At 74.7% G+C, this 230,686-nt stretch carries 189 protein-coding genes, 1 tRNA gene and 1 pseudogene (2 of these 191 only partly in view); 100 read left to right on the forward strand and 91 right to left on the reverse strand.

What is annotated here, in order from left to right:
* From BM165_RS01855 to BM165_RS01890, 8 genes are all read left to right on the forward strand, one after another.
* Positions 1-462: the end of an Lrp/AsnC family transcriptional regulator gene (locus tag BM165_RS01855; RefSeq protein ID WP_075011798.1), read on the forward strand. The gene continues 588 nt to the left of window position 1, outside the view; 462 of the gene's 1,050 nt are visible here — the last part of the coding sequence; its start codon lies beyond the left edge, outside the window; its stop codon occupies positions 460-462.
* Between the two features lie 111 nt (positions 463-573).
* Complete coding sequence (locus BM165_RS01860; protein WP_075011799.1) at positions 574-1,617, forward strand: ABC transporter ATP-binding protein; 1,044 nt, start codon at positions 574-576, stop codon at positions 1,615-1,617.
* The gene (locus BM165_RS01865; protein WP_083426941.1) at positions 1,614-2,672 is read left to right on the forward strand and encodes an ABC transporter ATP-binding protein; all 1,059 of its coding nucleotides are present in this window, start codon (positions 1,614-1,616) and stop codon (positions 2,670-2,672) included. Before BM165_RS01860 ends, BM165_RS01865 begins: the two co-directional genes overlap by 4 nt.
* 84 nt (positions 2,673-2,756) lie before the next feature.
* Complete coding sequence (locus tag BM165_RS01870; protein WP_075011800.1) at positions 2,757-4,352, forward strand: ABC transporter substrate-binding protein; 1,596 nt, start codon at positions 2,757-2,759, stop codon at positions 4,350-4,352.
* A gap of 87 nt (positions 4,353-4,439) precedes the next feature.
* Entirely contained in the window at positions 4,440-5,366 is a 927-nt protein-coding gene (locus tag BM165_RS01875; RefSeq protein ID WP_075011801.1) for an ABC transporter permease, read from the forward strand.
* A 15-nt stretch (positions 5,367-5,381) separates the two neighbouring features.
* Positions 5,382-6,227, forward strand: coding sequence for an ABC transporter permease (locus tag BM165_RS01880; RefSeq protein WP_075011802.1), 846 nt, complete (start codon positions 5,382-5,384; stop codon positions 6,225-6,227).
* A complete protein-coding gene (locus BM165_RS01885) occupies positions 6,224-7,219 on the forward strand; it encodes a pyridoxal-phosphate dependent enzyme (RefSeq protein WP_208976601.1) in 996 nt (331 codons plus the stop codon). The genes BM165_RS01880 and BM165_RS01885 overlap by 4 nt, the downstream gene beginning before the upstream one ends.
* Positions 7,216-8,451, forward strand: a complete 1,236-nt coding sequence (locus tag BM165_RS01890; RefSeq protein WP_075011803.1) for a metal-dependent hydrolase family protein — start codon at positions 7,216-7,218, stop codon at positions 8,449-8,451. Before BM165_RS01885 ends, BM165_RS01890 begins: the two co-directional genes overlap by 4 nt.
* Positions 8,452-8,481: 30 nt before the next feature.
* On the opposite strand, the gene BM165_RS01895 is transcribed toward BM165_RS01890, so the two are convergent.
* On the reverse strand, positions 8,482-9,711 hold the full coding sequence (locus BM165_RS01895) for a M20 family metallo-hydrolase (protein WP_075011804.1): 1,230 nt from the start codon (positions 9,709-9,711) through the stop codon (positions 8,482-8,484).
* Between the two features lie 63 nt (positions 9,712-9,774).
* Positions 9,775-10,725: a threonine/serine dehydratase gene (locus tag BM165_RS01900; protein WP_075011805.1), complete on the reverse strand. Its 951-nt coding sequence runs from the start codon at positions 10,723-10,725 to the stop codon at positions 9,775-9,777.
* 204 nt (positions 10,726-10,929) lie between these two features.
* Between BM165_RS01900 and BM165_RS01905 the strand changes: the two genes are divergently transcribed.
* Positions 10,930-11,691 (forward strand): creatininase family protein, encoded by a 762-nt coding sequence (locus tag BM165_RS01905; RefSeq protein WP_208976602.1) that lies wholly within the window; start codon positions 10,930-10,932, stop codon positions 11,689-11,691.
* Positions 11,692-11,794: 103 nt separating this feature from the next.
* Here the strand turns inward: BM165_RS01905 and BM165_RS01910 are convergent, their stop codons facing one another.
* A complete protein-coding gene (locus BM165_RS01910; protein WP_075011806.1) occupies positions 11,795-12,292 on the reverse strand; it encodes a single-stranded DNA-binding protein in 498 nt (165 codons plus the stop codon).
* Between the two features lie 174 nt (positions 12,293-12,466).
* Between BM165_RS01910 and recD2 the strand changes: the two genes are divergently transcribed.
* From recD2 to BM165_RS01930, 4 genes are all read left to right on the forward strand, one after another.
* On the forward strand, positions 12,467-14,704 hold the full coding sequence (gene recD2 / locus BM165_RS01915) for an SF1B family DNA helicase RecD2 (RefSeq protein WP_083426942.1): 2,238 nt from the start codon (positions 12,467-12,469) through the stop codon (positions 14,702-14,704).
* 144 nt (positions 14,705-14,848) lie between these two features.
* A complete protein-coding gene (locus BM165_RS01920) occupies positions 14,849-16,447 on the forward strand; it encodes a DEAD/DEAH box helicase family protein (RefSeq protein WP_075011808.1) in 1,599 nt (532 codons plus the stop codon).
* Positions 16,448-16,506: 59 nt separating this feature from the next.
* Positions 16,507-17,556 (forward strand): PD-(D/E)XK nuclease family protein, encoded by a 1,050-nt coding sequence (locus BM165_RS01925; protein WP_075011809.1) that lies wholly within the window; start codon positions 16,507-16,509, stop codon positions 17,554-17,556.
* 123 nt (positions 17,557-17,679) lie between these two features.
* The gene (locus BM165_RS01930) at positions 17,680-17,952 is read left to right on the forward strand and encodes a hypothetical protein (protein WP_075011810.1); all 273 of its coding nucleotides are present in this window, start codon (positions 17,680-17,682) and stop codon (positions 17,950-17,952) included.
* Positions 17,953-18,265: 313 nt separating this feature from the next.
* Here the strand turns inward: BM165_RS01930 and BM165_RS01935 are convergent, their stop codons facing one another.
* Entirely contained in the window at positions 18,266-19,525 is a 1,260-nt protein-coding gene (locus tag BM165_RS01935; protein ID WP_075011811.1) for an NAD(P)/FAD-dependent oxidoreductase, read from the reverse strand.
* A gap of 413 nt (positions 19,526-19,938) precedes the next feature.
* On the opposite strand from BM165_RS01935, the gene BM165_RS01940 reads away from it, so the two are divergent.
* The gene (locus BM165_RS01940; RefSeq protein WP_075011812.1) at positions 19,939-20,307 is read left to right on the forward strand and encodes a cupin domain-containing protein; all 369 of its coding nucleotides are present in this window, start codon (positions 19,939-19,941) and stop codon (positions 20,305-20,307) included.
* Positions 20,308-20,323: 16 nt separating this feature from the next.
* Here the strand turns inward: BM165_RS01940 and BM165_RS01945 are convergent, their stop codons facing one another.
* On the reverse strand, positions 20,324-21,754 hold the full coding sequence (locus BM165_RS01945; RefSeq protein WP_075011813.1) for a circularly permuted type 2 ATP-grasp protein: 1,431 nt from the start codon (positions 21,752-21,754) through the stop codon (positions 20,324-20,326).
* Positions 21,751-22,632, reverse strand: coding sequence for an ATP-grasp domain-containing protein (locus tag BM165_RS01950; protein ID WP_075011814.1), 882 nt, complete (start codon positions 22,630-22,632; stop codon positions 21,751-21,753). The genes BM165_RS01945 and BM165_RS01950 overlap by 4 nt, the downstream gene beginning before the upstream one ends.
* Before the next feature lie 113 nt (positions 22,633-22,745).
* Here BM165_RS01950 and BM165_RS01955 point away from each other — a divergent pair, with 113 nt between their 5' ends.
* The 3 genes from BM165_RS01955 to BM165_RS01965 all read left to right on the forward strand — a co-directional run bounded on the left by BM165_RS01955 (position 22,746) and on the right by BM165_RS01965 (position 27,243).
* On the forward strand, positions 22,746-24,725 hold the full coding sequence (locus tag BM165_RS01955) for a glucuronyl esterase domain-containing protein (protein ID WP_143107974.1): 1,980 nt from the start codon (positions 22,746-22,748) through the stop codon (positions 24,723-24,725).
* 87 nt (positions 24,726-24,812) lie between these two features.
* Positions 24,813-25,958: an iron-containing alcohol dehydrogenase gene (locus BM165_RS01960; protein WP_075011816.1), complete on the forward strand. Its 1,146-nt coding sequence runs from the start codon at positions 24,813-24,815 to the stop codon at positions 25,956-25,958.
* A 127-nt stretch (positions 25,959-26,085) separates the two neighbouring features.
* Positions 26,086-27,243: a PIG-L family deacetylase gene (locus BM165_RS01965; protein WP_075011817.1), complete on the forward strand. Its 1,158-nt coding sequence runs from the start codon at positions 26,086-26,088 to the stop codon at positions 27,241-27,243.
* Here the strand turns inward: BM165_RS01965 and BM165_RS01970 are convergent.
* Positions 27,240-28,193 (reverse strand): PLP-dependent cysteine synthase family protein, encoded by a 954-nt coding sequence (locus tag BM165_RS01970; RefSeq protein WP_177225063.1) that lies wholly within the window; start codon positions 28,191-28,193, stop codon positions 27,240-27,242. The genes BM165_RS01965 and BM165_RS01970 overlap by 4 nt on opposite strands.
* 219 nt (positions 28,194-28,412) lie before the next feature.
* Here BM165_RS01970 and BM165_RS24600 point away from each other — a divergent pair, with 219 nt between their 5' ends.
* The gene (locus BM165_RS24600; RefSeq protein ID WP_075011818.1) at positions 28,413-28,916 is read left to right on the forward strand and encodes a cyclic nucleotide-binding domain-containing protein; all 504 of its coding nucleotides are present in this window, start codon (positions 28,413-28,415) and stop codon (positions 28,914-28,916) included.
* 364 nt (positions 28,917-29,280) lie between these two features.
* Complete coding sequence (locus BM165_RS01980; protein WP_075011819.1) at positions 29,281-30,108, forward strand: hypothetical protein; 828 nt, start codon at positions 29,281-29,283, stop codon at positions 30,106-30,108.
* Positions 30,109-30,362: 254 nt separating this feature from the next.
* Here the strand turns inward: BM165_RS01980 and BM165_RS01985 are convergent, their stop codons facing one another.
* Together BM165_RS01985 and BM165_RS01990 are read right to left on the reverse strand one after the other, a co-directional pair.
* The gene (locus BM165_RS01985; protein ID WP_075011820.1) at positions 30,363-30,842 is read right to left on the reverse strand and encodes a universal stress protein; all 480 of its coding nucleotides are present in this window, start codon (positions 30,840-30,842) and stop codon (positions 30,363-30,365) included.
* Position 30,843: 1 nt separating this feature from the next.
* Positions 30,844-32,274 carry an APC family permease gene (locus BM165_RS01990; protein ID WP_075011821.1) on the reverse strand — a complete coding sequence of 477 codons (1,431 nt, stop codon included), beginning with the start codon at positions 32,272-32,274 and terminating at the stop codon, positions 30,844-30,846.
* Between the two features lie 172 nt (positions 32,275-32,446).
* Here BM165_RS01990 and BM165_RS01995 point away from each other — a divergent pair, with 172 nt between their 5' ends.
* From BM165_RS01995 to BM165_RS02010, 4 genes are all read left to right on the forward strand, one after another.
* Positions 32,447-34,663, forward strand: coding sequence for a thiamine pyrophosphate-dependent enzyme (locus BM165_RS01995; protein WP_244273963.1), 2,217 nt, complete (start codon positions 32,447-32,449; stop codon positions 34,661-34,663).
* 49 nt (positions 34,664-34,712) lie between these two features.
* Positions 34,713-35,621 (forward strand): NAD-dependent epimerase/dehydratase family protein, encoded by a 909-nt coding sequence (locus BM165_RS02000; RefSeq protein ID WP_075011822.1) that lies wholly within the window; start codon positions 34,713-34,715, stop codon positions 35,619-35,621.
* A gap of 137 nt (positions 35,622-35,758) precedes the next feature.
* On the forward strand, positions 35,759-36,700 hold the full coding sequence (locus BM165_RS02005; RefSeq protein ID WP_075011823.1) for an NAD(P)H-binding protein: 942 nt from the start codon (positions 35,759-35,761) through the stop codon (positions 36,698-36,700).
* On the forward strand, positions 36,697-37,458 hold the full coding sequence (locus BM165_RS02010; RefSeq protein ID WP_075012096.1) for a CPBP family intramembrane glutamic endopeptidase: 762 nt from the start codon (positions 36,697-36,699) through the stop codon (positions 37,456-37,458). Before BM165_RS02005 ends, BM165_RS02010 begins: the two co-directional genes overlap by 4 nt.
* A 19-nt stretch (positions 37,459-37,477) precedes the next feature.
* Here the strand turns inward: BM165_RS02010 and BM165_RS02015 are convergent, their stop codons facing one another.
* From BM165_RS02015 to BM165_RS02030, 4 genes are all read right to left on the reverse strand, one after another.
* Positions 37,478-37,888: a pilus assembly protein CpaE gene (locus BM165_RS02015; RefSeq protein WP_075011824.1), complete on the reverse strand. Its 411-nt coding sequence runs from the start codon at positions 37,886-37,888 to the stop codon at positions 37,478-37,480.
* Positions 37,889-37,935: 47 nt separating this feature from the next.
* Positions 37,936-38,295 carry a carboxymuconolactone decarboxylase family protein gene (locus tag BM165_RS02020; protein ID WP_075011825.1) on the reverse strand — a complete coding sequence of 120 codons (360 nt, stop codon included), beginning with the start codon at positions 38,293-38,295 and terminating at the stop codon, positions 37,936-37,938.
* An 88-nt stretch (positions 38,296-38,383) separates the two neighbouring features.
* Positions 38,384-38,740, reverse strand: coding sequence for a hypothetical protein (locus tag BM165_RS24100; RefSeq protein WP_075011826.1), 357 nt, complete (start codon positions 38,738-38,740; stop codon positions 38,384-38,386).
* Between the two features lie 157 nt (positions 38,741-38,897).
* The gene (locus BM165_RS02030; RefSeq protein ID WP_075011827.1) at positions 38,898-39,770 is read right to left on the reverse strand and encodes a helix-turn-helix transcriptional regulator; all 873 of its coding nucleotides are present in this window, start codon (positions 39,768-39,770) and stop codon (positions 38,898-38,900) included.
* Between the two features lie 625 nt (positions 39,771-40,395).
* On the opposite strand from BM165_RS02030, the gene BM165_RS02035 reads away from it, so the two are divergent.
* From BM165_RS02035 to BM165_RS02045, 3 genes are all read left to right on the forward strand, one after another.
* Positions 40,396-41,196 carry an AfsR/SARP family transcriptional regulator gene (locus tag BM165_RS02035; protein ID WP_075011828.1) on the forward strand — a complete coding sequence of 267 codons (801 nt, stop codon included), beginning with the start codon at positions 40,396-40,398 and terminating at the stop codon, positions 41,194-41,196.
* Positions 41,197-41,605: 409 nt separating this feature from the next.
* A complete protein-coding gene (locus BM165_RS02040; protein WP_083427006.1) occupies positions 41,606-41,833 on the forward strand; it encodes a hypothetical protein in 228 nt (75 codons plus the stop codon).
* A 64-nt stretch (positions 41,834-41,897) separates the two neighbouring features.
* Entirely contained in the window at positions 41,898-42,644 is a 747-nt protein-coding gene (locus BM165_RS02045) for an AfsR/SARP family transcriptional regulator (RefSeq protein ID WP_075011830.1), read from the forward strand.
* An 87-nt stretch (positions 42,645-42,731) separates the two neighbouring features.
* Here the strand turns inward: BM165_RS02045 and BM165_RS02050 are convergent, their stop codons facing one another.
* From BM165_RS02050 to BM165_RS02075, 6 genes are read right to left on the reverse strand one after another with little or no spacing between them, the layout of a single operon-like run.
* Complete coding sequence (locus tag BM165_RS02050; RefSeq protein WP_075011831.1) at positions 42,732-44,210, reverse strand: hypothetical protein; 1,479 nt, start codon at positions 44,208-44,210, stop codon at positions 42,732-42,734.
* Positions 44,207-47,746, reverse strand: a complete 3,540-nt coding sequence (locus tag BM165_RS02055; RefSeq protein ID WP_075011832.1) for a tetratricopeptide repeat protein — start codon at positions 47,744-47,746, stop codon at positions 44,207-44,209. The genes BM165_RS02050 and BM165_RS02055 overlap by 4 nt, the downstream gene beginning before the upstream one ends.
* Before the next feature lie 3 nt (positions 47,747-47,749).
* Positions 47,750-49,234 carry a CHAT domain-containing protein gene (locus BM165_RS02060; RefSeq protein ID WP_075011833.1) on the reverse strand — a complete coding sequence of 495 codons (1,485 nt, stop codon included), beginning with the start codon at positions 49,232-49,234 and terminating at the stop codon, positions 47,750-47,752.
* Complete coding sequence (locus BM165_RS02065) at positions 49,231-50,364, reverse strand: CHAT domain-containing protein (protein WP_075011834.1); 1,134 nt, start codon at positions 50,362-50,364, stop codon at positions 49,231-49,233. Before BM165_RS02065 ends, BM165_RS02060 begins: the two co-directional genes overlap by 4 nt.
* The gene (locus BM165_RS02070) at positions 50,361-51,479 is read right to left on the reverse strand and encodes a ComEC/Rec2 family competence protein (RefSeq protein ID WP_177225064.1); all 1,119 of its coding nucleotides are present in this window, start codon (positions 51,477-51,479) and stop codon (positions 50,361-50,363) included. The genes BM165_RS02065 and BM165_RS02070 overlap by 4 nt, the downstream gene beginning before the upstream one ends.
* Before the next feature lie 5 nt (positions 51,480-51,484).
* Complete coding sequence (locus BM165_RS02075; protein WP_208976603.1) at positions 51,485-52,696, reverse strand: patatin-like phospholipase family protein; 1,212 nt, start codon at positions 52,694-52,696, stop codon at positions 51,485-51,487.
* Positions 52,697-53,177: 481 nt separating this feature from the next.
* Here BM165_RS02075 and BM165_RS02080 point away from each other — a divergent pair, with 481 nt between their 5' ends.
* Both BM165_RS02080 and BM165_RS24605 read left to right on the forward strand, forming a co-directional pair.
* Positions 53,178-55,085 carry a gluzincin family metallopeptidase gene (locus tag BM165_RS02080; protein WP_075011836.1) on the forward strand — a complete coding sequence of 636 codons (1,908 nt, stop codon included), beginning with the start codon at positions 53,178-53,180 and terminating at the stop codon, positions 55,083-55,085.
* Entirely contained in the window at positions 55,082-56,341 is a 1,260-nt protein-coding gene (locus tag BM165_RS24605; RefSeq protein ID WP_075011837.1) for a ComEC/Rec2 family competence protein, read from the forward strand. Before BM165_RS02080 ends, BM165_RS24605 begins: the two co-directional genes overlap by 4 nt.
* A 95-nt stretch (positions 56,342-56,436) precedes the next feature.
* On the opposite strand, the gene BM165_RS02090 is transcribed toward BM165_RS24605, so the two are convergent.
* The 4 genes from BM165_RS02090 to BM165_RS02105 form a co-directional block, all read right to left on the reverse strand.
* Complete coding sequence (locus tag BM165_RS02090; RefSeq protein WP_075011838.1) at positions 56,437-58,326, reverse strand: M6 family metalloprotease domain-containing protein; 1,890 nt, start codon at positions 58,324-58,326, stop codon at positions 56,437-56,439.
* Positions 58,327-58,500: 174 nt separating this feature from the next.
* The gene (locus BM165_RS02095) at positions 58,501-60,333 is read right to left on the reverse strand and encodes a M4 family metallopeptidase (RefSeq protein ID WP_075011839.1); all 1,833 of its coding nucleotides are present in this window, start codon (positions 60,331-60,333) and stop codon (positions 58,501-58,503) included.
* A 41-nt stretch (positions 60,334-60,374) separates the two neighbouring features.
* Entirely contained in the window at positions 60,375-62,255 is a 1,881-nt protein-coding gene (locus BM165_RS02100; RefSeq protein WP_075012097.1) for a M28 family peptidase, read from the reverse strand.
* A 97-nt stretch (positions 62,256-62,352) separates the two neighbouring features.
* On the reverse strand, positions 62,353-63,513 hold the full coding sequence (locus tag BM165_RS02105) for a papain-like cysteine protease family protein (RefSeq protein WP_075011840.1): 1,161 nt from the start codon (positions 63,511-63,513) through the stop codon (positions 62,353-62,355).
* A gap of 304 nt (positions 63,514-63,817) precedes the next feature.
* Between BM165_RS02105 and BM165_RS02110 the strand changes: the two genes are divergently transcribed.
* Positions 63,818-64,927, forward strand: coding sequence for a trypsin-like serine peptidase (locus BM165_RS02110; protein WP_177225065.1), 1,110 nt, complete (start codon positions 63,818-63,820; stop codon positions 64,925-64,927).
* A 154-nt stretch (positions 64,928-65,081) separates the two neighbouring features.
* Here the strand turns inward: BM165_RS02110 and BM165_RS02115 are convergent, their stop codons facing one another.
* Positions 65,082-65,396 (reverse strand): hypothetical protein, encoded by a 315-nt coding sequence (locus tag BM165_RS02115; RefSeq protein ID WP_143107979.1) that lies wholly within the window; start codon positions 65,394-65,396, stop codon positions 65,082-65,084.
* Positions 65,397-65,411: 15 nt separating this feature from the next.
* A complete protein-coding gene (locus BM165_RS02120) occupies positions 65,412-66,719 on the reverse strand; it encodes a DUF6623 family protein (RefSeq protein WP_075011843.1) in 1,308 nt (435 codons plus the stop codon).
* 437 nt (positions 66,720-67,156) lie between these two features.
* Between BM165_RS02120 and BM165_RS02125 the strand changes: the two genes are divergently transcribed.
* Positions 67,157-68,194 (forward strand): alcohol dehydrogenase catalytic domain-containing protein, encoded by a 1,038-nt coding sequence (locus BM165_RS02125; RefSeq protein ID WP_075012098.1) that lies wholly within the window; start codon positions 67,157-67,159, stop codon positions 68,192-68,194.
* Between the two features lie 468 nt (positions 68,195-68,662).
* Here BM165_RS02125 and BM165_RS02130 read toward each other — a convergent pair whose 3' ends face one another.
* From BM165_RS02130 to BM165_RS02145, 5 genes are all read right to left on the reverse strand, one after another.
* The gene (locus BM165_RS02130; RefSeq protein WP_075011844.1) at positions 68,663-70,027 is read right to left on the reverse strand and encodes a carotenoid oxygenase family protein; all 1,365 of its coding nucleotides are present in this window, start codon (positions 70,025-70,027) and stop codon (positions 68,663-68,665) included.
* A 525-nt stretch (positions 70,028-70,552) separates the two neighbouring features.
* Positions 70,553-70,894: a zinc-binding dehydrogenase gene (locus BM165_RS02135; protein ID WP_280140670.1), complete on the reverse strand. Its 342-nt coding sequence runs from the start codon at positions 70,892-70,894 to the stop codon at positions 70,553-70,555.
* Positions 70,895-71,228: 334 nt separating this feature from the next.
* The gene (locus BM165_RS02140) at positions 71,229-73,418 is read right to left on the reverse strand and encodes an MMPL family transporter (RefSeq protein WP_075011845.1); all 2,190 of its coding nucleotides are present in this window, start codon (positions 73,416-73,418) and stop codon (positions 71,229-71,231) included.
* Between the two features lie 222 nt (positions 73,419-73,640).
* A complete protein-coding gene (locus BM165_RS25935) occupies positions 73,641-73,766 on the reverse strand; it encodes a hypothetical protein (RefSeq protein ID WP_280140671.1) in 126 nt (41 codons plus the stop codon).
* The gene (locus BM165_RS02145) at positions 73,766-74,650 is read right to left on the reverse strand and encodes a helix-turn-helix transcriptional regulator (RefSeq protein ID WP_075011846.1); all 885 of its coding nucleotides are present in this window, start codon (positions 74,648-74,650) and stop codon (positions 73,766-73,768) included. Before BM165_RS02145 ends, BM165_RS25935 begins: the two co-directional genes overlap by 1 nt.
* A gap of 204 nt (positions 74,651-74,854) precedes the next feature.
* Here BM165_RS02145 and BM165_RS02150 point away from each other — a divergent pair, with 204 nt between their 5' ends.
* The 4 genes from BM165_RS02150 (at position 74,855) to BM165_RS25100 (ending at position 78,632) form a co-directional block, all read left to right on the forward strand.
* Positions 74,855-75,850, forward strand: coding sequence for an SDR family oxidoreductase (locus BM165_RS02150; protein ID WP_075011847.1), 996 nt, complete (start codon positions 74,855-74,857; stop codon positions 75,848-75,850).
* A 27-nt stretch (positions 75,851-75,877) separates the two neighbouring features.
* The gene (locus BM165_RS02155) at positions 75,878-76,558 is read left to right on the forward strand and encodes a class I SAM-dependent methyltransferase (protein WP_083426947.1); all 681 of its coding nucleotides are present in this window, start codon (positions 75,878-75,880) and stop codon (positions 76,556-76,558) included.
* Positions 76,559-76,584: 26 nt separating this feature from the next.
* Positions 76,585-77,274 (forward strand): SNARE-associated domain-containing protein, encoded by a 690-nt coding sequence (locus BM165_RS02160; RefSeq protein WP_143107980.1) that lies wholly within the window; start codon positions 76,585-76,587, stop codon positions 77,272-77,274.
* Positions 77,275-77,585: 311 nt separating this feature from the next.
* Positions 77,586-78,632 carry an IS3 family transposase gene (locus BM165_RS25100; protein ID WP_075011849.1) on the forward strand — a complete coding sequence of 349 codons (1,047 nt, stop codon included), beginning with the start codon at positions 77,586-77,588 and terminating at the stop codon, positions 78,630-78,632.
* Positions 78,633-78,682: 50 nt separating this feature from the next.
* Here BM165_RS25100 and BM165_RS25420 read toward each other — a convergent pair.
* The 4 genes and pseudogenes from BM165_RS25420 to BM165_RS25425 form a co-directional block, all read right to left on the reverse strand.
* Positions 78,683-79,207 (reverse strand): annotated as a pseudogene (locus BM165_RS25420) (GTP pyrophosphokinase); the annotation flags it as partial.
* Positions 79,177-79,995: a DedA family protein gene (locus BM165_RS02175; protein ID WP_075011851.1), complete on the reverse strand. Its 819-nt coding sequence runs from the start codon at positions 79,993-79,995 to the stop codon at positions 79,177-79,179. The gene BM165_RS02175 and the pseudogene BM165_RS25420, both read right to left, overlap by 31 nt.
* A gap of 203 nt (positions 79,996-80,198) precedes the next feature.
* The gene (locus BM165_RS02180; protein ID WP_075011852.1) at positions 80,199-80,951 is read right to left on the reverse strand and encodes an SDR family NAD(P)-dependent oxidoreductase; all 753 of its coding nucleotides are present in this window, start codon (positions 80,949-80,951) and stop codon (positions 80,199-80,201) included.
* A 66-nt stretch (positions 80,952-81,017) separates the two neighbouring features.
* Entirely contained in the window at positions 81,018-81,560 is a 543-nt protein-coding gene (locus tag BM165_RS25425) for an SDR family NAD(P)-dependent oxidoreductase (protein ID WP_244273965.1), read from the reverse strand.
* A gap of 203 nt (positions 81,561-81,763) precedes the next feature.
* On the opposite strand from BM165_RS25425, the gene BM165_RS02190 reads away from it, so the two are divergent.
* Positions 81,764-82,651, forward strand: coding sequence for a helix-turn-helix transcriptional regulator (locus BM165_RS02190; protein WP_208976604.1), 888 nt, complete (start codon positions 81,764-81,766; stop codon positions 82,649-82,651).
* Positions 82,652-82,786: 135 nt separating this feature from the next.
* Entirely contained in the window at positions 82,787-83,908 is a 1,122-nt protein-coding gene (locus BM165_RS02195) for a DNA alkylation repair protein (protein WP_075011853.1), read from the forward strand.
* A gap of 525 nt (positions 83,909-84,433) precedes the next feature.
* Here BM165_RS02195 and BM165_RS25940 read toward each other — a convergent pair.
* The 8 genes from BM165_RS25940 to BM165_RS25950 all read right to left on the reverse strand — a co-directional run bounded on the left by BM165_RS25940 (position 84,434) and on the right by BM165_RS25950 (position 113,754).
* The gene (locus tag BM165_RS25940; RefSeq protein ID WP_075011854.1) at positions 84,434-88,564 is read right to left on the reverse strand and encodes an AAA family ATPase; all 4,131 of its coding nucleotides are present in this window, start codon (positions 88,562-88,564) and stop codon (positions 84,434-84,436) included.
* Positions 88,565-88,837: 273 nt separating this feature from the next.
* Positions 88,838-89,374 carry a hypothetical protein gene (locus BM165_RS24110; RefSeq protein ID WP_075011855.1) on the reverse strand — a complete coding sequence of 179 codons (537 nt, stop codon included), beginning with the start codon at positions 89,372-89,374 and terminating at the stop codon, positions 88,838-88,840.
* Positions 89,375-89,417: 43 nt separating this feature from the next.
* Positions 89,418-91,541 carry a CHAT domain-containing protein gene (locus BM165_RS02210; protein WP_143107981.1) on the reverse strand — a complete coding sequence of 708 codons (2,124 nt, stop codon included), beginning with the start codon at positions 91,539-91,541 and terminating at the stop codon, positions 89,418-89,420.
* 200 nt (positions 91,542-91,741) lie between these two features.
* Positions 91,742-95,869, reverse strand: a complete 4,128-nt coding sequence (locus BM165_RS02215) for an AAA family ATPase (protein WP_143107982.1) — start codon at positions 95,867-95,869, stop codon at positions 91,742-91,744.
* Positions 95,870-96,090: 221 nt separating this feature from the next.
* Positions 96,091-100,170, reverse strand: a complete 4,080-nt coding sequence (locus tag BM165_RS25945; RefSeq protein WP_075012101.1) for a CHAT domain-containing protein — start codon at positions 100,168-100,170, stop codon at positions 96,091-96,093.
* Between the two features lie 407 nt (positions 100,171-100,577).
* Positions 100,578-104,789, reverse strand: coding sequence for an AAA family ATPase (locus BM165_RS02225; RefSeq protein ID WP_177225066.1), 4,212 nt, complete (start codon positions 104,787-104,789; stop codon positions 100,578-100,580).
* Positions 104,790-105,260: 471 nt separating this feature from the next.
* Positions 105,261-109,091, reverse strand: coding sequence for an ATP-binding protein (locus tag BM165_RS02230; protein WP_075011859.1), 3,831 nt, complete (start codon positions 109,089-109,091; stop codon positions 105,261-105,263).
* A gap of 205 nt (positions 109,092-109,296) precedes the next feature.
* Positions 109,297-113,754 (reverse strand): ATP-binding protein, encoded by a 4,458-nt coding sequence (locus BM165_RS25950; protein WP_143107984.1) that lies wholly within the window; start codon positions 113,752-113,754, stop codon positions 109,297-109,299.
* A gap of 802 nt (positions 113,755-114,556) precedes the next feature.
* On the opposite strand from BM165_RS25950, the gene BM165_RS02240 reads away from it, so the two are divergent.
* Entirely contained in the window at positions 114,557-115,669 is a 1,113-nt protein-coding gene (locus tag BM165_RS02240) for a hypothetical protein (RefSeq protein ID WP_075011861.1), read from the forward strand.
* A gap of 150 nt (positions 115,670-115,819) precedes the next feature.
* On the opposite strand, the gene BM165_RS02245 is transcribed toward BM165_RS02240, so the two are convergent.
* Positions 115,820-116,008, reverse strand: a complete 189-nt coding sequence (locus BM165_RS02245; protein ID WP_075011862.1) for a hypothetical protein — start codon at positions 116,006-116,008, stop codon at positions 115,820-115,822.
* A 161-nt stretch (positions 116,009-116,169) separates the two neighbouring features.
* Positions 116,170-116,254 (reverse strand) — tRNA-Leu (locus BM165_RS02250).
* Between the two features lie 92 nt (positions 116,255-116,346).
* On the opposite strand from BM165_RS02250, the gene BM165_RS02255 reads away from it, so the two are divergent.
* Complete coding sequence (locus BM165_RS02255) at positions 116,347-117,672, forward strand: M20/M25/M40 family metallo-hydrolase (protein ID WP_075011863.1); 1,326 nt, start codon at positions 116,347-116,349, stop codon at positions 117,670-117,672.
* 15 nt (positions 117,673-117,687) lie between these two features.
* On the opposite strand, the gene BM165_RS02260 is transcribed toward BM165_RS02255, so the two are convergent.
* Complete coding sequence (locus BM165_RS02260; RefSeq protein WP_083426951.1) at positions 117,688-118,644, reverse strand: LysR family transcriptional regulator; 957 nt, start codon at positions 118,642-118,644, stop codon at positions 117,688-117,690.
* Between BM165_RS02260 and BM165_RS02265 the strand changes: the two genes are divergently transcribed.
* The 3 genes from BM165_RS02265 (at position 118,643) to BM165_RS02275 (ending at position 121,250) form a co-directional block, all read left to right on the forward strand.
* On the forward strand, positions 118,643-119,341 hold the full coding sequence (locus BM165_RS02265; RefSeq protein ID WP_075012102.1) for an aspartate/glutamate racemase family protein: 699 nt from the start codon (positions 118,643-118,645) through the stop codon (positions 119,339-119,341). The genes BM165_RS02260 and BM165_RS02265 overlap by 2 nt on opposite strands.
* A gap of 7 nt (positions 119,342-119,348) precedes the next feature.
* A complete protein-coding gene (locus BM165_RS02270; protein WP_075011865.1) occupies positions 119,349-120,143 on the forward strand; it encodes an SDR family oxidoreductase in 795 nt (264 codons plus the stop codon).
* 153 nt (positions 120,144-120,296) lie between these two features.
* The gene (locus BM165_RS02275) at positions 120,297-121,250 is read left to right on the forward strand and encodes an NADPH:quinone oxidoreductase family protein (RefSeq protein ID WP_075011866.1); all 954 of its coding nucleotides are present in this window, start codon (positions 120,297-120,299) and stop codon (positions 121,248-121,250) included.
* Positions 121,251-121,269: 19 nt separating this feature from the next.
* Here BM165_RS02275 and BM165_RS02280 read toward each other — a convergent pair whose 3' ends face one another.
* Positions 121,270-121,473 (reverse strand): DUF5703 family protein, encoded by a 204-nt coding sequence (locus BM165_RS02280; protein WP_075011867.1) that lies wholly within the window; start codon positions 121,471-121,473, stop codon positions 121,270-121,272.
* Between the two features lie 119 nt (positions 121,474-121,592).
* Between BM165_RS02280 and BM165_RS02285 the strand changes: the two genes are divergently transcribed.
* Positions 121,593-121,853, forward strand: a complete 261-nt coding sequence (locus BM165_RS02285; protein ID WP_075011868.1) for a hypothetical protein — start codon at positions 121,593-121,595, stop codon at positions 121,851-121,853.
* Positions 121,854-122,033: 180 nt separating this feature from the next.
* Entirely contained in the window at positions 122,034-122,819 is a 786-nt protein-coding gene (locus BM165_RS25955; protein WP_075011869.1) for a DUF2470 domain-containing protein, read from the forward strand.
* Between the two features lie 64 nt (positions 122,820-122,883).
* Here the strand turns inward: BM165_RS25955 and BM165_RS02295 are convergent, their stop codons facing one another.
* Together BM165_RS02295 and BM165_RS02300 are read right to left on the reverse strand one after the other, a co-directional pair.
* Positions 122,884-124,860 (reverse strand): AAA family ATPase, encoded by a 1,977-nt coding sequence (locus BM165_RS02295; RefSeq protein ID WP_075011870.1) that lies wholly within the window; start codon positions 124,858-124,860, stop codon positions 122,884-122,886.
* The gene (locus BM165_RS02300; protein ID WP_075011871.1) at positions 124,857-125,837 is read right to left on the reverse strand and encodes an aldo/keto reductase; all 981 of its coding nucleotides are present in this window, start codon (positions 125,835-125,837) and stop codon (positions 124,857-124,859) included. Before BM165_RS02300 ends, BM165_RS02295 begins: the two co-directional genes overlap by 4 nt.
* Before the next feature lie 179 nt (positions 125,838-126,016).
* Between BM165_RS02300 and BM165_RS02305 the strand changes: the two genes are divergently transcribed.
* On the forward strand, positions 126,017-126,850 hold the full coding sequence (locus tag BM165_RS02305) for an undecaprenyl-diphosphate phosphatase (protein ID WP_075011872.1): 834 nt from the start codon (positions 126,017-126,019) through the stop codon (positions 126,848-126,850).
* Positions 126,851-126,919: 69 nt separating this feature from the next.
* Here the strand turns inward: BM165_RS02305 and BM165_RS02310 are convergent, their stop codons facing one another.
* The gene (locus BM165_RS02310; protein WP_075011873.1) at positions 126,920-127,585 is read right to left on the reverse strand and encodes a GPP34 family phosphoprotein; all 666 of its coding nucleotides are present in this window, start codon (positions 127,583-127,585) and stop codon (positions 126,920-126,922) included.
* A gap of 131 nt (positions 127,586-127,716) precedes the next feature.
* On the opposite strand from BM165_RS02310, the gene BM165_RS02315 reads away from it, so the two are divergent.
* The 4 genes from BM165_RS02315 to BM165_RS02330 all read left to right on the forward strand — a co-directional run bounded on the left by BM165_RS02315 (position 127,717) and on the right by BM165_RS02330 (position 130,281).
* Positions 127,717-128,421 carry a histidine phosphatase family protein gene (locus tag BM165_RS02315; RefSeq protein WP_075011874.1) on the forward strand — a complete coding sequence of 235 codons (705 nt, stop codon included), beginning with the start codon at positions 127,717-127,719 and terminating at the stop codon, positions 128,419-128,421.
* 36 nt (positions 128,422-128,457) lie between these two features.
* On the forward strand, positions 128,458-129,009 hold the full coding sequence (locus tag BM165_RS02320) for a DUF3090 family protein (protein WP_075011875.1): 552 nt from the start codon (positions 128,458-128,460) through the stop codon (positions 129,007-129,009).
* Positions 128,946-129,767 carry an SCO1664 family protein gene (locus BM165_RS02325; RefSeq protein WP_244273966.1) on the forward strand — a complete coding sequence of 274 codons (822 nt, stop codon included), beginning with the start codon at positions 128,946-128,948 and terminating at the stop codon, positions 129,765-129,767. The genes BM165_RS02320 and BM165_RS02325 overlap by 64 nt, the downstream gene beginning before the upstream one ends.
* Positions 129,768-129,894: 127 nt before the next feature.
* Entirely contained in the window at positions 129,895-130,281 is a 387-nt protein-coding gene (locus BM165_RS02330; RefSeq protein WP_075011876.1) for a VOC family protein, read from the forward strand.
* A gap of 32 nt (positions 130,282-130,313) precedes the next feature.
* On the opposite strand, the gene BM165_RS02335 is transcribed toward BM165_RS02330, so the two are convergent.
* Complete coding sequence (locus BM165_RS02335) at positions 130,314-131,294, reverse strand: sugar-binding transcriptional regulator (protein ID WP_075011877.1); 981 nt, start codon at positions 131,292-131,294, stop codon at positions 130,314-130,316.
* A 174-nt stretch (positions 131,295-131,468) separates the two neighbouring features.
* Here BM165_RS02335 and BM165_RS02340 point away from each other — a divergent pair, with 174 nt between their 5' ends.
* The 5 genes from BM165_RS02340 to BM165_RS02360 all read left to right on the forward strand — a co-directional run bounded on the left by BM165_RS02340 (position 131,469) and on the right by BM165_RS02360 (position 137,979).
* Positions 131,469-133,214 carry a glycerol-3-phosphate dehydrogenase/oxidase gene (locus tag BM165_RS02340; RefSeq protein ID WP_075011878.1) on the forward strand — a complete coding sequence of 582 codons (1,746 nt, stop codon included), beginning with the start codon at positions 131,469-131,471 and terminating at the stop codon, positions 133,212-133,214.
* A 111-nt stretch (positions 133,215-133,325) separates the two neighbouring features.
* Positions 133,326-134,051 (forward strand): MIP/aquaporin family protein, encoded by a 726-nt coding sequence (locus tag BM165_RS02345; protein ID WP_075011879.1) that lies wholly within the window; start codon positions 133,326-133,328, stop codon positions 134,049-134,051.
* Between the two features lie 40 nt (positions 134,052-134,091).
* Positions 134,092-135,612, forward strand: coding sequence for a glycerol kinase GlpK (gene glpK / locus BM165_RS02350; protein WP_075011880.1), 1,521 nt, complete (start codon positions 134,092-134,094; stop codon positions 135,610-135,612).
* An 87-nt stretch (positions 135,613-135,699) separates the two neighbouring features.
* A complete protein-coding gene (mshC, locus tag BM165_RS02355) occupies positions 135,700-136,950 on the forward strand; it encodes a cysteine--1-D-myo-inosityl 2-amino-2-deoxy-alpha-D-glucopyranoside ligase (RefSeq protein WP_075011881.1) in 1,251 nt (416 codons plus the stop codon).
* Positions 136,951-137,979, forward strand: coding sequence for an HD domain-containing protein (locus BM165_RS02360; protein ID WP_075011882.1), 1,029 nt, complete (start codon positions 136,951-136,953; stop codon positions 137,977-137,979).
* A 282-nt stretch (positions 137,980-138,261) separates the two neighbouring features.
* Here the strand turns inward: BM165_RS02360 and BM165_RS02365 are convergent, their stop codons facing one another.
* The gene (locus tag BM165_RS02365) at positions 138,262-139,122 is read right to left on the reverse strand and encodes a PAC2 family protein (protein ID WP_075011883.1); all 861 of its coding nucleotides are present in this window, start codon (positions 139,120-139,122) and stop codon (positions 138,262-138,264) included.
* Between the two features lie 147 nt (positions 139,123-139,269).
* On the opposite strand from BM165_RS02365, the gene metH reads away from it, so the two are divergent.
* On the forward strand, positions 139,270-143,067 hold the full coding sequence (gene metH / locus BM165_RS02370; RefSeq protein ID WP_075011884.1) for a methionine synthase: 3,798 nt from the start codon (positions 139,270-139,272) through the stop codon (positions 143,065-143,067).
* A gap of 92 nt (positions 143,068-143,159) precedes the next feature.
* On the opposite strand, the gene BM165_RS02375 is transcribed toward metH, so the two are convergent.
* The 3 genes from BM165_RS02375 to BM165_RS02385 are packed head-to-tail and all read right to left on the reverse strand — an operon-like array spanning position 143,160 to position 147,997.
* Positions 143,160-144,356: an acetate/propionate family kinase gene (locus BM165_RS02375; RefSeq protein ID WP_075011885.1), complete on the reverse strand. Its 1,197-nt coding sequence runs from the start codon at positions 144,354-144,356 to the stop codon at positions 143,160-143,162.
* Positions 144,353-146,446 carry a phosphate acetyltransferase gene (gene pta / locus BM165_RS02380; RefSeq protein WP_075011886.1) on the reverse strand — a complete coding sequence of 698 codons (2,094 nt, stop codon included), beginning with the start codon at positions 146,444-146,446 and terminating at the stop codon, positions 144,353-144,355. The genes BM165_RS02375 and pta overlap by 4 nt, the downstream gene beginning before the upstream one ends.
* A 60-nt stretch (positions 146,447-146,506) precedes the next feature.
* Positions 146,507-147,997: an AAA-type ATPase lid domain-containing protein gene (locus tag BM165_RS02385; RefSeq protein ID WP_208976605.1), complete on the reverse strand. Its 1,491-nt coding sequence runs from the start codon at positions 147,995-147,997 to the stop codon at positions 146,507-146,509.
* A 199-nt stretch (positions 147,998-148,196) separates the two neighbouring features.
* Here BM165_RS02385 and BM165_RS02390 point away from each other — a divergent pair, with 199 nt between their 5' ends.
* Genes BM165_RS02390 through BM165_RS02400 form a run of 3 tightly spaced genes read left to right on the forward strand, consistent with a single transcriptional unit; the run spans position 148,197 to position 151,002 of the window.
* Positions 148,197-149,240 (forward strand): amidohydrolase family protein, encoded by a 1,044-nt coding sequence (locus tag BM165_RS02390; RefSeq protein WP_075011887.1) that lies wholly within the window; start codon positions 148,197-148,199, stop codon positions 149,238-149,240.
* Positions 149,240-149,980 (forward strand): metal-sulfur cluster assembly factor, encoded by a 741-nt coding sequence (locus BM165_RS02395; RefSeq protein ID WP_075011888.1) that lies wholly within the window; start codon positions 149,240-149,242, stop codon positions 149,978-149,980. The genes BM165_RS02390 and BM165_RS02395 overlap by 1 nt, the downstream gene beginning before the upstream one ends.
* Positions 149,977-151,002, forward strand: a complete 1,026-nt coding sequence (locus BM165_RS02400; protein ID WP_075011889.1) for an NAD(P)-dependent alcohol dehydrogenase — start codon at positions 149,977-149,979, stop codon at positions 151,000-151,002. The genes BM165_RS02395 and BM165_RS02400 overlap by 4 nt, the downstream gene beginning before the upstream one ends.
* A gap of 111 nt (positions 151,003-151,113) precedes the next feature.
* Here the strand turns inward: BM165_RS02400 and BM165_RS02405 are convergent, their stop codons facing one another.
* Together BM165_RS02405 and BM165_RS02410 are read right to left on the reverse strand one after the other, a co-directional pair.
* On the reverse strand, positions 151,114-151,731 hold the full coding sequence (locus BM165_RS02405) for a hypothetical protein (protein WP_075011890.1): 618 nt from the start codon (positions 151,729-151,731) through the stop codon (positions 151,114-151,116).
* 241 nt (positions 151,732-151,972) lie between these two features.
* Positions 151,973-152,326, reverse strand: a complete 354-nt coding sequence (locus tag BM165_RS02410) for a nuclear transport factor 2 family protein (RefSeq protein ID WP_075011891.1) — start codon at positions 152,324-152,326, stop codon at positions 151,973-151,975.
* Positions 152,327-152,393: 67 nt separating this feature from the next.
* Here BM165_RS02410 and BM165_RS02415 point away from each other — a divergent pair, with 67 nt between their 5' ends.
* Genes BM165_RS02415 through BM165_RS02425 form a run of 3 tightly spaced genes read left to right on the forward strand, consistent with a single transcriptional unit; the run spans position 152,394 to position 157,097 of the window.
* Positions 152,394-154,718, forward strand: coding sequence for a transketolase-like TK C-terminal-containing protein (locus BM165_RS02415; protein WP_075011892.1), 2,325 nt, complete (start codon positions 152,394-152,396; stop codon positions 154,716-154,718).
* 1 nt (position 154,719) lies between these two features.
* Positions 154,720-155,721, forward strand: coding sequence for a zinc-dependent alcohol dehydrogenase (locus BM165_RS02420; RefSeq protein WP_075011893.1), 1,002 nt, complete (start codon positions 154,720-154,722; stop codon positions 155,719-155,721).
* 53 nt (positions 155,722-155,774) lie between these two features.
* The gene (locus BM165_RS02425) at positions 155,775-157,097 is read left to right on the forward strand and encodes an ATP-dependent 6-phosphofructokinase (RefSeq protein ID WP_075011894.1); all 1,323 of its coding nucleotides are present in this window, start codon (positions 155,775-155,777) and stop codon (positions 157,095-157,097) included.
* A gap of 43 nt (positions 157,098-157,140) precedes the next feature.
* Here the strand turns inward: BM165_RS02425 and BM165_RS24610 are convergent, their stop codons facing one another.
* On the reverse strand, positions 157,141-157,278 hold the full coding sequence (locus tag BM165_RS24610) for a hypothetical protein (RefSeq protein ID WP_177225068.1): 138 nt from the start codon (positions 157,276-157,278) through the stop codon (positions 157,141-157,143).
* 113 nt (positions 157,279-157,391) lie between these two features.
* On the reverse strand, positions 157,392-157,889 hold the full coding sequence (locus tag BM165_RS02430) for a DUF5994 family protein (protein WP_075011895.1): 498 nt from the start codon (positions 157,887-157,889) through the stop codon (positions 157,392-157,394).
* 242 nt (positions 157,890-158,131) lie between these two features.
* Here BM165_RS02430 and BM165_RS02435 point away from each other — a divergent pair, with 242 nt between their 5' ends.
* Together BM165_RS02435 and BM165_RS02440 are read left to right on the forward strand one after the other, a co-directional pair.
* Positions 158,132-158,377, forward strand: a complete 246-nt coding sequence (locus tag BM165_RS02435) for a hypothetical protein (RefSeq protein ID WP_143107985.1) — start codon at positions 158,132-158,134, stop codon at positions 158,375-158,377.
* Between the two features lie 198 nt (positions 158,378-158,575).
* Positions 158,576-159,268, forward strand: coding sequence for an HAD family hydrolase (locus tag BM165_RS02440; protein WP_075011897.1), 693 nt, complete (start codon positions 158,576-158,578; stop codon positions 159,266-159,268).
* Positions 159,269-159,271: 3 nt separating this feature from the next.
* Here BM165_RS02440 and BM165_RS02445 read toward each other — a convergent pair whose 3' ends face one another.
* Both BM165_RS02445 and BM165_RS02450 read right to left on the reverse strand, forming a co-directional pair.
* Positions 159,272-160,450, reverse strand: a complete 1,179-nt coding sequence (locus BM165_RS02445) for an amidohydrolase family protein (RefSeq protein WP_075011898.1) — start codon at positions 160,448-160,450, stop codon at positions 159,272-159,274.
* 348 nt (positions 160,451-160,798) lie between these two features.
* Positions 160,799-161,713: a RecB family exonuclease gene (locus tag BM165_RS02450; protein ID WP_075011899.1), complete on the reverse strand. Its 915-nt coding sequence runs from the start codon at positions 161,711-161,713 to the stop codon at positions 160,799-160,801.
* Between the two features lie 87 nt (positions 161,714-161,800).
* Here BM165_RS02450 and BM165_RS02455 point away from each other — a divergent pair, with 87 nt between their 5' ends.
* The 6 genes from BM165_RS02455 (at position 161,801) to BM165_RS25105 (ending at position 168,246) form a co-directional block, all read left to right on the forward strand.
* Positions 161,801-162,745: a tRNA (adenine-N1)-methyltransferase gene (locus BM165_RS02455; RefSeq protein WP_280140673.1), complete on the forward strand. Its 945-nt coding sequence runs from the start codon at positions 161,801-161,803 to the stop codon at positions 162,743-162,745.
* Positions 162,746-162,863: 118 nt separating this feature from the next.
* Positions 162,864-164,645, forward strand: coding sequence for a proteasome ATPase (arc, locus tag BM165_RS02460; RefSeq protein WP_075011900.1), 1,782 nt, complete (start codon positions 162,864-162,866; stop codon positions 164,643-164,645).
* A gap of 190 nt (positions 164,646-164,835) precedes the next feature.
* The gene (gene dop, locus BM165_RS02465; RefSeq protein ID WP_075011901.1) at positions 164,836-166,341 is read left to right on the forward strand and encodes a depupylase/deamidase Dop; all 1,506 of its coding nucleotides are present in this window, start codon (positions 164,836-164,838) and stop codon (positions 166,339-166,341) included.
* Positions 166,338-167,324 carry an acyl-CoA dehydrogenase family protein gene (locus tag BM165_RS02470; RefSeq protein ID WP_075011902.1) on the forward strand — a complete coding sequence of 329 codons (987 nt, stop codon included), beginning with the start codon at positions 166,338-166,340 and terminating at the stop codon, positions 167,322-167,324. The genes dop and BM165_RS02470 overlap by 4 nt, the downstream gene beginning before the upstream one ends.
* Positions 167,325-167,396: 72 nt before the next feature.
* Positions 167,397-167,606 carry a ubiquitin-like protein Pup gene (locus tag BM165_RS02475; protein WP_075011903.1) on the forward strand — a complete coding sequence of 70 codons (210 nt, stop codon included), beginning with the start codon at positions 167,397-167,399 and terminating at the stop codon, positions 167,604-167,606.
* A gap of 421 nt (positions 167,607-168,027) precedes the next feature.
* Positions 168,028-168,246: an endonuclease VII domain-containing protein gene (locus tag BM165_RS25105; protein WP_208976606.1), complete on the forward strand. Its 219-nt coding sequence runs from the start codon at positions 168,028-168,030 to the stop codon at positions 168,244-168,246.
* 10 nt (positions 168,247-168,256) lie between these two features.
* On the opposite strand, the gene BM165_RS02485 is transcribed toward BM165_RS25105, so the two are convergent.
* Positions 168,257-168,898, reverse strand: a complete 642-nt coding sequence (locus BM165_RS02485; RefSeq protein ID WP_143107986.1) for a hypothetical protein — start codon at positions 168,896-168,898, stop codon at positions 168,257-168,259.
* 195 nt (positions 168,899-169,093) lie between these two features.
* On the opposite strand from BM165_RS02485, the gene prcB reads away from it, so the two are divergent.
* From prcB to BM165_RS02505, 4 genes are read left to right on the forward strand one after another with little or no spacing between them, the layout of a single operon-like run.
* Positions 169,094-169,951 carry a proteasome subunit beta gene (gene prcB, locus BM165_RS02490; RefSeq protein ID WP_075012106.1) on the forward strand — a complete coding sequence of 286 codons (858 nt, stop codon included), beginning with the start codon at positions 169,094-169,096 and terminating at the stop codon, positions 169,949-169,951.
* A gap of 5 nt (positions 169,952-169,956) precedes the next feature.
* Complete coding sequence (prcA, locus tag BM165_RS02495; protein WP_075011905.1) at positions 169,957-170,904, forward strand: proteasome subunit alpha; 948 nt, start codon at positions 169,957-169,959, stop codon at positions 170,902-170,904.
* Between the two features lie 47 nt (positions 170,905-170,951).
* A complete protein-coding gene (gene pafA, locus BM165_RS02500) occupies positions 170,952-172,310 on the forward strand; it encodes a Pup--protein ligase (protein WP_075011906.1) in 1,359 nt (452 codons plus the stop codon).
* A gap of 3 nt (positions 172,311-172,313) precedes the next feature.
* The gene (locus tag BM165_RS02505) at positions 172,314-173,093 is read left to right on the forward strand and encodes an SDR family oxidoreductase (RefSeq protein ID WP_075011907.1); all 780 of its coding nucleotides are present in this window, start codon (positions 172,314-172,316) and stop codon (positions 173,091-173,093) included.
* A gap of 18 nt (positions 173,094-173,111) precedes the next feature.
* On the opposite strand, the gene BM165_RS02510 is transcribed toward BM165_RS02505, so the two are convergent.
* Positions 173,112-174,221 (reverse strand): DUF3866 family protein, encoded by a 1,110-nt coding sequence (locus BM165_RS02510; RefSeq protein WP_075011908.1) that lies wholly within the window; start codon positions 174,219-174,221, stop codon positions 173,112-173,114.
* Between the two features lie 78 nt (positions 174,222-174,299).
* Here BM165_RS02510 and BM165_RS02515 point away from each other — a divergent pair, with 78 nt between their 5' ends.
* The 5 genes from BM165_RS02515 (at position 174,300) to tatC (ending at position 177,838) form a co-directional block, all read left to right on the forward strand.
* Positions 174,300-175,286 (forward strand): helix-turn-helix transcriptional regulator, encoded by a 987-nt coding sequence (locus BM165_RS02515; RefSeq protein WP_075012107.1) that lies wholly within the window; start codon positions 174,300-174,302, stop codon positions 175,284-175,286.
* Positions 175,283-176,263 (forward strand): helix-turn-helix transcriptional regulator, encoded by a 981-nt coding sequence (locus BM165_RS02520; RefSeq protein WP_208976608.1) that lies wholly within the window; start codon positions 175,283-175,285, stop codon positions 176,261-176,263. Before BM165_RS02515 ends, BM165_RS02520 begins: the two co-directional genes overlap by 4 nt.
* Before the next feature lie 10 nt (positions 176,264-176,273).
* A complete protein-coding gene (locus tag BM165_RS02525) occupies positions 176,274-176,480 on the forward strand; it encodes a hypothetical protein (RefSeq protein ID WP_075011909.1) in 207 nt (68 codons plus the stop codon).
* Between the two features lie 97 nt (positions 176,481-176,577).
* Positions 176,578-176,874, forward strand: a complete 297-nt coding sequence (gene tatA / locus BM165_RS02530) for a Sec-independent protein translocase subunit TatA (protein ID WP_075011910.1) — start codon at positions 176,578-176,580, stop codon at positions 176,872-176,874.
* A 19-nt stretch (positions 176,875-176,893) separates the two neighbouring features.
* Positions 176,894-177,838, forward strand: coding sequence for a twin-arginine translocase subunit TatC (tatC, locus tag BM165_RS02535; protein WP_244273967.1), 945 nt, complete (start codon positions 176,894-176,896; stop codon positions 177,836-177,838).
* An 11-nt stretch (positions 177,839-177,849) separates the two neighbouring features.
* On the opposite strand, the gene BM165_RS02540 is transcribed toward tatC, so the two are convergent.
* Complete coding sequence (locus BM165_RS02540; RefSeq protein WP_075011911.1) at positions 177,850-178,680, reverse strand: FAD-dependent oxidoreductase; 831 nt, start codon at positions 178,678-178,680, stop codon at positions 177,850-177,852.
* A 150-nt stretch (positions 178,681-178,830) separates the two neighbouring features.
* Between BM165_RS02540 and BM165_RS02545 the strand changes: the two genes are divergently transcribed.
* The 3 genes from BM165_RS02545 to BM165_RS02555 all read left to right on the forward strand — a co-directional run bounded on the left by BM165_RS02545 (position 178,831) and on the right by BM165_RS02555 (position 183,582).
* A complete protein-coding gene (locus BM165_RS02545; protein WP_075011912.1) occupies positions 178,831-179,754 on the forward strand; it encodes a diacylglycerol kinase family protein in 924 nt (307 codons plus the stop codon).
* 212 nt (positions 179,755-179,966) lie between these two features.
* A complete protein-coding gene (locus BM165_RS02550; protein ID WP_075011913.1) occupies positions 179,967-182,813 on the forward strand; it encodes a DEAD/DEAH box helicase in 2,847 nt (948 codons plus the stop codon).
* 148 nt (positions 182,814-182,961) lie between these two features.
* Positions 182,962-183,582, forward strand: coding sequence for a DUF4333 domain-containing protein (locus BM165_RS02555; protein ID WP_075011914.1), 621 nt, complete (start codon positions 182,962-182,964; stop codon positions 183,580-183,582).
* 27 nt (positions 183,583-183,609) lie between these two features.
* Here the strand turns inward: BM165_RS02555 and BM165_RS02560 are convergent, their stop codons facing one another.
* Positions 183,610-184,527, reverse strand: a complete 918-nt coding sequence (locus BM165_RS02560) for a 5'-3' exonuclease (protein ID WP_075012110.1) — start codon at positions 184,525-184,527, stop codon at positions 183,610-183,612.
* Between the two features lie 116 nt (positions 184,528-184,643).
* Between BM165_RS02560 and BM165_RS02565 the strand changes: the two genes are divergently transcribed.
* The 4 genes from BM165_RS02565 (at position 184,644) to BM165_RS02580 (ending at position 187,953) form a co-directional block, all read left to right on the forward strand.
* The gene (locus tag BM165_RS02565) at positions 184,644-185,744 is read left to right on the forward strand and encodes a M24 family metallopeptidase (RefSeq protein ID WP_244273968.1); all 1,101 of its coding nucleotides are present in this window, start codon (positions 184,644-184,646) and stop codon (positions 185,742-185,744) included.
* Positions 185,719-186,213, forward strand: a complete 495-nt coding sequence (locus BM165_RS02570) for an Lrp/AsnC family transcriptional regulator (RefSeq protein WP_083426954.1) — start codon at positions 185,719-185,721, stop codon at positions 186,211-186,213. The genes BM165_RS02565 and BM165_RS02570 overlap by 26 nt, the downstream gene beginning before the upstream one ends.
* 144 nt (positions 186,214-186,357) lie before the next feature.
* A complete protein-coding gene (locus BM165_RS02575; RefSeq protein WP_244273969.1) occupies positions 186,358-187,428 on the forward strand; it encodes a radical SAM protein in 1,071 nt (356 codons plus the stop codon).
* Between the two features lie 234 nt (positions 187,429-187,662).
* A complete protein-coding gene (locus BM165_RS02580; protein ID WP_075011916.1) occupies positions 187,663-187,953 on the forward strand; it encodes a DUF1540 domain-containing protein in 291 nt (96 codons plus the stop codon).
* A 95-nt stretch (positions 187,954-188,048) separates the two neighbouring features.
* Here BM165_RS02580 and BM165_RS02585 read toward each other — a convergent pair whose 3' ends face one another.
* From BM165_RS02585 to BM165_RS02600, 4 genes are all read right to left on the reverse strand, one after another.
* Positions 188,049-188,912, reverse strand: a complete 864-nt coding sequence (locus BM165_RS02585; protein ID WP_075011917.1) for a hypothetical protein — start codon at positions 188,910-188,912, stop codon at positions 188,049-188,051.
* 88 nt (positions 188,913-189,000) lie between these two features.
* A complete protein-coding gene (locus tag BM165_RS02590; RefSeq protein WP_075011918.1) occupies positions 189,001-190,581 on the reverse strand; it encodes an acyl-CoA synthetase in 1,581 nt (526 codons plus the stop codon).
* Positions 190,578-191,696, reverse strand: coding sequence for a DUF5938 domain-containing protein (locus tag BM165_RS02595; protein WP_075011919.1), 1,119 nt, complete (start codon positions 191,694-191,696; stop codon positions 190,578-190,580). Before BM165_RS02595 ends, BM165_RS02590 begins: the two co-directional genes overlap by 4 nt.
* A gap of 31 nt (positions 191,697-191,727) precedes the next feature.
* The gene (locus tag BM165_RS02600) at positions 191,728-192,531 is read right to left on the reverse strand and encodes an SDR family NAD(P)-dependent oxidoreductase (RefSeq protein ID WP_075011920.1); all 804 of its coding nucleotides are present in this window, start codon (positions 192,529-192,531) and stop codon (positions 191,728-191,730) included.
* A gap of 187 nt (positions 192,532-192,718) precedes the next feature.
* Between BM165_RS02600 and BM165_RS02605 the strand changes: the two genes are divergently transcribed.
* Together BM165_RS02605 and BM165_RS02610 are read left to right on the forward strand one after the other, a co-directional pair.
* On the forward strand, positions 192,719-193,339 hold the full coding sequence (locus tag BM165_RS02605; protein WP_075011921.1) for a TetR/AcrR family transcriptional regulator: 621 nt from the start codon (positions 192,719-192,721) through the stop codon (positions 193,337-193,339).
* Positions 193,340-193,422: 83 nt separating this feature from the next.
* On the forward strand, positions 193,423-194,298 hold the full coding sequence (locus BM165_RS02610) for a lysophospholipid acyltransferase family protein (protein ID WP_083426955.1): 876 nt from the start codon (positions 193,423-193,425) through the stop codon (positions 194,296-194,298).
* Positions 194,299-194,320: 22 nt separating this feature from the next.
* On the opposite strand, the gene BM165_RS02615 is transcribed toward BM165_RS02610, so the two are convergent.
* A complete protein-coding gene (locus tag BM165_RS02615) occupies positions 194,321-194,893 on the reverse strand; it encodes a GNAT family N-acetyltransferase (protein WP_075011922.1) in 573 nt (190 codons plus the stop codon).
* 78 nt (positions 194,894-194,971) lie between these two features.
* On the opposite strand from BM165_RS02615, the gene BM165_RS02620 reads away from it, so the two are divergent.
* From BM165_RS02620 to BM165_RS02635, 4 genes are all read left to right on the forward strand, one after another.
* The gene (locus tag BM165_RS02620; RefSeq protein WP_075011923.1) at positions 194,972-196,504 is read left to right on the forward strand and encodes an amidohydrolase; all 1,533 of its coding nucleotides are present in this window, start codon (positions 194,972-194,974) and stop codon (positions 196,502-196,504) included.
* Between the two features lie 174 nt (positions 196,505-196,678).
* A complete protein-coding gene (gene lnt, locus BM165_RS02625; RefSeq protein WP_075011924.1) occupies positions 196,679-198,298 on the forward strand; it encodes an apolipoprotein N-acyltransferase in 1,620 nt (539 codons plus the stop codon).
* Positions 198,295-199,089, forward strand: a complete 795-nt coding sequence (locus BM165_RS02630; RefSeq protein ID WP_075011925.1) for a polyprenol monophosphomannose synthase — start codon at positions 198,295-198,297, stop codon at positions 199,087-199,089. The genes lnt and BM165_RS02630 overlap by 4 nt, the downstream gene beginning before the upstream one ends.
* Before the next feature lie 40 nt (positions 199,090-199,129).
* On the forward strand, positions 199,130-199,657 hold the full coding sequence (locus tag BM165_RS02635; RefSeq protein ID WP_075011926.1) for an FxsA family protein: 528 nt from the start codon (positions 199,130-199,132) through the stop codon (positions 199,655-199,657).
* 78 nt (positions 199,658-199,735) lie between these two features.
* On the opposite strand, the gene BM165_RS02640 is transcribed toward BM165_RS02635, so the two are convergent.
* The 5 genes from BM165_RS02640 to BM165_RS02660 all read right to left on the reverse strand — a co-directional run bounded on the left by BM165_RS02640 (position 199,736) and on the right by BM165_RS02660 (position 204,158).
* Positions 199,736-200,080: an RNA polymerase-binding protein RbpA gene (locus BM165_RS02640; RefSeq protein ID WP_075011927.1), complete on the reverse strand. Its 345-nt coding sequence runs from the start codon at positions 200,078-200,080 to the stop codon at positions 199,736-199,738.
* Positions 200,081-200,290: 210 nt separating this feature from the next.
* A complete protein-coding gene (locus tag BM165_RS02645) occupies positions 200,291-201,028 on the reverse strand; it encodes a thymidine kinase (protein WP_075011928.1) in 738 nt (245 codons plus the stop codon).
* Positions 201,025-202,374: an MFS transporter gene (locus tag BM165_RS02650; RefSeq protein ID WP_083426957.1), complete on the reverse strand. Its 1,350-nt coding sequence runs from the start codon at positions 202,372-202,374 to the stop codon at positions 201,025-201,027. Before BM165_RS02650 ends, BM165_RS02645 begins: the two co-directional genes overlap by 4 nt.
* Positions 202,375-202,497: 123 nt before the next feature.
* Positions 202,498-203,385 (reverse strand): lysophospholipid acyltransferase family protein, encoded by an 888-nt coding sequence (locus tag BM165_RS02655; protein WP_244273970.1) that lies wholly within the window; start codon positions 203,383-203,385, stop codon positions 202,498-202,500.
* Positions 203,382-204,158: a glycerophosphodiester phosphodiesterase family protein gene (locus BM165_RS02660; RefSeq protein WP_208976609.1), complete on the reverse strand. Its 777-nt coding sequence runs from the start codon at positions 204,156-204,158 to the stop codon at positions 203,382-203,384. The genes BM165_RS02655 and BM165_RS02660 overlap by 4 nt, the downstream gene beginning before the upstream one ends.
* A 106-nt stretch (positions 204,159-204,264) precedes the next feature.
* On the opposite strand from BM165_RS02660, the gene BM165_RS25475 reads away from it, so the two are divergent.
* On the forward strand, positions 204,265-204,762 hold the full coding sequence (locus BM165_RS25475) for a hypothetical protein (RefSeq protein WP_244273971.1): 498 nt from the start codon (positions 204,265-204,267) through the stop codon (positions 204,760-204,762).
* Positions 204,763-204,790: 28 nt separating this feature from the next.
* On the opposite strand, the gene BM165_RS02675 is transcribed toward BM165_RS25475, so the two are convergent.
* Entirely contained in the window at positions 204,791-205,030 is a 240-nt protein-coding gene (locus BM165_RS02675; RefSeq protein ID WP_143107987.1) for a hypothetical protein, read from the reverse strand.
* 1,069 nt (positions 205,031-206,099) lie between these two features.
* Between BM165_RS02675 and helR the strand changes: the two genes are divergently transcribed.
* On the forward strand, positions 206,100-208,274 hold the full coding sequence (helR, locus tag BM165_RS02680) for an RNA polymerase recycling motor ATPase HelR (protein WP_075011932.1): 2,175 nt from the start codon (positions 206,100-206,102) through the stop codon (positions 208,272-208,274).
* 9 nt (positions 208,275-208,283) lie between these two features.
* Here the strand turns inward: helR and BM165_RS02685 are convergent, their stop codons facing one another.
* Positions 208,284-209,246 (reverse strand): ABC transporter permease, encoded by a 963-nt coding sequence (locus BM165_RS02685; RefSeq protein ID WP_083426958.1) that lies wholly within the window; start codon positions 209,244-209,246, stop codon positions 208,284-208,286.
* Positions 209,247-209,258: 12 nt separating this feature from the next.
* Between BM165_RS02685 and BM165_RS02690 the strand changes: the two genes are divergently transcribed.
* Positions 209,259-210,170, forward strand: a complete 912-nt coding sequence (locus tag BM165_RS02690; RefSeq protein WP_083426959.1) for an ABC transporter permease — start codon at positions 209,259-209,261, stop codon at positions 210,168-210,170.
* A 355-nt stretch (positions 210,171-210,525) separates the two neighbouring features.
* Positions 210,526-211,488, forward strand: a complete 963-nt coding sequence (locus BM165_RS02695) for a DUF2332 domain-containing protein (protein ID WP_075011933.1) — start codon at positions 210,526-210,528, stop codon at positions 211,486-211,488.
* A gap of 197 nt (positions 211,489-211,685) precedes the next feature.
* Here the strand turns inward: BM165_RS02695 and BM165_RS25110 are convergent, their stop codons facing one another.
* On the reverse strand, positions 211,686-211,847 hold the full coding sequence (locus BM165_RS25110; RefSeq protein WP_208976610.1) for a putative antibiotic biosynthesis monooxygenase: 162 nt from the start codon (positions 211,845-211,847) through the stop codon (positions 211,686-211,688).
* 14 nt (positions 211,848-211,861) lie between these two features.
* The gene (locus BM165_RS02700) at positions 211,862-212,290 is read right to left on the reverse strand and encodes an antibiotic biosynthesis monooxygenase (protein ID WP_208976611.1); all 429 of its coding nucleotides are present in this window, start codon (positions 212,288-212,290) and stop codon (positions 211,862-211,864) included.
* A gap of 163 nt (positions 212,291-212,453) precedes the next feature.
* Between BM165_RS02700 and BM165_RS02705 the strand changes: the two genes are divergently transcribed.
* Positions 212,454-213,158, forward strand: coding sequence for a M50 family metallopeptidase (locus tag BM165_RS02705; RefSeq protein WP_075011934.1), 705 nt, complete (start codon positions 212,454-212,456; stop codon positions 213,156-213,158).
* 69 nt (positions 213,159-213,227) lie between these two features.
* On the opposite strand, the gene BM165_RS02710 is transcribed toward BM165_RS02705, so the two are convergent.
* Positions 213,228-215,600, reverse strand: coding sequence for a glycoside hydrolase family 65 protein (locus BM165_RS02710; protein ID WP_075011935.1), 2,373 nt, complete (start codon positions 215,598-215,600; stop codon positions 213,228-213,230).
* Positions 215,597-216,331, reverse strand: coding sequence for a beta-phosphoglucomutase family hydrolase (locus BM165_RS02715; protein ID WP_075011936.1), 735 nt, complete (start codon positions 216,329-216,331; stop codon positions 215,597-215,599). Before BM165_RS02715 ends, BM165_RS02710 begins: the two co-directional genes overlap by 4 nt.
* A 153-nt stretch (positions 216,332-216,484) precedes the next feature.
* On the opposite strand from BM165_RS02715, the gene BM165_RS02720 reads away from it, so the two are divergent.
* Entirely contained in the window at positions 216,485-217,030 is a 546-nt protein-coding gene (locus BM165_RS02720; protein ID WP_075011937.1) for a YbhB/YbcL family Raf kinase inhibitor-like protein, read from the forward strand.
* Between the two features lie 62 nt (positions 217,031-217,092).
* Complete coding sequence (locus BM165_RS25960) at positions 217,093-218,004, forward strand: serine hydrolase (RefSeq protein WP_083426960.1); 912 nt, start codon at positions 217,093-217,095, stop codon at positions 218,002-218,004.
* A 6-nt stretch (positions 218,005-218,010) separates the two neighbouring features.
* On the opposite strand, the gene BM165_RS02730 is transcribed toward BM165_RS25960, so the two are convergent.
* Entirely contained in the window at positions 218,011-218,808 is a 798-nt protein-coding gene (locus BM165_RS02730; protein ID WP_075011938.1) for a GNAT family N-acetyltransferase, read from the reverse strand.
* Positions 218,809-218,922: 114 nt separating this feature from the next.
* Here BM165_RS02730 and coaA point away from each other — a divergent pair, with 114 nt between their 5' ends.
* A complete protein-coding gene (coaA, locus tag BM165_RS02735) occupies positions 218,923-219,885 on the forward strand; it encodes a type I pantothenate kinase (protein ID WP_075012120.1) in 963 nt (320 codons plus the stop codon).
* A 291-nt stretch (positions 219,886-220,176) separates the two neighbouring features.
* On the forward strand, positions 220,177-220,380 hold the full coding sequence (locus tag BM165_RS02740; protein WP_075011939.1) for a DUF5999 family protein: 204 nt from the start codon (positions 220,177-220,179) through the stop codon (positions 220,378-220,380).
* A 75-nt stretch (positions 220,381-220,455) separates the two neighbouring features.
* On the opposite strand, the gene BM165_RS02745 is transcribed toward BM165_RS02740, so the two are convergent.
* Entirely contained in the window at positions 220,456-221,343 is an 888-nt protein-coding gene (locus tag BM165_RS02745) for a hypothetical protein (RefSeq protein ID WP_075011940.1), read from the reverse strand.
* Between the two features lie 114 nt (positions 221,344-221,457).
* Between BM165_RS02745 and BM165_RS02750 the strand changes: the two genes are divergently transcribed.
* Complete coding sequence (locus tag BM165_RS02750; protein ID WP_244273972.1) at positions 221,458-222,126, forward strand: DUF5701 family protein; 669 nt, start codon at positions 221,458-221,460, stop codon at positions 222,124-222,126.
* Between the two features lie 60 nt (positions 222,127-222,186).
* On the opposite strand, the gene gcvP is transcribed toward BM165_RS02750, so the two are convergent.
* From gcvP to BM165_RS02795, 9 genes are all read right to left on the reverse strand, one after another.
* Entirely contained in the window at positions 222,187-225,138 is a 2,952-nt protein-coding gene (gcvP, locus tag BM165_RS02755) for an aminomethyl-transferring glycine dehydrogenase (protein WP_244273973.1), read from the reverse strand.
* Between the two features lie 263 nt (positions 225,139-225,401).
* Positions 225,402-225,977, reverse strand: a complete 576-nt coding sequence (locus tag BM165_RS02760; protein WP_075011942.1) for a MerR family transcriptional regulator — start codon at positions 225,975-225,977, stop codon at positions 225,402-225,404.
* Between the two features lie 255 nt (positions 225,978-226,232).
* Complete coding sequence (locus BM165_RS02765) at positions 226,233-226,718, reverse strand: bifunctional nuclease family protein (RefSeq protein WP_075011943.1); 486 nt, start codon at positions 226,716-226,718, stop codon at positions 226,233-226,235.
* 92 nt (positions 226,719-226,810) lie between these two features.
* Positions 226,811-227,617, reverse strand: coding sequence for a transcriptional regulator FtsR (gene ftsR, locus BM165_RS02770; protein ID WP_177225069.1), 807 nt, complete (start codon positions 227,615-227,617; stop codon positions 226,811-226,813).
* Positions 227,618-227,634: 17 nt separating this feature from the next.
* Positions 227,635-228,153, reverse strand: a complete 519-nt coding sequence (gene odhI, locus BM165_RS02775; RefSeq protein ID WP_177225070.1) for an oxoglutarate dehydrogenase inhibitor Odhl — start codon at positions 228,151-228,153, stop codon at positions 227,635-227,637.
* A 262-nt stretch (positions 228,154-228,415) separates the two neighbouring features.
* A complete protein-coding gene (gene gcvH / locus BM165_RS02780; protein ID WP_075011944.1) occupies positions 228,416-228,838 on the reverse strand; it encodes a glycine cleavage system protein GcvH in 423 nt (140 codons plus the stop codon).
* An 85-nt stretch (positions 228,839-228,923) separates the two neighbouring features.
* The gene (locus BM165_RS02785) at positions 228,924-229,772 is read right to left on the reverse strand and encodes a DUF881 domain-containing protein (protein ID WP_075011945.1); all 849 of its coding nucleotides are present in this window, start codon (positions 229,770-229,772) and stop codon (positions 228,924-228,926) included.
* A complete protein-coding gene (locus BM165_RS02790) occupies positions 229,769-230,101 on the reverse strand; it encodes a small basic family protein (protein WP_075011946.1) in 333 nt (110 codons plus the stop codon). Before BM165_RS02790 ends, BM165_RS02785 begins: the two co-directional genes overlap by 4 nt.
* Before the next feature lie 3 nt (positions 230,102-230,104).
* Positions 230,105-230,686: the 3' portion of a DUF881 domain-containing protein gene (locus BM165_RS02795; RefSeq protein ID WP_143107988.1), read on the reverse strand. 342 nt of this gene lie beyond the right edge of the window; only the last 582 of its 924 coding nucleotides appear in the window; its start codon lies beyond the right edge, outside the window; it ends in the stop codon at positions 230,105-230,107.

The following is a 230,686-nucleotide window of genomic DNA, read 5'->3' on the forward strand; positions in this document are numbered from 1 at the left end:
GCGGCGACCGGCATCAGCCAGCCCACCGCCCGCCGCCGGGTCGACCGGCTGATCGGCTCCGGCGCGGTGATCCTGCGGACGGAGGTGGCGGCTCCGCTGGCAGGCCTGCCGGTGATGGTGGTGCTGTCGGCCGACGCGCCGGCCGCCCGGCTGGACGACGTCGCCTCGCGGCTCGGGCGGCTGCGCCAGGTCCGGCTGTCCGCCACCCTCGCGGGCACGCCCAGCCTGCTCGTGACCGCCTGGCTGCCCTCCCTGGAGGAGGTGCACCGGTTCGAGCAGGAGCTGGTGCACCAGGTGCCCGAGGCCGACGTGGTCGACCGGCTGGTCGTGCTCCGCTCCATCAAGCGGATGGGACGCCTGCTCGACACCTGGGGCCGTGCCACCGGCACGGTGCGGATGGACGTCTGGCGGCCGCCGGTACCGTCGTCGCCCGGAGAAACGGACGATCTCGTCACGCTCTGACGTGACCGCTGTCACATGTGGTAGTGACCCACCGTCGTTATCCGGACGTCACCCATTCGAGGGAGATGTGGCCTAGCTTTCAGCCACCGATCCGTCGAGGAGGCGCTGCTGATGAGCAGTCCCGTTCTCTCCATCCGGGGGCTGACGACGGAATTCGTCACCCCCGCCGGAGTGGTCAAGGCCGTCAACGACGTGAGCTGGGACCTCTACCCCGGCGAGACCCTCGGCGTGGTCGGTGAGTCCGGCTCGGGCAAGAGCGTCACGGCCATGTCCATCCTCGGCCTGATCCAGAGCCCGCCCGGACGCATCGTGGCCGGCGAGATCGTCTTCGACGGACGCGACCTGCTCCACATGTCCCCGAAGGAGCTCCGGCGGCTGCGCGGCAGCGAGATCGGGATGATCTTCCAGGACCCGATGACCAGCCTGAACCCGGTGCTCACCGTCGGGCAGCAGATCTCCGAGGCGCTGCGGCTGCACGACTCCACGATGAGCCGCGCGGAGGCGCGGGCCCGTGCGGTCGAGCTGCTGACCATGGTCGGCGTGCCCAACCCCGCGGGACGCTACGACCAGTACCCCCACGAGCACTCCGGCGGGATGCGGCAGCGCGCGATGATCGCGATGGCCATCGCCAACGACCCCAAGGTCCTCATCGCCGACGAGCCGACCACCGCGCTGGACGTCACGATCCAGGCGCAGGTCCTCGACGTCCTGCGGACGGCGCAGGAGCGGACGAACGCCGCCACCATCCTCATCACCCACGACCTGGGGCTGATCGCCGAGCACGCCGACCGGGTGGTCGTCATGTACGGCGGCAAGGTCGTGGAGGTCGCCGACGCCCTGTCGATCTTCTCCGCGCCGCGTCATCCCTACACCCTCGGGCTGATGAGCAGCCTGCCGCGGCTCGACGTGGACCTGCAGCGGCTGGACCCGATCCCCGGCTCGCCGCCGAACCTGATCGACCTGCCGCCGGGGTGCTCCTTCCACCCGCGCTGCCGGGTGTCCAGGGGGCGGGAGCCGTGCCGCACGGAGGTGCCGCCGCTCTACGACGTCGGGGGCGGGCAGTGGTCGGCCTGCCACTACTCCGAGGAGGTCCCCGCCGAGATGGCCGTGGTGTCCCGTGAGATGGGTGCCGCCCTGGGGAGCACCGGCGCATGAGCTCCGCGCACGCCCACGCCGCCGCGGCGCCGCCGCAGGACCTGCACGAGCGCACCGCGCACGGCGAGGAGATCCTGCGGGTCGAGGACCTCAAGACGCACTTCCCGATCCGCGGCGGGGTCACCCGTCGCCAGGTCGGGACCGTCTACGCGGTCGACGGCGTGAGCTTCACGCTGACCGCCGGCGAGACCCTCGGCCTGGTGGGGGAGTCCGGTTGTGGCAAGACCACCACGGGCCGGACCCTCGTCAAGCTGCTGGAGCCGACCGCCGGCAGGGTCGTGTTCAAGGGCAACGACATCAGCGGCTTCACCCGGTCGCAGATGAAGGCGGTCCGCCGGGAGATGCAGTTCGTCTTCCAGGACCCCTACACCTCGCTGAATCCGCGGATGACCGTGCGCGCGATCATCGGTGAGTCGTTGCAGATCCACGGGCTGGCCAGCGGCAGGGAGCTGCGCTCGCGGGTCGATGCCCTGCTGGAGTCGGTGGGGCTGGCCGTCGTGCAGGCCGACCGGTACCCGCACGAGTTCTCGGGCGGTCAGCGTCAGCGGATCGGCATCGCCCGCGCGCTGGCCCTCGACCCGCAGGTCCTGGTCCTGGACGAGCCGGTGTCCGCGCTGGACGTGTCCATCCAGGCGCAGGTGGTCAACCTGCTGCAGGAACTGCAGAAGCGGCTCGGCCTGGCCTTCGTCTTCATCGCCCACGACCTCGCGGTGGTGCGGCACATCTCCGCCCGCGTCGCGGTCATGTATCTGGGGAAGATCGTGGAGATCGGCGACCGGGCGGACATCTACGCCCGCCCCACGCACCCCTATACGCAGGCCCTGCTCTCGGCGGTGCCGATCCCGGACCCCACCAAGCGGGGCAGCCGGGGACGGATCATCCTGACCGGCGACGTGCCCAGCCCGGCCAGCCCTCCCTCGGGCTGCAACTTCCGGACACGCTGCCCCAAGGCCCAGCAGATCTGCGCCGAGGAGGAGCCGGCACTCATCGACCGTTTCGGCCACGGGCACCCCAGTGCCTGCCACTTCGCCGAGGTCGTGCCGGTGATCACCTGAGTGTCCCGGGACCGGCGAGCCGTCCCGTACCCCACCGTCCCTGGTCCGTCCGTCCACCGTGTCACTCCGTCAGAGCGGGAGACCATGAACACCACCACCACAGCGCGCCGCCGCACCTCCAGGAGCAGGTCCCTCGCCGCCGCCGCGGCGCTCGCCCTGCTGGTGGGCGCCTGCAGCGTCGAGGACCCCGAGGCGCCTGCGGGGGACGGGGAGGGCGGCGGAGGCGTCTTCTCCATCGCCGTCGGCATCGACCCGGACACCTTCGACCCGGCCGGGCAGACCACCACCACGGTGCAGAACATGGTCGACTACGTGGTCGAGACGCTGGTGACCGTCGACGACGAGGGCACCGTCGGACCCCGGCTCGCCGAGACGTTCGAGACCTCCGAGGACGGGCTCACCGTCACTCTCGGGCTCGTCGAGGGCGCGCAGTTCCACGACGGGACGCCGTTCGACGCCGAGGCCGTCAAGTTCAACCTCGAGCGGATCATCGACCCGGCGCTCACCGTCCCGCTGGGCTCGCCCTACGAGGTCATCCAGTCGGTGACCGCGGTCGACGAGTCCACCGTGGAGATCACGCTGACCCGCCCCTCGCCGGGCTTCCTCAGCGCCCTCTCCGTGACGACGGCGGCGATGATCTCCCCGGCCTCGGTCGAGACCGGGGGCAACACCAACCTCAACTACCAGAACCCGGTCGGCACCGGGCCCTACACCTTCGACTCCTACACGGCCGGTGAGACCGTGACGGTGCAGAAGTTCGCCGACTACTGGGGCGAGGAGCCCCACTACGACACGGTGAACTTCCGGATCGTCCCGGAGGCCGCCACCCGGGAGAGCCTGCTGCTCGCCGGCCAGGTGGACATGATCATCCTGCCGCCGGTCTCGGACATCGAGGCGCTGCAGAACAACGGCGACGTGGAGGTGCTGCTCGCCCCCAGCGACCGCACCATCTTCATCGCCCTGGACAACAACGACCCCGTGCTGTCCAACCCGCAGGTGCGGCAGGCGCTGAACTACGCCGTCGACAAGGAGACCATCGTCGACAGCGTGCTCTTCGGGGCCGCCGAGGTGATGAACGCGCCCATGGCGCCCAGCCTCTTCGGCTACTGCGAGACCGGGTCCTACGACTACGACCCGGACCGGGCGCGGCAGCTGCTGGCCGAGGCGGGCGCCGAGGGCGCCACCCTGGACCTGCTGACCCCCAGCGGCCGCTACGTGCAGGACGCCCAGGCCGCCGAGGCCATCGCCGGCTACCTGCGGGAGGTCGGGCTGACGGTCAACGTCACCACCAGTGACTTCCCGTCGTTCCTCGCGCGGGTGAACGCACCGCCGTCGCCCGAGACCGTGGACATGCACCTGCTCGGCTGGGCGCCCGCCTACCTGGACGCGGACTTCCAGATGCAGATGTTCCGCCAGGCCACCCACCCGCCGGCGGGCCTGGGGACGGCGTTCTACACCAACCCGGAGGTCGAGGCGATCCTCGCCCAGGCCGACGTGGAGATCGACCAGGACACCCGGGAGCAGCTCTACTGCGACGCCTCGGAGATCATCTGGGAGGACGCGCCCTGGATCTTCCTGTGGACGCAGTCGTTCCCGATCGTCCACTCGACCGACGTCGAGGGCATCGGCTCCACGCCGACGGAGAAGTTCGACGCCATCTACGCGCGGCCGGCCAGCTGACCGGCCAGGCCGCCCCTGCCCCCGGCAGGGGCGGCCCGCCGGACGGCGGCGCACCGCATCCCGACGGGCACGGAGGAGAGGCGAGGGATGAAGGGCACCGCCGCGCACATCGTGCGCACCCTGCTGTTGTCGCTGATCACCCTGTTCGGGGTGTCGGTGCTGATCTTCCTGATGCTCCGGGTGCTGCCCGGCGACCCGGCCCGGGTGCTCGCCGGGCTGAACGCCAGCGAGGAGCAGGTGGCCCGGCTCCGGGAGCAGCTGGGGCTTGACCAGTCGCTGCTGGCCCAGTACTGGTCGTTCATCACGGGGGTGGTGACCGGTGACCTCGGGGAGTCGGCGCGGACCTCGCGACCGGTGTCCAGCGAGATCGCGGTGCGGCTCCCGGCGACGCTGATCCTCGCGGTCACCGCCACGGTGATCGGCTCGGTGGTCGGCATCACCGCAGGCGTGATCGCCGCCGTCCGGCGCAACTCCCTGCTCGACCACGCGATCTCCAGCGTGGCGATGATGGGCGTCTCGATGCCGGTCTACTGGCTGGGCCTGCTGCTCATCCTGCTGTTCGCGGTCACGCTCGGCTGGCTGCCGGCGGCCGGCAGCGGCGAGCCGCTGAGCATCGTGCTGCCCGCGGTGACCCTGGCGGCGTTCTCCACGGCGCTGGTCTCCCGGATGACCCGCGCCAGCATGCTGGAGGTGCTCGGCCAGGACTACATCCGCACGGCGGAGGCCAAGGGCGCCGCCCCGAGGACGGTGATCATCAAGCACGCGCTGCGCAACGCGTTCATCCCGATCCTGACGGTCATCAGCCTGCAGTTCGGGGCGCTGCTGGGCGGGGCGGTGCTCACCGAGACCGTGTTCGGCTGGCCGGGCATCGGGCGGCTGCTCGTCGACTCCATCGGGGCCCGCGACTTCGCCGTCGTCCAGGGGATCGTGCTGGTCTACGCCGCCGTGTTCATCCTGCTCAACGTGATCGTCGACGTCCTCTACGTCGTCGTCGACCCGCGGATCCGGTACTGACGGGGAGGGGACCCGATGAGAGCCTGGCGGCGCTTCCGCCACCACCCGCCGGCCATGATCGGCCTGGGGATCATCGTGACGTTCGTCGGGCTGGCGATCCTGGCCCCGGTCATCTCGCCCTACGACCCGAACGCCCAGGACCTCGCCTCGTCCATCCAGGGGCCCTCCGCGGACCACTGGCTGGGCACCGACCAGCTGGGCCGGGACATCGCCACCCGGCTGATGTACGGCGCCCGGATCTCGCTGCTGATCGGCGTGCTCGCCGTGCTCATCGGCCTGGTCGTCGGCGTGCCGCTCGGGATGGTCGCCGGGTACTACGGCGGTTGGGCCGACCTGGCCATCTCCCGGTTCGCGGACATGATGTTCGCCTTCACCAGCATCCTGCTGGCCCTCACGCTGGTCGCCGTCCTGGGCGTCAGCCTGCAGAACGTGATCATCGCGGTCGGGATCAGCGTGATCCCGGTGATCATCCGGCTGGTGCGCTCGTCGGTGCTGAGCCTGCGCGAGGAGCCCTACGTCGAGGCGGCGCGGGCGCTGGGCGCGAGCGACTTCCGGATCATCACCCGGCACGTCTTCCGCAACTCCCTGACCCCGGTGCTGGTGCACGGCACGCTGAGCATCGGGGTGAGCATCCTGCTCGCTGCCGGGCTCGGCTTCCTGGGCCTCGGCGTGCAGTCACCCACTGCCGAGTGGGGCACGATGCTGGGCGAGGGGCGGCAGTTCATCTTCAGCGCCCCCCACCTGACCACCTTCCCCGGGATCGCGATCTTCCTCGCCATCCTCGCCTTCAACCTGCTCGGCGATGGGCTGCGGGACGCCCTCGACCCGCGGATGCGGACCGTCGACCGGCCCGCCGCGTGATCGGCGGCTCCCGCACGAGCGCGACCGCGCTGGTCGGCATCGACGACGTCCGGCGGGCCGCCGACCGGCTGGCCGGCCGGGTGCACCGCACCCCGGTGCTGCGGTCGACCACGCTCGGCGGGCTCTGGGACGTGCGGCTGGACCTCAAGGCCGAGGTGTTCCAGCGGACCGGCAGCTTCAAGTCCCGCGGGGCCCTCAACACGGTGCTGTCCCTGCCGGTCGAGGAACGAGCCCGCGGGGTGATCACCCTGTCGGCCGGGAACGCCGGTGCGGCCGTCGCGTACGCGGCGGCCAGCGTCGGCGTGCCGGGGACGGTGGTCATGCCGGCGACGGCGGTGCCGGCCAAGATCGCCGCCTGCCGGGCGTACGGCGCCGACGTGGTGCTCACCGACGGTGATCTGGTCGACACCTACCTGGCCACCGTGGCGGAGACCGGTCGCGTCCCGGTGCACCCCTTCGACGACCCCGCCGTGGTGGCCGGCACCGGCACCGTCGGGCTGGAGATCGCCGAGGACGTGCCGGACGTCGAGGTGGTGCTGGTGCCGGTCGGCGGCGGCGGGCTGATCTCGGGCGTGGCCGCCGCGCTTGCGGACCTCGCCCCCGGCGTGCGGGTGATCGGGATCGAACCCGAGACCGCCGACGTGGTGTCCCGCAGCCTGGACGCCGGCACACCGGTGCGGCTGCCGGGTGCCCGCAGCGTCGCCGACGGGCTGGCGGCGCCGATGAGCTCGCAGCTGACCCTGGACCACGTCCGGGCCTTCGTCGAACGCGTGGTGCGGGTCAGCGACGAGGACGTGCTGCGGGCGCTGGCCCTCGCGGTGCCGCGGACCAAGCTGCTGCTCGAACCGTCCGCTGCCGCACCGCTGGCCGCCCTGATGACCGGCGTCCTGGACCTGCCGCCCGGCACCCGCGTGGTCTCCGTGGCCAGCGGCGGCAACGTCGACCTGGCCCTGTTCGGCCGGCTCCCCCCCACCCCCCGAGAGGTCCGATGACTCCCGCCAGCTTCCTGCTCCGCGACGTGACGGTCCTCGACGGCACGGGCGCCGACCCCGTCCCCGGACAGGCGGTGGTCGTGGAGGGCCGCCGCATCGCCTGGATCGGGCCGGCCGACCAGGCGCCCAGCACCGCCCCGGAGTCGGTCGTCGACGGGGGCGGGCGCACCGTCCTGCCCGGTCTGGTCAACTGCCACGTGCACCTGACGGCCGACGGTGCCCCCGACCTGTTCGCCCAGGTCGCCGGGGACACGGTGCCGGTGGCCACCCTGCGGGCCGCCCGGAGCGCGTGGACCACCCTGCAGTCGGGCGTGACGACGGTGCGCGACTGCGGCGCCGCCGACGACATCGTCGTCGAGCTGGCGAAGGAGATCGCCCGGGGGGCGGTCCCCGGCCCGCGGGTGCAGGCCGCCGGCCGGGTGATCACGATGACCGGCGGGCACGGGCACTTCATCGGCCGCGAGGCCGACGGCCCGGACGAGGTCCGCAAGGCCACGCGGGCCGAGATCAAGGCCGGGGCGGCGGTGATCAAGGTGATGGCCACGGGCGGCGTGCTGACCCCCGGCGTGACGCCGACGCAGACCGCCCTGCTGCCGGAGGAGCTGGCCGTGGTGGCGCAGGAGGCGCACAACTCCGGTCGGCGGGTGACGACGCACGCCATCGGCCGGGCCGGCATCCACAACGCCCTGCTCGCCGGGATCGACTCGGTCGAGCACGGCTTCTACTTCGACGACGAGCTGCTCGAGCTGGCGATCGACCAGGGCGCCTTCCTCGTGCCCACCATGCTCGCCGTCGACGGGATCGTCCGGAACGGGCGCGCGCAGGGGATCCCCGGCTGGGTGGTGGAGAAGGCCGAGTCCGAGGCGGCGCAGCAGCGGGAGAGCTTCGCCGCGGCGGTCACCTCCGGCATGCGGATCGCCGCGGGCACCGACGCCGGGACGCCGTTCAACGCCCACGGCGACCTGGCCCGCGAGCTCGCGCTGATGGTGCAGCACGGGCTGACCCCGATGCAGGCGCTGGTGTCCGCGACGTCCGGCGCCGCGGCGAACCTGGGCATGGACGGCGAGATCGGCACGCTCGAGGTGGGCAAGCTCGCCGACCTCGTGCTGGTCGACGGCGACCCGCTGGCCGACGTCACCGCCACCGGACGGGTGGTGCTCGTCGTGAAGGACGGCGTGGTGCACCACGACGAGCTGGCCGGGACCGGGGCGGCGGTGCCCGTTCCGGCCTGAGCCCTGCGGGGGAGGGCTCCCCGCGGGCGGTCAGTAGGCCAGCCGGTGCAGGGCGCTGGCCAGCACTGAGGCGCCACGGGCACAGTCGAGCAGCGAGGTGAACTCGGCCGGGGTGTGCGAGCGCCCCTCGACGCTGGGCACGAACACCATCGCCGTCGGCACGCGGGAGGCCATCAGCTGGCTGTCGTGCCCGGCGCCGCTGGGCATCCGCCGCCAGCTCGCGCCGCACCGCTCGGCGGCGTCCCGGCAGACGTCGAGCAGGCCCGCGTCCATCGTCGCCGGCTCCTCGTCCTTGTCGCGGACGACGTCCACCACCACCCCGTGCCGCTCGGCCACGGTCGCGCAGATCCGGTGCACCCCGTCGAGCAGCCGGTCCCGTACGGCGAGGTCGGGGTGCCGGAGGTCCAGCGAGAACCGTGCCAGTCCGGGCACGACGCTGGGCTGGCCGGGCTCGACGGTCCAGCGGCCGGCGGTGACCACCGCGGGCCGGCCCTCCTGCTCGACCAGCGCGGTGATCTCCCGGGTCATCTGCGCGGCCGCCTGCAGCGCGTCCCTCCGCAGGTCCATCGGGGTGGCGCCGGCGTGGTCCTGCCGGCCGTGGACGGTGATCGTCTCCCAGGCGATGGCCGGGATGACCTCCACGAGGCCGATGTCGACGGCCTCGTCGGCCAGCACCCGGCCCTGCTCGACGTGGAGCTCGAGGAAGGCCCTCAGGTCGTGCCGCTCGGCGTCGGCCACGAGGCCGGGGTCGAGGCCGGCGCGGCGCATCGCCTCGGCCATCGTGACCCCGTCCCGGTCCCGGAGCCGCTCGGGCTCGTCCGGGGCGACCAGTCCGAGCAGCGCCCGGGTGCCGAAGAAGTTGGCCGGGAAGCGGCTGCTCTCCTCCTCGCAGAGGGCGACGACCTCCAGGGTCGTGGTCGGGGTGCCGTGCGAGCGCAGCGCCGCCAGCGCGGCCAGGCCCCCCACGACGCCGAGGGCACCGTCGTACTTCCCGCCCGAGGGCACCGTGTCGACGTGCGATCCGGTCAGGACCACGCCGTCCCCGGAGCCCGGCAGCCGTCCGAAGACGTTGCCCACCGCGTCGACCCGGCCGTCGAGTCCGGCCTCGTCGATCCAGGTCAGGAGGGTGTCCCGGGCGCGCTGCCAGGCGTCGTCGTACTGGAACCGGTACATGCCCTCCGGGGTCTCCCCGATGGCGCCGAGCTCCTGGATGTAGGTGCCGAGCAGGTCCTGGTCGACGGGAACGGCGTCGGTGCTCATGCGTGCTCCGCGCGGGTCGGGCCGATCGGCAGGGTGCCGGTCGTCGGCGGCGGGGGGCACCGGTCAGACCCCCGTCGCGGGCAGCACCGACCACGAGGCCGGATCCAGGTTGGCGCCGCAGACGAGCACCCCGACGCGCTCACCCGGCGCGCCGACGTAGGCACCGCAGAGCAGTGCCGCGACGGCGGTGGCACCGCCCGGTTCGGCGAGCACCCGCAGCTCCTCCCAGAGGACCTCCTGGGCCCGACGGATGGCGGCGTCGGGCACCAGCAGGGACTCGTCGACGTACCGGCCGGTCACCTCGGCGGCGATGGTGCCCAGGCGGCGGGCACCGAGCGCGTCCGCGGCGATCCCGCCGACCTCGACGTCGACCGGGCTCCCGGCAGCCCGTGCCGCGTGCAGCGTCGGGGCGCGTTCGGGCTCCACCGCGACGACCCGGACGCTGTCGGTGTACCAGCTGGCGCACCCGGCGATCAGCCCGCCGCCGCCGACGGCGACCAGGACGGTGTCGAGGTCCGGTGCCTGCCGGCTGAGCTCGTAGGCGACCGTCCCCTGGCCCACGACGACCTCCCGCTGGTCGTAGGCGTGCACCCGGACGGCGCCGGTGCGGGCCTCCTCGTCCAGGCTCCGCTGGTAGGCCTCGGCGTAGTCGTTGCCCACCGGCGTGACCTCGGCGCCGTAGCGCCGGATCCGCGCCAGCTTCGCCTCGGGCGCGTTGGCCGGCACGAAGACCCGTGCCCGGTGCCCGAGCCGCGCGGCGGCGTAGGCCACCGCCGCCCCGTGGTTGCCGCCGGACGCCGCGATGACCCCGGCCTCCGGGACCGGCGCGGACAGCAGCGTGTTGAAGGCGCCCCGGGCCTTGAAGGACCCGGAGTGCTGGAGGCCCTCGAGCTTGAGGACGACGTCGTGCGGCAGGCCGGCCCGGTCGGCACCCAGGAGGACGGTGGGGGTGCGCCGCACGTACGGCGCGATCCGCAGCGCCGCCCGCCGGACCTCGGACCGCGCGATGGTCATGCGACCTCCTCCCGGTGGGTGCTCCCGGCGGCGCCGCCGCCCGAGCGGTATCCGGCACCGTACCGGCCTCCGCCGGACGGCACCGACCGTCGCCGGCGGCCTCCCCCTCCGGCCCGTCAGGGGCCAGGATCGGCTCATGAGCGTCGGCGAGCGGTGGCCGATCCGTACCCGGCCGCCCCGAGACGCCGACCACCCGGAGGTCCCGTGCTGCTCGAGAAGATGACGTCCGGGGAGATCCGGGCCGCGCTCGCCGGGGGACGGCACGACGTCGTCGTTCCGTGCGGAGCGGTGGAGCAGCACGGCCGCCACCTGCCCCTCGACGTGGACGCCGTGCACGCCGACCGGCTGGCCCAGGAGGTCGCCGAGCGGCTCGGGACCGCGCTGGTCGCCCCGACAATCCGGGTCGGCGTGTCGCCGCACCACATGGCCTTCCCCGGGACGATCAGCCTGCGGCCGGAGACGTTCGAGGCGGTCTACTCCGACTACTGCCGGAGCCTGGCCGCGCACGGGTTCCGCGCCATCCTGTGCTTCTCCGCGCACGGCGGGAACTACGCGCCGCTGGCGGAGATGGAGCAGCGGCTGGACGACCTGGTGGGGCCGGACTGCCGGGTGCTGGTCTTCTCCGACCTGCTGGGCCTCGTCCGGGTGTGGCGGTCGTGCGTCGAGGACGGGGGAGGGCGTCCCGAGGACGTCGGCGGACACGCGGACGTGGCCGAGTCCTCCGTGTACGCCCACCTCCGGCCCGGCGACGTGCGGACGGACCAGCTGGCCCGCGGGTACACCGGACCGGTGGACGACGCCGTGCTGGAGCGCCTGTTCACCGGCGGGATCGAGGCGCTCTCCGACACCGGGGTCATGGGCGATCCGCACGGGTTCTCGGAGGCCATCGGTGCGCTGTGCGTGCAGCGGGTCGCCGACATGATCGCCGGCCACTTCCGCGAGCGGATGGCGCCCACGGGCAGCTGACCCGGACCGCTCCGCGACGGACACGGCCGAACGGCCAGGCGTGGTCGGCGGGCAGCAGCCCCGGGGCGCCGCCGTCCCTCGGGGAACGGCGGCGCCACGGTGCTCAGAAGGGCGGCTCCTCGCCGGTGCCGCCGGCCGGCGCGCCCCAGGGATCGGACGAGCCGCCTCCGCCGGTGCGGGCGAGCGCCTCCTCGGCGCCGGCCCGGCCGCCGGGGGCCCCGCCGCCGTCCCCGGAGCGCGAGACCCGGGTGACCGTCGCCGTCGCGTAGCGGAGCGACGGGCCGATCTCGTCGACCTCGAGCTCGATCACGGTGCGGTTCTCGCCCTCCTTCGTCTCGAAGGAGCGCTGCTTGAGGCGGCCCTGGGCCATCACCCGCGAGCCGCGGGTCAGCGACTCGGCGACGTGCTCCGCCGCCTGCCGCCACACGCTGCAGCGGAGGAACAGCGGCTCGCCGTCCTTCCACTCCTGCGTCTGGCGGTCGAGGGTGCGCGGGGTCGAGGCGATGGTGAAGTTGGCGACCGCCGCGCCCGAGGGTGTCCAGCGCAGCTCGGGGTCGCTGGTCAGGTTGCCGATGATGGTGATGACTGTGTCGCCGGCCATGATCCGGTCCTCCGTGTCGTGTCGGTGCATCGCTCAGGTGAGCGTCTGGAGGCTAGGGCGACCCACCGACAGTTCCGTGCCTTCGCTGCCGGCCCACCGCCGCAGGACCGCGGACTGTCACCGGTGCGTGGAACGCTCGGTCGTCGGACGACGCACGAGCGAGGGGGAGCGCAGGTGGGGGAGGCGCGGGCCGGGGCGGTGCTGGAGGCGACGCTGGAGCGGATCACCTTCGCCAACGCCCAGACCGGGTACACCGTGGCCCGCGTCGACACCGGGCGCGGCGGTGACCTGGTCACCGTGGTGGGCTCGCTGCTTGGCGCGCAGCCGGGGGAGACCCTGCGGCTGCGCGGGCGCTGGGGAGCGCACCCCCAGTACGGCCGGCAGTTCCTGGTCGACGACTACACGACGGTGCTGCCGGCCACCGTGCAGGGCATCCGCCGCTACCTGGGCTCCGGGCTGGTCAAGGGCATCGGCCCGCGGCTGGCCGAGCGGATCGTCGACCACTTCGGCGTCGACGCGCTGCGGGTCATCGAGGAGGAGCCGGCGCGGCTGGCCGAGGTGCCGAACCTGGGCCCGAAGCGGACCCGGCTGATCACCGCGGCGTGGGAGGAGCAGCGCGCCATCAAGGAGGTCATGGTCTTCCTGCAGGGCGTGGGTGTGTCCACCTCGCTGGCCGTGCGCATCTACAAGCAGTACGGCGGCGCCTCGATCGGCGTCGTCCGCACCGAGCCCTACCGCCTGGCCGCCGAGGTGTGGGGGATCGGGTTCCGCACCGCCGACACGATCGCGGCCGCCGTCGGGATCCCGCACGACAGCACCCAGCGGGTCGAGGCGGGGGTCCAGTTCGTGCTCTCCGAGGCGACCGGGCAGGGGCACTGCTTCCTGCCCGAGGCCGAGCTGGTCGCCCGGGCGGTCGAGATCCTGCAGGTCCCCTCCGTCCTGGTCGGTCACTGCCTGGCCCTGCTGGTGGCCGACCAGGGGGTGATCCGGGAGGAGTTCCCCGGAGCGGCCGGGCAGCCCCCGACGGTCGCGTACTACCTCGTCCCCTTCCACCGCGCGGAGGTCTCCCTGGCCGCGGGGCTGCGGCGGCTCGCGACGGCCGACGTCGACCGGATGCCGGCCTTCGCCGCCGTCGACTGGGACGCCGCGCTGGCCTGGCTGCACCGGCGCACCGGCGTGGACCTCGCGTCCGGCCAGCAGGAGGCCGTGCGTCTGGCGCTGACCGAGCGGGTCGCCGTGCTTACCGGTGGCCCCGGCTGCGGCAAGAGCTTCACGGTCCGCTCGATCGTCACCCTCGCGGCCGCGAAGGGCGCGCGGATCGTGCTGGCGGCGCCGACCGGGCGGGCCGCGAGGCGGCTGACCGAGCTGACCGGCGTGGAGGCGGTCACGGTGCACCGGCTCCTGGAGCTGCGCCCGGGAGGGGCCGCCGGCTTCGACCGGGACCGGCCGCTGCCGGCCGACCTGGTCGTCGTCGACGAGTCCTCGATGCTGGACCTGCTGCTGGCCAACAAGCTGGTGCGGGCCGTCGCGCCCGGCGCGCACCTGCTCCTGGTCGGCGACGTCGACCAGCTGCCCTCCGTCGGTGCCGGCGAGGTGCTGCGCGACCTGCTGGCCGCGGGCACCCCGGTGCCGCACGTGCGCCTGACGCAGGTCTTCCGGCAGGCCGGCCGGTCGGGGGTGGTGACCAACGCCCACCGCATCAACGCCGGGCAGGTGCCCGAGGTCCGCGGTCTCGACGACTTCTTCCTCTTCGCCACCGACGACGCCGAGGAGGCCGCCCGGCTCACCGCCGACGTCGTGGTGCGCCGGATCCCGGCCCGGTTCGGCCTCGACCCGCGCCGCGACGTCCAGGTGCTGACCCCGGTGCACCGCGGGCCGGCCGGCGCCGCCGCGCTCAACGAGCTGTTGCAGGAGGCGCTGACGCCGGCCCGGCCCGACCGCCCCGAGAAGCGGTTCGGCGGGCGGGTGTTCCGGGTCGGGGACAAGGTCAGCCAGATCCGCAACGACTACGACAAGGGGCGGAACGGGGTCTTCAACGGGACCCAGGGCGTCGTCACCGCGGTCGACGCCGTCGAGCAGACCGTCACCGTCCACACCGACGAGGACGAGTCGATCCGCTACGACTTCGGCGAGCTCGACGAGCTGGTGCACGCCTACGCCGTCACCGTCCACCGGTCCCAGGGCAGCGAGTACCCCTGCGTCGTCGTCCCGCTGACCACCAGCGCCTGGACGATGCTGCAGCGCAACCTGCTCTACACCGCGGTCACCCGCGCCAAGCAGCTGGTCGTGCTCGTCGGGTCACCGCGGGCCCTCGCCCAGGCGGTGCGGGCCGCCGGCTCCGGACGGCGGCACACCGCCCTCGCGCACCGGCTCCGCGGCGCGGCGCCCGGGGCCGACGCCGCCGCGGCCTGACCGGACGGCCGGGGCCGGTGGCGTTCGCCGGCGGCGAACGCCGCCCGTGACGGGAGGTGGGTGTCAAGCCGACACGCCGGTTTCTGTCGGTACCCGTCCCTAGTGTCCGGGGTGACATCTTCCCCGTGTCACCAAGGAGCTCCCATGACCGTCCCCGGTCTCAAGACCCGCAAGCCCACCGGCCGCGTCCCGTGGCCGTGCATCCTCCTCGAGGGAGAGGAGAAGGCGGGCAAGAGCTGGGCCCTCGCCCAGTTCAGCAGCAGCGACAGGATCGGCGCGCTCTACTGGATCGACCTCAACGAGGGCGCCGGCGACGAGTACGGCGCGATCCCCGGCGCGAGGTACCAGCTGATCGAGCACGACGGTTCCTACGCCGCGGTGCTCGCCGCGGTGCAGGCGGTCAAGGCCGAGGCGCGCCGCGCCGCCGACGCCGGTCAGCCGCCGGTGGTGCTGGCGATCGACACCGGCTCGGCAATCTGGGACGGCCTGAAGGACTGGGCCAGCGACCGCGCCGCCAAGTCGGCCCGCAACCGCGAGCTGCTCAAGCGCGACCCCAACGCCGAGGTCACCATCAGCCAGAACCTGTGGAACGACGCGGGCTCGCGCTGGCGCAAGCTGCAGACCGAGCTGCTCACCTTCCCCGGCATCGTGGTGGTCACCGCCCGCGGCAAGGAGGTCACCGAGGTCGACGCCAACGGCCGTCCGATCGAGGGGCAGAAAACCTGGTCGGTGCAGACCCACCGGGAGTTCCCGTACGCGGCCTCGGTGTGGATGCGCCTGCGCCGCGGGCGCCGGCCGCTGATCGTCGGCGCGCGCAGCGTGCACGTCGGCATCAAGCCCAACAGCGACCCGGCGCGGGAGGTCACCGACTCGGCGGCCACCGGCCGGCTGCTGGAGTGGCTGGTCTTCGACGCGCTCAAGTGCGACCCGGGCACCGCGCACGTGCGTGACCTCGTGTCCTTCCACGGCGGCGGGCTGCTCGAGCACGAGCGCACCGAGGAGGCCCGGGCCCCCCGGCAGGCCACCCAGCAGGAGGACTGGCCGGCCGCCCGGCAGGTGAGCCAGCAGGCGGCCCAGCCGCCCGCTCGGCAGGTCACGCAGCAGGCGACGACGCCGGCCGCGCCACCGACCGGCCGCGCGGGTGTCCGGCCGGGCGCATCGCAGGAGCCCGACGTCGCCGACCTGGTCGACCGGATCGGCGACGCCCGCGGCGACGACGAGCTGCGCGAGGTGTGGACCGAGGGCAACCGCGCCGGGCTCCTGCAGGCCGAGGTGGCGACCCCCAGCGGCTCGTACACGATCGCGGAGCTGATCCGCGCCCGGCACGAGCAGCTCCTCGAGGCGTCGATGAAGGCCCACCCGGCCGGACGGCGCCGCGTCGCGACCGGCGACCCGTCCGCTCCGCAGACGCCGCCCGCGGTGGTGCAGGCCGCCCAGGCCGCGTCCGCGGCCGCGCAGGCGGCCATGGCCGCGCCCCGTCCGGAGGACGGTCGCGAGGTCGCGCCGGCGAACCCGCTGCTGGAGTCCTCGCCGACCCCGGACGACCCGAAGGACCGGCGCAGCACCGCCGCGCGACGCGGCGTGCTCGCCAGCCTCGAGGCGCTGGGCGTGACCGGGGAGCAGATCGGCGCCCGCTTCGGCCGGCCCGTCGAGCACGTGGCGACCAAGCGGCTGACCGCGCTGGTGCGCGAGGTCATCGCCGCGCAGCGCACCGGCACCGACGGCCGCTCCGACGTCGCCTGAGCCCCGCTGCCGGAGCGGGGCCGGTCCCCCGCTCCGGCGCCCCGATGGAGGGAGACGCGATGACCGCCGTCCTGCCTGCCCGTCCCAGCGCCGCCGAGCGGCGCGCCGCCCCCAGCCTGGCCGCGGCCGTCCGTGACCTCGACCGCCGCCGGTCCCGCTCCCGCCAGCGGATGATCGGCGCCTCCGAGCTCGGCGAGTGCCGCCTCCGGGCGGCCTACCGGGTCGCCCGGCGCCGGCCGACGAACACCCGTACGGGGCTGCAGGCCTTCCTGGGCACCGAGCTGCACCGCGGGGTGCTGCGCGCGCTGCGGCGCCAGTACGGCGGGCTGACCGAGGTCGCGCTGAGGGGCGAGCAGGTCAAGGGCCGCTGCGACTGGTGGCACGCCCCGGTCGTGGAGGACCTCAAGACGACGTCGCGGTTCGGCTTCGAGCGCGTCCTCACCCGCGGGGTCCCGGTGCGGCACTGGTTCCAGGTGGCGGTCTACGCCTGGCTGCTCCGGACCGGGCAGACCGCCGACCGCCGGCTGCCGGCGGGCTCCGCGCAGGACGTCGACGGACTGCGCATCCGCTACCTGTCCCGCGACTCGGGCGAGGACGTGGTGTTCGAGGCCGGCCACGACCCGGCGCTGACCGCCGAGGCGCTCATGTGGCTCACCGACGTCTACGCCACCGTGGAGGAGGAGGGGGACGAGGCCGTCCCGCGCGACGGGTTCGGCCCCGGCGTGGACACCATGTGCGACTGGTGCCCCTTCCTCGACCTGTGCTGGGGCCTGCCCGTCGACCCGGAGACGGAGGGCGACGTGTCCCGCCAGTCCCGCCTGACGGTCACCGACGAGGACTACGTCGCCGCCGTCCGCGACTACGACGCCGCTCGGGCGGCCGAGAACGAGGCGCGGCGGTCCAAGGAGTACGCCCGGGAACGGCTCCGGGGCCGGTCCGGGCCGGCCGGCGAGCTGCACTGCGAGTGGTCCGGGGGCGGCCTGCGCACGCAGGTGGACAAGGACGCCGCCGTCGAGCGGCTGGCCGAGCTCGGTGAGGTCGTGCCCACCCGGACCGGTCGCAGCCCGCAGACGATCCGGGTGACGCGCAACGGCGTCCGGCCCGACTGACCGGCCGGTGCCCGTCCGTCGTCGACGGGTCGACAACCGTCCCCCCCGGGTGCACCATCGAACACAGGTTCGAAGGCCCGGGCACTCGCCGCCCGGTCAGCCCGATTCCTGGGGAGGCCCGGAATGACCACCGTCTCGACGTCCCACCTGCCCGCCGGTGAACCGGTCCTGACCACCGACGTCGTCGGCTCGGACTTCGGTCTGCCCCTGGTCCGGCCGACCCGGCGGAGGCAGGGGAGCCGGGTCCGCGTCGTGCGCTCGCGCTGCCGGGCCCACGGCGGGGTCGTCGTGTGGTTCACCGACGGCACCAAGACACCTCCCCTCCACGGGCGCACGGCCTGGGTCGTCGCCGAGCCCGGGCCGGACGCGCAGACCCCGGCGGGCGAGGTCGCCTGAGGCGGCTGACCTCGCCCCGGTCCTGGGACCCTCGAGCACGAGACGCACGCCGTGTACGGCGGCCGGACCTCGGTGCACGAGGATCCCGAGCCGACCGCTGCCGATCCCGGCTGGTCGACGGGCGTTCACTGCGTCGGCACCGGGCGGCTGATCCGTCGAGTCGACCATCTGACCTCCTCCGGCCGCTGAGAGGACGCTGGTCCCCGGAGGGTGCCGACCCGGGACCACAGGTCGGCCGCGCTCCGGAGGAGCTGCCGGGCTCCCGGAGGCCGTGCCCTCGCCTGGCGGTGGCCGCGGCGTGCTCGACACGCCTCTACCGAATCGCCACGCTGCCCGCACGTGTCGCCCTGGCAGCGCCGGCCTGGACGCGCAGGCTCCGGGCGACCTTCGCGGGACTGAGGAACCGCCACGGCGTGATCAGCCTCCCTCCGTAGCGGGCGAGGCTCGACGCCAACTGCTCGTCGTGCACGGCCGCGGCGAACATGAGGCGCTCGAGGGGGTTCAACCTCCGTCCGCCGGCGAGGTCGGCGATGAAGAAGTGGTGGGCGGCCAGGGCGTGGTGGTGCCGGCGGGCGTATCGCTGGAGGGCGCGGTCGACCTCGGCCGCAGACGAGGTCGACCGCCCCAGCACCGGCCCGATCTCGTCGGCGAGCCACGCGGAGGACTCGAGCGCCCATCCACAGCCGACCCCCCACAGGTAGTCGGTGGTGAGGGCGGCATCACCGACCAGGGCGAGGCCCGGTGCTGCCGCCTTCCTGCTCACGTCGGGGTAGTGCGGGACACCCACGTAGTCGGACACCCGCCGGCCGCGGCTCAGGTCGGGTGCGTCCGGCAGGCCCGCGAGCATCCGGCGGACGTTGCCGTCGACGTCCTGGCGGAAGTCGGCCAGCTTGTCCGCCGTCAGCATGACGGTGACGACGGTGGTTCCGCCGTCGTTCGGGAAGACGTAGGCGACGTCGGGGTCGGTGAACCACATGAGTGCTCGCGACCCCCGGGGGAGGGAGAGGCCCTCGAAGGAGGCGAAGTAGGCGAAACGCCCGTGCTTCCTCTCCTTCACGGGCACCCCGGCCCACGACGCCACGGGGGAGTGCCGCCCGTCCGCGCCGACCACGACGTGAGCAGTGAACTCTCGCTCGTCGCCGGTGTGGTCGGTCCCCCGGACCCCGTGTATGCGACCGTCCTCCCGGATCAGCTGCGTCGCCCTGACACCGAGCCGGAGGTCGACCCCCGGCGTCGCAGCGGCGGCCGTGCGCAGCATGGGGTCCAGGACGCTGCGCCGGATGCTGTAGCCGTGGAAGCCCTCATCGGGCGGGCGGATCCACCCGTACCGGGTCCAGAGGTCGAGGGCGTTCGGGACCGCCCCGGCTGCCTCCAGCTGCGGGACCAGTCCGATCCTCTCGAAGACCGCTGCGGCGCCCGGCTGCATGTAGTGGGTGCACGCGCGCTTGTAGTGGCCCGGGTTCCGGTGCTGCTCCAGCACCGTGACCCGGAGACCCTGCTGGGCGAGGAGGATCGCCGCAGCGCAGCCGCCGAGGCTGCCCCCGACGACCAGGACGTCGGACGTGTCCGGCATGACCGCCTGCCCTTCCTCGGTCCCGACGGGCCGCGCGGAGCGGTGTCCGCCTGCTCACCGCGGTTGAACCGGCCGTGGAGGCGGGCGACCCCGCCACGACTCCGGAAGCTAGACGTGGCGCGTCACCGGGACGTCACCGTCGCCGCGCTCGTCGCCGCGCGTCACCCCGGAGCGCGGCGTCGGTGCTCGGGGACGAGGGGACTGCGGCACGTGGCAGCACGGGATCGGTTGCCGGCGTGCTGGACCGGGTGGATCCAGCGGCCGGGTGGGACGGGGCGCCGGATCGTCAACGACCCCGGGTCGGACGCCGACCCGGCGCCGCGCGAGGTGCAGTCGTCCGACCGATGCGCCGACGTCCGTCCCGGCCCCAGGCTGGACCGGTCACCGGGGTCCAGCGACGGCGAGGTCCGACCATGACCGAGGCACCCACCCACCGCTCCTCCTCGACGGACGCGTTCGCCGGGAGGCTCGAGCGCAGGGAGGTCCAGCGCAGCCCGTCCTCGGTCCCCGGACGGGAGATCGTGCAGGTGCTGACGTCGATCCCGGTCGGTGTGTCGTCCGGCTGGCACACGCACCCGGGGGAGGAGGTCGGCTACATCGTCGCCGGGACGGTGGAGATGCGGATCCGGGGACGGGACACCCTCACCCTGCACGCCGGTGAGGGGTTCCTCATCCCGCCCGGCACGCCGCACGACGCGCGCGACGTCGGCCCCGGGACGGGACAGATGCTGTCGACCTACCTGGTGGAGGTCGGGCGGCCGCTGGTGACGCTGCTCGGGTAGGTCGCCGGCCGCGTCCTCACCCGACGACCCACGTGTCCTTGCCGCCACCGCCCTGGGAGGCGTTGACGACCAGCTCCCCCTCGGTCAGCGACACCCGGGTGAACCCGCCCGGCAGCACGATCGTCTCGTCGTCGGCGCAGAAGGCGTACGGCCGGTAGTCCACGTGCCGCGGCACGAGCGCGCCGTCGACGACCGTCGGGTGGGTCGACAGGGCCACCGGCTCCTGGGCGATCCACTCCCCGGGCGCGGCCAGGACGGCGGCGCGGGCGCGCTCCAGCCGGCCGGCGTCCGCCCGCGGGCCGATGAGCACCCCGTGGCCACCGGAACCGGACCGCGGCTTGAGCACCAGCTCGGGCAGCCGGTCGAGCGCCGCCCGGCACCGGTCCGGGTCGCCCAGGTCGTAGGCCGGCACCGAGCGCAGCCGCGGCTCCTCGCCGAGGAAGAAGCGCACGAGGTCCTCGACGTAGGGGAAGGTGCGCTTGTCGTCGGCGACGCCGGTGCCGAAGGCGTTGACCACGGTCACCGTGCCCGCGCGGAGGGGGCCCAGCAGCAGCTCGCCCAGCTCCGAGGGGCGGCCGTCGTCGTCGGTCAGCCGCTCCTCGCTCGTGCGCCGCCAGAGCAGGTCCACCCGCCGTCCGTCGGGCAGCACGAGGGCGTCGCCGCGGGTGGTCAGCTCGGAGGGCAGCACGACCGGCGCGCCGACCATCTCCCCGAACCGGTCGATCTCCCAGGCCACCGCGCTGCGCGGCCCGTCCCCGAGCACGGCCACCACCGGGTCGGGGACGTCGGTGGCGGCGGCGAGCATCCGCCGCATCGCCGCGACGGCGGCCTCCCGCACCGGCGCCGGTGTGGTGCTGGAACGGCCTTGCTGCAGGGGCCCGCGTCGGGGGTCCGAGGCGTGGGGGGCAGCGAGGTCCTCGATGAGGCGCGGCGCCACCAGGTCCCGCGCGGCGAGGGCGTAGGCCAGCAGCGACGGCGTCCGCACGTTGTCCTCCAGGACGACGAGCTCGCCGTCGGCGCCGCGGACGACGTCGGGCCCGGCCATGCCGATCCAGCGCCGCGGCGGCGGCAGGCCGGGGGTCAGGTAGCGGTTGGTGTCGAGCACCGCGGCCGGGACGACGCCGGCGCGGACCGCCTCGCGCGGACCGTGCGCGTCGGCGACGAAGGCCTCCAGTGCCCGGAGCCGCTGGGTGAGGCCGGCGGCCAGCCGCTCCCACTCGGCACGCCGGAGCACCCGCGGGACCGGGTCGACGGTGAAGAGGTGCGCCTCCCCGGCTGGGCCGTGCTGCAGGTCCAGGTCGGCGGCGGCCCGGGCCACGTCCGCGGCCAGCGCACCCGGGCCGTACGCGCGGACGGCGGCCAGCGAGGCCGCCGCGTGCTCCCGGTCGCCGCCGTCGGGCAGCAGCGCCTCGTCGAGGGCCTGCGCCGGGGCGTCCCCGGGGCTCACGCGGCCGCCGCCGCACGCTCCGCCGCCGCGCGCTCGGCGACGGCCAGGGCCGCGCGGGCCACCCACCGGCCCTGCTGGGGGTCGGTGACGTCGAAGCCGAAGGGCGCGTTGGCCTCCAGCGCGAGCAGCCGGCCGTCCTGCTCGACGAGCACGTCGACGCCCATCAGCCCGCCACCGAGCGCGGCGACCATCCGCTGCGCCAGCTGCGCCATCTCCGGCGGCGCCTCGTACACCCGCGGGTAGACCGTCCCGTGGGTGACCAGCGCACCCTCCTCCCGGGACTTCTCGTAGACCAGGGAGGTGTCGGTGGGCGTGGCGAAGATGCGCGCGCACGCCGGTTCGGCGATCCACTCCTGCAGCAGCGCCGCGCCGCGCCGGTGGCCGCCGGCCGCCTCGTGGGCCCGCCAGGCCCGGTCCACCGCGGAGGCGGCGTCGAGGTCGCCGACCAGCTCGATGTAGCGGGCGCCGTCGCCCAGCGAGGGCTTGAGCACCATCCGCCGTCCGGGCATCGGCCACTCCCGGACCCGGGCCAGGTCCCACGCCGCGGGCTGCGGCACGCCGGCGGCCGCCCACACGGCGTGGGTGACGAGCTTGTCGGCGGAGGCGACGAGCGAGGCGACGGGGTTGAGCAGGGGCACGCCGGCCGCCTCGAGCAGCGTGGCCAGGGCGAAGGTGGGCGCGTAGGCGACGACCTCCTCGACCAGCACGTGGGCGATCGCCAGGTCGTAGCGACCCGCCGGCGGACCGGAGACCGGCCAGTCGGCCGGCACGCGGGCCAGCCGCTCGACCTCCGCGCCCTGCTCCTCCAGCGCCCGGACCCAGGCGGCCGCGTAGCCGGCGTCCTCGTACCAGTCCTCGTCGGTGATCACCAGCAGCACGCGCACGTCCTCCCTGTGCCCGCGCTCCCGGCCGGACGAACCACGCGCCCGCCACAGCACGGACGCACCACGGGACACCCGCAGGACATGTCCCGGCCCTACCGTGCGGGCGCATGACAGAGGTGGTGCCGGGCCGGCCGTCGGCCGCCGCACGCCGGCGGCGCTACACCGCCGAGCTGACGGGGGCGCTGCCGCCGAGCGAGCCCTTCGAGGCGTGGCTCGCGGCCGGCGGCGGCCTGGCGCCGGACTTCGCCCGGCTCCCCGCGCGCACCGGGCTGTGGTCACCGGTCGAGGGCCTCCCCGCCGGCCCGGACGGAGCCGCCGCGTGGCCGGCCCGCCGCGCGGTGCTGCGCGCCCGCTGGCGCCGGTGGCTCACCGGCGACCTGCCGCCCGCCCCGCGCCGCACACCCGCCCGCGTCGACCGGGTCCGGACGGCGGGCGGGGTGGAGGTCCGCGAGCTCCGTGTCGGTGAGGGCTGGGTCGGGGCGGGCTGGTCGGTGCGGGCGCGGCTGCTGCTGCCCGTGCCCGCGGCCGGTGTGCGGCGCGACGTGCCGGTGTACCTGCTGCAGTCCAGCCACGGGACGTGGGCGGAGGCTGCGCTGGCCCGCGGGTGGGGCGCCTGCCTGGTGTCGGCCGCGGACGGCGACGACGACACCGAGGCCGTCGAGCGCGCCTTCCCCTCGGCCGTCGCCGGCCGCCTGGCCTGGCGGGCGTGGGCGCTGTCGCGGGTCCTCGACGCGCTGCAGGACCAGCCGGGGGTGGACGCCCGCCGGGTGCTGGTCGGCGGGCACAGCCGCAACGGCAAGACCGCGCTGCTGGCCGCTGCGTACGACGACCGCTTCGCCGGCGTCGTCTCCAGCTCCAGCGGCGTGCTCGGCGCCATCCCCGCCCGGCTGTGCACCGACCGCCACTTCGGCGAGGGGGTCGAGCTGCTCACCCGGCACTACCCCGGCTGGTACGCCCCGCAGCTGCGCTGGTTCGCCGGGCGGGAGCACCGGCTGCCCACCGACGCCCACGAGCTCCTCGCGCTGGCCGCCCCGCGGCCGGTCCTGGTGTCGGTGGCGGTCGAGGACCCGGTCGAGCGCGTCCCGGCCGCCCGCGCGGCGGTCGACGCCGCGCGCGACGCCTACGCCCTGCTCGACCGGGAGGACGCCCTGGAGCTGGCGCTGCGTCCGGGAGGGCACCGGGCCGACGGGTCCGCGGTGGCCGCCCAGCTGGACTGGGCGCAGTCAGTGCTCGGCGGCCCGCCCCGTCGACCCGGGCGCACGGCGGTGGCGCCGTCCCCGGTCCCGTGGCCGGCCGACCGCGTGCGCCCGGGTCCACGGCCGGTCCGCGGTGCGGAGCTGCGCGCCGCCGTCCGCGCCGCGATCGGCGCGGCCGGGCGGACCACCGGCGGCCCGCCGGCCTCGGGGGAGGACGCCCTGCGGACCCCGGACGGCGTCGCCGTCACACTCCTGCACCCGCCGGACGGGGGCAGCGGCCGGGGGCTCGTCCTCTGGCTCGGCCCGCCCTGTGCGGCGACCGGGTGGCGGGCCGGGTACGAGCAGGCCGAGCCGCTGCCGGCGCTGCTGGCCGCGGCCGGCTGGGTGGTCGCGTGCCACGACCCGGTCGGCACCGGTTCGCGGCACGGCGAGCACCCCGGGCCGGGCTCCTCGCCGCTGGGCCGGATGACCGCCGACGCGGCCGCCGTGGCCGTCGTCGCGGCAGCGGCCACCGGGCACGACCGGGCCTGGGTCGCCGCCTACGGCACCGGGGCGCTGGTGGCGCTGCACCTGTCCGCCCTGGGCGCCGGGCCGGAGGACGTGCCGCCGGCCGGGATGGTGCTGGCAGCCCCCAGCTGCGGTGAGCCGCTGCTGCGGGCCCGCCCCGGGTACACCCTGGCCGACCTGCTCGCCGCGACGGCGGACCGCCCGGTGGTCGTGCTGGACCCCGCGTGGGACCCCGAGGCGCCGCCGCGCGCGGTGGCCGCCGCCTGCCGGGCCGCCGGCGTGCCGCGGGTGCCGCTGGCCGACTGGCACCGGCTCTCCGCCGCCACCCGGGCGGTGATGGTCGACTGGCTGGACGTGCACGGCTCCCGGCGGGACCCGGTCTGAGCGCGGCCCCGGTCGGGGAGCCCGACCTGGCAGCATGCGGCAGGACGCGGGTCCGGGAGGTCTGGTGGTCGTGGGGAGAGCCGGTCGGTGAGCGGGTTCGACCTCGCCGTCCCGCGCCGGGTGGTGTTCGGCCCGGGGCGCGCGGACGACCTCGCGGACCTGCTGGCTGCCCTGGGGCGCAGGGTGCTCCTGTGTGCCGGGAGGGACCCGTCGCGCCACCGGTCCCTCCTGGGCGCGATCGAGCCCGTCGCGGTCGTGTCGGTCGCGGGCGAGCCCACGGTCGGCGCGGTGCGGGCGGCGACCCGGGAGGCGCGGGACGCCGGCGTCGACGTGGTCGTCGCGATCGGCGGCGGCAGCGTCCTGGACACCGGCAAGGCCGTCGCCGCCCTGCTGGGCAACGGCACCGACCCGCTGGACCACCTGGAGGTCGTCGGCCGCGGCGTGCCCGTCGAGCGGCCGGCGCTGCCCTGGGTCGCGGTCCCCACGACGGCGGGCACCGGTGCGGAGGTGACCGCCAACGCGGTGCTGTCCTCCCCGGAGCACGGCGTCAAGGCGAGCATCCGCAGCCCGCACCTGATGGCCGCGGTCGCCCTGGTCGACCCGCTGCTCACGCTGACCTGCCCGCCGGGCGTCACCGCCGCCAGCGGGCTGGACGCGCTCACCCAGTGCCTGGAGCCCTACGTCTCGCCCCAGGCCAACCCGGCCACCGACGCCGTCGCGGCGGCCGGGCTGCGGCGAGGTGCACGAGCGCTGCGGACCGCCTACGAGGACGGCGGGGACCTCGCGGCCCGCGAGGAGATGGCGCTGTGCAGCCTGTTCGGCGGCATCGCGCTGGCCAACGCGAAGCTGGGGGCCGTCCACGGCATCGCCGGCGTCGTCGGCGGCACGGTGGAGGCGCCGCACGGCGCGGTGTGCGCCGCCCTGCTGGCTCCGGTCGTCGAGGCGAACGTCCGGGCGCTGCGGGAGCGCGAGCCGGACTCCCCCGCGCTGCGTCGCTACGCCGAGGTCGCCCGGCTGCTGACCGGGCGCGACGACGCCACCGTCGAGGACGCGGCGGGCTGGCTCCGCGCGACGGTGGCCGCCCTCGACGTGCCGCCCCTGGGGGCGGTCGGTCTCCGGCCGGCGCAGCACGCCGAGGTCACCGCGAAGGCGGCGCGCTCCAGCAGCATGCGCGGGAACCCGGTACGGCTCACCGACGACGAGATCGGGGCGGTGCTGCGCGCGGCGTCGTGACCGGGTGCGCCGAGGGAGCCGTCCGGGGTGGCGCCGTCGACGTCCCGGACCGCCGGATCCGCCACTAGCCTGGGCCGATCCGCGGGTCCAGGTCGAACCCGCGAGCGGCAGACGAGACGGGGACCGCGTGGCGCACGACTCGTCGGTGGAGGGCCCCGGTCGCAGACCCCCGCAGGTGCTGGGGGTCTTCGCCCACCCGGACGACGAGACGCTCGGTGCCGGCGGCACCCTCGCCAAGTACGCGAGCGCCGGCGCCGAGGTCAGCGTGGTCGCGTTCACCCGGGGCGGGGCCGGCCAGATCCGGGACGCCGCCGTGGCGACCCGGGCCACCCTGGGAGCGGTCCGGGAGCGGGAGCTCGAGGCGGCCGGGAAGGAGCTCGGGCTCGCACGGACGAGGTGCCTAGACCACCCGGACGGCGGCCTCGCCGCGGTCGACGGTCGCGTCCTGGCCGAGCAGGCGTCGGAGCTGCTCGGCGAGTTCGCCCCCGACGTGGTCGTCACCTTCGGACCCGACGGCTTCTCCGGTCACCCGGACCACACGGCGGTGGGGGCGGCGGTCACCGCGGCCTGCTCCGAGCTGCGCTCCCGTCGGCCGATCCGGCTCTTCCACTGCCACCTGCCGCGCAGCAGGATGCTGCTGCGCGACCGCCTGGCCGAGTGGGTCGTCGAGCTGACGAGCCGCTTCACGGGCTCCAGGGACTTCGTCCGCGCCCTGTCGGTCTTCTCGCGGGAGACGACGGCTCTCGGCTACGCGGCGGACTTCGTCAGCGTGGAGTGGTTCCCGTCCGGCACCTACCTCATGGAACAGGGTGAGGAGGCGACGACCATGCACTTCCTCCTGTCCGGTTCCGTGGAGATCCGGCGCGAGGGTGCCGACGGCCGGGTGCGGGTGGTCGACCGGTCGGGCCCGGGGGAGTTCGTCGGGGAGACGGGCATCGCCACCGGCCGGCCCCGCAACGCGCACGTGGTCGCCGTGGACGACGTCACGAGCCTCGTGTTCCTGGCGGCCGGCCCTCCCTCCGTCGACCGGCAGCGGGACGACGCCGTCCCCCTGCTCACCCGCTCGCTGCCGTCCGGGGACCTGGTCGACGCCCGGGTCAGCGCGTGCATCGACGTCACGGACTTCGTCGGCCACAAGATCCGGGCCACGGCCGCACACCGCTCCCAGTACCCGATCGACCCGGCGATGTTCCCCGACTCGATCCTCCGGGAGATGTTCGGCGTCGAGTACTTCGTCCAGGTCCTCCCGGAGCGGGAGCTGGACCGGTCCCTGTTCGGCTCCTAGAGCTCGGCCGCCACGTCGTCGAACAGCGCCGTCGAGAAGTAGCGCTCCATGCGGTCGGGCAGGACCGTGGCCACGTGGTGCCCGGGGCCGAGCCGGGCGGCGAGCCGACGGGCCGCGGCGATGTTGAGCCCGCTCGACGGGCCGATGCCCAGGCCGCGACGACCGAACTCGCGCGCGGTGGACAGGGCCTCCGGCTCCGGGACGAGCACGGCCTCGGCGAGCCCGACGGCGGCGGGGTCGAGGAGCCGGCTCATACCGTCGACGATGCCCGGGATCCCGCCGGCGACCTCCGGACGACCGTCCGCGGTCCCGGTCGCCACCGGCATCGCCCGCGCGACGACCGTGTCGTGGCCGTGGTCCCGCAGTGCGTGTGCCACGCCCATGAGCGTGCCCCCGGTGCCGACGCCGGCGACGAAGCCGTCGAGCCGGACCCCGACCTGCTCGATGAGCTCGGGCCCGGTCGAGTGCCGGTGCGCGAACACGTTGCGCGGGTTCTCGAACTGCCGGGCGGCGTAGAGGTCGGGCTCGGTCGCCCAGTCCCGGAGCATCGCGGCGACCGCTCCGTCCATGCCCAGCTCGGCCGGGGTGAGGACGACGTCGCCGCCGAGCCGGCGGATCATCAGGACCCGCTCGCCGCTGACCGTCTTGGGCATGTAGGCCCGGAACGGCAGGCCCACGGTGGCGCAGACCATGCTCAACGCGATCGAGGTGGACCCGCTCGACGCCTCCACGACGACGGTCGAGGGGGACACCTCGCCCGACGCGATCGCGTGCGCGACGATGCTCGTCGCCATCCGGTCCTTGGTGCAGCCGCTCGGCAGCAGGTGGTCGAGCTTCAGCCAGAGCGTGCACCCGCTCGCCTCGTCCTCGAACGGGACGGTCGGGGTCTCGAGCGGGAGCCGCAGGAGCCAGGACGCACGCTCGCCGAACGTCGATCGACCCTGCAACACCACCGCCTCCTCCGGCTCGTGGCCCCACCCTGGACCGCAGCGGGACCGAGACGGCTGACGGCGAGCATCCGCGCGTGCTCCCCGCCCTGGCAAGGGACTCCGGCGTCGCCCGGAACAGGTCGGTCTCCGGCCGACCGGGGCTACCGTGTCGGGACGCGAGCCCACCCGGACGTCCCGGGGCGGTCCTCGCCGGTCCCGACGACCTTCCGGAGAGCGTGCGTGGACGCGGAGAGACCACTGGCCGTCCGGGCCTTCTGCCCGTTCCGGCTCGTCGTCGACGAGGACCTCGACCAGCTCGGCCGGGAGATCGCGACCAGCGTCGCGGCGGCCGGCTCGACCCTGTTCGAGGAGGGCGACCCGGCGGACGGCGTCGCCACGGTCCTCGAGGGCGCCGTCGAGGTCGTCACGGGCGGCCGGGTCATCGCGACGCTCGGCCCGGGGTCACTGCTCGGTGAGCTCTCGGTGTTCGTGCCCTCCGCCTCGCGCACCGCGACGGCCCGGGCGAGCTCCGCGGTGCGGATGGTGACGTGGCGCGCGGCCGACGTCCGTGGCCGCCTCGCGCGTCACGAACGCCTGGCCACGGCGATCGTGGCCGACATGGCCTTCGTCCTCGCGGACCGGCTCGACCGGCGCACGCAGGACGTCGTCGCGCTGCTCAGGGCCGCCGGGACACGCCTGCCGGTGTCCGAGCTGGAGCGCTTCCGCAGCCGCGCCGTGGAGTAGCGGCCGCCGTCCGGGACGGCGGCACCTCGTCGGGACGGGCGTGTCCCCGCAGGCCCGAGCGCCGTGTGCACCGGCCTGTGTCGGGCCGGCGACACGCCACCCACCGGGCCACGCGGAGGACCGGCCGGCCGACCGCGGTCCGCCGGGACCGCCGCGTCCTCAGGCTGCTCGCGTCGGTCCCGGCTGATGGCGACGACGGAAGACGCCCCGATCGCGGGCGCTGGTCCTACGCTCCTGCCGTGGGCAACATCGGCAAGGAGATCCGCCGCATCGAGGTCCTGCCCGTGCCCGAGCCGACCCCCGAGCCGGCCTCGCCGGAGCGACCCGAGCCGCGCCGAGATCCATCGCCTGCGAGGTAGCCGCCGTGGATCCCTACGGTGGCTTCGAGCCACAGGTGGGCGAGATCAGGGCCCTGCGCACCTTCCGGATCGGCCCGGACGGTGCGCTGTACCCCCTGTTCTCGAACGACGCCTGGCACGACGGTGCCAACACCGCGCGCTGCCTCAAGGAGCACCGCACACCGCATCCCAGCCCGGCACCGGACTGCACGTGCGGTTTCTACGCCTTCGGCGGGGAGCAGTGGGTCGGTGACCACCCACGGAGCCGCCACGTCCTCGCGGTGGTCGCCTGCTGGGGTCGCGTCATCGCGGGAAGCCGCGGACTGCGGGCCGAGCACTGCCGGATCGAGGCCCTGTGGCTGTCGGCCGCCGTGCCGGCGGGCCTCGTCGAGCGGGTCCTCCACAACCACCCCTCGGTGGCGGTCCACCGGGACCGGTCCCGGATGCTGGCCGAGCACCCGCCGACCGAACTGGACTGCTACGAGCGGCCCGGCGGTGGGAGAGGCCGTCCCGTCGGACGGCTGTGGTGGTCGGCTGCGATCGCGGCGGCCGTGCTGGGCGTCCTCCCCGCCCACTGGCTGGGGGGAGCCCAGAACGCCGTACTCGTGTCGGTCGTCCTGGGAACGGCCTTCGCGGTGGCGGCACTGCCCGTCGCCCGGCGCGGCAGCGACGTCGACGTGTCCGGCCGACGCCTGCTCTGCCTGGCGACCTCGATCTGGCTCGTGGCCTCCTTCCTGGGGCCCCTCGGCTCGGTGTTCGTCCGGTTGCCGCTGCTGCAGGCCGTGTCGATCGTCGGGCTCCAGCACGTGTGCCTCCTCATCGAAGGCCGGCGCATACCGGCCCAGATCCTCTGACCGCACCCCGCTCCGTCGGCGACGGACGCTGGAGGGGAGCGGCCCCGTGGACCCACGGAGGAGACCGGGCCCGGTCCGCCATCGGGGTGCGCACGCGGCCGCCGGGTGCCGGGGCCGGGTCCTGCCGGGGGAGTCGGCCCCCGGCGCACACCTCGACCGGTCCTGCACGCCCGTCGTGGGCACCGGGAGGCGTCATGACCGCCGGCACCGGTCTCCGGGACCGCTGCACGGCGCCGGGCCCGGGCAGCGCGGGGTCACGTCGTGCGACGGGCGGCCCTCCTCGGCCGCGGGGCCGGGCGGACGACGAGCACCGGGCACGGCGCGTAGTGCTGCACCCGCTCGGCGGTGCTGCCGACGAGGAACGCGTCGCTGAGCCCGCGCCCGCCGGCGGCCACCACGACCAGGCCCGCGTCGACCTGCTGCGCCGCCTCGATGATCTCGGCGGCAGGCGACCCGCTGCGGATCTGCTTGTCGATGACCGGCCCCCAGCCGTCGAAGACGGCCGCCACCGCGTCGACGGCGTTCTGCGCCTCCTCCCGGAAGCTGCCCGTCCACTCGCCGGCACGGCGCTGCTGGACCTCGGAGATCTCGTCGGCGAAGGCGACCGAGGCCAACGGCCGGATGACCGCGACCACCGAGATCGTGGTGATCTTCGCGGGGTCCGCGAAGGACGTGAGGTGGCGGGCCGCGGCCAGGGACTGCGGTGACCCGTCGGTGGCGACGACGACGTGCATCTCAGACGTCCCTCCGGGAAGCGGCCTCGGGATCGCCGCGCCGGGCGCCCGGGGGGCGGTTCCGCGCGCCGGCGGCGTACTCGACCAGGAAGAGCACGACCCCGACGGCGATCAGCCCGGCGCACCAGATGAGCGACGAGGGGTCGTCGTAGATCGAGAACCCCAGGATGGCCAGGTTGCCGACCAGGCCGACGAGCAGCAGGGGTGTGTTGGCGCGGTAGGTGCGCTCGTCCTCGTCCCGCCCGCGCAGCTTGAGGCACGCGACGATCACGAGGGCGTAGATGGCCAGGAGCAGGACGACGGTGACCAGGGCGAGGCGGTTGACCAGGTCGATGCCGCCACCCGCCTCGAGCACGACCGTGCCCGTGACCAGCAGGGCCGCGACCACCACCCCGCTGAAGACCAGCCCGACCCACGGGCTGCGGCGGGTCGCGTGGATCTTGGCGAAGGCACCCGGGACGACGTCCTCCTTCGCCATGCCGTAGAGGATCCGCGGCTGGGTGACGATCGTGACCAGGGTGGTGTTGGTGATCGCGATCAGCGCGATGACCGAGAACAGCGTCGTCATGAAGTCGGTCGAGAAGGGCAGGATGCCCTGCCGGACGACCTCCAGCAGCGCCGCGTCGGACTCCGCCAGCACGTCGGTGGGCACGGTGAGCGCGGCGGCCATGGACACCAGGACGTAGACGGTGCCCGCGACGACCATGCCGCCGACGAGGGACCGCGGGAAGGACCGGTGCGGGTCGATCGTCTCCTCGGCGACGTTGGCCGTGTTCTCGAACCCGGTCATCGCGAAGAAGGAGAAGGCGATGCCGGCGAGGACGGCGAGCGCGGGGTTGCCGGAGACGCTGATGTCGGCGAGGACGCCGAAGTCGGCGTTCCCCTGGGCGATGTACCAGACGCCGATGACCATCACGATCACCAGTCCGGCGACCTCGACGAAGGTCATCAGCATGTTCATCACCACCGACTCGGTGATGCCGATGAAGTTGACGACCACCAGGGCGAGGAGGAAGACCAGCGACACGAGCAGGGCCGGCGGACCCTCCCAGAGGGTGGCGAAGTAGGAGGCGAACCCGGTCGCCAGCGAGCCCGTCGCCGCGAAGCTGGCCGACAGGAACGCCACGGTGACCAGGAACGTCAGCGCCGTGCTGCCGAACGCCTTCTTGACGTACAGCGCGGCACCGGCGGCCTGGGGATACTTGGTCACCAGCTCGGCGTAGGCCGCCCCGGTGATGGCCGCGACGGTGACCCCGAGGGCGAACGCGAGCCAGAACGCCCCGCCGACGGCGGCGGCGACCAGGCCGATCAAGACGTAGATGCCGGAGCCGAGGACGTCACCGAGGGTGTAGAAGAACAGCTGCCTGCCGGTGATGGACCTCCGCAGACCGCTGTCCTCCTCGTCGACGGTGCCGGTGCTGGTCTCGGCCACGAGGACCCCGCTTCGTCGAGGGCGGACTCAAGACCCGTCACGGAAGCCCCATCCGGTACCGGTGTCAACCCGGGGCGCCTGCACGCCCGGCAGGCGGGGCCGCCGGGCGCTGGGCGGCAGCCGTGCCGGGCCGGTGCTGGACCACGCCGCCCGCTCGGGACAGAGTGTGCCGGTGGAGCAGGTCGACGAACACCTCATCGAGACGGTCAAGGGCCTCGACGCCGTCGCGGGCAGCGGGGCTCGGCGGGCCCTGCCCCCGGACCTGTCCGCCGAGGAGGTCCTCCGGCTGTTCGACGCCCAGCTGGGCAGCCGGCACCTGGACCTGGCCGCCCGCTGGCTGCGGGGACGGGGTGAGGGCTTCTACACGATCGGCTCGTCGGGACACGAGGGCAACGCGGCCGTCGCGGCGGCGCTGCGCCCGACCGACCCCGCGCTGCTGCACTACCGCTCCGGCGCCTTCTTCGTCGAACGGGCGAGGCAGGTGGACGGCGGCTCGGACCCGCTGCGCGACGTGCTCCTCGGCGTCGTCGCGGCCGCCGAGGAGCCGATCTCGGGTGGCCGGCACAAGGTCTTCGGCCGCCGCGACCTCGCCGTGCTGCCGCAGACGTCGACGATCGCCTCCCACCTGCCCCGCGCCCTCGGCATGGCGTTCGCCGTCGACCGGGTCCGCAAGCTCGGGCTGGAGGGGGAGTACCCGCGCGACGCCGTCGTCGTCTGCAGCTTCGGGGACGCCTCGGCGAACCACTCGACGGCCACCGGCGCGGTCAACGCCGCCGTGCAGGTCGGCTTCCGGGGGCTCCCGATGCCCCTGCTGCTCGTGTGCGAGGACAACGGCATCGGCATCAGCGTGCCCACCCCGGACGGCTGGGTGGCGCACGCCTACGGCAGCCGCCCGGGCCTGGAGTACTTCACCGCCGACGGCGCCGACCTGGTCGACGCCCTGACCACCGCCCGGCGGGCGGCCGACTGGGTCCGGCGGCACCGCCGCCCGGCGTTCCTCCACCTGCGGACGGTCCGGCTGATGGGGCACGCCGGCACCGACGTCGAGAGCGCCTACCGGCGGGCCGACCGGATCGCCGCCGACCTGCGCCGCGACCCGCTGATCGGCACCGCCCGGCTGCTCGTCGACACCGGGCTGCTCACCCCGGCGGAGGTGCTCGACCGCTACGAGGGCACGCGGTCCCGGGTGCTCGACCTGGCCCGGGAGGTCGCCGGCCTGCCCCGGCTGCGGTCGGCCGCCGAGGTGGTGGCGCCGCTCGCGCCGGCCACGCCGTCCGAGGTGGCCCGGGTCGCCGCCGAGGCGGCCCCGCCCGAGCGCCGCGCCGCGGTCTTCGGGGGCACGCTGCCCGAGGACGAGCCGCCGATGACGCTGGCGCAGTCGATCAACCGGGCGCTGCTCGACGTCATGGCACGCCACCCGGGCGCCCTGGTCTTCGGGGAGGACGTCGCGGCCAAGGGCGGCGTCTACGGGGTGACCCGGGGCCTGCTGCGTAAGGCGGGCGCCGCCCGGGTCTTCGACACCCTGCTCGACGAGCAGACCGTCCTGGGGCTCGCCCTGGGCGCCGGTGTGTCCGGCCTCCTGCCGATCCCGGAGATCCAGTACCTGGCCTACCTGCACAACGCCGAGGACCAGCTGCGCGGTGAGGCGGCGACGCTGCAGTTCTTCTCCGACGGGCAGTACCGCAACCCGATGGTCGTCCGGATCGCCGGCTACGGGTACCAGAAGGGCTTCGGCGGTCACTTCCACAACGACGACGCCGTCGGGGTGCTGCGCGACGTCCCCGGCCTGGTCATCGCCTCGCCCGGGCGGCCCGACGACGCCGCCGCGATGCTGCGCACCTGCGCGGCGGCGGCGACGGTCGACGGCGCCGTGTGCGTCTACCTGGAGCCGATCGCGCTCTACCACACCCGTGACCTGCACGCCGACGGCGACGACGGGTGGACCGCGCCGTACCGCCCGCCGGGGGAGTGGGCCGAGCACCACGTGCCGCTCGGCCGCGCCCGCACGTACGGCGAGGGCACCGACCTCACGCTGGTCAGCTGGGCCAACGGCCTCGCCATGAGCCTCCGGGTCGCCGCCCGCCTCGAGCGGGAGGGGATCGGGTGCCGCGTGGTCGACCTGCGCTGGCTGGCCCCCCTGCCGGTGGCGGACGTCGTGCGGGAGGCGGAGGCCACCGGCCGCGTCCTGGTCGTCGACGAGACCCGCCGCACCGGCGGTGTCTCCGAGGGCGTGCTGGCGGCCCTGGTGGACGCCGGGTTCACCGGGCGGATGGCCCGGGTGGCCAGCGCCGACAGCTTCATCCCGCTCGGGGACGCCGCCCTGCACGTGCTCGTCTCCGAGCGCGACGTCGAGGCAGCCGCCCGGGAGCTGGTGCGACGGGAGCGGTGACCGGGCCCCGCGGCGGGCGCGGGAGCCGGGCCGCTGGCAGGGTGGCCGCATGCCCACGTCCTCTCCCGTCGTCGTGGTGACCGGTGCGAACGGACTGGTGGGCGCCGCGGTGTGCCGGGCGCTCGTCGAGCGGTCGGCGCGGGTGCGCGCCGTCGTGCGCCGCGCCGGCAGCGCGCCCGCCCTCGACGGGGTCACCGAGCACGTCGGCGACTTCGCCCACCAGGGCTTCGCCCGCACGGTCACCCGGGGCGCCGACGCGGTCGTCACCACGGTCCACCCGATGGGCTCACCCCGGGACGTGCAGCACCGGGTGGCCGTCGAGGGCACACCGGTCCTCGCCCGGGCCGCCCGGGACGCCGGTGTGGCCCGGCTCGTGCACGTGTCGACGGCCGGGGTCTACGACCGCTCGGCCGGCGTCGGGGACGTGGCCGAGGACGGCGCCCTCCTGCCCGAGGGCAGCGGCGACTACCCCGACACCAAGAACGCCACCGACGCCGCGCTGGCGCGGGTCGGCGGGCTCACCACCGTGCTGGTGCGCCCGCCGGCGGTCGTGGGCGCCGGTGACACGTCGGTGTGGAACACGCTGCGACCGCAGGCGGTCCGCGACGGCGAGCGGCGGGCGAACCCGGCGCAGACCTGGCCCTGGGTGCACGTCGAGGACCTGGCCGCCTTCATCGCCGACGTCGCCACGGGCGCCGTCGCGACCGCCGACGACCCGGAGCGGGGCCCCGTGGCAGGGAGCACGACCCCGGTGGTCGTCGCGGGCGAGCCCGCGACCTGGCGGGACTACCTCGGCACGGTGACCGACGCGCTGGGCGTCGCCGCCGAGTGGACCGACGAGCCGGTGTGGACCGGGCAGCTGCGCGCCGACCGCGCGCGCGGGTGGGGCTGGGTGCCCCGAGTGGGGCTCGCCCGGGCCATGGACGAGCTGCGGCGGGGCCTGACGAAGCCGGCCTGACGACGCCCGCTTGACGGCGCGGCCCCGGCGGGGTCACGGGGACCGGTCCCCGCGCGGACCGGGGCGGGACGGCCCGCGGCGGGCGGGTTGGCCACGACCGAGTCGCGCGCACCGGTCGCGAGGGCCACCCTGGGCCGGTGAGGATCCTGGTCACCGGCGCGTCGGGGTTCGTGGGCAGCCGGCTGGCTCCCGCGCTGGAGGAGGCGGGCCACGACGTCCGCGCCATGACCCGCCGGCCGGAGCACTACGAGGGAGCCGGCACCCCGGTCGCCGGGGACGTCGGCGACGAGGAGTCGCTCCGGGCCGCGCTGAAGGGGTGCGAGGTCGCCTACTACCTCGTGCACTCCCTCGGCGACGCCGACTTCGAGCACAAGGACGCCGACGCGGCGCGGGCCTTCGCCCGGGCCGCCTCCGCAGCCGGTGTCGAGCGGATCGTCTACCTCGGCGGCCTGGGCCGGGACGGCGACCGGCTGTCGCGGCACCTGCGCAGCCGCCGGGAGGTCGAGCGGCTGCTGGGCGGCACCGGGGTACCGGTGACCGTGCTGCGCGCGGGCATCGTGGTCGGCCACGGCGGGGTGTCGTGGGAGATGACCCGCCAGCTCGTGGCCCACCTGCCCGCGATGGTCACCCCCCGGTGGGTCAGCACGCGGACCCAGCCGATCGCGGTCGCCGACGTCGTCCGGTACCTCGTCGGTGTCCTCGACGCACCGCAGGCCGAGGGGCGGGTGTTCGAGGTCGGCGGGCCCGAGGTGCTCACCTACCTGCAGATGCTCAGCCGCGTCGCCGAGATCCAGAACCGGCACCTGTTCGTCGTCCCCGTGCCGCTGCTCAGCCCGCAGCTGTCCTCGCGCTGGCTGGCCCTGGTCACCGACGTCGACGTGGGCACCGGCCGCTCGCTCATCGACTCGATGACGAACGAGGTGGTCGTCACCGACGACGCCATCCGCTCGGTCGTCCCCCTCGACCCGATGGACTACGACGAGATGGTGCTCGCCGCCCTCATCGAGCGGGCGCGCGAACGCCGCCGGCAGGGCGGGGACCGGCGCGGCGGGTGGCTGAGCCGCGGAGCGCGGCGGTGACCCGCAGCCGGGCCGGCCGGGCCCTCGAGGCCCGGCTCCTGCGGGCGGCCGCGCCGCTGCTGCGGCCGGTGCCGCGCGACCACCGGGAGAGCGACGAGGCGTTCCGGCGCCGCCGGCGGGTGACCGGCGGCGTCGCGGTGGCCGGCGCGTCGCTGCTGGGGGTGTCGCTGTCGACCCCGCCGGGCTCGCCGCGGTTCTACGGGCTGACCCTCGGGGTCGCCGGCACCTGGGTGGCCGGGGGGCTGGCGTCGGGTCCGCTGCACCTGGGACGGATCTTCGGGCCCGGCGACCGGCTGCGCCGGCCGCTGCTCACGCCGGTCGTCTCGGGGGTCGCCGCCTTCGGGGCGTTCTACGCCGCGGCGCTGGTCGCCCGGCGGATCCCGGTCCTGGAGCGGGCGATCAGCGCGGTGCTCCGCTACGCCGACCAGGGGTCGACGCCGCTCGTGGCGACCACCACGCTGGCCAACGGCGTGGCGGAGGAGGTCTTCTTCCGCGGCGCGCTGTACGCGGCGGCGGGGGCCCGGCGGCCGGTGCTCGTCTCGACCGCGGTCTACGGGCTGGCCACGACCGCCACCCGCAACCCGGCGCTCGTGCTGGCGAGCGTGCCGATGGGGCTGCTGTTCGGGGTGCAGCGCCGGATCACCGGCGGCATCCAGGCGCCGGTGCTCACGCACGTGGTGTGGTCGACCCTGATGCTGCGCTACCTGCCGCCGCTGTTCGCCGACGGCCTCGCGGAGGAGCAGTCGTCGTCGGGGTGACGGAGCGGCGCGGGTCCCGCTAGGCGGCGCGGCGGGACGTCAGCAGGTCGAGCAGCGCCCGGGCGTAGGCCTCGGCCGGGTCGGCGCCCTCGTACCCGCTCGTCGCGCCGTCGACCCGGAGCGTGACCCGGTACCCGTTGCCGGTCGGCGCCAGCCCGGCGAACGCGTCACCGAGCAGCTCGCGGAGCTGGTGCTCGGCCGGGATCCACAGCGTGTCGGACTGCTCGACCGCGTCCAGCGCCCACTCCGTCGTGCCGTTGAAGCCGATGACCGGCCCGGTGGGGAACCGGTGGACCTCGATCGTCATGTCCGAGAGCACGAAGACGTCGTCGTCCATCTCTCGCCCGGGGATGACGAAGCTGTCCCCGCGGGCGGGGGTCCAGTGCAGCCCCGCGTCTCGCAGGGCGCGGGCCAGCGCGACGGAGAGCACGGCACCATCCTGCGTCATCGCGGGCGCGGCCGGGTGCCCGCCGCGGGTCAGCCCTGCTCGGGGTCCGCCTCCTCGGCGAACTCGAGGAAGGCCGCGAACGCGCGGGGGCCGTACACGGTGCCCGGCCCGCCGTTCATCGCGATGGCGACGCCGAGCGCCTCGGCGACCTCCGACTCCGTGGCGCCGGCGCGGGCGGCGCCCCGTGCGTGCGAGGCGATGCAGCCGTCGCACTCCCTGCTGACCGCGATGGCGAGCGCGATCAGCTCCTTCGTCTTCCGGTCCAGCGCACCGGCGGCGTAGGCGGCCGCGTGCAACCGGCGGTAGCCGTCGTAGACCTCGGGGATCGCGCGGCGCAGCGCGCGGGCCGGTTCGCGGAGCTCGTCCTGGACGGCGTGACCGTGACCCATGACGCGATGGTGTCAGTCGGCGTGCCGCACGGCACGGTCCGACGACCGCGGTGCCCGGGGCCGGCGGTGGCCCGCCCGTGCTCCCGGCTCACCGCCCCGCGGCCGCACCGGTGGGGGAGCCGGGTGCGGGGGTCTCCGCGTCCGTCGTCGCGAGGACGGCCGGCAGCGCCGCCCGGTAGGCCTCGGGGAACACGAGGACGACCACGGTCGGCGCCTCGAGGCCCGCGGCGGCCGAGTCGAGCGGCAGCTCGTCGAGGTGCCGGCGCGCCGCGTCGTCGTCAGCCCAGACCTCGACGCCGTGCACCTGGGACCCCGACGGCCACGCCCGGCGGTGCAGGCACGGGCCCTCGGGGACGAGCCGGACCGGCGGGAGCAGCCGCTGCAGCCGGGCCAGGTGCTCGGGGCCGGCGTCGGTCCAGCGGAGGTGGATGACGAGCAGCGACATGGCGTCCTCCCCGGGGACCGCGGCCGACGTCGACGGCCGGGACGCTAGCGAGGGCCGGACACGGGCGTCTGTACGTACTCCTCCCCCCGGACGGCGCCCGGCCGGCCGGGGAGGAGGGCGGCGCGCGCCCGCCTGGACGCCGATCCGCGTCGCCCCGTCAGGGACGGGCGGGAGCGCGCGGAGGCGCCGGCGCGGCGGCGGACCGGTCCCCGCGACGGGGGGAGGGGATCGGCGGTGCGGGCTCCCCGGCTCCACCGGGACGGACGGGCGGAGCCAGCAGGCCGGCGTCGCGGGCGCGCTGCACCGCCATCAGCCGGTCCCGCACGCCGAGCTTGCGGTACAGGTGCTCGAGGTGCTTGTGCACGGTCCTGGGGGAGGTCCGCAGACGGTGGGCGATCGCCACGGCGGTGAGCCCCGCGCCGAGGAGTCGGAGGACGGCGAGCTCCCGCTCCGTGAGGCCGAGGTCGCGGCCGTGCCCGCGACTCTCCTCCGGCGTGCCGTGGAGCGCCCGGTGCTGGGCGAGCAGCGAGGTCAGTGCCGGGAGCACCAGGCCGGCCAGCTCGACGTCGGCGTCGTCGTAGTCGTCGTCGGGGCGGCTGACGACGTAGGCCTCGATCCCGTCGCCCGTCCGCAGCGGCAGGGCCAGCTGGTGGGTGATCCCGAAGGGGCGGGCGAAGGCCGACCACTCGGCCACCAGGTCGGCGGAGGCCACCGCCCGGGGCACCCGGCCCAGGGTCTGCGGTGCCGGACTCCCCGTGACGGAGTACCAGCGGATGAGCGGGTGGGTGGTCGCGTCCAGGACCACACCCGACGGCGGCGTCGTCGGCAGGTGGCCCTCGGGCCAGCCGCGGACGACGTGGTCCACCCACGCATCGTCCACGACGTTCAGCGAGCAGCAGGCTGCACCGAAGGACTCCAGGAGCAGGTCCGCCACCTGGGCGTGCGGGAACTCCCGCGAGTCGGGCCGGCCCTGCAGGATGTCGCCGACGAGGGCCAGCCACGCTGCGGAACGGGTCGTGGTCCGCGACACCTCGCTGAGCGTAGTCCGCTGGTCGCCCGCCGTTCAGGGACCTTTGGCACGGACGACCTCCGGCGCGGGGTGGCGCGAGGCCGCTCAGCTGGGCCGCTCAGCTGGGCCGCTCCTACGCAGATCTGCGTACGGTCGCGGCGCACCGACCCGACTAGCGTTCGCCTCCCGCATCTCACGTGAGTGCGTCCAGGGGGAGCCATGCCGGTCGGAGTCGTACGCGCGCGTGTGAGGACCACCAGCACCGACCGGGGCGACCGGGTCGGTCCGCCGCTCCTCGATCGCAGTACCTGACCCGCCGGCCGGTCCGGCAGCACCCGGGCGCGAGCCCCGCCCCCGGTGGGCGCCACCCGCACCACCGCTCTGCCCGGCCGCACGGCGACGGGACCCTCGCGGTGGTCCGGGCCGGACGCCCGTCGCCCGCGGATCCACCGCACCACCCTCCGACGGGCCGGCGCCCAGCGTGCCGCCCGCGGCCGTCGTCGGAGCGCTGGGACGCGGAGCCGGGGGAGCCCTCCTGCGCCGACCCGTCCACCGCCTCCTCCACCGCCGCCTCCACCGCATCGCCTCCACCGCATCGCCTCCACCGCCTCCATCGCCGCTCGTCCCCGGAGGAAGGAGCCCTCCCGTGGACCGTCCGTCCACCACCCGCGTCACCCTGCTCGACGGCTTCCGGCTGGACCTGCCCGGCTCCGGACGGCGGCCCACTGCCGACGACCTGCCCCGCGCCGTGCAGCGGCTCGTGGCCCACCTGTGCCTGGCCGCCCGCGCCACCCGGGCGACGACGGCCGGCCACCTGTGGCCCGACGTGCCCGAGGACCACGCGCACGGCAGCCTGCGGTCGGCGCTGTGGCGGCTCAACAAGGTGGCGCCCGGCCTGGTCGGGTCGACGGGCGGTGCGCTGCACCTGGCGCCGGACGTGCGGGTCGACGTGCGCGACCTGAGCCGCTGGGCGCGGCGTGCGATCGCGCCCTCCCCGGAGACCGGGGACGTCGCCCTCGCGGACACGTCCCTGCTCGGCGACCTGCTCCCGGGCTGGTACGACGACTGGGTGCTCCTCGAGCGCGAGCGGTTGCGGCAGCTCCGACTCCAGGCGCTCGAGGCCGTGGCCGTCCGGCTCGCCTCCCTCGGCCGCCACGGTGAGGCCCTGCAGGCGGCTCATGCCGCCGTCCGCGACGAGCCGCTGCGGGAGAGCGCCCACCGGGTGGTGGTCGCCGTCCACCTGGCCGAGGGGAACGTGGCCGAGGCGGTCCGGGCCTACGAGGTCTTCCGGACCATGCTGGCGGACGAGCTGGGCGTCGCACCGACCGAGCAGATGACCCGGCTCATCCAGCACGTCCCGAGGGTCCAGCGGGCCCTGTCGGCGCAGCACGCGGCCCGCCTGACGGGTCGGAGCCGGGTCCGGGGCGGTGCCCTCGGGCGCCGCTGACGTCCCACGGGAGGCGCTGGTCCCCGAGGACGGGCGCCCGGCCCGGTGGCAGCGGAAGCCGGCGTCCCCGGGTCCGTCGGCGACGGCGACGGTGACGGTGCCGTGACGAGCGGCCTGCGACCCTCCCGTCGTCGGGACCGCCGGCGCCCGGGACGACGGCGGGCAGCTCAGCGCCGCCCGGGCGCAGCGGACGAGGGCGTCCTCGAGCGACTGCCAGGCCGTGGCGGCGCTCCGGCGGGACGCGGAGGGCGGGCAGCGGCGTGCACCGGACGGCTCCTCCCTCGGTCCCGCCGGGTGGGTCCCCCGCGCGGTGCGGCGAGCGAGGACGGGGCCTCCGGACATGACGGCTGGTCGAGGAGGAACCGCCGGCCGGTCGGACGACCCGGGACGACCCCGGTGGACGGTGACCGTGGACGGCGACCGCAGTGCCGTCCTGCTCGTCCGCGTCTGGCTCGAGGACGGCGCCCGGTCCTTCCGCGGCCGGCTGACGACCCTCGACACCTCCGCCGGGCGTGCCGGCGTGGACGCGGCCACCGTGGCGCTCGCCTCCTCCCCGCGGGACGTGGTCGAGGCGGTCCGCGCGTGGTTGACCGAGTTCCTCGGAGACGCGCCGAACCCGATTGACAGCGACGAGTGAGCCTTCGACGATCACGCCGACGGCACCTGCACTCCCACCCCGACGGGTGCCCGAGGGGATGCCCATGGCCCTCGCTCAGCTCACGCGGGTGACCCTGCTCGACGGCTTCTCGCTCCGGTGGGAGGACGCCACCCCGCCCGAGCTCCCGCGGGTGATCCAGTGCCTCGTCGCCCGTCTCAGCCTCTCGCGGTGCCCGGACCGGGACGTCATCGCCGGTCAGCTCTGGCCCGACGTGCCCGAGAGCCGCGCGCACGGCAGCCTGCGGTCGGCGCTGTGGCGCCTGAGGCAGATGACGCCCGGCACGGTCGAGGTGTCGGGGGTCGCGCTGGTCCTCGCCGCCGGCGTGCGGGTCGACGTCCGGGAGCTCGAGGCGTGGGCGGCGCAGGTCCTCGACCCGTCCGTCGGCTGCGACGACCTCGCGGTGCGGGGGGAGGTGCTGCGGGGGGAGCTCCTCCCGGGCTGGCACGAGGACTGGGTGGTGCTCGAGCGGGAGCGGCTGCGGCAGCTGAGGATGCACGCGCTGGAGGTGCTGGCCGACAAGCTGGTCGTCGCCGGGCGCCTCGGCGAGGCGCTCGAGGCGGCCTGTGCCGCGGTGCACGAGGAGCCGTTGCGGGAGAGCGCGCACCGGGCCCTCGTGCGGGTCCACCTGGCCCAGGGCGACCTCGCCGGCGCGCACCGGGCCTACCGGTCGTTCCGGGACCTGCTCGCCGACGCGTTCGGTGTCGCGCCCTCCCCGTCCATGACCCGCCTGCTCGTCCCGGGGGAGCCGGGCGACCGGACACCCCTCACCCCCGCCCCGGCCGTCACCTGACCCGGGGGGCCGACCGGTCGGGGAGTGCCGGCCGGACGGCGCCGGTCCCGCTCGGGCCGGCCGGACGCCGGGCCACCGGGCGCACCGTCACCCGGCGGCCGGTTCCGCCCGGCCGGGCGACCCGGCCGGGCGCCGCGCCGGACCGGCCGCCGCCGGTCCGACGGGCAGCTCGGGGGGCGGTGCCGCGCCGGGCGGGAGCTCGTGCGACGCGATCACGTGGGGCACCCGGGGGAGCGCCCGGACGAGGTACTGCACGGGCCCGAGGGCGGCGGGGGAGTGGGTCACCACCGTGGCCGTCGGCGGGACCGCGGCCAGGACGCGCAGGATCCGCCACTCGGCGCCGCCGCGGTCCCCATCCGCCAGGAGCTCGTCCTCCAGGACGCGCGGCAGGCCCATGCGCTGCGGGGCCTCGTCGACACCGACCTGCCAGGCGTCGAAGGCCGTTCGCCGCCGGACGCTGGAGGCGACGCGGACGGGGTCCTGCTCCGGCGCCGACCGGGACGCGACCGGGTCGGCCTCCGGCAGCCAGACGGCGTCCACGGCGTCGCTGCGCGGCTCGGCCTCGAGCAACAGCCAGAGGAGGCGGGCGAGGTTCCGCACGCTGCCCCCGTTGCCCACGACGGCGCGGACGCAGGCGCCCAGCACGGCGTCGGGCCACATCTCCTGCGACAGCGTCACGAGGTGCGGGAGGACGTGGGCGAACCGGTTGCGGGCCGCGGCGACGTCGCCGGACCGGACGAACCAGACGGCGCGCTCCCGGAGCGTCGCCCCGAGGACCTCGACGACGTCGGCCCAGGTGGCCCCGGGCGGCAGCGACCGCTCCCGGAGCTGCAGGCCGTTGAGCCTGATGCGGACGACGTCGGCGGGGACGTCGGCGGGGACGAGGTCGACGTCGGGGAACTCCAGCCCGACGGCCGCGTGCAGCTCGGCCCGGCAACGGACGAGCGCTCCGGCCGACGCGGGGTCGGTCGTGCGCAGCGTCGACTCGGCGACCTCGACGACCACCTCGGGGACCGAGAGCCGGTCGACGAGCAGCTCGGCGATCTCCGGTCCGGTCTCGCAGGCGTGCACGGCCGTCAGGCGGTCCAGCCGGCGCGCGCCGGCGAGGCCGACGCCCGCGTCGAGCAGGTACTCCGCGACGGCGCCGTAGAGGCCGGTCCGGCTGTCGCGGAACCGCGCGGCGAGGTCCGTGCCGAACCGGCGCGCACCCTCCGGGTCCACGAGCAGCGAGGGACGGCGCAGCAGCGCCCCGTCGACCGCGTCGAGCAGGTCGGGGCCGGCCGTCCGTCCCGGGGGCAGCGACAGGAGGGGGCGGCCGGCGCAGGACACCTCGACGCGGTCGTCGGCGTCCCCGTCCTCCCGCACGTGGACGTCGACGTCGCGCGCCACCCCGAGGTCGGCGGCACGCCGGGACACGGCCTCCTCCAGCCCGGCCGCGAGCGTGCCGCCGGCGTCGGTGCCCCGGGGGAGCCGCACGTCCACGGCCAGGGCCGGCGGCGCTGCCGCTGCCTCGTGTCCCCGTCCCGGGGGGATCAGGCGCCGCAGCTCGCGCGCGATCTGGATCACGGTCCCTCGCTCTCCGCCAGGACGTACACCCGGGGCCGGTCGGCGGCCAGGAGCCGCCAGAGGACGAGCCGGACGCGCTCGTCCCGGACCCGGACGGCGACCGGGCCGGGAGGCAGGGTGGCCCGCCAGTCGCGGAGGTCCCGGACCAGGCGGCCCGCCCGGGTCCGCGGCAGCTGCCAGGCCGCGCCGTGCCCGGTGACGAGCCCTTCCGCCACCCGGTCCTGCAGCGAGCCCGGCACGTCGGAGGGGGCGCCCGCCGTGGGTCCGCGGGTGGTCGGGTGCAGCAGGGGACGGACGCAGCCGAGCGCGTCGACCGGCGTGGTGCGGTCACGCTCCTCGGCCTCGCGGAAGCCGGTCAGGATCGCGGCGCGGTCGCGGACGGGGACCCCTTCCCGGAGCAGCATGCGGAGGACCCGCGCGAGCCGGTAGCGGGCCAGGGGTTCGGTGGGCAGCCAGGGCTCCTCGGCCCCGTCCGTCGGCGTGACGTCCCACCCCTCGGCCCACAGGTCGACGTCGTCCGCGGTGACCCAGCGGAACATGTTCTCGCGGAGGAACGCCTCGAAGCCCTCGAGGACGACGGCGACCGGGTCCGCGGCGTCCTGCGGGACCGTCGTCTCCCCGACGCACTGGTCGTAGACGAGGAACCGGGCCGTCCCGGCGGCCGCCTCCGGGTCCGTCACGACACGCACCCCGGGGAGGCGCACCCCGAGGTCGGCGGCGAGCGCGTCGCGCAGCGCGGCGATGCCCGCCTGGAACCCCGCGGGGTCCAGGGCCGTCCTGAGGGCGCCGAGGGAGAGGCTGACGGCACCGGCGAAGGCCTGCCGCGTCACGTCGAACGCGTCGGCACGGCGGGTCCGGTAGAGGGGCGCCAGGTGCAGCGCCGGCACCGGTGCCGACCGGTCGTCGGCCGGGAGCGCACGGCGCAGCAGGTCGAGGGTCCCCCAGGCGTCCGCGAGGTCCCGTGCGAACACGGCCAGCGCCTCGTCGAGCGCGTCCGTGTCCGTCCCCGCGAGCACCCGGGCCACGTCCGCGGGCGCCGCGTCCGGGCGGAGGGCGGCCAGGGCCGACCGGGCGCGTGCCCGGGACCGGAGGTCGTCGGCCTCGGGCAGCGCACCGGTCCCCGCGGCCGCCCGTGACCACAGGTGCACCGCCGGGCCGGCCTCGCCCGCCTCCCAGCGCCGGTCGCCGTCCCGGACGACGGCCTCCGCGGCCGCGAGGAGGGCGCGCACGGTCTCCTCCGGCCCCCCGTCCGCGAGGACCGCCGCGTAGCGGTCGAGCGCCTCGGTGTGGCGGCCGGCGGTCGCCGCCCGGCGGGCCGCGGCCAGCCGCACGGCGGTGTCCGAGGCGGGACGCCGCTGCCGGCGGAGCTCCGCGATCCGCTGCCGGGCCCGCCGGTCGAAGTCGGTCAGCGCCTCGGCGACGGCGGGCCCGTCGGCCCTCGTGCGGCAGCCCTCGCGCACGAGCGGGACGTCGCAGGTGAGGAGGTGCACGAGGTCGTCGACGTGGTTCGCGCGGGTCACGGCTCCCGAGAGACGAGCCCGGCCGACCGCGAGGTCGTCGTACCGGGCATCACCGCGGACGAGGAGCACCAGGCCCAGGTCCAGCTCGATCTCGGCCAGCCGGGCGACCTCCGGGGTCTCGGCCACGAGGACGCCGAACAGCTCGACCGCGCGGTCCAGGTGACCGAGTCGGTAGTCCGCCCAGGCCTCGGCGATCGCGTCGGGACGGCCGTCCAGCACGGCCTGGAAGCACCGTCGCTCGGCGTCCCGCTCGCCGAGGACCCCGTGGCAGGTGCCGCGCAGCAACGCGGTCGCGACGTCGTCCCCCGAGGGCTCGCCGAGTGCCTCCAGCGCCCCTCGGGGATCGCCCTGGCGCAGCCGCAGGACAGCCCGGAGCAGCAGCAGCTCCGCCGTCCCGGGCCGGCTGCCGAGGCGGTCCTCGACGATCCCGGCGGCCTCGTCGTAGCGGCCCAGGTCCATGAGCGCGAGGACGACCTGGGTGGGCAGCAGGTCGTCGTCCACCTCGGCGAGCGCCGCGCGGCCCACGGCCTCGACGGCCTCGACGGCCTCGAGCGGGTGGCCCCGGTCGCGGAGCAGCTTGACCAGGAACGCCTCGGCCCGGACGGAGTGCGGATCGAGCAGGAGCGCACGCTCGACCAGCAGGAAGGGATCGGCGCCGTCGTCGAGCTGGGAGGAGACGACGGCGGAGCTGACGAGGGCCCAGGACGTGTCGGGGTCCGGGGACCCGAGGGCGAAGCCGGTGTCGAGGGCCGCCCGGGCCGACCGGAGGAGCTCCTCGCTGGGCTGGGGGTGACGCGCGTTGACCGACGCGCGGAGCGCCTCGCCGTACGCCCAGTGGTGGACGGCGACGTCCGGTGCCAGCTGTCGCGCCCGGTCGTAGAGGCGGACGGCCTTGCGCGACTCGGCCCACGAGTACCGGTCGGCGGCGTCGTGGTAGCACCCGGCGGCGTCCGCGGCACGGTCGAGTTCCTCGAGCACCTCTGCGCGCTCCAGCAGCACGCGGCCCTCCGGGTGGGCGCTGCCGCCGACGATGCCCGCCTGCAGCGCCCGGTCGAGGAGGTCCAGGGCGGCCGCCGGGTCGGTGAGCCGGACCCTGCGCGCGGCCTGCCAGAGCAGGTTCCCGGGGAGCTCGCGCAGGAGGGGCGCCGCCAGGACGTCCCGGCCGAAGCGGTGGACGGCCACGTCGTAGTAGTCGTTCGCGTGGCCGTACTCGCCCGCCAGCGCGGCGAGACGGCCCGCGGCCACGATGAGGTCGGGGTGGGCCTCCTCGGCCTCGAGGGCCCGCTCGAGGAGCTCGTGGGCCTCCCGCCGGAGGCCGGCGTCCATCCGGACCTCGGCCAGGGCGGCGAGGGCGAGGGAGCGCATCGGCCAGATGCCCTCGGCGCTCCGCTCGACCGCCCGCTCGGCCAGCCGTGCGGCCTCCTCCAGCCGGTGGGCGAACCGGCGCGCGGTGCGGGACCCGAGCACCAGCAGCGTGATCTCCGTCCGCAGCGGCAGGTCCCCGCGGGTGAGCAGGGTGCGCAGCACGGGCAGCGCGGCGACCGGGACGTCGTCGCGCAGGCAGCCCGCCACCCAGTCCAGCTGGTCGGCCGGCCCGTCGTCCGCCCGGTCGCGGACGAGCCGGGCGATCGCCTCGCAGGTGTCCCAGGCGGAGGCGGTGAGGGCGTCGGTCCAGGCCTCCAGCAGCCGTGCCTGCGGCGAGGCGTCCTGGCGCACCGCACGGCGCAGCTGGCTCATCCAGGCCGGGCCGAAGGGCCGGGCCCGCGCCTGCTCGCGCTGCTCCCGCAGGCCGCGTTCGAGCACGTCGGCGAGGACGGCGTCGACGCTGGCGAGGTCGCGCCGGAGGTTCTCGACCGCGGTGAGCGCCTTCTCCCGGTCGCGCTCCTTGAGCGCCCGGAGGAGCACGGGTGTGATCACCCGCGCGGGCAGGCCCAGCCGGGCGTCCTGCAGCCGCCGGATGCCGTCGTCGAGCGCCGAGTCGAACGCGTCCGGCGCGCCCTGTGGGTCGTCGTCCATCGCTCACCCCGCGGTGCCGAAGCGGAACTCGATCTCACCCAGCATCAGCTCGCAGAGGGCCCGCGTGTCGGCGTCGTCGGACTCGTCCCGGCGCTTGATGCGGATCAGCTGCCTGGCCTTGCCGGGGTCGTCCGGCCACGGCACGTCCCGGACCCACCGGGTGAGGGCCTCGACGGCCGGCGTTCTCGTCCCCTGGTTGCCGAGCAGCCGGAGCAGGACGGCCCGGACGTCGCCCGCCGGCTGCCGGGACTCCGGTGTGCGCGGCTGCGGCTGGGTGGCGGGTGCCTCCAGCCGTCCCTCGTCCGCGTCGGGGGCGACGGCGCGGCGGATGAGGTTGCCGTCGACCCTGCTCTGCAGGTACAGGACCGGCGTGCCGAACTGGCGGTTGAGCTGGACGCCCAGGAAGAGCTGGTTGCGGGCCAGTTGGACGGCCTCGCCGATCCGCTCTCCCGCTGCCAGCCGCTCGTAGATCGACTTCACGAACGCCCGGCCCTTCCTCGGCGGCATGGGGTACTGCATCGCGAGGACGGCGGGGATGTCCGCGGTGACGAAGGCCGGCGCCAGCTGCTCGAAGTGCTCCGAGGGGTCCTGGTCCCAGTCGCTGAGGTGGAGCACCACCAGGGTGGGCCGGGCGGCCCGCTCGCTGGTGAGGGTGTCGACGACGGGCTGGGGGTCGTCCCAGCCCGCGCCCCCGTGGCCGTCGGGGAGGTAGAGCTGCGGTCTGCCGCCCACGTCCTTGCACAGGGCCACCAGGTGGACGACGTCGACGTGGTGCCTGCGGTCCCGGAACCCCCGCAGGCGGGTCACGACCTCGGCGGGGTCCCACTCGTCGACGGGCTCGATCTCCAGGGCGGTGACCGCCTCGAGCTCCGCCTGCAGCTCCCGGATCTCCTGGCGCTCGGCGGTGAAGTCCTCGGTCGTGGGCAGGCAGACGACGAAGAGCACCCGCACCTTCTCGTCCTCGCTGCACCGGATCTCGCTCTCGCCCTTGCCGGCCACGAAGCGGCCGAGCACGAGGTTGGTCTCGGTGGCCAGGTAGAACGCCGGGTCGGGACACCGGACGAACTCCCACGGGAGAGCGGCGAGGTCCTGGGCGCCGTCCTCGAAGACCAGCCGGACCCGGATGCGGGGGCCGGTCTCGTCGTCGGAGCGCAGCTGGTCGCGGCGCGCCTGCGTCAGCCGCTCACCGGGCGGCCCGTCGAGCGCCAGCTGCCACAGGTGGTTGCCGAGGATCTTGAAGGTGTCCGGCACGAGGAGCGACAGCGCCCGGGACGAGGTCAGCCGCGGCTGGCTCGTGATCCTGCCCCGCTGCTCCAGGTCGGCGATGCGCTCCCAGCGCTTGAGCCACTGCTCGAGGACCTGGATGGTCTCCAGGTGGCTCTCGCGCCGGATCACCCCGCGCACCTCGTTCCGGCCGCTGTCCGGGGAGTCGTACACGCACCGGACCTCGGCGCCGTCCAGCGTGATCCGGAAGTCGTAGCCGCTCATCGGCCGCTGCCCTCCTCCCGGCCGCCGCCGTCGCCGAGGAGCGCCCACCGGTTCTGCAGGTAGATGACCGGCACACCCAGGAGCCGCGGGTCGGCGGGCGACCGGAGCCGGCTGATGGCGAACCGGGCCTCCTGCACGGCGGCGTCGAGGTCCACCCCGGCGGCGAGCTGCTCGTAGAGCGTCCCGCTGAACGCGATGGCCGTGCCGTTCGTGACCGGGTACTGCATGGCCACGACGCACTGCACGCCGTAGCGCACCAGCTGCGGTGCCAGGCCCGCGAAGCCGGCGGAGAAGTCCGCCCGCGCCCCCTCGCAGGAGTGGAGGACGACGGCGCGCGGCGCGCGTCCGCTGCGCGTCAGGACCTCCGCCAGTCCCCGGTCGTCCAGCCAGTGGGCACCGCCCTCGGGGTCGACGAGGGCGACCCGGGCCTCGCCGCGGTCGGGGTCGAACTCGCCGTGTCCCATAAAGTGGACGAGGTGCGGGCGGGCTCCGCGCCGGTCCACCGCGGCGGCGAGCTGGGGAGCGGTCGGGTCGTGCAGCACGGACACCTCGAGGTCCAGCGCCGCCGCGGCCCGCTCGATCGCCGCCACGGTCTCCTCGTGCACGACCGGCCCCAGGTGGGGGTCGTCGGGCTCGCTGACCACGATCAGCAGCCGCAGCCGCTCCGCGGGCGGGAGGACGGGCTCTCCCTCGCTCGAGGGCACGTACCGGGAGAGGACCATGTCGGGGCGTGCGGCGAGGAAGTAGCCGTTCGTCGTCGCCAGGGCGGGCCGGTAGAGGTACTCCCAGGGGACGGCAGCCAGGCGCGACCAGGGCGGGTCCGCGGGGAAGACCAGCTCCAGCCGCACGCGGTCGCCGCGGTCCCGCACCTCCCGCACGGAGCTCTCGATCCACGACCACACCTGCTCGGGGAACAGGCAGCGGTGCAGGAGGCCGCCGAAGGTCCGGATCTCGTGGTCCCGCCAGTCCCGGTCGCGGAGGGTGAGCCACCGCTCGAAGAGGCCGACCAGGTCGGCGTCCAGCCCCCGGAAGCCCACGTCGCCGCGGGGGGACTCGGCGTTGTCCGAGAGCCGCCGGGCCGAGACGCGCCCGCCGGAGTCGACCGTGACGGCGATCCGGGAGTCGGTCATCCCGGCCCGTCCTCGTCGGCGGGGAACCGCACCGTGTGCCGGTGGCGGGCCCGCAGCCGCGGGTCGTCCCAGCGGCGGTTGCGCGGGGTGTCGTAGTTGAACACCAGCTCGAGACCGGGTGGGCCGTACTCCAGCACGGTGGCGATCGCGGCGTCGTCGGGGTGGCCGAAGTAGCTGCCGTCGCTGGAGACGAGGTAGCGCCGGGCCGGCAGGAGGCGGACCAGGTCGGCCGTGAGGTTCTTGGCGCTCCCGTGGTGCGGCAGCTTGAACTCGGTGAGCGGGAGCCGGTCCGCGCCCCGTTCGGCCAGCAGACGCCGCACCGCGGGCAGCAGGACTCCGGGGGTCGAGTCCCCGGCGAGGAGCACGCGGTCGTCGCCGCGTTCGGCCAGGAGGACGACGCTGCTGGCGTTCGGCACCGACCGGTCGGGGTCGGCCCGTCTCCGGGCGAGGGTGCGCACGTCCGGGGGCGGCTCGCGGTCGAGGTAGCTGTCCTCGGGTCGCAGGCGGGGACGGGCGTCGAGCGCGGCGAGGGCGTCGGCGACCGAGCCGACGTCGATGCCCGCCTCGCGGCAGGCCCGCTCCCAGTCGTCCCGCAGTCGCAGCAGCGCGGGAGCGTCCGGGGCCAGGACGGTGAGCCGCAGACCACCCGGCAGGTCCCGGACCGGCAGGGCACCGGTGTCCCGGGTCGCCGCCACGGCCCCCGTGCCGAACGTGGTGTTCCACGGGATCGCGCGCTCGGTGATGATCGCGCTCAGGATCTCGCCCTGGACGGCGCCGAGCTCGGGGCTCAGGTGCGGCGCGCCGTTGTACCAGACCTCGCCCACCCCCAGGGCCAGGCCGCGGTCGTTGAGCAGCAGGATCACGCCCTCGACGTGGTCGGCGTCGACGTGGGTGAGGACCAGGACGTCGACGTCGCCGTCGAGCCGCCCGAGCCGGCGGCGGATGCCCTCGTAGGCCGGGGCGGGGCCGGCGTCGACCAGCAGGCGGCGGGTCGTCGTGCCGTCCGGCCACGACAGCACCAGGCAGTCGCCCTGCCGCGCGGGCAGCACGTCGGTGGTCAGGGACAGGGGGGCCGGCGCGGTCGCCGGGACGGACGAGGGCCTGGTCCGGGCCACCGCGGTCACCCCACGCCCACGCCGGGGTACGGGAAACCGGCCGGCGCGGCCGCGGTGGGGTCGAGGTGCCGCCGCACCGCTGCGTCGCAGACCGCGTAGCCCCAGTTGACCAGCTGCTCCTGCACGGAGGACGGCAGGCGCTTGAGCCGGGTGGGCACGGCGGCCAGCAGGGCGGTCTGCTCCGGCGGGCAGGGCAGGGCGCCGTCCAGCGGCAGGTACCGGTCGATCGGCGTGCGGATGCCCCAGTACGTCCCGGTCCGGTCCCCGCGCCGGAAGGCCGCGACGAGCTGCCTCTTGCGCAGGTTGCGGACCTGGTGGTCGATCACGCCGTTGACGCGCAGCGCGTGCCGCGGCCAGTCCGAGGGGATCCTCGCCTGCGGTTCCAGCTGCCCGCCGCCGTCGCTGACGAGGATCGTCGACGCGCGCTTCCAGGCCGTCTCCAGCGCCAGGTTGTCGTAGACCCCACCGTCGCTCAGCACGATCTCGCTGGTGAAGGCCCTCGTGGCCAGCGGTCCGGCCGACCGGGGTTCGAAGGCGTCGGGGTCGACGGTCAGCCGGACCGGGGACAGCAGCGGCGGGAACGCGGCGGACGCCGCCACCGCCGTGGCGAGGTCGACGGCCGGCGCCCGGACCATCCCCACCCGGTGGTCGGCCATGTACGGCCTCGAGAAGCGCCACAGCGACCCCGACTGCAGGTTCGTCGCGTTGATGACGAACCGGGGCTCCTCGGGGAGGTCCTGGAGGGTGGCGCCGGGGTAGAGGCGCCGGCGCAGCGTCCCGGCCACCCGCTCCGACACGGTGCTGGGGCTGAGGATGCCGCCCAGGACGGACGGCACGTCGATCGTGTGACCGGCCAGGTCGCGCACGGGCCGCACGACGACGTCGCCGAAGCCGAGGGCGACCCCCTCGCGGAACCGCAGGCGGTCCCAGCCCAGCGCCAGCACCGCGGCGGTGATGGACCCACCGGACACGCTGGACACCCGGGTCAGCCGGGGGAGGCGGCCGAGTTCGTTGAGCCGCCAGAGCGCCCCGACGTGGAACAGCATGGCCCGGTAGCCGCCGCCGGACAGGCACAGCGCGGTGCCCTCCCCGGGGTCCTCCTCCGGGCGCCCGGGGGCCTCCGGCTCCGGCTCGGACGCCGAGGAGCTGACGGGGGAGCCCGCCTCCGCCTCGCGGTCCCGTTCCCCGCCGGGCGCTCCCGGCTCACCCGCTGACACGGCCGGAGCACACCAGCACCACCGTCACCGCGGCGTCACCGGTCCACCGCCGATCGGTCGGCCGCTGACGGCGGTGACGGGGCCTCGACGCCGTCCGAGGAGCCTGGCGTACCCGGGGTCCAGGCCAGCTCGGGGGAGACGTCCGCGAGCATCCCGGCGCCTGCGACCCCGCCTCCCGGGTGCCCGGCAACGGCTCCGCGGCCGCGTCCCTCCGGCCGCGTCCCTCCGGCCCTTCGAGGTCCGGGTGTTCGAGCTGCACCGAGGCGCCGATGACCACCAGCCCCCGGATCGACCCGGGCGGACCGTGCGAGGCGGTCCGGGCTGGCCGATCGAGCGGCCTCGGGGGAGTGACGAGCCGGTGACGCCGCGATGACGGGGTCCCCGACAGGCTGTCGTCGACTGCCGCTCACGGATCGACCTCGCGGGGACCGGTTGGGCTCCTCGCAGCGGACCCGACCGCGCACAAGCAGAGGAGGCGGCCGTGACCATCGCCGCGAACAACGTGCCCGTCGTGCCGGCGCCGGAGCGACGCCGGCTCCGGACCTTCGCGTTCGACCCGATGTCGACGCGGTTGTCGGGGCGCTTCGTCACGCTCGACGTGCCCTTCGAGAGCGACCTCACGCCCGGCCCCTGTGGCGAGCTCGTGCAGGTCGTCGACTTCGACGCCACCGGGAACCAGTGGTATCAGCCGATCGACCTCGACGACGTCCGCGTGCTGGCGCAGGACGGCCTGCGGCCCATGGAGAGCGACCCCCGGACCCACCAGCAGATCGTCTACGCCGTGGCCATGAGCGTCATCGAGCGGTTCGAGCGCTTCGTCGGGCGACGCTTCCGGTGGCGTGCCGAGCGGCAGCTGCGGCTGGTGCCCCACGCCTTCGAGGGACGCAACGCGTTCTTCGACCCAGGGCGCCGGGCGGTGCTCTTCGGCTACTACCGGGCCGACAGGCACGATCCCGGGCCCAACCTCCCCGGCCAGGTCATCTTCACGTGCCTGTCCTCGGACATCGTCGCCCACGAGGTCACGCACGCCATCGTGCACCGCATCCGGCCGTACTTCATGGAACCCACCAACCTCGACGTCCTCGCGTGGCACGAGGCCTTCGCCGACCTGGTGGCGCTGTTCCACCACTTCGTCCATCGCGACGTCGTCGTCCGGGCGGTGACGACGACCGCTGGGGACATCGGCCGCAGCGACGCCCTGCTCGAGCTGGCCAAGGAGTTCGGGCACTCGACGGGGCGCGGGGCGGCGCTCCGCTCGGTCCTCGGCACGCTCGCCACGCCGGAGCGCTTCGAGGCGGCGACCGAGCCGCACGAACGCGGCGCGTGCTTCGTCGCGGCCGTGTTCGACGCCTACCTGGACCGCTACCAGGCGTCCATCGCCGACCTGCTGCGCATCGCGACGGGCGGCACCGGGGTGCTGCCCCCAGGTCGGTTGCACCCCGACCTGGTCCACAGGGTCGCGGACGAGGCGGTCAAGAACGCCGACCGCCTGCTGGGCATGGTGGTGCGCGCCTTCGACTACCTGCCCGTCGTCGACGTGACCTTCGGCGACGTCGTCCGCGCCATTGTCACGGCGGACCGGGCGCTCTTCCCGGACGACAGCGGCAATCTGCGGGGCACGCTGGTGGAGGCCATGCGCTGCCGGGGCATCTACCCCGAGAGCGTGACGTCCCTCGCGGACGCAGCTCTCTCGTGGCCGGTGCCCGCGGGCGACCTCAACCTGAACGACCCGAGGGCGCCCGTCGACCTCCTCCCGAACTGGATCCTGTCCGCAACGCACGACCTCGATGTCACCGGCTCGCAGGGGTCCCAGAGCACGGTCGTCCCGCCGGCGGACGACGACGACGTCACCCCTCTGGCGGCACCGCCGGTCGTCGCCGAGACGCAGTCGATCTACGCGCAGGCCCAACGGTGGGCCAAGCTGCACGCCTACGAGTTGGGGCTGGACCCCTCTCCGTCGCTGCGGATCGCCCTGCGCGGCATCCACGTCGCGTACCGCCGGGCAGCCGACGGCCAGCCTCGCCCCGAGGTCGTCCTGCAGTTGACCCAACGGCGGCGGGACCTCGAGGACCAGACGCTCGACGAGCACAGGCGTCCCGTCTTCCGGGCGGGCACCACGGTCATCGCCGGCGTCGACGGTCGCGTGAAGTTCATCGTGGCGAAGCCGCTGCCGTTCCTCGACCCCGGCCCGCCGAGGCAGGCGCCGGGGGACCAGGGCGTGACCCGGCGCCACCACGAGGCGGGGGAGGTGCGCTTGCGGGCGCTCAGACGCTGGATCGACCTGGTCGAGGAGTCCGACGCCCTCAGCGCCTGGACGCAGGAACCGGCGCTGAACCGCCTCGACTTCGCCGCGTTGCACGGGGACGAGGCCGGGAGGGCCGACTCATGACGACCAGCGTCTCGGTCCGGATGTACAACGTCGGGTTCGGGGACGCCTTCCTCGTCACGGTCGACGCCGACGGCCGGCCCTGGCGCATGCTCATCGACTGCGGCGTGCACAGCCAGGGACAGGCCCGCCCGATCAGGGAGTCGGTCCATGCCATCATCCGCGACCTCGCCGGGTGCAGCCCGGACGGGACCCCGCGCCTCGACGTCGTCGCCGCAACGCACCGCCATGCCGACCACATCTCCGGGTTCGCACTGCAGGAGTGGGAGCAGGTGGAGGTCGGCGAGGTCTGGCTGCCGTTCGTCGAGGACGTCAGAGACCGGGATGCCATCGCCCTCCGACAGGCGCAGGTGGAGACGGCTCGCCGGCTGATGATGCTCATCGACCGGCGCACCGCCGGGCTGGACGCGAGCGCCTGGTCGGCTGCCGTCACCGAGGCCCGTTGGTTCGCGATGAACTCCCTGAGCAACGCGGAGGCGACCGATCGACTCGTCGGCCGCAACGGCAAGCGCTTCGCCGGGCGGCACCGCGTGCGCTACCTGCCGCGGCCGGCGCAACGGCGCAACGCCATCCCGCTCGCCGACGGGGTCGTCATCGCCCACGTCCTCGGGCCGTCCCGTGACCCGCAGGACCTGAGGTTGATGAACCCGCCGAAGAACGCCGGCTGGCTGCGACTCGACGGCGACGGCTCCTCGTTGGACGACGCGCTGGCCGGTCTCCCGCTCTTCGAGACCCGCTATGCCGTTCACGACGTCGCACAGTTGCCCGTCGGACTGCTGGACGCCCACGCTTCGCTCCAGCTCGCCACGGTGACCAGCGACGCCGACCTCCTCGGTGCCGCATCGGTCCTGGAGCGGTCGGTCAACAACACCAGCCTGTTCCTGGTCCTGGACGTGCACGGCACGCGGCTGGTCTTCCCGGGTGACGCCCAGGAGGGCGCCTGGCGGCACATCTTGCGGGATCCCGAGAAGGTGCGGCTCCTGCAGGACGCCGCGTTCTACAAGGTGGGCCACCACGGCTCGCACAACGCCACCCCGAAGACCTTCGTGCACGAGATCTGGCGCGACGGTGGCGTCGCGATGCTGCCGTGGGGACGGGTCAAGCGGTGGGAGGACAGCATCCCCAAGAAGACCCTGCTCGACGCCCTGGGCCAGCACCACCACACCGTGGTCCGCGCCGACGCCCCTCACGCCGTCCCGGGCAAGGTCGTGGTGGACGGGGACCGGTGGAGCCAGGTCTCGTTCGTAGCCCGCGCCTGACCGCGCGGCCGGCACGGTGCCGCCTGCCCGCCCCGGGGGTCGGCGGGGCCGTACACCCCGCCCTCACGACACCCCACCCTCGCGACACCCCGCCCTCACGACCCGGGCGTCAGCTCCAGGCGCCAACGGTCGAGCCGGCCCGCGTCCCGGGCGGCCACGTCGCTGACAGACAGCACCCAGTCCCCGGTGACGGGCTGGCCGGTCAGGACCTGCAGCGGTGACGGGGGAGCGGAGCCCAGTCGCAGGTGGAGGTCGTGGGAGTCCCCGCCGCCGTCGTGCAGCACCGCCCGGCGTCCCGCCGGCGAGGTCAGGTGCACCCGCAGGTCGCCGGCGGAGGGGTGGGTGACGTCGACGCTGACCACGAGGCTGCGCACGGTCCCCGCGGCGTCGAGGTGGAGCACGTCGGAGACCCCGGCCGGGCGGTCGTCCGGGATCGCCAGCCGTGGCGCCGACTCGGCGGTCACGACGTCGGTGGGGGCGTCGACCGGGCCGACGGTGAAGCCGATGACGGGGCCCGGCGGGTCGATGTCGCTGATGGTCAGGCCGGAGTCCGCGCCGTCCCACGTGCGGGAGTGCGGCCTCGTGGCGTGCGACAGCGCGGTGCCCGCGACCCTGCCGTAGAGGTCCTCCCCGTCGCCGGAGTCGGCCCCCGCCTCCAGGTCGTGGCGGCCGTCGGCCTGCAGGAGCGCGCACTGGTAGTGCTGGGCCGCGGTGCCCTGCTGGAACTCGTTGGACCCCCTGGTGTCGCAGTGGTAGACGGCCAGGCCGCTGCTGGGCAGGTGGGTGTCGAAGCCCGCCCGCGAGCGGTTCTCGACCAGGAAGTACTCGTGGTCACGGGTCGTGCGGTGCCGCAGCACCGTGTCGAAGTCTCCCTGCTGCGCCTGGTGGCGCCGGCCCGGCTCCAGCACGACCTCGTTGCCGCACCACCCCGACAGGTCGCGGAGGTAGACCGACACCGGCGCCGGGGTGCGCCCGACGTCGAGGTGGTTGCCGCTGCCCATGACGCAGTAGCTGCCGATACCGGCGCTCTCGAAGGAGTCCCCCTCGCGCTCGGCCCGGCCGTAGTCGTAGAGGTCCGGCCAGCGCATGAGCATGTGGCCCGCCTCGTGGCAGAACGTCCCGATGCTCAGGTCCGCGGGCCGGCGGCCCGTGCTGGTGACCGTGTAGAGCTGGGTCCGGGTCGACCCCTGGTGCACCTCGTGCACCCAGTTGTGCGGCCAGAGGTCCCCGCGGTACTCCGTCCGCCCGGCGTACATGATCGACAGGGCGTCCACGATGCCCTCGCCCAGGGAGTCGAAGTCCGACAGGTCGACCCCCGACCGCAGGGCGAGCTCGATGGCCTCGGGGACCAGCAGACCGCGGTGCGTCTCGCTGGCGTAGGCCAGTCGTGGCCGGCTCAGGGTGAACGGGCCGACGACCGTGTTGGTGTAGTGCAGCCGGCCGGAGGAGACGGTGCGGAAGTACTCGCTCACCGAGCAGGCGTTGCCGTGGCCGCGGAAGTCCTCGCCGTTGAGCAGCTGGTCCACCTCGCCCTCGCCGACGGTCGTGTCGAGGTCGGGGAAGCGGACGAGGACTGTCAGCCCGCGGACGTCGCCCGCGTCCAGCCGGCGCCCGCGCAGCAACCCGCCGTCCGGCCCGAAGGTGAGCAGCGCCTCCGGGTCCACCGGGAGCTGGTGCGGACCGGGCGGTGGGAGCATCCACTCCGTCCGCGCCCGGATCCAGGCCCGCCGCCTGTCCGCGGCGTCCTGCACGTGCCGGGGGACGTGGTCCGGCGGTGCCGCCTCCACCGGCACGCCGGTGGAGAACAGGGCGCCGTCGGCCGTCCGGTCGGCGTAGCAGAAGAGGCCCGGGCCGTCGTCGTAGAGGACCGTGAAGCCCTCCGGCGTCTCGGTGCGGCTGTACCGCTCGTCGCCGAAGGTGACCAACCGGAGGGGGGCACCGCCCTCCTGGGTGAAGGTCAGCGTCTCACCGAAGATCCCGCTCACCGTGCGTCTCCTCTCCGGGCGACCGGACCCGCCGGCCGGCAGGTCGCCACCCGGGTCCGGCCCGCCGGTGTCGCACGGTAGGGACGCCGCCGTCACCGCACCGTCACCGGTGCCGGCCGCGTCCCCGGCCGGAGGACCGTCGCCGGAGGAGCCGGCGACGTCCCCCGCGCGGCTTCAGACCTGGGCCAGCTGCGGCATCGAGGTGGCGAGGGTGATGCCGACCGCCGCGTAGGCGTCCCCGACGGCCGCCAGCTTGGCCTGCTTGTCCGGGTGGCCCCCGAAGTAGGTCCGGGCGACGTCCAGGACCGACTGCAGCGCCTGGGTGAAGGTGGCCAGCGGAGCCAGCCGCGCCATGCCGAGGTAGGTCAGCACCGCGACGTCCTCGACGGTGAACACCCGCCCGGTGGGACCGGACACGGTGAGCAGGTTGTGCACCGCCTTGTTGTGGATGTTGCTGTTGACGTGCACCCAGCCGTTGTCGTTGGCCGGCCCGGGCTGCTCGCCGGGCCGCAGCCGGCGGAACTGGTCCATGTGCTGGGGGTGACCGGTGCGCGACGGGTCCGAGAAGTCCCGCAGCGGTCGCCCGTCGCTGCGCAGCCCGGGTCCGATCTCCCAGTCCCAGGTGCCGACGTCGTGCCGGTCGGGTGCCCGGTACCAGTTGTTGATGATGACGCCGGCGCAGTCGGCGAACGACTCGTTGAGCGCGCCCGACTGGGTCGCGTACACGAGGTCGGAGGTCGACTCGATCACCCCGTGGGTCAGCTCGTGCGCGATGACGTCGAGGTAGCGGGAGAGGCTCACCAGACGCCCGTTCCGCCGGATCTGGCCGTACCACATCTTCCGCTGGTACCAGAACGCGTTGAGGAGGGTGGGCGGTTGCTCCATGCTCGCCGCCGTCACGTTGACCTGCGAGACCAGCGCCATGCCCTGGTCGTCGATGCCGTCGCGCTGCAGGACCACCTTGTAGAAGTCCTGGACCCGCGAGGCGTTCAGGTGGGCCGAGACGGCGGCGCGGTTGGTGTCGCCGAAGTCGCCGGTGGGGGACTCGACCGGGGTGGGCGGGAGGGGCGGGTCGCTGTCGATGTCGGCGAAGCGGAGGTCGTAGGTCCGCACCGACCGCAGCGGGTCGTCCAGCCGGCACGCGGGGCCGCCGGGCCCGACGAGCTGCCCGAGGAAGGTCTGCCGGTCGTCGTCCTCGTCCGTCCCGGCGCACTTCGCCGGGGTCGGGAGCGCGGTGGGGACGGCGCTGTAGCTGAAGAGGATCTCGCCGTCGTGCGCGTCGACCAGGTAGGCGTAGCGCGCGGGGACCGGCCGCGGCCCGAGGCCGTGACCGAGGCGGGCGTCGGGGTCGCCGGGGTCGGCGTCCCCCGGCGGCGCGGCGGGGACGTCGGTGAACAGCCAGACGAGGTGCCAGGACCCGCCGCCCGCGTCCCCACCGCCGTCGTACCCGTCGCTCTTGTAGTAGTGCAGCCGCCCGGTCGTCGCGGCCTCCGGTGGCAGGTCGGCGCCGACGTACGCCGCGAGCCGCTGCAGCGCCTCGGTCCGGCTGAGGGACTCGACGGGGTCGACCCCGTCGACGGCCTCGAGCTGCGCGGTGACGCTGACGAGCTCACGCGCGTCGGTGAGCTCGACCACGGCCCGGGCGCCGAACACCGGGACGTCGCCGTGGGTCTGGGCGAACCGCACCTGACGGGTCCGCAGCGGCCGCAGGTCCTGCTCGCCCTGGGCGACCAGCCCGGGCACGTACTCCGGCCGCTCGGGTTCCAGCAGGGCGCGCACGGCCGGGCGGTCGTCGCGCTGGAGGAGCTGGTCGAGGTAGAAGCGGGCCGCCGCCTCGTCGCTGGTGAACGCCCGGGCCGGGGCGTCCTGCGCCCCGCCGGCGCCCGACGTGACCGCGACGTCGGCCGCGGCGACGGGGAAGTCCTCGGGGGCGGCCGAGCGTGCATCGGGACGGAGGCCGGGGTCCTCGTCCACGTGGTAGTGGAGGTCCTGCAGCGGGGCGGTCATCTGACTTCCCTTCGTCGGCCGGCGGGTGGCCGGGCGGTGGCTCAGCGCGTGGCCGCGACCCAGGCCGCGGCGGTGACGAGGCGGGCGATGTCCCCCGCGTAGTCGGCGTCGATCGAGGTGTCCGTGGGCAGGTGGTAGCGGGGGTTCATGTCCGCCGGCGGTGCGTCCGGCCCGGGGCCGGCGAAGAGGTCCTCCGAGACCAGGCAGGCCGGGTAGCCGTTCAGCTGGAAGCTGTGGTGGTCGCTGCGCGCGTCCGCCGGGTCCGCCTCGCCGGCGTGGGGGTACAGCTGCGGAGCCGGCAGCGCGGGGGAGACCTGCGGGACGAGCTCGGCGACGGTCCGCGCGAGGGCCAGCGACCGCGCCTGGACCGTCGGGGAGCGGCGGAAGCCCGCGTGCAGCTCGAACGTGCGCCCGGGCAGCGCGTCCCAGCCGATCATGTCCATCTGGAGGACGGCGGTGATCGGGGTGCCCAGGAGGGCCTGGTCGCGCGCGTAGGCCAGGCTCCCCACCAGACCGTGCTCCTCGGCGTTGAACAGGACGAAGCGCACGGCCCGGCGGGGCACGTCGAGGGCGGCGTCGAGCGCCAGGACGGCCTCCGCGGCGACGAGCACCCCGGCGAGCCCGCTGCCGTCGTCGTCGGCTCCCGGCGCCGCGTCGACCGCCGGGTCGTGGTCGGCCGCCCGCGCTCCGGTGGAGTCCAGGTGTGCCGTCACCAGCACGACGCCGTCGAGCCCGGTGCCGGGGAGCGCGGCCTCGACGTTGGCCAGCTGCCGTCCCTCGTGCGCGAAGACGTGCCGGCGGACGACGAGGCGCCCTCCTCCGATCCGCTCCAGGTCGGCGGCGAGCGCGGCGACGGCCGCGGCGTTGCCGGGGTGCTGGACGTGCCGGCTGGTGATGACCGTGCCGTCCCCGCACGCCGGCGCGGTCCCGGTGTAGCGCGCGAGGTGGCCGGCGAGGTGCTCCGGGCGGACCCTCGCGTCGAGCACCTCCTTCTCCTCCGGGGTGACGGCCGGGCCCACGACCCCGGCCTCCGCCGCCCCGGCGCGGTCGCCGGCCGGCTCGACCGCCGGGGCGAGCCTGAGGTTGTGCCCGTGCCGGGAGGCGGCGAGGTGGTAGTCCTCCACCGACTCGGGCGCCGGGACGGCGACGACGAGGCCGTCGGCGGTCGAGGCGAGGACGGCACGCGCCGCCGGGCCCGTCCGGAAGAGGTCCCGCGAGCTGCCGTCGAGTGCGAGGAAGCCGCTGTCGACCTGGCGGTCGTCGCGCAGCAGGTACAGCTCCGTCGTGAGCGGCTGGTCCTCGGTCCCGAGGCGGTCCACCAGGAAGCCGAGGTCGTCGAGCCGCGCCGCCGCCGACGTCGTCCCGACCGCGTAGACGGTGCCGCCCCCCTGTCCCGTGACGTGCAGGGGGAGGAGGGGCAGGTCGCGGAGCTCGGCCCGCCAGTCCTCGCCGGCGTGCGCGAGGGGGACCGTGACGCGGAGGTAGCGCAGTGGTGCCTGCTCGTCCAGCACCGCCGTGGCCAGCCGGGGGTGCGGTGCGACCAGCAGCCCCGCCTGCAGGGCACGGGCCCGCTCGCCGGCGTCCTCCCCGACGAACAGCACGCGGTCGGCGGCGCCGGCGCGCTCCACCGCCTGCGCGAAGAGGCGGGGCGTGTCCTTCCGGCCGTAGAGCACCAGCTCGGGGTCGAGGTGGCGCCGCAGGCCGGCGTCCTCCAGCGCCCGGTCGACGTCTGCGGGTGGGATGGGCCCCGGGTCCGAGAGGACCCCCAGACGGGCGCCGCGTCCCGCGAGCTCCGCGAGCACGCCGGGCACGTACGGGTACACGGCGAGGTCCTCGATCCGGTCCCCGCCCGCGGAGAGCGTGACCGAGGCCAGGGTGCCCCCGATGTCGAAGAAGACGGCCGTGCCGTTCAGCGGGTCCATCGCCATCCCTCGGTCCCGGGCCGCCCGAGGCGGGCCCCGGGGCCGGAGCATGCGCGGTGCCCGTCACCGGGGCGTCACCGCGCGCCCGGCGGCGCTCTCACGCGCCCATCGTGTCGTCCATCTGCGCCAGCGGGCGGGCCGCCTCCCGGAGCGCGTCGACCGCCTCCCCGAAGGACACGGCCTCTCCTGCCGGGACCGGTCCCAGTCCGGTGACGGGGACGATGCGGTCGCGACCGGGGTCCTCGTAGTGCAACCACAGGGCCTCGAAGTTGAGCGCGGGGACGCGGTACAGCCGGAGCTCGGCGTCCTCCTGCTGCTCCTCGGCGACGCGCACCACGACGTCGAGTGCCTGTGCGAAGGGCTCGAGGTGCCGGGCCGAGGCCGACATCTGACGGATCCGGCCGTCCGCTCCCTCGTCCACGTCGTAGAACGCCCGGGGGGTGCCGGCGTCCGTCTCGTACACCCGGAGCCCGGCCGGCTGGCCCGTGGCGTCCCCCTCGCCCGCGAGTGCGTCCAGGCCCACGACGAAGACCCGCTGCGCCAGCCCCAGCGACGAGGACGTGTCGGCCGCCGACCGCCGGGCCCGCTCCGGTTCCACGTCCGTCTTGAGCCTGAGCAGGGGACGGGCCTCCCAGATCTGCCGGAGGACGGCGTCCGGCAGGGGGACGGTGGTGATCGGCACCGTGGACCACCCCTTCGTGAAGTAGGTGTGCGTCCAGGTCCCACTGCCCTGGTAGTCCGTCGAGAAGTCCGCGACGGTGAGGTGCGAGGTGCCGTGGATCGGGTCGTCGACATCGAGGAACGCCTGGCCGAGGACCGTGCTGTACCCGTAGATGCAGGTGAAGTGCCCGCCACCCCCGGACCAGCCGACCCGGGCCCCCACGGGTCGTCCGGCATCGATCTCGGCGCGGATCGTCGAGAAGCTGACCGGCCCGGTGACGCGGACGAGGTTCCGGGTCCGGGTGAGGGCCCGGTCGAGGTACCAGGGCACGTTGCACGGCCCCGCGGTCGGGGAGCCGCAGCAGTCGGTGCGCTGCAGCTCGGCGTCGGCCACCCGGCACTGGGTCCACCGGCTGCGCACCCGGTAGAAGTGCGACACGCTCGTCGCGGTGGCGGCCCAGCACCAGTTCGACTCCGTCTGCGCCTGCATGCTGAAGTCCAGCTGCCTGGACCGGACGTGCCTCCCGGCGATGTCGACGTCCCACAGGAGCGCCTGGTACGGGGTGGACGAGGCCGAGACCAGTTCTCCGGCGGGCATGCGCGGTCCCTCCGCTGGGTGGGTCCCGTCCACGTGACTCGTGCCACATGGACTCGTGGCCCTGCGCCGGAGGCTAGGGAGCGGGCATCACCGGGGCGTCATCGGCGGCGGGGGCACTCGTGCCGGCCGATCCCACGTCCTCGTGTGCCCCCCCGGGAGCCGAGGTCCCGGAGCCCGTGACGCCGCGGTGACGGTCCCCGTGCACGGTTCGGAGGTCCCTCGACGACGCGCGGCGCCTGCCACGGCGCATGCCCGGACGGGGAGGGCCCGTGTCCGAGAGGACCTTCCCGAGGGGATGCCGCAGATGAACCGGACAGCGATGGAGACCACCGGGCGGACGGAGACGCTGCCGCCCGCCCTGGGACTCGACGACCTCGCGGCCGCGGCGCCGATCCCGGCCACCGAGAGCATGCCCGCGGACGTCGCGGAACTGCTGGAGCCGCACTCGGGCGTCTACGTGCTCTCCGACGACAAGCCCTCCCTGGACGCCGGGTCCGCGCACGTCCGGGCGGCGGCCGACGTCTGGCACGTCGACGCCGTCCACGGGGAGCTCAGGACGACGATCCCCGGGCTGGAGCAGACCGAGCTGCCGCTCGAGACCGCCGAGTCGGTGCGGGCCGAGGACGCCGGGACCGACAGCCACCGCCCGGGATGGCTGGAACAGCAGTTCCTCCCCAGGCTCGCCCCGTTCCAGCTGTCCCCGCGCGAGACGGGCTCGCCAGGGTCGCGCCTGTTCTTCGAGCCGAGAGCCGCCGCGGAGGCCGAGCGGCTGGCCTATCCGTGGTGCTGCGTGGGCAGGGTCGTCACGAGCAGCTCGCTCGGCACCTGGACCGGCAGCGGTGTCCTCGTCGGCCCGAACCTGCTGCTGACCGCGGGTCACGTCGCGCCGTTCGGCGGGAGCAACTGGTCGATGGAGTTCATCCCGGCACTGCGGCAGGGCGACCCCAATCCACGACCCTTCGGCAGCGCCTTCGTCTCGCAGTACCGCGGCTACAACAGGCCGAGCGACGTGTTCGGCTACGACTACGCCATCTGCCGGCTGTACCGGCCGCTGGGCCAGGCGCTCGGCTGGATGGGCGTGCAGTCGTGGGGGGACGAGGACGAGTACGAGCGTCGTTCCTACACGTCCTCCGGGTACCCGGCCACGTTCGGCGGCCGGCCCGCCGTCCAGTTCGCCATCGGGATCCGGGACCTCGACAACGACAGTCCCGGCAAGGAGCTCGAGACCGTCGAGTACACGACCGGCGGGTGGTCGGGCGGGCCGCTGTGGTTCTTCGCCGGCCAGAGCCCGATGGTCGTCGGCGTCCTGAGCGGTGCCGAGACCGACGGGTTCGACCCCCGCCGGGACGTCTACGCCGGCTATACGGCGATGATCGACCTCGTGCGGTTCGGCCGGGACAACTGGCGGCCGTGAGCCCGCCGCCCCGGCCGTCCCGCGGACTCCGGACTCGCTGGGTCCGGACCGGCCCCTGACCCGTCCCGCCCCCGGTCGCCGCACGCCGGCAGGGGCGGGACGGGCCAGGGGCTCGCGGACGACCTCGGGGTGGTGCCGACCTCCGGCGACCGGCTCAGCCCGGTGCGTCGTCGGCCTCCCGGTCCGCCTCCAGGTCCAGGGTGAGGCGGTCGCCGGCCAGGCCCAGGCGGTAGGTGTAGCGGCCGGGCGGCAGTGCCTCCTCCCCGACGAGGTCGAACGGCTGCAGGGCCCGGTCGCCGCCGGGGCCGCTGACCTCCACCCGCGCGAAGCGGCGGACGTCGCGGACCTCCCGGTAGTCGCTGCTCCCGCCCACCTCGACGGGTCCGAAGTCGACCGGGTCCTGCTCCCGGCCCGGGGGATGGATCCGGACCGCGTCCAGCCGGGACCCGGTGTCGTTGCGTACGCGCACCCGTGCCACGGCGACTCAGCGGAGGAAGTCGATGCCGGCGCTGATGAAGTCCATCCGCCGTTCGGCGGTCGAGCCGGTGCCGGTCCGCACGCCGACGGAGATGCCGGCGCCCCAGAACACGTCGGGCTTGTGCGGCACCCCGAAGACGGCGAACGGCAGGCTGCCGGAGAGGTTGACCGCCTGGTGCGCGGCGATCCTCGACGAGCCGTCGTAGACGTGGACGTCCCGGACGACGGCGTCGGGCCCGCCGGTGACGAGCCGGAGCATCGCCCGGGCGAAGGCCAGCCGGTTGCCGTCGACGATGACGGGCGTGGGGACGGCGAAGTGGTACCAGTTCGTGGTGTTCGGCCGGCCCACGACGCGGGTGAAGAACCCGAAACGCTGGATTGACTCGACGTTGGCGTCGACCTCGACGTGGAGGTCGGTCCCGTGCGTCCACATGGCGTGGGCGATGGGGAACCCGCCGTAGAGGCTCTGGATCCCGGCGATGTCGTCGGCCTCCACGGCGCGGTGCGGGCCGCCGTAGAACGGGGCCATCAAGGCGCCGGCCACGCTGGAGTGACCGAGGCCGAGCGAGTGGCCGAACTCGTGGGCGGCGACCGTGACGAGGTCGATGGTGCCGGCTGCCGGGGGGACGGTGACCGTCCACGTCTCGGCCTCGTCGAAGTGCGCGTCGCCCATGATCGCGGTCACCGGCGCGGGTGGCACCGACGGGAAGAAGGCGTGCGCGAGGACGCCGCTGGGCCCGTCGAAGGGGGATCCGTCCCCGTGGTCACCCGCGGCGAAGCGGATGACGATCTCCGGCCCGGCGCTCATCGCCACGGGCGTGAAACGCAGCGGGGTGTGCCCCGCCCACAGGGCGAACGCCTGCTCCACCGCCGTCGTCACCTGGCCGGGGCTCAGGTCGGGCGTCGTGTTGTCGATCGCGTAGCGGAGGTTGGTGGTCGCCCACTTCCGGCCGGACGTGGAGAACTCCGCGAGGTCGGGGGCGTCGGGGTTGCCGCACCGTGGCGCGTTCATCCGGGCCGCGGTCGCCCCGTCGACGACACCGGTCACCGAGAGGCCGGCGAACTCCTGGAAGCGGCGCACGGCATCGGCCGTCGCGGAGTCGAACGTCCCCCGCTCGACGCCGGCCGGACGCCCCACGAGGTCCGCGAGGTCGTCGCCCTCCGCCAGGGGGAACGGCTGGCTGCCGAACGCCGCGAACCGCTCGGCGATCGGACCCAGGTAGCCGAATCGCTCCAGGTAGCCCTGGACCTGGTCGACCTCGTCGCCGGTCGTCCCTTCCGCGAGGTCCGCCCGGATCTCCGTCTGACCGGTCATGACACATCTCCCTCCGAGGAGGACTGCCAGGTGTTCGTCCCGACGGCCGGGTCCCTGGGACTCGCAGACTCCTCACGCGCCGTCATCCGAACGTCACCGTCACGTCACGGACGAGAGCGTCGGCCGGGCCTGCGCTCCGGGGCGCGTCCGGTGCCGCTGCGCAGCAGCCGCCGGGGACGACCAGCGGTCCGGACCGAGCGCCCCTGGCGACCACCACGGGCACGTCCACCGGCTGGTGTGGGCCGTCATCGCGTGTCCGGGGAGAGACTCGGGCACCGCGACGTGGGAGCCGCCCCCAAGTGGCCCCTGCGGCGGGTCCCGGCCTCCTCGGCGGCCCGGTGCGCCGAGTCCCCGGGACGCCGCCGATCCGTCGACGGCGGCTGCCTCTCCTCCGTCACCCGGCTGTTGGGGCCGTGCCGGGCTGACAGCATGTGGCGGTGCGCGCGGTGGTCGTCGACTCGGTCCGAGCCCTGCCCCGGGTCCGGGAGGTGGCCGAGCCCACGGCTCCGTCCGGCGGGGTGGTGCTGCGTGTGACGGCCACGGGCGTGTGCCGCAGCGACTGGCACGCCTGGGCGGGACACGACGAGGTCGCGTTCCCCCACGTGCCGGGCCACGAACTGGCCGGGGTGGTGGTCGAGGTCGGTGCGGGCACCACCCGCTGGCGCCCCGGCGACCGGGTGACCGTCCCCTTCGTCTGCGGCTGCGGACGCTGCGAGTGGTGCCGTGCCGGGGAGGCCCAGGTCTGCCCGGACCAGCAGCAGCCCGGCTTCACCCACTGGGGGTCCTTCGCCGAGTACGTGGCCCTGCACGCGGCCGACACCAACCTGGTGCGCATCGCGGACGCAGTCGACGACACTGCCGCGGCCGCCCTCGGGTGCCGGTTCGCCACGGCCTACCGCGCCCTGGTCGGCCGCGCGCGGGTCCGCGAGGCGGAGTGGGTCACCGTCGTGGGTGCAGGCGGGGTGGGGCTGAGCGCGGTCATGGTCGCCCGCTCGCTGGGGGCGCGGGTGGTCGCGGTGGACCGCAACCCCGAGGCCCTCGCCGTGGCCGCCGACCTCGGCGCCGAGCACACGGTGCACGCCGACGGCCGCGACGTCCCGGCGGCCGTCGTGGACCTGACCCGCGGCGGCAGCCACGTCGCCGTCGACGCGGTGGGGAGCGAGCAGACCTGCGCCGACTCGATCCTGAGCCTGCGCCGGCGGGGGCGGCACGTGCAGGTCGGGCTGCTGCCACCGGTCGACGGTCATCCGCGGGTCCCCATGGCGCGGGCGATCGGCTGGGAACTGGACCTGTTGGGCAGCCACGGGATGGCCGCAGCCGACTACCCGGCGATGATGGCGCTCGTCGAGCGCGGGTCCCTGCAGCCGCAGCGGCTGGTCGAACGCACCATCGGTCTCGAGGAGGCGGCCGCCCTGCTGCCCGTGTTCGACCGGGCGACGGTCGCCGGGATGACCGTGGTCGACCCCCACCGCTGAGTCGGGCCGGGAGCGCGAGGACGACGATGCGGGGACCCGGCACCCCGCACCACCGTCCCGGCCATCCGGCTGCACGACCTCTGCCGAGCCCTCGCCACCCTGCTGCCGGCCGGCGGCGTACCGGACCAGCACGGCCGCCAGGCCGCCGACCGCTCCGCGGCCCTGCCCGACGGCTGACCGGGTGACGGGGTGTCAGACCGGTACCGGGAAGCCGAGCCGACCCCGGACACGGAAGCGCCCCGGGTTCCTGACCTGCAGGAACACCGGGGCGATGCTGTGCCCGAGGGGCGACACGCTACATACGCACACGGCAGGCGTCGCAATCTCCGGGCGCGGTACTCGACGGTGGCCGCCAGCCGGTGGACGGAAGAAGTCCTTCTCGCACGGGCGAGCTGTCCCGGCTGGGCACCCCACACCGGGGGCATACCGGCGCCAGGCGCTGACGTCGGCCGTCGGCTCTCTCCGGGGCTAATCGCCGATCCAGTTGCCGTGGAAGCCCAGGGGGACCCGGACCGGCAGGTGCACCCGGGCCACCGGCTCGCCGGAGAAGTCCTGGCCGGCCAGCAGCACCAGGTCGGTGGCGCCGCGGTCGGGGTCGTGCACGAAGGCCATGACGTAGCCGTCGTCCTCGGCTGCATCGGGGGACGACGGGGCGAACACCGGCTCACCGGCGGTGGCGTCCCTCCCGAACGCGTGCACCTGCGTCGTCCCGGCCATCAGGTCGTGCTTGATGAGCGTGTTGGCGAACGCGGTGTCGGTGAGGTCGCCGTTCCCGTCGACCATTGCACGGCTGACCCCTGCGATCTGTGCGCTGTAGCCGTAGCGGTAGGGGCGGGAGATCAACCGTTCGTCGGCCCGCGGGAACTCCTGGGCGCGGTCGTCGAGTCGCTGCTGGACGACTTTCCCGGCGGCGGGATCGACGATCCACCGGTCGAGGGTGAGCGGCCCCCGGCCGGAGAGGATGGAGACGTCATAGGAGCCCTCGTAGCGGCACATGTCCACCACGACCCGGTCGCCATCGTCGTAGGCGTTGAGGGTGTGGAAGACCCAGCACGGCTCTACCTCGATCCACTGCACCGGGCGCGCAGTCCCCGCGCGGGGCAGCAGGCCGATTCGGGCCTGGTGCGTCGGGTTCCACGTGTAGGGCAGCTGGCTTCCCGCGGCGACCGCGTCCATGCTGAAGGTGACCGGCAGGTCGAACAGGACGACGTAGCGCTCGGTCAGGGCGAAGTCATGGATCATCGGCCCGTCGCTGACCGGGATGTCCGTGGTCGATCCGACCGAGCCATCGGGGCCGACGATGATGTGCTGGATGTGGTCCCAGGCCCAGTAGTAGGCGATCGCGTGCAGGTCGCCGGTCCGCCGGTCGAGCTTGGTGTGCGCGGCGTAGCCGCCCGGCAGGGTGCCGCCGAAGTCGCACGGCCCGACCGTCTCCAGCTCGTCGTTCAGCTCGTAGGGCAGCGGACCGGACTCCACGGTGGCGAGGGTCCGTCCACCGTGCGACAGGACGTGTGTGTTGGCCGGGAAGTCCCTCCCGTCGTGCTCCGGGCCGCCCGCCCAGGTCTCGCCCAGTGCCGCGGCCACATCTCGCGACCGCACCCAGCGATTGCGGTACCACTCGGCCCTGCCATCACGCAGCCGGACGCCGTGCACCATGCCCGCGCCCAGGAACCAGTGTGCTTCGGCGTCGTCGAGACCGATCGAGTTAGGGCCGTTGCGCAGATAGCGGCCGCTGAGCTCCACCGGCAGGCTGCCCGTGACGGGGAGGTCGAACGCCGTGACCTCCTCGGTGACCGGAGCGAACGGGCCTTCGTGGAATGCGCTGTGGGTCATGGCGGTCTCCTCCAGCGCTCCCGAGGCCGAGGGCGCGGCCCCAGCGTGCCCTCCGGCGCAGCACGCCACCAGGGTCGGACTGCTCGGGCGGACGCGGCTCGAGGGCACCCGGCGCCCGAGGGCAGGGGGCTCCCGGTCGGCCCGGTCGGAGACGCCTGCTGAGACCCGCAGAACGGCACGGGATCCGGGGTGCGCCAGGGCCCGGTCACCACGGTCTCCCGGCCGCCGGAACGGGATCGGACGCAGCTGCGCTCAGCGATGGCGTCACCGCTCCGCTCACCCCATCGATGACGAAACCCCCACGGCTTGAGAGCCGTGGGGGTTCAACTCGGTGTCCGAGGGGCGACACGGTACTTCCGCACACGCCTGGGTCGTGCGTGATCGGAGCCCTGCGAGCGACGGTCACCCGTGGAGTTCATCGAGGCACGGGCACCGTCTCGACGGGCACCCCGAGGTCGACGGTCCAGGCGGCGCGGTACTTGCGATGCGGGGAAGGCGTCAGGGTCGTACCGCGCCGATGGCCGCTCAGGGAACCGTGACGACGACCTTCGCACGGGCGTGCTCAGTCTCCAGGTAGCGGATCGCGGTGGGCACCTCGGCCAGCGAGTACGTGCGGTCGATGACCGGGCGGACCCGCCCGGACTCGGCCAGCCGAGCCAGCGCCGTCAGCCGCTCGGTGGTCGGCGTCGCGGTGAACGGCTGGATCCGCTGACGGACCACCCGGCCGACCAGCCCGCCGCTGATGATCAATGCCATCGGGCCGACCAGGCTCCCGCCGTCGAACACCGCGCCGCCGGCGAGCACCAGCGTTCCGTGCTCGCTCACCAACGCGGCCTGAGCCTTAGACCGCAGCAACGAGGTGTCCACGCAAGCGGGTCAACTCCAATGTAGGCCGCCCCGTCGTGGACGTCTGGGCGCTGGGCGCCCGCAGCGGCAGCGGGGTCTACGCCGAGATGAACGCCGAGGTGGCCACCCTGTCCGCCACCCCGGCGACCGTGCCCCTGACCGAGGCCATCGAGCGCCTCGGCCAGGCTGCAGTCGGTATCACCGGGAGAACGCCGAACCCGTCAGGGACCCCGGCGGCGACAGCGCCGACGCCGCACCGCGTGAACCGATTTGGCTGGCGCAGTCCCTGGGGAAGGTCGCAGGTCTTCCGCTGGCCGAGGTGGTGCAGCTGTCGGAGTCTCTTCTCCTGGGATGGTCACCGCCCGTCAGCTCCGACCAGTTCTCGATCGTGGATCGGCGGGGCAGCGACCTTTTGCAGAGCGGCGCCCTCGACGTCGAGGCGGGGAAGCCAGTGCAGCCAGCGGGGCAGCCACCAGGCGCGGTCTCCGAGCAATGCCAGCGCGGCCGGCATCAGAACCATCCGAACGACGAAGGCGTCGAAGAGGACGCCGGTGGCGAGCCCGAAGGCGATCGATCTCAAGGCGGCTTCGCCGTCGACGAAGAACCCGGCGAAGACGGCGAGCATGATCAGCGCGGCAGCGACCACGACCGGAGCGGCCTGCCGGAAGCCGGTGCGGACGGCTTCTAGCGCGGGGGTGCCGTGGTTGTGCGCCTCGTGCATCCGGGACACCAGGAAGATTTGGTAGTCCATGGCCAGCCCAAAGAGGATCCCGATGACCAGGATCGGGGTCAGGCTCGGCAGCGGGCCGGCGCTGGGTGCGCCGATGGTGTCGGCCAGCCAGCCCCACTGGAAGACCGCCACGGTGGCGCCGAGCGAGGCGCCGATGGTGAGCAGGAAGCCCAGCACGCCGATCAGCGGGACCAGCAGCGAGCGGAAGACCAGCACCAGCAGGACCAGCGCCAGGCCGACGACGAGCAGGAGGTAGACCGGCAGCGCGGCGTCCAGGGACTCCGAGACGTCCACGCCCACTGCTGTCTGACCGGTGACATAGCTGTCCACGCTGGTGAGGCCGGTCAGCTGGGCGCGCAGATCTTCGACCAGCTGCTCGGTGGCGTCGGTGGACGGGCCTGACTGCGGGACCACGGTCACCAGGGCAGCCGTGTTCGCAGCGTTCGGAACCGGCGGGGCGACAGCCGCCACGCCGGGCAGATCGAGGAAGCCGCTGCTCGCGGTGGTGGCGATCTCCACCCCTTGGCTGCCTCGGAACAGCACGATGAGCGGGCCGTTGAAGCCCTCACCAAAACCATCGGTGAGCAGCTGTTGTGCGCGCTGCTGGGTGCTGTCCTCGGGCAGGGCCTGCGCCAGCGTCGTCTGCATGGAGAAGAACGGGATGGCGATGACGCCCAGGGCGATGACCGCGGTCAGCAGGGAGACCACCCGGTGCCGGGTGATTGTGGCGACCCAGCCGGCGAGGAACCCGCGCCCGCGGGCCGGGGTCTCGCTGGTCTCCGCCGGGGCGTTGCGCAGCCTGCGGGGCAGCGCCCGCCGGCCGAGGAGGGCCAGCCCGGCGGGCACCAGGGTGAGGGCGACCAGGACGGCGACGACGATCGTCCCGGCTGCGGCGATGCCCATCTGGGTCAGGAACGGGATGCCGACGACGGCCAGCCCGACCAGCGCGATCACCACGGTGAGCCCGGCGGTGACCACCGCGGAGCCGGCGGTGCCCACCGCGGTGGCGATCGCGGTGCCGACGTCCGACCCCCGGCGCAGCTCCTGCCGGTAGCGGCTGATGATGAACAGGGCGTAGTCGATGCCGACGGCCAGGCCGAGCATGCCGGCCAGCGCCGTGGTGGTCGAAGACAGGTCCAGGAACCCGGTGGCGATTGTGATGCCCATGATGCCGACGCCGACCCCGACGACCGCGGTCAGCAGGTTCATCCCGGCCGTCACGAGCGTGCCGTAGGTGATGGCCAGGATGACCAGCGCCAACACCACGCCGGCAGCCTCCCCAGGCCCGCCGACCGCAGGGGTCTGGTTGAGCGCCTCCCCGTCGATCTCGACGGTCAGCCCGGTGGCGCGCGCGTCGTCGACGGCGGCCACGAGGGCGTCCTGCTCCTCGACGGTGACCCCGCCGACCGGCTCGGTGTAGGTGACCGTGCTGTAGGCGGTGGTCTGGTCGGCGTTGACCGCCGGTGCGGCCGGGTCGAGCGGGTCGGTCGCGGAGACCACGCCCGGCAGCTGCCCCAGCTCGGCGACCAGGCCGGACAGGGCCGTGGCGTTGGTGCCGGCGGTCACGGGGGAGCCGTCCGGTGACTGCACCACCACCCGGGCGGTGGCGCCGTTGCCGCCGGCGCCGAAGTCTTCCTCGATGAGAGTGAGCGCGGTGGTGGACTCCTGGCCGGGGATGGAGAAGGTGCTGGACGTGGTGCCGGCCAGGGTGGCGGCGCCGACGCCGCCGCCCACGAGCAGGACCAGCCAGGCGAGTACGACGGGAAGTCGGTGGCGGTAGGTGAACGCCCCGAGTCGGGACAGCAGCAGAGCCATGAGTCAGGCCTCCATCTGGTCGGTGGTGCATGAGGTCGTGCTGGGGCTCGTGGCGATCGAGCGCATCGGAACTGGTGGCGTGGATGTGCAGCCGCCGAGTCGTGGTGTCGTCCGGCTGAGCGGCGGTTGGCCCAACGGGACGCGTGCGGTTGCGCGCCGCCCGAGTCCGGCGCCGGTCTCAAGAAGGTGGGCACCGGCCTCGGACTGTGGGTGGTCGCGTGGTCAGCCCGGTACGCGCTCCAGCGCCTGGCTGCGGTGCCGGCCGGTGGTAGACGGCTCGGGTGCCAGGGTGTCGCCGTGCTCGTCGTCGGCGGTCTCGGCTTCGATCGTGGGCAGGAAGCGGGTCATCACCGGTCGCCGGGCTCTGCGCCGACCGTGCCCGAGCGTGTGGTGCAGAGGGACTGGGCGCCGATCACGGCGAGCATCTCGAGCTTGTCGTAGTTGTCGGTGCCGGGTGCGGCGGTGTAGACCATCAGGCGGTGGGCCTGGTGGGGGTCGATCAGGGTCTGGCAGTTCAGCTCCAGTCGGCCGACCTCGGGGTGGTGGTAGCGCTTGACCTCGTTGAGGTGGATGCCGACCTCGTGGGTCTCCCAGAGGGTGCGGAACTCCTCGCTCTCGGCCAGCAGAAGGTCGGCCAGGTACGCCGCGCGTGACCCGGGACCGCGCATCGCGAGGAGGGCGCGGAGGCCGGCGGCGTACATGCGGGACATGTGGGCGTGGTCTTCCGCCACGTACAGCGCGCGGGCCGCCGGGTCGGTGAACCACCGGTACCCCCGGCTGCGGGCGGGGCCGGTGTACCGCGTTGCGTCACCGACGAGCGCGATCCCGAGCGGTGTCTGCCGGAGCGTCTCGCCGACCTCGGTGACGATCTCGGCGGCGGTGTCCCCGAGGCGGTCGAAGATCCGCAGCAGGCCGGGGCTGATGTGCTCGCTGCTCGCCCCGCGCGGTGGCGGCTGGTGCCCGGCGAGCCGGTGCAGGTGGTCGCGCTCGTCGAGGTCCAGGTGCAGCCCCTGGGCGATCGAGGCGATCATCTGCACCGAGGGGTGCGGGCCGCGCTCTCGCTCCAGGCGTGTGTAGTAGTCGGTGGACATGTGGCAGAGGCCGGCGACCTCCTCCCGGCGCAGGCCGGCGGTCCGGCGGCGCTGGCCCCGGGGGAGACCGACGTCCTCGGGCTGCAGCGCGCTCCGGCGTTCGCGGAGGAACTCCGCCAGACCTGCTCGATCGATGGCCACGTGGGTCCTCCTGAGGGTGGGGTGCGCCGGCCGTGGGGGCGGCAGCGCTGTGTCTACCGGCGGTTCACGGGCGCATCCACGTCCTGTCGATCCCCCTCTCAGCAGCCCGGATAGGGGGATCGGCAGGCCCTGCCACCCGGCGCTGGCGCCGGGGACGGTGTGGTCACGACGCGAACGGCGCGTCACCGACGACAGGAGCCCGACATGGCCCGCACCCCGATCGACATCACCGTCCCCGACCTGACCGGGAAGCGGGCGGTCCTCACTGGAGGCAGTGACGGCATCGGCCTGGTCATCGCCCGCCGCCTGGCTGCGGCCGGGGCGGATCTGGTCCTCCCGGTCCGCAACCGCGGCAAGGGCGAGGCGGCCGTCTCCGAGATCCGGGCGCGGGTCCCCGGAGCCGCGATCACCCTGCACACGCTGGACCTGTCCAGCCTCGGGTCGGTCACCGAGTTCGCGGCCGCGCTCCTCGCCGAGGGGCGGCCGATCGACGTCCTGATCAACAACGCCGGCGTCATGACCCCACCGGAGCGCCAGGCGACGGTCGACGGCCACGAGCTGCAGCTCGCGACCAACCACCTGGGCCACTTCGCCCTCGTGGCGCAGCTGCTGCCGCTGCTGCGCGCCGGCGGGGCCCGCATCACCTCGCAGTCCAGCGTCGCGGCGAGGAGCGGCGCCGTCCACTGGGACGACCCGGACTGGGAGCGCTCCTACCACCCGATGCACGCCTACAGCTCCTCCAAGATCGCATTCGGTCTCTTCGGCCTCGAGCTCGACCGGCGCAGCAAGGCCCACGGCTGGGGGATCACGAGCAACATCTCCCACCCGGGGGTGGCCCCGACCAACCTGCTCGCCGCGCAGCCCGGCATCGGTCGCCCTGCGGAGGGGCGCGAGATCCGCGTGATCCGGCGGCTATCGGCGATGGGCATCCTGGGGACTCCGGAGACTGCTGCGCTCCCGGCGCTGCTCGCCGCGACGTCGCTGGAGGCCACCGGTGAGCGCTTCTACGGCCCCAGCCGCTTCCAGCACATGAGCGGGGCGCCGGGGGAGCAGAAGCTGTACCGGTCACTGCGCAGCGTCGAGGACGCCCAGCGCATCTGGCAACTGTCCGAGCAGCTCGCGGGCGTGTCCTTCCCGGCCGAGACGGAGACCGAGCGACCTATGCTCGACCTCGTCCGTGAGCGCGGCCTGACGGCCTGAGGGACGAGGCAGCTGCGGCAGCAGTCCATGAACAGCCACGAGCGGTCCTCGCTGGCGGTGCACCCGGCGGCGGGGACCACCCGGTCCTCCGACATGCAGGTCTTCCTCAAGGAGTTCCTCCGCGCACCCGTGCGCACAGCCTCGGTCGTACCCAGCTCGCCGGCACTGGCCGAGCGCATGATCGCGCCCCTCCTGGGGCGGTCGCAGGTGGATCGGCCGCCGGTCGTCGTGGAACTGGGGCCGGGCACGGGGGCCTTCACCGCAGCCCTGCAGGCGGCCGCGCCCGGGATGCGCTACCTGGGCGTCGAGGTGAACCCGGCGATGGCCGACCACCTCGCCGCTCGGTTCCCCGGGATCGACCTGCTGCGCGGGCCGGCGTCCGAGCTCTCCGATGCCCTCTCGCAGCGCGGACTGCCCGCGGTCGACCTGGTCGTCAGCGGGCTCCCGTGGCAGGCCTTCGCCGGGCAGGCGGGCACCGAGCTCGTCTCGGCCATCGCAGCCAGCCTCGCCCCGTCAGGGGCCTACACCCAGTTCACGTACACCTGGACCCGCTGGGCGCCCCCGGGCCGGCGACAGCACCGGACACTCCGGCAGCACTTCGGCCGCGTCGACCTGTCCTCGACGGTGTGGGCGAACCTGCCCCCGGCCGTCGTCTACACCGCGACACGACCCCTGCCGGTCGACGACCCGGCCGCAGCTGCCGGATGAGCAGCTGGATGGGGGAGGCGCCTGTCGTGGCGACGCTGCTGGTCGCCTCCGTGCTGGCGGCAGAGGCGGGCCTGCTGATCGGTGTGTTCCTGCCCTCCTCCTCACTCGTCCTGGGACTGGGCGTGCTGACGGGTGGGGACGTGGTGGCCATGTCGGTTGCTGTGCTGTCCGCGTCGACAGCCACGGTGCTCGGTGCGTCCCTCGGACATCGGGCGGCCACGCGGAGCAGGGAGGGAGCTCCTCCCGCCGCCGGCAGGATCATCGGGCTCCTTCCCCCCCGGGTCCGTGCCGGCGGCGACCGACTGCTCATCCCGTTGGCCGATGCCGTCGGACGTCGACCGGTACGCGCGGCAGCGGCCGCCCAGTTCATCGCCGGAGCCCGCACGTTGGCCCCCCGCGTCACCGCGCAGGCGAACGTGCCGCTGGCGGTCATGCTCCGCGGGACCATGCCCGCGGCCCTCCTCTGGTCCTCGCTCCTCGTCTCGACCGGTGCGCTGGCCCCATCGACCATGGCGCGCCTGGACGACGTCATCCCGATGGCCTGCGTCTTGGTCGTCGGCGCCACGGCGGTCCTCGTCCACCGCCGCAGGCGCCGGCACCGCGGGACGGTCCCGAGCAGCAACAACTCACTCAAAGTCCACGAACGACGCGAGACCTTCTGCGTCCCGCTGGTGTTGGACAGCCCGAAAACGGGTGGGTATCGGGCAGCCCGTTAACGGGCGTTAGTGGTCGGCCTCGGATTGGTCGTCGTCCTCGGTCGGCGTCGAGGTGGTTGACTCGCCGGCCCGCGGTGCGAGGTGTGCTTCGGTGTGGAGTTGACCCGCTTCGGTGGACGCCCTGAGCTTGGGCATCAAGCCCAAGAAGGGGGTCCTGATGGGCCGACCGAGCAAGTTCTCCGGAGTTCCGGGAGCAAGCCGTGGAGCTGGTGAAAGCGACCGGGCGGCGGCCTTCTTCGTGACGGAGTCGACGAGGTGACGCGGTTCGCCTTCATCGACCGGGAGAAGGCTCACCACGACGTCACCGCGCTGTGCCGGCTGCTGAAGGCAGCCGGTCGGGCTTCTACGCCTGGCTGTCCCGCCCGCCCTCGACCCGGGCGCTGGCCGACGAGGTGCTGACCACCCAGATCCGCACCGCCTACGGCGACAACCGCCGGGTCTACGGCGCCCCGCGGATCCACGCCGAGCTCGCCGACGCCGGCGTGCGGGTCGGCCGCAAGCGGATCGCCCGACTGATGCGTGAGGCCGAGATCGTCGGCTGCCACCGGCGCAAGCGGTCACTTGGGATGACCCGGCAGGACCCGAAGGCCCACGCGGCGCCGGACCGGGTGGACCGCAAGTTAGTCGCGAGCGCACCCAACCAGCTGTGGGTCGCCGACGTGACCTACGTGCCGACGGTGCAGGGCTGGCTCTACCTGGCCTGCGTCACCGACGTGTTCAGCCGGATGGTGATCGGCTGGTCGATGGCCTCCCACCGCAAGACGGACCTGGTCGTGGACGCAGTGACCATGGCGGTGCACCGGCGCGGCGGCCGGGTACCCGGCGTCATTCACCACAGCGACCGCGGCGGGGAGTACAGCTCGCACGCCCTGGAACGCGAACTCCGCCGGCACGGCGTGTTGGCGAGCATGGGCAGCGTCGCCGACTGCTTCGACAACGCGCTGGCCGAGAGCGTGTTCGCCACGCTGGAGTGCGAGCTGTTCGATCGTCAGCCCGGCGGCCGCTTCACCACCCGACGCGACGCCAAGCTCGCCGTCTTCGACTACCTCGAGACGTTCTACAACCCGCGCCGACGCCACTCGGCCCTCGGCCAGATCGCGCGGCATTCGAGGCACGGCACACTCTCACCAACGCGGCCTGAGCCTCAGACCGCAGCAACGAGGTGTCCACGCAGGCGGGTCAACTCCAGGTCGGGCGGAGGCGATTCCCCGGCGGTCATGGAGGCTCATGGCGGGAGGGGGCGGCTGCGGGCCTCGCTGTGGAGTCGCTGCATCGTCTGGTCCAGTGCGCTTGCGCTGCGGGCTGCTTCGGCCAGTTCTTCCCGTAGGGCGGTGGGCACGTGCTGGTGCCACCTGTAGAAGATCTTGTGTTCTAGGCTGGCCCAGAAGTCCATCGCCACGGTCCGCAGCTGTACCTCGACCCGGGCGGTGGCCACTCGGTCGGACATGTGCACGGGGGTGTCGATGATCAGGTGCAGGCTTCGGTAGCCGTTAGGTTTGGGGTCGGCGATGTAGTCCTTCGCCACCACCAACTCGACGTCGGACTGCCTGAGCAGCATGTCCGCGATCGTGTAGACGTCGGAGACGAAGCTGCACACGATCCGGAGGCCGGCGACGTCGTGGACGGCTTCCCGGACGCTCGCTCCGGTCAACGGGATGCCCTTCCTCAGCGCTTTCGCTGTCAGGCTCTCGATGCTCTTCACCCGTGAGGTGATGTGTTCGATCGGGGACTCGCCGTTGATCAGACGCAGCTCCTCCTGCAAGATCTTGATCTTGGTCAAGATCTCCTGGAGGCCGAACTCGTAGACCATGAGGAAGCGGCGCAGGTGCGGGCCCGGTTCGAGGTCTTCCTGCCTCGTCTCCGTGCCGCTCTGGTCGATCGCTGGAGAGCGTGGGGAAGCAATCACGCCATGGCTCCGTCGCTGGTGGCCCATCGTCTGTCTGGTGCTGTTGCAGCGACGCCCGGGCTGAGGGTGGAGTCGAGCACGGCGGGCCTGGAACCACCCGCATTGACCACGCCGCGCCCGCGGATTCCGGTTCCAGGCAGCCGCAGCGCCTCGTCCGGGAGAAGAGTCTGTGAGTCAGCGCTGGCAGGGGTGGCCATGGCGCGCTCGGCTGTGGTGATGAGCCGCCCCCGCTGACGCACGTGCCGGATGACTTCAGCGAGGCCTGCGATGGCGATGGCGATGGCCATGCCGAGGATGACGGCAGAGAAGGGGTCGTCGGCGAAGGCGCTGCCGCCGATGACGCCGATACCTGTGCAGTACAAGGCCCAGGAGAAGGCTGCGAGGGCGTCCCAGCGGGAGAAGTCGCCGAGCGGGTGTCGCAAGGCACCCATGCTCAGGGTGACGGCGGTGCGCCCTCCGGGGATGTAGCGCGCCACCACCAGGGCCATCCCGCGGCGCTCGGAGAGGAGCGAGTCCACTCGGCTCATCGCTCGGGCCTGCCAGCCGGTGGGGTCCCGCCCAGTGGTCCACCTGCTGGTCAGGCGGCCGATCAGGTAGGACAGGTGATCGCCGGCCAGCGCGCCGGCGGCGGCGCTGGCGACCACGAGCAGCAAGTTCGTGCTGCCAGAGGCGGCGAACACCCCGGCGGTGATGACCACGGTCTCGCTCGGAGCCAACGGGATAAGCGCATCGGCCAAGGCGACCAGGGCGATGAGCAGGTACACCCACGGTGAGGACATCAGCGCAATCACGGTGTCCAGCAGGCTGTCGATCACAGTTCGGCGTCCTCGTGGCATAAGGGGGCTGCGGTGTCGGGCCGCAGCCCGATGCGTGCGGACCGCCCCTCCTGAAGAGGGGACGGGCGGTCCGCTGCGCGGCGGGTCGGTGCTGACCTGCTGGTGCGAGGACGGCTCAGGGCCGGGAGGCCTGGGTGGTCACTCAGACCGGGCGGCGCCTGAGGGCCACTGCGGCGGCTGGGTCACCACGGGATCGTCATACCGTTCCACGAGGTGAAGGTGCCGGTCGGTCCGTCCTGCCCGAGTCGGGCGACCCGCACCACCTCGCGTGCGGCGTCCTCGACCGAGTCTGTCCCCTGGAAGTTGGTCAGTGCAGTGCTGGCGAATCCCGGCGAGACGAGGTTGACCCCAATACCGGTCCCCTCCAGTTCGATCATCATGGACAAGGTCACGGCGTTGAGCGCCGTCTTCGACGCGCCATAGATCGGTTCGAAAGCCAAGTGGAGCGCGAAGGTCGGGTCGGCAACCGTCGTCAGCGAGCCCAAGGCGCTCGTCACGTTCACGATGCGCGCCTCCGACGACCGGCGAAGCAGCGGCAACATGGCCTGGTACATCGCCAGGACGCCGAAGACATTCACCTCCCAGACCGCCCGCAAGTCGTCAAGCGGTGCGGTGCTCGGCTTCGCGAGGGCACGGAATCCGGCCATGTCGACGTCCGTACGGGTGGTCGAGATGCCGGCGTTGTTGACGAGGAGGTCGAGGCGACCTGCCTCCCTGTCGATCCGCTCGGCGGCCGACGCGATCGACGCTGCGTCGGTCACGTCGAGGCGAAGCGCGGTGGCGCCGTTGCCGATGTCGGCAACCGCTTCCTTGCCGCGGGCGAGGTCGCGGGATCCGACGAACACGGTGACCCCGTCTGCGACCAGCTCCTTCGCGACCTGCTTGCCGATGCCCTGGTTTGCGCCGGTGACCAGAGCGATGCGTTGCGTGGGCATGGGAGCCCTCCTGTTTCAGTCAGAGTTGCAGTGGACGAGCGATTGCGGGACGTGAAACGCCTGGCGCTACGACGAGTGCGCGGAACCTCCGGCAGACCAGGGAGAACGCGCGGGACGTGGTATGAGCCGGCTGCTCACCGGTCGTCCATGCGGCGAGAGCCGGTGGGCAGGGGCTGCGTCGCGGTGTAGACGGCGGCCGGGGGCAGGTTCGGCCACACCGTGGGGGACGTGTCGACGCAGCCGAAGAACCGCTGGAGCTCGCGGTGCTGTCGTCGTCTGTCGCTCCGGCGGCGTCATGACTCCGGCGTTGTTGACCAGGAGGTCGATCGGTCGGCCTTCGGTGAGCAGGGCGCCGGCGAAGGCGGAGAGCGAGTTGAGCGAGGACAGGTCCAGCGAGTGGAGGGTGATGCTGGCCCGGGGGACCCGTGCCCGGATCTCGGCGACCGCCGCCTCGCCCTTGCCGCGGGTGCGGACCGGGAGGACCAGGTCGGCGCCGGCCGCGACCAGGCGGCGGGCGAGGACCAGGCCGATGCCGTCGCTGCCTCCGGTGAGCACTGCTCGCCTCCCCGACAGGTCGGTGACGGGAATGTCGATCGTCGTGCGGGCCATCGCTGAGTTCCTGTCCACGTGGGTGCGCTATCGCGCCGTGGCACCACCGTCCCCCGTCCCGCCGGCGCGAGGCAGGGCCTGCCGATCCCCCCATCCGGGCCGGCGAGAGGGGGATCGACAGGCCGTGGCCGTGCCTGGTGCCGCGCCGGTAGACAGAGCTCCGCCGCCCCCGGCTGGCGCACCCCACCCCCAGGAGGACGCACGTGATCATCAGTCGAGCAGGTCTGGCGGAGTTCCTCAGAGGACGCCGAGAGTCACTACAGCCCGAGGACGTCGGACTCCCCCGCGGGCCACGCCGCCGGACTGCTGGCCTGCGCCGCGAGGAGGTCGCCGCGCTCTGCCACATGTCGACCGACTACTACTCGCGCCTGGAGCGCGAGCGCGGCCCGCAGCCCTCGGAGCAGATGATCGCCTCGATCGCGCAGGGGCTGCACCTGGACCTCGATGAGCGCGACCACCTGTTCCGGCTGGCCGGGCACCAACCGCCGCCGCGCGGGGCGGACAGCGAGCACGTCAGCCCCGGCCTCCTGCGGATCTTCGACCGCCTCGGCGACACCCCCGCCGAGATCGTCACCGAGGTCGGCGACACTCTGCGCCAGACGGCGCCCGCGATCGCCCTCCATGGCGACGCGACGCGGTACACGGGGCCGGCGCGCAGCCGGGGATACCGCTGGTTCACCGACCCGTCGGAGCGTGAGCTCCGCCTGCCGGAGGACCACGCGCACATGTCGCGCACGTACGCCGCTGGACTCCGCTCCCTTCTCGCGATGCGGGGGCCAGGGTCGCGGGCGGCCCACCTGGCCGAGCTCCTGCTGGCGGAGAGCGAGGAATTCCGCTCCCTGTGGGAGGTCCACGAGGTCGGCATCCACCTCAACGAGGTCAAGCGCTACCAGCACCTCGAGGTGGGGCGGCTGGAGCTGAACTGTCAGGCGCTGGTCGATCCGCACCAGGCCCACCGGCTGATGGTCTACACCGCCGTGCCCGGCACCGAGAGCTACGAGAAGCTCCAGATGCTCGCGGTGATCGGCACCCAGTCCCTGTCGCTCACCGGCCGAGACGCCGGCGACACGGCTACCGGAGACCGGTCATGACCCGGTTTCTCCACCGTCTCGTGTGCCGGATGGCACGACCCGACTGTGCGCGCCGGCTCTCCTTCGACCCAGGGTGCAACGCTCCTAGGGGAGGTCCCCCCGCCAGCGTCTGTCGAGAACGCTGATCATGGGCTCATGCCCTTCGCTGAGGAGCTCATCGGCCAGCAGGTCGCCCACACGCTGGCACGTTCCATCCAAGCCGCGGCTCCCGGCCGATCGCTGCGCGTGCTGCCGCAGTCCACCGGCGCGCTCGACGGCTTGTCCCTGCGGGCGCGGGCCGACCTGCTGCGCGATGCCCTCCTCGCGGACGTCCCCGGTGACCATCGCGCCTTGGCGGACGTCGTTCGTGCGGCCCGGGAGGCCGATCCCGCGTTCGGCGGGTGGCTGATCTGGCCGGTCACGAGCGCGGTCGCCAGCCGTGCTGTCCAGCGGGGCACCGAGGACGCCTTCGTGGATGCGATGGCGCTCCTAGCAGAGCTCACGGGCAGGCTGACCGCCGAGTTCGCGGTCCGCACGCTTCTCCGCCATGACCTCGACCTGGCACTTGAGAGCGTCCAGAAGTGGACGGACTCTCCCGACGACCACGTGCGGCGACTGGCCAGCGAGGGCACGCGGCCCTATCTGCCCTGGGCCACGCGTGTCCCCGCGCTCTTCGACCGCACGGGCGTAACCGTGCCGATCCTCGACGCGCTGTACCGGGACAAGAGCGAGTACGTGCGCCGGTCCGTCGGCAACCATCTGAACGATCTCAGCCGCGACGAACCGGACCTCGTCGTCGACACGGCACGCCGATGGCTCAACACCCCGGCGCCCACCACGCCCGCGCTCGTGCGACGCGGCCTGAGGACACTCGTCAAACGCGGGCACCCCGAGGCCCTCGGCCTCCTGGGCTTCGCGGCCGCTTCGGTGGACGTCGACGGCCCGCACGTCCTCGATGACCTTGTCCCATGGGGCGGCAGCGTCCGTTTCCGCGCCGTGCTCCGCAACGTCGGTGCCACGAGCGCGCGACTCGCCATCGACTACGTCGTCCACCACCGAAAGGCCGATGGGAGGTCGAGCGAGAAGACGTTCAAGCTCGCCATCCGCACCCTGGCTGCAGGGGAGGAGCTGGAGATCGACAGGGCGCACTCCTTCCGGCAGATCACCACCCGCCGCTACTACCCTGGCGCCCACGCGATCGCCTTGCAGGTCAATGGAATCCTGGCGGGGCCAGCGCCGTTCGAACTGCTGCCGCCGACGGCGTCAGATCTGCCCTGACCTTCCGTGCTTGCTCGGTGAAAGGACAGCAGCCACGGCCATGGATGGCACCCAGCGCTATGCCGACGGTCACCATCCTCTGGGCGCCAAACGGGACCGCTTGCGGTCCCGTCAATCTCTCGCCTAAGAAGGAACGACCAGCGGGCCTTCGGCTACGTCAGCCAGTCGAGCCAGTCGTTCAGTCCTCCAGCGGATGTGCCCATGTCAGAGACAGATGAACCCCCAGCGGCTGCGAAGCCGTGGGGGTTCATCTGTCGGTGTCCGAGGGGGGACTTGGGCACCGGGAAGTGGGAGCCGTCCCACCGGCTTCTCCCGCAGGGGGAGTGAGGCGCGGGGTGCGCGGCTTCGTGGTCATGGTCGGAACGTAGCGCGGCCGTCGGACAAGATCACAGATCGTCGGCGAGTCGGGTCCTATCCCACGACGAGACGCGCGAGTGCACCAACGCCCAGTGACAATCGGGGGCCGGGATGGCGCCCTTGCGGGACCGTGTACGTCGGGCGAGGCGTCGTCCCCCGGTTGGTGGGCTAGGAGCGGGGTTCGTTCTCGGTTCCCGCGGCCTCCGTGTCGGTACTGATCTCGATCGGGCGGGCCAGGAAGTTCAGCAGCCGATTGACGATGGTGGCGTCCACCGGGTCCAGACCCGGCAGCAGCGCCGCGGGGTCACGTTCCCCGGCTAGTACCCGGTGGAGCACCCCACCCAGGGCCGCCCAGTCGGAGTTGTCGGCCAGGCCGTCGAGGCCCTCGGTCACCTCCTGCCGGGCGGCCTGATCGCCGGCGGTGGCGGCGACGATGGCGGCCAGCCACGGCTCCCACCAGTCGAGGTGGCGCTGGAAGTCGACGGCCTGGTCGCTGGGCATGGTGCGGGCGGTGTGGATGATTTCGTCGAGGGCGGCCTGCTGCCGGTTGGGGTCCGGCTGCAGCATCATGAGCAGGTCGCCGAGGCGGACCCCCTCAACCCTTTCTACGGTGGCCCGGATCTGGTCGATGGTGGTGGGCAGGGCTGCCGCGGTGGTGGGGGCGGTGAGTTCCCGGGCGAGGGTGCGTAGGTCGTCCTGCAGGCCGCTGGCGCCGGTGAGGTGGTGCAGGAGGGTGACGGCGAGCCGGTGGGCCAGCCAAACACCGGGGGCGGTGCCGGTGCGCTGCCGGTAGTTGGCCAGATTGTGGTGCCCGATCGCGATGGCGTGGGTGCCGCCGGCGGCGTAGTGGTAGCGCAGGGCTATCTCTGCCAGGCGGACGGCTGCCTCACGGTGTCCCTGCTTGTCGGCGAGGTCGGCGCGCGCGGAGAGGACGGCGCCGAGCGGCCGGGTGTCACCGGCCTGTTCGAACTGGTTCTGGCAGTGCAGCAGCAGCCGGTCCGCATCCGGCAACCGGCCTAGTCTCAGCAGCGGCCCGTAGTCGTTGAACGCGGCGTAGGCGAGCTCGTACTCACCGGCGCCGCGGCCCCGCTTGCTGGCGAGTCGCTCGGCGTTGAGGTCGAGGGCCTCCTGCCAGCGGCTCAGGTCCACGGCGGCCTGGCGGCCGGTGTCGAGGATGGTCTCCCGGACGTTCCACGGGTGGGCGGTCTCGTTGTCGCCGGGCTGGTCGGGCAGGGTGCGCATGCGCTCGCGCAGCCGCTGCACCTCGTCGAGGACCGGCTGCGGGTCGCTTGTGAGACTCAGAAGCTGCACCCGCCGGGCGGCGTCGGACAGTTGGCTCCACGGGCCGAGCCCCGCCTGGCGGGTCAGCTCCGCCATCCGGTCGACGACCGTGAGGGCCTCGGCGTAGCGGCCGCGGAGGAAAAGCAGATTGGCCAGCTCGCCGGCGGCCGCGGACGCCAGCCTGTACCGCCTTCGCTCGGCGGCCTGCGCGAGGACGGAGCGTAGTCGGCGTTCTCCCTCGGCGGGGTCGATGCGCGCGACGGCCCGGGCAAGCACGCCCTGGCTCTCAAGTCCTTCGTTGGTGCTGGCGGTGGCCTCGGCGATGGCCTCAAGGTGAGGCAGGGCGGCGGCGACCGCGCCCGGCGACCTCTCTCGCAGCAGGGCCTGCTCGATCAGGATGCTGGCGGCCTGCCACTCGTGGAGGCGGCGCAGGTAGGGGGCGGCGGCGAGCGCGGCATGCACGACCAACCAACCTGTCTCTTCCTGTTCCTCCTGCTTGAGGGCGGCATCGAACATTGCGTACCAGTAGGCGGCCAGTTCGGTGTCGACGACGCTGAGCACCTCCGTTGGGGTGTCGGCGCGGACGGTGTCCGCGATGCCGGGATGCAGCCGGTAGCGCACCGGCCGGTCCGAGGCGACGGGGTCGCCGGCCGGTCTGGGCTCGACCAGCACGGCGCCGACAAGCGGGGTGAGGGTGTCGGGCCAGGGGGGTGGGTCACCGGGGCGGGCCAGCCGGCGCCACAGCTCGGCCCAGCTGGCGTCGAGCACGATGCTGGTGCGGTCGTCGGGTTCGGCGGCGGCGAGCAGCTGCAGCAGCAGCCGGGAGGGCTCGGGCAGCGCAGTCGCGGCCGCGCGGGTCCACCCTTGCAGGGCGGGGAGCAGTTGACCAGGTGAGGCCTGGCTGTGCCCGGTGTCCAGGAACGCGGCCAGTGGGGTGCCGCGGGCGGCGGCGGCGGCCTCGGCGGCGGCCACCCGCTCGGCCAGGATCTCGGGGTCGGTGGCGGCGGCGTCGGCCAGCTCCAGCAGCTTCGGATGCCCCTGCACCACGGTGAGGGTGCGGGCCAGCAGCGCCCGGTCGGCGGTGATCCGGGGGCTGGTGGTGCGGGTGGCCGGTTCGGTGTCGTGGGTCAGCGCGCGCAGGTGGGGCAGTTCGCGGGCGAGCAGCAGCGCCTCATCCCTCGACAGCGCGTGCACCGGCAGCACCTCGACCCGCTCGGGGTTGAGCCCGGCCGGGCGGGTGCGGCTGGTCAGCACCACCCGCGAGGCCCCGGCATGCCCACTCAACGCCGCGATCACCCGGCCGAACCGCGGATCCAGCCACTGGCCGTCGGTGGTGAGCAGGGTCTCCAGGTTGTCCAGCACGACCAGCAGCCGGACCTGCTTCACCAGTTCGGTGAGGACGGGCAGGTAGGCGTCGAGCAGGGTGTCGGTGGCGGTGTTGCCGACCAGCTGCACGGTGATGCCGTAACTGGCCAGCTTCGGGTTGAGCCGGGCCTCCAACGTGCTGGCGAGACTGTTCAGGGCGGTGGGCCACTGGTCGGCCGGTGGCGCGGTCCACCAGGCGGCGCCGGTGAAGCCGGCGGCGGTCTGGTAGGCCAGCTCAAGAGAGGCGGTGGTCTTGCCGGCTCCTGCCATGCCGTGCAGCAGCACCCCCGTCTGGCCGGAATCGGGCAGCAGCGCCCGCCGGGCCTGGGTGAGGGTGGCGGTGCGCCCGACGAACCGTTCAGGTTCGTCGGGGAAGCCGGCCAGCGCCAGGCTGATCGGCGCCGCGGTCCCCGGCGGTGGCTGCAGTCTCAGGCCGGTGGCGGGGCCGAGCAGCGCTGGGGTGGCCAGCGAGACCGCCGGCGCGCCCAGCGACGGCGGCAAGGTCGCGGCCTGTGGCAGCGCCCGGGCCACCGCCACGTCCACCGGCTGGTCGCGCTCGAACAGCTGCCGGTAGAAGGCGCCGGTCAAGTCGATGGCGAAATCGTCGACCACCGGATAGCGCATCGCCAGCACCGCACACCCAAGCCGTTCCACGAGCGCCCGGGCCAGCCCCGGCCAGCCCTCGGCGGGTGCGCCGCCGTTCCCGCCGGCGGGAGCCGCCGGGGCGGTGTCGACCGGCGTGCCGTCGGCGGGGGAGAGGCCGGCCTCCAGGTCGGCTCGTTTGTCCAGTTCTTCGGCCTGCTCGGCCCGGTCCAGCAGCCGCAGGGTCTCCGCCGCGGTGGCCGCCCCGGACTCACACGCGGACATCACGACCAGCCGCAGCCGGCGGCGCATCGGCTTGAGCAGCTCAGCCAAAGCGCCCGGGTCGAGCGCGTCCGGGGTGCCGTCCTCCTGCTCGAGGACCAGCCTTCCGGCGCCACCGTGTCCCGAGACGTGCAGCACGTCCCAGCCGTCGGCATCGTCGACCGCCGCGGCCAGCGCGTCGCGGGTGACGCCGTACTGCAGCACCCGCAGCTGCACCGCCCGCGGCGACTGCCCCTGCCCCACCTGGCCGATCAGCTGCTGCAGCGCGTGGCGCTCGCGGCGCAGCCCGAGTGGCGCGCCGCCGGTGGGCAGGCTGAACAACGCCAGCATCCGCAGCGGCTCCCGCGCCTGCGGGGCGGTGCGCGGCCGATTGCGGGTCTCGGGCAGGTCGAAGACGAACCCCACCTCCTCCCGGCCCAGCACCTGCCTCTGCCAGGCGGCGATCTCCCACGGTCGGTACGGCAGGTACTCCAGCACCTTCGGCACCGGCATCCGGACGATCATCGGCGCCTCGTCCAGCAGGACCTCCATCACCTCGGGGCCGAGGATGTGGCGGCCGATCCACTCGCCGACCCGGGCGGTCATCTCCGCCTCCGAGGTGACCCGCCGCTGCGGGTCCGCCTGCCAGCGCAGCCACCGGTACAGGTCGACAAACCCGCCGTACTCGAAGTCACCCTCGGGCATCGCCACCTGGTGGGAGGCAAGTGGCTCGCCGTCCTCGGTGCGCAGCAGCCACCGCCACCGCGCAGGACCTGCAATCTCGACCGGCTCGAGTACCAACGCCGCCATCACGACCTCCCCCGGCCGGGGCCGAAGCCCCGCCGTGCCGCGGCGACCAGCGCGCCACAACGGCGACCAGCGCCACCACAACGTAGAAGAGGCACGGTGCGGCCGAGAAGTACGCACCGTGCGGCCCCGGTGCTGTGTGCGCCGGCGTCGAGCACTGCCGCAGGAGCGCTCCTCATCCCGGCGCAAGTTCGGTACAAGCGGCGGGGGACCTACGGTTCCCACGACGAGGCGCGTGAGTTCGTTGGCGCCCGGTCGAGGCTGATGGCAGTCCGGTTACTGGCCTTGTCCTGTGCCGGGTGCGGTGAAGCCGAGGACGCTGCGGACGAGGCTGGCGATGGTGCTGTCGCGCATGGCGCGCTTGTGGATGCGCAGCTTCCAGCGGCCGTTGTCGGCGCGGTTCCAGTCGACCTCGGTCTGCAGCACCGCGATGACCAGGCCGCCGACGAGGAGCATGGTCACCGGCTCGAGGCGCTCTCGGTCACCGGCGAGCTGGATGGCGCGGGGCAGCAGCCGCGCGGCCTCGGGGTCCGTGGTGATGAGGTAGCTCAGGGCGGTACGGGCTACCGCTGCCTCGGAGGCGGCGAGCTCACCGTCGGCCGCGAACTCTGCGGGGTCGGCTTCCCGGATCTGGGCGGTGTCGTCGTCGACGATCTCCAGCGGTGTGGGGTCGTCGGCTGTGGTCGCGAACCTGTCGCGGATGTCCTCGACGGAGTCGCGGCCGCGCAGGGCCTTGACCAGCTCGTCGAGGACGGCGACGACCTGCTCGTCGGGGATGCCGGCGATCTGTTCTTGGGGGGTGGTGCTGGTCATGGGCTCCTCCTTGACGGGTTGGGATGTCGGACAGGGGGCGCGGCTAGGTCGTGTGGCCGGTGAGGGCGGCGAGGACCCGGTCGGGATCAGCCTGGCTGTCCCCGGTGGCGAGCGCGGATGCTGGAGGGGGTCCGGGCTTGGGCGATGCGGTCTCGGCGGCGGTGATCCGCTGCTCCAGCATGGTGGGGTCGGCGGCCAGGGAGTCCGCGACCTCGAGCAGCTTGGGGTGCCCCTGCGCGAGGGTGAGGGTGCGAGCCAGCAGGGCACGGTCGGCCGCGACCTGCGGGTCGGAGGTGCCGGTGGCCGGTTCGGTGTCGTGGGCCAGAGCGTGCAGGTGCGGCAGTTCCCGGGCCAACAGCAGCGCCTCGTCCCGGGTGAGCGCCTCGACGGGCAGCGCCTCCACCCGCTCGGTGTCCCGGCCGGCGGGGAGGGTGCGGCTGGTGAGCACCACGCGGGAGGCGCCGGTGTGGCCGGTGAGTGCGGCGATCACCCGGCCGAAGCGGGGATCGAGCCAGCCGCCGTTGGAGGTGAGCACGCTGTCCAGCCCGTCGAGGACGATGAGCAGCCGGGCCTGCTCGAGCAGCTGGGTCAGCACCGGCAGGTAGCCGCTGAGCTGGGCGTCAGTGGTGGCGTTGTCGGCCAACTGCAGCACAGGAGCGGTCGGGTCCTGGTCGGGGTTGAGCCCGGGGTTGAGCTGGGCCTCCAGCGCGGCAGCGAGGCTGGTCAGCGCGGTGGTCCACTGGTCGGCCGGTGGCGCGGTCCACCAGGCGGCGGCGGTGAACCCGGCGGCGGTCTGATAAGCCAGCTCGGTCGCGGCGGCGGTCTTGCCGACCCCTTCGGGGCCGTGCAGCAGCACCCCGGCCCGCCCGGAGCCGTACAGCAGCGCGCGACGTGCGCGGGCCAGAGTGGCGGTGCGGCCGACGAACCGCTCCGGTTCGTCGGGGAAGCCGGCCAGCGCCAGGCTGATCGGCGCCGCCCGCCCCACCGGCGGCCGCAGCCTCAGACCGGTGGCCGGCCCCAGCAGCGCCGGAGTGGCCAGCGACACCGGCGGCGCGCCGAGGGACGGCCGCTCGGGTGCGGCGCGGGCCAGCGCCCGGGCGGCCGCAACGTCGAGGGTCTGCCCGTACTCCAGCAGCCCGCGGTAGAGGTGCCCGGTGAGGTCGATGGCGAAGTCGTCGATGACTGGATAACGCATCGCCAGCACCGCGCAGCCCAGCTTCTCCACCAGCGCCCGCCCCAGGCCGGGCCAGCTTTCGGACTCGGCGGCGCCGCCCGCGGCCGGGCCGGCGCCACCGTCCCCGTTCGGCTGGTCGGCCGGTGCCGACGGGTCGAGCATCCGGCGCAGCTCGGCGGTGGTAGCCGCGCCGGACTCACACGCCGCCAGCACCGCCAGCCGCAGCCGCCGCCACATCGGCACCAGCAACTCCACCAGCTCCGCCGGGCCGAGCGGGTCAGGGTCGCCGTCGGAGGTCTCCAGCACCAGTTGTCCGCTGCGGCCGTGCCCGGAGATGTGCAGCACGTCCCAGCCGTCGGCGTCGTCGACCGCCGCCTCGAGCGCCTCGCGGGTGACGCCGTACTGCAGCACCCGCAGCTGCACCGCCCGCGGCTGTTGCCCCTGCCCGAGCTGATCGATGAGCTGCTGCAGCGCCCGGCGTTCACGGCGCAGCCCCAGCACGGTGCCGCCGGTGGGCAGGCTGAACAACGCCAGCATCCGCAGCGCCTTCGCCGGCCGCGGCGCCACCGCGGAGCGCAGCCGCGCGGGCAGGTCGAAGACCAATCCCACGCCCTCGCGGGCCAACGCCCGGCCCTGCCAGGCGGCGATCGTCCACGGCCGGTACGGCAGGAAGGCCAGCTGCGCCGGAACCGGCACCCGGACGGTGACCGGGGCCTCGTTCAGCAGCGCATTCATCACCTGCGGGCCGAGCAGGTGCTCGCCGATCCAGTCGCCGACGCGGGCGGTCAGCTCCGCCTCCGACGCCAGCCGCCGGTCCAGATCGGACTCCCACCGCAGGAACTGGTAGAGGTCGACGAACCCGCGGTGCTCGTAGTCGCCCTCCGGAACCGCCACCTCGTGGGAGGCCAGTGCCTCACCGTCCTCGGTGCGCAGCAGCCACCGCCACCGTGTCGGCGCGGCAACCTCCAGCGGCTCCAGTAGCAGCCCTGCCACCACGACCTCCCCCGGGCGCGAGGACAGCACGCTGACACACCCGGACTCGATCGGTAACAACTGCCACAGCGGCGGCCGCGACACGCCGACGACACGCCGCCCCGCATGGACATCCCGCAGAAGAGTTGCCGAACGCGCGGCGGCGGCCGAGACCCGGCCGCGGGTACAGCTCAGCTGCGCACGGGGGGCGCGGCCGACACCTACGGCCGTGCCGAGTGCTCAGCAGACGGCGCCTCGGCGCCGGGCCCGAGTTGGACGCGGCCGGCGAGGGCGTCGAGCAGCCGGGTGACGATCGCGGTGTGGACCGGGTGCAGGCCGGGCAGCAGCGCCTCGGGGTCGCGCTCGCCGGCCAACACGCGGCGCAGCACCCCGGCCAGCGCCGCCCAGTCGGAGGTGTCGGTCAGCCCGTCAAGGCCCTCGGTCGCCTCCTGCCGGGCGGCCGGGTCGCCGCCGATGGCGGCGGCTAAGGCGGCCAGCACCGGCTCCCACCGGTCGAGATGCCGCTGGACATCGAAGGCCTGGTCGCCGGGCATGGTGCGGGCGGTCTGGAGGATCTCGTCGAGGGCGGCCTGCTGCTGGTCGGAGTCCGGCTGCAGCGCGTCGAGCAGAGCGCCGAGGTACACGCCCTCGACCGACTCCACGGAGGCCCGGATTTGCCCGATGGTGGTGGGCAGGGCGGCCGCGGTGGTGGGGTCGGTGAGTTCCCGGGCGAGGGTGCGCAGGGTCTCCTGCAGGCGGCTGTGGCCGGTGAGGTGGCGCAGGAGGGCGGCGGCGAGCCGGTGGGCCAGCCACACGGCGGGGGCGGTGCCGGCCCGCTGCTGATAGTTGGCGAGGTTGTGGTGGCCGCCCGCAATGCCCCCTGTGTCGCCGGCGGCGTACTTGTACCGCAGGGCGATCTCTTCCAGGCGGATGGCCGCCTCGGGGTGTCCCTGCCGGTTGGCGAGGTCGGCGCGCGCGCCCAGCACATTGCCGAGCAGGGCGGTGGCCTCGGCCTGCTCGAACTGGTCCTGGCAGGCGCGCAGCAGCCGGTCGGCCTCCGGCAGGCGGCCGAGTTCAAGCAGCGGCCCGTAGTCGTTGAACGCGAAGGATGCCAGCTGGTATGGGCTGGCGCCGCGGCGTCGCAGGCTGTCAAGTTGCTCAGCGTTGAGGTCGAGGGCCTCCTCCCAGCGGCCCAGGTCCCGGGCGGCCGAACTGCCGGTGCCGAGGATGATCTCCCGCACGTTCCACGGGTGAACGGTTTCGTTGTCGCCGAGTTGGTCGGTCAGCTGGTGCATGCGTGCGCGCAGCTGCTGGACCTCGTCGAGGACCGGCTGCGGGTCGCCGGTGAAGCCGAGGAGCTGTAGCCGCCGGCCGGCGTCCAGGAGCTGAGTCCACGGGCCGAGCCCGGCTCGCCGGGTCAGCTCCGCCGTCCGGTCGAGGACCGTGAGGGCCTCGGCGTAGCGGCCCCGGTCGCGGAGCAGGTTGGCCAGGTCGCCGGCGGCCGCGGACGCCAGCGTGTGCCGGCCGCGGTCGGTGGCCTCATCGAGGACGGCGCGCAGCCGGCGTTCGCCCTCGGTCGGGTCGATGTCGGCGACGGCCCGGGCGAGAACGCCCTGGTTCTTGACTCCCTCGTCGGTGCCGGTAGTGGCGTCGGCGATGGCCTCAAGGTGGGGCAGGGCGGTGGCGACGGTGCCCGGGGATGTGTCGCGCAGCAGGGCCTGCTCGAGCAGGATGCCGGCGGCGTCCCACTGGTGGAGGCGGCGCAGGTAGGGGGCGGCGGCGAGCGCGGCGCGCACCATCAACCGGCCGGTCGCGTCCTGCTGCTCCCGCTTCTGGGCCCAGCCGAAGATCGCGAGCCAAGAGGCGGCGAGTCCGGTGTCGACGGCGGTGAGGACCTCGGGTGGGGTGTCGGCGCGGATGGTGTCGGCGACGCCGGGGTGCAGCCGGTAGCGCACCGGCCGGTCGGGGTCCTCGGGGTCGCCGTATGGCTCCAGGTCGATGAGGGCGGCGGCGAGCGGAAGAAGGATGTCAGGCCAGGGGGGTGGGTCGCCGGGGCGGCCCAGCCGCCGCCACAGCTCGGCCCAGCTGGCGTCGAGCACGATGCTGGTGCGGTCGTCGGGCTCGGCGGCAGCGACCAGTTGCAGCAGCAGCCGGGACGGCTCGGGCAGCGCGGCGGCCGCGGCGCGGGTCCAGCCCTGCAGGGCGGGGAGCAGCTGGCCGGGCTCGGCCTCGGTGTGCCCGGTGTTCAGGAAGGCGGCCAGCGGGGTGCCGCGGGCCGCGGCGGCGGCCTCCGCGGCGGCTACCCGCGCCTCGAGCACAGTGGGGTCGGCGGCGGCGGCGTCGGCCAGCTCCAGCATCTTCGAATGGCCCTGCACGACGGTGAGGGTGCGGGCCAGCAGCGCCCGGTCCCGGTCGACCCGGGGGCTTGTACTGCGCGTGGCCGGTTTGGTGTCGTGGGTCAGGGCGCGCAGGTGCGGCAGTTCGCGGGCCAACAGCAGCGCCTCGTCCCTCGACAGGGCGTGCACCGGCAGCACCACCACCCGGTCGGGGTCGAGCTCGGTGGGGCGGGTTCGGCTGGTCAGCACGACCCGGGAGGCGCCGGTGTGCCCGGTCAGCGCGGCCACCAAGCGGCCGAACCGCGGGTCCAGCCACTGGCCGTCGACGGTGAGCAGGGTCTCCAGGTTGTCCAGCACCAGCAGCAGCCGGATCTGCTTGACTAGGGCGGTCAGCCGGGGCAGGTAGGCAGCGAGCAGGGTGTGGGTGGCGGTGTTGCCGACCAGCTGCACGTTTGGGCCCTGCGGGTCGAGGTCGGGGTTGAGCTGGGTCTCCAGAGCGGTGGCGAGGCTGTTCAGTGCGGTTGTCCACTGATCGGCCGGTGGCGCGGTCCACCAGGCGGCGGCGGTGAACCCGGCGGCGGTCTGGTAGGCCAGCTCGAGCGCGGCGGTGGTCTTGCCGGCTCCGGCCATCCCGTGCAGCAGCACCCCGGCCTGGCCGGAGCCGGGCAGCAGCGCGTGCCGGGCGCAGGTGAGCGTGCCGGTGCGCCCGACGAAGCGAGGTGGTTCTTCGGGGAAGCCGGCCAGGACCAGGCTGATCGGCGCCGCCCGCCCCACCGGGGGGCGCAGCGTGAGGTCGGTGGCGGGGCCGAGCAGCGCGGGGGTGGCCAGCGATACCGCCGGCGCGCCCAGCGACGGCGGGATCCTCGCCGCCTGCGGTAGCGCCCGGGCCAGCGCCACGTCCACGGGCTGTCCCTGTTGGAACAACTCGCCGTAGAAGTGGCGGGCCAGGTCGATGGCGAAGTCGTCGATGAGTGGGTAGCGCATGGCCAGCACCGCGCATCCCAGCTTCTCCACCAGTGACCGCCCCAAGCCCGGCCAACCCTCCGCGGGCGCGGTTCCGCCGGCGGGAGCAGCCGGGGCGGTGCCGGCCGGCGAGGCGTCGGCAGGTGGCAGGCCGGCCTCCTGGTTGGCCTGCTTCTCCAGTTCTTCGGCCTGCTCGGCCCGGTGCAGTAGGCGCAGGGTCTCCGCGGCGGTGGCTGCGCCGGACTCGCACGCCGAGAGCACTGCTAGTCGCAGCCGCTTGCGCATCGGGAACAGCAGCTCCGCCAGTTCGTCCACGCCTAGCTCGTCGGGGGTTCCGTCCTCGTGCTCGAGGACCAGCTGCCCGGCGCCGCCGTGCCCGGAGATGTGCAGCACGTCCCAGCCGTCGCCCTCGCCGACCGCCGTCTTGAGCGCGTCGCGGGTGACGCCGTACTGCAGCACCCGGAGCTGCACCGCCTTCGGGAACTGCCCCTGCCCCAGCTGGCCGATCAGCTGCTGCAGCGCGTGGCGTTCCCGGCGCAGCCCCAGCACGGTGCCGCCGGTGGGCAGGCTAAACAACGCCAGCACCCGCAGCGGCCCCGCGCCCCCAGCCTCCTGGCTGGTGCGGAATCGAGGGCGGGTCTCGGGCAGGTCGAAGACGAACCCCACCTCCTTACGGCCCAGCACCTGCCCCTGCCGGGAGGCGATCTCCCACGGCCGGTACGGCAGGAACCCCAGGTCCGCCGGGACCGGCACCCGCACGGTGACCGGCGCCTCGTCCAGCAGCGCCTCCATCACTTCCGAGCCGAGGACATGTCGGCCGATCCAGTCGCCGACCCGGTGGGTCAGCTCCGCCTCGGCGGTCACTCGCCGCTGCGGGTCCGCCTGCCAGCGCAGCCACCGGTACAGGTCGGTGAACCCGCCGTGCTCGAAGTCGCCCTCGGGCATCGCCACCTGGTGGGAGGCAAGTGGCTCGCCGTCCTCGGTGCGCAGCAGCCACCGCCACCGCGTCGGCCCGGCAACCTCAAGCGGCTCCAGTACCAGCCCTGCCACCACGACCTCCCCCGGGCGCGAGGACAGCACGCTGACACACCCGTCACTCGGCGGACACCACTACGGCGACGGCCGCCGCGACACGCTGATGACACGCCGCCAGTCGCGGTCAGCGCGTGCTCAACCCGCGGCAGGCATCAGCGCGGCGTCCGGCGCAGCCGTCGGGCAGCGGCCATCCACGCACCGCGGCCGTGGTCGACCGCAGTGCGGGTTGCTTACCCTCAGTGGTCGGAAGCGGGGAAAGCACCGGTGCCGAGTTCAGTACGGCCGGCGAGGGCGTCGAGTAGCCGGGTGCCGATTGCGACTTCGACCGGGTGCAGGCCAGCCAGGAGGGTGTCGTGGTCGCGCTCGCCGGCTAGCACCCGGCGCAACGCGTGAACCAGCGCCGCCCAGGCGGAGTCGGCCAGACCGTCGAGGAAGTCGGTCGCGTCCTGCTGGGCGGTCTCGTCACCGCCTGCAGCGGCGGCGACGGCGGCCAGCACCGGCCTCCACCGGCCGAGGTACGGCTGGATGTCGACGGCCTGGTCGCCGGGCGTGTTTCGGGCGGTGTAGAGAACCTCGTCGAGGGCGGACTGCTGCCCATCGGGGTCGGGCTGCAAGGCGTCAAGGAGGGCGCCGAGGTGCACGCCCTCGACCTGCTCCACGGCGGCCCGGACCTGATCAACGGTGGTGGCCAGGGCTGCCGCGGTGGCCGGGTCGGTGAGCTCCCGGGTGAGGGTGCGCAGGCTGTTGGGCAGGTGGCGGCTGCCGATGAGGACGAATAAGAGGGCTGCGGCGAGACGATGGGCCAGCCAGACGGCGGGTGGCTGGCCGTTCCGCTCCTGATAGCTGGCGAGGTTGTAGTGGCCGATCGCGACGTTGTCGGGGTTGCGGGCGGCGTAAAGGTAGCGCAGAGCGACCCTGACATGACTCAGAGCCGCCTCCGGGTGTCCCTGTCGATGGGCGACGTCGGCTCGGCCGCCCAAGACCTTGCCGAGCATCTCGGTATCGTCGGCATACTCGAACCGAGCCTGGCAGGCGCGCAGCAGCTGGTCCGCGTCACTCAGCCGACCGAGGTTGATCAGCGGGCCATAGTCGTTGAACGCTATATGGGCTAGCTCGTTCAGACCCGCGCCGCGTCGCCGGATGCTGGCCAGTCGCTCGGCATTGAGGTCGAGGGCGTCCTGCCAGCGTTGCAGGTCGAAGGCGGCCCGGCGGCCGATGCCGAGGACGGTCTCCCGCACGCTCCACGGTTCGACGTTCTCCTTATCGCCGCGTTGGTCGGGTAGCTCGTGCATGCGCGCACGCAGCTGCTGGACCTCGTCGAGGACCAGCAGCGCATCGCCGGTGAGGCTGAGGAGCTGCACGCGCTGGGCGGCATCGAGGAGCTGGGTCCACGGGCCGAGCCCAGCGAGGCAGGTCAGTTCGGCCTTCTCGTCGATGACCGCAAGCGCTTCGGGGTAGCGACCGCGCTGTTGAAGCAGGTTGGCCAGTTCGCCGGCGGCCGCAGTCGCCACCTGGTACTCGTCGCGGTCGACGGCTGACTCGAGGACCGAGCGTACCTGGCGCTCGCCCTCGGCAGGGTCGATGCGTGCGACCGCCCGGGCGAGGGTGCCGCGGTCGGTGAGTTCGCGGTCGGAGCCAGCCGTAGCTTCGGCGATGGCCTCCAGGTGCGGCAGGGCGGCGGCGACCGTGTCTGGGGTCGTGTCGCGCAGCAGAGCCTGGTCGAGCATGTAGCTGGCGATGTCCCACTGGTGGAGGCGGCGCAGGTAGCGGGCGGCGGCGAGCGCGGCGTGCACCACCAGCCAGCTGGTTGCCTCGCGCTCTTCCCGGTCCTGGGCGAGGTCGAACGTGGCCCGCCAGTAGGCGGCGAGCTCAAAGTCGGCGGCGGTGCGCACTTCCGACGGGGTGTCGGTGCGGATGGTGTCGGCAATGCCGGGGTGCAGCCGGTAGCGCACCGGCCGGCCATGATCATCCGGGTTTCCGGGGTCGTCGGCCGGCTCGGGCTCGACGAGCGCGGCCGCGACGAGGGGGGCGAGGGTGTCGGGCCAGGGGGGTGGGTCGCCGGGGTGGGCCAGGCGCTGCCACAGGTCGGCCCAGTTGGCCTCCAGGACGGTGCTGGTGCGGTCGTCGGGTTCGGCGGTGGCGAGCAGTTGCAGCAGCAGCCGGGCCGGCTCGGGCAGCGCGGCGGCGGCCGCGCGGGTCCAGCCCTGCAGGGCGGGGAGCAGCTGGCCGGGGTCGGCGGCGGTGTGCCCGGTGTCGAGGAAGGCGGCCAGCGGGGTGCCGCGGGCGGTGGCGGCGGCCTCGGCGGCAGCCACCCGCTCGACCAGGATCTCGGGGTCGGCGGCGGCGGCGTCGGCCAGCTCCAGCAGCTTGGGATGGCCCTGCACGACCGTGAGGGCGCGGGCCAGCAGCGCCCGGTCGGCCGTCACCTGCGGGCTGGTGGTGCGAGTGGCCGGTTCGCTGTCATGGGTCAGGGCGCGCAGGTGCGGCAGCTCGCGGGCCAGCAGCAGCGCCTCATCCCGGGACAGCGCGTGCACCGGCAGCACCACCACCCGCTCGGGGTCGAGCCCGGCAGGGGCGGTGCGGCTGGTCAGCACCACCCGGGACGCGCCGGCATGCCCGGTCAGCGCGGCGATCACTCGGCCGAGGCGCGGGTCCTTCCAGTCACCCCGGTCGGTGAGCAAAGTCTCCAGGTTGTCGAGCACGATCAGCAGCCGGACCTGCTCGACCAGCTCGGCGAGCATGGGCAGGTAGGCGTCCAGCAGGGCGTCGGTGGCGGTGTTACCGACCAGCTGCACGCTGAGGTTGAGACTCGTAAGTCTCGGGTTCAGTCGGGTCTCCAGGGTGGTGGCGAGGCTGGACAGGGCGGTCTGCCACTGGTCGGCCGGTGGCGCGGTCCAGAAGGCGGCGGCGGTGAAGCCGGCGGCGGTCTGGTAGGTGAGCTCGAGGGCGGCGGTGGTCTTGCCCGCACCGGCCATGCCGTGCAGCAGCACCCCTGATGAGCCGGAACCGTGCAGCAGGGCGTGGCGGGCGCGGGTAAGGGTGGCGGTGCGCCCGACGAACCGCTCGGGCTCGGCGGGGAAGCCGGCCAGCGCCAGGCTGATCGATGCCGCCGTCCCGGGCGGGGGTTCTAGCCTCAGCCCGCTCGCAGGGCCGAGCAGCGCCGGGGTGGCCAGCGACGGCGGAGAGGCGGCGATCCGGGACAGCGCCGTCATCAGCGCCTCGTCCACGCTCTGTCCGGACTGCAGAACGCCGCGGTAGAGCCGCTCAGACAAGGCGATGGCGAACTCGTCGCTGACCGGATAGCGCATCGCCAGCACTGCGCAGCCCAGCCGCTGCACAAGTGCCCGCCCCAGCCCCGACCAGCCCGCTGCCGCAGCAGGGCTGCCCCCGCTGCCGGAGGTGGCTGCGGCGGCATTGTCGACTTCTTGTCTGGCCTGCTGCTCCAGCTGCTCGGCCTGCTCGGCCCGGTTCAGCAGGCGCAACGTGTCAGCGGCGGTGGCCGCGCCGGTCTCGCACGCGGCCAGTACCGCCAGTCGCAGTCGGCGGCGCATCAGAGACAGCAACTCGACCAGCTCGTCGGCGTCGATCGGGTCGGGGGTGCCGTCCTCGCGCTCGAGCACCAGGGTTCCGGCGGCGGCGTGGCCGGAGACGTGCAGCACATCCCATCCACCGCGATCATCAACCGCCCCGCTGAGGGCGTCGCGCGTTACGCCGTACTGCAGCACCCGCAACTGCACCGCCCGGGCCTCCTGCCCCTGCCCGATCTCCCGGATCAGCCGCTGCAGGGCGTGGCGCTCGCGGCGCAGCCCCAGCGGCGCGCCGCCGGTGGGCAGGCTGAACAGCGCCAAGACCCGCAGCGGCGCGCCGTCCTGAGCCTGGCCGCCGGTGCGCGGCCGGCTGCGGGTGTCGGGTAGGTCGAAGACGAACCCCACCCCCTTCCGGGCTAGTACCTGCCCCTGCCAGGAGGCGATCTCCCACGGCCGGTACGGCAGGGACCCCAGCTGCGGCGGGACCGGCACCCGGACGGTGACCGGTGACTCGTCTAGGAGCGCGGCCATCACCTCCGGGCCGAGGATGTGCTGGCCGATCCAGCTGCCGACCTGGGAGGTCAGGTCCGCCTCGGAGGTGACCCGCCGGTCGGGGTCGGCCTGCCAGCGCAGCCACCGGTACAGGTCGGTGAACCCGCCGTACTCGAAGTCGCCTTCGGGCACCGCCACCTGATGGGAGGCCAGCGCCTCGCCCTCCTCGGTCCGCAGCAACCAGCGCCACTCTGTTGTCCCAGCGACCTCGACCGGCTCGAGTACCAACCCCGCCATCACGACCTCCCCCCGGCCGGGCCGAAGCCCAGCCGCGCCGCAGCGCTAAGCGCCACCACAAGGTATGGAGGCAGCGGCCGGCCGTGAAGTACACGCAGCGCCACCCTCGGTCCTGTCTGGCCGCTGGCGCCGTACACCGGCGGCAGATGAGCTCCGCACCGCGCCACCGCTTCAGCCGGGGGTCCTACCGTTCTCACGACAAGGCGCACGAGTTCCGTGGGCCTCCGGTGGCTGCGCGTGGTGCTCGCGTCAGCCACCCAGGGTGGGTTGAAGTGCTCACCGAGCGCGATCGCCTCCGGTGACAGTTGGCGCCGTGCCACTCCCGCCGGGTCCGTCCATAGCGGCGGCGCCATACGCGACAGCACGCCGCAAGTAGCGGGCAGCGCGCCCTCAACCCGGGGCTGGCGTCAGCGCGGTGTCCGGCGCAGCCATCGTGTTACGGCCATCCCTGCACGGCGGGCGGGGTGGATGGCTACGCGGGTGTCTCGTCGTCCGTGGTCGGAAGCTGGGAGATCGCCGCCGGAGCCGGGTTCAGTGTGGCCGGTAAGGGCGTCGAGCAGCCGGGTGACGATCGCGGTATCGATCGGGTTTAGGCCGGGCAGCAGGGTGTCGGGGGCGCGCTCCCCGGCCATCACCCGGCGCAGGGCGCCGGCCAGCGCCGCCCAGTCGGGGTTGTCGGCCAGGCCGTCGAGACGCTGGTCGACGTGCTGGCGGGCGGCCTGGTCGCCGCCGGTGGCGGCGAGGATGGCGGCCAGTGCGGGCTCCCACCGGTCGAGGTGCGGCTGGATGTCGACGGCCTGGTCGGGAGGCGGGGTGCGGGCGGTGTGGATGATCTCGTCGAGGGCGGCCTGCTGCCGGCCGGGGTCCGGCTGCAGCGCGTCAAGCAGGTCACCGAGGCGAACGCCCTCCACCTGCTCTACGGAGTCCCGGATCTGGCCGACCGTGCGGGGAAGGGCGGCTGTGGTGGCGAGGTCGGTGAGTTGGCGGGCGAGCGAGCGCAGATTCTCCTGCAGGCGGTTGGCGCCGGTGAGGCGGCGGAGGAGGGTGGCGGCGAGCAGGTGGGGCAGCCAGACGCCCGGGTTCTGGCCGCTTTCCTGCTGGGAGCTGGCGAGGTTGTTGTGGCTGACCGCGATGTCGTCGGGACGGCCGGCGGCGTACTTGTAGCGCAGAGCGATCGCTTCCAGGCGGATGGCCGCCTCGCGGTACCCCTGCCGGTCGGCAAGGTCAGCGCGCGCGGACAGGACGTTGCCGAGCTGCCTAGCGTCTCCTGCCTGTTCGAACTGGTCCTGGCAGTCGCGCAGCAGCCGGTCGGCCTCCGGCAGGCGGCCGAGCCGACGCAGCGGCCAGTAGTCGTCCAGCGCGGCGCGGGCGAGTTCGTAAGGGTTGGCGCCGCGCCGGCGCAGGCTGTCGAGACGTTCGGCGTTCAGGTCGAGGGCCTCCTGCCAGCGGCCCAGGTCCCGGGCGGCCGAACTGCCGGTGCCGAGGATGAGCTCCCGCACGTTCCACGGGTCGACGGCCTCATCGTCGCCGGGTTGGTCGGGTAGCTGGTGCATGCGCCGGCGCAGCCGCTGGACCTCGTCGAGGACCGGCTGCGGGCTGCCGGTGAAGGAGAGGAGCTGCACCCGCCTGGCGGCGCTGGTCAGCTGAGTCCACGGGCCGAGCCCGGCCCGGAGGGTCAGCTCCGCCATCCGGTCAGGGACCGCCAGGGCCTCGGCGTAGCGGCCGCGGTCGCGGAGCAGGTTGGCCAGGTCGCCGGCGGCCGCGATCGCCGGCCGGTGCTGGCCGCGGGCGGTGGCCTGCTCGAAGACGTCCCGCAGTCGGCGTTCGCCTTCGGCGGGGTCGATGCGCGCGACGGCCCGGGCGAGAACGCTCCGGTCGATGGGTTCGCGATCGGTGCCGGCGGTGGCCGCGGCGATGGCCTGCAGGTGGGGCAGTGCGGCCGCGGTCGTGCCCGGCGACGTGTCGCGCATTAGGGCGTGTTCGATCAAGAAGCTGGCGGTGTCCCAGTGGTGGAGGCGGAGCAGGTACGCGGAGGCGGCGAGCGCGGCACACAAGACCAGCCGGCCGGTCTCTTCCTTTTCCTCCCGCTGCCGGGCGTGGTCGAAGACCGTGTACCAGTAGGCGGCCAGCTCGGTGTCGGCGGCGGTGCGCACCTCGGCCGGGGTGTCGTCGCGGACGGTGTCGGCAACGCCGGGGTGCACCCGGTAGCGCACCGGCCGGTCCGGGCCGTCCGGGTCGCCGGGGTCACCCACGGGTTCGGGCTCGACGAGCGCGGCCGCGACGAGCGGGCCGAGGGCGTCGGGCCACGGGGGTGGGTCGCCGGGGCGGGCCAGCCGGCGCCACAGGCCGGCCCAGGTGCCGTCGAGGACGATGCTGGTGCGGTCGCCGGGTTCAGCCGCGGTGAGCAGTTGCAGCAGCAGCCGGGCCGGCTCGGGCAGCGCCGTAGCGGCCGCGCGGGTCCAGCCCTGCAGGGCGGGCAGCAGCTGGCCGGGGTCGGCGGCGGTGTGCCCGGTGTCGAGGAAGGCGGCCAGCGGGGTGCCGCGGTCGGCGGCGGCGGCCTCGGCGGCAGCCACCCGCTCGACCAGGATCTCGGGGTCGGCGGCGGCGGCGTCGGCCAGCTCCAGCATCTTCGGGTGCCCTTGCACCACGGTGAGGGTGCGGGCCAGCAGCGCCCGATCGGCGGCCACCTGGGGGTCGGTGGTGCTGGTGGCCGGCTCGGTGTCGTGCGCCAGCGCCTGCAGATGCGGCAGCTCCCGCGCGAGCAGCAGTGCTTCGTCCCGGGACAGCGCGTGCACCGGCAGTACCACCACCCGCTCGGGGTCGAGCCCGGCGGGGACGGTGCGGCTGGTCAGCACCACCCGGGATGCCCCGGTGTGCCCGGTCAGCGCCGCCACCACGCGGCCGAAGCGGGGGTCCAGCCAGTGGCCGTGGTCGGTGAGCAGGGTCTCCAGGTTGTCCAGCACCAGCAGCAGCCGCACCTGCTCGACCAGCTCGGCCAGAACGGGCAGGTAGGCGTTCAGCAGGGTGTCGGTGGCGGTGTTGCCGACCAGCTGCACGCTAAGGCCGAGGCTTGCGAGTTTTGGGTTCACCCGGGTCTCCAGCACGGTAGCGAGGCTGGACAGGGCGGTGGCCCACTGGTCGGCCGGTGGGGCGGTCCACCAGGCGGCGGCGGTAAAGCCGGCCACGGTCTGGCGGGCCAGTTCGTTCGCGGCGGTGGTCTTCCCGGCTCCGGCCATGCCGTGCAACAGCACACCCGCTTGGCCCGACCCAGGCAGCAGGGCGTGCCGGGCGCGGGTGAGGATGGCGGTGCGCCCGACGAAGCGGGGCGGTTCATCGGGGAAGCCGGCGAGCGCCAGGCTGACCGGCGCCGCGGTTCCCGGTGGGGGCCGCAACGTGAGCCCAACGGCAGGACCCATGAGGGCAGGGGTGGCTAGCGACGCCGCCGGCGCCCCCAGCGACGGCGGGTCACTCGCCGCCTGCGGTAGCGCCCGCGCCAGCGCCGTGTCCACGGCCTGCCCGCGCTCGAACAGCTGGCGGTAGAAGTGGCCGGTTAGGTCGATGGTGAAGTCGTCGATGACCGGATAGCGCATGGCCAGCACCACACACCCCAACTCGGCCACCAACGCCTGGCCCAGTCCAGGCCAGCCTTCCTCCGGTGCGCCGCCGTTCCCGCCGGCGGGGGCAGCCGGGACGGTGTCGACCGGCGTGCCGCCGGCGGTAGGCGGAAGACCGGCCTCCTTGTCAGCCTGCTCCTCGAGCTGCTCGGCTTGTTCGGCCCGGTCCAGCAGCCGCAGGGTCTGCGCGGCGGTGGCCGCACCGGACTCGCACGCCGCCAACACAACCAGCCGCAGCCGCCGCCACATCGGCACCAGCAGCTCCACCAGCTCCGCCGGGCCGAGCGGATCCGGGCCGCCGTCGGGGGTCTCCAGCACCAGCTGCCCGCTGCGGCCGTGCCCGGAGACGTGCAACACGTCCCAGCCGTCGGCGTCGCCGATCGCCGCCTCGAGCGCCTGGCGGGTGGCGCCGTACTGCAGCACTCGCAGCTGCACCGCTCGCGGCGTCTGCCCCTGCCCGACCTCACTGATGAGCTGCTGCAGCGCGTGCCGTTCGCGGCGCAGCCCCAGCGGCGTCCCGCCGGTGGGCTGGCTGAACAACGCCAGCATCCGCAGCACGCTCGCCGGCTGTTGCGCCACCGCGGACCGCGGCCGGGCGGGCAGGTCGAAGACGAACCCCACGCCCTCGCGGGCTAGCACCCGGCCCTGCCAGGAGGCGATCTCCCACGGCCGGTAGGGCAGAAATCCCAGCTCCGCGGGAACCGACATCTGCACCGTGGCCGGGACCTCCGCCAGCAACTTGGCCATCACCTCGGGGCCCAGCAGCCGTTCGCCGATCCAGGCGCCGACCCGGGCGGTCAGCTCCGCCTCCGCGGTCACCCGCCGCTGCGGGTCGGCCTGCCAGCGCAGCCACCGGTACAGATCGGTGAACCCACCGAACTCGTAATCGCTCTCGGGCACCACCACCTGGTGGGAGGCCAGCGCCTCACCGTCCTCGGTGCGCAACAGCCACCGCCACCGAGAAGGACCGGCGACCTCGACCGGCTCGAGCACCAACCCCGCCATCACGACCTCCCCCCGGCCGGGCCGGAGCCCCCGCCGTGCCGCAGCGCCAAGCGCCCCCACAAGGTATGGAGGCAGCCGCCGGCGGAGAAGTAGGCAACGCGCGGCCTCGGTGCTGTCTGAGCCCCGGCGCCGTAGACCTACGGCCGAGCGCTCCATGCCGTGGTGCCGGTTCCGCCGGGGGACCTAGCGTTCTCACGACGAGACGCGCAAGTTCACCAGAACCCTCAGCGGCGACTGGAGAGGACGCCTCGCATCCGGGATCGGGGCCTACGGCTCCTTGCTCGAAGTCCTGTGTCCTCACCCGCACCAGCCGCTCGTGAATGCGACCGGAGCCGCCGGAGGAGTGAGCGACACCGCGGGGAGGATGCGGCCGCGGATGAGGTTCAGCAGCTTGCTCACCATCAACGCGGCGGTCGCTGGATGGAAAGCGCAGGGGCGGGCGGACGGAACCTCTCGAGGCACGTCTGAGCGTCATCCAGCTTGGGGATGTCGGGCTAGCCGCCGACTGCGGTTCCACGTAGCGACATGTCGCTCGGCGTCGAACGCCGGATCGAGGTTGATCGTTCTCGTGGCGTCGAGAAGCTCGCCGAGGGTTGCCTGTTGGAGAGTGGGGTCCGGCTCCAGCGCCTCCAGCAGGTTGGCGAGGTGAACGCCGTCGATCTGTTCGACGGTGGCCTGGAGCTGTTCGACGGTGGCGGGAAGGGCTCCCGCGGCGGCAGTGGCGGTGAAGTCGTGGGCGAGGCTGTGCAGGTCCCGCTGCAGGTCGTGATCAGCCCCGGTGAGGCGGTGCAGGAGCGCGGCGGTGAGCCGGTGCGCCAGCCGGGTCTCCGGTGCGGCGCCTACATGCCCCAGGTGGCCGGCGAGCTTGTAGTGACCGGAGGCGATGGTTAGGGGATCGCTTCCGGCGTACAGGTAGCGCAGGGCGACTTGCGCGTGGTGGGTGGTTGCGGCTGAGTATCCCTGCTCGTCGGCGAGATCCGCCCGGGCGCCCAGCACCGCGGCGAGGGCGCCGGCGTCCCGGGCCTGCTCAAACTGGTGCTGGCAGTCGCGCAGCACCTCGTCGGCCAGCGGAGCCTGGCCGAGGCGCATCAGCGGTCCGTAGTCGTTGAACCGGGTGCGGGCGAGCTCATACGGGCCAGCGCCGCGCCGCCGTTCGCTGTCTTGGATCTCGGCGTTGAGGCGGAGGGCGTCCCGCCAACGGTTCGATGCGAGGGCGGCGCCGCGGCCGATGTCGAGGAGCGCTTCGCGGACGCTCCACGGCTCGACGGTCTCGGTGTCGGCGGGCGAATCGGGTAGACTTTCCAGCTGGTCGCGAAGTTCCTGAAAATGGTTTGATACGGCATCCGCCTCGTCTGTGTAAGCGCGCAGTTGAAGCCGCAATACTGCGTTGGCGAGTCGGGTCCAGGGGCCGAGTCCGGCGCTCTCGGTGAGTTGCGCCATCTGGTCGGCAGCGGTAAGTGCCTCCGGGAATCGGCCCCGATCTCCCAGCAGCGCCCCGAGGTCGCCAGCGATAGTGATGGCCGTGCGGTGCTGCTCCTGCTGGACAGCCTTCTTCAGGACGGAGCGGAGCTGGCGTTCACCCTCAGCCGGGTCGATGATCGCGATGGCTCGGGCAAGTGAGGCCTGGTGTTCCAGCTCGTGGACGCTGCCGACGGTGGCGTCGGCGATGGCTTGGAGGCGCGGCAGGACGGCGGCGAGGGTGGCGGGGGTCTGGTCGCGATCGAGTGCCTGCTCGAGCAAGGGGCCGGCGGTGTCCCAATCCCGAAGTCGAAGCAGGTACGACGTGGCGGCAAGCGCAGCGCGGGCGACCGTCCTTCCGGTGGCCTCGTGTCCCTCTTGCTTCTTAGCCTTGTTGAAGACCTTCATCCAGTACTGCGCGAGTTCGGAATCGATCGCGGTGAGGATTTCCGCGGGTGTGTCGGCGCGGACGGCGTCGGCGACACCGGGGTGCAAGGCGTAGTGCAGCGGCCGGTGTGCGTCTTCATCGTTTCCGGATTGTTCGGGCTCGGCGAGGGCGGCGATGGTCAGCTGGGCAAGGGTCTCCGCGAGGGGCGGTGGGTCACCGGGGCGGTCGAGGCGGTGCCACAGGCCGGCCCAGCTGCCGTCGAGGACCGGGCCGGTGCGGTCGGCGGGTTCCGCGGCGGCGAGGAGTTGCAGCAACGCCCGGGCTGCCTCGGACAGCGCTCCGGCTGTGGCGCGGGTCCACCCGGTGAGCGCTTCGAACAACTGGTCGGGGTTGGCCTCCGATTCCCCGGTGGCGAGAAAGGCTGCCAGGGGAGTGCCGCGTTGCGTGGCGGCAGCCTCGGCCGCGGCGACCCGCGTCTCGAGGACAGCAGGGTCGGCTGCGGTCGCGTCGGCGAGTCTGAGCAGCTCGGGATGCCCCTGGACGACGGCGAGGGTGCGGGCCAGCAGCATCCGGTCGGTCGGCACCCGGGGGGCAGTGAAGCCGGCGGCGGGCTCGGTGTCGTGCTGCAGCGCGTGGAGGTGCGGCAGTTCCCGGGCCAGCAGCAGCGCCTCGTCGCGGGAGAGTGTGTGGATGGGCAGTACGTCGACCCGATGGAGGTCCAGGCCTGCGGGGATGATGCGGCTGGTCAGCACCATCCGCGTAGCCCCCGTGTGGTCGGCCAACGTGGTGATCAGCTGGCCAAACCGCGGGTCCAGCCAGGTGGCCTGCTTGCTGAGCAGGTTCTCCAGGTTGTCCAGCACGATCAACAGCCGTGCCTGCTCGATCACCTCGGCCAGATCCGGCAGGCGGCTCTCGAGCAGTGCGTCGGTGGCGGTGTTGCCGACCAGCTGCAGCATGGGACGGTCGGCCCGGTGGTCGGGATCAAGAAACCGGTTGAGTCTGCTTTCCAGCAACAGCGCAAGACTGGCCAGGGCGGAAGTCCACTGGTCGGCCGGTGGGGCGGTCCACCACGCGGCGGCGGCGAACGTCCCTGCGGTCTGGTATGCCAGCTCGGTCGCGGCGGTGCTCTTTCCGGCGCCGGCTATGCCGTGCAGCAGCACGCCGGTCCTTTCCGAGCCGGGCATCAGCGCGTGGCGGGCCCGTGTGAGAGTGGCAGTGCGTCCGACGAACCGGGCGGGTTCGTCGGGGAAGCCGGCCATCTTGATGCTGATCGGCGCGGCGGGGCCCGGCGGGGGCTGCAGCTTGAGACCGGTGGCGGGGCCGAGCAGGGCCGGTGTGGCTAGCGACACCGCCGGCGCGCCCAGCGACGGCCGGTTCGATGCAGCGCGGGGCAGCGCCCGGGCCAGAGCGACGTCGACACTGTGCCCGCGCTCGAACAGCCCGCGGTACAGCTGGCCGGTCAGCTCGATGGCGAAGTCGTCGATGACCGGGTAGCGCATGGCCAGCACTGCGCAGCCAAGCTGTTGCACCAGCGCCTGATCGAGCCCCGGCCAGCCCGCAACTCCGTTGCCGGCCTGGACCGCGTCATTGCCGGTGCCGCCGTTCGTCGGTCCTTCGTGTGGGCTGACATGCGCGCCGGCTCCCACGTCCGCGGCTTGAACGGAAGGAGGTGTCTGCCCGGGGTACGGATTATCCGGCTTCTCGGTCTGCAGGGCGAGATCAAGCAGGTGCAGCGACTCGGCGGCGGTCGATGCCCCCGACTCGCACGGGGACAGCACTGCGAGCTTCAGGCGTCGGCGGGTCGGCTTCACGAGTGCGACCAACTCGTCCGGGGCGATTGGGTCGCGCGCTCCGGTCGATGTCTCGAGCACGAGCTTGCCCGCGTCGCTGTACCCAGAGATGTGCAGGATGTCCCAGCCGTCCCCGTCGTCGACCGCCGCGGACAGCGCTTCCTGTGTCACGCCGTACTGGAGCACTCGTAGCTGGACTGCCCGGGCTTGCGGGCCCTGCCTGAGTTGCTGGATGAGCCGATCCAGGGCGTAGCGCTCCCGGCGCAGCCCAAGCACCGCGCCGCCGGTGGGCAGGCTGAACAGTGCGAGCACCCGTAGAACCCGCCGTTCCGACTGCAGCTCGTGGGCCCCCGCCCACGTGTCAGGCAGGTCGAAGACGAATCGGACCTGTTCGCGTCCGAGCACCTCCCCCTTCCAGGAGGCGATCTCCCACGGCCGGTACGGCAGGAACCCCAGCTGCGCCGGCACCGGCACCCGCACGGTGACCGGTGCCTCGCCCAGCAGCGCCCCCATCACCTCCGGGCCCAGCACATGCTCGCCGATCCAGTCGCCCACCCGTGCGGTCAGCTCGGCCTCGTCCACCACTCTCCGGTCCGGGTCCGCCTGCCAGCGAAGGAACTGGTACAGGTCTTCGAAGGCCGAGAACTCGTAGTCGTCGCAGGGCACGACTACCTCGTGCGAGGCCAGGGGAGCACCGTTTTCGGGGTGCAGCAACCATCGCCATCGGCGAGTGTCGGCAATGTCCAGGGGCTCCAACAACAAGCATGTCACCGCGATCATCCCCCGGAGAAGCAGTCAGCCCTGGACGGCTCGATCGGATGAGCAAAAGGGACAGGAGGGCTCGCGGCCCTGGACCGTGTTTTCGCGAAGTTCACCGGCGTCGTCTTCCGTGGGTTTCCGGCATGGCCACTGCCGGTGGTCGGGGCCGGCCGCTCCCGACGAGGATGTCGAACAGCCGGGTGATGATCGCGGTGTCGATCGGGTCCAAGCCGGTGAGCAGAGCGTCCCGGTCGCGGTCGCCACCGAGGACTCGGCGGAGCGCTCTCACGAGCGCCGCCCAGTCGGGGCTGTCGGCCAGCTCGACGAGCAGCTCGTCGACCTGCTGGCGGGCGGTCTGGTCGCCGCCGGCCGCCTTGACGACGGCGACGAGCGCCGGCTCCCATTGGCCGACCAGGTCCTGGTTGGGGGTGGAGCGCCCGCCGCTCCCGAGAAGTGCAATGCGCCCCCCGAGGGCGTCGAGCAGCCGGGTGACGATTGCCGTGTCGATCGGATCGAGTCCGGGCAGCAGGACGTCGGGATCACGCTCTCCGGCGAGCACCCGGCGCAGCATTCCGATCAGGGCCGCCCATTCCGAGGTCGCAGAGACTCCTTCGAGGAAGTCGTTGACCTGGTGACGGGCGACCTCGTCGCCGCCGATGGCAGCCACGATGGCCGCACACACCGGGTCCCAGCGAGCGAGGTGTTCGTCCACCTCGAAGGCATGATCGGCGGGGATGGTGTGCGCGGTGCGGAGGAGCTCGTCGAGGGTTGCCTGCTGCCGAGCCGGATCCGGTTCCAGCGCGTCGATCAAGGCGGCGAGGTGGACGCCCTCGACCTGTTCCACCGTGGCCTGGACCTGTTCGACGGTGGCTGGAACGGCCGCCGGCGCGGTCAGGTCGCGGGCGAGGATGTGCAGGTCCTTGTGCAGGTCCTGGTCGGCGCCGGTGAGGCGGTGCAGGAGCGCGGTGGCCAGCCGGTGCGCCAACCAGACGGCTGGCGCGGCGCCTGCCTGCTTCTGGCGCCCAGCGAGGTTGTTGTGACCGGCGGCGATGGTCCGGGCGTCGCCGCCGGCGTACAGATAGCGCAGGGCGATCTCGTCGAGGCGGATGGCCGCCTCGCGGTGTCCCTGCCGGTCGGCGAGGTCGGCGCGGGCGGACAGGACCTTGCCGAGGAGGCGTGTGTCGTCGGCCTGTTCGAACTGGTCCTGGCAGGCGCGCAGCAGCCGGTCGGCCTCCTCCAACCGGCTTAGATGCAGTAGCGGCCAGTAGTCGTTGAATGCGCTGTAGGCGAGTTCGTACGGGCCAGCGCCGCGCCGCCGCAGGCTGTCGAGCTGCTCGGCGTTGAGGTCGAGGGCCTCCTGCCAGCGGCCCTGGGCCATTGCGGCCCAGCGGCCGACGTCGAGGGTGGCTTCCCGGACGTTCCACGGCTGAACTGTCTCGTCGTGGCCCCGTTCCTCGGGTAGTTGCTGCATGCGCTCGCGGAGTTGCAGGACACCGTCGAACACTGCCTCGGCGTCGCCGGTGTGGGCGAGGATCTGCAGACGTCGAGCGGCGTCCGAGAGCTGAGTCCACGGGCCGAGGGCGGCGCGACGGGTCAGCTTGGCCTTCTCGTCAACGACGGCGAGGGCTTCTGCACTGCGGCCGCGATCTTGGAGTAGCTCGACGAGGTAGCCGGCAGCCTCGGCCGCAACTCGGTACTGCTGGCGGTCGACGGCGTGGCTGAGGACGGCACGCAGCTGCCGTTCGCTCTCCTCGGGGGCGATGGTGGCGATTGCCCGGGCCAGGGTGGCCTGGTGTTCCAGCTCGTCGGCGCTGCCGACGGTGGCGTCGGCGATGGCCTGGAGACGCGGCAGAACGGCGGCCAGGGTGGCTGGGGTCTGGTCGCGGTGCAGCGCTTGTTGCAGCATGGCACCGGCGGTGTCCCACTGCCGGAGGCGGAGCAGGTAGGGGGCGGCGGCGAGCGCCGCGCGCACCACTAGCCACCCGGTCGCCTCGCGTTCCTCCCGCTCCCAGGCGAGATCGAAGATGCTCCGCCAGTAGGCGGCGAGTTCGGTGTCGACGGCGGCGAGGGTTTCCGGTGGGGTGTCGGCGCGGATGGTGTCGGCGACGCCGGGATGCAACGCGTAGCGCACCGGATGGTCCGGGGCGTCGGGGTCGCCCGCCGTTTCAGGGTCGACCAGCGCGGCGGCGACGATTGGGTCGAGAGCGTCGGGCCACAGGGGTGGGTCGCCCGGGCGGTTCGTTCGCCGCCACAGGTCGGCCCAGTTGCCGTCGAGGACGGGGCTGGTGCGGTCGGCGGGTTCGGCGGCGGCGAGCAGTTGCACCAGCAGCCGGGAGGCTTCGGGCAGCGCGGCGGCGGCCGCGCGGGTCCAGCCTTGTAGGGCGCCCAGCAGCTGGTCGGGGTCGGCCTGGCTGTGCCCGGTGGCGAGGAAGGCGGCCAGCGGGGTGCCGCGGGCAGCGGCGGCGGCCTCGGCGGCAGCCACCCGCTCGACCAGGATCTCGGGGTCGGCGGCGGCGGCGTCGGCCAGCTCCAGCATCTTCGGATGGCCCTGGACCACGGTGAGGGTGCGGGCCAGCAGCGCCCGGTCGGCGGCCACCCGACTGCTGGTGCGGGTGACCGGCTCGGTGTCGTGAGTCAGCGCCCGCAGGTGCGGCAGTTCCCGGGCCAGCAGCAGCGCCTCGTCACGGGTAAGGGCGTGGACCGCCAGCACTGCCACCCGGTGGGTCTCGAGATCGGTGGGGACGGTGCGACTGGTGAGGACCATGCGGGAGCCGCCGCCGTGGCCGGTCAGGGCCGTGACAAGCCGACCGAATCGCGGATCCAGCCAGTCGCCATTCGGGGTGAGCAAGGACTCCAGGTGGTCCAGCACAATCAGCAGCCGAGCTCGCTCGATCAACTCGGTGAGGAACGGCAGGTAGGCATCGAGCAGGGCGTCGGTGGCGGTGTTGCCGACCAGCTGCAGCGTGGGACGGTCGGGTCGGCGGTCCGGGTCGACGTCCGGGTTCAGCTGAGTCTCCAGTGCGACGGCGAGGCTGTTGAGGGCGGTCTGCCACTGGTCGGCCGGCGGGGCGGTCCAGAACGCGGCGGCGGTGAACGTCCCGATGGTCTGGTAGGCCAGCTCGAGCGCGGCGGTGGTCTTGCCGGCCCCGGCCATGCCGTGCAGCAGCACCCCGGCCCGGCCGGAGCGGGTCAGCAGCGCGTGTCGGGCCTGGCTCAGGGTGGCGGTGCGGCCAACGAACCGCTCAGGTTCATCGGGGAAGCCGGTCAGCGCCAGGCTGATCGACTCCGCCCGCCCGGGCGGGGGCTGCAGCCGCAGCCCGGTGGCGGGGCCGAGCAGAGTCGGTGTAGCTAGCGACACCGCCGGCGCGCCCAGCGACGGGGGGTCCGGCGCGGCCCGAGATAGCGCCCTGGCCAGTGCGACGTCGACGCTCAGCCCGCGCTCGAACAGCCCGCGATAGAGCTCACCGGTCAGCTCGATGGCGAAGTCGTCGACGACTGGGTAGCGCATCGCCAGCACCGCGCAGCCCAGCCGCGCCACCAGGGCGCGTCCTAGCTCGGGCCAGCTCGTCGTGGCAGCCGTGCCGTCACCCTCACGAGACGAGTCGGCGCGGCTGTCAGCTGCCTGTACGGCCTGGTCTTCCCATGACAGTGCCTGCTCGTCTAGATGCAGTAGCCGCAGGGTCTCGGCCGCGGTCGCGGCGCCGGAACCGCTCACGGCCAGCACCGAGAGCCGCAGCCGCCTCCGCATCGGGTACAGCAGCTCGACCAGCTCTCCTGGCGGTACCGCATCCGAGGAGCCGTCATCGTGCTCGAGCACGAACCCGCCAGCGTCTCCGTGCCCGGAGATGTGCAGGACATCCCATCCGTCCGCGTCATCGACCGCTGCGGCCAGCGCGTCGCGGGTGACGCCGTACTGCAGTACCCGCAGCTGCACCGCCCGGGGCGACTGGCCCTGCCCGAGCTGGCGAACGAGTTGCTGCAGTGTATGGCGTTCCCGGCGCAGGCCTAACGGCGTGCCGCCGGTGGGCAGGCTGAACAGCGCCAGCACCCGCACCGGCCGGGCGGCCGGGTCCTGGGGTGCGGTGCGGGGGCGCCTGCGGGTGTCGGGCAGGTCGAAGACGAACCCCACTTGCTCCCGCGCCAGTACATCCCCGTTCCAGGAGGCGATTCCCCACGGCCGGTACGGCAGGAACCCCAGCTGCGCCGGGACCGGCACCTGGACGGTGACCGGCGCCTCCTCCAGCAGCGCCTCCATCACTTGCGAGCCGAGGATGTGCTGGCCGATCCAGGCGCCGACCCGGGCGGTCAGCTCCGCCTCGGTGGCCACCCGCCGCTGCGGGTCGGCCTGCCAGCGCAGCCACCAGTACAGGTCGGCGAACCCGCCGTACTCGAAGTCGCCTTCGGGCACCACCACTTGGTGGGTGGCCAGCGGCTCACCGTCCTCGGTGCGCAGCAGCCACTGCCACCGCGTGGGCCCGTCGACCTCGACCGGCTCGAGCACCAACCCCGCCATCACGACCTCCCCCCGGCAGGGACCGGAGCCCCACCGCGCCGCGGCGACCAGCGCCACCACAACCTAGAGGCAGACTGCGGCACAGAAGTACGCATCGCGCCTCGGTGCTGTCCGGGTGCTGGCGTGTAGCTCCGCGGCGGGAAAGCTCCGCACTGAGGCGCCGGTTCAGCCGGGGGACCTACCGTTCTCACGACGAGGCGCGCGAGTTCCATGGGTGCCGGCCCGGGCGGGCTGCCCGTCGGCGTCGTCTACCAGGAGTTGAACCCGCTGCCCCGGTAGATTGGCGAGCGCCATCTTGTTGTCCTGCGGCGCGTCACCGGCTCAGTAGCTGGCCTGTCGCCTACTTTTCCCTGCAGGCCGCGCTTGTGACTCGTCACGGGTCCTCCTGGGCGCGGCTCGTCAGGGGGTCATCCCCGCGCGCAAAGGGCTTCGGCCCCGGAGTCGCTACCCCGTTGAGTGCGCGGATCAGGGTGGCCCCCATTGGCGTCTTCAGTCCCCTGTGGAATGAGCCGGGGTGACGCAGGTCCGGTTCACCTTCGACGGCCCGAAGTGCGCCGTCACTGAACTGCTCGATGCCGACTTCGGGTAGGGCAGCCGCGGGGGTGATCATCAAGGGCCCCGGCGGTGCAATCGGGCTCGGGTCGGACGACGCCGCAGCCCGACTAGTACGCCGACGGGACCGCCACGGTCAACGACGCGGCCGGGGTCGGACTCCCAGGCACCGCCCCGACCCGTGTGTAGACCGGGTGCTGAGGCGGGGGCACCTACCGTTCTCACGACGAGGCGCACGAGTTCTGCAGGACCCTGCCGGATTGGTGGTGTCGTCACGCGCACCTGCCTGACCGACACGAGGAGCCCTGTGCATCTCGAAGACAGCCCCGCCTGGCGCCGCTGCGCCCAGCAGTCCCAGTCGCTGCACGACCTTATCCGCGCTCGCGCCGCCGCTTACCGCGGTGCGTGGGAGGACGAGCGGCTCGCCGGCATCGGCAAAGCCTTCGCCGACCTGACCGTTGCCGAGCGCCGCTCCGTGCTCTCCGTCCTGCGACTGGAGGACCTGCAGCGGGACGGCACCGCCCTGTCGGACGCCGACGCGCAGTCCCTGGTCTTCCAGACCGTGCCGGGACCCGCCCAGGTTCGTCCCGACCTGGCGCTCACCCTGCCCGGGACGGGGACGGCAGTCGAGGTGCTTGCCGTCATCGACGGCAAGACCCGCTCCCGCGCGGGTCGGAACATGCCCACGGCTCTCCAGGCGTTCGGTGTGACCACTCGGGCGCGCCTGCCCGCGGCGGTGCTGGAAGACCCCGACCCGGACGCCGCCAGGGTGGTGGACGGCGTCCTCCGAGTGGCGCAGCAAACCGCCTACAGGTACGGGTCCTGGGAGCCGAGCGGCTGGCGCCGGTCCGCCGACACCCGCTACGTCTTCCTCGCTCCCAACAACGCGTACGAGGTGCCCGGCTGGCTGCTCGCCGACCTCGAGGAACTCGCCGCCGCCCTGCTCGACGCGGATCTGCGTGAGCCACGGGACACTCTGACCGAGGCGCTCGGGCTGCACCTCGCCGAGGCAGCTGTCTACCCGTTCCGCGCGACGACCGCGGATGGGCAGACGAAGCGCGCCAAGCAGATCACGCCGACGCCCAGGCGCAAATGGGGTGAGCTCTGCTGGCGTGGGGAGCTGCGCGAGATCTGGCACACCGGGCGGCGCAGCCGGGTGCGACATGACCTTGGCCGCGGCTGGCTGCTGTATGTCGACGACGATGTGCTGGACGAAGCCCGGCGCACCGGTGATGGGCAGCTGCTCGACGAGAGCAACGACTGGAGCGCCGACCTTCGCGCCGCCGGCGAGCGGCCCGGCTGGGACGACGGGCTCGGCTGCCTCACCCTCGTCGAAGGCCAGCCGTGTGCCGTGCCGGACTGCGGCCACATCGACGACCGCGGCACCACGTTGGCGCACCGCCCTCGCCCGCGACCCTAGGCGCCCTCCTCGAGATCGTCGCTGCTTGTGGTGCAAGCAAGGCCTGCGCACCGGCGCGGCACTGGTCCGGCGGTATTTGACCGCCAAGCGGCCCGCGGGGCGGCACGGCTGCAGGCGTCCGTCCGGGGACGGGCGCCTGCAACGGGTTGCTCAGGAGACGAACACTCCCGGAACGTCGCCGTGGTCGGCGTTGCCGTCGACGACCACGCGGGCCTCGCCCACGGCGACGCGGCTGATCTCGGTGCCGATCCAGTCGCGGTTCAGCATGAAAACCGGCCGGGACTTGTCCTCGACCGCCTGCAGGGCGGTGATGAGCTCGGCCACGGTCTTGATGCGCACGGCGTTGCTCCTCCCTCCTCCTCTCGTGCCAAGTTCGTGCAAGTTCTTCACATGAGTTCTTGCACCAGATTGGCGCGAGATCTTGCGCCTGCCACCTCTTGCCACCGTGCCAAGCGTTGCGCCGGTGTCAGGGGCTGCGCCGTGCCACTCCCACTGCGCTGTGTCCGAGGGGGGACTTGAACCCCCACGCCCGATAAAGGGCACTAGCACCTCAAGCTAGCGCGTCTGCCATTCCGCCACCCGGACGAGTGCGGGTCAACGATAGCAACCCGTGTGCGCCGTCCGGAGCAGGCCCCGGGCCGGGTCGCGATAGCGCCGTCGCGCCCTACGCTCGCCGGGTGGAGAGCGAAGGTCCCGTCCAGGCCCAGGCCCAGGCCGAGGTCGCCGAGCTGCTCGGCGACCTCATCCGGATCGACACCACCAACACCGGCGACACCGCCACGAGCGCCGGCGAGCGACAGGCCGCCGAGTGGGTGGCCGGCAAGCTCGACGAGGTCGGCATCGGCTCGCAGATCCTCGAGTCGGAGCGGGGGAGGGCCAGCCTCGTCGCCCGCGTCGAGGGCACCGACCGCTCGCGCCCACCGCTGCTCATCCACGGCCACCTCGACGTCGTCCCTGCCGACCCCGCCGAGTGGAGCGTGCACCCCTTCTCCGGCGAGGAGCGCGACGGTTACGTCTGGGGCCGCGGCGCCGTCGACATGAAGGACATGGACGCGATGGTCCTGGCGCTGGTGCGCGACTGGGCCCGCACCGGCGTGCGCCCGCCGCGCGACATCGTGCTGGCTTTCGTCGCCGACGAGGAGGCCGGCGGCAAGCTCGGCGCCCGCTGGCTGGTCGACGAGCACCCCGACCTGTTCGCCGACTGCTCCGAGGCGATCAGCGAGGTGGGCGGCTTTAGCATCACCGTCCGCGACGACCTGCGCCTCTACCTCGTCCAGACGGCCGAGAAGGGCCTGGCCTGGATGCGCCTGACCGCCACCGGGAAGCCCGGGCACGGCTCCTTCGTCCACGACGACAACGCCGTCACCCGCCTCTGCCAGGCCGTCGCCCGGATCGGCTCGGCCCGCCTGCCCACCGTGCTCACCCCGCCGATGCGGCAGTTCCTCGCCGCCGTCGAGGACGCCTACGGCATCGAGATCGACCCCGACGAGCCCGAGCAGGCGCTCGCCCGCCTCGGCAGCATCAGCCGCATGATCGGCGCAGCGCTGCGCAACACCGCCAACCCCACGATGCTCGACGCCGGCTACAAGACCAACGTCATCCCCGGGACGGCGAGCGCCACCGTCGACGGCCGCTTCCTGCACGGGCAGGCCGAGGAGTTCGAACGGCAGCTCGCCTCGCTCATCGGCGAGGGCGTCCAGCGGGAGTGGATCGTCCACGACCAGGCCGTGGAGACGACGTTCGACGGACCCCTCGTCGACCAGATGGTCGCCGCGCTGAGGAGCGAGGACGACGGTGCTCGGCCGGTGCCGTTCACGATGAGCGGCGGCACCGACGCCAAGAGCTTCGAGCGCCTCGGCATCCGCTGCTTCGGGTTCTCCCCGCTGCGGCTGCCGGCCGACCTCGACTTCGCCTCGCTGTTCCACGGCATCGACGAGCGCGTGCCGGTGGAGTCGCTGCGCTTCGGCGTCCGGGTGCTCGACCGGTTCCTCCGGGCGGTCTGAGCGGCCCCGGCCGGGTCAGACCGCCGCGCGCAGCGCGTCCAGCGTCGCGGCGACGGCCGGCACCAGCCGGGCGTCGGGGCGGACGAGCGTCTCCACCACCCGGTCGTCGACGTCGGGCAGGTCGACGGCGGCCACGCCCGGCTGCGTGCTCACCGCCAGCGCCCAGGCCGGCAGCAGCGCGACGCCGAGGCCCCGGGCGACCAGCCGCTGCACGACCACGTGGTCGTCGGTGGCGAACCGGACGTCCGGGGTGAACCCGGCGCGGCGGGCGCAGCGCAGCAGGTGCTGCCGGCACCGGGTGCAGCCGGCGATCCACGGCTCCCCGGCGAGGTCGGCCAGCCCGGCGGGGACCGGCGCGCTCGCGGGCAGGACGGCCTGCACGGCGTGCCGGTGCAGCGGCTCGCGCAGCAGGTCGCCGGGGACGGCGTCCTCGTCGTCGGCGTGCCGGAAGACGACGGCCAGGTCGGCCGCGCCCTCCCGGACCGCCGCCTCGGCCTCCGGGGGCTCCAGCTCGGCGAAGTGCACCTCCAGGCCGGGCGCGCGCCGGCGCAGACCGGCCAGCGCGGGCGGCACCAGCACGGCGGCCGCGGTCGGGAAGGCGGCGAGCCGGACGACGCCCGCCGCCAGCCCGGTCAGCGCCGCCAGGTCCTGCTCGGCCGCGGCAAGCCGGTCGGCGACCCCCTCGGCGTGCCGCAGCAGCACCCGGCCCGCCTCGGTGAGCGCGACCCCGCGGCCCTCGCGCACCACCAGCGGCGTCCCCGTCTCCGCCTCCAGTCGCCGCACCTGCTGGCTCACGGCCGGCTGGGTCCACCCCAGCGACCGGGCCGCACCGGCCAGCGAGCCGGCCCGGGCCACCTCCCGGAAGACGAGCAGCCGGCGGGGGTCCACGGTGACATCCAAGCAGCGCTTGGGTCTGCTGTCGCACAGGTCGGCCTGGTGGGGGACCCGGCTGCCCGCGATGCTGGCCGGCATGGAGACGATCGGACTGCTGGGCGGCATGAGCTGGGAGTCGACCGCCCTGTACTACCGGACCGCCAACGAGCTGGTCCGGGACCGCGAGGGCGGGCTGGCCAGCGCCTCGCTGCTGCTGCGCAGCCTCGACTTCCGCACCGTCCGGGCGTGCCAGCTCGAGGACCGCTGGGACGACGCGGCCGACCTGCTGCTCGCCGAGGCGCGGGCGCTGGAGTCGGCCGGCGCCGGTCTCGTGCTGCTGTGTACGAACTACATGCACAAGGTCGCCCCGGTGCTGGAGGCCGGCCTGGCCGTGCCGTTCCTGCACATCGCCGACGCGGTGGCGGCCGCCGCGCCGGGACCGGTCGTCGGCCTGCTCGGGGCGGCCGGCACCGTCCGCGAGCCGTTCTACCGGGAGCGGCTGGCGGCCGCCGGCCTCACGGTGCTGGTCCCGCCGGAGGACGACGTCGAGCGGGTCGACGCCGCGATCTTCGGCGAGCTGTGCCGCGGCGTGCTCTCCGACGGGACCCGGGCGGAGCTGCGCGCGGTGATCGCCCGGCTGGCCGCACGCGGCGTCGACGCCGTCGCGCTGTCCTGCACCGAGCTCGAGCTGCTCCTGCGGCCGGAGGACTCCCCGGTGCCCCTGCTGCCCTCCGCCCGGCTGCACGTCACCGCGGCCGTCGACGCCGCGCTGGCGCCGTCGGCGCTCGTGGTGTGATGCGCGGGTGACCTCTCCCACACCTCCCGGCCCCGGCTCCGTCGCACTGATCACCGGAGGGACCGGCGGCTTCGGCCGCGCCCTCGCCACGAAGCTGCGCGAGCGGGGCGCCACCGCCGTCCTCGCCGACCTCGACAGCGAGCGCAACCGGTCGGTCGCCGAGGAACTGGGCTGCCCGTTCGTCGCGCTCGACGTCACCGACCGGGCGGCCAACGAGGCCGTCGTCGCGCAGGTGGAGGCCGAGCACGGCCGCCTCGACGCCGCCTACCTCAACGCCGGCATCTCGGCGGCCAAGAGCGACGACGCCCTCGACCTCGACGAGTTCCTCCGCGTCGTCGACATCGACCTCAACGGCGTCGTCTACGGCGCGGTGGCGGCCCGCCCGGCCATCAGGCGCGCCGGCGGCGGCGCGATCGTGGTGACCGCGTCGTTGGCCGGGCTGACGCCCATGCCCACCGACCCCGGCTACAGCGTGGCCAAGGCCGGCGCGGTCGCCTTCGTCCGGTCGATGGCACCGCGGCTGGCTCGCGAGCGCATCACCATCACCGCCATCTGCCCCGGCTTCGCCGACACCGCGATCATCGACCGCATCCGGCACGAGTTCGAGGCCGCGCAGTTCCCGGTGATCCCCGCCGCCGAGGTCGCCGACGCGATGGTCATGGCGTGGGAGTCCGGCGAGCCGGGCGCGGCCTACGTCATCCAGCCCGGCGTCGGCACGGTGCCCTACCGGTTCAAGGGCGTCCCGAGCGCGAAGACGGCGACCGGCGAGACCGCCGTCGTCCCGCAGGCGCTGCTGCCCTGAGCGGACCGTCGACGCCGTCCTGGCTCACCACCACGCGTCCTGGCTCACCGTGGGAGGTGAGCCACGACGCAGCACGATCAGGTCACCTGATCCTGCGCGGCCCCTCCCGGACCCGGTGACGGCGGTCACCGGCCGTCTGGCAGGGTCGGGCGCATGCGTGCATGGCGGGTACACGAGCTCGGCGACCCCTCGAAGGTGCTGCAGCTGGAGGACGTCGAGACGCCCACCCCGGCCGAGGGGCAGCTGCTGGTCAGGGTGCGGGCGGCGGCGCTGAACTTCCCCGACGTCCTCATGGCCGCGGGCATGTACCAGGAGCGCCCGCCACTGCCCTACACCCCCGGCGTCGAGCTGTGCGGGGAGACCGAGGACGGCCGGCGGGTGATCGGCAGCCCCGCCGGCGGGCCCGGCGCCTTCGCCGAGTACGCGCTGATGAACGCCGACGACGCCTGGCCGGTGCCGGACTCCCTGAGCGACGAGAAGGCCGGCGCCCTCTACCTCACCTACCAGACCGGCCACGTCGGGCTGCACCGCCGGGCGCACCTGCAGGCGGGGGAGTGGCTGCTGGTCCACGCCGGGGCCGGCGGCGTCGGCTCGGCGGCGATCCAGCTCGGCAAGGCCGCCGGCGCGAAGGTGATCGCCACCGCCGGCGGCGCGCACAAGGTGGAGGTGTGCCGCGAGCTCGGCGCCGACCACGTCATCGACTACACCGCCGACGACTTCGTCCCCGTCGTCAAGGAGATCACCGGCGGCGAGGGCGCCGACGTCGTCTACGACCCGGTCGGCGGCGATGTGTTCGACAAGTCGCGGAAGTGCATCGCCTTCGAGGGCCGGCTGGTCGTCGTCGGGTTCACCAGCGGCCGCATCCCCGAGGCGCCGGCCAACCACGCGCTGGTCAAGAACTACAGCGTCGTCGGCCTGCACTGGGGGCTGTACAAGAAGAAGGACCCGGCGGTCATCGGGCAGACGCACGACGAACTCGTCCGGCTGGTCACCGAGGGTGCGATCGACCCGCTGATCGGCCAGGTCCTGCCGCTGGATCAGGCGCCGCAGGCGCTGGCCGCGCTCGCCGACCGCGGCACGGTCGGCAAGGTCGTGCTCGTCCCCTGAGGAACGGGGGGCGTGGCCGCTACGTGACCGGCATCGGGAGGTAGGACAGCCGCGCCCGGCGGCGGAGGATGGCCTTGCGGGTGCCGTCGGCGTGCAGCTGCAGCCGGGCGAGCTCCCAGCCGCCGACGTCGACCTGGAGGCTCAGCATGGTCGCCGCGGCGGAGCGGGACGTGCCCGGCGGGATCCGCAGCGGCGCGTACTCGTAGTCGTCGGCCGGACTCACCCGACCGATGTTGCCACGCGCGACACCTGGCGGTCATGTGCCCGCCGTCTCCCGTCCTGCCCTCGGCAGGCCCCGGCGGCAGGATGGGGATCGCCCCATCCGCACCACGAGGAGGACACGTGACCGATCCCGGTACCGCGAGCGACGCCGACCGCGCCGAGCAGGCGGCGCTCCTCGAGCCGGCCGCTCCCGCGTCCGCCGGGGACGCCGACCCGATCGGTGACGGTGTCCCGGAGGCCGACGCCCTCGAGCAGCAGCTGGCCACCGCGCCCGGCGCGGCGGGGACACCGCGCTCGGTCGCCGACCTCGACGCCAACGAGGCCGACGTCCTCGAGCAGGAGGCCGACGTCCCCTACGACGAGGACGACCGCGGTCTCTGAGGCCCCCCACCGCACCTGATCGGGAGCGCCTCGCGATGAGGGACCGCGCCCCGGTCGGGGTCCGACCCGTGGGGTGACCTCGTACGGGAGCACCGGCACGCGGCCGGGGAGGCCGCGACCGCTTCCGCGGACGGTGGACCGAGGTTAGGCTTGCCTTCCTCGACGTCCCCAGGGGGAGCCATGACCACCTGCAACGGTCCGCAGGCGCTGTCCGTCCCCACCGCCGCCGAGCGGGCGCGCACCGTGGCCACCCGCGCCGCGGCCGCCGTCTGCGTCGCCGGCCGGGACCCGAGCCGGCCCCTCGCCCACGCCACCACCCGCGCCGGGCAGGTGCTCGTGCTCGTGCCCAGCGACGGCGAGGTCGCCGCCGCCCTCGACGGCGCACCCGACCACGACGTCAGCGCCCTGCTGATGGTCAGCGACCGGGCGCCGGTGCCCCTGCGCGACCCGGTGCGGGCCACCCTGTGGCTGTCGGGCTGGCTCACCCCGGTCGCCGAGGCCGACCGGCGCGCGGCTGCCGTCGCCTTCGCCGAGGTCCGCCCCGAGGAGGCGCTGCTCGACGTCGGCGCCGCGGCCACCCTGCTCCGCCTCGACCTCGCCGAGGTCGTGCTGCGCGAGGGCCCGGGCTGCGCGGAGGTCTCCCCGGGCGACTACGCCGGCGCCCGGCCCGACCCCCTGGCCGGGGTCGAGGGGCGGATGCTGCGCCACCTCGACGACGACCACCCCGAGGTGCTCGCCCTGCTGGGCAGCGCGGTGGCCGGCGGCCGCGTGCCGGTCGGGGCGGGGGAGACGGTGCGCCCGCTGGGGATCGACCGGTTCGGCTACCGCCTGCGGGTCGAGGGCGGTGGCGGCCACCGCGACGTCCGGGTGTCCTTCCCGCGGCCGCTGAGCTGCCCGGGCCAGGTGAACGCGGCGACGTCGCAGCTGCTGTGCGCCCTGCGCGCCGGCCTCCCCCGCCGCGACTAGACGGAGGACCTCCTCGCCCCCCACCGCTCGCGGGCTCGCGGCGGGCCCCTGCGAGGGGGCCCGTTCAGGTCTCCAGGTTCTCCCGCAGCAGCGCGGCCAGGCGGGTGCGCCGCGGGCGGACGTCGACCTCCCGCACCGCCCGCGCCAGCGCTGCACCGGAGGCGTGCACGATCGACAGGTGCTGCTGCGCCCGCGTGAGCGCGGTGTAGACCAGCGGCCGCGACAGCATCCCCCCGGCCTCCGGCGGCAGCACCACGACGACGCCCGGCCACTCCGACCCCTGCGCGCGGTGCACGGTGATCGCCCACCCGTGCTTGAGGTCGGGCAGCGCGTCGCCGGTCACCGTCACCGGACCGGAGGAGAAGTCGACGGTCAGCGAGCCCTCGCCGGTGCCGGTGACGGTGCCGACCTCGCCGTTGGCGAACCCGATCGGCTCGAGGTCGAGGTGGTTGGCGGTGGCCACCACCCGGTCGCCGACGTCGAAGCCGAACACCGTGCCCTCGCCGGGGTTGAGCCGCTCCTTGAGCGCCTTGTTCAGCTCGATCGTGCCGGCCGGGCCGCGGTGCACCGGCGTCACCACCTGCACGTTGCGCGGATCGATCCGCAGCGCCCGCGGGATCGAGTCGGTGACCAGCTGCACCACCCGCCGCGCGGCCTCGCCGCTGCCGGCCGCCGGCACGACGACGACCTCGCGGTCGGGGGAGTCGACCGGGGGCAGCTCGCCGGTGCGCACCGCCGACGCCAGCCGGGCGATCGCCCCGCCCTCGGCCTGCCGGTAGAGCGTGGTCAGCTCGGTCACCGGCACGACCCCGGAGTCGATGAGGTCGCCGAGGACGTGGCCGGGGCCGATCGAGGGCAGCTGCGCGGGGTCGCCGACCAGCAGCAGGTGCGTGCCGTCGGGGCAGGCCTCCAGCAGCGCGGCGGTGAGCTCGACGTCGAGCATCGAGGCCTCGTCGACCACGACGACGTCGGCGTCGAGCGGCCACTCCTCGTTGCGGGCGAAGCCGCCGCCGAAGCCCTGGGCCTGCAGCAGCCGGTGCACGGTCACCGCGGGGTGGCCGGTGAGCTCCTCCAGCCGCTTGGCCGCCCGCCCGGTGGGCGCAGCCAGCGCGACCTCGGTGCCCTTGGCCACGAGCAGCTCGACGACGGCGGCCACCGTGCGGCTCTTGCCGGTGCCCGGGCCACCGGTGAGCAGCGAGACGCCGGCGCCGAGCACCTGCGCGACGGACTGCTTCTGCGCCTCGTCGAGCCCCTTGGCCACCGACCGGACGGCGGCGGGGTCGGCGATGCGCTCCGCGGTGGCCGCCAGCCGGGCCACGCCCTCGGCCACCGCGTCCTCGGCCATGCCGAAGCGGCCCAGCGACAGCATCCGCAGCGCCGGATCCGGCCCGGGGGGCTCGGCCGTGCCGTCGTCCCCGCCACCCGCGTCCTCGTCGAACTCCGGCTCCGGCGGCTCGTGGTCGAGCACCTCGCCGGAGTCGACCGCCGCGACGATCGCCGCCGCGGGGTCGGCCACGCCCTGGGCCCGCAGCGCGGCCACGACCAGGTCGGCCGGCAGCACGGTGTGCCCGTCGCGGGTGGCGGTCCGCAGGGTCATGACGACGATCGCCCGGCCGCGGCGGGAGTCCTGCCGGTCGGCGCCGGGCAGCAGCGAGATGGCCAGCCGGTCGGCGTCGGTCAGCGTGACGCCGTGCAGGCCCAGCAGCGCCCAGGGGTCGTCGCGCAGCCGTCGGGCGGCGTCGTCGCCGAGCGCGTCGGCGGCCGAGGACGCCAGCTTCGCCTCCAGCCCGGCCCGCACCAGCAGCTCGACGACGTCGTAGGTGGGCTGCGCGGACAGGAACGAGGAGAACAGCCGCTCGGCGCGCTGCTTGCCGACGCGCGGCATCTTCAGCAGCTTCGCCACGGTGACGTCGTCGGGGGAGGTGATCCCGGCGCCGGGCAGCTCGGCGACGGCCCGCTTGCCCAGGCCCGGCCACAGCCCGGCGCCGACGAACGCGGCGAACACCGGGTCGGGCGCCGCCGGGGTGGGGAGCGCGGTCACCGGGCGGCCCGCTGGTCGGGGTAGGAGAAGTGCGGCGCCGAGACGTCCTCCAGCGCCGTGCGGATCGCCGCGGGCAGCCGCACGGCCTCGGCGTCGAGGGACTCCTGCAGCTGCGCGGCGGTCCGCGCCCCGACGACGGGCGCGACGACGCCCGGGCGGTCGCGGACCCAGGCCAGCGCGACCGCGAGCGGGCTGGTGCCGAGTCCGTCTGCGGCGGTGACCACGGCCTCCACGATGCGGTCGGCACCGGCCGAGCGCAGGTCGTCGAGGAAGCCGGCCCACTGCGGCGAGGCCCCGCGCGAGCCCTCCGGTGTCGCCGTCCGGTACTTGCCGGTGAGCAGCCCGCGGCCCAGCGGCGACCAGGCCAGGACGCCCAGGCCCAGCGCCTCGGCGGCCGGCACGACCTCGCGCTCGATGCCGCGCTGCAGCAGCGAGTACTCGACCTGGGTGCTCACCAGCGGCGCCCGGCCGGGCCAGGCGCGCTGCCAGGTGGCCGCCTGCGCGGTCTGCCAGCCGGTGAAGTTGCTCACCCCCACGTAGCGCACCCGCCCGGAGGCGACGGCGGTGTCGCAGGCGGCGAGGGTCTCCTCGAGCGGGGTGAGGTCGTCCCAGGCGTGCAGCTGCCACAGGTCGACGTGGTCGACGCCCAGCCGCCGCAGCGACGCGTCCAGCGCCGAGAGCAGGTGCCCGCGGGAGGCGCCGCGGCCCAGCGGCCCGGGCCCGGTGCGGCCCACCGCCTTGGTGGCCAGCAGCACCTCCGAGCGCGGCACGACGTCGGCCAGCAGCCGGCCCAGCGTGCGCTCGCTGTCGCCGTCGCAGTAGACGTCCGCGGTGTCGACGAGGGTGCCCCCGGCGTCGACGAAGGCGGTCAGCTGCATCGCCGCCTCGTCCTCGTCGGTGTCCCGGCCCCAGGTCATGGTGCCCAGCGCCAGCCGGGAGACGACCAGGCCGCTGCGCCCCAGCGCCCGTTGTTCCACGACCGGCCAACCTACCGCCGCCGACCGACACCGGCCGGAGGACGCGGCGGGTGTGGGCAACGCCGCGCCGGGTCGCGGCCGGGCCCGCCGCGTCGTCCGCCCTAGGCTGTCCCCCCGTGCTCCACGGACTCCTGCGCACCGCCTCCCGACCGACCCCCCGAACCCGGGGCTGACCGGCCGTGGGGTGGTTCGAGGCGATCGTCCTGGGGCTGGTGCAGGGGCTGACGGAGTTCCTGCCCATCTCCTCCAGCGCGCACCTGCGGGTGGTCGGCGAGGCGTCGGGCTGGGGTGACCCGGGCGCGGCGTTCACCGCGATCACGCAGATCGGCACCGAGGCCGCGGTGCTCCTCTACTTCCGCAGGGACATCGCGCGGATCGTCGTCTCGTGGCTGCGCGCGCTGGTCGACCGGTCGGTGCGCAGCGACCCCGACGCCCGCATGGGCTGGCTGATCATCGTCGGCAGCGTCCCGATCGTCGTCCTCGGCCTGCTGTTCCAGGACGACATCGAGACGACGTTCCGCGACCTGCGGATCGTCGCGATCGCCCTGGTCGCGTTCTCGCTGGTCCTGTACTGGGCCGACCGGGTGGGCCGCAAGCGCCGCGAGCTGCGGGAGCTGACCGTGCGCGACGGGGTGCTGTTCGGGCTGGCGCAGGCGATGGCGCTGGTGCCCGGCGTCTCCCGCTCCGGCGGCACGATCACGATGGGCCTGTTCCTCGGCTACACCCGCGCCGCCGCGGCCCGGTACTCCTTCCTGCTCGCCATCCCGGCGGTGCTGGGGTCGGGCTTCTTCCAGGTGTACGAGACGTTCACCGGCGGGGTGGCCGGCGAGCAGATCTCGTGGGGGCCGACGCTGCTGGCCACCGTCATCGCCTTCGGCGTCGGTCTGTCGGTGATCGCGTGGCTGCTGCGCTACCTCGACCGCGGCACGTTCACCCCGTTCGTCGTCTACCGGGTGGTGCTCGGGCTGGCGCTGCTCGCGCTGGTCGGCGCCGGGGTCCTCACCCCGAACTGACGCAGGACCACCTCCCCCTGGCCCCGCACGCGCAGGTGGAGGGTCCCGGAGGGTGGCCGTCCCGGCACCTCACCAGGGGGTGCCCAGGTCGGCGATGGTGGTGCGACCGAGGGCGTCCTGCCACCGGCGCGAGACCGTGATGACCTCGGCGGCCGTGCGGGTCACCCACTCCGCCGGTCCGCATGCGGCGAGGAGGGTCTCGTCGGCCTCGGCGAAGCGGCCGTCGACCAGGCCCGCGACCGTCGCGAGGACCGCGGTGGCGGCGCGGCCCGGGGTCGGGGTGGCACCGCCGGTGCCGACGCCGGCGAGCGCAGGCGCCAGGACGGTCCGGGACAGCGACGGGTCCGCCGGCCGGTAGCGGCCGGGCCGCCACGGCAGCAGCGACGCCCGGGGCACCCAGAGTCCGCGGCCCACCAGGGCGCCGGCCGCCTCGGCCAGGCCCGCCCGGCCCCGCTCGACCAGGTCGGCCAGCGGCCGCTCCGGGTCCGCGTCGACCTCCCTCACCAGCGCCTCGGCGACCGGCCCCGCGTCCGGCCCGGACAGGAGGTCGACGGCGTCGGCCTCCTCGACGAGCCGCCCGGCCAGGACCAGGTCGACCAGGCCGCCGGCGCGCACCGCCTGCCCGGCCGGGCGCGACGGGGTCAGGTGCCCGTCCTCCTGCAGGCACAGCAGCGCCAGGCAGGTGGCCACGTGCCCACCGTCCGGGGGCGTGCCCACCCCGGCGACCTCGCCCACGCCCGCTCCTCCCCGCCGTCGATCACCGGCTGCGTGCACGGTGACACGCCGGACGAGGGCGTGTCACCGTGCACGCAACCGCACCTCGAGGCGGACGGCGTCGTCCCCTGCACCCGCCTAGGCTCGGCCGGGTGACCACCGTCATCCTCCTGCGGCACGGCCGGACGACGGCGAACACCGGCGGCGTCCTGGCCGGCTGGAGCCCGGGGGTCGAGCTCGACGAGACCGGGCAGGCGCAGGTGGCCGCCGTCGGGCAGCGGCTGGCGCCGGTGCCGCTGGCCGCGGTGGTCAGCAGCCCGCTGGACCGCTGCCGGCAGACCGCCGGTGCCGTCCTCGACGGCCGGGAGCTGGAGCTGCGGACCGACGACCGGCTCGGCGAGGCCCGCTACGGCGACTGGACCGGGCGGCCGCTCAAGGAGCTGGTCAAGGAGCCGCTGTGGAAGGTCGTGCAGCAGCACCCCTCCGCGGCGGTGTTCCCCGGGCCCGAGGGGGAGGGGCTGGCGCAGACGCAGGCCCGCGCGGTGGCCGCCGTCCGCGAGTGGAACGCCCGCCTGGGCCCCGACGCGGTGTGGCTGGCCTGCAGCCACGGTGACGTGATCAAGGCCGTCCTCGCCGACGCCCTCGGCCTGCACCTCGACGCCTTCCAGCGGATCGTCGTCGACCCGGCGTCGATCTCGGTGGTCAGCTACACCGAGACCCGCCCGTTCGTCGTCCGCGTCAACGACACCGGCGGCGACGTCGCCCCGCTCATCCCGCCGAAGCGGCGGCCCCGCCGCCGCCGGGGCCGGGACTCCGACGCGGTCGTGGGCGGCGGCGCCGGTGCGGCCGTGAGCTGACGGCGGCGGCCACCCCGCCCGCGTAACCTGATCCGCGTGCCGCGCCAGGTCTTCCGTTTCGAGCGCCCGACCCGGTTCGTCGCCGGCACGGTCGGCCAGCCCGGGGATCGCACCTTCTACCTGCAGGCCTCCGACGACGACGGCCGGGTGGTCAGCGTCGCGCTGGAGAAGTCGCAGGTGCAGGTCCTCGCCGAGCGGATGGACGAGCTGCTGGACGAGATCGCCACCCGCCCCGGGACCGCGGTGCCCGCGGCCGCCGACGTCGACGACCTCGACCCGCTCACCGCCCCGGTCGACGAGGAGTTCCGCGTCGCGGCGATGGGTCTGGCCTGGGACGGCGAGGCGCAGGCCGTCGTCGTCGAGGCCGTGGCCGCCGGCGACGAGCCGGTCGACGAGGAGGCCATCCTCTCCGACGCCGAGGAGGGCCCCGACGCGCTGCGGGTGATCATCACCCCCGGTGCCGCGCGGTCCTTCGTCGCCCGCGCCCGCCGCGTCGTCGCCGCCGGCCGGCCCTCCTGCCCGCTGTGCTCGCTCCCGCTGGACCCGACCGGGCACGTCTGCCCCCGGCAGAACGGCTACCGCCGCTGACCGCCGGGACGCCGCGGGAGCAGCCCGCGGCGCAGCTGCGCCCCCCGGAGGGCGACGCGGAGGCGCGCGCCCTGCTGCTGGAGGGCGGTATCGACCTCGAGGGCCGGATGCTCGACGCCAGCAACGTCACGCTGGTGGGCACGATCCGCACCGCCGAGCTCGAGGCCGAGTGCGTGTACAAGCCGGTCGCGGGGGAGCGGCCGCTGTGGGACTTCCCCGACGGCACGCTGGCCGGGCGGGAGGTCTCGGCCGCGCTGGTCAGCGAGGCGACGGGGTGGCAGGTGGTCCCCCCGACCGTGCTGCGCGAGGGCCCCTTCGGCCCTGGCATGGTGCAGCTGTGGATCGACGGCGACCCCGCCGTCGACCTCACCGCCTTCGTCCGCTCCGACCACCCCGGCCTGCGGCGCATGGCCGTGTTCGACGCGGTGGTCAACAACGCCGACCGCAAGGGCGGGCACATCATCCCCACGCCGTCGGGCCACGTGTACGGCGTCGACCACGGCATCTGCTTCTCTCCCGACCCCAAGCTGCGCACGCTGCTGTGGCGCTGGGCGGGCAAGCCGCTGCCGCTCGCCGCCCTGGAGGTGCTCGAGCGGCTCGCCGACGACCTGTGCGGCGACCTCGGGGAGGCGCTGCACGAGCACCTCACCCGGCGCGAGGTGCGCTGCACGCAGCAGCGGGTGGCCGACCTGCTCCGCACCAAGCTGCACCCGCAGCCGTCGGGGGAGTGGCCCGCCCTGCCCTGGCCCCCGTTCTGAGCCCACCGGGGTCTCCCCGGCCGGGTGCCGGCCGCACGTCGCCGCCGGGACGCGCCGCCGGCCCGGAGCCGGCGCCGGCGCGGCGTCCGAGGTCCCGGAACGCGGCCCCGGCACACACACTCGGCCCATGCCGCACCGCTCCCGCCTGGCGATCCTGCTGCTCGACCTCCCGCCCGACGTCCACCCCGCCGGCCTGGACTTCTGGTCGGCGGCCACCGACCACCCGGTCGAGCCCGACATGGCCGACCCGTCCTGGCACTCGCTCGGCTCGTTCTCCGACGGCTTCCACCTCGAGGTGCAGCGCACCGGGGAGGGGACGCCACCGCGGTGGCACGTCGACGTCGAGACCGACGACATCCCCGCCGAGGTGGCGCGCCTGGAGGCCCTGGGCGCCCGCCGGGAGGCCGACATGGGCTCGTTCTGGCGGATGACCGACCCCGCGGGGCTGGTGTTCTGCGTGGTCGGCATCCAGACCGGGGAGGCCTTCGAGCGGTACGCCGTCACGTGGCCCTGAGCCGGCGGCCCGGTGGGGGTCCGGCCGGACGGTCAGCGGCTCCAGAGCGCCGGAGGGCGCGCGGCGGTCCGGCGGGTCAGCAGCTCACGGGCGGTGCGTTCGTCGAGCACCAGGTCGGTGACCAGCCCGCCCGCCAGCGCCGCCGCCAGCCCGACCACCTTGTTGCTGCCCGACACCGCGCACACCCGCCGCGGCACGCGGCGCAGCGCCGGCGGGGTCAGGCCGCTGCTGCGGGCGTTGAGCGGAATGCCCTCCCAGGAGCCGTCGGCCCGCAGGAAGACGGTGCACACGTCGCCGACGACGTGGCAGGCGGCCAGGTCGGCGCGGTCGGCGGCGGTGAGGTAGCCCTCGGTGTGGACCCGGCTGGGCACCGCGCCCGCCACGGCGCCGATGCCGAACAGCGCGACGTCGGCGGAGTGTTGGAGGCCCAGCACGCGGCGCACGCTGCGCTCGCGCCACATCGCCGAGCGGGTCTCGGGGTGGTCGAAGAACGCCGGCACGGGGAAGTGGTGGACCTGGGCGTCCCAGGCGGTGCCGAAGCGGCCGAGGACGTCGCTGCCGTAGCCGACGCCGCTGCTGTGGGTGTTCATCGCCCCGTTGAGCTGCACGACGTGCGCGTCGCGCAGCGGCTTGGCCCGCAGGTGCTGCCCCACGGCGCTGGTGGTGGTGCCCCAGGCCAGGCCCAGCGTCATGCCCGAGCCCATCACCTCGTCGAGCAGTTCCGCCGTCGCGGCCGCGACCTGCTCCAGCCGGGCGAGGTCGGGGGCGTCGTCGGGCACGGCGACCACCCGGGCGAGGACGCCGAAGCGGGCGCCGACCTCGGCGGCCATCGCCGTTGCACGTCCGTGCACGGGGCTCACCGTCACGGTCACGATGCCGGCGGCCCGCGCGGTGTCGAGCATCCGCGAGATCGTCGACCTCGAGACCTGCTCCTCGGTGGCGATCGTCTCCATCGTGGCCCTGTCCAGCCAGTATCGACGCGCGACCCGTTCCAGCCGGTCGTCCGGTGCCACCCGAGGCTCCTCCCGCGGCACGGTGCCGTCCGGTCCGAGCGTAGGCCTGATCGTGCACGGACGTGCAATGGGTTGCCGAGCGTGCCGCGAAGGAGCAGGTTGCCCCGTGTGCTCCCCGGCACCCCGCCGGGCCCGGCGCACCGGTCCCACCCCCGCAGCACCAGGAGACACCCCGTGTCCACAGCCCTGTCACCCGCCAACCGCACCGCGGCCATCGACGCGATGAGCGCCACCGCGCTCGACGTCCTGGTCATCGGGGGCGGTGTCACCGGCGCCGGCGCGGCCCTCGACGCGGCCAGCCGCGGTCTGTCCGTCGGGCTGCTCGAGCAGCGCGACTGGGCGTCGGGCACGTCGAGCCGCGCCAGCAAGCTCGTCCACGGCGGCCTGCGCTACCTGGAGATGCTCGACTTCGCCCTGGTGCGCGAGGCACTGCACGAGCGCGGCCTGCTCGTCGGCCGGCTGGCCCCGCATCTGGTGCACCCGGTGCCCTTCCTCTACCCGATCCGCCACCGCGTCTGGGAGCGGGTCTACATCGGCTCCGGCATCGCGCTCTACGACGTCCTCGGCGGGCTGCTCGGGCGGGTCGGCGGCCGCGGCGTGCCGCTGCACCGCCACCTCTCGCGCAAGGCGCTGCGCCGCGCCGCGCCCTCCCTGCGCCCCGACGCCGCCGTCGGCGCCATCCGCTACTGGGACGCCAAGGTCGACGACGCCCGGCTCGTGCAGGTGCTCGTGCGCACCGCCGTCGGCCACGGCGCCCTGGCCGCCAGCCGCACCCAGGTGACCGGCTACCTGGAGGAGGACGGCCGCGTGGCCGGGGTCCGCGCCGTCGACCTCGAGACCGGCCGCGAGCTGTCCATCCGCGCGCGCCACGTCATCGGCGCCACCGGCGTGTGGACCGACCAGACGCAGGAGCTCTTCCGGGCCCAGGGCCTGACGGTGCGCGCGTCCAAGGGCGTGCACATCGCCGTGCCCCGCGAGGCCATCGCCGGGGAGGACGGCTTCATCCTCCGCACCGAGAAGAGCGTGCTGTTCATCATCCCGTGGCCGACGCACTGGGTGATCGGGACCACCGACACCCCGTGGGACCTGGCCAAGGACCACCCCGTCGCCACGTCGGCCGACGTCGAGTACCTGCTCGAGCACGCCAACGCGGTGCTGCAGCGGCCGCTCACGCGCGAGGACGTCCTCGGCGTCTACACCGGGCTGCGCCCGCTGCTGCAGCCGGTCGGCGCCGAGGCCGGCGGCACGACGCGGGTCTCGCGCGAGCACACCGTGGCCACCGTCCGGCCGGGCCTGACCGTCATCGCCGGCGGCAAGTACACGACCTACCGGGTCATGGCCCGCGACGTCGTCGCCATGGCCCTGGCCGACCGCGCGCCGGGCGAGGACCCCGACGCCCCGATCCCGGCGTCGCTGACCGAGGAGCTGCCGCTGGTCGGCGCCGACGGCTACCTCGTCCGCTGGAACCGGCGCGCCCACCTGGCCGCCCACCACGGCTGGACCGAGACCCGCGTCGAGCACCTGCTCGACCGCTACGGCAGCCTCGTCGACGAGGTCCTGGCCCTGGTCGACGGCGACCCCGACCTCGGCCGGCCGCTCGAGGCCGCTCCGGACTACCTGCGCGCCGAGGTCGTCTACGCCGTCACCGCCGAGGGGGCCCTGCACCTGGAGGACGTGCTGACCCGCCGCACCCGGCTGTCCTACGAGCAGGCCGACCGCGGCACCGCGTCGGCCCGCCCGGCCGCCGAGCTCATGGCCGGGCTGCTCGGCTGGGACGACGAGCGGCGCGAGCGGGAGATCAGCACCTACCTGGCGCGGGTGGAGGCCGAGCGGGCCGCCGAGGCGATGCCCGACGACACCTCCGCCGAGCGCGCCCGCCTGCAGGCCCCCGAGATCACGCCCTTCGCCTCGGCGTCCTGATCCCTCCGACCACCCCGACCTCGAGGAGGCGCCAGCGCGGAGTCGTGCACGACCCGCCCGGGAGGGCGGGCCCCCATCCAGGCACAACCGGACACAGAGAGGTCTCTGGCCGTGTCGCTCGTCTCCGTCTTCTTCTCCGAGGTCCTCGGCACCGGGCTGCTGCTCCTGCTGGGCATCGGCGTCGTCGCCAACGTCCTGCTCCGCGACAGCAAGGGCCGCGGCGCGGACTGGCTGCTCATCAGCTTCGGCTGGGGGCTGGCGGTCTTCGTCGGCGTCTACGCCGCCTACCGCAGCGGCGCCCACCTCAACCCGGCGGTGACCGTGGGCCTGTGGGCCTCCGGTGCCGACGAGTACGCCCCCGACGTGCCCATCACGTTCGGGAGCACGCTGGTCTACTTCGCCGGTGAGTTCGTCGGCGCCTTCCTCGGCGCGGTCGTGGCGTGGCTGGCCTACCGCAACCACTACGACGCCCACGAGGACCCCGGCGAGGTGCTCGCCACCTTCAGCACCGGCCCGGCGATCCGCAACCCCGTGTGGAACACCGTCACCGAGGTCATCGGCACCTTCGTGCTCGTGTACGTGGTGCTGGCGCTCGGCAACACCCCCACCATGATCGGCCCGCTGGGCGTCGCCCTGCTCGTCGTGTCCATCGGCGCCTCGCTCGGTGGCCCTACCGGCTACGCCATCAACCCCGCCCGCGACCTCGGTCCCCGGATCGCCCACGCCGTCCTGCCGATCCGCGGCAAGGGCGGCAGCGACTGGGGCTACTCGTGGGTCCCGGTCGTGGGCCCGCTCGTCGGCGCGGTCCTGGCCGGCCTGCTCGCCCGGGTCTTCTGACCGCTCCACCCCCGTTGCAACGACGCACCAGGAGGAAGCAGTGACCACCTACATCGCCGCCATCGACCAGGGCACCACCAGCACCCGCTGCATGGTCTTCGACCACGCGGGCGCCGTGGTGGCCGTCGCCCAGAAGGAGCACCGCCAGATCTTCCCGCGGGCCGGGTGGGTCGAGCACGACGCGCAGGAGATCTGGGCCAACGTCCGCGAGGTCGTCGGCCAGGCGCTGGCCCGCGCCGACCTCGTCGGCACCGACCTCGCCGCCGTCGGGCTGACCAACCAGCGCGAGACCACGGTCGTCTGGGACAAGGGCACCGGGGAGCCGGTGTACAACGCCATCGTCTGGCAGGACACCCGCACCGACCGGATCGTCACCGAGCTCGGCGAGCTCGGCGGGGGAGCCGAGCGCTACAAGGAGAAGGTCGGCCTGCCGCTGGCCACCTACTTCGCCGGCCCCAAGGTGACCTGGATCCTCGACAACGTCGAGGGCGCCCGCGAGCGCGCCGAGCGCGGCGAGCTGCTCATGGGCACCATCGACAGCTGGCTGCTGTGGAACATGACCGGCGGCACCGACGGCGGGCAGCACCTCACCGACGTCAGCAACGCCTCCCGCACCATGCTCATGGACTACAAGACGCTGGCGTGGGACGAGTCGATCGCCGCGGACATGCGCATCCCCGTGTCGATGCTGCCGGAGATCCGGTCCAACTCCGAGGTCTACGGCGAGGGCCGCAAGGCCGGTGCGCTGGCCGGCGTCAAGATCGCCGGCTCCCTCGGGGACCAGCAGGCGGCCACCTTCGGGCAGGTCTGCTTCTCGCCGGGCATGGCCAAGAACACCTACGGCACCGGCAACTTCCTGCTGCTCAACACGGGCGAGGAGGCGGTGTCGTCGAAGAACGGCCTGCTGACGACGGTCTGCTACAAGATCGGCGACCGCAAGCCGGTGTACGCGCTCGAGGGCTCGATCGCCGTCACCGGCTCGCTGGTGCAGTGGGTGCGCGACAACCTGCGGCTCATCGGCGGGGCGCCGGAGATCGAGGCGGTGGCCCGCTCGGTCGACGACAACGGCGGCGCCTACTTCGTGCCGGCCTTCTCCGGCCTGTTCGCCCCGCACTGGCGCTCCGACGCCCGCGGCGCGCTGGTCGGGCTGACCCGCTACGTCAACCGCGGGCACCTGGCCCGGGCGGTGCTGGAGGCCACGGCCTACCAGACCCGCGAGGTCGTCGAGGCCATGAACGCCGACTCCGGCGTCGACCTCACCGAGCTGCGCGTCGACGGCGGCATGGTGGTCAACGAGCTGCTCATGCAGTTCCAGGCCGACATCCTCGGCGTCGACGTCGTCCGGCCGAAGATCGCCGAGACGACCGCCCTGGGCGCGGCCTACGCCGCGGGCCTGGCGGTCGGGTTCTGGGCCGACGAGGACGAGCTCACCGCACAGTGGGCCGAGGACAAGCGGTGGAGCCCGGCCATGGACGCCGGCGTCCGCGACCGCTACTACCGCAAGTGGACGAAGGCGGTCCAGCGCACCCTCGACTGGGTCGACGACGACGACGACCAGTAGTCCCGGCCGGACCGTTCCGCGGGCGCCGTCCCCAGGGAGGGGCGGCGTCCGCGGGCGTCCGCGGGCCCTCTGACTACCCTCGGTGCCGTGCTCGCCTGGCCCGCTCCGCTGCTCCCGACGCTCCCGGGGCCCGGCCCCGTCCTGCGGCTGTTCGACACCGCGCGCGGGGAGGTCGTGGCCACCGAGCCGGGGCGGGTGGCGCGGATGTACGTCTGCGGCATCACGCCCTACGACGCCACCCACCTCGGGCACGCGGCCACCTACCTCGCCTTCGACCTGGTCAACCGGGTGTGGCGGGACGCCGGGCACGCCGTCCACTACGTGCAGAACGTCACCGACATCGACGACCCGCTGCTCGAGCGCGCCGAGCGCGACGGCGAGGACTGGATCGTCCTCGGCATGCGCGAGACCGCGCTGTTCCGGGAGGACATGACCGCGCTGCGGGTGCTGCCGCCCGAGGACTACGTCGGCGCGGTCGCGGCCATCCCGGCGATCGTCGCCCGGGTGGAGACCCTCCTCGACGAGGGCCTGGCCTACGTCCTCGACGACGGCACCGGCGACGTCTACCACGACGTGTCGCAGGCGCCCGGCTTCGGCGAGGAGTCCGGGTACGACCCGGCGACCATGCTCGCGCTGTCGGCCGAGCGCGGCGGCGACCCCGACCGGCCCGGCAAGCGCAACCGGCTCGACCCGCTGCTGTGGCGCGGCCGCCGCGAGGGCGAGCCGTCCTGGCCCGGCCCGCGCGGCATCGACGGCCGGCCCGGCTGGCACATCGAGTGCGCCACCATCGCGCTCGACACCATCGGCATGGGCTTCGACGTCCAGGGCGGCGGCAGCGACCTGGTCTTCCCGCACCACGAGTACTCCGCCGTCCACGCCGAGGCGCTCGCGGGCACCAAGCCGTTCGCCCGGGCCTACGTGCACGCCGCGATGATCGGTCTGCACGGCGAGAAGATGAGCAAGAGCCGGGGCAACCTGGTCTTCGTCTCCAAGCTGCGCGGCGAGGGCGTCGACCCGATGGCCGTCCGCCTGGCGCTGCTGTCCGGGCACTACCGCACCGACCGCGCCTGGACGCCGGACCTGCTGTCGGCGGCGGAGGGGCGGCTGGCCACCTGGCGCCGCGCGGCCGCGCTCCCCGCCGGCGCCCCCGCCGCACCCGTCCTCGCCGGGCTGCGCGAGCGGCTGGCCGACGATCTCGACAGCCCCGGCGCGATCGCCGCCGTCGACGCCTGGGCGGCGGCCACGCTCTCCGGGGACGGCGAGACCGAGGAGGGGGCGCCGGCCATGGTGGCCGACGCCGTCGACGCGCTGCTCGGCGTGCAGTTACAGGAGGGCTGAGTGCCCGGCGGGTTCAGCCCTACCGACCGCCTCGCCCGTGAGGCGGAGGAGTCCGGGCTCGCCCCGGCCGCGACGCGCTCGGCGGCCACCCGCGGCCGCGCCGTCGCCGAGCCGGAGGACCGGCTGCGCACCGCCTTCGAGCGCGACCGCGACCGGATCCTGCACGCCAAGGCATTCCGCCGGCTCAAGCACAAGACGCAGGTCTTCCTCAACCCCGACGGCGACCACTTCGTCACCCGGCTCACGCACACGCTGCAGGTCACCCAGGTCGCCCGCGCCATCGCCCGCGCCCTCGGGCTCAACGAGACGCTGGCGGAGGCGATCGCGCTGGGCCACGACGTCGGCCACTCGCCGTTCGGGCACATCGGCGAGGACGCCTTCGACCCCTACGTCCCCGGCGGCTGGCACCACGCCGCGCAGGGCGTGCGGATCGTCGAGGTGCTGGAGCACCTGAACCTGACCTGGGAGGTGCGCGACGGCATCCGCGCGCACAGCTGGAAGATCTCCCCGCCGCCGGCCACGCGGGAGGGGGAGTGCGTGCGCTACGCCGACCGGATCGCCTACCTCTCCCACGACGCGCTCGACGCCGTCCGCGCGGGCGTGCTGCAGCCCGGCGACCTGCCCGCGGCCGCGCGGGTCGTGTTCGGCGAGCCCGGCAGTGCGATGGTCGGGGCGATGGTCGACGCCGTCGTGGAGGGCGCGCTGGCCGACGGGGGAGCGGTGGTCATGGCACCCGGCCCGCTGGCGGCGATGCAGGAGCTGCGGGCGTTCATGTTCGAGCGGGTCTACCTGTCCGAGACCGCCGCCGGGCAGAAGCAGCTCGCCGTCGACGTCATCCGCCGGCTGGTCGACCACCACCTCGCCCACCCGGAGCTCATCCCGGCGACCTACCGCGACACCGAGGCCGACCTGGTCACCCAGGTCGTCGACCACGTCTCGGGGATGACCGACCGGTTCGCGCTGCGCACCCACGACCGGCTCTTCGACGACGACGCCGCCGCGCGCATGGCCCCGCTGCTGCGTCGCTGAGCAGGACGGTCGTCGAGGTCGTTCCCCTCGTGCGCGCGGCACCGGCGACGCAGCGCGCCGCGCACGTCCGGGCACCGGCCGGTCCGCCTGACACGGGCGCGGTGCCGGCGTCCGGTCCGGTCCGGTCCTGGGGTGTTCTCCACCTCCCGGGCTCCGGCAGGACCCCGGACGGACGAGGAACACCCCAGGAGCGGCCGGCCACGACCGTTATCCCCAGCAGACCGCCGACCCACGAGGACCCCCGGCACGGGCGGGCGGCGACGGGGGAGCGGGACGGTCAGGTCAGTTGCTGCCGCCGCGGCGGCGCAGGTACCGCTCGAACTCGCGGGCGATCTGGTCGCCGTTGGCCTGGGAGAGGTCGGTCTCGGTGGCGCGCTCCTCCAGCGAGCGCACGTACTCCACGACCTCGGCGTCCTCCTGGGCCATCTCGTCGACGGTCTTGACCCACTCGTCGGCCTGCGCCGGCAGCGCGCCCAGGGGCACCGGCAGCTCCAGCACCTCCTCGACCCGCTGCAGCAGCGCCACGGTGGCGCGCGGGGACGGCGGCTGGGACACGTAGTGCGGCACGGCGGCCCAGAAGCTCACCGCGGGCAGCCCCTCCTGCACGCAGGCGTCCTGGAACACGCCGAGGATGCCGGTGGGGCCCTCGTAGCGGGAGGTCTCCAGGCCGTAGGCGCGGGCGGACTCCTGGTCGTAGGCCGACCCGCTCACCGGGGTGGGCCGGGTGTGCGGGGTGTCGGCCAGCAGCGCGCCGAGGGCCACGACGGTCTGCACCTCGAGCTCCTGGCACAGCTCGATCAGCTCGGCGCAGAAGCCCCGCCAGCGCATGTTCGGCTCGATGCCGCGGATGAGCACGACGTCGCGGTCGCTGCCGGGCGGGCGGGCCACCGACACCCGCGTCGTGGGCCACTCGATGCGCCGGCTGACGCCCTCGACGAGGGACACGGTGGGGCGGTTGACCTGGAAGTCGTAGTAGTCCTCGGGGTCCAGCGCGGCCAGGGGAGTGGCGTCCCAGATGAGCTCCAGGTGCTCCAGCGCCCCGGTCGCGGCGTCCCCGGCGTCGTTCCAGCCCTCGAAGGCGACCACCGCCACCGGCTGGTTCAGCTGGGGCAGGTCCTCTGGAGCGGACTTCGGGTCGATCACCCCTGCGAGCCTACGTCGGTCGCGGGGCTGCGCCGGGCGGCGAGGGTGGGAGGATGGCACGGGCGCCGACGGCGCCCCCGGAATCCGCAGGGACCGGCGGCTGCTGCACAGCCGGGTGGACCGCCGCCCCCGACACCGAGGACGCCCGTGACCGACGCCCCGCAGCTCCGCCCCGACGCCACCGCGGAGCTCACCGCCCTGCTCGAGCAGCGGATCCTCGTGCTCGACGGCGCGATGGGGACGGCCATCCAGCGCGACCGGCCCAGCGAGGCCGGGTACCGCGGCGAGCGGTTCGCCGACTGGCCCACCGACCTGCAGGGCAACAACGACCTGCTCGTCCTCACCCGGCCGGAGATCATCGCGGGCATCCACCGCGAGTACCTCGAGGCCGGCGCCGACGTCATCGAGACCAACACCTTCAACGCGACGGCGATCTCGCTGGCCGACTACGGCATGTCCGATCTGGCGCGCGAGATCAACGAGACCGCGGCGCGGCTGGCCCGCCGCGAGGCCGACGCGATGACCGCCCGCACGCCCGGCCGGCCCCGGTACGTCGCCGGCGCGATGGGGCCGACGAGCCGGACGGCGTCCATCTCGCCCGACGTCAACGACCCGGGCGCCCGCAACGTCACCTTCCCCGAGCTGGTCGGGGCCTACCGGGAGCAGGCCGAGGGCCTCGTCGACGGCGGCGCCGACGTCCTCCTGGTCGAGACGATCTTCGACACGCTCAACGCCAAGGCCGCGATCGTGGCGCTGGAGGCGCTGTTCGACGACCGCGGCCGGCGCTGGCCGGTGATGATCTCGGGCACGATCACCGACGCGTCGGGCCGGACGCTGTCGGGGCAGACCACCGAGGCGTTCTGGAACTCCGTGCGGCACGTCCGGCCGCTGACCGTCGGCCTCAACTGCGCGCTGGGCGCCGAGGAGATGCGGCCCTACCTCGCCGAGCTCGCGCGGGTGGCCGACACGTTCGTCTCCTGCTACCCCAACGCCGGGCTGCCCAACGCCTTCGGCGAGTACGACGAGTCGCCGGAGGAGACCGCCACGGTGCTGCGGGGCTTCGCCGAGGACGGCTTCGTCAACGTCGTGGGCGGCTGCTGCGGCACCACCCCGGAGCACGTCGCCGCCATCGCCGGGGTGGTCGAGGGCCGGCCGCCGCGCACGCCCGCTACGGTGCGCCCGGCGCTGCGCCTGTCGGGCCTGGAGCCGCTGACCGTCGAGCAGGACAGCCTCTTCGTCAACGTCGGGGAGCGCACCAACATCACCGGCTCGGCGCGCTTCCGCCGGCTGATCCGCGACGGCGACTACGCCACCGCCCTGGCCGTGGCCCGCCAGCAGGTCGAGGCCGGCGCGCAGGTCATCGACGTCAACATGGACGAGGGCATGATCGACGGCGTCGCGGCGATGACCCGCTTCACCCGCCTGATCGCCACCGAGCCCGACATCTGCCGCGTCCCGGTCATGGTCGACTCCTCCAAGTGGGAGGTCATCGAGGCCGGCCTGCAGCAGCTGCAGGGCAAGTCGATCGTCAACTCGATCTCGCTGAAGAACGGCGAGGAGGAGTTCGTCCGGCACGCCGAGCTGTGCCGCCGCTACGGCGCGGCCGTCGTCGTCATGGCCTTCGACGAGGACGGGCAGGCCGACACCCTCGAGCGGCGGCAGCGGATCTGCCGCCGCGCCTACGACATCCTCACCGAGCAGGTCGGCTTCCCCGCCGAGGACGTGATCTTCGACCCCAACGTCTTCGCCGTCGCCACCGGCATCGAGGAGCACCACCGGTACGGCCTGGACTTCATCGACGCCACCCGCTGGATCAAGGAGAACCTGCCGCACGCGCTGGTCTCCGGCGGCGTGTCCAACGTGTCGTTCTCCTTCCGCGGCAACAACCCCGTCCGCGAGGCCATCCACGCGGTGTTCCTGTTCCACGCGATCGGCGCCGGCATGGACATGGGCATCGTCAACGCCGGCGCGCTCGAGGTGTACGAGGAGGTGCCGCGGGAACTGCGCGACCGCATCGAGGACGTCGTCCTCGCCCGCCGCCCCGACGCCACCGAGCGGCTGCTGGAGATCGCCGGCGACTACGCCGGCGACGGCGTGGCGAGGGAGGCGGCCACCGAGGAGTGGCGGTCGCTGCCGGTCGGCGAGCGGATCACCCACGCGCTGGTGAAGGGCATCGACGAGTTCGTCGAGGCCGACACCGAGGAGCTGCGCGCCGAGATCGCCGCACGCGGCGGCCGGCCGATCGAGGTCATCGAGGGCCCGCTGATGAGCGGGATGAACGTCGTCGGCGACCTCTTCGGCGCCGGGAAGATGTTCCTGCCGCAGGTGGTGAAGTCCGCGCGGGTGATGAAGAAGGCCGTCGCCTACCTCATCCCCTTCATCGAGGCGGAGAAGCAGCCCGGCGACGCCGAGCGCACCAACGGCCGCGTCGTCATGGCCACGGTGAAGGGCGACGTCCACGACATCGGCAAGAACATCGTCGGCGTCGTGCTGCAGTGCAACAACTACGACGTCGTCGACCTCGGCGTCATGGTGCCGGCGCAGAAGATCCTCGACACCGCCAAGGAGGTCGGCGCCGACGTCATCGGCCTGTCCGGGCTCATCACGCCGTCGCTGGACGAGATGGTCGGCCTGGCCAGTGAGATGGAGCGGCAGGGCTTCGACGTGCCGCTGCTCATCGGCGGGGCGACGACGTCGCGCGCGCACACCGCGGTGAAGGTCGCCCCGCGCTACCACGGCCCGGTGATCTGGGTGAAGGACGCGTCGCGGTCGGTGCCGGTCGTGGCCGCGCTGCTGTCGGACGAGCAGCGGCCCGGTCTGCTGTCGGCGACGTCCACGGAGTACGAGGCGCTGCGCGAGCGGCACGCCGCCCGCGAGGACACCCGCAAGCTCCTGCCGCTGGCCGCCGCCCGCGCCGCCGCGCCGTCGTTCGACTGGGCGTCCTACACCCCGCCGCGGCCGCGGATGCTCCTGCAGCAGACCCGCGACCTGTGCTCCGGACCCGGCTGCGACCACCGGCACGGCGAGGTCGGGCACACCCGCGTCCTGCGCGACTACCCGCTGGAGGAGCTGCGCGGCTACATCGACTGGCAGCCGTTCTTCACCGCGTGGGAGATGCGCGGCCGGTTCCCCGACATCCTGCACAACCCGGCCACCGGCGAGGCGGCGCGGCGGCTGTTCGAGGACGCGCAGGCGATGCTCGACCGGATCGTGGGGGAGCGCTGGCTGACCGCCAACGGCGTCTTCGGCCTGTTCCCCGCCGCGCGGGTCGACGGCGAGGACATCGAGGTCTACACCGACGACTCCCGCACGTCGGTGCGGGCGGTGCTGCACCAGCTCCGGCAGCAGACCGAGGGCCGCGACGGCGCACCCCGCAAGTCGCTCGCCGACCTCGTCGCGCCGCGCGAGACCGGTCTGCGCGACCACGTCGGCGCGTTCGCCGTCACCGCCGGTCTCGGCTCGGCCGAGCGGGTGACCGCGTTCAAGGCCGCCCACGACGACTACTCGGCGATCATGCTCGAGGCGCTGGCCGACCGGCTCGCCGAGGCGTTCGCCGAGCGGCTGCACGAGCGCGTGCGGAGGGAGTTCTGGGGCTACGCCGCCGACGAGCGGCTCGACGCCGACGGGCTCATCGCCGAGCGCTACCGCGGCATCCGCCCGGCCCCGGGCTACCCGGCATGCCCCGAGCACACCGAGAAGCAGACGATCTGGGACCTGCTCGACGTCGAGGCCGCCACCGGCCTGCAGCTCACCGAGTCGATGGCGATGTGGCCCGGCGCGGCGGTCAGCGGCCTGTACTTCTCCCACCCGGAGTCGCGCTACTTCAACCTGGGCCGGGTGGGCCGCGACCAGGTCGAGGACTACGCCCGGCGCAAGGGCTGGACGCTGCGCGAGGCCGAGCGCTGGCTGGCGCCCAACCTGGGCTACCGCACCGACGACGAGTAGAAGGACCCCCTCGCCCCCCACCCCTCGCTGACGCTCGGGGCGGGACCCTGCAAGGGGGCCGTTCCAGCACTGCGAGGGGCCGTTCCAGCACGTCACCTGGCCAGGAGGGCGACCGTCTGGCGGGCCATCTCGAGCTCTTCGTCGGTGGGGACGACGAGGACGGCGACCGGGCTGCCGTCGGCCGACACCCGCCGGGCGCCGCCGGCGCGGACGGCGTTGCGCTCGTCGTCGAGCCGGACGCCGAGCGGCTCCAGGCCGGCCAGTGACCGCGCCCGGACGACGGCGTCGTTCTCCCCGATGCCGCCGGTGAACGCGATCGCGTCGGTGCGCCCGAGCACCGCCATGAACGCCCCGACGTAGCGGCGCACCCGGTGGCAGAACACGTCGAGGGCGAGCACGGCGGCGTCGTCGCCGTCGGCGATGCGCCGGTGCACCTCGCGCAGGTCGTTGGTGCCGGCCAGCGCCAGCATGCCGCCGGCGCCGTTGAGCGCCCGGTCGACCTCCACCGGGCCCAGCCCCGCGACGCGGTGCAGGTGCGCGCCCAGCGCCGGGTCGACGTCGCCGGAGCGGGTGCCCATGACCAGGCCCTCCAGCGGCGTCATGCCCATCGAGGTGTCGACGCTGCGGCCGCCCGCGACGGCGGTGGCGCTCGCCCCGTTGCCCAGGTGCAGCACGACGGTGTTCGTCTCCTCCAGCGGCCGGCCGAGCAGCTCCGCGGCGCCGCGGGAGACGAAGGCGTGCGAGGTGCCGTGGAACCCGTAGCGCCGCACGCCGTGCTCGCGCGCCCACTCCCGGGGCACCGCGTAGGTCGAGGCCGCGGCCGGCAGCGTCGCGTGGAAGGCGGTGTCGAACACCGCCACGTGCGGCAGGTCGGGGAAGGCGCGCCGCGCCACGTCGATGCCGACGGCGTTGACCGGGTTGTGCAGCGGCGCCAGCGCCGCGAGCTCCCGGACGGCGCGGAGGACGTCGTCGTCGACCAGCACCGGCGCGGAGAAGCGGTCCCCGCCGTGCACCACCCGGTGGGCGACCGCGACCAGCCCGGCGTCGGCCAGCGCGGGGCCGGTGCGGTCGAAGGCCGCCAGCGCCGCCGTGAGCGCCGCCTCGTGGTCGGGCAGCGGCTGCTCGGCGACGTCGGGCTCGGCGCCCGCCCGGGCGTGGGTGAGCCGGCCCTCGGGCTGCCCGATCCGCTCGGCCAGCCCCCAGGCCAGCGCCTCGCCGGCGGCGACGTCGACCAGCCGGTACTTCAGCGAGGAGGACCCGCAGTTGACGACCAGCACCCGGCCGGTCACGACTGCGCCGTGTCCCGGGGCGCCGGGCCCTGCGCCTGGATCGCCGTGATGGCCACCGTGTTGACGATGTCCTGCACGGTCGCGCCGCGGGAGAGGTCGTTCACCGGCGCGCGCAGGCCCTGCAGCACCGGGCCGACCGCCACCGCGCCCGCGCTGCGCTGCACGGCCTTGTAGGTGTTGTTGCCGGTGTTGAGGTCGGGGAAGACGAACACCGTCGCCCGGCCGGCCACGTCGCTGCCGGGCAGCTTGGTGCGCGCCACCCCGGCGTCGACGGCGGCGTCGTACTGGATCGGCCCCTCCACCGACAGCTCCGGCGCCCGCCGGCGCACCAGCTCGGTCGCCGTCCGCACCCGGTCGACGTCCTCGCCGCTGCCCGACGCCCCGGTGGAGTAGGACAGCATCGCCACCCGCGGCTCGACGCCGAAGCGCGCCGCCGTCTGCGCGGAGGTGACCGCGATCTCGGCCAGCTGCTCGGCGTCGGGGTGCACGTTGACCGCGCAATCGCCGTAGACGAGCACCCGGTCGGCCAGGCACATGAAGAAGACGCTGGAGACGATCGAGACGCCGTCGACGGTCTTCACCAGCTCCAGCGCCGGGCGGATGGTCTGGGCCGTCGTGTGGGTCGCGCCGGACACCATCCCGTCGGCCAGGCCGAGCGCGACCATCAGCGTGCCGGCGTAGGAGACGTCGACGACGACGTCGCGGGCGGCGTCCATGGTGACCCCGCGGTGCGCCCGGCGGCGGGCGTACTCGACGGCCAGCCGCTCCCGCAGGTCGGGCTCGCAGGGGTCCAGCAGCCGGGCGGCGCCGACGTCGACGCCGGCGCGGGCGGCCGCGGCGCGCACCTCGGCGGCGTCGCCGAGCAGGGTCAGGTCGACCACGCCCCGCCGCAGCAGCCGCTCGGCGGCCCGCAGCACCCGCTCGTCGGTGCCCTCGGGGAGGACGACGTGCCGGCGGTCGGCGCGCGCCCGGTCCAGCAGCTCGTACTCGAACATCAGCGGCGTGGTCACCCGCGGCCGCGCCACGGCGGTGCGGTCGAGGAGCTCCGCGCCGTCGACGTGCTCCTCGACCAGTGCCAGCGCCACGTCGATCTTGCGCGGGGCGCCGGGCCGGATCCGGCCGGGCACCGACCCGGCGAGGGTCGCGGTGGCGTAGGTGTCGTGGTCGGTGAGCACCACAGGCACCGGCACCGGCATCCCGGCGAGCAGGCTGCGCACCGGCGGGGCCGGCTCCAGCCCCCCGGTGAGCACCAGCCCGGCGGGGGCCGGCAACCCGCCGGACAGGTGGGCGGCCAGCACGCCGAGGACGACGTCGGCGCGGTCGCCGGGGGTGATCACCACGACGTCGTCGACCAGCCGCTCGAGCAGGTTGGGGATGGTCATGGCCGCCACCAGGACGCCGGAGGTCTCCCGGCCCAGCGTCGCGTCGTCACCGGTGAGCACCCGGGCGTCGCAGGCGCGGGCCACCTCGGCCATCGTCGGGGCGGTGAGCACCGGGGCCTCGGGGAGCACGTACACCGGCGGGTCCCCGCCGCCGACCCGGTCGCGCACGGCCGGCAGCTGCCGGGGCGCCACCCCGTTGACCACGGCGGCGACCACCTCGGCGCCGGCGTCGCGCATCGCGTCCTGCGCCACCTCGACGGCGACAGCGACGGCCGCGGGGTCGCGGTCACGCCCGGAGACCACGCACAGCACCGGCAGCCCGAGGTTGGCCGCGATCCGGGCGTTGAGCGCCAGCTCCCGGGCGGCGCCGGCCTCGCTGAAGTCCGAGCCGACGACGAGCACCCGGTCGCACAGCGCCGCCAGCGCCCGGTAGCGCGCCACGATCTCCGACAGCGCGCGGTCCTCGTCGGCGAGCACGTCGGCGTAGGTGACGCCGACGCACGCGTCGGGGGAGAGGTCGCCGTGCGCGCGGGGGAGCAGCAGGTCGACCACCCCGTCGCCGTCGCCGCCCGCCTCGCCACCGGACACGACCGGCCGGAAGACCCCGAGCCGGCCCACCCGCCGGGCGAGCAGCTCGAACACGCCCAGGGCGATCGCGGACTTCCCCGTGGCCGGCTCGCAGCCGGTGACGTACAGCCCGTCCGACACCGCCCCACCTCCTGCCGCGACCCTAGGGCGCGGGCGGCGGTCCGGCCCGGGGAACGACGGTCAGCCCGAGCGCGGCGGCACCGCGATCCGGTACTGGGCGATCTTGCGGTAGAGGGTGGCGCGGCCGATGCCGAGCTCCTCGGCGACCTGGGTCATCGTGGTGCCGGGCTCGATCAGGCAGCGGACGATCTCGTCGCGCTCGAGCCGCTGCAGCCGCGACAGCGGGCGGGTGCCGCCGTCGAGCACCTCCGGCGCCAAGTGGTGGACGTCGACGACGTCGGCGCGGGTCACCGCCTCGCGGACCACCCGCCGCAGCTGCGCGACGTTGCCCGGCCAGCCGTAGCCGGTCAGCGCCCGGGTGGCGCGCGGGGTGAACGGCACGCTGCGGTGCCGCTCCTGCCGGGCCGACCAGGCCGCCAGGGGCAGCACGTCGTCGGCCCGGGCGCGCAGCGGGGGCGCCTCGACGACGGCGTCGGTGAGCCGGGCGAGGGGGTCGGGCAGTGCCGCGTAGTCGGGCGCGGTGAGCACGAACGGCTGCGACCGGCCGGTGCGCCGGACCGCCCCGAGCAGCTGGGCGAGCTCCCCGGCGGCCCAGGCGGGGAGGGTGTGCGTGCCGGAGACGATCACGCAGGTGTCGTCGTCGCGGAGCCCGGGGGTCCACAGGTCGAGCCACGCGGCCACGTCCGCGGTGTCGCCCGTCCCGGGTGCGCGCGCGTGCAACAACCGCCGGCGGCCGGGCAGCCGCCGCACGGCCAGCGCGGCCAGCGTCGCCTTCCCCGCGCCCGGCTCCCCGACGACGGTGGTGACCTCGCCCCCGCCGACCGCGCGGGCCGCGGCACCGACCGCCGCCCGCCAGGCCGCCGAGACGCACGGGTCGCCGTCGTCGGCCGCCGGGGAGCCGCCGACCACCCGGAACACCTCGCCACGCGGCGCCGACCGGGGCACCGCGCGACCGCCGCTGCGCAGCGCCATCAGCGCGCTGGTGGCGCTGGCTGCCGTCTGCGCCAGGCCCAGCAGCAGGTCGGAGGAGGAGTCCGACCACGTGGTCAGGTTGATGCTGCCGGCCAGTTCGCCGCTGACCGGCTCGAGCACCGGCGCCGCCGCGCACGTGTAGCCGCGCAGGTCGGTGCACCAGTGGTCGGCGGCCCGGACCAGCGACGGCGCCCGGTCGGCCAGCGACAGGCCCAGGCCGTTGGTGCCGGCGTTGCGCTCGCTGTAGGAGAAGCCCGGTGCCAGGTGCACCCGGTCCAGCGCCCGGTGGATGGAGGAGTCGCCGCCGAGCCGGGTCAGGACGAAGCCGGCGGGGTCGGCGACCATGAGGCTGACCGGCTCGGTGGCGATGGTCGACTGCAGGTCGGTGAGCACCCGGTGCGCGCACTCGTAGAGCAGCGAGCCGGTGTCGGGGGAGCCGGTGAACACCGGCACCACCTCGTCGGGCGGGACGCCGTAGACCTGGCTGCGGCGCCAGGACGCCCGCACCCGCCGGCCGGCCGGGGCGGCGTCGGGCAGCGGGCCCGGCGCGGTGGGCAGGTCGTCCGGGCGCGGCTCCACGGGCACCTCCGGCTGAGTGCGTCCCCCGCGGCTGCGCCGCCGCCTGGGGTGGCCTCCCTCCCGCGGAATGTACGCGGCGGCGGGGCCGCCGCGGCGTCTCAGAGTGAGACACCGCGGGGCTGGGCGCGGGCCACGCCCGCTCCTAGCGTCTGCCCCAGCGAGGTGATCCACCTCACACCGAGCCGACGGAGGCCGCGGGATGTACACCAAGGACGGCGAGCAGTACTACGTCGTGGACGCCCACATCGCCCTGTGGGACGCCCGCCCGGAGAACCAGCGCAACGTGCACGGCAGGCAGTTCATCGACTGCTTCTACGACTACCACCGCAACCTGTCCCCGGAGTCCGAGGTCTGGCCCTACGAGGAGTACCTCTACCAGGGCGGTGAGCGGCTGATGCGGGACGTGTTCGTCGACGGGATCGTCGACCACGCGGTCTTCCAGCCGGCGCGGCTGGCGGAGTTCTACCACCGCGGGTTCGGGCAGACCGAGGAGGCGTTCGCCCTCGCGCAGGCCCACCCCGACAAGCTGACCTACAACCACTACTGGGACCCGCGCGACGGCGAGAACGGCCTCGACGCCCTGCGCGCCGCCGCCGAGCGCATGCACCTCAAGGGCGTGAAGCTTTACACCGCCGACTGGCACGGGGAGTCCCGCGGCTGGAAGCTCACCGACCCGATGGCCCACCGCTACCTGGAGCTGTGCCAGGAGCTGGGCATCCGCAACATCCACGTGCACAAGGGGCCGACGATCCGGCCGCTGGACCGCGACGCCTTCGACGTCGCCGACGTCGACCACGTGGCCACCGACTTCACCGACCTGACGTTCGTGGTGGAGCACTGCGGGCTGCCGCGGCTGGAGGACTTCTGCTGGATCGCCACCCAGGAGCCCAACGTGGTCGCGGGCCTGGCGGTGGCCATCCCGTTCATCCACACCCGGCCGCGCTACTTCGCGCAGATCATGGGCGAGCTCGTCTACTGGCTGGGCGAGGACCGGATCCTGTTCTCCAGCGACTACGCGCTGTGGACGCCGAAGTGGCTGGTCGAGCGGTTCGTGGACTTCCAGATCCCCGAGGACATGACCGAGTACGCGCCGCTGTCCACCGAGGTGAAGAAGAAGGTGCTCGGCCTCAACGCCGCCCGCCTCTACGACCTCGACGTCCCCGGGCACCTGCGGCTGCCCGAGGCCGACGAGACCCAGACCGGCCCGCGGGAGCCGGCCGCGGCCGACCTGGCGGCCGTGTGATGACGGCGGTCCTCCCCGACCTGGCCGGGGCGGTGCGTGCGGCGCTCGGCACCGTCGTCGACCCCGAGCTCGACGAGCCGGTCACCGACCTCGGCTTCGTCCGCTCGGTCGCCGTCGACGGGGGAGCCGTGGAGGTGCACCTGCGGCTGCCCACCTCCTTCTGCGCGCCCAACTTCGCCTGGCTCATGGTGTCCGACGCCCACGACGCGGTCTCCGCCGTCCCGGGGGTGCAGCGGGTGGTGGTGGAGCTCGACGACCACTCCGACTCCGACCTGATCAACGCCGGCCTCGCCGCCGGGCTGGGCTACCGGGGCACCTTCGGGCACGAGGCGGAGGAGTCCCTGGACGAGCTGCGGGCGACCTTCGTCCGCAAGGCGCACACCGCGGCGATGGAGCGTGCGCTCACCGCCCTGCTGCGCGCCGACCCCTCCGCCGACGTCCGGGCGGTCACCCTCGGCGACCTCCCGGCCGACGACGCGGCGGCCCTGCGCCGCCGGCGGGCCGCCGTCGGCCTCCCGGTCGACGACGGCGCGCCCGTGCTCGTCCGCGACGACGGCAGCCGCCCGGGCCCGGACGACGCGGAGATGGTGCTGCGCCGCGCGCGGTCGGTGCGGATCTCCGTCGACGGCAACGCGCACTTCTGCCGCGGGCTGCTCACCACCCGCTACCCGGGGTCAGAGGCCGACCAGGCGCCCCGGCCCGACGACCGTCCCGTCCTGCCCCTGGAGGTCCTGTCATGAAGGCCGTCCGCGTGCACGAGTACCACGCCGACCCCAGGATCGACGACATCCCCGAACCGGAGCTGCGGGGTCCCCTCGACGTCATCGTCAGGATCGGCGGGGCCGGGGTCTGCCGGACCGACCTGCACATCCTCGAGGGCCAGTGGGCCGACCTGCAGGACCCCGACCTGCCCTACGTGATCGGGCACGAGAACGCCGGGTGGGTGCACGCGGTCGGGGAGGGCGTCACCAACGTCGCCGTCGGCGACACCGTGATCCTGCACCCGCAGCCCAGCTGCGGCCTGTGCATGCCGTGCCGCGCCGGCCGGGACATGCAGTGCGAGAACGCCTTCTTCCCCGGGCTGTCGAACGACGACGGCGGCATGGCCGAGTACCTGCGCACCACCGCCCGCGCCTGCGTCAAGCTCGACCCGTCGACCGACCCCGCCGACGTCGCCGCGCTCGCGGATGCGGGCATCACCGCCTACCACGCGGTGCGCAAGGCCCTGCCGCTGCTGCACCCGGGCACCACGGCGGTCGTGCAGGGCGCCGGCGGCCTCGGCCACATCGGCGTCCAGTGCCTGGCGGCGCTCTCGGGCGCGCGGGTGGTCGTCGTCGACCGCAACCCCGAGGCCCTGGAGCTCGCCCGCCGGATCGGCGCGGACGAGACCGTGGTCGCCGACGGGGACCAGGTGCAGGCGGTGCAGGAGCTGACCGGCGGGGGCGCCGACGTCGTCTTCGACTTCGTCGCCGAGCAGGGCGCGGAGATGGACGGCTGGCGCATGACCGGCCCGGCCGGCTCGCTCTACGTCATCGGCTACGGCGGCGAGCTGCGGATCCCGACGCTGGAGTTCGTCGCCGGGGAGAAGAACGTCGTCGGCAACATCGTCGGCACCTACACCGACCTGGCCGAGCTGATGGTGCTCGCGCAGGCCGGGAAGGTCACCCTGCACACCCAGCAGTACCCGCTGGACCGGGCCGTGGACGCGATCCGCGACCTCGACGCCGGGAAGGTCCGGGGGCGCGCGATCCTCGTGCCGTGACCGGCGGGTGAGGAGGCGCGGAGGCCGGTCGCCTCCGCGCCTCCTCGTCAGCGGGTCCGGTGCTCTCCGGTCGGTGGTGCCCCGTCAGTGGTGCCCGTCAGTGCTGCGGGGTCACCAGGGCCGGTGGTCGAACAGCCAGCAGAGGTCGACGAGTTCGGCGTCGATCTCGTCGAACTCCACCTCGAGGGGCTCACCGGTCTCGGCGTCCACGACGATCTCCACTTCCACGCTCTCCTCCGGCGCCGTGAAGTACGCCAGGTCGGGGATGCCGGCCTCCTCGAACGCCGCGATGTCCACCGCGCTGCCGGCGTAGGGGAAGAGCAGACTGGCGCCGTAGAGCACGTTCGTGATCCGGACCTCGTTCCCGACGGTCCGCTGCAGTTCGTACCCGGGTCCGCTGATGTCGAGTTCGTCGATCACGGCTCCGTCGCTCTCGCGCACCAGGTCCACGGTGGCGGCGCCCCGGAACTCGACGAGGACCTCCCCGGTCGCGAGCTCGGTGACGCGTTCCTCGACCTCGCGCACGTCCCCGGCGGTGATCGTCACGATCGATCCGCACGCCTCGGCCTGCACGACCTCGTCGTAGAAGGCGGGGTCGACCGGGACGAACTGTTCCGCGCCGGTCTCCTCCGCGTCCGGAGCGGGATGGTCGCCGGTGGCGAGTGCCGAACCCGCCGTCAGGCTGATGAGCAGGGTCGTCAGGGCGCCGATCGCCAAGCTGCGTCGCATGGGCGTGCTCCTCCGTGTGGGTCGGATGGTCCCCGGGCGGAGGGATGGTGGGTGCTCGCGCCACCAATCGGAAAGGAGTACCTGACGGTAACCTCGCATTTCCTCGGGATTCCTCGCGATCCGATCCCGCTGATCCCGCCTTCGGTGACAGAATGCATTTCACCGCATTCGTCGAGTTCCGTGGTGACGTCCCGACCGCGATCCGTGACTAGCTCGGCTGGCAGCAGGGGATCGGGTGCTCCTACCGCTCGACGTCCATCCGCTGCACCAGGTCGCCGTCGAACCGGTACACGTGCCGGACGGTCTCCCGCGACAGCACGGTGCCGGACGGGTCGCGGACGGTCATCGCCACGGTGACGGCGACCGCGCCGTCCGGGCGCTCCTCGACGGCGGTGGGCCGCAGCAGCGGGCGGATCTGCGCCCACTGCCGCTCCCAGTAGCCGCGGACGCCGTCGTGGCCGTGCACCCGGCCGCCCTCCCAGCCGTTGGGCCAGTCGACGTCCGGGGCCATGGCGGCCAGCACCGCGTCGAGGTCGCGTGCGGTGAACGCCTGGTAGAGGGCGCGCAGCCGCGCCTCACGATCGGGTGCGGTCACGGGGGTCCTCTCGCGACGGCGGCCGGGGCGACCGCCATCCTGGTGGCACCGTCCGACAGGAGGAACCATGACGCTCGCCGCCCCGCGGCCGCCCGCCACCGGTGCCGACGACGCCGCCCTGCGCGAGATCGAGCAGCGCGTGCTGTGGCTGGCGACGGCGGTCGTCGACCACGCCAACCGGGTGCGCCCCAACCCGACCGGGCTCAAGGTCGGCGGCCACCAGGCCTCCAGCGCCTCGATGGTCACGATCATGACGGCGCTGTGGCTGGAGCAGGTGCAGGCCGACGACCGGGTGAGCGTCAAGCCGCACGCCAGCCCCGTGCTGCACGCGCTGGAGTTCCTGCTCGGGCAGCTCGACGCCTCGTGGCTGACCACGCTGCGCCAGTTCGGCGGGCTGCAGTCCTACCCCTCGCGGCTGAAGGACCCCGTCCCGGCCGACTACTCCACCGGCTCGGTCGGCATCGGGGCGACCGCGCCGATCTGGGGGGCGCTGGCCCGCCGTTACGTCAACACCCAGTTCGGCGCCGGCGGCACCGGGCGGCAGTGGTCGCTGGTCGGCGACGCCGAGCTCGACGAGGGCGCCGTCTGGGAGGCCGTGCTCGACCCGATGGTCGCCGAGCTCGGCGAGGTGGTGTGGGTCGTCGACCTCAACCGGCAGTCGCTGGACCGCGTCGTGCCCACGATGGGCGCCACCCGCCTGCAGGGCATGTTCGCCGCCGCCGGCTGGCAGGTGCTCACCGTCAAGTACGGGGCGCTGCTGGAGGAGCTGTTCGCCCGCCCCGGCGGCGCGGCGCTGCGCGACCGCATCGACGGCATGGGCAACGCCGAGTACCAGCGGCTGCTGCGCCGCTCGGCCGAGGAGGTGCGCCGCGAGCTGCCGGGGGAGGGGCCCGGGGCCGCCGCGGTCGCCCGCCTCGTCGCCGAGGTACCCGACGCCGACCTCGTCGCCGCGGTGCGCAACCTCGGCGGCCACGACCTCGCCGCGCTGCGGGGGGCCTTCGCGCGGATCGACGACACCCGCCCGACCGTCGTCATCGCCTACACGCTCAAGGGCTACGGCCTGGCCACCGAGGGCCACCCGCAGAACCACTCCGCGCTGCTCACCGAGGCCCAGCTGCACGAGCTGGCCGCCCGCGTCGGCGCCGACCCGGCCGACCCGTGGGCCGGCTTCCCGGCCGGCAGCGCCCCGGCGCGGCTGCTCGCCGGCGCGGCCGCCCGCCTCGCCCGGCCGCCGGCCGACACCGCCCCGCCGCCGGCCGTGCCGGAGGACCTCGGCCGCACCCCGTCGGGCACCGCGACGACGCAGGCCGCGCTGGGCCGGACCCTGCTCGACCTCTCCCGCGCCGCGCCCGAGGTGGGCCGGCGGGTGGTCACCGTCAGCCCCGACGTGTCCAGCTCGACCAACCTCGGTGGCTGGGTGAACAAGGTCGGCGTCTGGTCGCACGAGGACCGGCGCAACTGGTTCGCCGACGACCCCGAGACGATCCTGCACTGGCGCGAGCGGCCCTCCGGGCAGCACGTGGAGCTCGGCATCGCCGAGACCAACCTGGTCGGGGCGATCGGCGAGCTGGGGGCGACCTGGTCGCGGTGGGGCCAGCCGCTGCTGCCGATCGGGGTGCTCTACGACCCCTTCGTCGGGCGGGCGCTGGAGCCCTGGTCGTTCACCGTCTACGCCGGCGGGCAGTCGCTGCTGGTCGGCACGCCGTCGGGGGTGACGCTCGCGCCGGAGGGCGGGGCGCACCAGTCGATCACCACGCCGTCGATCGGTCTCGAGCAGCCGGGGTGCCTGTCCTACGAGCCGGCGTTCGCCCTCGACACCGAGTGGTGCCTGCTGGCCGCGCTCGGGCAGATGGGCCGCGCCGGCGGGCAGTCGGCGTACGTGCGGCTCTCCACCCGCCCGGTCGACCAGGCGCTGGCCGCCGTCCCCGCCGACCCCGCGGCCCGGGAGCGCCGCCGGCGCCAGGTCGTCGCCGGCGCCTACCCGCTGCGGCGGGTGGCCCGCCCCGCGGTCACCCTCGCCGCCATGGGCGCGCTGGTCCCCGAGGCGCTCGAGGCCGCCGCGCGGCTCGACGGGCTCGGGTTCCCCGCCGACGTCGTCGTCGTGACCAGCCCCGGGCTGCTGTTCCGGGCGCTGCAGGCCCGCCGCGGCCTCGACGAGGCGTCGCCGTGGGCGCTCGACGGCGCGTTCCCCGCCGGCCGGGCCACCCCGCTGGTCACCCTGCTCGACGGCCACCCGCACACGCTGGCCTTCCTCGCCGGCGTCCGCGGGGTGCCGGCGACCCACCTGGGCGTCACGCGCTTCGGCCAGAGCGGCGACCTCGACAGCGTCTACCGCTCCCACGGCATCGACGTCGACTCGGTGGTCGGCGCCGCGCTCGACCTGGTCGACTGAGGTGCGCGCGTTCGTCGTCACCGCGCCGGGGGAGGGCGGGGTCCAGGACGTCCCGGAGCCGGTCGCCGGCCCGGGGGACGTCGTCGTCGAGGTCGAGCGGGCCGGCGTCTGCGGGACCGACGTCGAGTTCTGGACCGGCGAGCAGGCCTACCTGCGCCAGGGCCTCGCCTCCTACCCGCTCCGGCTGGGCCACGAGTGGGCCGGCACGGTGTCCTCGACCGGGGACGGGGTCGACCCCGCGTGGGTGGGACGGCGCGTCACCGGCGACACCATGCTCGGCGACGGCACCTGCCGCCGCTGCCGCCGCGGGCACCAGCACGTGTGCGGGCAGCGGCAGGAGGTCGGCATCCTCGGCGACCGCCCGGGCGCGCTGGCCGAGCGGCTGGCGGTGCCGGCGCGGTCGCTGCACGTCCTGCCCGGCACCGTCGACCCGGTCGTCGGCGCCCTCGTCGAGCCCGGCGGCAACGCCCTGCGGGCGGCGCAGGCCACCGGCGGAGGCCCCGGCGACCGCGTCCTCGTCGTCGGCCCCGGGACGATCGGGGTGCTGACGGCGCTGTTCCTGCGGGCCGCCGGCGCCGAGGTCCACCTGCTGGGCGTGACCGCGCCGTCGCTCGCCTTCGCCCGCGCCCTGGGGTTCGCCGCCGACGTCACCGTGCCCGCCCTGCCCTTCGACGCCGTCGTCGACGCCTCCACCGACGCCGCCACCCCGGCGCGGGCGCTCGGCCTCGTCGAGCCCGCCGGCCGGGTCGTCCTCATCGGCCTGGCCACGACCGCGAGCACCCTGGACACCCGGTCGCTGGTCCTCGGCGACGTGACCGCGGTCGGGGTCCTGTCGGCCTCCCCGGGGCTGGCCGCCACCGTCGCCGCGTACGCCGCCGGCACCGTCGACCCGCGGCCGCTGGTCGCGGCCACCGTCGGCCTCGACGGCGTCGGTGACGTGCTGGCCGGTCGTCGACCCGCGGGGGCCGGCCCCAAGGTGCAGGTCGACCCCGCGCTGCGGTGAGCCCCGGCGAGCCCGGTGACGGGCGCGCCGCGGCGTGTGGAAGCGTTCGGCACGTGATCGGACACGACGACCTCGCCGTGCGGACGCTCGGGCCCTGCCGCATCGACTCACCGCTGGCCGAGCGGCTCGAGGCCCGCGAGACGACGCAGCACTCGGTGATGGAGGACGACCGGGTCCTCTTCGACGACACCCTGTCCATGGCCGGGGCGCGGGACGTGCCGGTGCAGGGGCTGCCCAGCCTCGAGCCCGGCGGCCCGCGCAAGCGGATCTACTTCGACCCGGCCAAGACCCGGGTCGGCATCGTCACCTGCGGCGGGCTGTGCCCCGGGCTCAACGACGTCATCCGCGGGCTGGTGCTCGAGCTCGCCCGCCACTACGGCGTCCGCCGGATCGTCGGCTTCCGCAACGGCTATCGCGGCTTCATCCCGCACTACGGGGAGGACGTCGTCGACCTGGCCCCCGACGTCGTCCAGCACATCGACGACGAGGGCGGCACCATCCTCGGCACCTCGCGCGGCAAGCAGGACCCCGAGGAGATCGTCGACGCCCTCGAGCGGCTCAACATCAACATCCTGTTCGTGGTCGGCGGCGACGGCACCCTCCGCGGCGCCATGGACGTCGTCCGCGTGATCGGCGAGCGCGGCCTGAAGGTCGCCGTCGTCGGCATCCCGAAGACGATCGACAACGACATCCCCTACATCGACCAGAGCTTCGGCTTCCAGACGGCGATGGCCGAGGCCACCAAGTCCATCCACGCGGCCAGCGTCGAGGCGCGGTCCGCGCCCGGCGGGGTCGGGCTGGTCAAGCTCATGGGCCGGCACTCGGGCTTCATCGCCTGCTACTCGGTGCTGGCCAAGGACGACGCCGACTACGTGCTCATCCCCGAGGTGCCCTTCACCCTGCACGGCGAGCGGGGCTTCCTGGAGCACCTGCGCCGGCGCGTGCAGGAGCGCGGGCACGCCGTCGTCGTCGTGGCCGAGGGCGCCGGGCAGGAGCACATCGAGGGCGAGGAGCCCGGCCGCGACGCCTCGGGCAACGTCCGGCTCGGCGACGTCGGGCGGCTGCTGCGGCGGCTGATCACCGAGCACCTCGACGCCGCCGGCGTGGAGAACAACGTCCGCTACTTCGACCCCAGCTACGCCATCCGCAGCGTGCCGGCCAACGCCTACGACAGCGCCTACTGCCTGCGGCTGGCCCACGCCGCGGTGCACGCGGCGATGGCCGGGCGCACCGAGGTGATCGTGGCGCGGCGCCGGCGCCGGTTCGTGCACATCCCGATGGCGCTGGCGGTCAGCCGGCGCAACCACGTCGACCCGCTGGGCGACCTGTGGATGTCGGTGCTCGAGGCCACCGGGCAGCCCGTCCGCTTCGAGTAGCGGCTCCCCGGGGCGCGGCCGGCGCCGCCCCCCGGGGCCGGGGTCACTGCTTCTTGTCGGGAGTGGTCAGCCGCTCCATCTGCGACCGCGCGTCGACCTTGGCCTTGCGGTCGGTGCGCTTCTCCTTGATGGACTTGCCGGACTTCTTCGACATCGAGTGGCGCGGTGACTTGTCGGCCATGGCGGGCTCCTGGTCGGCGGGTGGACGGCGCCGCCTCGGGAGGCGGTCCGGCCGGGACGTGCGCCGGCCGGTCGGCCGGCGCCGTGCGGGGCCGGCGCGCCGGCCCCGCGGGCTCAGGCGGAGGGGCGCCCGCCCGCCGGCGCGTCGAGGCCGGCGAGCAGGAGCGTGGGTTCGTCGTGGTTCGAGCGGTCGGTGGCCGCGGTGAAGGCCCGCTCGGCCGCCGCCGGGGTGGTCCGCGGCGGCACCACGAGCAGGTCCAGCCGGCCGCGGCCGGGGTCGCCGGTCAGGTTGAGCAGGTGCGGGTCGAGGTGGCGGAACCAGCCGAGGCGGACGGTGCGGTCCCCGGTCTGCAGCCGTCGCGGGGTGACCGCCCACGCGTCGGGGTTGTACGCGACCCGGGTCGCCCGGATGCCGCGGCGCTGCAGCTCCTCCAGCAGGGGGGACAGCTCGGCCTCGAGGTCCGCCGTCCGGGGCCACCAGGCCCCGTCGAGCGTGGTCCGCGCCGACGGCGGGTCGATGAGCGCGAGCCGGACGGCGCCGTCGTCGGCACCGGCGGCCGCAGGCGGTGCCGCGGGCTCGGGGCCGCGGCGGGTGACCCGGATCGTCGTCACGACCGGACCGCGGTCCGGCGGGGGCGGAGGGGGTGCGGGGTGAGTCCCATGTCCGGGACCGCCGATCTCCCTCCGGGAGCGGAGGGGCTGGGCGCCGGAGCGGCACCGTCTCCTGAACCTACACCCGCCGGGAGGCGGGCGGACCGCACACGCGCGGCCGTTGCGGGGACGAGACCCTGGCCGCTGGGTCGCTGGCCGGCTGGGGAGCGGCGGCCCGCGGGGTCAACCTGGCGTCACCGGTGGTGGGGGAGGGGCTGGTCCCGGCGGGCCGGCCCGCCTCGGCCGCCGGGATCGCCACCGCCCTGGCGCTCGGCGGCCTCGGGGTGGCCACTCTCCCGGCCCGGACCGCGACGCCGCTGCAGCGGGTCTACGGCGCGACGCTGGTCTGGGCGCTCGTGGGCGTCGCCGACGGACGCCGGGCGAGCTCCCGGCCCGTCGCCGCGGCCGCCGTGGTCGCCGCGCTGCCGGTCCTGCGGCGCCTGCGCTGACCGGGGTCTCCGGGCTCCGCCGGTGGGCGCCACCCCGTCGCCGCGCCGGCTGGGACACTGGGTACGGAGCCCACCTGGCGGACGGACCCGCTCCGGACCTCGACGACGAGCCCGGCACCCGCGCCGGTGGCCGAGCCCGGGACCCTCCCGGCGCGCACCCGCGTGCCCGGAGACGACAGCGAAGGACACCGAGACCACATGGCAGACCGCCTCGCCGCCGTCCTGTTCGACATGGACGGCACCCTCGTGGCGACCGAGCACCACTGGGGCGCGGCGCTGTCCGGCCTCGCGGAGCGCCTGGGCGGGCAGCTCGGCGGACCCGCCCGCGAGGCGACGGTCGGCACGAGCATGCGCACCGCCCTGGACATCCTCTACGCCGACCTCGGCACCGACCGGGCGGCGCAGTGGGAGACCGACGCCGCCTGGGTCGAGCAGACCGTCGCCGGCCTGCTCGCCGAGGACGCCCCCTGGCGCCCCGGGGCCCGCGAGCTGCTCGCCCAGGTGCGGTCCGCGGCGCTGCCCACCGCGCTGGTCACCACGACGTCCCGTCCGCTCGCCGACCTGGTGATCGCGCGGCTGGCCCGCGACCTCGACGTGCCGCCCTTCGACCTCACCGTCTGCGGGGACGAGGTGCCCGCGCTCAAGCCCGACCCGGCGCCCTACCTGCAGGCCGCGGCGGCGCTCGGTGTCGACCCGGCCGACTGCGTGGTCGTCGAGGACTCCGCCTCCGGGATCGCGGCGGGCCTGGCCGCCGGGTGCGCCGTCCTCGGGGTGCCCTCCCTGCAGCCGCTGGCCCCGGCGCCGGGACTGGTGCTGCGCGACACCCTCGAGGGGCTCGCTGTCGCCGACCTGGAGCGGCTGCTCCTCGACCGGGCCGCCGCCTCCCGCTGACGCTCACGCCGCCGGGGCCACCTCGCGGCCGCGGGAGACCACCAGACGGACCCGCTGCAGGGCCGCGAGGTCGGCGGTGGCGTCGCCGTCGACCAGGAGCAGGTCGGCGTCCAGGCCGGCGGCCAGCCGGCCGGTCCGGCCGCCCAGCCCGCAGGCGTCGGCGGCCCGGCCGGTCGCCGAGGCGAGCGCGTCCGCCGGGCGCATCCCCGCGTCGGCGAGATCGGCGACCGCGAGTGGCAACAGGCCGTGCGGCTTGCCGGGACCGATCCCGGCGTCCACGCCGCTGACCAGCACGACGCCGGCCCGGTGCAGGTCCCCGGTCACCTGCAGGCGGCGCTCGTAGGTCATCCCCAGCCGGTCGATCAGCTCCTGGACGCGCAGCGGCGGCGCGACGCCGGGGAGGATCCCCAGCGTCGGGCAGACGACCGTGCCGGCGCGCGCCAGCGCCTCGGCCAGCCGCGGCGGCACCCCGAACCCCTCGGCGGTCAGGCAGGAGCCGTGCTCGATGCCGTCGACACCGGCCGCCAGGACCTGCTCCACCGCGACGACGGGGTGCGCGTGTGCGGTGACGGGCAGGCCGAGCCGGTGGGCCTCCTCGACCACCGCTCGCAGGTCGTCGTCGCTGAACTGGCAGGCGAACATGTCGGTGCCGGGCGTCATGGCCCCGCCGCTGGCCATGACCTTCACCAGGTCCGCGCCCCGCTCGGCGCGGTCCTGCACGGCCCGCCGGAGCTGTTCGGCACCCGACGACTCGCCCCCCATGGAGCAGCAGTGCCCGCCCGGCGAGGTGATCGGCGGCCCGGCGGCGACCACGGTGGGTCCGGTCCGCGGCGCCCGGTCGACGACGGCCCACCGGTGGTCGCCGAGGTCACGGACGGCGGTGACACCAGCGGCGAGCTGCTGGGCGAGGGCGGCGGTGATGACGGCGTCGAGTTCAGCGGCGCTCAGTTCGGGGAGCTGTTCCAACGCGCGGACCCCGTTGTCGCCGCACAGGTGCACGTGGGTGTCGATCAGCCCCGGCAGCAGCGTGGTGCCGGGCAGCGCGGTGACCCGGACGTCCGCGGGTGCCGGTGTGCCCGCCGGCTGGACGGCCACGATGCGCTCCCCGTCGACCAGCACGAGCGCGCCGCCGGGCAGCACCCGCTCACCGTCGAAGGCGCGGTCGGCCCGGTAGCCCCGCATCCGGCCTCCTCGGGGTGGCGGACGTGGGCGCACGCTCCCGGGCCGCCCTGGGGCCGGTCAACGGGACCCCACGCGTCTCGGGACCTGAACGCTCCGTTATCCCCAACTGTGCAGGCAGAACCTGCTACCGCGCAGGCGTGCAGTGATCACGGAGTCCACGTGGCGACCCCCCGATCGGCGGCGGCGTGTCGCCGCGCCGGCGCCATGATCGTTTGTCGGGGATCGCCGTCGGTGGGAGAGGCGCCGCAGAGGCCGCGGTGGGTCGCCGCCGGTCACCCGAGCGGAGACACCGGCGCGCCGCCGTCGTCCCCGCGGTGGCGGACCCGGGGGACGGCGCGGGGGCAGGCGTCAGTCGCGCTCGACGACCGGCAGCGTCGCCCAGCCGGCCGCGGCGGCGGCCTCGGCGGGGAACGGCGGGGGAGTGCCGCCGAAGGAGGGGCACAGCGCCTGGTGGTCGCACCAGTCGCACAGCCGCGTGCGGTTGGGCCGGAAGTCGCCGGTGGCCACCGCCCGCTCGATCGCCGCCCAGATCGCCAGCAGCGTGCGCTCGAAGCGCAGCAGCTCACCCTCCTCGGGGGCGTAGGTGAGCGCCTCGCCGTCGCCGAGGTAGATGAGCTTGAGCTGGCTGGCCACCACGCCGCGGGTGCGCCACAGCACCAGCGCGTAGAACTTCATCTGGAACAGCGCCTTGGACTCGAACGCCTCGCGCGGCATCGAGCCGGTCTTGTAGTCGACCACCCGCAGTGCGCCGTTGCGGGCGACGTCGAGGCGGTCGACGTAGCCGCGCAGCAGCAGCCCGTCGGGCAGGGTGACCTCGACCAGCTGCTCGCGGCCCTCGGGCTGGATGCGGGTCGGGTCCTCCAGCCGGAAGTAGGTCTCCACCAGCGTCCCGGCCGAGGCCAGCCACGACTCGAGCGACGGCGGCTCGGCGCCGTCCTCACCGGGGGCGAACAGCGCCGCCACCTCCGGGTCGGCCTGCAGCTCCTCCCAGGCCGGGCCGACCAGCCCGCGGGCGGCCTCGACGGTGCGCTCGGCCTGCGGCAGGTCGTAGAGCCGCTCGAGGACGGCGTGCACCAGCGTGCCGCGCACCGCGGCCGGGCTGCGCTTCTCCGGCAGCCGGTCGATCGTGCGGAACCGGTAGAGCAGCGGGCAGGTCTTGAAGTCCGCCGCGCGGCTGGGCGACAGCGACGGCCGCCGCGGCGCCCGCGCGTCCGGGGCCTGCTCGCCGCCGGCGGTGGTGTCGGGGAAGACCGCTGCCGTCATGTCATCGAGGCTAGGTCGCCCCACCGACAGTTCCGCCGCCCCCGCGCCGGACGGGACCGATCCGCCGCTCGCCTAGGCTCGCCGCCCGTGGACCCGCAGCCCGACCCGCAGCCCGACCCCAGCCGGAACGCCGACAGCTCCGCCCTCGCGCCCGCCGCCGAGGAGGTCCCGGCCGGTCGCCGGTCGCCGACCGCCGTGGGGGGGCCCGTGCCCGGCGCCTTCGCCGTCGGGGACCGGGTCCAGCTCACCGACCCCAAGGGCCGGCTGCACACCGTCGTCCTGGAGGCCGGCAAGCAGTTCCACACCCACCGCGGCGCCATCGCCCACGACGACCTCATCGGCGCGCCCGAGGGCTCGGTCGTGCACTCCACCGCCAACACCGGTTACCTGGCGCTGCGCCCGCTGCTGGCCGACTTCGTCCTGTCGATGCCGCGCGGCGCCCAGGTCATCTACCCCAAGGACGCCGCCCAGATCGTCGGCAGCGGCGACATCGGCCCCGGCATGCGGGTGCTGGAGGCCGGCGCCGGCTCCGGCGCGCTGACCTGCTCGCTGCTGCGCGCGGTCGGGGAGTCCGGCCGCGTCACCAGCTACGAGCGGCGCGAGGACTTCGCCGACGTCGCCCGCGGCAACGTCGGCGCCTTCTTCGGCGGCGTGCCGGAGAACTGGGACCTGCGCCTGGGCGACCTCGCCGACCACCCCGCCGAGGAGGTCGTCGACCGGGTGGTGCTGGACATGCTCGAGCCCTGGGCGGTGCTGCCGACCGTCGCCGCGGCCCTGCGCCCCGGCGGCGTCCTAGTCGGCTACGTCGCCACGGTCACGCAGCTGTCCACCTACGTCGAGGCGCTGCGCGCGCAAGGCGGGTGGACCGAGCCCTACGCGTGGGAGTCGCTGGTCCGCCCGTGGCACGCCGTCGGGCTGGCGGTGCGTCCCGAGCACCGGATGGTCGCCCACACGGCGTTCCTGGTGAGCGCCCGCCGGCTGGCCGAGGGCGTCGTCGCCCCGGTCCGGCAGCGCCGCGCCGGCAAGGGCTGACCACCCCGCCGCGCGCCGGTGACGGGGGCGTCACGGTCCCCGCGAGCCCCGGGCAGGGTGTCGGTCGGCGTGTATAGATTTGCCTCCTGGCTCCCCCCGATGTGTGCGGAGGTGCGCGATGGGCCCCGGCCATGGCAATGGTCCCGACGAGTTCCGAGCGCGGCGCGAGCGTGACGTCTCCGCCCTGCTCTCCCAGATCTCCTACCTCGAGGAGGAGATCGGCCTGCTGCGCCGCAAGGTGTCCGACAGCCCGCGCCAGGTGCGCGCGCTGGAGGAGCGGATCGCCGAGGCGGAGGGCCGCGCGGCCTTCCTCTCCGAGCGCAACGACAAGCTGGCCGGCACGCTGCGCGACGCCCGCGAGCAGCTGGTCACGCTCAAGGAGGAGGTCGACCGGCTCGGCCAGCCGCCGTCGGGCTACGGCGTCTTCCTCGGCCGGCACGACGACGGCAGCGTCGACGTGTTCACCGGCGGCCGCAAGCTGCGGGTCTCGGTCTCCCCGGCCGTGGAGGGCGAGGCGCTGCGCCCCGGCCAGGAGGTCATGCTCAACGAGGCGATGAACGTCGTCGAGGCGCTCGGCTTCGAGAAGCAGGGCGACGTCGTCATGCTCAAGGAGCTCCTCGAGCCCGTCGACGGGCTCACCCGGCGGGCCCTGGTGATCGGCCACACCGACGAGGAGCGGGTCGTCTACCTGGCCGACTCCCTCACCGACCAGCCGCTGCGGGTCGGCGACTCGCTGCTGCTGGAGTCGCGGTCGGGCTACGTGTACGAGCGGATCCCCAAGAGCGAGGTCGAGGAGCTCGTCCTCGAGGAGGTCCCCGACATCGACTACTCCGACATCGGCGGCCTGTCCCGGCAGATCGAGCAGATCCGCGACGCCGTGGAGCTGCCGTTCCTGCACGCGGACCTCTTCCGCGAGTACGAGCTGCGCCCGCCGAAGGGCATCCTGCTCTACGGCCCGCCCGGCTGCGGCAAGACGCTGATCGCCAAGGCCGTGGCCAACTCGCTGGCCAAGAAGGTGTCCGCGGTGAAGGGGGAGGGGCAGGCCAAGTCCTACTTCCTCAACATCAAGGGCCCGGAGCTGCTCAACAAGTACGTCGGCGAGACCGAGCGGCACATCCGGCTGGTGTTCCAGCGGGCCCGCGAGAAGGCCAGCGAGGGCACGCCGGTCATCGTCTTCTTCGACGAGATGGACTCGATCTTCCGCACCCGCGGCTCGGGGGTGTCCTCCGACGTCGAGTCGACGATCGTCCCGCAGCTGCTCAGCGAGATCGACGGCGTCGAGGGCCTGGAGAACGTCATCGTCATCGGCGCCTCCAACCGCGAGGACATGATCGACCCGGCGATCCTGCGGCCCGGCCGCCTCGACGTGAAGATCAAGATCGAGCGGCCCGACGCGGAGGCGGCCCGCGACATCTTCAGCAAGTACCTGACGCCGACGCTGCCGATCCACCCCGACGACCTCGCCGAGAACGGCGGCAGCGCCGAGGCCACCATCCAGGCGATGATCCAGCGCACCGTCGAGCGGATGTACACCGAGAGCGAGGAGAACCGCTTCCTCGAGGTCACCTACGCCAACGGTGACAAGGAGGTCCTGTACTTCAAGGACTTCAACTCCGGGGCGATGCTGCAGAACATCGTCGACCGCGCCAAGAAGATGGCCATCAAGGAGAGCCTCGAGGTCGGCTCCCGCGGCCTGCGGGTCGGCCACCTCATGCAGGCGTGCGTCGACGAGTTCAAGGAGAACGAGGACCTGCCCAACACCACCAACCCCGACGACTGGGCGCGGATCTCGGGCAAGAAGGGCGAGCGGATCGTCTACATCCGCACGCTCATCAGCGGCAAGGGCAGCGAGTCCGGCCGCGCGATCGACACGGCCACCAACACCGGCCAGTACCTCTGAGCCCGACCGGCCGCCGCGCTCCCGGCGCGGCGGCCGGCGGTGTCCCCGTGCGCGGCGGGCGGGCAGCGACCCGTCCGACGCCCCGGTCGTCGCGCCCCGGCGGCGTCGCGTGGTCCCTCGTGCCGCCGGTGGCCCCGGGCTCCCTGGCGGGCCCGGAGGGCGGGAGTCGGCGGGGCCTAGTCTCGGTCGCATGAGCGTCAGGCGGGTGATGGGCACCGAGATCGAGTACGGCATCTCGGTCCCCGGGCAGCCCACGGCCAACCCGACGACCCTCTCCAGCCAGGTGGTCAACGCCTGGGCGGTGGCCGACGCACCCACCCGCCGGCGCCCGCGCTGGGACTTCGAGGAGGAGTCGCCGCTGCGCGACGCCCGCGGGTTCGACCTCTCCCCGGCGCAGGCCCTCGACCACAACGACCTCGACGAGGACTCCGGGATGGCCAACGTCATCCTCACCAACGGCGCCCGGCTCTACGTCGACCACGCCCACCCGGAGTACTCGACGCCGGAGGTCACCAACCCGCGCGACGTCGTCCTGTGGGACAAGGCGGGGGAGCGGGTGATGGCCGAGGCCGCGCGCCGGGCCGCCCGCATCCCCGGCACCCAGCCGATCCAGCTGTACAAGAACAACACCGACGGCAAGGGCGCCAGCTACGGCGCGCACGAGAACTACCTGATGGACCGGCGGACGCCGTTCATCGACATCATCCGCGGGCTCGTCCCGTTCTTCGTGACCCGGCAGGTGTTCGCCGGCGCCGGGCGGGTGGGCATCGGCACCGAGGGCCGCACCCAGGGGTTCCAGATCTCCTCGCGCGCGGACTTCTTCGAGGTCGAGGTGGGCCTGGAGACGACGCTCAAGCGGCCGATCATCAACACCCGCGACGAGCCGCACGCCAACCCCGACGAGTACCGCCGGCTGCACGTGATCATCGGCGACGCCAACCTCGCCGAGCTGTCGACCTACCTCAAGGTCGGGACGACGTCGCTGGTGCTGGCGATGATCGAGGCCCGGGCGCTGACCGAGGACCTCACGATCGAGGAGCCGGTCGCAGCCCTGCAGGCGGTCAGCCACGACCCGTCGCTCACCTACCTCGTGCGGCTGCGCGACGGGAGGCGGATGACGGCGCTCGACGTCCAGCGCGCCTACCTCGACCAGGCAGCCGCCTTCGTCGAGCGCACCGGGGAGACCGACGCCCAGACCGCCGACGTGCTGCGCCGGTGGGCCGGGGTGCTCGACGACCTCGCGGCCGACCCCATGCGGCTGGCCGACCAGCTGGACTGGCCGGCGAAGCTGCGGCTGCTGGAGGGCTACCGCGCCCGCGACGGGCTGGGCTGGGGGGACTCCCGGCTGCAGCTCGTCGACCTGCAGTACTCCGACGTCCGCCCGGACAAGGGCCTCTACCACCGCCTGGTGGCGCGCGGCTCGATGCAGCGGCTGCTCAGCGACGACGAGGTGACCCGGGCGATGGTGACCCCGCCCGGCGACACCCGGGCCTACTTCCGGGGCGAGTGCCTGCGGCGCTTCCCCGCGCAGGTGGCCGCGGCATCGTGGGACTCGGTGGTGTTCGACCTCGGCCGGGAGAACCTCGTGCGCATCCCCACCATGGAGCCGCTCAAGGGGACCCGCGACCACGTGGGCGTGCTGTTCGAGTCGACGTCGAGCGCGCAGGAACTGGTCGACACGATCACCGGCGGGTGACGGACGGCCCGGTCGAGGTCGCCCGGCGGCTGGCCGGGGAGCTGCTCGCGCCCGCGGCCGCCGAGGTCGACGCCACCGGCGTCCTCCCGCGCGGGCAGCTGGACGCCCTGGCCGACGCCGGTCTCTACGGCCTGGTCGGCCCGGCCGGCGCCGGGGGACTGGACGCCGACGGGGCGACGCTGGCCGCCGTCGTCGAGGAGCTCGCGGCCGGCGACCTGGCGACCGCGTTCGTCTGGCTGCAGCACCACGGCGTCGTCGGCCGGCTGGCCGCCACCGGGCTGCACCCGGACCTGCTGGCCGACCTGTGCGCGGGGCGCCGGCGGGCCGGCATCGCGCTGCAGGCGGCCACCCGTCCGGACGCCGCGCCGGTCACCCTGCGACGCCACGGCGGCGACCCGGTGCTCGACGGCGCCGTGCCCTGGGTGACCGGCTGGGGACTGGTCGACGTCGTGCTCGTGGCCGCTCGCGACGGCGAGGACGTGGCGTTCGTCCTGGTCGACGCCGTCGAGGGGCCGGGCCTGGGCGTGGTGCCGCAGTCGCTGGTGGCGGTGCAGGCCAGCGCGACGGTCGAGCTCCGGCTGACCGGGCACCGGGTGTCCGCCGGCCGACTGCTCGGCAGCACCCCGCTGTCCCGGGTGCGGGCCGGGGACGCCGCCGGGCTGCGGCTCAACGGCTCGCTGGCGCTCGGGCTGGTGCGCCGGTGCTGCCGGATGGTCGGCCCCTCGCCGCTCGACGGCGAGCTGGACGCCGCCCGGGCACGTCTGGACGCCGCCGGGCCCGCCGACCTGCCCGCCGCGCGCGCCGAGGCGGCGGCCCTGGCCCACCGGGCCTCCGGTGCCCTGACGGTGGCCACCGGGAGTGCGTCGGTGCGGGCGGGCAGCGTGGCCGAGCGGACGGCCCGCGAGGCGCTGTTCCTGCTGGTGTTCGGCTCCCGGCCGGCGATCCGCGCGGCCCTGCTCGGCCGGTTCGGCGCAGCCCGGTGAGACGGCCGGATGTCGGTACCTGCGGGTAGTTTCAGCGGCAGCACGCACCGTGCGCGCACCAGGGGAGGGCTCATGGCCACCAGGGACACCGGCGGGCAGCAGCGCGCCACCCGCTCGCGTGAGGAAACCGACGAGGTCGAGGCCTCGGTCGACACCGAGGTCGCCGAGCGGCACAAGGAGGTGTCCGAGGACGTCGACGCGATCCTCGACGAGATCGACGACGTCCTCGAGGAGAATGCAGAAGAATTTGTCAGGAGCTATGTTCAGAAGGGCGGACAATAGACCGTTCTTCCGACAGTTCTTCATCGGAAACAGTACACACCAAGTATTGTCGGGATTGTGGTGAGGAACGACCCGTCGCGGAGTTCACGTCCGACCGGTCGCGCCGTGATGGCCTGAGCTTCTACTCCCGAGTACACGCACGGCGTCGCCTCCTGAGAGCCAAGGACGCTCGCCAGGGTCCACCCAAGCGTCGGCATCGCCGCGAGATCTCGGTGCCCGACGGACACGAGTGGTGCCCGGACTGCGGCCAGGTGAAGCCGCTCGACGACTTCGTCGGCAACCGGAGTCAACCCTCAGGACGGCAGCCCTACTGCAAGCCCTGCCACAACGCTCGGGGCAGGGCGTCGAAGGACAGGATGGGTGGGTCGCGGACCTACCACCTCAAGAGGCGCTACGGCATCACTGCAGCAGGGCCGACTCGATGCTGGCGGAGCAGGGCGGCCTCTGCGCCATCTGCGTCAAGGCGCCGGCGGAGCACGTGGACCACTGCCACGAGACGGGTAGGGTCCGCGCGTTGCTGTGCTCCAACTGCAACGGCGGGCTCGGCCAGTTCAAGGACGACCCCGTTGTCCTGCGTGCCGCCGCTGAGTACGTCCTGCGCTACCGGGCGCTGCAGGCAGGGGAGGGCGCGGCTCTCTGACCGGCCGGGTTCAGGACACCAGTAGCGCGCCCGCGGCGATCGCCGCCACCGACCCGACCGCGGTCAGCGCCCCGACGACGCGCTCGAACCCGTCCCGGGGACGGGGGCTCCCGTGGGGGAGCGCGTCCGGCCGCGCGGGGACGTCCCACGCCTCGCACAGCAGGCGCGGCAGTGCGAGCGCGAGCCGCTGCTGCCGGTCCAGCAGCAGCCGGCGCACCTCCGCGGCCTCCGGCAGCGCCTCGAGCTGCGACCAGGGGACCACCACGTGCCCTCCGGGGTCGGACAGCCCCACCGTGACCAGCCTCCCCGTGTCCTCGTCCCGGCCGACGGACACCGCCGTCACCCGCGCGAGGTCGACCCCGTGCGCGCCGAGCGGGGTCCGTCCGCTCAGCACCGTCCCGTCCAGCCGCAGCCGGCCGACGCCGTGGTGCCGCACCCGCGCGTGGAGGGTCCCGGCGGCCGGCAGCACCGCCGCCGTGGCCAGCACCGCCGCCCACATCGCGTCGCTGTCGAGCACCGCCCGCCCCCAGGCCGCACACAGCCCGCACAGCGCGACCAGGAGCAGCCCCGAGGCGGCCATCGCCGCCCGGCGCCGTCCCGCCGGCACCCGCGGCACCACCGGCTCCCCGGCCGGCCGATCGACCCTCGCCACCTGCTCGTCCACTGCGTCCCCCTCCGTCCGGTCGGTCCGGGCCGCGGCAACCTAGACGCCACGGCGCCCGCCGGCCAGGCCCGCCCGCGCCGCGGGCTCGCCGCCGTCCCCGCCGGTAGGGTCGGCGACGAGCCGCCGCGGCCCGGCCGCGGCACGTCGAGGAGCGACCCCGGACGGGGCGGAGAGGTGGACGGGTTGACCCAGTCGCACACCGGCCGGAGCGGCTTCCCGCCCGCCTACCTGGACCGGGTGGGCTCCTCGTTCACCGACTTCCTCGCGGTCACCGCGCCCGATCTGCTGCCGGGGAGGCGTCCGCTGCCGACCGTGAACGCCGGGGACCTCACACCGCACGGCACGACGATCGTCGCCGTCACCTACGCCGGCGGCGTCCTCATGGGCGGCGACCGCCGCGCCACGATGGGCAACCTGATCTCCAGCCGCGACATCGAGAAGGTCTACCCGGCCGACTCGTGGTCGGTGATCGGCATCGCCGGCGCCGCGGGCATCGCGATCGAGATGGTCCGGCTCTACCAGGTGGAGCTGGAGCACTACGAGAAGATCGAGGGCCTGACCCTCAGCCTCGACGGCAAGGCCAACCGGCTCGCGCAGATGATCCGCGGCAACCTCGGCGCCGCCCTGCAGGGCCTCGCCGTCGTCCCGCTGTTCGCCGGCTTCGACCTCGACGCCGCCGAGGGCGCCACCCCGGGCCGGATCTTCAGCTACGACGTCACCGGCGGGAACTACGAGGAGCGCGGCTACGCCGCCGTCGGCTCCGGCTCGCTGTTCGCCAAGAACTCGCTGAAGAAGACCTGGCGCTCGGGGCTGGACGCCGGTGCCGCGACGCGCACCGTCGTCGAGGCGCTCTACGACGCCGCCGACGACGACTCCGCCACCGGCGGGCCCGACCCGGTGCGGCGGCTGTACCCGATCGTCTACCGCGTCGACGCCGAGGGCGCCGTCCGGCTGACCGACGCCGAGGTGGCCGACGTCGCCGACGCGATCATCGGCGAGCGCGCCGCGGCCGACCGCGAGAACGTCGACCGGGGGGCCTGACCGCCATGACCATGCCGTACTACGCCTCGCCCGAGCAGCTGATGCGCGACCGCTCGGAGTACGCCCGCAAGGGCATCTCCCGCGGCCGCAGCGTCGCCGTCCTCACCTACGCCGACGGCGTCCTGTTCATCGCCGAGAACCCCAGCTCCACGCTGCACAAGGTCGGCGAGCTCTACGACCGGATCGGCTTCGCCGCGGTCGGCCGCTACAGCGAGTTCGAGAGCCTGCGGGTGGCCGGCGTCCGGCTGGCCGACGTCCGCGGCTACTCCTACAACCGGCGCGACGTCACCGGCCGGGTCATCGCCAACGCCTACGCGCAGACCCTCGGTGAGATCTTCACCCAGCAGACCAAGCCCTACGAGGTCGAGCTGTGCGTGGCCGAGGTCGGTGCCGAGCCCGACGCCGACCAGCTGTTCCGGCTCACCTTCGACGGGTCGATCGTCGACGAGCCCGACTTCGTCGTCATGGGCGGGCAGGCCGACGCCGTCACCGGGCACCTGCGGGAGAACTTCCGCCACGGCCTGGACCTCGCCGAGGCGCTGATGGTGGGCGTGCGCGCGCTGTCGGCGGTCAGCCCGGCGATGGCCGGCGGCAACGGCAACGGGCAGCTGCTCACCGCCGCGCAGCTGGAGGTCGCCGTGCTCGACCGCCGCCGTCCCAAGCGGGCCTTCCGCCGGGTGGTCGGCGCGGCGCTGGGCACCCTGCTCGGCGACCGGTCCGCGGGGGAGGTCGCCCCGCAGGGGGCCACGCACCCGCACTCGCCCAGCGCCTCCCAGCCGGGCACCCCGGCCGGCCTGGGTGACCCGGCCGCGCCGGACACCGTCGGCGGCGGTGACGGCTCGGGGGAGGGCTCGGGACCCCAGGCCGGGCCGGCGGACGGCGTGGGCGGCGGCACCGACGGCGGCACCGACGGCGGCACGGGCGGGGGCACCGACGGCGGCACGGCGTCCTGAGTCCGCAGGAACCGGCCGGAGTCGCATCCGGCGCCTAGGCTCGGTCCGTGGACCGACGGATCTTCGGGATCGAGACCGAGTACGGCGTCACGTGCACGTTCCGGGGGCAGCGGCGGTTGTCCCCGGACGAGGTCGCGCGCTACCTGTTCCGCCGCGTGGTGTCCTGGGGCCGCAGCTCGAACGTGTTCCTGCGCAACGGGTCGCGGCTCTACCTCGACGTCGGCAGCCACCCCGAGTACGCCACCGCGGAGTGCGACGACCTCACCGAGCTCGTCGTCCACGACAAGGCCGGTGAGCGGATCCTGGAGGGCCTGCTCGTCGACGCCGAGCAGCGGCTGGCCGAGGAGGGCGTCACCGGCGACATCTACCTGTTCAAGAACAACACCGACTCGGCCGGCAACAGCTACGGCTGCCACGAGAACTACCTGGTGGGCCGGCACGGGGAGTTCTCCCGGCTGGCCGACGTGCTCATCCCGTTCCTGGTCAGCCGGCAGCTGGTGGTCGGCGCGGGGAAGGTGCTGCAGACCCCGCGCGGGGCGATCTACTGCGTCAGCCAGCGCGCCGAGCACATCTGGGAGGGCGTGTCCTCCGCGACCACGCGGTCGCGGCCGATCATCAACACCCGCGACGAGCCGCACGCCGACGCCGAGCGCTACCGGCGGCTGCACGTCATCGTCGGCGACTCCAACATGAGCGAGACGACGACGCTGCTCAAGGTCACCATCACCGACCTGGTGCTGCGGATGATCGAGGCCGGGGTGCCGATCAAGGACATGGCGCTGGAGAACCCGATCCGCGCGATCCGCGAGATCAGCCACGACACCACCGGACGCCGCAAGGTGCGCCTGGCCAACGGCCGGGAGATGAGCGCGCTGGAGATCCAGGCGGAGTACCACTCGCGGGCGGCGGAGTTCGTCGACCGGGAGGGCTTCGGCCCGGTGCACCGGCAGATGCTCGAGCTGTGGGGGCGGGTGCTCAAGGCCGTCGACTCCGGCGACCTGTCCCTCATCGACCGCGAGATCGACTGGGCGATCAAGCTCTCCCTCATCGAGCGCTACCGCGCCAAGCGCGACCTGACGCTGTCCTCGCCGCGGGTGGCGCAGATGGACCTCGCCTACCACGACATCTCCCGCACCCGCGGGCTGTACTACCTGCTGGAGCGGGCCGGGCAGGTCGAGCGGGTGGCGCACGAGCCGCGGGTGTTCGAGGCCAAGAACGTGCCCCCGCAGACCACCCGCGCCAAGCTGCGCGGGGAGTTCATCCGCCGCGCCCAGGAGAAGCGGCGCGACTTCACCGTCGACTGGGTGCACCTCAAGCTCAACGACCAGGCCCAGCGCACCGTGCTGTGCAAGGACCCGTTCAAGAGCGTCGACGAGCGCGTCGAGAAGCTCATCGCCAGCATGTGACCCGTGGGCGCGGCACTGGTCACCGGGGTCAGCAGGCGGGCCGGCATCGGCTTCGCCATCGCGCGGCGGCTGATCGATCGCGGCGACCGGGTGGTCGTGCACTCCTGGGCCCCGCACGACGCCGGGCAGCCCTGGGGCGCCGACGACCTCGACGCCGTCCTGGCCGCGCTGGGCTCCCCGCCGCACCCCGCCGGTGACCTCGCCGGTCACGTCGCCGGTCACGTCGCCGCCGACCTCGCCGACCCCGACGCGCCCGCCGCCCTGGTCGCCGCGGCCTGCGAGGCGGCGGGGCCGCTGTCGACCCTCGTGGTCAACCACGCCCGCAGCGCCCTGGGCCGGCTCGAGGACGTCACCGCCGACGAGCTGGACCGCTGCCTCGCGGTGAACGCCCGGGCCGCCGTGCTGCTCGTCCAGGCCTTCGCCGCCCGGTACGAGCCGGCGGCCGGCCCGGGGTCGGTGGTGCTGTTCACCTCCGGCCAGCACCGCGGTCCCATGGCCGGGGAGATCCCCTACGCCCTGAGCAAAGGCGCGGTGCAGCAGGTCACCGCCACCCTCGCCGACGCCGTCGCCGACCGGGGCATCACGGTCAACTGCGTCAACCCGGGCCCCACCGACACCGGGTGGGCGGATCCCGGCCTCGCCGGGCAGGTGGCCGCGGCGATGCCCCGCGGCCGGTGGAACACCCCGGACGACGCGGCCGCCGTCGTCGCCTGGCTGACCGGCCCCGACGCCCGCTCGGTCACCGGCGCCACCGTCGACGCCGAGGGCGGCTTCCGCCGCTGAGCCCGGGGCGGGCGGTGGTCAGACCTCCTCGGGCAGCGGCACCCGCAACGCGGCGTAGCGGCCGGCGGCCGCGGCGGCCAGGAAGTAGGCGCGCTCCTCGGGCCAGCCGCGGCCCATCGTCGACAGCGTCACCGGCGACAGCTGCAGCGCCTCGTCCAGCCCGTCGACGTCGACCCACACCACCCGGTTGCGCTCGGGCTGCCCGGCGAGGTCCTCCTCGACCTGCTGGCCGAGCTCGGAGCCCAGCCCGCGCGGGGCGATGAGCGTCACCCCGGCCAGCGCCACCCGCCCGAAGGCGGTCAGCGAGTGGTGGGAGACGCCGCGGTGGCGCGGCCGCGGGTCGGCGTCGGAGATCCGCAGCGCGCCGATCGGCTCCCCGCCCAGCACGCTGACGGCGTTGCACGCCTCCCCGGCCGCCACGCCGGAGAACCCCCACGGGGTGCCGGTGCCGAGGTTGCCCGGGCCCTGGGTGACCACCGTGACGTCGGCGCCGAGCACGTGCTTGGCCGCGAGCAGCCCGGTGTGCAGGGTGACCGCCTCCAGGTCCCCGCCGAAGGCCTGCCCGACGGTGACCACCCCGGTCAGCGACGGCGCCAGGGTGTGCAGCGTCCGGGAGAACCCGGCGACCAGCGCGCCGCCGTCGGTCATGACGTAGGCGACCTTGAGGTCGGGGTCGGTGGCGAACACCCCGATGAGCGCGGCCGGCAGCGCCGAGTGCAGGTCGGCGACGACGACCGGCATGCCGCCGAGGTCCTCCGCCTCGGCGATGGCGGCGTGGTGCTCGGTGTCCTGCTCGTCGACGCCCTGCACGCTCACCTGCAGCGGCGTGTACCGGGCCTTGACCAGGTGGCCGGGGCCGGTGGGGTCCGGCGGCAGCCGGTCGGGGACGGCGACGACGAGCGCGTAGCCGCCGGTGCCCAGCCGCTGCGCCCACGCGGTGGTGTTGAGCAGCACGTCGTCGCCGACCTCGGGGACGCCGACCAGCGACGGGTGGGCCAGCGAGCGCACCTCGCCGTCGCCGGGCACCTCGACGGTGAGCTCGAGTGCGTCGCGCCAGCTCCGCCCGGTCGCGGTGACCGTGCCCCGCCGCCAGCGGATCCGTTGCGGAACAGTCCGTTTCTCCCCCACGAGGGCGAGGCTAGCCAGGGACCGAGCGGTCCGCGGCCCGGGCCGGTGCTGCCGGCCCGTTCTGACTAGCCTGTGCGCGTGTCGGCGAAGCGGGCGGAGCGACTGGTGAACCTGGTCATCGCCCTGCTCGGCACCCGGCAGTTCGTGACAGCGGCCCGGATCCGGTCGATCGTGCCCGGGTACGAGCCCGACGACGGCACCGCGCGGGCCGACGAGGCCTTCAAGCGCATGTTCGAGCGGGACAAGGCCGAGCTGCGGGAGATGGGCGTCCCGCTGGAGACCGGCCGCACCAGCGTCTTCGACACCGAGGACGGCTACCGCATCGCCCGCGCCGACTACGAGCTGCCCGAGATCACCCTGACCGGCGAGGAGGCCGCTGCCGTCGGCCTGGCGCTGCGGCTGTGGGAGTCCGCCCAGCTCGCCGGTGCCGCGCACAGCGCGCTGCTGAAGCTGCGCGCCGCCGGCGTCGACGTCGACCCGGGCCGCACGCTGCCCATCCAGCCCCGGCTGGACTCCGACGAGCCGGCGTTCGAGCCCTGCTACGCCGCCGCCCGCGACCGCCGCGTGCTGACCTTCGACTACCGCCGTCCCGACGAGGCCACCCCGGCCCGTCGCCGCGTGCAGCCGTGGGGCGTGGTCGCCTGGCACGGCCGCTGGTACCTCGCCGGCCTCGACCTCGACCGGCGGGCCCCGCGGGTGTTCCGGCTGTCGCGGGTCGTCGGCACGCCGCGCGCCAGCGGGCCGGAGAACGCCTTCGAGCCGCCGCCCGACGTCGACCTCGCCGGGCTGGTCGCCGGGGCCTTCGGCGGCGGGGGAGAGGAGCAGCTGGTGGTCGTGCGCGCCCGGCCGGGCAGCGCGGTCGGTCTGCGCCGCTGGGCCCAGCCGCTCGGTGCCGGAGCCGACGGGGAGGACCGCCTGCAGCTGCGCACCACCGAGCCGTGGCGGCTGGCCGACCAGCTGGCCGCCTACGGGCCCGACGTCGTCGTGGAGTCGCCCGCGCACGTGCGGGAGGCCGTCGTCGAGCGGCTGCGCCGGCTCGCGGGGACGACGGGGGAGGCCCGGTGACCAGCCCGGCCACCTCCGAGCGGATGACGCGGCTGCTCTCCCTCGTGCCCTACCTGACCGCCCGGCCCGAGGGCGTGCCGCTGGGGGAGGTGGCGCGCGACTTCGGCGTCCCCGAGCGGCAGCTGCGCCGCGACCTCGAGCTGCTGTGGATGTGCGGGCTGCCCGGCTACGGCCCCGGCGACCTCATCGACCTCGCCTTCGAGGGCGACCGGGTGCGCGTCACCTTCACCGCCGGCATGGTGCGCCCGCTGCGGCTGACCACCGACGAGGCCGTGGCGCTGCTCGTCGCGCTGCGCACCCTGCTGGACCTGCCGGGCCTCGCCGAGCAGGACGCGGTCAGCCGGGCGCTGGCCAAGGTCTCGGCCGCCGCCGGGCACGCCGCCGAGGGGGTCACCCCCGTGGCGCTGTCGGTCGACGCCCGCGAGCAGGCCCTCGCCGTGGTCCGGGAGGGGCTGGAGCGGGGGCGGGCGCTGCACCTGCACTACTACGTGCCCACCCGCGACGAGCGCACCGAGCGCACGGTCGACCCGATGCGGCTGCACCTGGTCGACGGCCGCTGGTACCTGGAGGCGTGGTCGCGGGAGGTCGCCGGGGTGCGCCTGTTCCGCCTCGACCGCATCGACGACGTCCGGGTGCTCGACGAGCCGGCCGCCCCGCCGCCGCAGGCCGCCCCGCGGGACGTGGCGTCCGGGGTCTACCGGCCCGCGCCCGACGCCCCGGTGGTCCGGCTGCGGCTGGCGCGCACCGCCCGCTGGGTGGCCGAGTACTACCCGGTGGAGGACGTCCGCGAGGTCGACGACCCGCCGGGCGGCCTGGCCGTGGCGCTGCGCACCGCCGACCTGGCCTGGGCGCGCCGGCTGGTGGCCTCCCTCGGCGGGGCGGCCACCGTCGACGAGCCGGCGGAGGTGGCGCAGGCCGTGGTCGCCGACGCCCGCGCCGCGCTGGCCCGCTACGGCGTGCCGGTCCCCGGGGCCTAGGGTCGTCGTCGTGCTGTGGGTCGTCTGGATCGCCGTCGTCGTGCTGTCGCTGGTGGTGCTGGGCGTGATCGGGTACGGCCTGCTCGGCGCGTTCGGGCGCCTGGCGCGGGAGCTGCAGGCCGCCGAGCGGGACGTGCGGCCGGTGCTCGAGCAGGCGCAGGGCGCCGCCGCGCGGGCGGCCGCGCTACAGGGCGAACGCCGGGCGAACGACGCCTGAACGCGGCCGAGACGTCCGTCCGGGGCCCCGGCTACGAACACCGGGCGGCGTAGCATCGCCGCAGGCCGCGCAACCGGCCACTCGACCTGGAGGACGCATGAACCTCGGCCCGCTGGAGATCGGCCTGATCATCCTGGCCGTCCTGCTGCTGTTCGGCTACAAGAAGCTGCCCGACGCCTCGCGCTCGCTCGGCCGCTCGCTGCGCATCTTCAAGGGCGAGATGAAGGGCATGAAGGACGACGACTCCCGTGTCGCCTCCGCCCCGCCGGTGCCGCTGGAGGCCGCCGACCGTGACCGGCGGGCGCAGCTGGAGGCCGAGGCGGCCGCCGCCGAGGCCCGCGCCGCGGAGCTGCGGGCCCGCGCCACGCAGCCGGGCGTCGTCGACCCCCGCTGAGCACCCCCGGAGCAGCGACGTGAGCGGGTCGCCCGTCCGGCTGCCGCGCCTGCGGCGCCGCCGACCGCCCCGGGACACCGAGGCGACGATGACGCTCGTCGCCCACCTCACCGAGCTCCGCAACCGCATCGCCAAGGCGCTGCTGGCGCTCGGGCTGGGCACGATCGCCGGCTTCCTCTGGTACGACCACGGGCTGCTGACCTTCCTCAGCGAGCCCTACTGCTCGCTGCCGGCCGAGCTCCGCTTCCAGGGAGACGACAACTGCCGCCTGGTGGTCCTCGACGTCTTCGGCGGCGTGCTGCTGCGCCTGAAGATCGGTCTGATCGCCGGTGCGGTGCTCTCTTCGCCGTTCTGGCTCTGGCAGCTGTGGGCGTTCATCACCCCCGGCCTCAAGCGCAACGAGAAGCGGTACGCGGTCACCTTCGTCGCCGCCTCGACGTCGCTGTTCGCCCTCGGCGCGGTGCTCGCCTACGTCACCCTCTACAAGGGGCTGGAGCTGCTGCTCGGGCTCGCCGGTGACGAGGTGGCCTTCCAGCTGACGGCGCCGGACTACCTGGGCTTCGTCATCAGCCTGCTGATCGCCTTCGGCCTGTCCTTCGAGCTGCCGCTGATCGCGGTGGCGCTCAACCTGGTCGGCGTCCTGTCCCACGCGGCGCTGTCGAAGAGCCGGCGGTGGATCTTCTTCCTCACCATCGTCTTCGCCGCGTTCGTCACGCCCACCCAGGACCCCTTCACCATGCTGGCCATGGCGCTGCCGATGGTGGTGCTGTTCGAGCTGGCCATCCAGGTCGCCCGCGTCGTCGACCGGCGGCGGGCCAAGCGGGACGCCCTCGAGCACTTCCACGGCCTCTCCGACGACGAGGCCTCCCCGCTCGACGCCGGCCCGTCGGCCGTCGACACCGCCCCCACCCCGCCGGGCGCACTGCTCGCCGAGGACCCCGCGCCGGCCGACCGCGCCCGCTGAGGCGGTCCGGCTCAGGCCGGGCGGGCCGCGGCCAGCGCCAGCCCGCGGCCGAAGTGCGGGTTGCTGGTGCTGACGGCGTCGGCGAGCGGGTGCAGGCCCAGCGGGGCGTACGTGCCGGCGTCGTGCGGGAAGACCAGCAGGGCGTACCCGTCGCCCTCGGCCACGGGGATGACGCCGCGGTTGACCGTGCCGAAGCCCGCGCCCGGCAGCAGCCGGTAGCGGCGGGAGACGTAGGCCTCGTCGGCGGGGACGTCGACCGTGTCGCCCGACCAGGGGCGGGACAGCCGCCCGCGCCGGCCGGTGGCGTCGACCACCAGCCCGGCGGGGAGGACGGCGCCGTCGTCGAGGCGCACGCCGGTCACCGCACCGCCCCCCGCCTCGACCGCGCGGACGGCGGCGTGCCGCAGGTCCACGGTCGGCTCGGCCTCCACCGCGGCGCGCAGCACCAACTCTAGCGCGCTCCGCCGGCACCACAGCGACGCCAGCCCGTCGGGCAGCGTCACCGGGCGGGCCCCCTGCGCCGTCAGCTCCGCGACGACGTCGGGCAGCGCCGCCGAGAGCTCGGCGTACAGGCGGGCCAGCAGGGAGTGCGGCTGGTGGAACTGTGCGACTCCGCGCCGCTTCCAGGCCGCGGCACCGTCCACCGCGTCCGGCCGCGGCGCGGCGTCCCGGTCGAGCAGCTGGACGCGGTGACCCTGACGGGCCAGTGCGAGAGCCGCGGTCAGTCCCGCGACACCGGCTCCGGCGATGACGACCTGCCCGGTCCCCTCCGATCGCTCGCGGGGACCCGGCCCGGCCTGGCGGTGCGGGTCCCCCCTGGACGGCGCCGCGCCATCATGCACCCCGGCGGGCGGGCCGGGGCCGTTCCGTCACCACACGGTGACCTGCGCTCCCACCTGCACTCCAACCCGGGCCACGCCCTCGAGGACGCCTCGGCGAGGCCCGCGCGGGGCGGCCGTAGGGTGACCCGCGCCGTCGAGGGAGGTAGCCCGGTGACCACCGACACCGACACCGACACCGACGTGGCCGTCCTGGTCAGCTCGGCCGCCGGGCGGGGCCGGGCCCGCGCTGCCTCCGGTGCCGTCCTCGACGCGCTGCGCCGCGGCGGGCTCACCCCTCGCGTGCTGCCCGCGGCCACCCGGGCGGCCGCCGAGCGGGCCGCCGCCGGCGCCGTCGCCGCGGGCACCCGGGCCGTGGTCGCCGTCGGCGGGGACGGCGCCGCGCACGCCGCCCTGCAGGCCGTGGCCGGCACCGGCACCCCGCTGGCCGTCGTCCCGGCCGGCACCGGCAACGACCTCGCGCTGGCCCTCGGCGTGCCGCCGGAGCCGGTGGCCGCCGCGACCGCCGCCGCGGCCGACCTGCGGGAGGGCACCGGGCGCACGGTGGACGCCGCCCGCACCGCCGGGCGCTGGTGGGCCACCGTGCTGTGCTGCGGTTTCGACTCCGCGGTGACCGACCGCGCCAACCGGCTGCGCTGGCCGCGCGGTCCTCGCCGCTACGACGTCGCGATCCTGGCCGAGCTGGCCCGCATGCGGCCCCGCGAGGTCGTGCTGACCCTCGACGGGCAGGCGTCGACGCTGCCGGTGACGCTGGTCGCCGTCGGCAACACGCCCTGGTACGGCGGCGGGATGCGGGTGTGCCCGGCCGCCGACCCCGCCGACGGCCTGCTCGACGTCACCGTCGTCGGGCCGGTCTCGCGCCGTGAGCTGGTGCGCACCCGCCCGCGGCTCACCGACGGCACGCACGTCGACCACCCCGCCGTCACGGAGCACCGGGCGGCGCGGGTGGAGCTCGCCGGCGCGGACCTGACCACCTACGCCGACGGCGAGTTCGTCGCCGCGCTGCCGGTGTGCGCCGAGGCGGTGCCCGGCGCGCTGCGGGTGGTGGGCAGTGGCCGCCCCGCGATGATCAGGTGACCTGATCGTGCTGCGTCCTGGCTCATCGTCGACCGCGAGCCAGGACGCACGGAGGTGAGCCAGGACGGCGGCGAGGTGTCGGGCACCTCCGATGCGACCGTTATCCCCAACTGTCGAGCAAAATAACGGCAGACGAGCAGGACCCGGTGACCACCGGCCCGGTGACCGGGTGCTCCCGAGCCGGGCCGGGGTACAGCGCCTAACGTGGGGGCATGTCCAGCCCCGCCGAGCGGTACGCGGCTGCCCGGCGGCGCAGCGCGCACCCGACCCTGGCCGACTTCACCGCCGGGCTCGGGTTCTCCCTCGACCCGTTCCAGGTGGAGGCCTGCGAGGCGCTCGACGAGGGGGCGGGCGTGCTGGTGTGCGCGCCCACCGGGGCCGGCAAGACCGTCGTCGGCGAGTTCGCGGTGCACAAGGCGCTGGCCGAGGGGCGCAAGGCCTTCTACACGACGCCGATCAAGGCGCTGTCGAACCAGAAGTACAACGACCTCGTCGACCGCTACGGCGAGGCGTCGGTCGGCCTGCTCACCGGCGACAACGCGATCAACGGCGACGCGCCGGTGGTCGTGATGACCACCGAGGTGCTGCGCAACATGCTCTACGCGGAGTCCCCGGCCATCCACGGCCTCGGCTACGTGGTCATGGACGAGGTGCACTACCTCGCCGACCGGTTCCGCGGCGCGGTGTGGGAGGAGGTGATCATCCACCTCCCGGCGTCGGTGACCCTGGTATCGCTGTCGGCCACGGTGAGCAACGCCGAGGAGTTCGCCGACTGGCTGGTCACCGTCCGCGGGCACACGCGGGTCGTCGTCAGCGAGGTGCGGCCGATCCCGCTGTGGCAGCACATGCTCGTCGGCAGCCGGGTGTTCGACCTCTTCAGCCTGCGCCCGGCCGCGCACGCCGCCGAGCAGGGGGAGACCCCGCGCACGCAGTCCACCCGCGAGCGCGGCGCCAGCGTCGTCGACCCCGAGCTGGTCCGCTACGTGCGCGAGCACGAGCGGCGGCTGGACACCTGGGGCGGCGGCAACGGCGGCTCCCGCCGTGACCGCGACTGGCACAAGCCGCGCTACCGGCCGCCGTCGCGCACCGAGGTCGTCGAGCGGCTCGACCGCGCCGGCCTGCTGCCGGCGATCACCTTCATCTTCAGCCGCAACGGCTGCGACGCCGCCGTCGCGCAGTGCCTGCAGTCGGGGCTGCGGCTCACCGACGAGACCGAGCGCGCCGAGATCGCCCGGATCGTCGACGAGCGCACCGGCTCGCTGCCCGACGAGGACCTGCACGTCCTCGGCTTCTGGGAGTGGCGCGAGGGGCTGCTGGCGGGTCTGGCCGCCCACCACGCCGGGCTGGTGCCGGCGTTCAAGGAGACCGTCGAGGAGTGCTTCGTCCGCGGCCTGGTCAAGGCCGTGTTCGCCACCGAGACCCTCGCGCTGGGCATCAACATGCCCGCGCGCACGGTGGTGCTCGAGCGGCTGGTCAAGTGGAACGGCGAGGCGCACGTCGACGTCACACCGGGGGAGTACACCCAGCTCACCGGGCGGGCCGGACGGCGCGGCATCGACGTCGAGGGGCACGCCGTCGTCGTGTGGGCGCCGGGCATGGACCCCTCGGTGGTCGCCGGGCTGGCGAGCACCCGCACCTATCCGCTGCGCTCGTCGTTCCGGCCCAGCTACAACATGGCGGTCAACCTGGTCGGCTCCTTCGGCCGGGCCCGCGCCCGGGAGCTGCTGGCCTCCTCCTTCGCCCAGTTCCAGGCCGACCGCTCGGTGGTGGGGCTGGCCCGGCAGGCGGCCCGGTCGGAGCGCGACGCCGAGCAGTTCGCCGAGCAGCTCACCACCGAGGGCGGCGACGTGCTGGCCTACGCCCGGCTGCGGCGGGAGATCGCCGACCGGGAGAAGGAGCTGTCCCGGGACTCGGCGGCCAAGCGCCGCATGGAGGCCGCCGACGCGCTGGCGGCGCTGCGCCCCGGCGACGTCATCCGGGTGCCCTCGGGTCGCCGGCAGGGGCTGGCCGTCGTGCTCGACCCCGGCATCACCGACCTGGCCGACCCGCGGCCTCTGGTGCTCACCGAGGACAAGTGGGCCGGCCGCCTGGGCAGCGTCGACTTCCCGACGCCGGTCACCGCGCTGGCCCGGGTGCGGGTGCCGAGGAACTTCAACCACCGCAGCCCGCACGCCCGCCGCGACCTCGCGGCCACGCTGCGCACCGCGCGGCTGGAGAACGACCTGGGTGCCCGGCGGGTCAAGCAGCGCTCGGCCGCCGCGGACGACCCCGTGCTGCAGGACCTGCGCCGGGCGGTGCGCGCCCACCCCGTGCACGCCCTGCCCGACCGGGAGGAGCGGGTGCGCCTGGCCGAGCGGTACCTGCGCGCGGTCGCCGACGCGGAGGCCACCCACCGGAAGATGGCCGAGCGCACCGGGTCGCTGACCCGGCAGTTCGACCGCACCTGCGACGTCCTCGAGGAGCTGGGCTACCTGGTGCCGGAGGCCGCGCCGCTGGTGCCGGTCGCCACCGACGAGCCCACCCCGGTCGACGACGTCCCGCGGGTCACCGCGGAGGGCCGCCGGCTGGCGCGCATCTGGTCCGAGGGCGACCTGCTCATCGCCGAGTGCCTGCGCGCCGGGGTGTGGCGCGGTCTCGGGCCGGCCGAGCTCGCCGCCGCGGTGTCCACGCTGGTGTTCGAGGCGCGGCGGGAGACCCCCGGGCAGGCCGCCGTCCCGGGCGGGAAGGTGGCCGACGCCATCGGCGAGATGCGCCGGATCCGCGCGCGGCTGCAGGACGTCGAGCTCGACCGGGGCCTGCCGGCGACCCGCGACCTCGACCTGGGCTTCGCCTGGGCGGCCTACCGCTGGGCCGACGGGCAGACCCTCGACCGGGTGCTCGCCGGCGCCGAGCAGGCCGGCACCGAGCTCTCCGGCGGCGACTTCGTCCGCTGGGCGCGGCAGCTCGTCGACGTCCTCGACCAGCTGGCCAAGGTCGCCGACGCGGCGGTGGCCGGGGTCGCGCGGGCGGCGGTGGGGCGGATCCGCCGCGGCGTGGTGGCGGTCGCGGTCAGCGGGTGAGGCGGCCGCCGGCAGCTGACCCCGCCGGGTGCCGCCCCGCGCGCGCGAGGGCCGTCGGCGCGCTCCCGTGGTGCACAATCGCCCCGCTCCCGTGACGCAGTGTCAGGGGGCGGCCCGCGCCGGGTCGACAGGACGAGCAGGAGCGACGATGACCAACCCACCGCAGGGTGGCCAGCCGGGGCAGTACGGGCAGCCGGGGCAGTACGGGCAGCCGGGCCAGTACGGCGGCCAGCCCGGGCAGTACGGCCAGCCGGGTGGGCAGTACGGCGGGCAGCCGGGCCAGCCCGGTCAGTACGGCGGGCAGCCGGGGCAGTACGGGCAGCAGCCCGGCCCGTACGGCCAGCCGGGCCAGTACGGGCAGCCCGGGCAGTACGGGGCGCCGGGCCAGTTCGGGCAGCAGCCCGGCCCGTACGGCCAGCCGGGCGGCTACGGCCAGCCCTACGGCCAGCCGGCGCCGCCGAGGAGGTCGCGGACCGGCCCCCTCATCGGGACGGTGGCGGCCGTGGTGATCATCGGCGTCGCGATCGCCCTGGCGCTGCTCCTCGGCCAGGACGTGCTCGACGCCGGCCGGGCCGAGAGCGACATCGCCGAGCAGTTCACCGAGACCTTCGGCGTCGGCATCGAGGTCAGCTGCGACCAGGAGATGGTCGTGGAGAACGGCGCCACCTACGAGTGCTCCGGCACCACCGAGGACGGCGAGGACGTGACCATCGAGGTCGCGATCACCGACGAGGACTCGGCGGCGTTCACCTGGGACGTCGCCTCCTGAGCTCCCGCGGACGGCTGGCCGGCGTGCTCACCCGAGGACGTCGGCCGGCCAGCCCAGCGCAGCGCCCAGACGCCCCAGGGACGAGCGCAGCCCGTGGGCGTCGGCCAGCGCCGCGAGCGCCGCGGGGTCGGCCGGGCGGCGGGGGAGCGCCCCCTCGACCGCGGGCATGTCGATGTCGCGGGCGACGGCGACCACCACCGGCGCCGCGTCGAGGTACTCCGCGCCCGCGTGCAGCCGCCTGAGCACCGCGGCCGTGAGCGGCGCCTTCGGCACCGCCGTCCGCGCCGCCGCCGCCCGGATGCCTGCCAGGTCGCCGAACTCCGTGATCAGCGCCGCCGCCGTCTTCGCCCCGACCCCGGCCACCCCGGGCAGGCCGTCGCTGGGGTCGCCGCGCAGCACCGCGAAGTCGGCGTAGGACCGGCCCGGGATGCCGTACTTCGCCGTCACCGCCGCCTCGTCGACCACCTCGATGTCGGAAATGCCCCGGGCGGTATAGAGCACCCGCACGCCGCGGGCGTCGTCGACGAGCTGGAAGAGGTCGCGGTCGCCGGTGACGACGTCGACCGGACCCCGGGCGCGGGTGGCCAGCGTGCCGATGACGTCGTCGGCCTCGTAGCCGGGCGCCCCGACGCGGGCGACGCCGGCGGCGGCCAGCACGTCGACGAGCACCGGCACCTGGGGGCCGAGCTCGTCGGGCGTCTCCTCCCCGCCCTCCGGGGAGAGCCGGTGCGCCTTGTACGACGGCAGCGCCTCGACGCGGAACGCCGGGCGCCAGTCGTCGTCCCAGCAGGCCACCAGCCGGTCGGGGGCGTGGGCCGTCAGCAGCCGCGCGGTCATGTCCAGGAACCCGCGGACGGCGTTCACCGGCCGGCCGTCGGGCGCGGTCACGCTGGTCGGGACGCCGTAGAACGCCCGGAAGTAGAGGCTCGCGGCGTCGAGCAGCATCGTCGTCACGGGCGGGGACGGTAACGGTCCGGGAAACCCGCGCGAGACCGGTCGGTACCCGGGGTTAGTGTCCGGGCGTGCCAGACAGCGCGGGGGCCCTCGTCAGCATCGATCGCGTGCACGCCGCACGCGCCGTCGCCGCCGAGCTCGGCGTCGACGTCGTCGTCCTCACCCCCGGGTCGGACCTGCGCTACCTGTGCGGCTACGACGCGCACGCCATGGAGCGGCTGACCGCCCTGGCCGTCCCCCGCAGCGGCGAGCCGCTGCTGGTGGTGCCCCGGCTGGAGGCGCCCATGGTGGACGCGAGCCCCGCCGGCGCGCTGGGCCTGGAGCTGCTGGCCTGGGACGAGACCGACGACGCCTTCGCCCTGCTCGCCCGCGAGGTCACCGCGCGGCTGGGGACGGCGCCCACCCGCGTCGCCGTCGGCGCCCGCACCTGGGCCGAGCACGCGCTCGGCGTGCACCGCGCGTTGCCCGGGTCGGCGCTGGAGCTGGCCACCCCGGTCCTCGACCGGCTGCGGATGGTCAAGACGCCGGCCGAGGTGGAGGAGCTCGCCGCCGCCGGCGCGGCCATCGACCGGGTGCACGCGCGGATGGGGGAGTGGCTGCGGGTCGGCCGCACCGAGGCCGAGGTGGGCGCCGACATCGCCGCGGCGATCCTCGCCGAGGGGCACGTCGGCGTGGACTTCACGATCGTCGGCTCCGGCCCCAACGGCGCCAGCCCCCACCACGAGCTCTCCGACCGGGTGGTGCAGGCCGGCGACCTCGTCGTCGTCGACATCGGCGGGGAGACCGCGACCGGCTACCGCTCCGACTGCACCCGCACCTACGTCGTCGGCGGGGAGCCCGGCGCCGAGGTGACCGAGTGGTACGCCGTGCTGCAGGACGCGCAGGAGGCCGCCGTCGCCGCCGTCCGCCCGGGGGTGACCGCCGAGCAGGTCGACGCCGTCGCCCGCGACCGCATCACCGCGGCCGGCTGGGGCGAGCACTTCATCCACCGCACGGGCCACGGCATCGGCCTCGACACCCACGAGGCGCCCTACATCGTCGCGGGCAACGACCTGCCGCTGGAGGCGGGCATGGCCTTCTCCGTCGAGCCGGGCATCTACCTCGCCGGGCGGGTGGGCGCCCGGATCGAGGACATCGTCGTCTGCACCGACGAGGGCGTCCGCGTGCTCAACCAGGGTCCCCGTGGGCTCGTCGTCCTCCCCGGCTGAGCCCGGCGGGGAGCCGTCCGGCCACGCCGCCGCACCCGACGTCGACCGGGCACTGCTGGCCGCCCTCGCCCGGGACGGTCGGGCCAGCTACACCGAGCTCGCCGAGCGGGTGGGACTGTCGGTGTCGGCGGTGCACCAGCGGGTCCGCCGCCTCGAGCAGCGCGGCCTGATCACCGGCTACCGCGCCACCGTCGACGCCCGCGGGGTGGGGGCGGGGCTGACCGCCTTCGTGTCCATCACCCCGCTGGACCAGGCCCAGGCCGACGACGCCCCGGCCAAGCTCGTCCACCTCGACGCCATCGAGGCCTGCTACTCCGTGGCGGGGGTGGAGAGCTACCTGCTCAAGGTGCGGGTGGCCAGCCCCGAGGCGCTCGAGGCCCTGCTGCGCGAGATCCGCACGACGGCGAACGTCAGCACCCGCACGACCGTCGTCCTCTCGACGTTCTACGAGGACCGGCCACCGGTCTGAGCCCACACCGCCCGATCCGTGCGTCCTCGTGTCCGGTGTCCGACCGTTATCCCCAACTGACAATCTCCTGCACACGCCGGGAAGGCAACAACGAGGAGCACAGGCCGGCGCGGCAGGTGGACACCCGGTCGAACGTGTGTTCGCATGGTCGGCGTGCGGTGGGAGGGGCAGCGGCTCGATGCCGAGGACGACGCACTCCTGCCCGGTATGCCGAGCGTCCGCGGGCTGCTGCGCAGCGTGCAGGTGCCGGAGTTCCCGGGGGTGACGCTGCACGAGGTGCTGTCCCGGTCCGCGCTCAACCAGGTGCCCGACGGATCGCGGATGCACGAGTGGCTCGACCTCGACAGCGGGCGGGACTTCGACACCCAGATCGTCGTCAAGACCAACCTGGTGGAGGTGCTGCGGCGGGAGCTGGCGAAGCCGTCGTGGCGCCGCGAGCACGTCGCGCTCGGCACGAACACCGACCCCTACCAGCGCGCCGAGGGCCGCTACCGCCTCATGCCCGGGGTGGTCCGCGCGCTGGCCGGGTCCGGGACGCCGTTCTCCGTCCTCACCAAGGGGACGCTGGCCCGCCGCGACGTGCCACTGCTGGCCGCCGCCGCCCAGGACGTGCCGGTGGGCTTCGGCGTCTCGCTGGGCATCTGGGACGAGGACCTGCACGCGAGCCTCGAGCCCGGCGTCCCGTCGCCGCGGGCCCGGCTGGACCTGGTGCGTGCGGTCACCGACGCCGGGCTGCCGTGCGGCGTCTTCCTGGCGCCGGTCCTGCCGGGCCTCACCGACCGGCAGGCCGACCTCGACGCCGCCCTGGCGGCGATCGCCGCGGCGGGTGCCACCGGCGTCACCGTCGTGCCGCTGCACCTGCGCCCGGGTGCCCGCGAGTGGTTCTCCGCCTGGCTGGCGCGCGAGCACCCGTCGCTCGTGCCGCGCTACCGGCAGCTGTACCGGGGCGGTGCGTACGTGCCCGCGGAGTACCGCTCCTGGTTGGCCGAGCGGGTGACCCCGCTGCTGCGCCGGCACGGCCTGGACCGCCACCCGGGCGGGCGGGTGCGGAGCGCGGGCGGGGACGTGCCCTCCGGCGTGCCCGGCGACGACGAGGTGTCCTTCCCGGCCGGCAGCCTGCCGGCCGCCCGGGAGGCCACCCCGGCGCCCGCACGGCGGGGGAGGCGCGCAGGCGGGAGCGACGACGGCGTGCCCGGGCAGCTCACCCTCCTCTGACGGCGGTCAGGCAAGCCTTCCCTCACCATTCGCCGACGGTGCGGAAATGGCGTCGGGGGTAGGGCAGCCTCCCCTCATGATCCGACCCGGCGAGCCGCGGACCTGCGATGACCCAGGTGAGGCTAACCTGGAGAATGGCTCAGGAACGCCATGCCGAGTTGTTCCCCGAGTCGAATTCCGCGCCATTCTTCGGCACACTGGCGGCAACCGATCCGTCCGACCCCGGAGCGCCAGATGACCACCGTCATGCCCCCCGTCAGCGAGTGCACCGTCGCCGGCTGCTCCTACAACGACCACGGCTGTCATGCCTTCGCGATCACCGTGAGCGGCTCCGACGGGCACGCCGACTGCGGCACGTTCCTCCCGCTCACCATCCGGGGCGGCCTGCCGCGGGCCGAGGCGCAGGTGGGTGCCTGCCAGCGCACCGACTGCGTGCACAACGACGCCCTCGAGTGCCGCGCGTCCGACATCCGCGTGGGGTTCGACCACGACACCGCCAGTTGCCTGACCTACGCGACGGCCTGACGACGGCCTGACGACCGCGGGACACCCCGCGCACACACTGCAGGACGGCCCGGGCACCCGCCCGGGCCGTCCTGCTGCGTGGGGGAGGGGAGTGGTCATCGCCCCGGTGACGGGGCGGCCCCGGCCGCCCGGTTGGCCCGCGATGCCCGCCCGGCGCGGACGGCGCCCCGCGGGGCCACCGGCTCGGCGCCGTCGGCGAGCGCCAGCCGGCGGAAGGAGTCGTAGGACAGCGTCTCGTACACCGCGGCGAGGGCCTCGGCCTGCGGGCGACGCGCGCCGGCCGACGTCCCGCGCAGGTACAGCGCGGTGCGGACGGCGTGCTTCGTGAACGTCACCTGCAGGGCCTGGCTGGACAGCCGCCCGCCGACCTCCGACCGGTAGCCGGGCCCGCGGCGCAGGGCCGGCAGCACCCACGGGCTCTCCGCCAGGGCCGGGAAGCGGTTGCGCACGGCCTCCCACGCGTGCCAGGCGCGCAGCGCCCCGGGCACCGCCCACTCGCCGTCGTCGGTGCGGACGAGCAGCCGACGGCTCGTCGGGCGCACCTGCTCCCGGCGCAGGTCGCGGAAGGTGCCCACCGGCGCCGGCCAGTGCAGCGCGATGGCGCACCAGACCACCGTGCGCAGGTGCTCGGGCTGCTCGCTCTGCACGTCGCACAGCGGCCGCAGGTCGAGCGCGCGCGGGTCGGGCTCCGGCGTCGGCGGGGTGGGCAGGGGGACACCGCCGTAGCGGGCCACCTTGCTGTACAGCGTGATCGTGGCCGGCTTCCACCCGCGCGCCGCCGCGACGTCGTCCATCCCGCCGGTGGCCAGTTCCTCCGGCCCCAGGCCGAGCTCCAGGGCCGCGTCGACCAGCCGCCGCCACTGGACGGCGTAGCCCTCGGGCGGCTCCAGGCGCGCCCACTCCCGCGCGGCGGGCACCGACGGCATCTCGGGCAGTGGCCCCTGCCAGGTCCGGCTCACACCGTCCAGTATACCCGTTATCCCCAACAAACGATGAAAAGACCGCGACGGACGAGAGCGACAGCGACAGCGACAGCGACAGCGACAGTCACCCACCAGGACCGGGAGCACCCTCCTGCCCGGGCAGGAGGCGGGAGCGGATGTCGGGCTTGAGGACCTTGCCCACCTTCGAGCGCGGCAGGTCGTCCCAGACGAGGACCTCCTTGGGTGCCTTGACGCCGCCGATCCGGGACCGGGCGAACGCCCGGAGGTCGGCCGGGTCGGGGGAGGTGCCGGCCCGCGGCTGGACGACGGCCACGACCCGCTCGCCCCACTTCTCGTCGGGGAGGCCGATCACGGCACAGTCCTGCACCGTCGGGTGCGCCAGGAGCGCCTGCTCGACCTCGGCGGAGTACACGTTGAAGCCGCCGCTGATGATCATGTCCTTCGCGCGGTCGACGAGGTAGAGCCAGCCGTCGTCGTCGAGGTAGCCGATGTCGCCGGTGTGGTGCCAGCCGAAGCGGCCGGCCTCGGCGGTGGCCTGCGGGTCGCGGTGGTAGCCGTCCATGACCAGGGAGCCGCGGACGACGATCTCGCCGCGCTCGCCGGCGGGCAGCAGCCGGCCCCCGGGGTCCATGACGGCGACGGTGGTCAGCGGTGTCGGGCGGCCGGCGGAGGCGAACCGCTCGAGGGCGGGGGAGCCGTCGGGGCGGAGGTGCTCGGCCGGGGACATCGTCGAGATCATCATCGGTGCCTCGGACTGGCCGAACAGCTGCCCGAGGACCGGGCCGATGCGGCGGATGGCCTCCTCGAGGCGGTGCGCGGACATCGGCGCGGCGCCGTACCAGAGGCACTGCAGGGAGGCGAGGTCGGTGGTGTCGAGGTCGGGGTGGGCCAGCAGGGCGTAGACCAGGGTCGGCGGCAGGAAGGTGTGGGTGATGCGGCGCCGCTCGACGAGGGCGAGGAAGTCGCCGAGGTCGGGTGCGGGCATGACGACGACCTCGCCGCCGAGCGCCATCACCGGGAAGCACAGCACCCCGGCGGCGTGGGTCAGGGGCGCGAGCGCCAGGTACCGGGGCCGCCCCCGGAACGGATAGCTCATGAGCGTCAGCGCCGACATCGTCTCGACGTTGCGGTCGGTCAGCCGCACGCCCTTGGGCCGGCCGGTCGTCCCGCCGGTGCCGACGAGCATCACCAGCCCACCGGGCGGCGCGGCCCCGGGACCAGTGGCCTCGGGACTTGCGGCCTCGGGACCTGCGGCCAGCCACTCGGTGAGCGACGGGTCGCCGCGGTCGCCCTCGCCGTCGAGGCAGACGAGGATGGTCAGCCGGGGCAGGCGGTCGCGGATCGCGGCGACCAGCGGCGCGTAGGAGCGCTGGTAGAGCAGCGCGGTGCAGCCGAAGAGGTCGAGCAGCTCCCGGTTCTCCTCGGCCTCGTTGCGGGGGTTGACCGGGCACCACACCGCCCCGGCGCGGGCGATGCCGAAGACGCCGGCGAAGGAGACCGGGTCGTTGGTCGACAGGACCGCCACGGCGTCGCCGGGCAGGACGCCGGAGCGCGTGAGCGCCCCGGCGACCCGCCGGCTGTGCCGCTGCACCTCGGCGTAGGTCATCGAGCGGTCCCCGCTGGTGAGGCAGGGGGCGTCCGGCCCGAGGGAGGCGCCCTTGTCGAGGTAGGCGGTGAGGCTCATCGGTGCTCGGTCACCACCGGGTCGAGCACCAGGCCGAACTGGCGGAGCACGCCGAGCAGCTGCCGGTGGCCGAACGCCTGGCAGCCGGAGGCGAAGCCGGCCTTCAGCGGGGGCTGCTGCAGCAGCGACATCGCCGCCCAGGCCTGCAGGAGCCCGGTCTGCTTGTAGTTGCTGTTGCCGTGGATGACGACGTGCTTGCGGCCGAGCGGGCCCGAGGCGTGCACGGAGTCGACCGACACGTTCAGCCGCGGGTTCTCCCGGGGCGGCATGCCGGTGGCCCACTGGTCGGCGACCGCGGCGAGGGCGTCGTCCCACTGGTCGCGGGGCAGGGTCTTGACGTCGCTCTCCACGGCCGCGGTGGTGGCGACGACGGCCTCCATGACCGGCCGGTTCATCACCCCGCCGGCGACCGTGACGTTGGCCACGCGCGGGTCGTTCTTGAACCACACCGGGTGGCTGGTGCCGCCCCACGGCACGGCGAGGCCGAGCTCGTGCCGGCCGGGCACCACGACGTCCCACCTCGAGAGCGGGTCGACCTTCACGTACTGGTTCTCCTGCAGGTGGAACCAGTCGGCCTTGAGGATGGTGAAGATCGTCTGGGTGGAGGCGTAGGTCGGGAAGCCCTTCCACAGCACGAGGACGTCGAGGGTGTCGAGGCCCGGCGTCTCCAGGGCGATGTTGGCTGCGATCTCACCGGTCGTGTACATCTGCGCGATCCCGGGGGAGAGCAGCAGGCCGGCGTCGGCGAAGTCGGTGCCGAAGCGCTCCTGGGCGGCCATGACCCAGTCCTGCTCGCCGGTGGTGTCGAGGTAGTGCGCCCCGGTGGCCAGGCACGCCTCGGCGACCTCGAACCCGTACCTGATGAAGGGGCCGACGGTGTTGCAGACGACCGAGGCGCCGCGGAAGAGGTCGGTGAGCGCCTCCACGGTGTGCTCGACCTCGACGATGTCGACGTCGGCGGTCTCGATGCCGGGGATGCGGCCGACCACCTCCTGGCAGCGGTCCTTGTCGCGGCCGGCGGCCACGAACGGGACGTTGAGCTCGCGCAGGTACTCGCAGATCAGCCGGCCGGTGTAGCCGGAGGCGCCGTAGACGACGACGGGCTTGGTGCTCATGGCTGGGTCTCCTCGCTGCTGTCGGGGGTGCTCAGGAGCCCATGCCGCCGTCGACGGCCAGGCCGGTGCCGTTGACGAAGCGGGCGGCGTCGGAGGCCAGGAAGACGACGGCGTCGGCCATGTCGGCGACCTCGCCGAGCCGTCCCGACGGCGTCAGCCCGACCACGGCCTCGACGGCGGCCTGGGGGCTGTCGAAGAGGCCCAGCTCGGCGCAGTCGACGGCGAGCTTCACGCCCATGGCCGTGGGCACCAGGCCGGGGTAGACGCAGTTGACGCGGACGCCGTAGCCGAGCCGGCCGGCCTCCGCGGCGGCGATGCGGGTCATCCGGTCGACGGCGGACTTGGTGCCGGAGTAGCCGGCGATGCCGGGGAAGGCGATGGTCGCCGCGACCGAGGAGACGTTGACGATGGCGCCGCCGGTGCCGGCCGCTCCGCCGGGCCGCATGGCGCGCAGGCCGTGCTTCATGCCGAGCGCGGTGCCGACGACGTTGACGTCGAGCATGCGGCGCAGGTCGCCGGCGTCGATGTCGGTGACCAGTGCGGTGACCTCGACGCCGGCGTTGTTGACGAGCACGTCGAGCCCGCCGAGCTGCTCGACGGTGGCGGTGACGGCGGCCTCCCAGCCGGCCTCGTCGGTCACGTCGAGGTGGACGGACCCCGCCGTCACGCCCTCCTTGGCGAGCAGGCGGGCGGTCTCGGCCGCCTCTTCGTCGAGGACGTCGCCGACGACGACCGAGGCGCCTGCGCGGGCGAGTGCCTGGGCCATGCCCTGTCCGAGGCCGCGTGCGCCTCCGGTGACCAGCGCCTTGCGGCCGTGCAGTGCGGGGACCGACATCGGGACTCCTCGTGCTCGGGAGGTCCGGGGGCGCGGATCCGGCCCCCGGGATGTGACGCGCGTCATGCTCGACCCGGATCTGGACGAGCGTCAAGAGATTCCTGGACACTCGTCAAGACCGCAGGCGCGCCGGTACGCTCCGCCCCGGGGCACGCGTCCGGTGCCCGCCGCCGACCGGAGGAGCGCCGTGGGACCCGCCGTGGCCGACCGGCTCGAGGGGCGCGCGGCCGACAAGGTCGCCCGGCGCCGCAGCGAGCTCGCCACCGCCGCGCTCAAGACGCTGTCCGAGCTCGGCTACGCCCGGACCAGCCTGCGCGAGATCGCCGCCAACTCCGAGTACTCCCACGGGGTCCTGCACTACTACTTCCGCGACAAGGTGGAGCTGATCACCCACTGCGTGCGGGAGTACAAGGCCCGCTGCGCCACCCGCTACGACGAGGCGGTGGCGACGGCGACCACCGCCGAGGAGCTCGTCACCGGGTTCCTGCGCGAGCAGACCGCGACCCTCACCGGCGAGCCGGAGATGCACCGCCTCTGGTACGACCTGCGCAACCAGGCGATGTTCGAGCCCGCGTTCCGGGCCGACGTCGCCGAGATCGACCAGCTGCTCGAGCAGATGGTCTGGCGGGTGGTCACCCGGTACGCGCAGTTGTCCGGCGCCGAGCCGCGCGTCGCCGCGCCGGCGTTCTACGCCGTCCTCGACGGGCTCTTCCAGCAGGCGCTGCTCCGGCAGCTGGCCGGCGACCCGCAGGCGGCGGCGGACCTGCGGGCGTCGGTGCAGGCGGTGCTCCCGCAGCTCGTGCACTGACCGGGCATGCCGCCGCCGACGTCCGGATGCCCGTCGGGGGACTGAGCAGGTCACTCCGCGGCGAGTGCGGTTATCGTCCCGCCATGTACACCGCGAGCTGGCGAGACGTCGTCCGGCGTGAGCTGTTCGGTCCGCGCCCCGACCGCCGGGACGCGCCCTACCGGCTGGTCGTCCGGCTGGCGCTGGTGGTGTTCCGGCTGCTGGGGCTGCGCTTCGACGTCCGCGGCTCCGAGCACGTGCCCGCCGCCGGCGGTGCGGTGGTGTGCAGCAACCACGTCAGCTACCTCGACTTCACCTTCCTCGGCCTGGCCGCGCTGCCCCGGCGCCGGCTGGTGCGGTTCATGGCCAAGGCCTCGGTGTTCGGCCACTGGTTCGCCGGCCCCTTCATGCGGGCGATGCAGCACATCCCGGTCGACCGCAAGGCCGGCGCCGCCGCCTTCGACGCCGCGGTGCGGGCGCTCAAGGACGGCCAGGTCGTCGGGGTCTTCCCCGAGGCGACGATCAGCCAGAGCTTCACGGTCAAGGACCTCAAGGCCGGCGCGGCCCGCATGGCCATCCAGGCCGGGGTGCCGATCCTGCCGGCCGCGGTCTGGGGCGGGCACCGGGTGGCCACCAAGAAGCGCCCCGTCGACCTCACCCGCGGCCGCGCGGTGACCGTGCTGGTGGGCGAGCCGATCGTCGCCGAGCCCGGGGAGACCCCGGCGGCGCTGCTGGCCCGGACGCGGGCAGCGATGGAGGCCCTGCTCGACGAGGCGCAGCGCAGCTACCCGCAGCAGCCGGCGGGCCCGGAGGACCTGTGGTGGCTGCCGGTGCACCTCGGTGGCACCGCCCCCACCCTGGAGGAGGCCGCGGCGCGCGACCGCGACGACGCCGCCGGGGCGCGGGTCCGCGCCCGCACCTCCCGCCGCGCCCGGCTGCGGGCCCGGCTGCGCCGCCGGCCCCCGTCCGCGGCGGCCTGACCCGACCGCCTGACCGGGCCGCCTACTCCACGACCGGCGGGGCCATCAGCCGGAACGCCTCCAGCTCGACGTCGTACCACCGGCGCATCCGGCCCAGCGGCTGCATGCCCAGCCGCCGGCACACGGCCAGCGACGGCTCGTTGCCGGGGCGCACGACGGCGTAGACCTCGGGCACCCCGGCGCCGAAGGCGTGCGCCACGACCGCCCGGGCGGCCTCGGTGGCGTAGCCGTGTCCCCAGCAGTCGGGGTGCAGGTGCCAGCCCACCTCCACCTCGCCGACCCCGCCGGGCAGCGGCTTGAGCAGCCCCGTGCCGGCCACGACCGGCTCCCGGCCGCCGACCTCGGTGCCGCCGATCTCGGTGCCGCCGATCTCGGTGCCGCGGACCTCGATCGCCCAGCAGCCGAAGCGCGGGTCCGCCCGGGTCACCTCCGCCCAGCGGCCGACCAGCTCCACCGGCCCCACGGACGGCGGGCCGCCCAGCCACCGGGTGACCTCGGGGCGGGAGTAGGTGTCGGTGAGCCGGGCCAGGTCGTCGCGGCAGGTGGTCCAGCGGCGCAGCCGCAGCCGCGGGGTGAGCAGCTCCCCGTCCGGCACCGCTCCTGCCTACCGTCGCCACCGGGGTCCGGCCACCCGGGGACGGGAGCCGCCGCGCCCGCCGTCATGATCGGCGGTATGACCCCCCGTACGGCCCCCGGCACCGGCCTGCTGCTCACCGACGTCACGGTCGGCGACCGGCCCGGCCGCGCGGTGCACGTCGTCGACGGGCGGATCGCCTGGGTCGGGGCGGCCGGCGACGCGCCGCGGGCGGGCCGGGTGCTGGCAGGGGAGGGCGCGCTGCTGACCCCGGCGTTCGTGGACGCGCACGTGCACGCCACCGCGACCGGCCTGGCGCTGACCGGTCTCGACCTCCACTCGAGGTCGAGCCTCGCGGACGCGCTCGCCGCGGTCACCGCGGCCGCCGGCACCGCCGCCCCGGGGGTGCTGCTGGGCACCGGCTGGGACGAGACCGGCTGGCCGGAGGGCCGCGGCCTCACCCGCGCCGACCTCGACGCCGTCGTCGGGGACCGGCCGGCCTACCTGGCGCGGGTCGACGTCCACTCGGCCACGGTCTCCACGGCGCTGCTGGACCGGGTCCCCGGCATCGCCGACCTGCCCGGCTTCTCCGCCGACGGGCAGCTGCGCCTCGACGCCCACCACGCCGCCCGCCGGGCCGCCTACGGCGCGGTTCCCGCCGCGCAGCGGGCCGCCGCCCAGGAGGCGACCCTGGCCGAGGCCGCCCGGCTGGGCATCGGCAGCCTGCACGAGATGGCCGGGCCCGAGGTGTCGGGCGCCGAGGACCTGCGGGCGCTGCTGGCCCTGGCGGCCGGCCGCCCCGGCCCGCGGGTGCTCGGCTACTGGGGCGAGCTCGCCGGACGCGGCGGGTTGGACCCGGTGCACGAGCTCGGCCTGGCCGGCGCCGGCGGCGACCTGTTCTGCGACGGCGCACTCGGGTCGCACACCGCCGCGCTGAGCAGTCCCTACCGCGACCGGCCCGGCACCAGCGGCGCGCTGCGCTTCGACACCGACGAGCTCGTCGACCACGTCCGGGCGTGCACGGTGGCCGGCGTGCAGGCCGGGTTCCACGTCATCGGCGACGCCGCCGTCGAGCAGGTCCTCGACGCCGTCGGGGCGGTGGTGGCCGTGCTGGGCCTGCCCGCCGTGCGCGCCTGCCGGCACCGGCTCGAGCACGTGGAGATGACCGGCCCGGACGCCATCGCGCGGATGCGCGCCTGGGGCATGGTGGCCAGTGTCCAGCCCGCCTTCGACGCGGCGTGGGGCGGGGACGCGGGCATGTACGCCGAGCGCCTCGGCGTCGAGCGGGCGCTGGCCACCAACCCCCTGGCCGCGCTCGCCGACGCCGGCGTCGCCCTCGCCCTGGGTAGCGACGCCCCGGTGACGCCGATGGACCCCTGGGGCGGGGTGCACGCCGCCGTCGACCACCACACCCCCGGGGCGGGCCTGCGCCCCTTCGACGCTCTCGACGCGGCCACCCACGGCGGCTGGCACGCCGTCCGGGCCGAGACCGCCGCCGGGCCGCTCGCCGTCGGCGCGCCGGCGGACCTGGCGCTGTGGGACACACCGGCGACCCTGTCGGCAGTGCTGGACACCCGGGCCCGGCCCGGGTGCACCGCCCTGGTGGTGGCCGGGGAGGTGCTGTCGCTGTAACGGAAGCCGACCCTCCGGGAGAGGGAGAGGGCCGGTCGTGCAGCCGGTCGCCGCGTACGGGATGGGATGCTGGTCGGCGGGCCACGCCGTGGCCCGTGCCCGCGGGGGAGCCGGGCGCCGGCCGACGTCGCGGGGAGGGCAGCGGTGCCACCAGCAGCGGTCCCACCAGCAGCGGTGCCACCAGCCCTGACGGACACGCGCGACGCCGGCGCGGAGCGGCCGGCGCGGACCCGCCCCGGCAGGCGGCTGCCCTGGCGGACGCTGCTCGCCGCCGCCGGGGGCGGCGCGATGCTGCTGGCCTTCCCCGGGTACTCGTTGCTGCCGCTGGCCGTGCTCGGCCCGGCCGCGCTGGCGCTGGCGGTGCACGGGCAGCGGGCCCGCTCCGGCGCCTGGCTGGGGCTGGTGTGCGGGCTGGCGTTCTTCGTGCCGCTGCTGTCGTGGACCGGCATCTACGTCGGCGCCTTCCCGTGGCTGGCGCTCGCGGTCTCCCAGGCGCTGTTCCTGTGCGCCCTGGGCGCGGCGACGGCGGCGGTCTCCCGGCTGCGACTGTGGCCGCTGTGGACCGCGGCGCTGTGGGTGGCCGACGAGGCGCTGCGCGGCCGGGTGCCGTTCGGCGGCTTCCCGTGGGGCCGGCTGGGGCTGAGCCAGACCGACGGGCCCTACCTCGCCCTCGCCGCCTACGGCGGTGTTCCGCTGGTCTCCTTCGCCGTGGCGCTCACCGGCACGCTGCTGGCCGCGGCCGTCCTCGCCCTGGCCCGGGCCCGGCGCTCCGCCGGCGCGCACCCGCGCGGCCCGGCGGTGCGGGCGGCGGCCGCCGCCCTCGCCGCCGCGCTCGCCGTCCCGCTGCTCGCCGCGGTGGCGTGGCTGCCGCTGCCCGGTCCCTCGCTCACCGAGGGCGGGCCCACCCGCACCGTCGCGGTGATCCAGGGCGACGTGCCCGAGGCCGGGCTGGAGTTCAACGCCCGCCGCCGCGCGGTCCTGGACAACCACGTGCAGCGCACCCTGGAGCTGGCCGACGCGGTCGCGGCCGGCGACCAGCGGCAGCCCGACCTCGTGGTGTGGCCGGAGAACAGCTCCGACATCGACCCCTACACCAACGCCGACGCCGCCCGGCAGATCAGCCGCGCCGCCGCCGCGATCGGCGCGCCGGTGCTGGTGGGCGCCGTCGTGCAGGGGCCGGGGGAGTACCTGTCCAACACCGGCATCGTCTGGGACCCCGAGAGCGGGCCCGGGCAGACCTACGTCAAGCGCCACCCCGTGCCGCTGGCCGAGTACGTCCCGGCGCGCGACTTCTTCCGCTTCTTCAGCGACAAGGTCGACCTGGTCCGCCGCGACTTCACCAAGGGCACCGAGGTCGGCGTGCTGGACATGGGCGGCGCGCGGGTGGGCGACGTCATCTGCTTCGAGGTGGTCTACGACTCCCTGGTCGCCGACACCGTGCAGGCTGGCGCCGGGATGCTCGTCGTGCAGACCAACAACGCCACCTTCGGCTACACCGACGAGAGCGAGCAGCAGCTGGCCGCCAGCCGGCTGCGGGCCGTGGAGTTCGGCCGCACCGTCGTCGTCGCCGCCACCAGTGGCATCTCCGCCGTCGTGGCGCCCGACGGGTCGCTGGCCCGCCGCTCGGAGCTGTTCACCCCCGCGGTGTTCGTCGAGGACGTCGCCCAGCGCGACTTCACCACCCTCGCCGAGCGGCTCGACGCCGTCCCCGAGTGGACCCTCACCGTGCTGGGCGCCGCCGCCGTCCTCGCCGTCGCCGTCCCCGCGCTGCGTGCCCGGCGGGGCGGGGCGTGAGCGGCCCCTCCCGGGTCCTGGTGGTCGTCCCGACCTACGACGAGGTCGACAACCTCGGGCCGGTCCTCGCCCGGCTGCACGCCGCGGTCCCCGGCGCCGACGCGCTCGTGGTCGACGACGGCTCACCCGACGGCACCGGCGAGCTCGCCGAGCAGCTGGCCGCGCGGGACCCCCGGGTGCACGTGCTGCGCCGCACCCACAAGTCCGGCCTGGGCCCGGCCTACGTCGCCGGGTTCCGCTGGGGCCGCGAGCGCGGCTACGACGTCCTGGTCGAGATGGACGCCGACGGCTCCCACCACCCCGAGCAGCTGCCCCGGCTGCTGGCCGCCCTCGACGACGCCGACCTGGTGCTGGGCTCGCGGTGGGTGCCCGGCGGGCGGGTGGAGGACTGGCCGCGCCGCCGGCTGATGCTGTCGCGGGTGGGCAACCGCTACACGCGCTGGGCGCTGCGGCTGCCCCTGGCCGACGCCACCGGCGGGTTCCGCGCCGTCCGCGGGGAGCTGGTCGACCGGCTGCCCTTCGACGAGGTGGCCAGCCAGGGCTACTGCTTCCAGGTCGACTGGGCCTGGCGGGCGGTGCGCGCCGGCGCCCGGGTGACCGAGGTGCCGATCACCTTCAGCGAACGCACGGCCGGCAGGAGCAAGATGACCGCCTCGATCGTTGAAGAGGCGTTGGTACGGGTCACCTGGTGGGGCCTGCAGGACCGGCTGGCCGATCGGCTGCCGGGCCGGGTCCCCCGGGCCGTGCCCGGACGGGTCCGCGACGGCGGGCGGTCCAGCGAGGTCCGGTAGGCGGACCCGGGCCGCCGGCGAGGCCGGACCGGGGAGAGCCGTGGGACAGCAGGTCAGGGGACGCCGCATCCGGGTCCTGGTGGGGCTGTGGGCCCTCGCGGAGATCGCCGTCTTCGTGCTCGTCGCGGCGTGGATCGGTGTCGGCTGGACGCTCGTGGCCGCGCTGGCCACCACCGTGCTGGGCTGGACGCTCACGGCGCGCCAGGGCGGCCGCGCGCTGGCCGAGCTGCGGGAGCGGGCGCAGGCGCACCGGTCGCCGGGCCGCGCGGCCGGTGACGCCGGCCTGGTCGCCGTCGGCGGGGTGCTGATGGTGCTGCCGGGGTTCCTCGGCGACGTCGTCGGGCTGCTGTTCCTGCTGCCGCCCACCCGGCCGCTGGTGCGCGCCGCCGTCGGCCGTGGGCTGGCGGCCCGGCTGGGCGTCCTGGGTGTGGCCGTCCCGGTGCGGGTGCGCAGCACGCGGGCGCCGGACTTTCCATACCCAGGCGGTCCGGTGCGGGTCATCGAGGGCGAAGTCATCGAGGGCGAGGTCGCCGAGGGCGGGGTCGTGGGGGAGCACCTCACCCGCTGAGCACGCGGAACGGCCCCGGTGGGGAGTCCCACCGGGGCCGTTCCGTGTCGTGCTGGTGTCGTGCTGGGTGGTGCGGTGTCAGCTGGCGCGGGTCCGCCGGCCGCGGAGCACCTCGAGCCGCTCGGCGAGGACCTCCTCGAGGTCCTCCACGGAGCGACGCTCCAGGAGCATGTCCCAGTGGGTCCGCGGGGGCTTGACCTTCTTGGGAGCGGGCTCCGCGCCGCCGACCAGCTTGGCCGACGCGCCGTCGAACTTGCACTCCCAGGTGTCGGGCACCTCGGCGTCGTCGGCGAAGGGCACGGTGAACTGGTGACCCGAGGGGCACTTGTACTCGACGTACTGGCGCTCGATCGGGGCGGTGTTCCGCTCCGTCTCGTAGCTGACGCTGCCCAGTCGGCTGCCCCGCAGGGAACGCTCGCCCATGGCACACCGTCCTCTCGTGCTGGTGGGTGTCGGTCGGGACTGCTCGCAGCAGGGGGTACCCACTGCAGGAGGTAGTCAAGGAGACCAACGGCGGATTTCGCGGAGAGATTCCGCGGAGTCGGTTCCCCATCATCGCATGGAGTGGTATCGGGGCACGCAACGCCCCCCGACCGGGTGAGCCACCGCCGCGCGCCGGGAGGCCCGGGGAGGTCAGGGCAGCTCGAGCTGGCCCGGTCCGGCCGCTCCCGGGCCCAGCTGCCCGAGCACGTGGTGGCGGCGGCACAGCACCTGGTAGTGCACCTCCGGGCCGGGTGTGTGGTCGGCCTCGGGCACCGGGGTGGGCGCGGTGTCCGCGACCACCACCGTGGCGCCCTGCCGCACCAGCTGCCCGTCGACGACGCGGGCGTTGAGCAGCCCCGGCGCCCCGCACCAGCACAGCACCTCGACCTGGATGCGCTGCACGTCGTCGGCGACCTCGAGCAGCCGCTGCGTGCCCGGGAACAGCCGGGTGCGGAAGTCGGTGGTCAGGCCGAAGGCGTAGACGTCGACGTGCGAGGCGTCGACGAGCTCGGCGAGCTGGTCGACCTGCGCCGGCGTGAGGAACTGCGCCTCGTCGACGATGAGGTAGTCCACGCGGGTGCCGTCGGCCCAGCGGCTGCGCACCAGCAGCAGCAGGTCGGTGTGGTCGTCGACCTCGACGGCGTCGTGCGCCAGCCCCACCCGGGAGGTGATCTGCGGCCGCACCGAGCGGTCGCCCTGGGTCAGCAGCAGGCCCGAGCGGCCCTGCCGGCTCTGGTTGTGGTCGACCTGCAGCGCCAGCGTGGACTTGCCGCAGTCCATCGGGCCGTGGAAGAAGCGCAGGTGCGCCGGCGCGGGCGCTCTCCGCCGGTCACCGGCGGCCGGGACCGCTGGAGCCGCGGGTGGGGTCGCGGGTGCGGGATCGGTCACAGCCGCTCGGGCGGCGTGTTGCCCGCGGCCAGCACCGCCCGCCGCAGGGGCAGGCGCAGCAGCAGCAGGAAGCCGGCGACGAAGAACACGACCAGGCTGATGATCGCGTACCGGTAGGACCCGGTGAGCTGGTAGGTCAGGCCGAAGGCCAACGGCCCGAGCCAGCTGGTCCCGCGGTCGCTGATCTCGTAGAAGCTGTAGTACTCCGCCTCCCGGCCCGCCGGGATGAGGTGGCTGAACAGCGACCGCGACAGCGCCTGCGTGCCGCCCTGCACCAGCCCGATCACCGCCGCCAGCGCGTAGAACTGGGCGACCGCGCCCTCCTGCAGCCAGTACGCGGCGACCAGCACCGCCGTCCAGGCCACCAGGCAGCCCAGCACCGTGCGCTTGGCGCCGTAGCGGGCGGCCACCCGCCCCAGCCCGAGCGCGCCGAAGACGGCGACCACCTGCACCATGAGGATCGCCCCGGTGAGCACCGACTGCGACAGCCCCAGCTCCTCGCTGGCGTAGGTGGCCGACAGCGAGATGACGGTCTGCACGCCGTCGTTGAACAACAGGTACGCGCCGAGGAACCACAGCGTCAGCGGGAACGCCCGCATCCCCCTGAGCGTCGCGGCCAGCTGCCGGAAGCCGCTGGTGGCCGCGCCGTGGGAGGCGGCCGGCGGCCGGTCGCGCAGGAGGGAGACGGTGACCAGCGTGAACAGCCCCCACCACAGGCCCGACGTCGCCAGGCAGATGCGCACCGCCTCGCCCTCGGTCAGCCCGAGGGACTCCGCCCCGAGGAACAGGCCCAGGTGCACGGCGAGCAGCAGCGCCCCGCCGACGTAGCCGAAGGCCCAGCCGCGGCTGGAGACGGCGTCGCGCTCGTCCGGGGAGGCGAGGTCGGGCAGCCAGGAGTAGTAGACGACGGTGGCGGCGCCGAAGGAGACGTTGGCGACGACGAACAGCGCCGCACCCAGCAGGTAGCGGCCGTCGGCGACGAAGAACAGGCAGGTGGCCGCCAGCGCGCCCAGCGCCGCCAGCCCGCCGAGCAGGTGCCGCTTGCGGCCCGAGCGGTCGGCGACGGCGCCGGTGAGCGGCAGCACCAGCACCTGCAGGACGACCGAGAACGACAGCACGTAGGAGAACCAGCTGCCCGGCGGGATCGACAACCCCAGGAACGGCAGCCGACCGTCGGCGCCGACGGCGTCCCGGGCGACGCTGGTCAGGTACGGGCCCAGGAAGACCGTGGTGACGCTGGTGTTGAACACCGACATCGCCCAGTCGTAGGAGTACCAGCCGAAGCGCTCGCGGCGCAGCGCGGGATCGGCCGGGCCGGGAACGGCCTGGATCTCGGGGGCGGTCACGACTCCTCCTCGCTGACGCTCGTCGGCGTCGTGACCGACGGTGCTGTGCTCACGTGCGGCCCCGCAGGCTCGGCCGCGTGCGCAGGGTGCCACCCCGGACGGGGCGGATCCAGCACCGGCCGGTCACGGGATGTCCGGCGGCACGACCCCGCCGGGGAACGCCGCCGCGCCGGTCGTCGGGCGGGTCGGGTCGGGGTGCAGCGGCCGGCTCGCCGCCCGCAGCGGCACCAGCCCGCGGGTGATCGCCGCCGCGATGCGCATCCGGGCCCGGTTGGCGTCGCCCACCCGCCCCACCTCGAGGTCCTCCATGAACACCGGCGGCCCGACGTGCACCCGCAGCACCGGACGCCGCACCAGCGAGCGCGCCAGGGTGCGCAGCTTGCCCCAGTCGTTGCCGTACTGCAGCACCTCCTGGGCGCCCCACTGGCTGACCGGCAGCACCGGGACCCGCACGCCGAGGGCCAGCCGCGCCATGCCGGTGCGGCCGCGCTCGGGCCACCCGTCGGGGGCCAGGCCCACCCGCCCCTCGGGATAGGCGACGACGTGCCCGCCGTGCACCAGCGCCACCTCGGTCACCCGCACCGCGTGGCGGGCGAGCTGCGTGCCGCGCTCCACCCGGATGCCCCCGGCGCGCTCCAGCAGCGGCCCGGCCACCGGCGCGGACATGATCCCGCCGGTGGCCATGATCCGCGGGACCACGCCGAGCCGGTGCAGCGCGACCGCGACGACGAAGGGGTCGAAGTCGCCGACGTGGTTGGCCGCCAGCAGCAGCGGCCCGCGCCGCAGCTCCTCCGGGACCGACCCGGTCACCTCCACCCGGCCGAAGAGGTCCACCAGCCAGGAGAACCGCCGCAGCAGCAACAGCCACACCCACCACGGCGGCGCCGCCGCGATCGCCAGCTCCCGGACGAACCACTCGGGGTCGCCGTCGCGCAGGATCGGCTCGAGGTGGTCGGGCAGCGGCGGCGGCGTGGGCCGCCAGGCGCGCAGCCGGCCGGTCAGACCGGTCACGACTGCCCCCACTGGCCGCGGGCCTCGAGGAGCTGCTTGAGCATGGCCGGGCGGTCGGTCATGATCCCGTCGACCCCGAGGTCGAGCATCGCCGTCGCCTCCTCCGGGGTGTCGACGGTCCAGACGTGCACCTGCAGGCCCCGGGCGTGCGCCGCGGTGACGAACCGCTCGTCGACCAGCGCCCGGCCGCCCAGCTGCAGCGGCACCTGCGCGCACCCGGCCTGCACGCGCACCAGCCCGGCCGCCCGCGGCGAGTACGACGACAGCCGCAGCGCCGCCACCCCGCGCGGGCCCAGCGACGTGCACACGGCCGGCCCGAGCACCCGCCGGGCGGCCGCGACCCGGGCGTCGGAGAACGACGCGAGGCAGATGCGGTCGAGCACACCGGTCCGGCGCACCGTGCGCGCCAGCGGGGCCAGCACGCCGGCGGCCTTGACGTCGAGGTTGAACCGGACGTCGGGCCAGGCGCCGAGCAGCTCCTCCAGCCGCAGGATCGGCTCCCGGCCGCCGATGCGGGCGCGGGCGACCTCGGCCCAGGGCAGCTGCTCGACGCGGCCGCTGCGGTCGGTGACGCGGTCCAGGGAGGGGTCGTGGAACACGACGGGGACGCCGTCGGCGGTGACCCGGACGTCGGTCTCGAGGTACCGATAGCCCATCGCCACGCAGGCCTCGAAGGCCGGCATGGTGTTCTCCAGGTGCTCGATCGCGCCGCCGCGGTGGGCCATCGCCAGGGGCGTCGGTCCGTCGAGGTAGGCGAACCGGGCGGGAGGCACGCTCGACACGCTAGCGGCGCACCCCGACGCCCCCACCAGGCCCTTCTCCGGCCCTGCACGGGCGTGTCACCCGGGACTGTCGGTGGGGACGTCTAGCGTCCCCGCCGTGGCTGAGCAGCAGGTCCGCGGCACCGACGCGGGAACGGTCCGGACGGCCGTCCGGACGGCGGTGGGCACGACACCGGAGCGGAGGACGACCAGGAGCAGGACGACCACGGTGACGACGCCGGTCCCGACGGCGGGGGAGGACGCGGGGCAGGGGAGCGGCACCGACCGCCGGTGCGGCTGGTGCCGGCGGGTCCTGCCCCAGGCCGGGTCGGTCGGCCGCCCGCGCCTCTACTGCGGGCAGGCCTGCCGCCAGCGGGCCTACGAGCAGCGCTCGGCCACCGCCAAGGCCGGCCTCTCCGACGACGTCGTGCTGGTGCGGCGCGCCGAGCTCGACGGCCTGCAGGACCGGCTGTTCCAGCTCCGCTGCGCCCTCGAGGACGTGCAGACCCTGCTCGGCGAGCGGCACACCAAGGCCGAGCTCGAGCGGTCCCTGGCCGACCTGGTGCACTCGACCGGCCGGCTCGACCGGCTCTGGGTCACCGAGCGCGCCGGCTGAGCCGACCGGCCGTCCGCGGGACTCCGGATCAGTCCGGGTCCTGCGTGTCGTCGTCCTGGTCCTCGGGGGCACCCTCGTCCGGGTTGCTGTTGTCGGGCAGGTTGTCCCGGGAGTCCTCGGACGGGTCGTCGCCGCTGGTGTTCTCACTGTCGTCGGTCGTGCCGTCGTTGGCGTCCTGCCCCGACGACGCGCAGGCGGTCACCGTCGCGCCGCCTCCCACGAGCGCCAGCGCGGTCAAGAGGGCGGCGATCGGACGTCGGAGTTCCATGTCCTCGACCCTAAGCAGGCAGCGGTCGAGCCGCCCGTCGAAGCACGGACACCCCCGCGCTTCCGTCACTGTGACGTAATTATGGTGGTGTGGCGGGCTGCCCGGAGGAGGGGTCCGAACGGTCGCGGCTGCCGGTCCGTGGTCCAGGTGGCCGGGTCGGGACCCGCAGGAGCGGCACGGACGGCGACCGGAGTCGCCGGCGGCAGGCAGCTCCGTGGGCCGGCTCGGGAACCCGGCGGCGGGCCGGAGCCGCAGCCGGCCGACGAGCAGCAGCCGGATGCCGGGCCGTCGAGATCCGCGCGGCCGGACAGACGGCGGTCGACATCCGGGCGGACGCGTGCGCGGTCGTCAACGGCGTCGTCCGTGCCGGCGAACCGGTGGGAACGGCACGTGTCGCGGACACCCAGCGGCAGCTGGTCGGGCGGCCGATCGTGCGCCGTCCGCGCACGTGAACGTCGCGCCGATAATGCACATTATGTCAACTAGTCGGGAGCGACCCCGCCCCGATGAGGTCGTCCGCCCATTCCCCCGGCTGCGCCCGGGACCGTCGTCCGACGCCTGACCGGGCCGGCACGGGTCGGCGCCCAGGCCGGCGCGGGCTCCGGTCCGACGTCACCCGACGTCACCCGACGCCACCCGTCGTCGTCCGTCACCGGACACGCGCCCCGCGGCGGACGATCATGGAGCCGGCGGGACCACACGCCGTGCCGGTCCCGCGTGTCGCCACCGCAGCTCCCTGGTCGTCGTCGCACCGGCGGGACAGGTGCCCGAAGACGGCCGCGTGCCGACGTCCGCCCGGGCGCTCGAGCACCTCGGTGCCACACCCGTCCGGCGGCGACGCACAGACACCGGCACGACGGCGATCCGGTGGTGGCCTGGAGTCGGGAGGGACGGCGGAGCAGCACGCCCGTCCTCGTCCCACCTCAACGTATAGCGCGCCCCGGGGCTTGCGGCAAGACCCGGGTGAGGTCGCAGACTCGCCCGCCGAGGCCGGGACCACCCGCCGTCGACCCCGCCGAACGGGCCGGGGACCACGCCGCCTCTCCCCCGCACCTCCGGAGCCGCTCCCGTGACCGCCACGACCGCCAGCGCGTTCGACCTCCCCGACCACCTCGCCGCCAAGGCCGACCCCGTCCTCATCGCCGACGACGAGCGGCACCTCGCCGCCGTCGCCGCCGGCCTCGAGCGCACGATCGCCGACCTGTCCGCGCGGCTCGACGCCGAGCGCCGGACACGCGGCGGCGCCGGGCAGGCCGCTCTCGACCGCGACCTGGAGGTGCACCGGCTCAGCGCCCGCCTGCGCACCCTGCGGCGCTTCGGCCTGGACCTGTGCCTGGGCCGCGTCGTCGCCGCGGACGGCAGCGCACCCGTCTACGTCGGCCGGCTCGGCCTCACCGACGGCGCGGGCCGCCGGCTGCTGGTCGACTGGCGCTCCCCCGCCGCCGAGCCCTTCTTCGGCGCCACCCACGCTGACCCGATGGGTCTGGTCAGCCGCCGCCGGTACCGCTGGACCCGCGGCCGCGTCACCGACTACTGGGACGAGGTCTTCACCGCCGAGGGGTGGCAGGGACACGCCGCCCTCGACGACCAGTCGGCCTTCATCGCCAGCCTGGGCGCCACCCGGTCGGCCCGGATGCGGGACGTGCTGGGCACCATCCAGGCCGACCAGCACGCGATCATCCGAGCGGGCTCGGCCGGCGCCCTCGTCGTCGACGGCGGACCGGGGACCGGTAAGACCGTCGTCGCCCTGCACCGCACCGCCCACCTGCTCTACGCCGACTCCCACCTCGGCCCGCGCCGGGGCGGGGTGCTGGTCGTCGGCCCCTCCCAGCCCTACCTGGCCTACGTCTCCGACGTGCTCCCCTCCCTCGGCGAGGAGGAGGTGCAGATCGCCACCCTGCGCGACCTCGTCCCCGAGGGAGCGGCAGCAGGACCGGAGCGCGACCCGCAGGTGGCCCGCCTCAAGGCCTCCGCGCGCCTGGTGGGCGCGGTCGAGGAGGCGGTCCGCTTCCACGAGCAGCCGCCCGGCACGGCGATGACCGTCACCACGCCGTGGTCCGACGTCCGGCTCGGCCCGGAGGACTGGGCGGAGGCGTTCGCGACGCCGGAGCCCGGCACGCCGCACAACGAGGGGCGCGGGCAGGCGTGGGAGGCGCTGCTGGAGATCCTCGTGGACGCGCACGACGATGCGCACGACGATGCCCACGACGACGAGGACGTCTCCCGCGACCGCATCCGCCGCACGCTCCTCCAGGACCGGGAGCTGCGCGCGGCCTTCGACCGCGCGTGGCCGCTGCTCGAGGCCACCGACGTCGTCGGGGACCTGTGGTCGGTGCCGGCCTATCTGCGCCGGTGCGCACCGTGGCTGGGCCCGGACGAGGTCCGGGCACTGCAGCGCGCCGAGCCCCACGCGTGGACGGTGTCCGACCTGCCCCTCCTCGACGCAGCACGGCAGCGCGTCGGCGACCCGGAGGTGGAGCGGCAGGCGCGCCGGCACCGGGCCGCCGTCGCCACCGAGCGGGAGCGCATGTCCGGCGTCATCGACGAGCTGATCGCCGCCGACGACTCCGAGTTGCTGCTGATGACCAGCCTGCGCCACGGTGACCTGCAGGACGCCCTGGTCGACGACGCCGCCCTGCCCACCCCCGATCCCGACCTGCTCGCCGGCCCGTTCGCGCACGTCGTGGTCGACGAGGCGCAGGAGCTGACCGACGCCGAGTGGCAGATGCTGCTGTCGCGCTGCCCGTCCCACAGCATGACGGTCGTCGGCGACCGCGCGCAGGCCCGGCACGGGTTCACCGGGTCCTGGCGCGAGCGGCTGCGGCGGGTCGGCCTCGACCGGGTCGAGGTGGCCTCGCTGACGGTGAACTACCGGACGCCGGCCGAGGTGATGGCCGAGGCCGAGCCGGTCATCCGCGCCGTGCTGCCCGACGCCAACGTGCCGACCTCCGTCCGCAGCAGCGGCGTCCCCGTCGTCCGCGGAGCCGTTCCCGAGCTCGGCCGGGTGCTCGAGGAGTGGCTCGCCGCGCACGCCGACGGGATCGCCTGCGTCATCGGCGCCCCCGGGCTGCGGCCGACCCCGCGCGTCCGGTCCCTGACGCCGGAGCTGGCCAAGGGACTGGAGTTCGACCTCGTCGTCCTCGTCGACCCCGAGGCGTTCGGCGGCGGCGTCGAGGGGGCGGTCGACCGCTACGTCGCGATGACCCGGACGACCTCGCAGCTCGTCGTCCTCACCCGGTCCTGAGCTGGGGTGTCAGCTGGCCGGCTGCAGCCGCACCCGCGGGTCGAGGGCCGCCGCGGCGATGTCGGCGACCGCGTTGGCCACGATCACCGCCGCGATCACCACGGTGGTGAGTCCGACCAGCAGCGCCCGGTCCCGGTCCTGGATCGCGCCGAGGATCGCCGCGCCGACACCGGGCATGACGAAGACGCCCTCGACGACGATGAGGCCGACGAAGAGCTGCCCGAGGTTGGCGGCCACGAACGTCACGACGGGCGTCAGCGACGGCCGCAGCGCGTGCACCCCCACCACCCGCCACGGGCGCAGGCCGCGGCCGCGGGCGGCCTGCACGAACGGGCTGCGCAGGGTGTCGCCGACCTCGGCCCGGGTGATGAGCGCGACGTAGCCGGTCGACAGGGCGGCCAGCGCGAGGACCGGCAGCACGTAGGCCGCCGGGTCGCCGGAGAGCCCGTTGAACGGCGCCCAGCCCAGCTCGGAGACGAACACGAACCGCAGCAGGGCCGCCGCCACCACGACCGGCGTGCCGACGAGCACCGTGGCCACCGCGTACACACCCCGGCCGGTCCACCGCCCGCCGGCCGCCAGCGCCCCGGCCACGACGCCGATGACGAGCTGGACGACGACCGCGCCGGCCAGCAGCACCGCGCTGACCGGCGCCGTGGCGGCGACGACGTCGAGGACGGCCGGCCCGGGCACCACGGCGTCCCCGCGCAGGCGGGGCAGGCCGCTGCCCCAGTCCCCGGTCAGCAGGTCACGCAGGTACAGCGCGTACTGCACCAGCAGCGGCTCGTCGAGGTGGAAGTCGCTGCGGATGCGGGCGTAGAGGGCCGGTGGCGGCGGCTCGAACCCGAACAGGGCCCGCACCGGGTCCCCGGGCAGTTGCGTCACGGCGACGAAGACGAGCGTCACGGCGGCCCACAGGCTCAGCAGCATCTGCCCGGTCCGGCGGACGGCGAAGGCGAGCACGGCCGACATCGTGGCAGGACCGTGATCAGCGCGGTCGACGCCGGGGCCGTCCTCGGCGAGACTCCGCCGGTGTCGTCCTCGTCCCCCGCCCGCGCCGCAGGAGGCCCGGCAGCCGGCCGGCGTCCGGGCAACGCGCCGCTCGCGGTCGGCACCGTCCTGCTGGTCCTGCTGGCCACCGTGGCGGTGGTACCCGGTGTGTTCACCGACGCCGACCCGCGCTCCTGCGACCTCGCCGACTCGCTGGTGCCGCCGTCGTGGTCGCACCCCTTCGGCTTCGACGTCTTCGGCTGCGACCTGGCCGCCAAGACGGTCTACGGCGCCCGGACCTCGCTGCTGCTGGCCCTGTCGGTCGTCGCGCTGACCGGCCTGCTCGCCGTCGTCCTGGGGACGCTCGCCGGGTACGCCGGCGGCCTGCTCGACGGCCTGGTGTCGCGGGTGACCGACGTGTGGTCGGGCATCCCGCTCGTGCTCGGTGGCGTCGTCCTGCTCAGCGCGACCGACCGGCGCGGGGTGTGGCAGGTCGTGGCCGTGCTCGCGGTGTTCAGCTGGCCGCCCATGGTGCGGATCGCGCGGGCCAGCACGCGGCAGGTGCTGGCCCTGGACCACGTGACGGCGGCCCGCGCGCTGGGTGTCGGCCCCCTGCGGCTGCTCGCGCGCCACGTGCTGCCCAACGCCGCGCGCCCGCTGGTGGTGTTCGCCAGCGCCTACGCCGGGGTGCTCATCTCGGCCGAGGCGGTGCTGACCTTCGCCGGGGTCGGCCTCCAGCGGCCCACCGAGTCCTGGGGCATCCTGCTCCAGCAGGGCGGTGAGGTGGCCTCCCGTGCGCCGCACGCGCTGGTCCTGCCCAGCGTCGTCCTGGTCGTCGCGGTGGCCGCCTTCGTGCTCCTCGGCGAGGGACTGCGCAACGCCGGCCGGGGTGCCCACGACCGATGACTCCCCGCGGTCCGGCGGCCGGGTCCTGGTCGGCGTCGAGGTCGCCGACGCCGCACTCCCCCACGTGTCCGACCTCGGCGGGCTGGTGCAGAGCCTGCCCACCGGCATGCCGTGGGTCAGCGGGTCGCCCACGACCGCGACCCCGACCCCGACGGCGATGCGGTCGACCTGCTCCGTCCTTGCGGTTGGTTCTTGCTCGTGTGAAAAAGACGAATTGTTGTTAGGGATAACGGTCAAGGGGCGCACGAGGCCTATGCCTCGTGGCGTCGTCCCGACTGACATCGGCAGCGGGTCGCACGTCCTCCACCCGACGCCGGCAGCTCCCCTCTGTCGGCGTCCGGGGCACGATCGAGCGATGGACGACGACGCGCGGGACCGGATCGCCGAGGGGTACCGCGCGTTCAGCAGGGAGACCGCCGTCGAGGCGCCGGCCTACTCCGCGCTGGCCGCCGCCGTGGCCGGCGACCGGGAGGTCCTGGCCTTCCTGGCCGGCCTGCCGGCGGAGAGGAGCACTCCCCCGCTGGTCCTCGCCGTCCTCCGGTTCCTCGGGGGCATCCCGGCCGACGGGGCCGAGCTACGGGACCGGGTGCTGGCCGACGGCCACCGCCTGCGGCAGACGCTGTTGACGCGAACGATCCAGACCAACGAGCCCGCGCGCTGCGCCGCGCTGCTGCCCGCTCTGGCCATGGTCGAGGGGCCGCTCGCCCTCGTCGAGGTGGGGACCTCGGCCGGGCTGTGCCTCTACCCCGACCGGTACGGCTACGAGTACGACGGCCGAGCGGTCGGGCCGCCGGGCCCGGTGCTGATCCGGTGCACGACGAGCGGCGCGGTACCGGTGCCGGCCGCGCCGCCGGAGGTGGTCGCACGGATCGGTGTGGACCTGGACCCGCTCGACGTCACCGACCCCGGCGACGTCGCCTGGTTGCGCTGCCTGGTCTGGCCCGGCCCGGTCGAGGTCGAGCGCCTGCAGCGACTCGAGGCCGCGGCGGCGGTCGCCGCCGCCGACCCACCGACCCTGCTGACCGGCGACCTGCTCGAGCAGCTGCCCGCGGCCCTCGCGCTCGTGCCCGACGGTGCGACGCCGGTGGTGTTGCACACCGCCGTGCTGCCCTACCTCGACGCGGACCACCGCGCGGCCTTCGTCGACCGGGTGCGCGGGCTGCCGGTGTGCTGGATCGCCCAGGAGGGCGCCGGGATGGTGCCCGGCACCGGCGAGCCGTACCCCGGGGGGTGGGGGCCGCACCTCGTGCTCTCCCTCGACGGCCGCCCCCTGGCCCGCACCGCTCCCCACGGCGGCCGGATCGACTGGCTCGGGTGACCGGCAACGCCGGCAGCCGGACGGGAGGCGGAGCACCGCCCGACGATCGCCACTCCCCCGGCGGGCGGCGCTCGTCCCGGGATCGCGACCGGGACGCCGGTTCCCCCTTCTCGGGCTTGTTCTTGTGTTCCCCATAAAAACAACAGCTAGTTAGGGATAACGGTCGACTGCGAAGCGAGCCGGACGCGTTCGCCGGCTCAGCGACGGCGGTCGCGCCAGGAACGACCCTGCAGCCACCATCCGAGCCGACGGGTGATCCAGGGCAGCAGCACGTAGGTCATCACCGGCGTGAGGGCCAGGGTGACCGCGAGCACCCGCAGGGCCACGTGGACGTCGGCGAGCAGCGCCCCCAGGGTCACCGTGGCCAGAAGGTTCAGCGGGTGGAAGACCAGCCAGATCGTCGTCGCCTGCTTCCAGCGCCGGTGGGGCCGGAGGACCGGCCGGGGTGACCACCCTCCGTGCCGGCCGGCTGGTCGAACCAGCCCTCGATGCCGGTGCGGCGCTCGGTGCGGGTGACCTCCGCCAGCCCCTCGGCCGACCGCAGCCACCACGCCCGCTCCGGCGAGGCCTCCCAGACCCCGAGCGCCGACGGGTCGGCGAAGCGGCACAGCATGTGCCACTCGTCGGAGCCGTCGCGCGGGCGCACCCATCCCGCGCCGAGGAACCCGGGGAACGACTCGGCCATCGTGAGGCCGGCGCGGATCCAGGCGGTCATCTCGCGGGTGTGCGCGGGATCGGCCCGGCGGGTGAAGGACAGCGTCACCGGCAGGCTCGCGGCGGCGACGGACGGTGGCGAGGTCACGCTCCCAGGATCGGTGAGCGACGGGCCAGGCCGCAGCGTGATCTCCCCCGCTCCCGCTGCGGTCTTCCCGTCAGGGGTTGCCAAGCTAATGTTGGGGATAACGGTCGACACGGTGACGTCCCGCATCCAGCGCGCTGCCGGTGGGTGCGCTTGACTCGCCGGGATGGACGCCGTCGACCGCCTCTGGAGCCGCGTCACGGCCGAGGCGCCCCTGCCCCTCGAGGTGCTGGCCGGGGCGGCCGTCGTCGCCCTGCTCGTGGTGGCGACGCCGGCGCTGTGGCGGCCGGCGCGGACCGTGGTCACCATCGCCCACGAGGGCGCCCACGGACTGGCCGCGCTGGCCACCGGCCGCCGGTTAGCCGGGATCCGGCTGCACTCGGACACCTCGGGGCTGACGGTGTCGGCCGGGCGCCCCAGCGGCCCCGGCATGGTGCTCACCTGCGCGGCCGGCTACGTGGGTCCCGGACTGTTCGGGCTGGGCGCGGCGGCCCTGCTGGCGGCCGGACACGCGGTGGGCGTGCTGTGGGCGCTGCTGGTCCTGCTCGCCCTCCTGCTGCTGCAGATCCGCAACCTCTACGGACTGTGGGCGGTGCTCGTCACCGGCGCCGCGCTGGCCGCCGTCACCGCGTGGCTGCCGCCCGCCGGTCAGGCCGCGGTCGCCGCCGCCGTCACCTGGTTCCTGCTGCTGGCCGCGCCGCGCACCGTGCTCGAGCTGCAGGCCGCGCGGCGGGCGCGGGCCGCGCCGGACTCCGACGCCGACCAGCTCGCCCGGCTCACCCGGCTGCCCGCGCTGCTGTGGGTCGGCGCCTTCCTGCTCGTCGACGTCGCCGCCCTCGTCCTGGCCGCCCGCTGGCTGCTGGTCCCCTGAGGTGACGTGCTCGAACGGCCCTCCTGCCGCGTCCCGCCCCGGGCGGAGCGGCGGGGACGGGTCCTCCGGCTAGTCGCGCTGCCCCTTGCCCCGGCGGCGGGGCGCGGCGCCGGGCGGCTGGGTCACCGGGGCCACCTCCGGCGCCGGCGGGTTGTCCAGCACCAGCTCGTTCTCGGTCACGGTCACCCGGCGCCCGTGGTGGTGGATGTCGAGCGGCTCGCCGTCGTGCAGCCGGTAGGTGGTCTGCTCCCGGCCGATGGCCACCTCGAGGACCCGCCCCTGGTAGGCCAGCCGGAAGCGCAGGCCGGTGATCCGGGAGGGCAGCCGCGGGGCGAACAGCAGCCGGCCGTCGTGGTCGCGCATGCCGCCGAACCCGGCGACGGCGACCGTCCAGCCACCGGCCAGCGAGGCGATGTGCAGGCCGTGCCCGGCGTTGCCGTGCAGGTTCTGCAGGTCGGTGAGCGCTGCCTCGCCCCAGTAGTCGTAGGCCAGCTCCAGGTGGCCGGTCTCGGCGGCCACCACCGCCTGCTGGGTCGCCGACAGAGAGGAGTCGCGCACCGTGCGGGCCTCGTAGTAGGCGAAGTCGGCGACCTTCTCCTCGTGGGTGAAGGCGTCCCCGCGCAGGTGCAGCGCCATCACCAGGTCGGCCTGCTTGACCACCTGCCGGCGGTAGATCTCGAAGTAGGGGTAGTGCAGCAGCAGCGGGTAGTGGTCGGGCGGGGTCGCGGCGAAGTCCCACTCCTCGTGGTGGGTGAACGCCTCGGACTGCATGTGCACGCCCAGCCTCGGGTCCCAGGGCACCCGCATGAGGCGCGCGGCCCGCTGCCAGTGCCCCACCTCGTCCTCGGTGACCTGCAGCCGGCCGGCGACGTCGGGGTGGCGCTCCACCGCGGCGGCCGCCTCGCGCAGGTTCCGCTGCGCCATGAGGTTGGTGTAGACGTTGTTGTCGACGACGGCGGTGTACTCGTCGGGCCCGGTCACCCCGTCGATGCGGAACCCGTCCTCGGCGTCGAAGTGCCCCAGCGACGCCCACAGCCGCGCGGTCTCGATGAGCAGCTCGGTGCCGAAGTCGCGGTCGAACTCCTCGTCGCCGGTGGCGTGCACGTAGCGCACGACGGCGTCGGCGATGTCGGCGTTGATGTGGAAGGCCGCCGTCCCCGCCGGCCAGTAGCCGCTGGTCTCCTCCCCGCGGATGGTGCGCCAGGGGAAGGTCGCGCCGCGGCGGCCGAGCTCGCGGGCGCGGTCGCGGGCCAGGTCGAGGGTGGAGTGCCGCCAGCGCAGCGCGTCCCGGACGGCGTCGGGCGCGATGTAGGTCAGCGCCGGCAGCACGTAGGTCTCGGTGTCCCAGAAGGTGTGCCCGTCGTAGCCGGGCCCGGTGAGCCCCTTGGCGGGGATGGGCTGCCGCTCGGCACGCAGGCCCGCCTGCAGGAGGTGGAAGACGCCGACCCGCACCGCCTGCTGCAGCTCGTCGTCGCCCTCGATCTCGACGTCGGCCTGCGCCCAGTGGGAGTCCAGGACCTCGCGCTGCTCGCGCAGCAGTCGCTCGAAGCCGGCGAGCTTCGCGGTCGCCAGGGCGCCCTCGACCTGGTCGCGCAGCGCCGCGGAGGAGCGGCGCGAGCTCCAGCCGTAGGACAGGTACTTGACCAGCTTCAGCGACGACCCCTGCGGCAGCCGGGCGGCGAGGGTGAAGCGGGCGAGGTCCTCCCCCGCCTCGATGTCCAGCGTGGCGCTGTCGGGGACCTCGATCACGTGGTCCATGCCGGCGGCCATGCGCAGCTTGCTGCGCCGGGTGCGGTGCACCAGCACCGCGCGCTGCCCGCGGGCGACGGCCATCTCGTTGACCAGCGGGCGGCGCAGCGCGGCGGCGGCACGCGGGTCGTCGCTCTCGCGGCCGCTGTCGACCGGCTCGTTGGCCAGCAGGTCCGACTGCAGCGCCACGTACAGGTCACCGCGGTCGTCGGTGCACTCCACGGCGTACTCGATGGCGGCGATCGAGCGGCGGCGCAGCGACACCAGGCGGGTGCTGGTCACCTTGACGGTGCGGCCGTTGGGCGAGCGCCACTCGGTGACCCGGCGCAGCACCCCGCGGCGCAGGTCGAGGGTGCGGCGGTGCTCGACGATCTCGCCGTAGTCGAGGTCGAGGGGGGTGTCGCCGACCAGCAGCCGGATCAGCTTGCCGTCGGTGACGTTGACGACCGTCTGGCCCTGTTCGGGGAAGCCGTAGCCGGCCTCGGCGTAGGGCAGCGGCCGCTCCTCGAAGAATCCGTTGAGGTAGGTGCCCGGGACGACGATCGGCTCGCCCTCCTCGAACGAGCCGCGCATGCCGATGTGCCCGTTGGCGAGCGCGAACACCGACTCGTGCACGCCGAGGGAGGGGTGGTCGAGACCGATCTCGGTCAGCGACCACGGCTCGACGGGGAAGCTGGGCCGGCCCTCGGTCACCGCGCACCCCCGTCGAGCAGCTGGTCGAGGTCGGTGACGACGACGTCGGCGCCGTTCTCCCGCAGCGCGTCGCCCTGCCCGACCCGGTCGACGCCCACGACGAACCCGAAGTCCCCGGCCCGGCCGGCGGCGACCCCGGCCAGCGCGTCCTCGAACACCGCCGCGGCCGACGGCTCGACGCCGAGCGCGCGGGCGCCGGCGAGGAAGGTGTCGGGGGCGGGCTTGCCGCGGAGGCCCTCGCGGGCGGTCACCACGCCGTCGACGCGGGCGTCGATGAGGTCGGCGAAGCCGCCGGCGGTGATGACCTGCTCGCCGTTGGCCGAGGCGGTGACGACGGCGGTGGCCAGCCCCGCCTCCCGCGCGGCCCGCAGGTAGGTCATCGAGCCCGGGTACACCTCGACGCCGTGCTCCTCGAGCTCGGTCAGCAGCAGCTCGTTCTTGCGGCGGCCGACGCCGTGCACGGTGCGGGCGTCAGGGGGGTCGTCGGGGCTGCCCTCGGGCAGCGTGATGCCGCGGCTGGCGAGGAAGTCCCGGACGCCGTCGGCCCGCGGCTTGCCGTCGACGTAGCGGTTGTAGTCGAGCTGGCTGAACTCCGCCGCCGTGGGGTCGGTGGCCCGCAGGAACTCGTCGAAGGTGCGCTTCCACGCGGCCATGTGCACCGTCGCGGTGCGGGTGAGGACGCCGTCCATGTCGAAGAGACAGGCACGGATGCGGTCCGGGAGTCCGAGCACGCTCGCCCACGCTACCGGCGTGTCGCGGGCTCGACCTGTCGAGAACCCCCCGGGGTCGCAGCTCCCCACCGCAGGCGGCAGCCTGGGGCGGCGCGGGGCCGCACCGGACCACCCGGTCCCGGCCACCCCGACCGCCCGAGGAGAGGACCGCCCATGGCCGACCGGACCGTCCCGCCGAGCCCCTACGACTTCCTGCCGCCCGTCCCGTCGTTCACCGTCACCAGCACCGACGTGCGCGACGGCGAGGTGATGCCGATGCGCTGCGTCAGCGGCGTCATGGGCGCCGGCGGTGAGGACTCCTCCCCCCAGCTGTCGTGGTCGGGCTTCCCCGAGCAGACGCAGGGGTTCGCCGTCACCGTCTTCGACCCCGACGCCCCCACGGTCAGCGGCTTCTGGCACTGGGTGGTCACCGGCATCCCCGCCTCGGTGACCGAGCTGCCGGCCGGCGCCGGCGACCGGGACGGGTCGGGCCTGCCCGCGGGCGCCCGGCAGCTGCGCAACGACTCCGGGTTCGCCGGGTACGTCGGTGCCGCTCCCCCGGCCGGTCACGGCCCGCACCGCTACTTCGTCGTGGTGCACGCCCTGGACACCGCCGACATGGGCGTGCCGGCCGACGCCAGCCCCGCGTTCCACGGGTTCAACCTGTTCGGGCACACGCTGGCCCGGGCGCAGCTGGTCGTCACCCACGCCCAGGACTGAACGGAACGACGACGTCCTGACCGGCGCGTGCGGCGGCGCCGGACCGGGGGTACCGCGGGACCATGACGTCCCGGGGCACTTCCCGGCCGGCGCCCGCACCGCCCCGGCCGCGCCCCGCCCGCGGCGCCGCCCTGCTGACGGCGCTGCTGCTGCTCCTGGTCGCCGACGTCGTCCCGGGCCGCGGACCCCGGGCCGCCGCAGGTCCCCCGGCCGCCGACGTCGTGCCGGCCGTCACCGCGTCGTGGACCGTCCCCGGCGGGACGCTGGCCGTCGCCCTCACCGCCCGCCCCGAGCCCCCCGGGCCGACCGGCCGCGCCACCGACGCCCGCGACACCCGGCTGGCGCACCGCACCGCGGACAACGGCGCCGCGGCCGACCGCCCCTTCCCCACCGCGTCGATGGTCAAGCTGTTCCTCGCCGAGGACCTGCTGCACCGCGCCCGCGCCGGGCTGGTCACCCTCGGCGAGCGTGACTGGGCGCTGCTGCAGGACATGATCCGCTCGTCGGACGACCCGGCCGCCTCGGAGCTGTGGACCCGCTTCGACGGCCCGCAGATGGTCCGCGACGTCGCCGACCGCTACGGCCTCCCCGGCACCGCTCCCCCGGCCGACCCCTCCCAGTGGGGCGAGACGACGACGACCGCGCGCGACCTGGCCCGTTTCCTCGCGCTGCTGCCCACCGTCGCCGCCCCCGCCGACGCGACGACGCTGCTGGTGTGGATGCGCACCGCCACCCCGCTGGCCGCCGACGGCTTCGACCAGCGGTTCGGCGCGTTCGGCACGCTGCCGGGGATGCCGGCGGTCAAGCAGGGGTGGATGTGCTGCGTGGACGGCGTGCGGCACCTGCACTCGGTGGCCGTCAGCGGCGACCGGGTGGTCGTGCTGCTCAGCGAGCTGCCGCCGTCGGTGTCCTGGGACGAGGCCCGCGCGGCGCTGTCGGCCGCCGCGGCCGCGCTGCCGGCACCGCGCGGCTGAGCCCGGTCAGCAGCCGGGCAGGCCGGCGACCCCGGTGGAGCCCAGCCAGGCGAAGCCGACGCGCTCGTAGACCCGCGCGACGTCGTCGTCCCCGGCGGTGAGGAAGACCAGGTCGGCGGTCTCGCGGGCCTGCGCCACCAGCGCCGAGGCCAGCGCCGCGCCGACCCCGCGCCCGCGCCGCCGGGGGGAGCTGGCCACCCCGACGACCTCGCTGATCTCGGTGCCGTCCACGTCGACCGGGGAGTGCGAGCCGACGCCCACCGGCATGCCGTCCTCGAGCGCCACCATCACCACGGTGCGCCCCGTGGCGACCCGCTCGCGCAGCACCTCGGCCCGGGCGTCGGACGGACCCTCGAGGTCCTCGGGGTCGGGGTCGGCGTGGTGCGGGGCGAACCCGGACTCCAGCAGGTGCTGGTAGTGCGGCAGCGCCGGGTCCTCGGCGCCCACCAGGTACAGCCGGACGCCGGCCGGCAGCAGCACCTCCACCGGGTCGTCGACCACGAGCAGCGGGAACTCGGTGACGACCAGCCCGGCCGCGCGGGCCGCGGCGCCCAGCGACGGCGCCCGCTCGACGACCCACTCCACGGCGGCCGGCAGGCCGGCCTCCTCCTGCAGCGCGACGGCGGCGCGCACGTCGTCGGCGGTCACCGCGCCGGCGCCGGGCCGCGGGCGGGCCGGGTGGGGCCAGGCCGGCGGGCCGACCGGCACGTCGAGCGCCCCGGCCGGGACGAGCCGCGCGTCCGGCAGCGGCGCGGCGGCGGCGTACCGCTCGACGCTGTCGAGCAGCCCTCGGCGGGTCGGCACACCGGCACCCTATGCGCGGGCCGTCCCGGCGGACCCGCGCGGAGCCCGCCCGACGACGCCGTTCCCCCCGCCCGGGTGACCCGCCGGTCGGGACGCGGGGGCGCGGGCGGCACGATGGTCGGTGTGACGGCAGGGACCCGGCCCCAGATCTCGCCCTACGCGGCCTTCGGCCGGGACGCGTGGCGGGCCCTCGCCGGCTCCCGCACGCTCCCCCTGGACGAGGCCGACCTGGTGGCGCTGCGCAGCCTCGGCGACCGCATCGACCTCGACGAGGTGGCCACCGTCTACCTGCCCCTGGCCGAGCTGCTCGGGCTGCACGTGACCGCCAGCCGGGCGCTGTGGGCCGCGCAGAGCCGGTTCCTGGGCGACACCACGGCCAAGGTCCCCTATGTCATCGCCGTCGCCGGCAGCGTCGCCGTCGGCAAGAGCACCACCGCCCGGCTGCTGCAGACGCTGCTCGCCGCCGCACCCGGCTCGCCGCGGGTCGACCTGGTGACCACCGACGGGTTCCTGTGGCCCAACGCCGTCCTCGAGCAGCGCGGCCACATGGCACGCAAGGGCTTCCCCGAGAGCTACGACCGGCGGGCGCTGATCCGCTTCCTCGCCGACGTGAAGTCCGGCCGCGGGGAGGTGAGCGCGCCGGTGTACAGCCACCAGTCCTACGACGTGCTGCCCGGGCAGCGGCAGGTCGTCGACCGGCCCGACGTCCTGGTGCTCGAGGGCCTCAACGTATTGCAGGCCGGCCGCCACGACGACGGCCGCGTGCCCGAGGTGTTCCTCTCGGACTTCTTCGACTTCTCCGTCTACGTCGACGCCGTCGAGGCCGACGTCCAGGAGTGGTACGTCGAGCGGTTCCTCGCGCTGCGCCGCACGGCCTTCGCCGACACCTCGGCCTACTTCCACCGCTACGCCGACCTCAGCGACGACGACGCGCGCGCCACCGCGCTGTCGATCTGGGCCGCGGTCAACGGCCCCAACCTGCGGCAGAACATCGCCCCGACGCGCTCGCGCGCCCGCCTGGTGCTGCAGAAGTCCGCCGACCACTCGGTCCGCCGGATCCTGCTGCGCAAACTCTGACTTCCTCCCCCCGGGGCGCTCTCCGCCGTGGTCCGTGGTGATCGAGGTCAGTTGGGGATAACGGTAGGGACGGGCGGTCGGGCCCTGGACGCGACGCGTCGGCGGCGCATGGTCCGCCCGCCCGGGACGTGTCCGCCATGGCGAGGTCTGACGACCCGAAGGGGTCAGGTCGTGGGATTCGTCACCTGACGCAGACCCGGGCCGGGCGCACACTCGGAGACGTCCGGTCACCGGACGTTCACCGCCAGTGATATCCGGCCTTCCCCGCCGACCTGATCGGGAGTCCTCCTGATGTGCGCACACCCCACCCCCTGCCCCGACGCCACCAGCGACGCGCGTGACCTCGCCGCGGTCGTGAGCAGCCACCCCGAACAGGGCTGGAGCCTGCTGTGCAACGGCGTCGTCCTCTTCGACGACGACGGCGAGCTGCTGCCCGACGGCAGCGCGGTCGCCGACCACCACCAGTGGCGGACCGCCGGGCTCGTCCCCGCCTAGGCCCGGGACCTCCCCGACCGCCCGGCGCGGGTCCCGCTGCGGCGGGGCCGGCGCCGGGCTCAGCCGGCGCCGGTCTCAGCCGGCGGCGGTCTCGGCGGCCTCGGTGAGCAGGGCGGTGAAGGCGGCCGCGTCCGGCGCCGCCGCGTCCGGCGCCGCGCTCTGCGCCAGCAGCAGGCCGCGCGACCCGTCGACCACGAGGCCGACGAGCACGCTGACCGACTCGCGCCCGGCCCAGTCGACGGTCACCTGCACCCCGGCGCTCTGCTGACCGAGCTCCGGCACGTCCAGCGGCGTCGCCTCGACGGTGGCGCTCCAGCCCCACGGGCCGGTCGCGGTCACCGTCCCGCACTCGGCGAGCAGCTGGTCGACCGGCAGCTGCAGCTCCGCGATCTGCGGTGACTCGGCGAGCACCTGCACGGTCTGCGCCTGCGGGGTGCGGGCCGCCTGTGCCGCCCACATCAGGTCACCGGCCTCGTCGTCGAGGCCCTCGAGGCCCTCGAGGGCTTCCAGCGCCGCGCGGCACCCCTCGGGCTCCACGGTCACCTCGCCGGCCCAGCCGTCGTGGTCACCGTCGCGGTCGTGACCCCAGTGGCCGCCCCAGCCGCCCCACCCCGGGCCCGCGGCGCCGAGCTGGTCGAGGGTGATCCCGACGACGGTCGCGTCCGCGCCGAACGCCGAGGCCGGCAGCAGCCGGTCGCGCAGGTCGTCGGACGTCGAGCCCTCCGGTGCCGGCTCCTCCGTCCCGGGGGCCGGTGACGGCGTCGCGGACGGACCGGGCGACGAGGACTCGGCCGGTGACTCCGACGGCGACTCCGACAGCGACTCGGACGCGGGTGCCGACGGCTCCCCGGTGACCGCGGCCGGGCTCAACCCCGACGTGCCGGCGCACCCCGCCGTGAGCAGCGCACCCGCGGCCAGCGCCGCTCCCGCCGTCCGGACCCGGAGCTGCCTCGTCGCCGCCATGCGCCGATCGTCCTCCATCCGGCCGTCGCCGTCACCTGCCCAGAGGTCGGAACCGGACCGCTCCCCGGGTCGTTGGGCGACGGTCCGCCGCCCGTCACCGTGCCGGAGGTCCCCGTGCCGACCGCTCTCCCCGTCCTGCCCGCGCTCCTCCCGCCGACGGTCGCCCAGGCCGAGCGGCTGGTCGCCCTCGGCCTGCACGAGCGGGCCGGCCTGTCGGCCGGCGACCTGCGGGCGGCCGCGGCCGCCGGCCACCCCGACCGGGACGGCGACGGCGCGCTGCTGGTGCTGCCGCCGGGCCTCGTGCCGCCCTCGGCCCTGGTGCCGTTCGTGCGGTGGCAGGACCGTCCGGCGTTCGTCGTCGTCGACATGACCGACCTCGACGAGTTCGCACCCGTCGAGGACGCCGTTCCTCCCCCGGGCCCGGTGTACCTGCTGTGCGGGCCCGAGCGGGGCGACGGGTACCGCGACGTGTCGCCCGACGACGCGCTGCCGCGGATCCGCGCCGCCGGCCGGACGCCGCTGACCCTGGCCGAGGGGCTCACCTGGCTGCTGCAGTGCCCCGGTGTGCTGGAGCGCAACGCCTGCACCATGACCGTCGGCTCCCGGCTGCGGCGGCCGAACGGCTCACTCGACGCCCGCACGCCGGCGCTGTGGATCAGCAACGGCACCGGCCGTGACGGGCGGGAGCGGCGCAACGCCCCCAAGGTCGGCTGGTGCTGGGCGGGCAACCGGCACACCTGGCTGGGCATCGCCTCGGCGTCCGGCCGCGTGCCGCTGTCCTGACCGCCCCGGGAGCGGCACGTCCCGGCGTGCCGCTCCCGGCGACCGGCTAGACCTGGCCAGCTAGGACTGGCCGGCGCCCACCACGTCGGCGGCGGTGCCCATGTCGTCGGGCGCGCCCTCGTCCCGTCCGGGCACGTGCGTCTGCGGGGCGTGCGCCGGCTCGGGCTCGGCAAAGGCCTCCGGCGGCGGGCACGAGCACACCAGGTTGCGGTCCCCGAACGCCTGGTCGATCCGCCGCACGGGCGACAGGTAGCCGCGGGTGGTCAGCCGCGGCACCGGGAACACCGCCGCCGACCGCGGATAGGGCCGCGCCCACTCCCCGGCCAGCATCCGCAGCGTGTGCGGGGCGTTGCGCAGGGGGTTGTCCTCGCGGTCGTACTCCCCCGAGGCGACCTCCTCGATCTCGCCGCGGATGGCGACCATCGCCTCGACGAACCGGTCGAGCTCGGCGAGGTTCTCGCTCTCGGTGGGCTCGACCATGAGCGTGCCGGCGACCGGGAAGCTCATCGTCGGGGCGTGGAACCCGAAGTCGACCAGCCGCTTGGCGATGTCGTCGTTGGTGATGCCGGTGGCCCGGGTGATCGGGCGGATGTCGAGGATGCACTCGTGGGCGACCAGCCCGCCGGCGCCGGTGTAGAGCACGGGGTAGTGCTCGCGCAGCCGGGCGGCGAGGTAGTTGGCGCCCAGGACGGCGTGCTCGGTGGCCCGCTGCAGCCCGTCGGGGCCCATCAGCCGCAGGTAGGCCCAGGAGATCGGCAGGATGCCGGCCGACCCGAACGGCGCACCCGACACCGCCGGGCCCTGCCCGCCGGTGTCGGCCAGCGGGTGCCCGGGGAGGAAGGGCACGAGGTGCTCGCGGACGCCGATCGGGCCGACGCCGGGGCCGCCGCCGCCGTGCGGGATGCAGAACGTCTTGTGCAGGTTGAGGTGGCTGACGTCGGAGCCGAACCGCCCCGGCCGGGCCAGGCCGACCATCGCGTTGAGGTTGGCGCCGTCGACGTAGACCTGCCCGCCGGCGTCGTGGACCGCGGCGCAGATGTCGCGGATGTCGGTCTCGAACACCCCGTGCGTCGACGGGTAGGTGATCATGATCGCGGCCAGCCGGTCGGCGTGCTGGCCCACCTTGGCGCGCAGGTCGGCCAGGTCGACGTTGCCCGCCTCGTCGCAGGCCACGACGACCACGCGCATCCCGGCCATGACCGCACTGGCGGCGTTGGTGCCGTGCGCCGAGCTCGGGATGAGGCAGACGTCGCGGTGCGACTCACCGCGGGAGGCGTGGTAGCCGCGGATGGCCAGCAGCCCGGCGAACTCGCCCTGCGACCCGGCGTTGGGCTGCACGCTCACCGCGGCGTACCCGGTGATCTCCGCCAGCCAGGTGCACAGCTCGTCGATGAGCTGCCGGTAGCCGCGGGCCTGCTCGGCCGGGGCGAAGGGGTGCAGCCCGCCGAACTCCGGCCAGGTGACCGCCGCCATCTCGACGGCGCTGTTGAGCTTCATCGTGCACGAGCCCAGCGGGATCATCGTGCGGTCCAGCGCCAGGTCCTTGTCCGACAGCGACCGCAGGTAGCGCATGAGCGCGGTCTCCGAGCGGTGCGCGGAGAACACCGGGTGGGTGAGGAACGGCGTCCGCCGGCGCAGCACGTCGGGCAGCGCGTCGGGGCCGTCGTCGTCCAGGGCGGACGCGTCGGCGTCCACACCGAAGGCCTCGGCGACCAGCCGCAGCACGGCCGGCGTCGTCGTCTCGTCGCAGGCGACCGCGACGGTGTCGGCGTCGACCCGGCGCAGGTTGACCCGCCGGGCGGCCGCGGCGGCCACGACCTCGTCGGCCCGGCCGGGGACGCGCGCCTGCACGGTGTCGAAGAACGACCCGTGCACGACGTCGATCCCGCCGGCGCGCAGCCAGCCGGCCAGCGCCAGCGCGCTGCGGTGCACGCGGGCGGCGATCGCGGTCAGCCCCTCGGGACCGTGGTAGACGGCGTAGGTGCCGGCCATGACGGCGAGCAGCACCTGGGCGGTGCAGATGTTGCTGGTCGCCTTCTCGCGGCGGATGTGCTGCTCGCGGGTCTGCAGCGCCAGCCGGTAGGCGACGTCGCCGTCGGCGTCCACCGACACCCCGACCAGCCGGCCGGGCAGCTGCCGGGCCAGGCCCTCGCGCACCGACAGGTAGCCGGCGTGCGGGCCGCCGTACCCGAGCGGGACGCCGAAGCGCTGGGTGCTGCCGCAGGCGACGTCGGCGCCCCACTCGCCGGGTGCCTCCAGCAGGGTCAGCGCCAGCACGTCGGCGGCGACGACGACCGCCGCGCCTGCGGCGTGCGCCGCCTCGGCGAGCGCGCGGTGGTCGCGGACGGCGCCGCTGGCACCCGGGTAGGACAGCAGCACGCCGAACGCGCCGGCCTCGGGCAGGTCGGTGGGCCAGCCGGCGGAGAGGTCGGTGACGTGCAGGCCGATGCCCAGCGGCTCGGCGCGGGTCTGCAGGACCGCGAGGGTCTGCGGCAGTGTGTCGGCGTCGACGACGAACACCGCCCCCGGCTTGGCACGGCCGGCGCGGCGGACCAGCGTCATGGCCTCGGCGGCGGCGGTGGCCTCGTCGAGCATGGAGGCGCCGGCGACCGGCAGGCCGGTGAGGTCGGCGACCATCGTCTGGAAGTTCAGCAGCGCCTCGAGCCGACCCTGGCTGATCTCGGGCTGGTAGGGCGTGTAGGCGGTGTACCAGGCGGGGTTCTCCAGGATGTTCCGCTGGATCACCGCGGGGGTGACCGTGCCGGAGTAACCCAGCCCGATCATCGAGGTGAACACCTCGTTGGCCTCGGCCCGCTCGCGCAGCTCGGCGAGGACGGCCGCCTCGTCGGCGGCCGCGGGGAGGCTCAGCGCGTCACGGTCGCGCACCGTCTCGGGCACGGTCGCGTCGACCAGTGACTGCAGCGAGTCGTGACCGACGGCCTCGAGCATCGCGTCGGTCTCGCCGGCGCGCGGACCGATGTGCCGGGCCGCGAAGGAGCCCGCGGGGCTCAACGCGCGCAGTGACGGGAGAGGGCCAGCAGCAGCGTCCGCCATTAGCACGACGCTACCAGCGGGACGCTCGGCTCCAGCGTCCTGCCGAGATCGCGCGATCTCGGCGGTCCGGCGGCCGCCGACCGGTCGAGATCACGGGATCTCGACCGCTCCGGCACCGCCGGCGTGCGAGATCGCGCGATCTCGACGCATCCGGCGGGCGGACGCACGGCCGGGGACCGGGCGTCCCGCGGGTGCAGGACGCCCTTCCGGGACGTGCGGACTCAGGCGGTCTGGACGCGGCGCTGGCGGCGCATCGCCAGCTCGTCGTCGGCGGCGTGCAGCGGGGCGCCGTCGAGCCGCTCGGCCGGCAGCTCGGCGAGCTCCCCGGACAGCTCCCGCAGCGCGCCGGAGACGGCGATGCCGAAGACGCCCTGCCCGCCGGCGAGGAGGTCGACGACCTCCTCGGCCGAGGTGCACTCGTAGACCGTCGCCCCGTCGGAGAACAGCGTGACGTTGGCGAGATCCTTGATCCCGCGGTTGCGCAGGTGGTCGACGGCCTTGCGGATGTTCTGCAGCGACACCCCGGTGTCGAGCAGCCGCTTGACCACCTTCAGCACCAGGATGTCGCGGAACGAGTACAGCCGCTGGGTCCCCGAGCCGGTCGCACTGCGGACCGACGGGGCGACCAGGCCGGTACGGGCCCAGTAGTCCAGCTGGCGGTAGGTGATCCCGGCGGCGGCACACGCCGTCGGGCCGCGGTACCCGACGAGGTCGGTGTCGACCTCGTCGTAGTCCGTCGCCCCCACGGCGGCGTCGCTGAAGAGCTGACCCTGGGAGCCCTCGCTCTGGTCGCTCACGTCAGCGGTCCTCCTTCGCGTGCCGCCACGGGCGCGGCGGCCGTCCCGGTCCGATCCGCTTCCCCACGGATCACACCGGTGTTGTCCGCGACCGTAAGCCGGGCCCACAGGGCGGTCAACTGACCCGGGCGGCGTGTCGCCGCATGCACCCCGACCGGGGGGTATCGGCACCCGCGGCCCGGGTCTCCAGTCCTGCGGTGACCGGAGCGACGCGTGTGACGGACGGGACGGAGGGGGTCCCGGCCGCCCCGGAGGTCAGGCGCCGCCGGAGCCGGAGCCCGCGCCGAAGTCCTCCGGGGAGATCTGGTCGAGGAACTCGCGGAACTTCTCGACCTCGTCCTCCTGCTCGTCGGGGATCTCGATCCCGACCTCGTCGAGCAGGTCCTCGGCGCCGTAGATCGGCGCGCCGGTGCGGACGGCGAGGGCGACGGCGTCCGACGGGCGGGCGCTGACCACCCGGTCGTCGCCGAAGACCAGCTCGGCGATGTAGATGCCGTCGCGCATCTCGGTGATGTTGACCGCCTCGAGGGTGGCGCCGAGCGTGCGGACCACCTCGCGCAGCAGGTCGTGGGTCATCGGCCGCGCCGGCCGGACCCCCTGCTGCTCGAAGGCGATCGCCGCGGCCTCCACCGCCCCGATCCAGATGGGCAGGTACCGCTCCCCCTGCGCCTCCTTCAGCAGGAGGATCGGCTGGTTGCCGGGCAGCTCGACCCGGACCCCGACGACTCTGAGTTCCTGCACGGTGTTGCTCCCTCAGCTGCGGCGGTACGGGTGGAACCGGTACGGCGCGAACGGGTGCGGCCCTCCGGCGGCCAGTCCACCGTACGCCGCAGTCAGGGGCGCAGGACGTCCCGGAGTCGCGCCTCCAGGAGGGCGCGGTGCAGCTGCGCCGACAGCGCGGAGAGCTCGGCCAGCTTCTCCGTGGCGCGGGCGCGGGCGTCCTCCGCGCGCGAGCGCAGCACCGGGACGACGAGCTGCTCGACCAGTCCGGCCTCGCGCTCGGCGCCAGTGCGGAACACGCGCAGGTGGCGCGGCTCGATGCCGTGCCGGGCCAGGCCCGCGGCGGCGCGGGCGATGGGCAGGTCGCCGGCCGGGTGCCGCCCGTCGGCGTCGGGGGCGAGCAGGCCGAACTGGACGCAGTCGGCGAGCTGCCGGGGATCGAGGCCGGCCGCGCGGGCGAAGTCGGCGGCGTCCAGCGGTCCGGCGTCGGGGGACCCTGCCTCCGGGGACGCGGGGTCCGGGGACCCTGCCTCCGGGGACGCGGGGTCCGGGCGGCCGGCGTCCCCGTGCGCGCCGCCGGCCGCCGGGGCCGGCGCCGCGGGGCTGCCGGCCCCGGGCACCGGCAGCCCCCGGTCGAGCGCGTCGAGGTGCTCCTTGATGACCCGCAGCGGCAGGTAGTGGTCCCGCTGCGCGGTGAGCACGTACCGCAGCCGGTCGACGTCGGCCCGGCAGAACTTCCGGTACCCCGACGGCGTCCGCTGCGGGGACACCAGCCCCTCGCTCTCGAGGAACCGGATCTTGCTGATGGTCACGTCGGGGAAGTCGTCGCGCAGCGCGCCCAGCACCGCCCCGATCGTCAGGCGCGGGCTGCGCGCGTCGGCGGCGCCGTCCCCGGACGTGCCCGCGGGCGCTCCGGGCACCGGTTCAGCGCACCGCGTCAGCGGACGGCGGGCTCGCCGGTCCGCGGGCCGGTCAGGTAGACGAGGCGGAACTTGCCGATCTGCACCTCGTCGCCGCCGGCCAGGGTCGCGACGTCGACCGGCTCGCGGTTGACGTAGGTGCCGTTGAGGCTGCCGACGTCGTGCACCGAGAAGCCGCCGCCCTCGCGGTGGAACTCGACGTGCCGGCGGCTGACGGTCACGTCGTCGAGGAAGATGTCGCTGTCGGGGTGCCGGCCGGCGGTGGTGACGTCCTGGTCGAGCAGGAAGCGGCTGCCGGCGTTGGGGCCGCGCTTGACGACGAGGAGGGCCGACCCGGCCGGGAGCGACTCGACGGCGCCGGCATGGGCGTCGGCGGCCGGCTCGACGGCCTCGGGGACGTCGCCGGTGTCCTCGCCGCCGACCTTCGGGATGACGCTGGTCGACTCGCCGACGCGCTCCTGGGAGAGGGCGGCGCCGCACTGCGCGCAGAAGCGACTGCCCTCGGGGTTGTCGTGGCCACAGCGAGTGCAGTGCACGTCTGTTCTCCTCCGGTGCAGGGGGGGCACCGCCGCGAGCGTTCCTGCCGCGGGCGGCCGGCGGACGACGGTCCGGTCGGTGCCGTCGTGGGTCGGCCGCCGTGCGGCGCACGGCGGGCCGTGGGTCATGGAACCAGCGGTCGTCCCGAGGGTCAACCGGACGTCGAGGTGACGCCACACCTGCCCCACGAGCGCGGTCAGAGGCCGGTTCCGGGGCGGAGTCTAGTGATCCCCGCCGGGCCGCAGGCCGCGGCGGGGGCGGTCAGGACGCGTCGACGAGCGCCTGGTAAGAGGCCGCGTCGAGCAGGTCGGCGGTGGGGTCGCCGCCGTCGCCGCCGACCGTGATCTCCACCAGCCAGCCGTCGCCGTAGGGGTCGGCGTTGACCGTCTCCGGGGCGTCGGTCAGGGCCTCGTTGACGGCCGAGACGGTGCCGGCCACCGGCGAGTAGACGTCGGAGACGGACTTGGTCGACTCCACCTCCCCGATCGGGTTGCCGGGGCCGACCTCCTCCCCCACCGCGGGCAGCTGGACGAACACGATGTCGCCCAGGGCGTCCTGCGCGTGGTCGGTGATGCCGACCCGGACGACGGTCCCCGCACCCGCTGCACCCGTGTCGGCGCCTCCCTGCACGAGTGCCCACTCGTGCTGGTCGGTGTAGCGGCGGTCGTCGGGGGTGGTCGTCATGCGGCGTCGTCTCCAGGGTCTTCCGTGGCCCCTCTGCAGGGGCCCGCACCGGGCGCCGGCGGGGCGTGGGGGGCGAGGGCGGTCCTCAGTCGGTGTCGGGCTGAGCGTATTGAGGCTCGTCGAGGGGGCGCAACGCGTCCACCACGACGCGGTCGCGCTGCTCGATCCCGACGCTGCCGTTCTGCCGGCCGATCGCGTCGACGACGCCGCCGGGGATGCTCATCGCCGTCCGCAGGTCGGCCGGTGAGCCGATGACGACGACCTCGTAGGGCGCCGACACCGGCCGGCCGTCGATCCGCAGGTCGCCCGGGCCGCCGGTGACAGCGGTGGAGACGCCCACCCGCACGCCGTCGATCTGCATGGTCTCCGCGCCGGCGCCGCGCAGCTCCTGGATCGCGTCGAGCAGGTCGGCCACCCGGACCCGGCTCTCGGGGTCGCTGATGGTCATCACCAGGCCGGGGCCCTCGGCGGCGACGGTGCCGTTGAGGACGGCGAGCACGTCGGCGCGGGAGCGGGCCGCCTCGAGGGCGGCCGCCGAGCGGCTGTCGGTGTCGGTCAGGTCGCGCAGCTCGCCGCGCTGGTCGGCGATCTGGGCGCGCAACCGCTCCTCGCGGTTGTCGAGGTCGTCGAGGATGGAGACCAGCTCCTCCTCGCGGGCGACGTCGAGCGCCCCGCCGGTGCCGGTGCTGCGGACCTGCACCGCGATGGCGAAGCCGAGCAGGACCGTGAGGACGGCGATCAGCGACGCCGCGACCAGGGACTGGCGCCGCCTCGGCCGGGCGGGGGCGGGCTCCTCGGCGGTGCTCTCGGCAGTGCCCTTAGCAGTGGCCTCCGCGGTGCCCTCGGCCGGCTCAGCAGCGGGCGCGGCGGCGTCGGCGGGGACCTCTCCGGGGACGGGGGCGTCGGGGGCGTCGCGGCGCGGGTCGTCGCTCATGCGCGGAACAGGTGCCGGCGGATGGCCGCGGCGTTGCCGAAGATGCGGATGCCGAGCACGACGACCACGGCCGTCGACAGCTGCGCGCCGACGCCGAGCTGGTCGCCGAGGAACACGATCAGCGCGGCGACGACCACGTTGGACACGAACGAGATGACGAAGACCTTGGCGTCGAAGACGCCGTCGAGCCGGGCCCGGGCCCCGCCGAAGACCGCGTCGAGCGCGGCGACGACCGCGATGGGCAGGTACGGCTGCAGCCACAGCGGCACGGTGGGGTCGAGGAGCAGGCCGAGCGCGATGCCGACGGCCAGGCCGAGGACGGGGATCACCGGTCAGTCCCCCGTCCCGGTGGCGGCCCCGGCCGGCTGCCCGGTGGACGGGACGGCGGAGCGGAGTTCGGGGATCCCCCCGGCGGGCACGGACAGCTCGTCCTCCTGGGCGAACTCGAAACGCAGGCCGTAGGTCTGCGAGATGACGGCGAGCGCGCCGACCTCGGGACTGGCCAGGAACCGGGGGCGCAGCTCGTCGGGGTCGCCGATCGCGCTGACGAGGTAGGGGTCGGTGACCGGCCGGAAGTCGACGAGGACGGCCTCCCCGGCGAAGCGGATGGCGGTCGTGGGACCCAGTCGCTGGCCGTTGATGCTCACCGCCTCGGCGCCGGAGGCCCACAGGGCGTTGACCACCAGCTGCAGGTCGCCGTCGCGGACCCGGCCGGCGGGGTCGCCCCCCGCGTCGCCGCCCACCGGGTCGGCGTCGGCGTCGGGCCCGGCGTTGGCCACGGTGACCAGCAGCCCGGGGCCGGTGACGGCCACCTGGCCGGCGGCGAGCTCGGCGGCGCGGAGGTCGTCGAGCGCCCGCTGGCCCACCGCGCTGGCCGCCAGGACCTCCTCGCGCGCGCCGGTGACCTCCCCGCG

The organism is Geodermatophilus obscurus (genome assembly GCF_900115395.1).
GTDB lineage: Bacteria > Actinomycetota > Actinomycetes > Mycobacteriales > Geodermatophilaceae > Geodermatophilus > Geodermatophilus obscurus_B.

What these genes read in the sequence shown, in the direction of transcription:
- BM165_RS02400 (WP_075011889.1), top strand. Translation starts at nt 149,977, where the DNA reads ATGAAGGCCGTCCGCGTGCACGAGTACCACGCCGACCCCAGGATCGAC.
- BM165_RS01860 (WP_075011799.1), top strand. Translation starts at nt 574, where the DNA reads ATGAGCAGTCCCGTTCTCTCCATCCGGGGGCTGACGACGGAATTCGTC.
- BM165_RS25945 (WP_075012101.1), bottom strand. Translation starts at nt 100,170, where the DNA reads ATGGCGGGGTTGGTACTCGAGCCGGTCGAGGTCGCTGGGACAACAGAG.
- BM165_RS02450 (WP_075011899.1), bottom strand. Translation starts at nt 161,713, where the DNA reads ATGACGGCAGCGGTCTTCCCCGACACCACCGCCGGCGGCGAGCAGGCC.
- BM165_RS01900 (WP_075011805.1), bottom strand. Translation starts at nt 10,725, where the DNA reads ATGACCATCGCGCGGTCCGAGGTCCGGCGGGCGGCGCTGCGGATCGCG.
- BM165_RS25955 (WP_075011869.1), top strand. Translation starts at nt 122,034, where the DNA reads ATGACCACCTGCAACGGTCCGCAGGCGCTGTCCGTCCCCACCGCCGCC.
- BM165_RS02195 (WP_075011853.1), top strand. Translation starts at nt 82,787, where the DNA reads ATGCCCTTCGCTGAGGAGCTCATCGGCCAGCAGGTCGCCCACACGCTG.
- BM165_RS01930 (WP_075011810.1), top strand. Translation starts at nt 17,680, where the DNA reads ATGACCACCGTCTCGACGTCCCACCTGCCCGCCGGTGAACCGGTCCTG.
- BM165_RS02140 (WP_075011845.1), bottom strand. Translation starts at nt 73,418, where the DNA reads ATGGCTCTGCTGCTGTCCCGACTCGGGGCGTTCACCTACCGCCACCGA.
- BM165_RS02120 (WP_075011843.1), bottom strand. Translation starts at nt 66,719, where the DNA reads ATGACCGGTCAGACGGAGATCCGGGCGGACCTCGCGGAAGGGACGACC.
- BM165_RS01895 (WP_075011804.1), bottom strand. Translation starts at nt 9,711, where the DNA reads ATGAGCACCGACGCCGTTCCCGTCGACCAGGACCTGCTCGGCACCTAC.
- BM165_RS02055 (WP_075011832.1), bottom strand. Translation starts at nt 47,746, where the DNA reads ATGGACGACGACCCACAGGGCGCGCCGGACGCGTTCGACTCGGCGCTC.
- BM165_RS02100 (WP_075012097.1), bottom strand. Translation starts at nt 62,255, where the DNA reads ATGGACCCGCTGAACGGCACGGCCGTCTTCTTCGACATCGGGGGCACC.
- BM165_RS02595 (WP_075011919.1), bottom strand. Translation starts at nt 191,696, where the DNA reads ATGAGCACCAAGCCCGTCGTCGTCTACGGCGCCTCCGGCTACACCGGC.
- prcA (WP_075011905.1), top strand. Translation starts at nt 169,957, where the DNA reads ATGACCATGCCGTACTACGCCTCGCCCGAGCAGCTGATGCGCGACCGC.
- BM165_RS01890 (WP_075011803.1), top strand. Translation starts at nt 7,216, where the DNA reads ATGACTCCCGCCAGCTTCCTGCTCCGCGACGTGACGGTCCTCGACGGC.
- BM165_RS25935 (WP_280140671.1), bottom strand. Translation starts at nt 73,766, where the DNA reads ATGACCCGCTTCCTGCCCACGATCGAAGCCGAGACCGCCGACGACGAG.
- BM165_RS02180 (WP_075011852.1), bottom strand. Translation starts at nt 80,951, where the DNA reads ATGCCCACGCAACGCATCGCTCTGGTCACCGGCGCAAACCAGGGCATC.
- BM165_RS02785 (WP_075011945.1), bottom strand. Translation starts at nt 229,772, where the DNA reads ATGAGCGACGACCCGCGCCGCGACGCCCCCGACGCCCCCGTCCCCGGA.
- BM165_RS01920 (WP_075011808.1), top strand. Translation starts at nt 14,849, where the DNA reads ATGACCGTCCCCGGTCTCAAGACCCGCAAGCCCACCGGCCGCGTCCCG.
- BM165_RS24605 (WP_075011837.1), top strand. Translation starts at nt 55,082, where the DNA reads ATGACGACCAGCGTCTCGGTCCGGATGTACAACGTCGGGTTCGGGGAC.
- BM165_RS02155 (WP_083426947.1), top strand. Translation starts at nt 75,878, where the DNA reads ATGAACAGCCACGAGCGGTCCTCGCTGGCGGTGCACCCGGCGGCGGGG.
- BM165_RS25960 (WP_083426960.1), top strand. Translation starts at nt 217,093, where the DNA reads ATGACGTCCCGGGGCACTTCCCGGCCGGCGCCCGCACCGCCCCGGCCG.
- BM165_RS02590 (WP_075011918.1), bottom strand. Translation starts at nt 190,581, where the DNA reads ATGAGCCTCACCGCCTACCTCGACAAGGGCGCCTCCCTCGGGCCGGAC.
- BM165_RS01880 (WP_075011802.1), top strand. Translation starts at nt 5,382, where the DNA reads ATGAGAGCCTGGCGGCGCTTCCGCCACCACCCGCCGGCCATGATCGGC.
- BM165_RS02045 (WP_075011830.1), top strand. Translation starts at nt 41,898, where the DNA reads ATGGCCCTCGCTCAGCTCACGCGGGTGACCCTGCTCGACGGCTTCTCG.
- BM165_RS01870 (WP_075011800.1), top strand. Translation starts at nt 2,757, where the DNA reads ATGAACACCACCACCACAGCGCGCCGCCGCACCTCCAGGAGCAGGTCC.
- BM165_RS02745 (WP_075011940.1), bottom strand. Translation starts at nt 221,343, where the DNA reads ATGGCGGCGACGAGGCAGCTCCGGGTCCGGACGGCGGGAGCGGCGCTG.
- BM165_RS24110 (WP_075011855.1), bottom strand. Translation starts at nt 89,374, where the DNA reads ATGACCAGCACCACCCCCCAAGAACAGATCGCCGGCATCCCCGACGAG.
- BM165_RS02640 (WP_075011927.1), bottom strand. Translation starts at nt 200,080, where the DNA reads ATGGGCGAGCGTTCCCTGCGGGGCAGCCGACTGGGCAGCGTCAGCTAC.
- BM165_RS02275 (WP_075011866.1), top strand. Translation starts at nt 120,297, where the DNA reads ATGCGTGCATGGCGGGTACACGAGCTCGGCGACCCCTCGAAGGTGCTG.
- BM165_RS02390 (WP_075011887.1), top strand. Translation starts at nt 148,197, where the DNA reads ATGTACACCAAGGACGGCGAGCAGTACTACGTCGTGGACGCCCACATC.
- BM165_RS02610 (WP_083426955.1), top strand. Translation starts at nt 193,423, where the DNA reads ATGTACACCGCGAGCTGGCGAGACGTCGTCCGGCGTGAGCTGTTCGGT.
- BM165_RS02445 (WP_075011898.1), bottom strand. Translation starts at nt 160,450, where the DNA reads ATGCGGGGCTACCGGGCCGACCGCGCCTTCGACGGTGAGCGGGTGCTG.
- BM165_RS01865 (WP_083426941.1), top strand. Translation starts at nt 1,614, where the DNA reads ATGAGCTCCGCGCACGCCCACGCCGCCGCGGCGCCGCCGCAGGACCTG.
- BM165_RS02020 (WP_075011825.1), bottom strand. Translation starts at nt 38,295, where the DNA reads ATGGGTCACGGTCACGCCGTCCAGGACGAGCTCCGCGAACCGGCCCGC.
- coaA (WP_075012120.1), top strand. Translation starts at nt 218,923, where the DNA reads ATGGTCGGTGTGACGGCAGGGACCCGGCCCCAGATCTCGCCCTACGCG.
- BM165_RS02395 (WP_075011888.1), top strand. Translation starts at nt 149,240, where the DNA reads ATGACGGCGGTCCTCCCCGACCTGGCCGGGGCGGTGCGTGCGGCGCTC.
- BM165_RS02405 (WP_075011890.1), bottom strand. Translation starts at nt 151,731, where the DNA reads ATGCGACGCAGCTTGGCGATCGGCGCCCTGACGACCCTGCTCATCAGC.
- BM165_RS02685 (WP_083426958.1), bottom strand. Translation starts at nt 209,246, where the DNA reads ATGTCGGCCGTGCTCGCCTTCGCCGTCCGCCGGACCGGGCAGATGCTG.
- BM165_RS02000 (WP_075011822.1), top strand. Translation starts at nt 34,713, where the DNA reads ATGCCCACGTCCTCTCCCGTCGTCGTGGTGACCGGTGCGAACGGACTG.
- BM165_RS02600 (WP_075011920.1), bottom strand. Translation starts at nt 192,531, where the DNA reads ATGTCGGTCCCCGCACTGCACGGCCGCAAGGCGCTGGTCACCGGAGGC.
- BM165_RS01875 (WP_075011801.1), top strand. Translation starts at nt 4,440, where the DNA reads ATGAAGGGCACCGCCGCGCACATCGTGCGCACCCTGCTGTTGTCGCTG.
- BM165_RS02580 (WP_075011916.1), top strand. Translation starts at nt 187,663, where the DNA reads ATGACCACCGTCATGCCCCCCGTCAGCGAGTGCACCGTCGCCGGCTGC.
- BM165_RS01935 (WP_075011811.1), bottom strand. Translation starts at nt 19,525, where the DNA reads ATGCCGGACACGTCCGACGTCCTGGTCGTCGGGGGCAGCCTCGGCGGC.
- BM165_RS02065 (WP_075011834.1), bottom strand. Translation starts at nt 50,364, where the DNA reads ATGACCGACTCCCGGATCGCCGTCACGGTCGACTCCGGCGGGCGCGTC.
- BM165_RS02415 (WP_075011892.1), top strand. Translation starts at nt 152,394, where the DNA reads ATGACGCTCGCCGCCCCGCGGCCGCCCGCCACCGGTGCCGACGACGCC.
- arc (WP_075011900.1), top strand. Translation starts at nt 162,864, where the DNA reads ATGGGCCCCGGCCATGGCAATGGTCCCGACGAGTTCCGAGCGCGGCGC.
- BM165_RS02260 (WP_083426951.1), bottom strand. Translation starts at nt 118,644, where the DNA reads ATGCCGGCCAGCATCGCGGGCAGCCGGGTCCCCCACCAGGCCGACCTG.
- BM165_RS02575 (WP_244273969.1), top strand. Translation starts at nt 186,358, where the DNA reads ATGGTCGGCGTGCGGTGGGAGGGGCAGCGGCTCGATGCCGAGGACGAC.
- BM165_RS02550 (WP_075011913.1), top strand. Translation starts at nt 179,967, where the DNA reads ATGTCCAGCCCCGCCGAGCGGTACGCGGCTGCCCGGCGGCGCAGCGCG.
- BM165_RS24100 (WP_075011826.1), bottom strand. Translation starts at nt 38,740, where the DNA reads ATGTCGCTGCTCGTCATCCACCTCCGCTGGACCGACGCCGGCCCCGAG.
- BM165_RS02620 (WP_075011923.1), top strand. Translation starts at nt 194,972, where the DNA reads ATGACCCCCCGTACGGCCCCCGGCACCGGCCTGCTGCTCACCGACGTC.
- BM165_RS02705 (WP_075011934.1), top strand. Translation starts at nt 212,454, where the DNA reads ATGGACGCCGTCGACCGCCTCTGGAGCCGCGTCACGGCCGAGGCGCCC.
- BM165_RS02720 (WP_075011937.1), top strand. Translation starts at nt 216,485, where the DNA reads ATGGCCGACCGGACCGTCCCGCCGAGCCCCTACGACTTCCTGCCGCCC.
- BM165_RS02130 (WP_075011844.1), bottom strand. Translation starts at nt 70,027, where the DNA reads ATGACCCACAGCGCATTCCACGAAGGCCCGTTCGCTCCGGTCACCGAG.
- tatA (WP_075011910.1), top strand. Translation starts at nt 176,578, where the DNA reads ATGAACCTCGGCCCGCTGGAGATCGGCCTGATCATCCTGGCCGTCCTG.
- BM165_RS02330 (WP_075011876.1), top strand. Translation starts at nt 129,895, where the DNA reads ATGCCGCACCGCTCCCGCCTGGCGATCCTGCTGCTCGACCTCCCGCCC.
- BM165_RS01940 (WP_075011812.1), top strand. Translation starts at nt 19,939, where the DNA reads ATGACCGAGGCACCCACCCACCGCTCCTCCTCGACGGACGCGTTCGCC.
- BM165_RS02560 (WP_075012110.1), bottom strand. Translation starts at nt 184,527, where the DNA reads ATGCTGCTCGACGCCGCGAGCCTCTACTTCCGGGCGTTCTACGGCGTC.
- BM165_RS02105 (WP_075011840.1), bottom strand. Translation starts at nt 63,513, where the DNA reads ATGCCCGCCGGAGAACTGGTCTCGGCCTCGTCCACCCCGTACCAGGCG.
- BM165_RS02440 (WP_075011897.1), top strand. Translation starts at nt 158,576, where the DNA reads ATGGCAGACCGCCTCGCCGCCGTCCTGTTCGACATGGACGGCACCCTC.
- BM165_RS02475 (WP_075011903.1), top strand. Translation starts at nt 167,397, where the DNA reads ATGGCCACCAGGGACACCGGCGGGCAGCAGCGCGCCACCCGCTCGCGT.
- BM165_RS25940 (WP_075011854.1), bottom strand. Translation starts at nt 88,564, where the DNA reads ATGGCGGCGTTGGTACTCGAGCCGGTCGAGATTGCAGGTCCTGCGCGG.
- BM165_RS02110 (WP_177225065.1), top strand. Translation starts at nt 63,818, where the DNA reads ATGAACCGGACAGCGATGGAGACCACCGGGCGGACGGAGACGCTGCCG.
- dop (WP_075011901.1), top strand. Translation starts at nt 164,836, where the DNA reads ATGAGCGTCAGGCGGGTGATGGGCACCGAGATCGAGTACGGCATCTCG.
- BM165_RS02095 (WP_075011839.1), bottom strand. Translation starts at nt 60,333, where the DNA reads ATGACCGCCCCGCTGCAGGACCTCCACTACCACGTGGACGAGGACCCC.
- BM165_RS02225 (WP_177225066.1), bottom strand. Translation starts at nt 104,789, where the DNA reads ATGGCGGGGTTGGTGCTCGAGCCGGTCGAGGTCGCCGGTCCTTCTCGG.
- BM165_RS01985 (WP_075011820.1), bottom strand. Translation starts at nt 30,842, where the DNA reads ATGCACGTCGTCGTCGCCACCGACGGGTCACCGCAGTCCCTGGCCGCG.
- gcvH (WP_075011944.1), bottom strand. Translation starts at nt 228,838, where the DNA reads ATGACGACCACCCCCGACGACCGCCGCTACACCGACCAGCACGAGTGG.
- BM165_RS25425 (WP_244273965.1), bottom strand. Translation starts at nt 81,560, where the DNA reads ATGGCCCGCACGACGATCGACATTCCCGTCACCGACCTGTCGGGGAGG.
- BM165_RS25105 (WP_208976606.1), top strand. Translation starts at nt 168,028, where the DNA reads ATGCTGGCGGAGCAGGGCGGCCTCTGCGCCATCTGCGTCAAGGCGCCG.
- BM165_RS02740 (WP_075011939.1), top strand. Translation starts at nt 220,177, where the DNA reads ATGTGCGCACACCCCACCCCCTGCCCCGACGCCACCAGCGACGCGCGT.
- BM165_RS24610 (WP_177225068.1), bottom strand. Translation starts at nt 157,278, where the DNA reads ATGGCCGACAAGTCACCGCGCCACTCGATGTCGAAGAAGTCCGGCAAG.
- BM165_RS02555 (WP_075011914.1), top strand. Translation starts at nt 182,962, where the DNA reads ATGACCAACCCACCGCAGGGTGGCCAGCCGGGGCAGTACGGGCAGCCG.
- BM165_RS02060 (WP_075011833.1), bottom strand. Translation starts at nt 49,234, where the DNA reads ATGAGCGGCTACGACTTCCGGATCACGCTGGACGGCGCCGAGGTCCGG.
- BM165_RS01910 (WP_075011806.1), bottom strand. Translation starts at nt 12,292, where the DNA reads ATGGCCGGCGACACAGTCATCACCATCATCGGCAACCTGACCAGCGAC.
- BM165_RS02150 (WP_075011847.1), top strand. Translation starts at nt 74,855, where the DNA reads ATGGCCCGCACCCCGATCGACATCACCGTCCCCGACCTGACCGGGAAG.
- BM165_RS02675 (WP_143107987.1), bottom strand. Translation starts at nt 205,030, where the DNA reads ATGGAACTCCGACGTCCGATCGCCGCCCTCTTGACCGCGCTGGCGCTC.
- BM165_RS02265 (WP_075012102.1), top strand. Translation starts at nt 118,643, where the DNA reads ATGGAGACGATCGGACTGCTGGGCGGCATGAGCTGGGAGTCGACCGCC.
- BM165_RS01925 (WP_075011809.1), top strand. Translation starts at nt 16,507, where the DNA reads ATGACCGCCGTCCTGCCTGCCCGTCCCAGCGCCGCCGAGCGGCGCGCC.
- BM165_RS01955 (WP_143107974.1), top strand. Translation starts at nt 22,746, where the DNA reads ATGACAGAGGTGGTGCCGGGCCGGCCGTCGGCCGCCGCACGCCGGCGG.
- BM165_RS02695 (WP_075011933.1), top strand. Translation starts at nt 210,526, where the DNA reads ATGGACGACGACGCGCGGGACCGGATCGCCGAGGGGTACCGCGCGTTC.